Raw genomic sequence first — 206,007 nt, forward strand, 5'->3', positions numbered from 1 at the left:
GATAAGGAAAAAAAAAATATATTATCAGATTTAATTCGATCTACTTCTTTTGAGCAGTTTATTCATGCTAAATTTCCAGGTCATAAAAGATTTTCATTAGAAGGATGCGATATCCTAATACCTGCTTTAAAAAGAATTATAATGTTTTGTATGCAAAAAAAAACTAAAAAAATATTTTTAGGGATGGCTCATCGTGGTAGATTAAATGTAATGTATAATATTTTACATCATAATGTTTTACATATGTTTAAAAATGATTCTCAATCATTTAAAAATTACCAAGGTACAGGAGATGTTAAATATCATATAGGTATCAAAAAGATTATTCGTAAAAACAAACAAGAAATTGAAATTAATTTATTAGATAATCCCTCTCATTTAGAAATAATAAATCCAGTTGTTATGGGTTATTGTAAATTTTTTATAGACAATAAGCAATATATAGATAATCCCATATCTATAATGATACATGGTGATGCTGCTTTTATAGGACAAGGAGTAATACAAGAAACATTAAATATGTCTCAAGTTCCTGCATATAACGTTTTTGGAAGTATACACATCATTATAAACAATCAAATAGCATTCACTACTTCTAATACAGAATATTTAAGAACTAGTTTTTATTGTACAGATATTGCTAAAATGATTGATTCGCCAATTTTTCATGTTAATGCTGATCGACCAGAAGAAGTAATGTTTGTAATTACATTAGCATTAAAATTTAGATATTTATTTAAAAAAGATGTTTTTATTGAATTAATATGCTATAGAAGATTAGGTCATAATGAAGTAGATGATCCATTTATAACACAACCTAAAATGTACTCTATAATTCAACAACATGAACGTATTTGTATACTGTACTCTAAAAAAATAATTAATATATTAAATAATAATAATATTTCTTATAAAGAATTATATACTTATTTTAAAGATAAATTATCAAAAAAATCAAAAAAATCTTATACAAAATCACATATTTCGATATTATCACATAATAAAAAAAATTCAGTAAATTATTTAATCACTAAAAAAATTAATTTTAATAATTTCAGTAAAATAGCAAATGAATTATTCACGTTACCTAAAAATTTATTAATACATCCACAAATAAAAAAAATTTTTTTAAATCGCATACAAATGGCTAATAATGAAATTCCATTAGATTGGGGGTCAGCTGAAAACTTAGTTTATGCAACTTTAATGTATCATGGTATTACATGTCGATTAACTGGAGAAGATGTAAGAAGAGGAACATTTTGTCATAGACATGCTACTGTTGTTTGTCAAAAAAAAAATACCGTATATATTCCTTTACAGAATTTATCGAATCTTAAAGGATCATTTTATATTTGGGATTCAGTTTTATCGGAAGAAGCTGTACTAGCATTTGAATACGGATATTCTACAGTATCCCATGCATTATTAAATGTTTGGGAAGCACAATTTGGTGATTTTTCAAATGGTGCACAAATAGTTATTGATCAATTTATATCTTCAAGTTTACAAAAATGGGGTCATTCCTCTTCTATAGTAATTTTATTACCTCATGGGTATGAAGGACAAGGACCTGAACATTCATCAGGGCGAATAGAAAGATATTTACAGTTATGTGCTCAAAATAATATTAAAATTTGTATGCCTACTACAGTATCTCAGTGGTATCATATTTTATTAAAACAAGGAATTAATTCTGATAAAGTTCCATTAATTATTTTTACTCCAAAATCATTATTAAGAAATCCATTGACATTTATTTATGTAAAAAAATTATTAAAAGAAAAATTTCATACTATATTATTAGATCCATTAACAAATAATCAAAAATTCATATCTCGTATTATTTTCTGTTCAGGTAAAATTTATTACGAACTATTAAATTTTTATAATAAAAATAATATTAGCAATACTGCAATAATACGTATTGAACAATTATATCCTTTTCCACATTTATGTATAAATAATATTTTAAATAAATTTACTAACATAAAATATTTTATATGGTGTCAAGAAGAACCTATGAATCAAGGTGGTTGGACATATATTTATTTTTATTTTAAAAAATATATCTTAACAAAATATAATCAAATACCTTTAATATACATTGGTCGACCAAAACTATCTTCTACAGCTGAAGGAAATTTTATAGATCATCAGATACAGCAAAAAAAAATTATAAAATCAGCATTTTTTACATTAGAATAATAAATTATAAGCGAAAATTATGAATAAAAATATTAAAATTTTAGCTCCAGATTTACCTGAATCAGTTAATAATGCAATTATGTTAAAATGGCACAAAAAAATAGGAGATATTATAAAAGAAGATGAGTTAATTGCTGAAATTGAAACTGATAAAATAATATTAGAAATTTCATCTCCATCTACTGGCATTTTAAATAAAAAACTATTCAAAGTAGGTCAAAAAATAAAATCTAGAACTATAATTGGATATATTCAATCAACTTCTTTAAGTAAAAAAAAAAATATAAATACCAATGAACCTATAAATAGAGATAAAAAAGTATATTTCTTTACACCTAAAATGCGCAGATTAATTTCAGATAATAAAATTAATACATTAACTATTAAAGGTATTAAAACACACGGAAAAATTAATAAAAATAAATTCATTATAAATAATATATATAAAAAAAATACATCAGAAAATAATAAAAAAATAAATAAAACACCATTTTCAGAAAAAAATATTCATAAAAACTTATGTCAAGATATTCGCTCTTCTCGTCGTATCACTATGAGTCCATTACGACAAAAAATTTCAGAAAGATTATTATCAACTACTCAAAATACAGCCATGTTAACCACTTTTAATGAAGTTAATATGAAACCAATTATGCTAATAAGGAAAAAATATAACAATATTTTTCAAGATAAATATAATAATAAATTAGGTTATATGTCTTTTTATATAAAAGCAGCAACACAAGCATTAAAAAAATTTCCAGATATTAATGCATCTATCGAAGGTACTGATATTATATATCATGATTATTACGATATTAATATAGCTATATCTACACCTAGAGGATTAATTACACCAATTTTAAAAAATACTGATCATTTATCTATGTTTGAAATTGAAAAAAAAATAAAAAATTTTTCTAATTTAGGTCAATCTGGAAAACTACAATTGGAAGATTTAGAATCTGGTACATTTACTATTACAAATGGAGGTGTTTTTGGTTCTTTACTATCTACTCCAATAATTAATCCACCACAAGTAGCTATATTAGGTATGCATAATATTAAAAATAGACCAGTTGTATTAGATAATAAAATTAAAATATATCCTATGATGTATTTAGCTTTATCATATGATCATCAATTAATTGATGGAAAACAAGCAATAGAATTTTTAAATTATATAAAAGACGTTATAGAAGATTTTTCTCGAATTATAATTGATGTTTAATATATAAATTATTTATAATTAATTTATTATTACAATATTCATGATTAACGCAACAAATATTTATTTTACAATACATGATATAATAAGTTTTATTTAAAAAATTAATTTATTTAGTATATAAATAAATACAATATATTTATTATTAATTTAAATAATATGATTATTATCATATAAAATATATATTAATAGTTAATAAAATTATTAATAATATAACAATATATAAAATATATAGGTAAAAAATGAATACTAAAAAAATAGTTTTGATGAGACATGGAGAAAGTCAATGGAATCAATTAAATCAATTTACCGGATGGAAAGATATTAAATTATCTAAAACAGGAAAAGAAGAAGCATTATATGCTGCTAAACTATTAAGAAAAAATAAATTTTTTTTTGATATAGCTTATACATCCGTATTAAAAAGAGCTATTCAAACATTATGGATAATTTTAAAAAAATTAGATTATATGTGGATACCAGTATATAAATCATGGAAATTAAATGAACGAAATTATGGAGCTTTAGAAGGATCAAATAAAGAAGAAATAATAAAAAAATATGGAAAAGAAACAGTTCAACTTTGGAGAAGAAGCTTTAAAGAAATTCCACCTAAAGCTAGTATTTCTGATATAAATTATCTAAAAAATGATAAAAAATATAAAAAAATAAAACAAGAAAAAATTCCATCTTCTGAAAGTTTAGAAATGACATTTAATAGAGTAATTCCATTTTGGAAATCAAATATTATTCCGCAAATACAAAAAAATAAAAAAGTTATCATTGTAGCTCATGGCAATTCATTACGTGCATTAATAAAATATTTAAATAAAATTAATGATGTTGATATAACAAAATTAGATATTTCTACAGGGTCCCCTATTATATATGAATTTTCTAGCGAAATTAAACCATTAAGATATTATTATTTATAAAAATATTATTTTAAAAATAATTTTTAACAATTATCAAAATAATTACTATTATTACTTATTTCATGATATATATTTTTATATAGTATATATCAATTTTATTGATATTTATTAAATTTTAGATATTCAGCAATAATTCTATATATTATAAAAAAATAATTTTTATTTATATTAATTTATATTAAACATCAAGGTTACACAATTATAATGATTAAAAAAATAGGAGTTTTAACAAGTGGCGGTGACGCTCCTGGAATGAATGCAACAATACGATCTATAGTGTATACAGCATTAAATAACAATTTGGAAGTACTAGGTATAAAGAATGGATTTCTAGGTTTATATGAAAATACAATGATACCTTTATACAAAGAAAGTGTTGCACATTTAATTAATAAAGGCGGAACTTTTTTAGGATCTTCTAGATTTTTAAATTTTCGATTAAAAGAAATACAAAAAATAGCATTTTGTAATATTTTAAAAAGAAAAATTGATGTATTAATTATCATTGGAGGTAATGGATCATATATAGGGGCTCAGTGTTTAACTGATATGGGTATTCCTTGTATTGGTATTCCGAGTACTATTGACAATGATGTACCCGGAACAGATTATACTATAGGGTATTTTACGGCGTTAGAAACCGTAGTAGGTTCTATTGATAAATTACGAGATACTACATCTTCACATCAAAGAATTTCTATAATTGAAATTATGGGTCGTTATTGTGGAGATTTAACACTATTATCTTCTATTGCTGGAGGATGTGAATTTATTGTTATTCCTGAAATAATTTATAAAAAAGAATTATTATTATTAGAAATACAGAAAAGTATTAAAAAAGGTAATAAACACGCAATAATAGCTATTACTGAACATATATGCGATGTATATGAATTAGCTAAATATATTCAAAAAAATACTAATCAAGAAACACGGGCAACAGTATTAGGACACATTCAGCGAGGAGGAATACCTGTTGCATACGATAGAATTTTAGCATCTCGTATGGGTATATATGCAGTACAATTACTTTTGAAAAAAAATAAAGGAAAATGTATAGGAATCATAGATAATAAAATAGTTCATCATGATATTAAATATGCATTACAATATATGAAAAAATCATGCAAAAAAAACTGGTTACATACAATAAAATATCTTACTAATTAAAACTGTTTTAATTATATAAACATTAGTAATATAAATAAGTGCCGGTGATCCGGCGCTTAAAAATATATAACTTTAAATTTATTACATTTTATAAAAATATTTAATAATATATATTTTAATATAAACAATATTTTTATTATAAAAATAATTATTTATTAAGGTAAAAAATAAATTTTTTAATTTTTATTAAAATTTTTAAAAAAGTTTTTTTAGTAAATATTAAATATTTATTATTTTTATAATTTTAGTGAATTCTTCAATTTTTAAGGAAGATCGTCCCAATAAAAACCCATCAATGTCTTTTTGTTGAATAAGATTTTTTGCATTCTCTTTTGTTACTGATCCTCCATATTGAATAAAAAAATTTTTAATTTTATTATTTGTTTGGTTAATTATGTATTGACGTATAAAGTTAGCAACAAATTGTGCTTCTTGAGGTGTAGCTGAAATTTTAGATCCAATTGCCCATACAGGTTCATAAGCAATAATAGAGTTATTAAATGCTTGGATACCACATACTTCAAAAATTAAATCTATTTGTTTTTTGCATATATTTATAATATTATTATCTATTTTTTCTTGTTTAGTTTCTCCTATACATAAAATAGGAATTAAATTTTCTTTTTTTAATAAAAAAAATTTATTAGCAATCATGTGATTTGTTTCTTTATGATTTAATCGTCTTTCAGAATGACCAATAATTACATATCTTATACCTAAATCTTTTAACATAATAGGAGAGATTTCTCCTGTAAATGATCCATAAAGATGATTATCAGTATTTTGTGCCCCTAAAAAAAAGTTTTTATTATCGGAAAAGAATATATTTTGTGTCAAATAAGAATATAAAATAGGTAAAGATATAACTACCGTGCATTTTTCATTATAATCTATTAAAAATTTATTTAATAATTTTAAAAAATTTTTAATAGATTTTTTAGTACCATTTAATTTCCAATTACCTACAATAATCGGTTTAATCATTTTATTACACCTTATAAGCAATTATTAGAGTTTGATATACTCAAAATAATTGCTAATTATATAAATTATTTATTGAATGACATCAGTTTCTATTTATTTTATAAAATTATATAATTTTAAATATTCTGATGAATATAATTTGTTCGATCTCTTAATTGTTTCCCAGGTTTAAAACGAGGGATATATTTTTCTTTTAAATAAATTTTTTGACCTGTTTTAGGGTTTCTACCTACTCGAGCGCATCGATAATTCAATGAAAAACTACCAAATCCCCTAATTTCAATTCTATTACCTTTTTCTAGAGAGAAAACCATATATTCTAAAATATTTCTTACTAAAAATTTAATAATTTTTGCTGAAATATAAAATTTTTTTTTAGTAATTCTTGTAAATAATTCTGATTTTGTCATATATCCTCTAAATAAAAATAAAATAAAAGAAATATTTTAATATTTTAATTATTATTTTAACTTTTTGCATCTTCAAACGCTTGTGTCATAATATTATCAACATTATTAGAATCAATTAATTTTTCTTTTAATGTTTTTTTTTGTATATTTTTTAAATTAACTTCTTCGGTAATAGAAACATATACAATTCTATTTTTTTTATCAAATCCTATAATCTGTGTTAATAAATTATTTCCAATAGATAATTGAGATATATATTTTTGACGATATTCAATAGGAATATTAGTTATCTTTAAACATCCCTGAATCCCTTTTTCTATATTTAATAATATTGCTTTTTCTTCAATTAATTGAATGACACCTGAAACTATTGTATTTTTTTTATTTTTTAAAATATATTTATGAAATGGATCTTCCTTAAGTTGTTTAATTCCTAAAGAAATACGCTCTCTATCAGAATCTACCTGTAAAACAATCGCTTCTATATTTTGACCTTTTTTATATTTTTGTACGGATTTTTCTCCCGTTGTAAACCACGATAAATCTGATAAATGAACCAAACCATCTATTCCACCCTCTAAACCTATAAAAATTCCAAAATCAGTAATAGATTTAATCTTACCTTGAACTTTGCATTTTTTATTATTTTTTTCAGCAAATATTTTCCAAGGATTAGTTTTACATTGTTTAATTCCTAACGAAATACGTCGTCTAATTTCATCTATATTTAAAATAGATATATGTATTGTTTCTCCAGATTTTACAACTTTAGAAGGATGAATATTTTTATTTGTCCAATCCATTTCTGAAACATGAACTAATCCTTCTACACCTTCTTCAATTTCTACAAAACAACCATAATCTGTCAAATTTGTTACACGTCCAATATGTTTACTTCCTTCCGGATAACGTTTCGAAAGATTTATCCATGGATCTATTCCTAATTGCTTTAATCCTAAAGATACTCGTGTTTTTTCTTCATCAAATTTTAATACTTTTACTTGAATTTTATCACTAATTTTTACTATTTCACTGGGATGTTGAACTCTTTTCCAAGCCATATCAGTAATATGTAATAATCCATCTACACCTCCTAAATCAATAAAAGCTCCATAATCTGTTAAATTTTTTACTACTCCAGTAATAATATTACCTTCTTGTAAATTTTTTAATAATTGATCACGTTCAGCACTATTATCCGATTCAATAACAGCTTTACGTGAAACTACAACATTATTTCTTTTTTGATCTAACTTAATCACCTTAAATTCTAATTCTTTTCCTTCTAGATGCGAAGTTTCCCTAATAGGTCGAATATCTACTAAAGAACCCGGTAAAAAAGCTCGTATATCATTTAATTCAACAGTAAAACCACCTTTTACTTTTCCATTAATTATACCAATTACATTATGACATTCTATATGAGCTTGTTCTAATTTGATCCAAGATTCATGTCGTTTAGCTTTTTCTCTTGATAAAATAGTTTCACCAAAACCATCTTCCATAGAATCTAAGGAAACATCTACTATATCTCCTATTTTAATTTCTAAAAGACCCTTTGAATTTCTAAATTGTTCTACTGGAATAGAAGATTCTGATTTTAATCCAGCATCTACTAAAACCACATCATTGTTTATGGATACTATGGATCCTTTAATAATTGATCCAGGACGAGTTTCTATATATTTTAATGATTCTTCAAATAATTCCGCAAAAGATATTGTCATATAAAATGTTCTATCAATATAATATTATGAAGGTTTAAAATAAAAATTTTAAAAATAAATTAAACATGCATAAAAAAGTCAATAAAAACCATTTATTTTAAAATGGGGTTTAGTATAAATATATATATTAATTAATATATATGTATTATTTAATACATATATATTAATAATAATTTTATACATAAAAATTATTATTAATAAATAAAATTCTATAAAATTATTAAAATAATATAACAATATTTTTTATAATCAATATATATTTAAATAAATATTTAACAAATAAAAATTACATATTTGAAATAATTTATATAAAAAAAAATATATATAGATACATATCAGATATATATCTATTTTTAAAAATTTTATTTAAAAAATACAAATATATATCATATACGTATATAATTTTAACTTTATATAATAACTTCTATACAAATAAATAATCAAGCTATTCTTAATTATAGTATTATTTTATATTTTTTTTATATAAAAATATAAAATTAATTACTCATAATCAGGTAATTTTATAAATAAATTTAAAATTATAAATTTTTTGAATATTGACATATTGAATGAAATTTTTCAAAAAAAGATGGAAATGTTTTATTTACACAAGTTGGATTTAATAAAGTTACAGGTACACCAGATAAAGCAATAAGAGAAAAACACATAGCAATTCGATGGTCATTATAAGTATCAATAGTAGCATGTAAAAATTTTTTTACTGGATGAATAACAATAAAATCTTTTCCTTCTTGTACATTAGCGCCAATTTTTCTCAATTCAGTAGTCATAGCGTATAAACGATCTGTTTCTTTAACCCTCCAATTATATATATTTTTAATATAAACTAATTGATCAGAAAATAATCCTAACATAGCAATTGTCATGGCTGCATCTGGAATATGATTACAATCCATCGTAATACCAAATAAATTATTTCTTTTACAAATTAAAGAGTTTCCTTTCCAAATAATAGTAGCTCCCATTCTTTCCAATACATTAATAAATGCTATATCTCCTTGGATACTATTTTTTTTTATATTATTAATTTTTACATGACCACCTTTTATAGCAGCAGCCGCTAAAAAATAAGTAGAAGAAGATATATCACTTTCTACTAAGTAATCTTTAGGAGATATATATTTTTGATTTCCTTTTATATAAAAATATTTATAATTATCTGAAATTTTTACTGTAATTCCAAAATTTTCCATTAATTTAATAGTTAAATTAATATATGGTTGAGATACTAAAATATCTTTTATAATAATAGTTGTATCTAATTCAGCTAACGGAGCTAACATTAACAATGAACTTAAAAATTGACTAGAAATAGTTCCATCAACTGTTATTTCTCCTCCTTTAAAACCTCCTTGTATATATAAGGGAGGATATCCTATTTTGTTTGTATAATCAATAATTGCTCCTCCCAAACGTAGTGATTCTACTAAATGACTAATTGGTCTTTCTTGCATTCTTGTATCGCCAGTCAAAATAATTTGATTATTTTTTAATGATAATGCTGCTAATAATGGACGCATAGCAGTTCCAGCATTACCCAAATATAATGTGATTTTTTTTTTAACATATAGCGATCCAGATACACCCTGTATTATACATTCCATTTTATTTTTATTTAAATGATACTTAATGCCTAATTGAGATAATGCGTTTAACATATACTTGACATCATCACTATATAACAAATTTTTTATAACTGTTTGTCCGGAAGATAAAGCTGATAATAACAATACTCGATTTGAAATACTTTTCGAACCAGGTAAATTTAACTCACCATTAATATAATTAACTGGTTTTAAGGTTATACTATTTTGCATATTAAAAATGATCCTACAATAAAATAATAAAAATATATATAAATATATTTGTTGATATAAATTTTAACCAAATTTTTTCTCAAAATACTTCATAAAATCAATAAGACGTTTTATGCCTTTTATAGGCATAGCATTATAAATTGACGCTCTAATACCTCCTACTAATGAATGACCTTTTAAACCATATAATCCATGTTTTTCAGCTATATTAACAAATAAATTTGTTAATTCTTTTTTTTGTAAATGAAAAGTAACATTCATACGTGATTGATTAACAGGAGAAATATAATTTTTATAGAAATTAGTAGAATTTAAATATTTATATAAAATTTGTGCTTTTTTTGTATTACTTTTTTCTATAAAATCTAATCCTCCTAAATTTTTTATCCACCTAAATACTAATCCTGCAACATACCATGAAAATACACTAGGAGTATTTAACATAGAATTTGATTGAGCTAATAAATTATAATCTAGAATTGAAGGAGATTGATGATTAGAAAATTGTAATAAATCTTCACGAATAATTACAAGTGTAATTCCAGCAGGACCAATATTTTTTTGAGCACAAGCATAAATAATACCATATTTTTTAATGTTAATTTTGCGTGATAAAATAGTAGAGGAAAAATCACCAACTATAATTTTATTATTTAAAACAGGTTCTTCAAAAATTTCTATTCCTTCAATTGTTTCATTTGGACAATAATGTACATATGTATTTTTAGACGATACTTTCCAATGTTGAACAGATTTAATATAAACTTGATTATCTTTAGTTAATCTTCGTACATTAATAAGATTAGGATTACAGTATTTTTTTGCTTCTTGAAAAGCACATAATGACCAATATCCACTATTAATATAATTAGGTTGTATAAATTTTTTCGTCAAATTTAATGGTATAGCAGAAAACTGACCTCGCGCTCCCCCGTGACAAAATAATATACGATAATTTTCAGGAATATTAAGAATATTCCGTAAATCTTTCTCAGCTTTTAAAGTAAATTTTATAAATTTTGAACTACGATGACTAATTTCAACAATTGAAGATTTTGAATCATTCCAATTAAGAAAATTTTTTTTTATTTCTAATAATATTTCTTTTGGAAGAATAGCTGGTCCAGGATTAAAATTATATATATCTAACATATTTATCACCAATCTTATTCTATTTTTTAAAAAAATAATAATTTAGTACTTTTATTAATTAAATTATTTTTAATTAATTAAACTAAAAATTTCATACCATTCATGTATGGATATTGTAATACTTCTGGAATAGCAATGTTTCCATCTGAACACTGAAAATTTTCTAAAATAGCAGCTAAAGTTCTTCCAACAGCTAATCCAGAACCATTTAATGTATGTAAGAAAAAATTTTTTTTATTATCGTTATCTTTATAACGAGCATTAATTCGTCTAGATTGAAAATCACCTACCATAGAACATGAAGATACTTCTCGATATAAATTTTGAGCAGGTAACCATACTTCTAAGTCATATGTTTTTTGAGATGAAAACCCAAGTTCTCCTGTACACAATAAAATTTTTCTATATGGTAATTGCAATAATTTCAATATTTTTTCTGCATGTTGTGTTAATTTTTCTAGCGTACATTCAGATTCTTCAGGACGTACAACTTGTATTATTTCGACTTTATCAAATTGACGATTTCGAATTAATCCTTTAACATTTTTTCCGTAAGTATTTGTTTCTGCTCTAAAACAAGAACTAAGTGCAGTAAATTTTAATGGTAATTTTTTCGACGAAATAATCGTATCATTTATCAAGTTAACTAACGGTACTTCAGATGTCGGTATTAAAAATAAATTACTATATTTCTTTTTTTTATTATTATTATGCATAGTATATGTATGAAATAAATCTGTTTTAAATTTTGGTAATTGACCAGATCCAATCATACAAGTATCTCTCACAACAGTTGGTACATATACCTCCTCATATCCATTAATTTTTGTTTGTACATCTAACATAAATTGTCCTAAAGCTCGATGTAATCGAGCAATTAAACCTTTCATAATTACATATCCAGAACCTGATATAATAGAAGAAGCTTTCCAATCAAATCCTTGTAATTTATTACCAATTTCTATATGATCCATAATAGAGAAATTATATTTATTTTTTTTTCCCCAATAATAAATTACTTTATTGTGCTTTTCATTTGTACCTATTGGTACATTATAATACGGTACATTAGGAACAACTAATAACATTTTATATATTTTATTTTTTATTTTTTCTAATTTTTTTTTTAAAAAATTAACATAAATACGCGAATTAATTAACTTATCTTTAAAATCATCGCAATTATAATAAATTTTTTGTCTATATATTAAATGTTTTGATAACCTTTTGTGTTCTGATATTTTATTTTCGCTATTTATTTGTAATTTTTTACGTTTTTTTTCTAACTTTTTAAATTTATCTATATTTAATATATAATTTCTTTTCTTTAATTGATCTTGATAAAAAGAATAATTTTTCTTAATTTCATTAAAGTTTAACATAGCATCTATAATTTTCCATTATATTGATTTTTAATAAATCCTTAATATTTATTGAATAATGATTTAACACATAAAAGATTATTTTTATAAAAATTATTATAGAAAATATATTTTCTATATTTTTATTTTATAATAAAAACTATATATAATAAACATATACTATATATAATAATCATTATAGATAAATAAAAATATTATAAAAATAATATTATATAAAACAGCAATTCTATTATTATACACAAATCTTGATTTTATTATATTAACTAATTTGAATTTAAAGGTTCAATATAAAAACATTATAAATCGGAAAAATTTATGAAAAAAATAAATAAAAAATACACAAAATTAGTTATTATAGGATCAGGCCCAGCTGGATATACATCTGCAATTTATGCCGCTCGTTCTAATATTAATACTATATTAATCACTGGACCTCAACCAGGAGGACAGTTAATAAAAACCAATGAAATAGAAAACTGGCCTGGTGATTATGATAATATTAGTGGTAGTAAATTAATGGATCGTATGCTACATCATGTAAATAAGTTTTCTATTCATATTATTCATGATATCATTGAATCTGTAAATTTTCAAAATCGTCCATTCGAATTAAATGGACAAGAAAATAATTATTTTAGTGATGCTGTAATTATAGCTACAGGTTCTTATACAAAGTTATTAAATATTTCTTCTGAAAATTTATATATGGGAAAAGGAATATCAACATGCGCTATATGTGATGGATTTTTCTATAAAAACCAATTTATAGCAGTTATAGGGGGCGGAAACTCAGCAATTGAAGAAACTATATATTTATCCAACATTGCACAAAAAGTATATTTAATTCATCGTCGTAATCAATTTCGAGCAGATAAGATATTAATTAATAAATTATACCAAACTATCGAAAAAAACAAAAATATTATTATTTATTTTGATTCTGTTATTCAAGATATATTAGGCAATAAAATAGAAATAAAACAAATTAAAATTTATTCTAAACAAGAAGATAAAATAATTTATCTAGATATATCTGGATTGTTTATTGCCATTGGACATATTCCAAATTCTAAAATTTTTTCTAAATATATTGACATTAAAGATAATTATGTAAAAATTAGTTGTCATCATAATATAATGAAAACACAAACGAATATACCCGGAGTGTTTGCTGCTGGAGATGTTTCAGACCATATTTACAAACAAGCTATAACTGCAGCAGCTAGTGGTTGTATGGCTGCTATTGATGCTGAAAAATACTTAAATAACAATTATAAATAATACAAAATATATAAGGAGTTAATATATGAAAGAAAAAAGTATAGAAATGCAAGGTATAGTAATAGATACTCTACCAAATACTATGTTTAAAGTAGAATTAGAAAATAAACATATCATTATAGCTCATATATCTGGAAAAATGAGAAAAAATTATATCAGAATATTAACTGGAGATAAAGTCACATTAGAATTAACGCCTTATGATCTTAGTAAAGGAAGAATTATTTTTAGAAGTAGATAAATTTATACATAATTTTTGATTGTATATTAAAATTTAATACTTATAAAAATAAGTATTTATTATTTTCAATGTAATCTATATTTATAATTTTTAATAAATTTTTATAGATAAGTTAATAAATTTTTATATATAAAAATATTAGGATATTTATGCGTACAAAGTACTGTGGAAAAATAACACCAATAGATATAAATAAAATAATAACTATATGTGGATGGATAGATAAAATACGAATTTTAAAAACTATTATTTTTATTGATATGCGAGATACTACAGGAACTATACAAGTTATTTTCAACAAAAAATATATAAATGATTTTTCTTTAGCATTAAAATTACGTAGCAATTTTTGTGTACAAATTAAAGGATTAGTAACTCTTAAAAAACAAAAAAGTTTACTTAAAAATAATATTCTGGATAATTTAGTAGAAATAATTGCATTTAAATTTTTTATTTTTAATAAAACTCTTCCGATACCATTAGATTATAAAAAAAAAAATAAAGAAGATATACGATTTAAATTTCGTTATTTAGATTTACGTCGCGATATCATGTTCTATAATATAAAAACAAGAAGTAAAATTACTAGATTAGTTAGAAAATTTTTTACAAGTAATAAATTTATAGAAATTGAAACTCCTATTTTAACTAAATCTACTCCAGAAGGCGCATCAGATTATTTAGTTAATAGTCGATTATATCCCGGAAAATATTATGCATTACCCCAATCACCTCAATTATTTAAACAATTATTAATGATATCTGGTATAGATCGATATTATCAAATTGCAAAATGTTTTCGAGATGAAGATTTACGGTCAGATCGACAACCTGAATTTACTCAAATAGATATTGAAATAGCATTTATAAAAACAAGTTATTTACAAATATTAATAAATAATTTAATAAAGAAATTATGGTTATCAATTAAAAATATAAAATTAAAAAAAATAAAAACAATTAATTATTATGATAGTTTATTTAAATACGGTACTGATAAACCTGATTTGAGAAATCCTATTAAATTTATTGAATTAAATAATATATTTAAAGATAAATATGCTGATTTTTTTCCATGGTTATCAAAAAATAATATTAATCGAATTATTTCTATTAATATTCCTAACGGAATAAAAAAAATTTCAGATAAACAAATAAATGTATATAAAAAATTTTTAAAAAAATTTAAAATACATAAATTCATGTATATAAAAATCATTAATATAAAAAAAAAAATTATTGATGAAAATAAAATTTTTAATAATAAAATTGATAAAAATATAATATCCCAAATATTATCTCATACTACTACATGTAACGGAGATATATTATTTATAGTGGCAGAAGAATTAAATTTAGCAAATAAAGCATTAAGTTCATTACGAATAAAAATAGGAATTGATTTAAAATTTACTGATATAAAAAACATATATCCTGTTTGGATTATAGATTTTCCTTTATTTAAAAAAGATAAACATAATAATTTAAAATCTATGCATCATCCATTTACTGCGCCAAAAAATAAAAATATAAATATTATATCTACGGATCCGTTAAAAATTTTATCTAGTGCATTTGATTTAGTTATTAACGGTTATGAAATAGGTGGTGGTTCTCAACGTATTTATAATTATAAAATACAAACTGAAATTTTTAATATTCTAAACATAAGTAAAAAAAAACAAAAAGAAAAATTTGATTTTTTTGTTAATGCTTTAAAATATGGTGCGCCACCTCATTCTGGATTAGCGCTAGGTTTAGATCGGTTAACTATGTTACTAACAGACAATAAAACTATTACTGATGTGATAGCTTTTCCTAAAACCACTTCGGCAACTTGCTTAATGACAGGTGCACCTTGTTAATAATGTATGAAATATTAAGTCTATAAATTATAATTAAACTTAATATTAATTATAAAAACTTATTCTGTGTATTTTTTAAAAATTATTTTATTTTATAAACGGAGCAATATGGCTGGACATAGTAAATGGGCAAACACAAAACACAGAAAACATGCTCAAGATATTAAACGTAGTAAAATATTTACTAAAATAATTAAAGAAATAACAACCTCTAGTATAAAATATGGATCAGATATTAATACAAATTTTCAATTAAGAAATATTTTAGAAAAAGCTCATGCATGTAATTTAAAAAAAAAATTAATTAATAAGGCTATACAGCGTAGTTCTGGATTAAATAAACAAGATAATTTTCAAACTATGAAATATGCTGGATATGGTCCAGAAGGTACTGCGATTATAATCCATTGTAATACTAATAATAGTAATAGAACAGTATCAAATATAAGAAATATTTTTTCTCGATTTAATGCACATTTAACACACTACAATAACATTAAATATTTATTTAATTTTTTTTATTTAATAAAAATTAATATTAATTTAAATAATAAAAATAAATTATTAGATATAATAAATAAAAACAACCTTTTATATAATAAAAAAATAAACAAAAATTTTTTACATATAAATGTTAAAATTAAAAATTTAAAAAAAATAAAAAAATATTTATCTTCTTATAATATTATAATTAATGATATTAATATGTTAATTACACCTAAAATTATACAAAATTTAGATTCTAATAATATTAATAAAATTACAGATATTATTAATTCACTAAAACAATTAAAAGAAATTATATATATAGTCCATAATGGACAACTTTATAAATAAAAAGTATTAATTTATATAAATTAATAAATTATTTAAATTATATATTACATATAATATTATTATATGTAATATATAATTTATATTTTATTTTAAAAAGTTATCTATATAAATAAAATAGTATGAAAAACATATATTAATTTTCTGAATTGACTATATATGAAAAAATTAAATACAATATATTTAATTTTATGATAAATAAATAATATTTTTATAAAACTGTATTATTAAAAATAGCAATGTAGAAATTATCAACTATTGTTTTATTATTAAAATATTTAATATAAATTAAATCATATTTAGTCAATACAGAATTTTATTAATTTATAAATATTACACTAAAATATTTATATTAAATTTTTATAATTTTAAACATATTAACAATTTTATTGTCATTATTTTTGTTATTTTTTATTAAAATAATGTTAGTATTTTTATTTAGTAATTTTTTATTATGCAGTAATTGTATACTATTATTAGTAACATTATTTTTAATTAAGTTATCATCTATATATATTGGAATTACTCCTCTATATAAAGAAGATAAACGTAATTGTTTAATACAATTAGATACATAAAAAATCGGCAGTCCAGATGTAATTCTTGATGTTAATAAAGCAATTTCATGGATCGTTAATATAATAATAACTGCAGAAACATTATTTAAATGATTAGCAGCATACATAGCTGACATAGAAATTGTTTCAGAAATACTATTAAATTTTTCATGTAAACGATGTTTTGAAATATTTACGGATGGGACTTGTTCAGCGCCTAAACAAATTTTTGACATAGTCTGTACAGTTATTTCTGGAAAATTACCAGACGCTGTTTCTGCTGATAACATAACTGCATCTGTACCATCTAAAACAGAATTAGCAACATCCATAACTTCTGCACGTGTAGGAAAAGGATTTGTAATCATAGATTCCATCATTTGTGTTGCTGTAATAACTACACGATTTAATTTTCTTGTTATTTTAATTAATTTTTTTTGTATTCCAATTAATTTATGATCACCAATTTCAACACCTAAATCACCTCTTGCAATCATAATTGCATCAGATTCCAGTACAAGATCTTTTATAATTTGGTCAGATAATATAGCTTCTGCTCTTTCAATTTTAGCAATAATTTTTGCGGAACTACCTTCTTGTTGCATTAATAAGCGTGCTTTTTGTAAATCTTTACTGGATCTCGGAAAAGATACTGCTAAATAATCTACATCAAGTAATGCTGCTAATTTTATATCTTTTTTATCTTTTTTTGTTAAAGCAGATGCAGATAAACCTCCTCCAAGTTTATTTAAACCTTTATTATTAGATAAATATCCGCCTACAATTACTTTTGTAAAAATTTTTGTATTATTCGTTTTAATAACCTGTAATTGTATTTTTCCATCATCTAATAATAGAATATCATTACATGATACTTCATTAGGAAGATTAATATAATTAATACCTACAGCACTTATATCCCCTTGATGTTCAGAAATATTTAAATCTAAATCAAAAAAGTCTCCTTTATTTAAAAAAATATTTTTTGTCTTAAAACTAGAAATACGTATTTTAGGTCCTTGTAAATCTCCAATTAATGCTACAAAACAATTTAATTTTTTTTCTATTATTCGAATTTTTTTAACTCGATTAATATGATCTTCTGCAGTACCATGAGAAAAATTTAATCTTAATACATTAACCCCGGATTGTATTATTTTTTTTAAAACCTGTTCATCATCAGTTGCTGGTCCTAATGTAGAAACAATTTTTGTTCTTCTAATAAAATTAGTCATTTAATACTTCCTTAAATACATATGTCATGTAAATATTAGATAATTTTGATAAAAACTATAATTTTAAATTAAAATATAAAAATACTATGTATCAATAATATCAATAATTTTATTTATTGATATAAAATATCAATAAATAAAATTACATTATTTATTAATTAAAATTATTAATTTTTCTATATATATGTTATATACTCCATTATACATATTGTTTTATAACATTCATTACATATATAAAATAATTTTTAATTAATAAATTATTTTTTATAAATATAAAAATAAAAAATATATACTTAAATTTTAAAAAATTTATAATAATAAAGATTAAAATTAATACACATAAATGCAATTTATATAATATCAATATATTGTTTTTTTTTATAAGAAGTTTATAATATGTAAATACTATAATAATAAGGTCTATTATGACGTTAAAAATAAAAAATTATAATTTATTTATCTTTGGAACTAAAGGTGATTTAGTTCAAAGAAAAATATTCCCAGCTTTATATAGATTAGAAAAAAAAAATAAACTTATAAATAATGTACAAATTATTGGTATTAGTCGTACGAATTCTAGTAAACAAGAATATATAAATATTATTTATAACGCTTTACAAAAATTTTTAAATGAATCGATAAAATCATCTGTATGGAATAAATTAAAAAAACGTTTTATTTTTTGTAAAATTAATATTAATAAAATTCAAAATTTTAAAAAACTAGTTATCTATATTAAAAATAAATATCATATTTTAATTCATTATTTTGCTGTATCATCTGATATGTTTGTAAAAATTTGTAAAGGATTAGCATCTATTAAATGTAACGAAAAAAATTCTAAAATTGTTATAGAAAAACCAATTGGAAAATCTTTAGATACATTCTATAAAATAAATCAATCTATTAAAAAATATTTTACTGAAGAAAAAATATTTCGTATAGATCACTATCTGGGTAAAGAAGCAGTATTAAACCTTATTTCGTTAAAATTTGCTAATCCATTATTTTATAATATATTAAATAAAAATTATGTAGATCATGTGCAAATTACATTATCAGAAAGTATCGGAATAGAAAATCGATGGAATTATTTTGATCAAACAGGACAAATTATAGATATGGTACAAAATCATATCTTGCAAATTATTTCTATTTTTGCAATGAATATGCCTAAGTCTTTGCATAAAAACGATATTTATAATGAAAAAATAAAAATTTTAAAATCTTTACGAAATATTAACGATCATAATATACATAAATATGTTTCATTAGGACAATATTCTAAAGGAAGTATTAATAATAAACCTGTAAATGGTTATTTATATGAAAATAAAGCGCAAAAAGATAGTTTCACTGAAACATTTGTTGCTATCAAACTATATTTAGACACTAAAATGTGGAATAATGTTCCTTTTTATATTCGAACAGGAAAAAGATTACAAAAAAAATGTTCAAAAATTATTATTTTTTTTAAAAAAATAAAAAATATATTTATCGAGGATAAAGAATCAAAAAATCAATTAAATCGTATTACTATAGATCTACAATCAGCATCTAAAATGTCTATAAAATTTTTTAAAAAAATACCTCAGTTAAATTCAAAATTTGAATTAAAATCTTTCAAAATGTCTATTGATTGCGAAAAATTTTCTTCAAACCATTATATACCTGAAGAATATGAACGATTATTAGCAGAAATAATACAAAATAATAAATTTTTATTTGTCCATCAAAAAGAAATTATACATTCTTGGAAATGGATTGATCCAATAATACAAGCATACAAAAAATATCCATCATTATTACAATACTATTCTTCTGGTACTTGGGGGCCACAATCATCCCATGATTTAATACAAAAAGATAATAAAAATTGGGAAAATGATTAATTTAAATTTATAAAATATAAATAATACGATATATTATATTATTTAATAATTTTTTAAATAAAAAATATTGTTAAAGTTTTTTATTTTTGATACATATTTAAATGTACTAAAAATTAGAAATAATATATTTATATATACAGAAATCATTATGTTTTAATAATTAAAATATACATTTTTATAATATTGAAAGTTAATAAATTATTTAATTTATATTGAAAATAAAATATATAAACATAACTATAAAAATTATTTTTTATTTCAATTAAATACTTAATATTTAAATAATTAATATAAAATATAGGATAAAAAATAAAATTAAAATTATATATTAATATAGTAAAATTATATTAATAATTAAAATATTTGTAATAATAAAAATAAAAATATTTATAAAAATTATCAATAATAATATGTTTTTAAATATAATTTTTTTATATTTTTACATAAATATTATATATATTTTTTTAAAATCAATTATAAATTCTTAAAAAATAAATAAAATTTTTTAATTTTTGAGAAGATCATAAATAAATTTGTATTTTAAAAAAAATAATATATACAAAGATTTGTTTAAACCTAAAATAATTCTTATAAAAAAATATACATTTAGTTATTTTTATTTTAATGAAAAATCATTTAAATTATTCAATTTAATATCTATATATTTATTATGCTAAATCATAAAAAATTCTATTTAAAAATAAAATTTTTTAATTACATTATTTATTGTATGTATAAAATACATATATCAATGATTAATTAGTAATAAAATATAAATTTTATTTCAAATAAATAATTTTTTTATATAAAATATAAAAATTTTCTATTTTAGATATAAATATTTTTATTTATGTAAATAAACTATAAATATTTAATATCAATATTATAAATATAATTATTTTTATATATATAAAAATTATCATTAATTTATATACACAATTAATTTATATATATTAAGTATACATTTAAAAAAAATAATTTTTATTATTACAAATAATTTAATATAAAATATATTACAATATATACAATAATTTTTGTAGCTAAAATATAAAATTAAACATTATATATAATATTATAAATAAACTTAATAAGTTATTTATATATTTTAAAAATAAAAACATTAATTTTTAATTAATTTTAAATGATATTTAATATCCTTTTTTGGAGTATTTTTTATGTATTTTTTTTTAGATCCATCTGCTTGGGCGGGTCTGTTTACATTAATATTTTTAGAAATAATCTTAAATATTGATAATATAATATTTATTTCTATTTTATCTAAAAAATTACCTGAGAATCAACGTAATCAAGCTAGATATACTGGTTTGATATTAGCCTTATTTATGCGTTTCGGGTTATTAATCATTGCATCACAATTAATAAACTTAACTAAACCTATTATAGCAAATAAATTTTTCATTTTTTCTATAAAAGAAATTATATTATTGATAGGGGGAATATTTTTATTTTTAAAATCAATATTTGAATTACTCGATAACATTAAAAATGTTGACTTTAAATCTAAAAAAAATAAAACAACAGAAAATTTTTGGTATGTAGTATTTCAAATTGTAATATTAGATGCAATATTTTCTATTGATTCTGTCATGATGGCTGTAGGAATGATAGATAATTTATTTATTATGATATCTGCGGTTACTATTTCGACAATATTAATGATATTTTTATCTCAATTATTTATTAAATTTATTAATTCACAAAAAAATATAATAATTTTATGTTTAAGTTTATTATTAATGATTAGTTTAAATTTAATTATAGAATCGTTAGGATTATATATTCCAAAAGAATACTTATATACAACTATTGGATTTTCTTTATTTGTTGAACTTATGAATCAAATAAAAATTAGAAATATAATCATTCAACAGTCTAAAGAACCTTTTCGAAAAAAAATATCACGCGTTATTTTTAATATAATCAACACAACTAATAAAAATAATCAAAACAAAAAAAAAAATTTAGTAGACTATCAAAATATACCAAATAATAATAAAATTTACTTAAAAAATACTAATTGCTCTAATACAATACAACAAAAAGAAATAGATATTATTACTAATGTATTAAAATTAGGTAATTACTTAATTCAGGATATAATGATTCCTAAAAAAGATATCATATGGATTGATATTACAAAAAATCATGAACATATAAAACATACCGTATTAAATACTCCATATAGTAATTTACCTATATGTCAAAATGAATTAAATGAAATTATTGGTGTAGTATCAACAAAAAAATTAATAAAAATTATTAATAATAATGAAGATATACATAACTTTGCTATACAATATCCACCAATAATTATTCTAGATATTATAAATATAATAAATATATTACATTTATTACGTTATTCTAAACATAATATGATTATAATTAGTAATGAATCTGGCGATATACAAGGCATGATAAAACCAGTAGATGTATTTAAATTAATTGTAGGGAAATTCTTAGATTCAAATTATAAACCTGAAATTATTATTAATAAAGATAATTGGATTATACAAGGCACTACAAAGTTAAATAATTTAAAAAAAATATTAAATATTGATTTTATATCATCTAATAATAAATGTGCTTCAATAGCTGATTTTTTAATAAATAAATATAAAAAAATTCCTTTAACAGGAACAATTCTTTATTATAAATCTTATTATTTTCATATATTAAAATCTAGTTCATATCAAATACTTTTAATAAAAATTACCAGACATAAATAAAAATAATTTTTATATAAAATAATCTAAAAAATATTAATATTAATAAAAAATCATAAGGAATAATATTGAATATGAATTTTAAAAATACGATTCTAGCCTTAGATACAACTTTATATTCTTCTTCTGTATCTTTATTATATAAAGAAAAAATATATAGTTTATTTACACTATGCTCAAAAAATCACGAAAAAAAAATACTTGATATGATTACAAAAATTTTAAATCAAGCAAAAATTACTTTACATAATATTAATTATATTACATGTACTATAGGACCTGGAAGTTTTACCGGAATTAGAATATCTATAGGAATTTCACAGATAATATCCATTATTTATAGAATTCCTATTATTGGATTTTCTACATTACAAATTTTATCAGAACAAAGTTGGAAAATTAATAAAATAAAACGCGTTTTAATTGTAATTCAAATATCTAAAAACCAAATTTTTTGGGCTAAATACTTAAAAAATAAAATAGGTTTATGGATTGGCGGATATACCGAAAAATTATTTAATAATATAAATATAATTAAAAAAAAAATAGTACAATGTTCAGGGGTTTGGTCAACTATTGGATTAAACCCATATAAAAAAAAATTAAAAAAATCTATTAAATTATATCATACACATATCACAACACCGCATTCTAAGGATATTATTACTTGTGCTATAAAATATTTACAATATTATAAATATTCCTCAATAACACAAATATATCCAAAATATTTACATACAATACGTTAAATAATATAATATTTTTATATTAAAGTAAAATTACTATACAGGAATATTAACTTTTAATATATAAATATTATTATTATTTCGCCCTATACGAATAAATATTTTATTTGGTTTAACTTTAATATACTTCGCAATTACTAATAATAAATCATTTTTTAATTGCGGAAAATAATGCGGTTCATATCTATTTTTTTGTTTCTGTTCAATTATTATTTTTAATCTTTTTTTAGCTAAATTAGCTGTATATTTTTTTTTTGATGAAAAAAAATCTAATAACATTATATTTATCTCCTAAATAACCATTGTAAAAAACTTTTTTTTTCTTCTGAAAGAAATCGTAATGGAAGATCATTTCCTAATAAACGTTGTACTGTATCAGAATACGCTTGCCCAGCAATAGATGTTGTATCTAATATAACAGACAATCCTTGATTAGAAGATTTTAAAACAGAACAATCTTCTGGAATAACTCCAATTAAAGGAATTTGTAATATCTCTATTACATCTTCCATGCTCAACATATCACCTTTTTTTACTTTTTTTGAATTATATCTATTTAATAGTAAATATTCTTTTATTGGAGTATCATTATATTCAGATCTTTTTGATTTAGATGATATTATACCTAACATTCGATCAGCATCACGAATAGATGAAATTTCTGGATTAGTTACTACAATAACTTCATCAGAAAAATAAAACGAAAGAATTGCACCATTTTCTATACCTGCAGGTGAATCACAGATAATAAAATCAAAATTCATCTTTAATAGTGTATGTAGAACTTGTTCTACTCCAGATTTTGTTAAAGAATCCTTATCTCTTGTTTGAGATGCCGGAAGTATAAATAAATTATTTATCCGCCTATCTCGTATAAGAGCTTGATTTAAAGTAGATTCTTTCTTAATAACATTAATAAAATCATATACTACACGACGTTCACAACCCATAATTAAATCTAAGTTTCTTAATCCAATATCAAAATCAATTACTACAGTTTTTTTTCCATTTAACGCTAAACCAGTAGCAATAGAGGCACTAGAAGTTGTTTTACCAACACCTCCTTTACCCGAAGTAATCGTTATAATACGAGACATATAATTAATATATCCTTATTTTATAATATAAATAAAATATTTATTTTAAATTTTTAATAAAAAAAATTTTTTTTATTAAACTAATTTCAACACTTTTACCTAAAAATTTAATTGGTATTTGTTCAATAGTTAAGTATTCTCCTGCAATAGCAATTAATTCTGCAAACAAAGAGGTACAAAAAATTTTTCTAGTAACATCTCCATGTACTCCAGCTAATACTCGACCTCGCATAACACCATATATATGAACATTACCACCAGAAATTAATTCAGCACCTGAACTAACATTATTAGTAATTATTAAATCGTTATATGGCGAATAAATTCTTTGACCTGAACGTATTATGTAATCAATTACATCGCTTTTATAAGATGATAGCTGAGATAATGATAAATTTATAGATCTTTTATCATATCGATTATCATTAATGTTTTTATATAATTTGGATATTATAATTGTTGATTCAGATAAAATAGGTATACCTGATCGTAAAATTATTTTTTTTAAATTTTTATCTTTACAGCCAATAACACCAATTAAAAACAAACCAACAGATAAAATAAAATCTTTTAAGTTAACCCAATCAAATGAATAAAATAAATTCTCTATATTTAATATAATGGGTATATTTTTAAAAAAAGAAGGAGACTCTTGAATCTTTTGAAATAAAAAATTTTTAAAATAATTAAATTTTATTTTTTTTAAGTAAATTACTAAAATAGTAAAATTTTTTTTTTTAAAAGCTATTTGTTGATTTTTCATGTTTTTAACTCAGTATACTGATGTTTAATTAATATTAAATTAATTATTTTAAAAAATAAACATCTATATATTATTATATGTATATTTCAATAATACTAATTTAATTGTATAATCAGCTAATAATACAAAACTATTATTTATTATTCTAATATAGAATATAATATTTTAATAAAAAAAATATTTTTAATAAATATTCAATATTAATTTAAACTATTACTATAATTTTATAATTATATTATTTAAAAAAAATGAATAAAAAATGTACTAATTTTTCAAATATATCTAAAGAACATGAATTATTAATAAAAAATTTTCCAATATTAAACAGTAATACTACTATTTTATCAGGATTTATTCCAGAAGATTTATGTTATACTGATTTGTTTAAAAAATTCATTATATATACTCAATACTATGATTTATATGAAAAAATACTAAATAAAAATAAAAAAAATATAATTTTTAATAATTTTGATAATCCATATAAACTATATGAGTACCAACAATTAATTTATTTTTGGATTAAAAACAAAAAAGAATCTCAATTACAACTAATATATTTATTAAAATATATATCTAATGATTGTATTATATATATAGTTGGTAAAAAAAAAAGTGGTATTAATAGCATTAATAAAATATTTTTTAATTATATTAAATTTAAAAAAATAGATTATGCTAGAAATTGTTGTTTATATCGTGGATATATATTAAAAAAACCAGAATTTTTTTTAAAAAAATTTATAAAAAAATATATCTGGAAAAATATCATTATTTATAGTTTACCGGGAGTATTTGGATATAAAAAAATAGACACAGGTAGTAATCTACTACTGTCAACATTTAAAAAAAATATTAAAGGAAAAATATTAGATATAGGATCCGGTACAGGTATTCTAGGTATTACGTTAGCTAAAAAAAATCCATTAATAAATCTAACATTAATTGATATTTATAACTCAGCAATTTGGTGCAGTAAAAAAAATTTAATCGAAAATTGTATTGTAGGAACAGTATTATTTAGTAATATTTACTCTAAAATAACAGAAAAATATGATTTGATCATATCAAATCCTCCTTTTCATAATCATTTAAATATTAATTTAAATGTGATCACTAAAATAGTGAAAAATGTAAAAAAATTTTTAACAAAAAAAGGTGAGTTACGTATTGTTATTAGTTCTTTTATATCATGTAATTATATTTTTAAAAAATATAATATAAATTTTAATATTTTATTAAAAACATATTATTATAAAATTTATCAAATTATTAAATAAAATTGTTTAATATATTTTACCCGGAGCGGGACTTGAACCCGCAAAGCCATAAAAGCCGAGGGATTTTAAGTCCCTTGTGTCTACCGATTTCACCATCCGGGCAATAAATTATATTAATATATAAATATTAAATTATTAAGGCGCGTCCCGGAATTGAACCGGGTTACACGGATTTGCAATCCGTTACATCACCAATCTGTCAACGCGCCATACAAAATAACATTTATAAATTAAATTGGAGGAAGAGGGATTCGAACTCTCGGATAATTTCTCATCGACGGTTTTCAAGACCGCTGCCTTAAACCACTCAGCCATTCCTCCTAATATGAATAAATCATATATATTATACTAAGAACTGCAAAAAAAGTAAAGTAATTCAAAAACGTTTTTAACATAAAATATATTTATATTTTAATATAAATATATATTTGTATTAATAATTTTTATATGTAATAAAAATTATTAATGATTAAAAATCATAATTAACTTTTAATATCATATTCACTCTATAATCATAAAAATAATCAAATTATTAAAAAAATATTTATCTTTAAAAGATTATTTTAATAATAAATTCAAAAATTTTAAAAGATTATTAAATATAATAGTTGTTTTGTTCAAATTTAATATACATGTTAATTATGTGTTAATAATCATTAAAAAATATTATTAAATAAATAAAATTTATAATATTTTGTTAATAAATAATTTTAAATGAATAAAATAAAAAAATATTATATTTACATTTTTAATGGTTTTGTAAACAATTAATTTTGTAAAAATAATTTACCCTTATTTGTATGAACATTACGATCTTCTAATTTTATATGAGGATATAATTTCCATGATATTCCTAAATTTATATTATTTAATACACTATGTAAACTTTTAAAATTTACTTGATTTAATTTTTTGTTAAGATTAACGTGTACATCACAATGTACATATTGATTCAATAAATACTCCATACCAACGGAAAAAATTGGATAAAACTGCTTATATTTTTGTAACATGAAGATATCTGTTAATTTTTTATTATTTATTTCAGCTGTTAATTGAGCACCAATTTTAGCATAAAGGTTGATTTTTTTTTTCATTGGATAAATAATATTTGTTGCATATTCTATATTAGAATAATATGTATGCAACATATTATTTTTAATATCTTTCATAAGATGTTCTAATATATTAGATTTTAATTCTGTACTTAAGTAAGGATTAAATGTATATTTTGAAAAAATACCAGGACGTAATGCAATTACACCTTGTATAATATTTTTATAGTTAGAATAATTTAAATTTTTATATTTATTATATATTTTCATTGGATGCAATGCATCACATTGAATTCCAAAATGCCATTTTTTCGCGCTAGGCATAGACTTCGCATGTACTGTTGTTGATAAAAAACTAGTCATAAATAAAATACATATAATAGTAATTTTTTTCATATAAATTCCATTCTTTTTATATTTAAATACGATAACAATTTATTTATTTCAATATAATTCTACATTTATTATTTTTTTAATAAAAAATATTTATAAAAATTAAAATCATTAAATTATAATCATACATAAAAAATATAATAATTTTTTCAAAATAATTAGATTAAGATTAATATTTTATTATTAATTAATTAAAATATACCCATCACAGTAATTTAAAAAAAATAATAACAATTATTAATAATATTTTAAATATAGTCATCCATTAACAATGGAAACAAAAAAAATAATATTATTTTTAATTAAAATATTTAACTTTTTACTAAAAAAATTAAATATAAATATTATTTATGCAACCATTAATTAATTTAATAAATAAAATTAATTGTATAAATTTATATACACAAATTTAAAATAATAATAAAATTATATCATCTATATAAATTAAAGATACATATGTAATTATTTTAAATAGTATATATACTATAGATACAAAATAAAAAATAAATTTATTTAAAATATATAAAATATTTATATATTTATTTAAATATTTTTAAAATTAATACATATTGTAAGTAAATAATACTATTTTTTTAATATAAAAATATTAAAAAATTTTTATTAAAAATATATGTAAAATTTTAAAATATATAAATTTTTAATATTAAAAATATAAATTTTAATTTATTATATCATAATATATGATAAAATTTATTCATTTAAAATAAAAATAAATAATTCATTTATTTATATTTTATATAATTATCTTTATATATAAAAAATAATTATATTTTTATATATAAAAATTAAAAATTTTAATAAAAAATATATTATTAAAAATTTAAATATTAAAAATAAATAATATTTTTTAATAAAAAATATTTAAATATTAAATTTATTAATACATTTAATATTTATATGCTATAATGACATAGTCAATATAATATTAATTAATATTATTAATATTATATTTACTTTTAATAAAATATATAATTAATATTATTGATTTAATAAAATTAAAATTAAAATTAAAAAATTTAATAAAAAGTAATAAATAGTTTATATAATCGTAATTATATATTAATATTTTTATATATTAATAAAAATAAATAAAAATTCATATATTAAAAACGGAGATTGTTGTGAATACTAAAATACATTCAACTTCTATTTTAGAAGATAAAAACATAATTAAAAAAAATACTATAAATAAAAAAAAAACTGACGAAATAAATACAAATTTTAAACAACAATATGCATATAACATTAAAATAATTTCTGATTCTAGAAAAATAATCAAAGAACAAGATATAAACTGTGATATTACACATATTCCACCATCTAATATCGATTCTTCTTCAATTAATACAGAAGATACAGAAAATGGTTGGTTTTCAGTACTAGATGATCAAGGTTATGAAAGATTTATACGTGATGGACATGTAACTATTAATGAAAATAGAGAAGTAGCAATGGATAACTATACTGCATTAAATAATCATGATCAACCAATCGTTGTTCCTAAAAATCAAAAAATACTTATAAAAGCTGGTGGAATTATTGTAATAAAAGAAGATTTCCATGAAAAAGGTCATGAACCAGTATTTTTAGGACAATTAAAATCTACATCATTAAATGATAATGATGTTATAGCACGTCGTGATAGTAAAATGTATGATCTAAATAAATCAGGGTTAGAAAAATATAAAAAAAATGATTTACAACTTAAATCTAAGGATTTATCAAATGATGTGCTAATTAAAAATTATGAAAAAGCAACAAAAAAATTAATAAATACATTAAATATCATTCGATTGATTGAATCAGATATGACTATTAATTAAATCAATATTAATAAAAATATTATATATACATAAATTTATGTATATATATAAAAGTAATAAATATAAATATTGAAGATTAATCAATAGAAGCTGGGTCATAACCAGTTTCTATTAAAATAAATAAATTTTTAAAAATTAAAAATTTATTTATATAAATGTAAAAAAAAACAAATTAATTTGTATTAAAATATTATTAAAATATTTTTATAAATAAGTAAAATATAGATCATATATTTTATATAAATTTATTTTTAATAAAAATATTTTATATTATATATATGTATACATAAATATTATAGTACCAATTATATTTGTTGAGTTAAAAAAATTTACAATTTTTATAAAAAATATCAATAAAATTTTATTAGTTAAAATTTTATTGATATTTAAATATATAATAATTTTATGAACTTAAATTAATTAAGTATTTATATATATAAAATTATCAATATATTAATTCTATATATCATATATCTCTATTTAAATTATAAAATAATAAAAAATTAAATAAAATTATAGATTATGCTCTATAAAATATTTATTTATTTCACTAATGATTAAATCATTAATAAAATAAGTTAGAGTTATTAATGAATATAATTACAGTTAATTAAATTAAATAAAATTTTTTATTCAAAATAATAATTAATTTTATTAACAATAAAATTTTTATAAAAATAAATATAAATATATTTATTATCAATAATATTAATAATTTAAATTTACATAAAGTATTAAAAATATATTAATAAGATTAACTGATTAATTAATAAATTATATCAATAACTATATTATATATATTTTGTTACAAATAATCTTGATTAATATTTAAATTCATTAATTTGATGATAAAAATAATTAATGATGACTATCATTAATAGTAATTTATATATATTAAAATTAATAAAAATAACAACAGAACTATAATTTTAAAAATTAAAATATAATAACTAAAAATTTATCAAAAATATTTGTATTATTTTTAATAAAAATTATTTTAATATAACCTAAATTATTGATATATATATTATATATAATATATTTTTTATAAATAGAATTCTATAAAAATTTTAATTAATATTTATAAATAGATTTAATAGAAATAGTAGTATATAAACAATATAATATATATAAATATAATTTTTACTATAAAGATTAATATATGAATATTTTGAATTCTATGAATACATCTATTATAATTACAAAAAATATGTCAGAACAAAGAATTGATAACTTTTTGTTTAAATCTTTAAAAAATTTACCAAAAAGTATGATATATCGTAGTTTAAGAATAGGAAAAATAAAAATTAATAAACGAAAAGTACATCCATACTATAAATTAAAAGTTAACGATTGCATTACAATGTATTCTATTTATATAAAAAAAAAAAAAAACCTATTTTTTTAAAAAAAAAAATAGTTGATCTATTTTTAAAAAATATTTTGTTTGAAGATAAATATTTAATTATTTTTAACAAACCATATGGAATTGCTGTACATGGGGGTAGTGGGGTTAATTATGGAGTAATAGAAATATTTAGAAAAATTCGTCAAGAATCAGAATATCTAGAACTAGTTCATCGTATTGACAAAGAAACATCTGGTATACTTATACTGGCAAAAAAACGATCTATATTAAGAATTATGCATGAAAAAATACGAAATAAAAAAATACATAAAGAATATTTAGCATTGTTACACGGTCATTGGTCTAAAAAAAAGACTGTTGTTAATCTTCCTCTACTTAAAAAAATAAGTATCAATCAAAAAAAAAAAGTATGTGTCCATAAAAATGGAAAATATGCTATAACTCAATTTAAAGTACATAAATATTTTCATAATACTACTTTAGCATCTATCATTCCTATAACAGGAAGAACACATCAAATTAGAGTGCATACATCACAATTCGGACATCCTATTGTTTTCGATCAAAAATATGGAAACAATAAAATAGAAAAAAAAAATATTAATAAAAAAAATAATAGATTACTCTTACATTCTTATAAAATTTCGTTTTTTCATCCTAAAAACAATAAAAAAATTTCTATAACAGCATCATTAGATGAAAAATTTAATAATTTATTAAAAATTTTCTCAAAAAAAAAAATAAATTTATAATTTATAGATATATATAAATATTATATATTAATAACAATAAATAAAATATGTCAAAAAAATATTTTTATAGCAATAAAAATATTCTTAATTATATTAAGGAAAAAAAATGGCAGTACAAAAAAGTAAACCTAGTCGATCTAAAAGAGGTATGAGACGATCTCACGATCATGTTTTTAAAAATAAAATCTCTATCGAGAGAGTATCCCAAGAAATACATATTCGACATCATGTTACAGAAAAAGGCTTTTATAAAGGTAAAAAAACGTTTTTATTTTATAAAAAATCTGGACAATAATATACTAAAAAAAATTAATAATTTAATTAATTATATTTATAAACATAAAAATACTTTATATACAAAATATAAAATATATTTAAAAAATCTTAAATATAAATTTATATATATTGAATATATTAAATTTTTAATATTTATTGATAAATAAAATAATCGTAAAAATTACGATACGAATAAATATTAGTATTACTACATGTTATTTTTAAAAATTAAATTAATAATATTAATAATAAAAATATTGTTCTATGTACAATACAGTATATAGAACAAAACGGTAATTTTAATTTATGCATAAAATTTCATTAATTTTTCCTGGATACGGATTACATAATATAGAATTTTTAAAATCATTTTTCAATAGTCATATTATTATTAAAAATACATTTAATGAAGCTTCAGATATATTACATGATAATATATACCATAATTTTTTTGAAAAAAAAAATAATTTTATTAAATTAAATAAAAATATACATTTATTAACGTTTATTTCATCTGTAGCAATATATAGATTATTAAGTCAAAAAATATTTATTCAACCTACAGTTGTAGCGGGACATAGTTTAGGTCAATATTCTGCTCTCGTATGCAATAATAATATATCATTTCGAGAGGCATTAAAAATTATTAAAATACGTAATAAAATTATGTTGTTAGCCGCAAAAAATATACAAGTATTAACATTAGTTATTATTGGTATAAATTATACTTTAGTTAAAAAAATTTGCTTATTAATTTCTAATAAAAAAAAAGTATTTGTTTCTATAATAAATTCAAATAATCAAGTAGTAATTACAGGAAACTATTCCGCTGTTTATACTGTTGGTTTAATATTAAAAAATCAATTACATACAAAAATAATTCGATTACCTATGCCAATTACACCACACTGCATATTAATGAAAAAATATAAAAAAAAATTTTCTTATTATTTAAGAAAAATAACAATTTTAAAAGGAAATTGTCCAATTATTAGTAATCATAATGCTACTATTTTATATTCTAAAAAAGATATATATCATGCATTAATAAAGCAAATATATAAAAAAGTACAATGGGCAAAAAGTATAAAAAAAATTATTTCTATGGGAATAAAATTTTTTATTGAAATAGGTCCAGGACAAATATTAACAAATTTAAATAAAGAATATTCAGATGTTTCATCATATGCCACTAATAGTTATCAAAAATTATCATTAGTTATGGATATAATTAAAAATTATGAAAAAAAAAATTGCTTTAGTAACAGGAGCTAATAAAGGTATCGGTAAAAAAATTTCAATAGAACTAGCAAATTCAAAGATATATGTAATAGGTACTGCTACTACTGAAATAGGAGTCAATATAATTAAAAAAACACTACAAAATAAAGGAATCGGTATATTAATAGATTTTACTAAAATTTACATAACAAAAAAAATAATTAAAAAATTAATCAAAAAATATAAAAATATTGATATATTTGTACATAATGCTGGAATTATTAATGATAATTTATTAATAACAATGCCAGATATAAAATGGAATAACGTCATTGACGTTAATTTATCTTCAATATTTCATATAACAAAAATTATTATACCAACTATGATAAAAAAAAAATATGGACGTATTATTGTAATTAGTTCTGTTATCGGTTGTACTGGACAAAAAGGACAAACAAATTATGCCGCATCAAAATCTGGATTAATTGGATTTTCTAAATCTTTAGCATTAGAAGTAGCATCACTAGGAATTACCGTTAATTTAGTATCTCCCGGATATATAATAACAGATATGACAAAAAAAATATTATCTTCGAAAAAAAAAGAAATCATAAAAAAAATACCGATGAAACGATATGGAACACCTCAAGATATTGCTTATGTAGTATCTTTTTTATCTTCAGAAAAATCATCATATATAACTGGTCAAAATATTCATGTTAATGGAGGAATGTACGTTGATCTTGCTACATAAAATCATTAATATATATAAATAAATCGTTTAATAAAAATTATTAATGATTATTATTAACTATAATAAAATAAGGATTATCACATGAATGATATTATTAGTCGCATAAATAAAATTATTAAAAATCAATTCAAAGAAAAAAAAAAAGATATTTCATTAAAAAGTGAATTTAAAAAAGATTTACAAGCCGATTCATTAGATTTTATAGAACTTATTATGTTATTAGAAGAAGAGTTAAAAATTGAATTATTTGATATGGAACCAGACAAAATGAAAACTGTACAAGATCTTATTACATATATAACAAAACAAATTAACAAAAAAAAATAAAATTTATATATATGAACAAATATCCTTGGATAATATATCAATATAAAGATTTAATTCATAAATATTATAAAAATAAATTACATCCAATAATTTTAATACAATCGATAATTGGTATTGGAACTTCACAATTAATTTTCAATCTATCTAAATGGATATTATGTTCCAATAAAAAAAAATATACTAACTGTAATAATTGCTCATCATGTCTACTATTTGATAAAAAAAATCATCCTGATTTTTATAATTGCGATAATTTTTCTAAAAATAAATATATTGGAATAAATATAATTCGTAAAATTATTAATAATATATATAAAACACCCCAACAAGGAGGCGCAAAAATAGTATATTTTCCAAACATTAACATATTTACTACTGAATCAGATAATGCTTTACTAAAAACGTTAGAAGAACCTCCAAAAAATACTATCTTTTTTTTGCGTACTACGAATATCACAAAAATTATCAATACCATAAAGAGTAGATCTACTCTTTATTATATTAATTATCCTAAAGAGAAATTATCTATACCGTGGTTAAAAAACCATAACAAATATTATTCCTACATAGAATTATTAACAGCATTACGTATTAATAATAATTCTCCAATATCTACACATAAATTTTTAAATAATTATGAATTTCAAAAACGAAACATATTCATGCAAGAAATCTATGCATATGTTAACAAAAAAAAAAATAATCTATTAAATATAATGCTTAAATATAATTCTTCTATAATAACAAAATATGTTTGTTACTTATTATTAGATGTAATAAAATATAAAATATGTAAAAAATATAAAATTAAAAATTTAGACCAAATAAAATTAATTAAAAAAATTGCGTATATCAATAATAATCAAGTTTTAATAAATAATTTAATTTCTTGGACTCAATACACGCAAATATTATCTAGTTCATATAAAATTGATAAAACATCAATATTTATTGAACTTATTTTATCTTGGATGAATATACTGCGTATTTAATACACCATTTTTTTTAGATACAAGGATTTAAAAAATGTTTTTAATTGATACTCATTGTCATATTAATCATTTAAATAATAATAGCCAATCACCAGAATTAGATTCTGTATTAAAACAAGCTTATAATAAAAATGTAAAACTATTTCTATCTATTTCTACTTCTATACAAGACTTCTATCACTTATACAAATATACATATCAATATAAAAATATATTGTTATCATGTGGATTACATCCTAATTATACACATACAAATAATGATTTAGAAGTTATGAAATTACTTGCAAAAAACGATAAAGTTATTGCGATTGGAGAAACAGGATTAGATTTTTATAGAAATAAAAAAACAAAAAAAATACAAAAAAAATTATTTGAATATCATATATATATATCTAATAAAATAAACAAACCTATTATTATTCATAATAGACAGGCTGATAATGAAATATTCAGTATATTAAAATCTAATAAAAATAAATTATGTTCAGGAATAATACATTCATTTACAGGAAATATAGATTTAGCAAGAAAATTATTAGATATAGGATTTTATATATCATTTTCTGGAATTATTACTTTTAAAAAATCAAATGATTTAAGATCGATATTAAGATTTATACCATTAAATAGATTATGTATAGAAACAGATTCCCCATATTTATCTCCTGAACCATATCGTGGAATAAATAATCAACCATATTTACTATATTATATAGCTAAAAATATTCAAGAATACTTAAAAATAGATTTTTTAGAATTTACTCATATACTAAATAAAAACTTTTTTAAACTTTTTAAAATCAATAAAGAGATACACAAAATAATAAATAAAATATCATATAAAAATGATATCTAACAATAATTTATTTTTTAAATTAAAATATAAAATAAAAAATTTTCATTAATAAAATTATTATATGAATATCTATAAAAATAGATAATTTATTTATGTATATAATTTTTATACTTAAATTATTATTAATAATATTAATTAATATTTTCAAATAAAAGGAATATAAAATTAAATAATAAATTCATTATACTATTTTTAAAAGTTATTTAAAAATCTGCACGTCCTACTGTTCGTGGAAAAGGAATAGCTTCCCTAATATTTTTAATACCTGTAATAAATACTATTAACCGTTCTAAACCTAAACCAAAACCAGCATGAGGGACTGTTCCATATCTTCTTAAATCTTGATACCAATCATAATCTTTTTTATTTAATCCTATTTGATTCATTCTAGAATCTAAATATTCAATTCTATCTTCTCGTTCAGATCCACCAATAATTTCACCTACCTGAGGGATTAAGATATCAAAAGCAGCAACAGTTTTTTCATCATTATTTACTTTCATATAAAATGCTTTTAACATCTTTGGATAATTAGTAATTATAATAGGCGCTTTAAAATAAATATTTACTAAATATTTTTCTTGATTAGAAGATAAATCTTGTCCCCATAAAATTTTATCAGTAATAATATCTTTATTTTTTAATAAAATATTAATAACATCAGTATATTCTATAATTATAAATTTAGTATTTATAAAACTATTAAGACGAGAAATAATATTTTTATCAATTGTTTGTTGTAAAAACAGTAATTCTGAAATACAATTATTTAATACATAAAAAATAGAATTTTTCAATAATTTTTCTGCAAAAATAGATATATCATTAATATTTGAAAAAGATTTTTCTACCTCTAACATCCAAAATTCTGTCAAATGTTTTTTAGTATTAGAATTTTCAGCTCGAAAAGTAGGACCTAAAGAATATACTTTCGATAATGCGCATGCATATGCTTCTAGTGTTAATTGTCCAGAAACTGTTAAAAATACTTTTTTTTTAAAAAAATCTATTTTTTTATTATCATTATATTCAATGGATTTATGATTATTAATATCTAACATAGATACTTTAAACATAGATCCTGCTCCTTCTGCATTAATACTTGTAATAATAGGAGTTGATACCCATAAATACCCATATTTATTAAGAAATTGATTTAATGATTGAAAAACTACATTTCTAATTCTAGAAATCGTACTAATTAAATTAGTACGCGGCCGTAAATGACAAAAATTTCTAATATACTCTATAGTATGTTTTTTAGCAGAAATAGGATATAAATTAGGATGATCTATCCATCCAAGTACACTAATACGTTGCGCTTGAATCTCATATACTTGTAAATGTCCTTTAGATAACGTTAAAGTACCTGAAATTATAACAGAACAGCCAATAGTTAATTTTATAATTTCAGTATAATAATTAGATAAATATTTTGATGCAATGATCTGTATAGTATGTATTGATGAACCATCATATACTGTTAAAAACGATATCCCTATTTTAGATATTCTATTATTACGTATCCAGCCATGAATAGTAACAAATTTATGTAAATTATTATTTTTCATATAAATATCAGATATATATGTTTTTTTCATAACTTTTTCCTATTAAATATATAAAATATATATTTTTATAATGAATGTAAAATAATTTAATTAATTGTAATAACAATAAAAATTATTATAAAAATAAAATATTTATATATAAAATTAATTTTTAATTTATATCAAAAAAGCATAAATGTATAAATTGCAAAAATATCATTTAATAGTTTATATAAAATTTTTTGTTTATACTACATTAATGATGTAGTATATCTGTACTACTACTACAGCAGTAGTTTATATATAAAAAATAAAATTAACAATAAATATTCATATTATTTAAAATAAAAGCAATACTTTAAATTTAAACTAATAAAAATATCATCATGATTTATACATCACTATATATTTTTAAAATAAAAATTATTTATAATAAATTTTATATAAATTAAAAACTTATTTGTATAATATTTTTTTACATTTTAAACAACAACATGAATTTAATTTAATCGAACATGTTCTACATTGAATAAATAAACGATGACAGAAATTATTAAAACAATTTATATGTGTACGATCTGTATATTTTTTACAATTAATACATTGAGATAAAACATCATCAGTAATTTTTTCTGATAAACGAGCATCAAAAACAAAAATTTTTCCTTTAAAATAATTAGATAAATTATATTTTTTAACTTGTTTAATATAACTTAAAATTCCACCATATATATGGTAAACATTAGAAAATCCATAATATTTTAATAATGCAGTAGATTTTTCACAACGAATACCTCCTGTACAATACATAACAATTTTTTTATTTTTATATATTTTTAAATATTCTGGTAATTTTTCTAATTGCTCACGAAAAGTTTTAGCTGGTACAGTTATAGCGTTACTAAAATGTCCTATTTCATATTCATAACTATTACGCATATCTAAAAATATATAATCTGGATCAAAAAAATATTTATTTACCAATAGAGCATTTAAATAAATTCCTCGATTACGCTGATGAAAATAAAAATCTTTAATTTTACTCGATACAATTTGTTTTTTAATCGTAATTCTTAAATCCCAAAAAGCTATCTTTTTATTTTCAATGGTGTAATTTATATACATACGTTTAGTTTTTTTATTAATTCTTTTAAAAAAATGTTTAATATATTTGTATTGTATAATAGGAACACTAATTAATGCATTAATTCCTTCTTCTGAAATATAAATTCGACCTAAAATATTTTTATTTTCTAATTTTAATTTAATTAAATTTAATAATTTTTTAGGATCTATAACAAAAAAATATTTATAAAAAGACAGAATAATATTTCTATGACTAATAGAATGTAAATAAATATTTTTTAAATTAGTTTGAGAATTTTTTTTTATTATTTTATACATAATATATAACCAATTTGACGTTAACAAAACATTAATTATTATAAAAATAATTTATAAAAATAAATAATAAATCCATATAATAAATTTATTTTTAAAATTTAATAATTTTTATTATTACGAGATTTTTAAATAATCTTTTTTCTGATTAATAATATTTTTTAAAGAATTTTCAAGACTAATCAATAATGATTTTTTTTCTAATATAAAACATGACGGTGCCTTGATTAAAAAATCTTTATTTAATAATAAAAATTTAATTTTTTTAATTTTTTTATTAATTGATATAATTTTTTTATTAATTCGGTTTAATTCTATATTAATATTTAAATGTGAATCAATTAAAATAAATATTTCTGTATTATCAATAACTCGCATGATATAAGAAGAACAATCATCTAAATCTGTAATTTCAATCAAACAATCTAAATAAGCAATTTTTTTTAATAAAACATTATTTTCATATAAAAAAACCCTTTGATTTATAGAAATATTTTTTAAATATACTTTTAATAATTTTGTATGTTTAACTTTTGTATCTACTCTAATACAACGCAAAATAGAAATAATTTTCTTAAACCACGACATGAATTTAATAATATACTTATTACAAAACATAATATTATATTGTGGAAATTTATTTAAAAAAATATTAGAATTAAGTTCTATATTTAATTTATATACAATATTCCAAATATATGTCGTAATAAATGGCATAATAGGATGTGTTATCAACAACAATGAACTTAATACATACAATAAAGTATTTTTAATTTGATTTTTTTCATAATCTAAACCCAATTGTAAAATTGGTTTTATCATTTCTAAATATTGATCGCAAAATATATTCCATATAAATTTATATAATAATACCGATAAACGATCAAATCTAAATAACTTTAAAAAACAATGATATTTTTTAATAACATTATTTAACTTAATATAAATCCATTGATCTAGTAAAAGGGTAGAAATATTTTTTTTTAAAAATATATTATTTTTTATATTTTTTATTACAAAACGACTAGCATGCCATATTTTATTACAAAAATTTTGATATCCTTTTAAACGATTCATATTCCAATTAATGTTTCTACTAGTAGTAGCTAAAGATATAAAATTATATCTTACTGCATCAACACTATGAACGCAAATTCCATTTGGAAAATTTTTTATAGTATTTAATTTAACTATTTCAGATGTTTTATTGTGAATTAAATTTTTTGTTCTTTTTTTAATTAATTCTTTTAAACTAATTCCATCAATCATATCTAAAGGATCCAATACATTACCATAAGATTTAGACATTTTACGGCCATCTTCATCTCGTATTAATCCTGTAAAATACACTTTTTTAAAAGGAATTTGTGGATTTCCATATTTATCCTTTACAATATGCATAGTTATCATAATCATTCGAGCAATCCAAAAAAAAATGATATCAAAACCACAAACTAAAATATCAGTAGGATGAAACATAGATAATTTTTTGTTATTAATAGGCCAACCCAAACCAGCAAATGTCCATAAACTTGAAGAAAACCAAGTGTCTAATACATCTGGATCTTGATTAAGCATGATATCTTTATTTAAAGAATATTCTTTTCGAATAGATTCTTCATTTTCTCCTACATAAATATTATCTTGTAAATCATACCATACTGGAATTTGATGTCCCCACCATAATTGACGAGAAATACACCAATCTTGAATATTATTCATCCATGATAAAAACATGTTTGTATATTGTTTAGGCACAAAAACAATTTTTTTTTCTTTTACTGCATTAATCGCTGTAATAGATAATAATTTAGTACTTAAGTACCATTGATTTGTTAATTTAGGTTCTAAAATTACACCACTTCTATCTCCATACGGAATACTATTTTTACAAATAACAGATTTTTTTAATAATCCTATTTTTTTTAATATTAACAAAATTTTTTTACGTACAATAAAGCGATCAAGAGACCGAAAATCTTTCGGAACAAAACAATCAAATATTTTTATTTTTTTTCCATTATAATCAAAAACATTTAATTTATTTAATATTTTACCATCTTTTGTAAAAATATCGATCATTGGTAATTTATTACGTTGACCAATATTATAATCATTAAAATCATGCGCTGGAGTTACTTTCATGCATCCTGTTCCTTTGGACATATCAATAGATACATCGCCAATAATAGGAATTATTCGATTTATCAAAGGAACTTTAACAAAACACCCAATATATTTTTTGTATCTAATATCATCAGGATGTACAGCTAATGCTGTATCTCCCAATAAAGTTTCAGGTCGAGTTGTAGCAATTACTACGCTTTTTTTATCAGTAAATTTAATATGATTACAATCATATATTAAAAAATACTCAATATACCACATTGTATTATTTCCAATACGGTTTTCTACTTCTAAATCAGAAACGACAGTCTGAAATTTTGAATCCCAATATATTAATTTTTTATTTCTATAAATTAATCCATCTTTATATAACATAATAAAAACTTTTTTAACTGCTATAGAAAAATCAGAATCTAATGTAAAACGAACTTTTTTCCAATTAATTAAATGACCTAATCGTTTAATTTGATTAAACATAATAGATTCAGATTTTTTTTTCCAATCAAAAATTTTACTAATAAATTCTTTTCTAGAATATGAATTTTTATTTTTTCCTTCTTTTTTTAATAAACGCCGTTCAACAACCATTTGTGTTGCAATACCTGCATGATCAGTACCCATCTGTAATAAAGTATTTTTACCAGACATACGATAATATCGTATTAAAACATCCATAATAGTCTGTTGAAACGCGTGGCCCATATGTAAATATCCAGTTATATTTGGCGGTGGGACCATAATACAAAAATTATTATTTTTAACATCATTATTTTGATGACAATAAAGTTTATTTTTTTTCCAAATTTTTTGTACTTTTTTCTCTATTAAAGTAAAATCAAAATTTTTATTCATTATTTTTGTTTAATTATATTGATTTATTTGTTTAACATAATTTATATCATTATATTCTTTAATTTTAAATTTATAATCAAAATGGATTTTTATATATATTTGACATATAAAAATATGTTAATATGATTATTAATACTACTCATATTAAAAATATAATTTTATTTTTATAAAAATTATCAAAGATAATATTATTAATAATATCTTTACATATTAAAATAATTTATCATAATAGATATAATTTAATAAATTAGATTATAATATTAATATTAATGTTATTAAAATAATATTTAACTAAATTTATTTTATATATTTTATATATATAAAATTATTTATATTGATTTAAAAAATAAAATAATTATACAAACATAATAATCATTATTATTTTTAAACAAGATAATTATTTATGAAAATGAATAAAATAAATTATTTTATTCATTATATATTTTATAATATATAAATATGATTATTGTTCTTGTTAATTTAAAACATATAAATTATATGTAACCAACATGATAAAATCATAAAATGATATATATTGTAAAACATAACTTTATTATTATCAATTAAATTTCAGTATAACTTAATAAGTTAAATCATATTAAAATTAATTAATTTATTAAAAATATATTTTTATAAAAATACATAAAATGCATATTAAATGCATATATATATCAATATAGTAATAATCACTATTAACAAAATATATTTTTATTCATAACTAATTAATGATTAATATCTTGATAATTAATTATTTTTAAAAAATTAATTATCATCTTATTTTTTTATATATATTTACTGTATGAAGAATTTATTAAAAAATTAATATAAAACATAATTATATATAAAAATTTAATTTCATTAACTAAAAACCAATTTATATATATGAGAATTTATATGAAAACATTATATCAAAAAAGTTGTCTCAAATTATCAGATTTTACATACGAAGAAATATTTTATTTGATGAAACTATCAAAATTTTTAAAAAAAAATAAACATAATAAAAAAGAAAAAAAATATATAAAAGGAAAAAATATAGCATTAATTTTTGAAAAACAATCTACTAGAACCAGATGTGCTTTTGAAGTTGCTGCATATGATCAAGGAGCACATACTACATATATAGGACCTAATGACACACATATTGGATATAAGGAATCCATTGAAGATTCTGCTAAAGTGTTAGGAACAATGTATGACGGCATTCAATATAGAGGTTATAACGATACAATACTTGAAAACCTTAAGAAATATTCAAAAATACCTATATGGAACGGTTTAACAGATAAATTTCATCCTACTCAAATTTTAGCGGATTTATTTACAATAATAGAAACTTTTCCTGAAAAACCATTAAAAAAAATTCACTGTGCATATGTAGGAGATGCTCAAAATAATATCGCTAATTCATTAATTGAAGCAGCAAATATAATAAATTTTAAATTAAATATTGTTTCTCCTGAATCATATTGGCCTAAAAAAAATTTTTTAAATAAAAAATATTCTTTGTATAATAAACGGAAAAATATTATTTATACCGATAAAATTATAGAAGGTGTGAAAAATGTTGACTTAATTTATACAGATGTATGGGTGTCACTAGGAGAAAGTGATGACATGTGGAAAAAAAGAATAGAAGAATTATATCCATATCAAGTAAATAAAAAAATGTTAAATATATCTAATAATCCTAATATTAAAATATTACATTGTCTACCTGCGCTACATAATAAAAAGTCTTTAATAGGATTACAATTACATAATAAATTTAAATTTAATAATGGATTAGAAATTACCGATGATATTTTTAATTCTAATATAAATCTAAGTTTTCGACAATCCGAAAATCGATTACATACAATTAAAGCATTATTAGTATCGTGTTTATCAGAAGAAAAAATTTTTTAATAAAAATATTTATGATAAATTATTTAATAATAATAATTTCAATCATATTTTTGTATAAAAAAAACTATAATTTAATTTTTATAAACTAAAATTGAGTCTTATATGTTAAAAAAAAAAAATGTATCTAAAAAAATATTTGGACCATATTCACCTATTTTAAAAATAAACAATTTATTTTTTATTTCTGGACAAATTCCAATAAATCAAAATACTGGAACTATACCAAAATATTTATCTGAACAAACAAATTTAGTATTAAATAATCTTAGAATATTATTAGAAGAAAATCAATTAAGTATCGTAAATATTATTAAAACTACTATTTTTACAACCAAAATAGATAAATTAAAAGAAATTAATTTATATTATAAAAAGTTTTTTGACAAATATACTACAATATATCCAACACGATCATGCATTGGTGTATTAGAATTACCTAAAAAAGTATATATAGAAATTGAAGCAATAGCATCTACATAATATATAATAAAAATATGCCACTTCGTGGCATAAAATTAATATATTAATCAACAATTAAATAAACTTTATTGTAATACTGAAATATTAAGTATTATTTTTTTTATAATTTTGACGATTTCGAGATATAAAATTTTTTTTATTATCACGAAATCCAGACTGTGTTATTAATTTAATGTTAATCGGTTTATTTAAAATACGTGTACGTAATAAACAAATCAGTAATCGCTTAGAGTGACTTTTCGGTAATTCAACTGTAGAATAATTAGTAAATAATCGAATATTTCCGATTAATCGACTACTAATATCCCCTTCATTAGCAATAGCTCCTACGATATGACGAACTTCTACACCATCATTACGACCAACTTCAATGCGACATATTGTCATATTATCTGATCTTTTGTTATCTTGGATAAAACGAGAATTGGAATATGTTTTATTAGTTATATATTTTTTTCTATTATTCATTGTAAATGAAGGATTATTTTTAAAAGATATAAATGAATATTTTTTATCAGGTGGTATAATTAATGGACGTTCTCCTTGCACTAACTTTAGTAATGCTGCTGATAATTTTTCAAAATCTAAACCATCTTTTAAGTTTAACTTATGTAATAATAATTTATATGGTTCTAAATCATAACTATCCAATTGATTTTGTATTTTTTCTGAAATAACTTTTAATCGACATTGCGCTACAAGTTCAGATTTTGGTAATTCTATTTCTCGAATAGAGTGTTTTATGATTCGTTCAATATTACGTAATAATCTACGTTCACGATATTCTACAAATAATAATGCTCGACCTGTTCGACCTGCTCGACCTGTACGACCAATACGATGTACGTATGATTCTGCATCCATTGGAATATCATAATTAATAACAAAACTAATACGATCTACATCTAATCCTCGCGCAGCAACATCTGTAGCAATTAATATGTCTAATTTTCCTGTTTTTAATCGTTCTAACGTTTGTTCTCTTAACAATTGATTCATATCACCATTTAATGCCGCACTATTATATCCATGTTTTTCTAATGTTTCTGCTACCTCTAAAGTAGCACTTTTAGTACGTACAAAAATAATAGTAGCAGAAAAATCTTCAACCTCTAAAAATCGAATTAAAGCATCAGTTTTTTTTCCACGCACTACCCAATAACTTTGTTGTATATCAGGACGTGTTATACCAGTAGACTGTATTTTAACTTCTTTAGGAGAATTCATAAAACGTTGAGATATTCTGCGAATCATGTTAGGCATTGTAGCAGAAAATAATGCAGTTTGATGTTTTTTAGGAATTTTTGACATAATATGCTCTACATCTTCTATAAAACCCATACGTAACATTTCATCTGCTTCATCCAAAACTAAACTATTTAACTGTATTAAATTTAAAGTACCTCTTTTTAAATGATCTAATAATCGACCAGGTGTTCCTACAATAATTTGAGGACCTTTTCTTAGTGCTTGTAATTGAATTTCATATTTTTGACCACCATATAACGCTACAACTTGTGTTCCAATGAGATATTGGGAAAAATCAAAAAAAGCTTTTGCTACTTGTATAGCTAATTCTCGGGTTGGCACTAAAACTAAAATTTGAGGAGATTTTAAAGAAATATCAACATTATGTAATAACGGTAACGCAAAAGCAGCTGTTTTACCGCTACCTGTCTGAGCCATACCTAAAACATCCTTACCAGATAATAAATAAGGAATACAAGTAGATTGAATCGGTGAAGGTTTTATATATCCTAGTTTTTTTAGAGATTTTAATAAAACAGGATTAAGTCCAAAAATAGAAAAAGAATGATAAATTTGAGTCATGCAGAGTATAAGCCTCTTTATGTTACAACCATGCCTAGTCTACTACATAACTCATGATGAAAATTTTTTACATTTTCATTAAAGAGTATGAACAGGCTAAATTGCATGTATATAATTTTTTAAAAAAATAATAGATTTTTTAATAAAAAATATAAATATTAAAATATTTAATTTTTATAAATAAAATAATAAAAATTTATTATACAATAAATACTAAAAATAAGATAGTCAATATAAATTATAAAAATAAAATGTAATTTTTATAATTTATCTAATAAATTAGTATCTTTCATACTTAATCGAATACGACCTTGTCGATCTACTTCCAATACTTTGACAGAAATAACTTGATCAATTTTTAAATAATCAATCACTTTATCTACTCTTTTATGTGAAATTTGTGAAATATGTATTAAACCTTCTCTACCAAAACCAATAGAAACAAAGGCTCCAAAATCTAAAATACGTGTTACTCTACCAGAATAAATTTTTCCAATTGTAATATCTTCAGTAATCTCTTTAATTCTACGGATAGCGTGTTTAGCTTTATCTCCTGCTGTAGCTGAAATTTTTACCATTCCGTCATCTTTAATCTCAATAACTGTACCTGTTTCTTCGGTCAACATCCTAATAATAGAACCGCCTTTACCGATGACATCTTTTATTTTTTCCGGATTAATCTTCATAGTGTATATTCTAGGAGCAAATTTTGAAATATCACTTCTAGGAATATGTAAAGTGGTTTCCATAATATCTAAAATCTTTAATCTTGCAGATTTTGCTTGATATAATGCAGCTTTAATAATATCACTAGTAATACCAGAAATTTTTATATCCATCTGTAAAGCAGTAATACCTATTCTACTACCAGCTACTTTAAAATCCATGTCTCCTAAATAATCTTCATCTCCTAAAATATCTGATAAAATCATATAAGAATGTTGTTCTTTTATCAAACCCATGGCAATTCCAGCAACAGCTGACTTAATAGGAACTCCAGCATCCATTAAAGCTAAAGAAGCACCACATACAGAAGCCATAGAAGACGAACCATTAGATTCAGTTATTTCAGAAACTAAACGAATAGTATATGGAAATTCTTCAATATTCGGCATAACAGCTAAAAAACTACGTTTAGCAAGTTTCCCATGACCAATTTCTCTTCGTTTTGGTGATCCGACTATTCCAATTTCACCAACAGAATATGGAGGAAAATTATAATGAAATAAAAAATTATCAGTCCTATCTCCTAATAAATCATCCAAATTTTGAGCATCTCTAGAAGTTCCTAAGGTAGCAGAAACTAAAGCTTGTGTTTCTCCTCTAGTAAATAAAGCAGATCCATGAACTCGAGGAAGAATTCCTGTTCGTACATCAATTGGTCTAATCTCATCATTCGTACGCCCATCAATTCTCAATTTACCTTTTAAGATACGTTTACGAACAATATTACGTTCTAATAAATAAATAATTTCTTCAATTTTAGAACTAGTTAGTAGATTATCGTAATTTAACAAATCTATGATTAATTTTTGTTTAATTTCATTTAACTTATTTAATCTCTCTTTTTTTGTAAAAATACGATATGCAGATTCAATATCTTTTTTAACTCTTTTAGAAACTAAATTATATAAAACAGTGTCAGCAGTATATATATCATAACTAATATTAGGAATTTTATTTGCTTTTTCAGAAAAACAATAAATATTATCAATTAACAATTTTTGATTTTCATGTCCAAATAGAATAGCATTTAAAATCTCTTCTTCAGATAAAATATTAGCCTCAGCTTCAACCATTAAAATAGTACTTTTGGTTCCCGATACTACTAAATCTAAACAACTATCTTTAATTTTTTCTATTGACGGGTTTAAAATATATTGATTATCTAAAAATCCTACTCGCGCAACCCCTATCGGTCCTAAAAAAGGTAAACCAGATAAACATAACGCAGCCGATACACCAATAATAGAAATTATATCAGGATTAATTTGAGGATTTACTGAAATAACTGTTGCAATAATCTGAACTTCATTTAAAAAATCTTTAGGAAATAATGGACGTATTGGTCTATCAATTAATCGAGAAATTAAAATCTCATTTTCGCTAGGACGTCCTTCTCGGCGAAAAAAACCACCCGGAATTCTACCTGCAGCATAAGTACGTTCTTGGTAATTTACAATTAAAGGAAAAAATTTTTGTCCAGACAATATAGGAGCACCACTAACTATAGTCACAAGTACTGTAGTCTCGTCCATACTAGCTAAAACTGAAGCAGTAGCTTGCCGAGCAATTACTCCTGTTTCTAAAATAATAGAATGCTGACCATATTTAAATTTATGTATAATTGGTTTTAACAAAATTAATATCCTTAAATAAAAATAATTTAAAAAATATTTATATATTAATAAAAACAATGAAATATAAAATATTTTTTTTTTAAAAACAATTAAAATTATATTTTTAATAAAATATATAAATACATAAAAAAGAGCTATAATAGCCCTTTTCTATAAATAAATTATACTATATTTTTAATAATTTTTAATACCATAAAAAACTATTTTATAAAATATTAATAGCGTAAACTAAGATCTTTAATTAAAAAAAGATAGTGTCGATGCTGATGAGACTTAATATAATCTAATAATTTTCTACGTCGAGAAACTAGTTTTAATAAACCCTTACGACCACAATGATCATTTCGATGTAAAATAAAATGTTTTTGTAAATAATTTATTTTCCATGTTAATAACGCAATTTGTACTGATGAATTACCACTATTACTATATGATTTTCCGTATTTTAAAATTAAATCTTTTATTACTAATGTATTTTTCAACATAAAAATTCCTACATATTAATTTGTCAAAAATAAAAAATTAAATATATTAATGTTATAATTGATTACAGCTAATTTTATAAAATGCATTCTGGAATTAATAATCCTAACTTATTTATTTGTCCAACCCCTAAAAACATATTATTTATACCAGCTACAACTTGTACTAAACCATTTTTAGAAAATAAAAATAAAGATATACACAAATTTTTTTTAAAATTATTTACATCTTCATTAAATAATTTTATTTTAGGATATTGTGAAAATATAGAACTAACAGGTAATAAAAATGTTTTTAGCATTTTATATTTATAAAAACGATATGTTTGTTTTATACTTTTATTTTCAATAAAATATAAATTTGTTAAATTTACTAACTGCGATGAATCATATGGTCCAACTTTCAAACGACGTAAAAAAACAACATGTGCACCACACTTTAAAAACTTACCGATATCATATACTAAACTACGAATATATGTTCCTTTTGAACATAAAACCGTAAATTCTAAAAATTTATCAACTCTCTTAATAAAATTTAATTGATAAATAATAACTGTTCTTGGATAACGGGATATAACAATCCCTAATCGAGCATACCTATATAATGGAATCCCATAATATTTAATGGCTGAAAACATAGGTGGAATTTGTTTTATTTTACCAATAAATTTATTTAAAATATTAATAATATCATTTGTTTTTACATAAACTGAATTTGTGTATATTACTTCACTTGATAAATCTCCAGTAGCTGTAACTACACCTAATTTTGCAATTACATGATATTTTTTTACTGAATTTGTTAAATATTTTGAAAATTTTGTTGCATTACCAAATAAGATAGGTAAAACACCAGTAGCTAATGGATCTAATGAACCAGTATATCCAGTTTTAGAAGCACAAAAAATTTTTTTAACGTGCTGCAACGCACAATTAGATGAAATACCTTTTGGTTTATCTAGTAATAATATTCCAGAATTATTTTTATTATTTTGATAAGCCATTTTAAAACCTAAATATATAAGATCTTGTACTACATATTAAAAATTATTTGAATTTAATCTTATTAATCAAATTAGAAACAAATATTCCTGCAATATAAGATGTATCATGAATAAAACATAATTTAGGGATAACACGTAACAATAAATTTTTATTAATAAGCGAACGAATAAATCCTTCTGCTTTTTGTAAAATATTTAATATCAATTTAATACGATTATTATCTTGATAATTTAAGCATGTAAAAAATATTTTAGCATAACTTAGATCAGAAGATAATTTTACCTCTAATATTGTAATCAAAAAATTTAATCTTGGATCTCGTAAACGTCTTTGAATTATTATAGCAATCTCTTTATGTAAAATACGCTCTAATCGTATTGATCGACTAAAATTTTTTAACATATTATTTTCCAAAAATAATAAATACTAAAATATAAAATAATATCAAAAAACCCTTATTATATAATTTAGATATAAAAAATTATTTATTTCAAAAATTGAAATACTTCAATCATATCTCCTATACAAATATCATTATAATTTTTTACTCCAATTCCACACTCAATACCATTACGTACTTCTGTAACATCTTCTTTAAAACGACGTAAAGATTCTAATTCTCCTTCAAAAATAACAATATTATTTCGTAACACCCGTATCGGATTATCTTTTTTAATAATTCCTTCTTTTACCATACATCCTGCTACTAAACCAAATTTAGGTGCTTTGAATATACTTCTAACTTCTGCTAATCCAATTATTTTTTGTTTATTAACGGGCATTAATAAGCCAGACATAACAGCTTTAATATCATTAATTAAATTATATATTACTGAATAATATCGAATATTTAAATTTTCTGATTCTATAACTTTTCTTGCAGAAATATCTGCGCGAACATTAAATCCTATTAAAATAGATGTAGTAGTAATACTTAAATGAGCATCTGTTTCTGTGATTGAACCTATACCCGACATAATAATATTAATTTTAATAACTTTATCAGATATTAGATTTAAAGAATCTAATATCACTTCTAAAGAACCTTGTGTATCTGTTTTTAAAATAATATTTAAATCAGATATTTTTTTTGTATTAATTTGATCAAATAAATTATTCATATCAAATTTTCTTTTATTTGATAACTTAATATCTCGATATTTTATTTTTCGATATAATGATAATTCTCTAGCTTTTTTTTCATTACGTACAACAACTAATTCGTCACCTGTTTTAGGAACACCAGACAAACCAAACACTTCTATTGGAAGTGATGGTCCAGCTAAAGAAACATTTTGACAAAATTCATTTCTAAGTAGTTTAATTTTACCATATTCTACTCCACAAATAACTATGTCGTGTATATGTAAAGTTCCTTCGTTAATTAAAATTGTAGCTACAGGTCCTCGTTGAGCATCCAAAAAAGACTCAACCACTATTCCTTTAGCCATTCCAGTATGTACTGATTTTAATTCCAATATTTCCGCTTGCAATAAAATCGCAGATAATAAATTATCAATACCAAAACCTGTTTTGGCTGAAACTAATACAAATATATTTTCTCCACCAAATTCTTCAGAAATAATAGAATACTTCATTAATTCTTTTTTAATTTTATTTACATTAGATTCTGTTTTGTCAATTTTATTAATAGCTACTATTATAGGTACATCGGAATTTTTAGCATGTTGAATAGCTTCTATAGTTTGAGGCATAACTCCATCATCTGCTGCTACTACTAAAACTACTATATCAGTAATTTTAGTACCTCTTGCTCTCATTGCAGTAAAAGCAGCATGACCTGGAGTATCTAGAAATGTAATAACACCATGAGATGTTTTAACATGATACGCACCAATATATTGTGTAATACCTCCCGATTCTTTAGACACTACTTTAGTAGATCGAATATAATCTAATAATGATGTTTTTCCATGATCTACATGCCCTAGTAAAGTAACAACAGGCGGCCTAATTTTTTGTATACCATCTCCAAAATCACGATCTTTCATCAAAGACAGCTCTAATATATTATCTTGATATATGTTTACTTTATGACCCATTTCCTCTATTATTAATTGTGCTGTATCTTTATCTAGCATTGTATTAGATGTTACCGAAATCCCTAAATTAAGTAACATTTTAATAATTATAGAACGCTTAACTGCTATTTTATTAGATAATTCTAATACTGATATAGTATTTCCTATACTAATTGTTTTATTTAAAATTTTAGTAGGTTTATTAAATTTTTGATGCAAAATAGAATTTTTTATTAAACACGATTTATTTTTTTTTTTATAATTTAAAAATCTATTTTCAAGTCCTTTTGTTGAAAATACATTATTTTTTTTTTTAATTTTTTTATTTTTAATAAATTTATTAGATTTTTTATTATCAGTATAATTATTTGTTATACTACTAATATATGTATCCTTAATATTATTTATTTTTTTATCGCTTAACTGCGTTATAAATTTAGGATTATTTTTTTTACTCGTTAATACTTTATTGTCATGTTTATCTCTTATTTTTTTAGATTTCACTGGTAAAATTATCTCTTTTATTTTAAAAGTACATTCAATTAAAAATTAATATTATAAAAATTTATCAAAATAATATATATACACATATATTATAAATTTTATTTCTAATATTTTAAATAATATTATTTTACATAATTATTTATACTATTATTAATTTATGTATTATATACAGTGTATATATAAATTTTTTAACAAATAATAATTAAAATATTAATAATATATAATATTCTGATTTAACCAAATATTACATAAATTTCTTAAAAAATAATTTAATATTTTTTAAAATATTCATAATTATATTCATGATAGATTTCATACTTTATACTCCATATTATTTATTTTCATGAAACCAACAAATGTTTCGAGCTTCCATGATTAATTTACCGGCTTGTGTAGATGTTAGCGCCGCAATATCATTCAAATCATCAATACTTTGTTCAGCAAGATGTTCCAACGTATATATCTTTTTTTCTATTAATTTTTGAATCACAATATCATTAATATACTTTAACTCTAATAATTCTGAATCTATATAATTATTATTAAAATTTTTAACTAACTTTTCTGGATTACCTTTTAATATAAACATCGCTTTTTGCTGTACATTCAATATTACATCATTTTTAATGCCTGTAATAGATAATAACGTATGTATGGATGCATTAGCAATAGCTTGTATTGAAGAAAATCCAGCACTAACTAACGCTGAAATATCATTATCAGTAAGATTTAATTGATTTCTAAAAACCTGAAAAAATTCATTTTTTTCTAATTTGTTAGGTTTTTTAAAATCATTTGAAGTCATAATATTTAGCTCCCATCCAGTTAATTGTGATGCTAAACGAACATTTTGTCCGTTTCTTCCAATTGCTTGAGCTAAATTACATGACTTAACGGATATATTAATAGTATGAGTATCATTATCTAAAATAATTGATGACACATCAGCAGGAGACATAGAATTAATTACAAATTTTTCTGGATTATTATCCCATAAAATTACATCAATTCTTTCTCCACATAATTCACTAGAAACTGCCTGTACTCGAGCTCCTCTCATACCTACACATGCTCCTACAGGATCAATTCTACCATCATATGTTGTAACAGCTATCTTGGATCTTGATCCAGGATCACGAGCAATAGCTTTAATTTCAATTAATTTTTCTCCGATTTCAGGTACTTCAATACGAAATAGTTCAATTAACATATCAGACCTAGATCGACTCATAAATAATTGAGCACCACGAGTTTCATTAGAAATATTATACAACAAACCGCGTACTCTATCATTAATTCTAAAATTTTCTCTAGGAAGCATGTCCTCTCTCATAATTATACCTTCAATATTATTACCGACATCTAAAATAACACAATCTCTACTAATTGTTTTAACTATTCCTGCAATAATATGACCTTTTTTTTTATGGAACTGATTAATACTAATTTCTCGTTCAGCTTCTCTTACTTTTTGTATAATTACTTGTTTTGCAATCTGAGTAGCAATACGATCGAAAGTTACCGAATCAATGCAGTCTTCCATATAATCATGTAATTGTATCGTTTTATCTTCAAAACGAGCTGCTTCTAATGTAATTTCTTTAGTCGGATTAGATACAATATTTACTACTAACCATCTCCGATATGTATTAAAACTACCATTTTTTCGATTTATACATACTCTAATATTAATATCTTGATCATATTTTTTTTTAGTGGCAATAGCCAAAGCGCTTTCTAATGCTTCAAAAATTTTTTCTCTTGGAATAGATTTTTCATGTGAAACAGCATCTACTACAAACAATATTTCTTTGTTCATATCAGTTATCCTTAAATTAAAAATGGATATATTCAACTAAATAAACAATTCAAAAGAAAATAAATTTTATTAATCCAAATAAACAATAATATTTTATGTATAAAGTTAATTTTAATCATATTTAATAGTTTTTATAGTAAATATTATTAATCAATATTAGTATATATGTAAAACATTTATAATAAAAAATTCCGAGTTGTTCGGAGTTAAAATATTAAATAATTACTGTAATACAAATAAATATAATATAAAAATTTAAAAAGAAAAAAAACATAATTTATGCCGAAGACGGGACTCGAACCCGCATACTTATTTTAGTCAAGTACTACCTCCTCAAGATAGCGTGTATACCTATTTCACCACTTCGGCTAAAATTTTTTATATCAATACAATTTGTGAATTCATAATAATAAATAAAAATAATTAAAAATAAAAAAATAAAAATATTATTATTATCATTTAAAATATTTTAATTACTTCAGTTTATAGGATGTAATAAAAATTATTTATCAATAATTATATATGTAAACTACTAGTCGTCCACATACTAAACCTACATAATAGTAAACTCACTATAAAAAATAGAGTTATCAACACTAATATTATATATATAATTACATAACTTTTTGAATGTTCAGTAAACAATTGAGATGAATAATCATTAGTATTAGCAGATAAATTATTTTCTGAACTATACTGAAATATAATAGTAGTAATTAATAAAAAAGAAATAACAATAAAAATAATTAATAAAAAAAAATGCATATAAAACACCGTATATATTATTACAGTATTGATTATAATATACTTCATTAATATAAATATTTGTATATTTAATCATCTAAAAATCATATTTTTATTATTGTATATATACAATAATATACTAAAATAAAATTTTATATATAAAAATTTTTATATCTAAATAAATGTATTAATAAATAATTACTTATATATATATCAGAAGTAATTATTTTGTCTATAAAAAATTTAAATATTTATCATATAAATAAATTATATTTTTAAATATATTAATTAATTTGACATAAAAATATTATATCATTTTGTATATAATATGATTAAATGTATCTATTTTTTTTTAAAAAAAAGTGTCTTACATATATCAATAAATTAAAAAATTATTTATTAGTATTAATTGTTATATATAACAATTAATTGTTATATATTAACAATATATATTTATAGATAATTATCTATTATTATGTTTAATTATTTTTAATAAATATCAATTTATATAAATATATTAATACATTAAACTTTAATAATACAAAAAATATATATAAAATATATAATAATTAATATTGTTAATATTAATAAAAAAACACATAAAAAACAATATATATAGAAATTATATTCTATATATTTTATGTTTAGCTACATATTTAACATTAACATACTTAGATGTTTTAAATATAAAATTTTTAAAAAATATTTTATAATATTATAAAATATTTAGTAATGATATCTATTTAATAAATAGATATCATGAAATTATAATTAAAATATACTAATGGGATACCATAAATATATTAAAATTATTTTTAAAATAAATAAATAAAAATAATTAAGAACTATTTAATACAAAAGTTATTTATATAAATAAATATAAAATGTAAAAAATAATATTTTTAATGATTTGTAATAACAAAAATTATTTTTAACGTAAATTCCATCCTTCTGGTTCACGAACTGGTTTTCTAGACATTAAATCATCAATTTGTAATAAATTAATAGTTTCATATTTTATTAAAGCATCTTTCATAGCATGTAAAATATCAATATTTTCATTTAAAATTTTTTTCGCACGTTGATAATTAATATCAACCATTAGTTTTATTTCTTCATCAATAATCTGAATAGTTTTATCAGAAAAATATTGTACTGGGCGTCTAGATTTTCCTAAAATAACTGTTTTACCTACATCTGTATATAATAACGGACCCAACTTATCTGAAAAACCCCATTGAGTAACCATTTTTCGTGCTAAATTAGTAGCTATTTTAATATCATTAAACGAACCAGTTGACACTTTATCTGATCCGTAAATAATTTCTTCTGCTAAACGTCCCGCGTATAATGTAGCAATTTGACTTTCTAATTTTTGACGATTTATACTGAATATATCATTAGTTGGCAAAAATAATGTAATTCCTAAAGATTGCCCTCGAGGAATAATTGTAACTTTATGTACTGGATCATGACCAGGCATAAGTCTTCCAACAATTGCATGTCCAGATTCATGATAAGCAATAAATTCTTTTTGATGTTCATTCATAATAATAGATCGTCTTTCAGATCCCATTATAATTTTATCTTTAGATTTTTCAAAATCTAACATAGTAATTGATATTTTATTATAACGAGCCGCTAACAAAGCAGCTTCATTTACTAAATTAGCTAAATCAGCCCCAGAAAATCCAGGAGTACCTCTAGCAATTATTATTGGTACTACATCATTAGCAACAGAAACTTTACGCATATGAATTTTTAAAATTTCTTCTCGACCAATAAGATCTGGTAGAGGTACTACTACTTGACGATCAAATCTACCCGGTCTTAGTAAGGCAGGATCTAGTACGTCAGGACGATTTGTTGCGGCAATTAAAATAATTCCTGCATTAACTTCAAATCCATCCATTTCTACTAATATCTGATTTAAAGTTTGTTCACGTTCATCATGACTACTACCTACGCTAGTTCCTCTCTCTCTTCCGACAGCATCAATTTCATCAATAAATATTATACATGGCGCATATTTCCTAGCATTCTCAAACATATTACGTACTCGAGCAGCACCAACTCCTACAAACATTTCTACAAAATCAGATCCTGAAATTGTAAAAAAAGGAACATGAGCTTCACCTGCAATTGCTTTAGCTAATAAAGTTTTTCCGGTACCCGGTGGACCAACCATCAATATACCTTTAGGTATTTTACCTCCTAACTTTTGAAATCTTTGTGGTTCTTTTAAATATTCAACTATTTCAGAAACATCTTCTTTTGCTTCTTTACATCCAGCAACATCTAAAAAAGTAGTATTAACTTTATTTTTATGTAACATTTTAGCTTTATTTTTACTAAAAAATAATGTTCCTTCTTCATTACTAATTTGTATTAGTTTCATAAAAAAAAACCATACAATCATTGATAAAAAATTAGGAATCCATGACATAAACGTAGATATAAAAATATTTTTTAATTCTGGAACATCTCCAATAATAATAATTTTTTTTTCTAATAAAACATTCAATAAATTAAAATCATAAAAAGGAGAGTATGTAATATACTGAGTCATATCTTTTTTAGTAACTTCAATTTTTTTGCCATTAATGTGGGTTTTAATAATTTTATTTTTATTAACTTCCGATAAAAATGTAGAATAATTGACATTAGCATTATTTACAGTATATAATTTTAAACTACAAAATATAATTATTGATATAACTGAAATAAAAAAACAAAAAATTAAATTTTTAACTATATTGGTCAAATGATAACCTCACTTTACACTAATATTAAAAAAATTATATTTTATATTTACGAGCTATGATAAATACTTCTCGAGAATTAACACGCGAGGAGCGTGGCTTATAAATTTTTACTAATTTAAACATATTAAAAATTTTTTTTATATATTCATTAAAACCATAACCTTGAAATAATTTCATTACTAGACATCCATTTGTCGATAATACAGACATAGAAATTTTTAATACAATATTGCTTAATTTAAACATATTAACATTATCTACAATAGAACAACCACTAAGATTTGGAGACATATCAGACATAATAATATTCCAAGAATATTTTTTTAATAAAATAAACATTTTTTTTTGAATTAATATATCAGTAATATCTCCACGAAAAAATTTAACATTTTTTAGCGGACGCATTGGTAAAATATCATATGCAAAAATAATTCCTGATTTTCCAATTTTTTCTAAAGCATATTCTGACCAACCACCCGGATTAGATCCTAAATCTATAACTTTCATTCCGGTATAAAAAATTTTTTCTGATTCATTAATTTCTTTTAATTTAAACCATGCTCTAGATCTTAAATTTCTTCTATTCCTTTCTTTTATATAAGGATCAGAAAGATGTTTTTTTAACCAATTATTAGATTTATTTATTTTTTTTATTAAAATCATAATCTTATTTAATACCACAAATAATAAAACATCAAATCAAATAAAAATATTAAAATAAAATTTATAAATAAAAATTATTAGTCTATATAAATTTTAAATAATTATTTAATCGTTATATATATAAATATTTATTTACATATATATAAATTAAAAGATAAATTAAATAAAATTTAATTACAAATAAAAATATCTATTTTTTAATTTAAAAAAATATTTTTTATTTTAAATAAATTGATTTTTTAATAAAAAATATTACTTTAAAAATAAAAAATTATACTGTTATATATACTCAATTTTTTTAATTAAATATTCTACAGAACCAGCAGGGGTATCTACTGTTACAATGTCTTTTTCTTTTCTTCCAATTAGTGCTCGTGACATAGGCGAATAAACAGAAATAGAGCATTCTTTACAGTTTGCTTCATCATCACCAACTATAGTATAAACAAAAATTTTATTTGTGGAAATTTGCAATACTATTACAGTAGATCCAAAAATAACAACACCTTTAAAAGATATTTTAGTAACATCAATAATTTCAGAGCATAACAATTTATTTTCAATTTCACAAATTTTGTTTTCACAAAAACTTTGTTCTTCACGTGCAGCATGATACTCAGCATTTTCTTTTAAATCACCTAATTGTCGAGCATTAGAAATTGCTTCTACAATCGATGGACGTGTAATATACTTTAATTTTTTTAATTCAGATTTTAATATATTAAAACCCCGTAATGTCATTGGAACTTTATTTAACAATCTTATCCCTCCTTTATATTAAAATATTATCTATTAAATATAGATTATTTTTTCAATATTTAGATACTATATTAGTATATATAATATATAATAATATATAGTATATATTATATATATTTTTATATTTAATTCATTAAACGAGTATTGATCTCTTTAATTTATGATATCATTATAGCAAATAATAAAACATCAATGTATATAAAAATATACATATTAAAATATTTTATATAAATTAGAATTTAAAATAAAAATTATTTTATAAAAATATATTCAAAAAATTTTTATATAGATATATTTTATATATATAAAATATATCTATATTTATATATATAAATCAGTAATTATATGTAGTTACTAACTACTAAAAAAAACTACTATAACTAGTAAATCTATATATATTAATTAATAATATAAATTAATATTTAACGATTGAGTTAAAATCATGGATTTAGACAAAATATGCGCTTTAATTAAAAAAAAATTAAAATTAAAAAAAATATTTATATCAAAATATCATAATAATATCACGATTACTGCAATAGGAGATTTCTTTATAGACATGAATTCTTTAGATAAACAAAAACATATATATAAAATATTAATGCCGTATTTTATTACACAAGAAATTCACGCTATTACAATAAATACACACACTATATCTGAATGGAACAAAAAAAAACATTAAATTAAATAATACCAATTTTGATTTTAATAAATATATAAATTTAATTACATTTAAATAAATTTATATAAAAATATAAATTAATTATATATATACATATATATTTATGCTAATAGATATGAAAATATTAATTAGTATGATAATTTTTTAACTATTATTAATAGTAACAAAAACTATATTTATGTTTTAATAAAATTAAATAGTTTAAAATATTTTAAAAAATTAAATTTTAATATATTCAAAAAAAATATACAAAAAATAATAATTAAATGATAAAAATATATTTTAATCACTAAAATATCATAAATATTTATAATAAATAAATATATTTATTATAAATAAAAATATTATTATAATAATATTTTTCAATTTAAAATACACAGAGAAAAGATTATGTATGCTATATTCTTGGACCGAAATAAACAATATAAAGTAAAATTTGGTGAAATTATTAAATTAGAGAAGATGAATTTAAAAATTGGAGAAATTATAATATTTAAACAAATAATATTATTATCCAATAATAAAGAAATATCTATTGGACAACCAATACTAAAAAATGTTTATATAGAAGGATCTGTCTATAAACATGGAAGAGATAAAAAGATAAAAATTATAAAATTTAATCGTCGTAAACATTATAAAAAAAACCAAGGACATAGACAATATTATACAAAAGTTAAAATTAAAAATATAAAATATTAATAATATAATTTAAGGATATAAAATGGCTCATAAAAAAGCAGGAGGTTCTTCTAGAAATGGAAGAGATTCTCATTCAAAAAGATTAGGTATAAAAAAATTTGGAGGAGAATACGTATATCCGGGAAATATTATAATTAAACAAAGAGGAACTAAATTTCATCCCGGGCATAATGTAAAATGTGGTAAAGATCATACTTTATTTGCTGTTATAAAAGGATTAGTAAAATTTAAAAAAAGGGGTTTACTTAATAAGATTTATGTAAATGTTATAAAAAAAAACAATAAACTAACATAAAAATATTTAAATCTTAAAAATCTTGTATAAAAGAGAGAGATAACATGAAATTTGTTGATTCAGCTATAATTCATGTATCTGCTGGAAACGGAGGACATGGGTGTATAAGTTTTAGAAGAGAAAAATTTATACCAAAAGGAGGTCCTGATGGCGGAGATGGTGGTGACGGAGGAAATATTTGGATAATATCTGATTTAAATATGAATTCATTAACTGATTATAGAATTAAAAAAACATTTTACGCTGAAAATGGAAAAAATGGATCTAATTCTAATAGTTCTGGAAAAAAAGGAAAAGATATTTTTATTCGTGTACCATTAGGTACTAGAATTTTAAATATTAATACTAATACTATTATAGCTGATATACAAAAAAAAAACCAAAAAGTTCTCATTGCTAAAGGAGGTTGGCATGGATTAGGAAATTCTCGTTTTAAATCATCCACAAACCAAACTCCAAGAAAAAAAACAGAAGGTTCTCGAGGGGAATATAAAATTATATTATTAGAATTAATATTAATCGCAGATATTGGAACATTAGGTCTTCCTAATTCAGGTAAATCTACATTAACTAGTGCACTATCTAATGCAAAACCAAAAATAGATTATTATCCATTTAGTACATTATATCCTGTATTAGGAACAGTAAAAATAAAAAAAAAAAAATTTATTATTGCTGACATACCTGGAATAATAAAAGGTGCATCATCTGGAATAGGATTAGGAATAAAATTTTTAAAACATTTATCTCGTTGTCGATTACTATTACATATTATTGATGTTACAACAATTAATAAAAAAAATATAAATAAGGTTAAATTTATTATATTAAAAGAACTTAAAAATTTCAATGAATCATTATTTAAAATACCTCGATGGTTAATTTTTAATAAAATTGATATTTTAACAAAAAAAAAAATTATTAAAATAACGAAATATATAACAAAAAAAATTCAAAATAATCAGAAATATTATTTTATTTCAGCAAAAAATAATATCGGAACAAAACAATTATCTAAAGATATAATTCAACATTTATACAAAACATAATATATAAATATTTAATAAAATCAAAATCATAATATTATGTATTGATAAAAATATTTATCAATACAAATTTATCAAAAAGAATGTTTAATATATATAATTAATATAATTTATAAAGATAAACATGATGTAATAATACTTACTATTATAAAGAAACCCGGATTAAAAACACCGGGATTTCTTTACTATTATAAATGATTATCTTTTAGAAAACTGGATTTTTTTTCTAGCTTTGCGAAAACCAAATTTTTTACGTTCTACTTGTCTAGAATCACGTGTTACAAAACCTTCTTTTCGTAAAATATCTCGTAATGTATTATCATAATTAATTAATGCACGAGTAATTCCTTGTCTAATAGCCCCAGCTTGTCCAGATATTCCACCACCTTTTACTGTAATATAAAAATCAAATATATTTAACATATTTACTACACCTAATGGTTGTTGAACTACCATACATGCAGTTTTTCTACCAAAATATTCTGTTAAAATACGTTTATTAATAAAAATTTTTCCTTCTCCCTTACGTAAAAAAACACGCGCAGAAGAAGATTTGCGACGACCTGTACCATAATTTATATACTCAGACATAATATAAATCCTAATATTTATATATATTAAATATTTAAAAAAATTGGTTTTTGCGCATTTAAATTATGCTCATGAAACGGAAATACTTTTAATTTTTTAAAAATTGATCTACCCAAAGAACCCTTGGGTAACATTCCTTTAACAGCTTTTTCAATAACTCTTTCAGGATGATTTAATAACATGTATTGTAAAGTATATTTTTTTATTCCACCAACATAACCGGTATGGTGATAATAAACTTTATTAAGAATTTTTTTACCAGTAACAATTATTTTTGATGCATTTATAACTATGATATAATCACCAGTATCAACATGAGGAGTATACTCGGATTTATATTTCCCACGTAAACGTAAAGATATTTCAGTTGCAAAACGACCTAAAACTTTATTTGTAGCATCAACGTAATACCAGGATTTCACAATATTGTTAACATTTGCTGAAAAACTTTTCATAATATATTTTACCTGATAGATATAGTTATAAAAATTAATAAATACGTTCATCGATTTTATATAATTAATAATATTTATTATATTAAAAATATAATATATAATTGAAATATTTATTCGATATAAAAATCAATAAAAATAAAACTGGAATTTATAACATGGATAAAAAACAAAAATTAACTTTCTTACGTAATAAAATTGATTATATTGATTATAAAATAATAAAATTACTTTCATCTAGAGAATCTGTTTCAATTAATATATTAAAAAATAAAATACATAATCAATTTGATGTGCGAGATAAAAATCGTGAGATGGAGATATTTTATAATTTACATCAATTTAGTAAGAAAAATAAAATTAACCCAATATTTATAAAAAAAATATTTAAAATCATCGTTGAAAATTCTGTTATAATTCAAAAAAATTATAAAAACGAAATATTAAAAAATAAAAAAAAATCTTTATGCGCCTACTTAGGACCTATCGGATCATATTCATCTGCTATTTTTAATAGTATTTCTGAAAATAAAAAACAATTTCTAATTCCAGATGAACATTATACTTTTGATTCTATAATAAAATCTCTTGAAAATAATAATTGTGATATAGCACTACTTCCAATTGAAAATAGAATATCAGGAATTATTCCGGAAGTATATGACATACTAAAAAAACATAAAAATATATATATTATTAAAGAATTTTATGCAAAAATTCAACATCATTTATTTGCAAATAAAAATTGTTTTTTTTATAAAATTAACCAAGTATATAGTCATATACAACCATTCAAACAATGTAGTCTTTTTATAAAAAAATTTCCAGAATGGAATAAAAAATATTTTAATAGTACCTCTGCAGGAATGAAGCAACTAGCACTAGAAAACCAACAAACATCAGCTGCAATTGGAAACTCAATAGGTGGTTCATATTATAATTTAAAAAAAATTGCTATCAATATATCTAATATAAATAATAATATAACTAGATTTATATTAATATCAAAAAAAATAAAAAAAATAAATGAAAATATTTCCAATAAAATAACGATTATTATAAAAATAATTAATTATAAAATAAATAAATATAAAATATTAAAAAAATTTAAAAGAAGAAAAATTAAAATCATAAAAATGATTTTAGTTAATAAAATTTTTAATACAATAGAAGCAACATATTTTATAGAAATTAAATCATATCTTCACTCTGAAATATTCCAAGAAATATTATCCGAAATAAAAAAATATACAAAATATATAAAAATATTAGGTTGTTATCCTATTGAAAAAAATATAACAAAATTATATTAATAATATCAATGTATTATAAAAATAAATATATGAATTAATTTAAATTTATTAAATAAACAGGACATCGACTAATAATTATGTTCAATACTTTAACAAAAAAAATAACTGATATTTTTGAAAAAATTTCACATCACGGACATTTAAAAGAAAAAAAAATAAAAGAAACAATGCAAAAAGTAAAATTAGCACTATTAAATGCAGATGTTTCATTAACAGTTGTAAAATTATTTTTAAAAAAAATAAAACTAAAAACATCAGAAATACATATAAATAAAAACTTTAGTCCTAGTCAAAATTTAATAAAAATTGTATTAGAAGAATTAATTTCAATGATGGGTAATAATTGCTATAAATTTAAATTTCTATTAAATCAGTTAACTATATGTACTATTATTGGTCAACCTGGATCTGGTAAAACTACCAGTACAGCTAAATTAGCTTATTTATTATCTAAGCAATATAAAAAAAAAATACTCGTCGTATCTATTGATATATATAGACCAGCAGCTATTTTGCAATTAAAGCGATTAATACAAAAAACTAAAGCTAATTTTTTTCAATCTAATTGTGATCAAAAAATTAATAAAATAATTCAACTAGCAATACAAGAAGCAAAAAAAAAAAAATATGATGTATTATTAATAGACACTACTGGTAGTATACATAACAATCCATCAAAAATACAAGAATTAAAAAAAATACAAGATTATATTCAATCACAAGAAACACTATTTGTTATTGATGCAATGACTGGGCAAGACTCTATTCATGTAATTAATGAATTTAATAAAATATTTAAATTATCCGGAGTAATTTTAACAAAACTAGACAGTGATACGCGAGGAGGAGTAGCATTATCAGTACGCACTTTGACTAAAATACCAATAAAATATATTGGTACTGGAGAAAAAATTTATGATTTACAAATTTTTCATCCTGAAAGAATTGCTAAGAGAATTTTAGGAATGGGAGATATATTATCTTTAATAGATGATATTCAAAATAAAATAAAAGATACAGAATTAAATTTACTTAAAAATGCTAATAAAAAAGGAGATAAATTTAATTTAAATGATTTTTTATTACAAATTAAACAAATAAATAAAATAGGGGGAATTAATTCATTAATAAATAAATTACCTATCAATATGTATTCTAATAACCCTATTTTAGAAAATATTGATGAAAAATCTTTTATAAAAATTGAAGCTATGATTAATTCTATGACAGAAAAAGAAAGAAAAATTCCATCTATAATAAAATATTCGAGAAAAAAAAGAATATCAAAAGGATCTGGAAATTCTATACAAGAAATTAATATTTATTTAAAAAAATTTGAACATATGAAAAAAATTATGAAAAATATAAAAAAAAACAAAAAAAATAAAATATTTGAAAAAATTAAAAATTATCTGATAAAATAATCTGTATAATAATTAATATTAATATACACATATAAATCATAATTTAATAAAAAATTTAACATAAAATAGGAAATTTAATGATAAAAATTAGACTTGCTCGACACGGATCAAAAAAAAAACCATTTTATCAAATTGTAGTATCTGATATAAGATCAGCACGTAACGGAAAATTTATTGAAAAAATTGGATATTTTAATCCATTTGCTAAAAAATATGAAAAAAAAATATACTTATCTATCAAAAGAATTCAATATTGGTTAAAAAATGGAGCAAAAAAATCTAAAAGATTTTCAAGTCTATTTATGAAATTTAAAAATAATAATTCTAATGAATAACATAAATATATTTAATTATAAATTATGATTATAGTAGGAAGAATAGGACATCCATATGGAATATTGGGATGGATTCATATAGTTTCATTTACAGAAATAAAAAAAAACATATTTAGTTATTTTCCATGGATATTAGAAAAATCACGTATAAATTTATATAAAAATGATATGATTATGTATCGAAAACATAGAGATCAATTCATCATAAAATTAAAGAATATAGATAATAGAAACCAAACATTGAATTTTATAAAACAAAATATATTAATTAAATCAAACCAATTACCGATATTAAATAATCAAGAATATTATTGGCATAACATTTTATATTGTCATATTTTTAATCTAAAAAATAAAAAAATAGGTTTAGTAACGGAAATACTAGAAAATAAAATTTATAATACATTAAAAATTTTTACTATTAAAAACAGTAAATATATATATATTCCATTTATACAGCCAGATATAATTAAAAAAATCGATATAAATAATAAAATAATCATAATTAGTTAGACTCAATATATATAACATATTAAAAAATAAGATAAAAATATGATAAAATTTAGTATTATTACAATTTTTCCAAAAATGTTTGATAGTATATTTCAATACGGAATCATTAATCAAGCTATTAAAAAAAAAATAATTAATATAAATATTTTTAATCTTAGAAATTATAGTATATACAAAAGAAATAAAGTAGATGATAAAATCTATGGTGGAGGTTCAGGAATGTTAATAATGTTTTTACCTTTATTGAAAGCAATCACTCATATAAAAAAAACCATTAAAAAACCTTCTTTAGTAGTTTATCTGTCTCCACAAGGAAAATTACTCCATCATAATAATATTAAACATTTTATTAAAGAAAAACATATAATATTTATTTGTGGTCGTTATAAAGGTATTGATGAACGTTTTTTAAAAACCGAAGTAGACGAAGAATGGTCAATTGGAGACTATATAGTAACAGGCGGTGAAATACCTGCAATGGTATTTATAGATGCTATTACACGAATGATACCCGGTGTATTAAATAATAAAAATTCTTTACTAGAAGAATCATTCAGTAATAATTTACTAGATTATCCAAATTATACACGACCAAAAAAAATTAATAATCAAACTGTACCTACAGTTTTGTTATCAGGTAATCATAAAAAAATAAAAAAATGGCGATTTAAAAAATCAATTCAAAATACTATTTTAAAAAAACCACATCTTTTAAAAAAATTAAATAAAATTAAAAATAATAAAATTATATAAAATAAATTTAATAAAATATTTTATTAAATTATTATATGAGATACTAAAAATATGAATAATTACATTCACTCAATTGAAAATCAATATAAAAAAAAAAATATTCCATTATTTAATTCAGGTGATTCTATGATTATAAAAATATGGATATTAGAAGGAAATAAAAAACGTCTTCAATCTTTTGAAGGAATTGTGATAGCTAAAAGAAATAGAAACCTTAATGCATCATTTACAGTTCGTAAAGTATCTAACGGAGAGGGAGTAGAAAGAACGTTTTTAATTCACTCTCCAAATATACATGAAATAACAATTACAAAAAAAGGATTAGTTAAAAAAGCAAAATTATATTATTTACGAAATCGTACTGGTAAGTCAGCAAGAATTAAAGAACGTTTAAAGTAATATATTTAATAATTAAAATAATATTAAATTATTAAACTTATTAAATAAATCTTTAAAAAATATATTTATTTATATAAATTATGCAGTCAGAATATTATAAATTGACTGCACAATATATAATTCATTTACTCTTAATATGTTCCACTAATAGTTAATTGATCTATTTTAATGGTTGGTTGACCAACATTTACTGGAACAGTTTGACCGTTTTTTTCACAATCACCTAATCCACTAGCCATTTGTAAATTATTTCCTACCATAGATATAGATTTCATTACTTCGGTTCCTGATCCAATTAATGTGGCTCCTTTTAATGGATAAATGATTTTACCATTTTTTACAAGATAAGCTTCTAAAGTTGAAAAAACAAAATTACCAGAAGTGATATCTACTTGCCCGCCACTGAAATTTACAGCATAAATACCATAATCTACACTATCTATAATATCTGCGTGTTTATCTAAACCCGCTAATAAATATGTATTTGTCATGCGAGGCATTGGTAAATGAGCATATGATTCTCGTCGACCATTTCCAGTACTTTTTTGACACATAATATGTGCATTTAATTTATCTTGTAAAAAGGATTTTAATATTCCATCTTTAATTAAAATGTTATATTTACCAGGTATCCCTTCGTCATCAATATTAATTGAACCTCTATTACCGTACAAAATTCCATTATCTACGATAGTACATAAATTAGAAGCAACTTGTTGGCCAATTTTTTTAGTAAATATAGATGTTTTTTTACGAATAAAATCTCCTTCTAAACCATGTCCAACTGCTTCATGAAATAAAATACCAGGCCAACCCGGACCTAGAATAACAGGAAAAGAACCAGCAGGAGATATTCTAGCAAATAATCTAACTAACGCAATACGAACTGCTTCTTTAGTCCATAATTCTATTAGCATTTGGTTATCATTTTGTTTTTTTAAAAAATCAGTAATTTTAAATCTGCCACCTCCACCATGAAAACCTTTTTCTCTCTTGCTATTTTGTTCAACCATAACCTCAATATTTACATAGATTAAAGGTCGAGAATCATTAGATAAAATTGTACTATCTGTAGATCCAATTAAAATTTTTTCATATTCACATGTTAATACAGCATGAACGTCAATTACACGATAATCTTGACTTCTAGCTAGACTATCAATATAGTTTAAAATATAAAGTTTTTTTTCAATATAACTGTCTTGTATTAAATTACATGATGTATACATATTTTCGATATGTAAATGTCCTTGTTTACTAATTATATTACCTCTTTTTATACTAGATAACATCTTACATACTGTATCAATTGAATTAGTTAAATTAGTTAATGTAATAGAATTAGTATAAGAAAAACTAGTAGAAATATTTTTTATAGCTCGTATCCCTACTCCTTCATCAAAAAAATAAATACCCTTTTTTATAATTTTATTTTCTAAAATCCATATTTCTTGTTCTTTTGATTGAAAATAAATATCTCCAAAATCAATATTATTATCTAACATATTATCCAATAACATAACAACATTTTTTTTATCAATATTATATTTATTTAATAAAATCTCTATCATTATTAAAAACCTTTTTATCAAGCTATAAATTTAAAAATAATAAAATTATTAAATATTTATTAAAAATTTATTAAAAATATTTAATGAAGTTATTTATATTATTTTTATATAAATGTTATTGTTATAATAAATATAAAATAACTACATAATACTTTTATTAAATGTTATTATATAAGTTATAAAATTAATATTATTTTTATAAAAATTCACATTAGTGAGGTTATGATGGGTAATAAATTTCAAATTTTATTAATTAATGGACCTAATTTAAATTTATTAGGAACACGAGAAACAAAAATATATGGTACAGAAACGCTGTTTCAAATTATCAAAAAAACAAAACATATAGCGCAACGTTTAAACGTTGAACTATACGATTTTCAATCTAATGCAGAACACAAGATAGTTGAAAAAATACATGAAAGCAAAAACCTTAAAATAGAATTTATATTAATTAATCCAGGAGCATTCGCTCATACTAGTATCTCCATAAGAGACGCATTGTTAGCTATACAAATTCCTTTTTTCGAAATTCATATTTCTAATATCTTTTCTCGAGAAAATTTTCGTTCACATTCATGGATATCTGATATATCTAATGGCATTATATCTGGATTTGGATCTGATGGATATATATGGGCTCTACATACCTCTGTAAATATGTTGTTAAAAAAAAATAAATATAACGATAAGTAAAAATAATAATTATTTAATAAATTTTTTATTTTGATAATATAGATTTAATTTTTTCCTCAATGTTCCACGGTTAATACCTAAAATTAAAGCGGCTTTTGTTTGATTACCTCGTGTATATTGCATAATACTATCAAATAAAGGTTTTTCTATTTCAGATAAAAACATTTGATATAAATTATTTTCTGTTTTTTCAATTACTATCAAAAAATAATTTTTTAAAGCTATTTTGATATAATTAATTAAAGGAGTATAAAATACTTCTTTATTTATAATATTTGATACTATGAACTGACTAGAATTTTTTTGATTATTAAACATATAGTTGCTTAGTTAGTTTTATAGAATTTGTTTTTTAAAAATTATATATGAAATATATTTTTATTTTAAAAATCATCTAATTTTTTAAAAAATAAAAATTATATTATATATAAATATATTATAATCTACTAATAAATAAATACAGTACATTATATATATTTTATATATCATTTCATATCTTCTGAATATAAAGAATGTAGTAATTGTACCATATCTACTGGCGGGCTAACTATCCAAGTCTGTAATTTATTTGTTATAGGGTGTAAAAACTTCAACATACTAGAATGTAAAGCTGGTCTAGAAAATTTTAATAATAAATTATATGTTGATTTAGAATAACCTAATAAATTTGGCTTAATACCTTTAGAGTATATGGAATCTCCAAATATTGGATGTAAAATAGAAGAAATATGCACTCTAATTTGATGCATTCTTCCTGTTTCTATAAAAATACGAATATGTGTATAATTTCTAAACATAGTAATTACTTTATAATGTGTAATTGCTTGTTTACCACCAATACCTACTGACATCATAGTTCTATTATAAATGTTTCTTTTAATAGGAACATTTATTGTTCCATTAAACTCAATACGACCAATTACAATTGCATCATATTCTTTAATAACTCTACGACGTTTAAATAAACCAATTAAATAATGATATGAAAAAATTGTCCTTGCTACAACTAATAAACCAGAAGTATTTTTATCTAATCGATGAACTATACCTGCTCTTGGTAACATACAATTATTTTTATAATGAAACATTAAAGAGTTTAATAAAGTTCCGGAAGTATGTCCGTAACCTAAATGAACAACTAAATTAGGTGGTTTATTTAAAACTAGTATTTCAGAATCTTTAAAAATTATATCTAAAAATATATTTTCTTTTTTTATTTCAATAAATTGAAAATTTTTTAATACATTGACTGAAATATGATCATTTAAAAAAATTTTTTTTTTGGAATACTGACAATAATATTATTAACAGATACATAGCCTAATAAAATCCATTTTTTTATACATGAACGAGAAACTAAAGAGATATACTGAGCTAAAATTTTATCTAATCTAGAATAGGTTGATTGAGATGAAGAAACTACAAAATTTAATTTAATCAAATTAGGCATATTGTACTCACTAAATTTTATTTATTAAACAATATATAAAATATATTTATATTATTTTAACATAAAAATATGATAATATTATAAATTTTATTAATTATTATATATTATTTTAATTTATATAATAATTATTATATATAAAATTATTTATATATATAAATAAAATAAAAAATATATTATGCAAAATATTTATCTAATACAAATATTATTTATAGATACATATTATGATATGTCAAAATCATATTATTTTAATCTATTTATATTTTATAGGCATAAAAATATATGAAAACTGACAAAATTCGTAACTTATTTTTACAATTCTTCAAAGAAAAAAATCATGATATTATTCCAAGCAGTTCTTTAATTCCTAAAAATGATAATACTTTATTATTTACAAATGCAGGAATGAACCAATTCAAAAATATATATTTAGGATATAAAAAAAATAATATATCATCTTTTACTAGTGCTCAATACTGTATGCGAACAGGCGGTAATCACGATGACTTAAAAAAAGTGGGTTATCAACCTTATCATCATACCTTATTTGAAATGCTAGGAAATTTTAGTTTTGGAGAATATTTTAAAGAAACTGCTATTAGTTATGCATGGGAATTTTTAACAGATAAAAAATGGCTTAATATACCAAAAGAAAAAATATGGATTACATATTATTATCGTGATATTGAAACAAAAAAAATTTGGTTAAATATTATTAATATTAAACCCAACCATTTAATCGTAATGTATGATAAAAATAATATAAAATATAACTCTGATAATTTCTGGAGAATGGGAGATTCCGGTCCATGTGGTCCATGTACAGAAATTTTTTATAATCAACGATCGTATTATAAAAAGATCGATATAGTTAATAACTATAATGAATTTAAAAAATATTTTGTAGAAATTTGGAATTTAGTATTTATGCAATTTAATCAAATTAAATCCAATAAGCTAATTGATTTACCAACTCCATCAGTAGATACAGGTATGGGATTAGAACGTATATCTGCGGTTTTACAAAACGTTTCTTCAAGCTATAAAACAAATAATTTTATAAAACTAATAAAATCTATCGAAAAAACAATATCAATAAAAAAAAATAATCGTATTTCATTAAGAATTATTGCAGATCATATCCGTGCATCCGTTTGCTTGATTGCTGAAAATATAGTTCCTGGTAATGAAGGAAGAAATTATATTCTTAGAAAAATAATAAGACGCGCATTAATTCATGGATATTTTATGGGTTTACATAAACCATTTTTTTATAAATTATCTAAATTTGTTATTAGTAGTATGAAACAAATTAATTATGATTTCAATCTTTCTAAAAAAATAGATGTTATAAAAAATATTTTATTTCATGAAGAAAAACAATTTCATAACGTATTAAAAATAGGAATATATAAGCTACAGGAAGAAATTAAAAATAATAAGATATCTACAAAAAAAATATTATATTTATACGAAACATTCGGTTTACCTGTCGAAGTAACTTTAGATATCTGTAAAGAAAAAAAAATTTCAATTAATTTAAATAAAATAAATAAACTAATAAAATTAAATAAAAATAAAATAATTCAAAAAAAAATTAAAGAAAAAAAAAATAATCTATATATAACATTAATTACAAAAAAATCTATTTTTGATGGATATGATACATATATAAAAACATCAAAAATTACCCAAATAGTTTATAATGATAAACTTATATCACATTTACATGAAAACTGCATGGGAATTTTAGTATTAAATATCACACCTTTTTATAGCAAATCAAGCGGACAAATAGGAGATACAGGTAAAATAACTAATAATAATGGAATATTCATTGTAAAAAAAACAAAAAAAAACGGAAATCTTATCGCACATATAGGATATATGCAGAGTGGAACTTTACATGTAAATGATATAGTTACCGCTAAAATAAATATTAAAAAAAGAAAAATCATACAATCTAATCATACATCTACTCATTTATTGCATGCAGCATTAAATAAAATTTATAAATCAGAAATAATACAAAAAGGATCTTACATTGACGATCAATATCTAAGATTTGATTTTATTTATAATTATAAAATTACTGAAAAAGATATTTATAAATTAGAAAAAATAATAAATAAAAAAATTCAAAAAAATATATCAATTAATTCTATTATTACATCTATAGATAAAGCAAAAAAATATAATGCTATATATTTATCTTCAAAAAAATATAAAAAAATAGTTCGTATGATTTGTATTAAAAATTTCTCTATTGAATTATGTAATGGTACTCATCATAAAACTACTGGTAAAATTGGATGTTTTAAAATTATTTCGTATAAAAATATTGGAAATTCAACAAAACGTATTATAGCAATAACCGGTTTACATGTTATAAAATATATCAATGAAAAAATAAAAAAAGAAAAAAAAATAAAAAATCTATTTACAAATAATCAAAATAATATTTACCAATCAATAAAAAAATCACTTAATATTATCAAGAATATAAAAAAAGAAAACATACAATTAATAAACCAAAATGTTTTACAGATTTCTAAAAATCTAATATCGACAGCATATACGATTAACAATGTATATATTATTGTTGCATCTTTATCCAATTTAAAATACATAATTCTCAGAAATATATCTGATGCTATTAAAAAAAAATTAAAATATGCAATTATTATATTAACTAATACAAACATTTCGATGATACAGTTTTTAATTAGTGTTACAACAAAAACAATTAAACATATTAATGCATTAGATATTATGAACACATTATTTTCTATATTATCCGGTAAAGGTGGTGGTAGTAAACATCTTGTAGAAGGAAAATTAAATAATAATAAATTTATTTCAAATCATCTAAATATTATTAAAGAAAAAATTATAAATAATATAAAAAATAATAATTTAAATAAATAATATTATTATTAAATTTATAAAGATTTATTAAAAATATATACAAATATATTATGTTATTTATATAACATATTTAAAAAATAAAAACATGTTTATTTCATAAAAGGAATCAAAGGAATGCTTATTTTAACTCGTCGAATTGGCGAAACATTAATAATCGGCGATGAAATAACAATAACAATTTTAGGAATTAAAGGAAATCAAATTCGTGTAGGTATTAATGCTCCTAAAAAAATATCTGTACATAGAGAAGAAATCTACAAAAGAATTCAATTAGAAAAAAATAAAAAATAAATTTTTACTGTATTTTGTAAACATACAAAATACAGTATTAACGCTATTATAAAACAATAATAATATTATTATTATTTTTATAAAATTATTTATAAATTATCTTTTATATGGTATTATACAATTAATAAAATTATAATTTTATTAAAAAAAATCTATTTGACTCTTTTTGTTATAATTAGTATTATATATATAATATATAATATCTCGGTGAGATGGCCGAGTGGTTTAAGGCGCTCCCCTGCTAAAGGAGTATGTACTAATCTGCATCGAGGGTTCAAATCCCTCTCTCACCAAAATAATATTATTTATGCATCCGTAGCTTAGTTGGATAGAGCACTCGGCTACGAACCGAGAGGTTGAAGGTTCAAATCCTTCCGGATGCATAAATAATATTTTTTTATTAAAAAATTTAATATAAATAAAATGTTTATATATACTTATTACAATATAGATTTTTTATATTTTATATATTTCTAAAATTTATTCTAACTAATTAATCAAAATTAATTCAATCAAAAAAAACCATTATTCATTATTATATAAATATAGTTAGACTAAAAATAGGAGATTTAATTCATATATTTAATAAAACTAATCATATATTTATATATATGAATATTAGATATAAATAAAAAAAATATTTTTATTAAAACAATTTATAAAAAAAAAATAAAGACTCATTACTTAATATTTATTAAATAATAATTTTTATCTAAAAAATAAAGTTTTTCCAGTAGAAAATTAATAGAATTAGGAATTAAATAAATCACTCCAATTATTATAAACAAGAAAAATTATAAAAAATATAAAAAATGTATTATTATAAAAAATTAATTATCTTTACATGCATATAATCAAAAATAAATATTGTTCCTAAATTAAATACACTGCTTACAATATATCAATAATAATTCTACACCTACAAAATGTAGTGAATTATTTTTGATATAGATGCAATAAAAAATATATATTATATTTTTAATTAATATAAAAATATTTTTATATTAATTTGGATCTGAAAAAGAATTTCTTGATAATCAAACTAAATATGCAAAAAAAATTTTAAATATAAAATTAGGACATAAAATATTAAGAATAGAAACATCTGTTTTTATAGCTATAACAGCATTAAAAGTACATTTAGGAAGATATATAATAATATTTATTAATTTAAAATAAATAATTATATAATTAAAAAGTACTTTTATTCTTTATTTAAAGCAGTATCTATCATTTCAGTTAATACTAACATTCTAGATTTTATATGTTTGATACAATGAACAGATTTTTGTTTTTCTAATTCTAATTCATGACAGATATTTAAAGCAGTTATAAAAATTAATTGCTCTATATTATATGCACCTGTTTTTTCTTTCAGTTCTTTTAATCGTTTATTTAGAACATCAGCTGTATAATATAAATCTGAAGAATTTTTATCAGGACAACTAACCCGTATAGAACGTCCTAAGAATTCTACATCAATAGATTGTGAAGACATAACTTATTCTCTAATATAGTTTATTTAATAAAAATCTATATAATAGAAATTACTATTAATATAGTCGTTAATAAAAATTTTAAAAATAATTTATTACCTCGATATTAGTTTTACCTTATCAAAATAACTGACTAATAACAAATCAGCTTTTCTCTTACAAAATAATCCTACAGAAACTATACCGGGGATGTTATTCATTTTACTTTCTAAATTAATAGGATTTTTAATACATAAATTATGTATATCAATAATATAATTACCATTGTCTGTAGTAAAATTTTTTCTATATTTTGGTATACCACCTATTTTTATAATTTCTCTAGATACACTTTTTGTAGCCATAGGTATAACTTCAATTGGAATAGGAAAATTATCAAATTTTGATACATATTTTGATTTATCAATAATACATAAAAATTTATTAGCAACAGAAGCAATGATTTTTTCTCTAGTAAGCGCTCCTCCTCCTCCTTTTATCATTTCCATAGAATAATTAACTCTATCTGCACTATCAATGTAAATATCTAACGAATTTAATGTATTAAGATCTACAATAGGAATATTGAAATTTTTTAACCATTTTTCTGAAATGCAAGAACTAGATACAGCTCCTTTAATATGTTTTGAAATAGTTGATAATTCTTCAATAAAAAACTTTATTGTAGAACCTGATCCAATCCCAATAATGGAATTTTCTGGAATATAATCTAAAGCAGATCTCGCTACAGATTTTTTTAACGCATCTAACATATATTCTCCATAATATATAAAAATTATTAAATAAAAATATAGATATAATCGTAAAATAATCCGAAACCTATAATTAAATGTTTAGATATACTAGATATATATTTTTAAAGTACTAAATCTTTAATTAATAATATAATTGTATTAATTAAATAATATTCTATCTGGGGTACCTGGATTCGAACCAGGGATGCCGGTATCAAAAACCGGTGCCGTAACCTCTTGGCTATACCCCAAAAATATACTATTATAAATATTTTAATTAATTAATATTAATTATACGGAAGGCGAGATTTGAACTCGCAAACCTTGCAGTGCCAGAACCTAAATCTGGTGCGTCTACCATTTTCGCCACTTCCGCAAAATAAATAAAATAATTTTAATGGCTATAACGAGAATCGAACTCGTGACCTCAGCGTTATGAGTGCTGTGCTCTAACCAACTGAGCTACATAGCCGAATTATTCATTAAAAAATAATATTTATATAATAATTTTACACAAATATTTTTTTTTTACAATAAAAATTTATAAATAAACCATTATTTTTCATATTTTAAAAATAATTTATTTTTTTTTAAAAAAACGTGATATTAAATTAAATTTTTAATAAAATATATATACTTTATATATAAACTAATTAAGGACATTTTAATAATGATAAATATAAAAAATAACTTCATAAATAAAATAATAAAAAATTCAATATTAAAAAATCCTAACCGTAAAATACGAACACGATTCCCTCCAGAACCTAATGGTTATTTACATATTGGACATGCTAAATCTATTTGTTTAAATTTTAATATTGCTAATAGATATAATGGAACTTGTAATCTTAGATTTGATGATACAAATCCTAAAAAGGAAAATAAAAAATATGTTAATGCGATCAAAAAAGATATAAAATGGTTAGGTTTTAACTGGTATAAAAATTCAAAATATACTTCAAATTATTTTAAAAAACTATATAAATATGCTGTCCAATTAATTCAAAATAATCTAGCATATATTGATGAATTGAATGCACAAGAAATCAAACAATATCGAGGAACGTTAAAAGAAAAAGGAATTAATAGTCCATTTAGAAACCGACCTATTAAAGAAAATTTAACATTATTTAAAAAAATGAAAAATGGTATATTTAAAGAAGGATCAATGTGTTTACGCGCAAAAATAAATATGGAATCCCCATACATTATTTTACGTGATCCAGTTTTATATCGAATTATTTTTTCTAAACATCATCAAACTAAAAATGAATGGTGTATTTATCCAATGTATGATTTTGCTCATTGCATTGTAGATGCTTTAGAAGAGATTACACATTCCTTATGTACATTAGAGTTTATAGATAATCGTCAATTATATATATGGATATTAAAAAAATTAAATTTTACCCAAAAACCTCCTAGACAATATGAATTTTCTAAATTAACTTTAGAACATACAATTTTATCTAAAAGAAAAATACAAAAACTAATAGATACTAAATTAGTAAATGGATGGAATGATCCAAGATTACATACAATATCAGGTTTGAGAAATAAAGGATATACAAAAAATTCTATTAAAACATTTTGTCAAAAAATTGGAATCACTAAACAACAAAATATGATAGAATTATCCTTATTAGAATCTTGCATAAGAAAAGACTTAAATATGTCGTCTCCTAGACGAATGGCAGTAATTAATCCAGTTAAACTAATCATTACTAATATTGATAAATATCATATAGAATACTTAGATGCTCCAAATCATCCTCAAATAAAAGAAATGGGTACCAGAAAAATTCTATTTTCTAACGAAATATATATTGAAAAAGAAGATTTTTGTAAAAAACCAAATAAAAACTATAAAGGATTAGTGTTAGGAAAAAAAGTTCGACTAAAATATTCTTATGTAATTCAAGCAAATAAAATTTTAAAAAATAAAAATAACGAAATATCATGTATTTTATGCACATATGATTTAAATAAAACAAAAAAAAACAAACAAATAAAAAATAATTATAATATAATTCATTGGATATCTTCAAAAAATTCTATTAAAGTTCAATTTCATTTATTTGATGTTTTATTTAAAAGTAAAAATGCTGAAAAAGAAAGTAACATTATACAAGCATATAATCCTAATTCATGTATAATTAAAACAGGATATGTTGAATCTATTATAAAAAATGAAAAAATTAAACATGCCTATCAATTTGAAAGAATAGGATATTTTTTAAAAAAAAATAAAAAATATGAAAATACTACTATAGTATTTAATAGAATTGTATCTCTAAAAAATAAATATAAGAAATTCATTAAATAAAATTAACAAAATAAAATTAAATATCAATTTCATTATTAAAGACTAATTAATAATAAAATTATTAAAATATTTAATAAAAATATATACATCTATGTTTTATAGAAATTAATACTTATTAATAAAATATAATAATTTTTAAAATTAATAATATTTAATATTCAAAAATAAAATCAATCAAAAAAAAAAAAAAAAAAATAATATATTATAAAAGTCTTTTATGAAAAGGATAAAAAATGTCACAAATTAAAAAAATATTTGCTCGAGAAATACTAGATTCACGCGGTTACCCTACAGTTGAAGCTGAAGTTCATCTTAAAAGTGGACATATTGGATTAGCTTCTTCTCCTTCTGGTGCATCTACAGGATCAAAAGAAGCATTAGAATTAAGAGATGGTGATAAAAATCGTTTCTTTGGAAAGGGAGTCAAAACCGCAGTAAACTATATTAATAAAAATATTTCTCGTGCATTAATAAACAAGATATCTGATAATCAAAAAGAAATTGATAATTGTATGATTCAACTAGACGGTACTCAAAATAAATCAAAATTTGGAGCTAATGCTATCTTGGCTGTATCACTCGCAATTGCAAAATCTGTTGCATCTGAAAAAAATATTCCTTTTTACTCTTATATTTCTCAAATTAATAAATCAAATAATAATTTTTCTATTCCACTTCCTATGATCAATATTATTAATGGTGGAATGCACGCTAATAATAATATTGACATTCAAGAATTTATGATTCAGCCTATAGGAGCTAAAAATATTAAACAAGCTATTCAAATGGGATCAGAAATTTTTCATACATTAGGAATTCTTCTTCAAGATAAAGGATATTCAACATGTGTTGGAGACGAAGGAGGATACGCTCCAAATCTACATTCTAACGAAGAAGCATTATCTATGATTAGTTTAGCTGTAGAAAAATCTAATTATGAATTAGGAAAAGATATTACATTTGCAATAGATTGTGCAGCATCAGAACTATTTGATAAAAAAACAAAAAAATATAAATTAATATATGAAAATAAAGTATTTAATTCACAAGAATTTACACATTATTTAGAAAGACTTACTTCTAAGTATCCGATCTTATCTATAGAAGATGGACAACATGAGAGTGACTGGGATGGTTTTATATACCAAACACATATTTTAGGTAAAAAAATACAATTAGTGGGTGACGATTTGTTTGTAACAAATAAAAAAATTTTAAAATATGGAATTGATAAAAAAATCGCTAATGCAATATTAATAAAATTAAATCAAATAGGAACATTAACTGAAACATTAGAAACTATTCAATTAGCTAAAAAAAACAAATACTCTGTAATTATATCTCATCGATCCGGAGAAACAGAAGATACTAGCATTGCAGATTTATCAGTAGGAACATCAGCAGGACAAATTAAAACTGGATCTATGTGTAGATCAGATAGAACAGCAAAATATAATAGATTAATTAGAATCGAGGAAACTTTAAATAACACAAATATTCCTTTAATAAATAATTTAAATAAACTATGATTAAAATAATCAATATATTAAAATTATTTAAAAAACATATAATTATTCATTTTTTATTCAAAAATAGGGGGTATTCCCCTTATTAAAAGTTTTATTTGTAAAAGTACCAATTAAATTGTTTAAAATATATAAATAATTAATACCTAAATCATACTTATCTAAGTAATTAAAAATATTAATACTGATTAAAAAAATACTATAAATATATACAAGTATATATTTTAAAATTAATACTAAATATAAAATATTTACTATATTAGGATATACATGAATAAAAAAAAAATAATATTAATAGATGGACATTATTGTTTATATCAAACATATTTTTCATTTTCAAAATTAAAAAACAATAATGGAGATCCTACCGGAGTACTATACGGTTATATTAAAATATTTAATAAATTAATAGAAATATTTAATCCTGTAAAAATAATAGTTATATTTGACACTCCGACACAAAATTTTAGACACAAACTATATATAAAATATAAAAATAATAGATCACCAATGCCTAAAAATCTAAAAAAACAAATAAAACCATTAAAAGAAATAATAAAAGTATTGGGTATACCTATCGTTAGCATTAATAATATTGAAGCTGATGATATAATAGGTACATTATCTAAACAATTTAAAAAAAAAAAATATTATATATTAATATATAGTGCTGATAAAGATTTAATTCAATTAATTAACAAACAAGTTTCTATTATTCCCGGAAATTTTAAAAAAGAAATATTAAATAAAAAAAATATATATCAAAAATATGGAATATTACCCAAATATATAGCAGATTTTTTAGGTTTAGTTGGTGATTCATCTGATAATATTCCAGGAGTACCTGGAATAGGTAAAAAAACTGCTATGATTCTTTTAAAACATTTTAAGTCTATAAAAGATATATATAATAATATTGATAAAATTTATAATTTACCTATCAAAAACATAAAAAATATTACAAATAAATTAAAAGAAAACAAAAAAACAGCTTTTTTATCATATAATTTAACCAAAATCAATAATAATATATTAAAAAATGATTTTATTAATACAATTAAAGATTATCCAATTAATATACCACTATTATTAAAAATATTTAAAAATTATCAATTTAATCAATATATTGAAAATATATGTGATAATAAATTTCCCGTAATTAATAGATACAAAAAAAATAAAAATAATAATAAATATATTGAAATTGTCAATAATAAAATTCTATCACAAATAGTAGAAATATTAACTCAAGAAAAAATATTTTCTATAGCTATAGCTATTACGCCTACAAACACAAAAAATAATATTTTTTCTATATCCATGTCTGTTAAAAGTCATATAACATGGTGGTATGTGTCTAATTATATAGACTATAATACAACTAATATTAATGAAACAATTATTTTAAATACCATTAAACCTATTTTAGAAAACAAAAAATATCGCAAAATAGGTACAAATTTAAAAAATATGTTTCATATTTTAAAAAAATTTAACATTACATTACACGGAATATATTTTGATACATCAATTGCATTTTATGATTATGAATTCAATAACTTATATCAAGATTATCAAAAATATCTTATAAAAACATACATTATAAAAAATAAAAATTTTAATTTAGAAAAATCAATCAGTGATATTATACAAAAATCTTATATATCGTTAAAAATATATTTAAAAACTAAAAAATACTTTAAAGTAAAAAATAAAAAAAAAACATTTTATTCTATTGATATGCCTTTATTACAAGTATTATCAATCACAGAAAATAACGGCGTATTAATAAAAAGAAAAATACTAAAAAAACAAAAAATAAAAATTACAAATACATTACATAAATTAAAAAAAAAGATATATCATATAAATCAAGAAAAATTCAATATCAACTCTAATAAACAATTACAGAATATATTATTTAAAAAATATAATTTTCCGTATTCGCAAAAAACAAAAAACGGTAGTATTTCTACTAATGAAAAAGTTCTTCTAAAATTATCTAAAATTCACAAATTACCAAAAATTATTTTACAATATAGAATTCTAAACAAATTAAAAAATACTTATTTAAAAAAATTAATAAAATCAATAAATAAAAAAACTAATAAAATTCATACTACATACTATCAAACATCTACTTCAACAGGACGATTATCTTCTAGAAATCCTAACTTACAAAATATTCCTATTAAAACTAAATTAGGAAGAAAACTCAGAATAGCGTTTATTGTAAAAAAAAAATGGTTATTATTAACTGCAGATTATTCTCAAATTGAATTAAGAATCATAGCACATTATTCGAAAGATAAAAAAATGATAAAAAATTTATCATATAATCAGGATATACATCTTGAAACAGCAAAAAATATTTTTAAAATAAAAAATAAAAAAGTAAAATTTTTTCATAGAAATATTGCTAAAATTATAAACTTTTCTATATTATATGGAATTAGCCCATTTGGACTAGCTCAAAAATTAAATATTTCTATATTAGAAGCTAGCGAATATATAGAAAATTATTTTTTAACATATAAAAGAGTTAAAAAATATATTAAACATATTTATAGTATGGCAAAAAAAAATAAATATATAACTACTTTATTTGGTAGAGATATATATATACCTAACATTAACTCAAATAATATAATATTAAAAAAATATGCAAAACGTTTTTGTATAAATTCAATTATACAAAATACTGCTTCAGATATTATAAAAACATCTATGATTAAACTAAATACTATCTTTCAAAAAGAATTTTATAATGATGTAAAAATAATTATGCATATACATGACGAACTAATATTTGAAATAAAAGAAGAAAAAAAAAATCAATTAATAGATTTAATTAAATATTATATGGAAAATAACACAAAATTAATAGTTCCTTTATATGTTTCTATTAAAACAGGAAAAAACTGGAAAGAAATAAAACCTTATACATTACATACATCTATATAATAGATACCATTTATATAATTGATTTTGTATAAAAAAAATATCTGATTTTATAAATTTAGAAAAACTACATACAGTAACATTTATATTCAAATCTAACAAAATATCATTGATATATAATAATTTTTTCGTTAACTGTTGTTTAGAAACTTTATCACTTTTTGTTAAAACTAATAAAATAGGTAATAATTTATGTTGTAATGTTCTTAAAATAGTTAAATCTAATGATTTAATAGCAACACGAATATCAGATAATATAACAATTCCACGTAAACATTTTCTATTTTTTAAATAAAAAAATAAACTTTTATTTAATAATTTTTTAGTTACATGGTCTATTTTTGAATATCCGTATCCTGGAAAATCTAATAATCTAAAATCTGATACGATACTAAAGAAATTTATTGTTCTTGTTCTACCAGGTAATTTACTAACTCGTGCTAATTTTTTATTATTAGTAATACAATTAATCATACTAGATTTTCCGGAATTAGAATAACCTAACAGCGCTACTTCTATTCCAATAAAATCTTCTAAATTAAAAGAATTAACAATACTTTTTAAAAAAAACGTTTTATTAAATTGCATATTATTCAAACAAATGTTTTCCATATTAATAAATAAAATTAATGATAATAATAATTAATGTAAAAATAAGATTTATGTTTAAAAAAATATTGTAAAATATAAATATAATTATACATTAAAAGTATTAATATTCAGACAATATATTAAAAATTTTTTAAAAATATCAAAATAATAATTTACAGAAAAATTAAATATTTTTAATAAATTAAAATTTATTTATATATTAAATAATTTATATTTAATATATAAATAAATTATATAACATAATTAAATTTAAAATAGTAAATAATATTTTTTATTAAATAAAAATATAATATTTATTACATATAAACTCTTAAAGATAAAAATGGTACTCATATGAATAAAATGATTAGAAATATTGCTATCATCGCTCATGTTGATCATGGAAAAACAACATTGCTAGATCAATTATTACAACAATCTGGTACTTTTCAGCAACATGAAGAAAAAATAGATAGAATAATGGATTCTAATGAACTAGAAAAAGAAAGAGGTATTACTATACTATCAAAACATACATCTATAACATGGAAAAACTATCATATTAATATTATTGATACACCAGGTCATGCAGATTTTGGAGGAGAAGTAGAAAGAATATTATCAATGGTAGATTCTGTATTATTAGTAGTAGATGCATTTGAAGGTCCAATGCCTCAAACACGATATGTTACTAAAAAATCGTTTTTATACAAAATAAAACCAATTATTGTAATTAATAAAATGGATAGACCTACCATAAGACCAGACTGGGTTATTAATCAAATATTTGATTTATTTGTTGATTTATCAGCTAATGACGACCAATTAGATTTTCCTGTAATATATACATCAGCTTTACTAGGTCATTCTGGATATCATCCTGATAAAATGCATAATAATATGATTCCACTATTAAATGCTATCATAAAATATACTCCTATACCAACTATATCATCAAAAGATTTTCTTCAAATACAAATATCTCAATTAGATTTCAATAATTATTTTGGAATGATTGGAATTGGAAAAATACAACAAGGACAAATAAAAACTAATCAAATAGTTTCAGTATTAAGAAATAAAAAAAAAATTTATACAGGAAAAATAAATAATATACTCAAATTCTATGGATTAAAACAAAAAAAAATAGAGATAGCGTCTACTGGTGATATTATTGCAATTACAGGATTAAATGATATTCAAATATCAGATACTATTTGTGATCCTGAATTTTTATATCCATTACCTAATCTAAAAATAGATGAACCAACAGTCAATATGTTATTTTGTGTAAATCAATCACCTTTTTGTGGTACAGAAGGTAAATATATAACTTCTCGTCAAATTTTAGAACGACTTAAAAAAGAAACTATTCGAAATATTTCTTTAAAAGTTCAAGAAACTAAAAATTCAAATATTTTTTCCGTTTCAGGAAGAGGAGAATTACATTTATCTATTTTATTAGAACAATTACGAAGAGAAAATTTTGAAGTAGAAGTTTCAAGACCTAAAGTAATTTTTAAAACAAAAAATAATGTTTTAACTGAACCTTTTGAAATAGTATTATTAGATATTGAAAAAAAACACCAAGGACAATTAATACAAAAATTAGGTGAATTAAGAGGTGAAATACAAAGCATTATGTCTAATGAATATAATAGAATCCAAATTGAATGTATATTATCTAGTAGATCTCTAATTGGATTTAGATCTGAATTCATGAACATCACTTCTGGTAGTGGAACTTTCTTTTCGTCTATTAGTCATTATAGTGAAGTTCAAAAAAACCAATTTGGACAAAGAAAAAACGGAGTTCTTATTGCAAAAAAAACTGGAACAGCCGTATCCTTTTCTATAAATAATCTACAAAATCGTGGAAAAATGTTCATACAACATGGTGAAAAAGTATATGAAGGTCAAATAATTGGAATACATAATAGATCTAATGATCTAACAGTTAATTGTTTAATTGGTAAAAAATTAACTAACATGCGTGCTTCCGGTACTGACGAAGCTATTACTTTAATTACACCAATTAAAATTACTTTAGAATATGCTCTTAATTTTGTCAACGACGATGAATTAATTGAAGTAACACCTAATTCAATACGATTTAGAAAAATATATTTAAAAGAAAGTGATAGAAAAAAATTTAAAAAAAAATAATATTTTTATCTAATAAATAAATATTTATAAAATTATTATTTTAAATAATTATAAAAGAGAATCTTTATTTTATAAAAGATTCTTTTTACCAAATAAAAATCATAAATAAATTTATGAAAAAAATAACCTATTAAATACAATTTATTTTAAATAAAATTTAATTATAAATATCTATTACTAAAGTTTCAAAATTTATTAGTATTATTATACTTAATAATATATAAACTAGTATTTAATCAATTTACTATATTGAATTATATATATAATAATATATATATTATATTATATAAACTCATATAAAAATAAAATAATGAATCTTATACTATTTAATAAAAGATAATATTATGTACATTTACATACTTGAATTTAAAATATTCTAAATTTAATATTTGGATTAGATGATAGCAAAAAAATATTTTTATTTTTTAAAAATTTCTTCTTCATACGAACTTGTAATAATATTTTATTCTTGTATATTGAAACCCATGCTAATACTATTCCAACATTATATATATCATGTGTTTGATTATCAAAATAATTAATATATTCAAATATTTTAGGATTATGTAGATAATTCTTACCTATTAAAGTACAAACAATAAACTGATTTATTTTTTTATTTTCATATTTACATAACATCTCTTGACCATAATAACAACCTTTATTAAAATCAATAGCATTCCATTTTTTTAAACCCAATGATTGTAATATAAATTGACCAGATATTTTATCATTAAAAACTGGAAAACATGATTCAATATCTAATCCTAACCACTGTTTACTATCAGTAAATATAGCATTTTTATTCATAAATTCTAAAAAATTAAATAATTGACTCTTATGTACAATTATTAAAAACCTATCAATAGGTTTATTAATTTTTAAAATAATTGTTTTATTAATAATAATTAATGATCGATTTTGACTAAAATTTTTTAAAAAAAAATTCTTTAATAAAGAGATTCCATTTGGACCTGATAATCCAAATATTCTAAAATTTTCTTCTTTAAAAATATTTACTTGAGAGAATAAAGAATATTTTTTCAATTCATGTATATGTTTTTGATATACTGAAGATTGTATAACATATAAATAACAATCATAATATTGAAATATTAAAAAAGAAGTCCATACTTTTCCGTTAATATTGCAATGAGCACCAATTTTATATTTATATTGATCAATTAAATTCATATCTATAGTGAATTGATTATTTAAATATTTTGTTTTATCTATTCCTGTAACACAAATTAAGGAATAACTTTTTAGTTCCATGAAAACATTATAAGATAAATTTTTACTTAAATTAATTATTGTGTTATTTACAATATTACTGTTCATAGAATTATATGTACCTTAAAATAAGTATAAAATATATTTATATTAAATAATTATTTATTATAATAAAAATATTGATGTTTGTAAAAAATATAATTATATTATAAAAATATACAATAGATTTTATATAAAATATTATTTAAATAATATTTAAAAATAAAAATAATATAATATTCAAAAATATCAATATTTATTAATAAAAATTATCAAAACAAATATAAAGAAAAAAAATGTTAGATTTACTAGTATTAACTAAAAAAATAAAAAAATTAAAAAATAAAATAATTTTATTAAAAAAAAATGTTAATTATTCCAATAATAATAAAAGAATTCAATCTATTGACATAAAAATAAAAAAATTAACATTTTTTAATAATTCTAAATTAATATCAAAATTATATAAAAAAAAAAATATTTTATCTAAAGAAAGAGATAAAATAAAAAAACTAACAAATAAATTATATGATATAGAATACTGGATAAAAATATTTAATAAAGAACAAGATCTAGAAATACTGCAAGAAATAAATATACAATACCAAAGATTAATAAAAAAATTACGTAAATTAGAAATTTATACTATGTTCAATAATAAATATGATAAAAATAATTGTTATTTAGACATACAATCTGGTTCAGGAGGAATAGAATCACAAGATTGGACAAAAATGTTATTAAAAATGTATTTAAAATACTCACAAAATAAAAAATTTAAAACAACAGTTGTGACAAAATCAGTAGGAGAAAATGGAGGAATAAAATCAATTACATTAAAAATTAAAGGTACTTTTGCATTTGGTTGGTTGCGAACCGAAACAGGAATACATAGATTAGTACGAAAGAGTCCTTTTAATGCAAGTAATAGACGACATACATCATTTAGTTCAGTATTCGTATATCCTGAATTAAATAATAATATTAATATAAACATTGAATTAAAAAATTTAAGAATCGATGTTTATCGAGCATCAGGAGCTGGAGGACAACATGTCAACCGCACAGAATCTGCTGTACGTATTACACACATACCCTCAGGAATAGTAACACAATGCCAAAATAATCGTTCTCAGCATAAAAATAAAAGCACAGCAATAAAACAATTAAAAGCAAAATTATATAAACTAGAAATAAATAAAAAAAATATAGAAAAAAAAACCATTAATAAAAATAAATTAGATATTCGTTGGGGAAATCAAATTCGTTCATATATATTAGATGATTCCAGAATAAGAGATACTAGAACAAAAATAGAAAGAAGTGACATACACAATGTTTTAAACGGTGATTTAAACCAATTTATTGAAACAAGCCTAAAAATAGGATTATAAAAATAAAAAATGTCAAAAATTATTTTAAATATAGAAAAAAAAAATGAAATTAATATCAGAAAAAATAAATTATTAAAATTACGTAAATTAGGTTTTAATTTTCCAAATACATTTCATTATACAGATACAATTAAAGAAATACTAAATATATATAAACACTATACAAAAGACAAACTCCACCAATTATGTTATATAGTTAAAATTTCAGGAAGAATAATAAAAAAAAGAATTTTAGGAAAAGCTACTTTTTTAGTAATAAAAAACAATAATTATGAAATTCAAATATATATAAAAAGTAATCTATTTAAAGAAAAATATTATTATACTTACATAATAGAATTAGATTTAGGAGATATAATTGGCGTTAAAGGAAATATATTTAAAACAAATACATTAGAGTTATCTATTTACTGTCAAAAAATATATTTATTAACTAAATCTTTACGATCATTACCGGATAAATACAAAGGTTTAAAAAATAAAGAAATTAAATATAGAAAAAGATATTTAGATCTTATCTCTAATAATGATTCTATAAAAATTTTTAAAAAAAGATCAATGATTGTTTCTAACATTCGTTCTTTTATGAAAAAAAAAGATTTTTTAGAAGTTGAAACACCTATGATGCATCCAATTCCCGGAGGCGCTAATGCAAAACCATTTACCACTTATCACAACTCCTTATCAGAAACAATGTATTTAAGAGTCGCTCCTGAGCTATATCTAAAAAGATTAATTATTGGAGGGTTTAATAAAATTTTTGAAATAAATCGTAATTTTAGAAATGAGGGTTTATCTACTCAGCATAATCCTGAATTTACCATGATGGAAATATATCAAGCATACAGCAATCATGAAGATATGATGTCTCTTTTAGAAGATTTATGTATTTTTTTAGTAAAAAAAAATTTCAATTCAAATACGATTAAATATGACAAATATCAATTAAATTTTAAAAAACCAATAAAAAAAATGACTATGATTGAATCAATATTAAAATTTAATAAAAATGTTCAATCATCTGACCTAAATACCATTGAAAATGCTAAAAAAATAGCAAAAAAACTTAATTTAGATACTAAATTATCTACTTCTCTAGGAGAGATAATTTATTTAATTTTTGAAAAAAAAACAGAAAAAAAAATTATTTCTCCTACATTTATCACTGATTATCCAATTGAAATTTCTCATTTAGCTAAAACAAATGAAAAAAACAAAAAAATAACAGAACGATTTGAATTTTTTATAGCTGGCTATGAAATAGCTAATGGTTTTTCTGAACTTAATGATCCTGAAGAACAAAAAAAACGATTTAAATTACAGTTAGCACAAAAAAAACACACAAATATTTCAAAAAATTTTTACTACGATAAAGATTATATTACAGCCCTAGAACATGGATTACCTCCAACGTCAGGTTTAGGTATAGGTATTGATAGATTAATTATGATTTTAACAAATCAAAAAAGTATTAAAGATGTTATACTCTTTCCTATGTTAAAAAAAATATAATAAAATTAATCAATAATATTATCAAATAAGATTAATAAAATAAAAAATTTAAATGAATAATAAATTTTATTTATGCAATAAAAAATCTTCATATAGTAATGTATTGTTATTTAAATAAAATTATTAACTATTAATATTTATTCTAAAAATTTATAAAATAATACTTATGGAAAATAAAATGTACGATATATCAAATATCAAAAAAAAAATGTTAACACGAGATAATGTTATTTATTTAATTAAAAAATACAAAACACCTATATGGGTTTATAATGCCGATATAATCATTAAACAAATAAAAAAATTAGAAAAATTTGATATTATTCGTTTTGCACAAAAATCTTGTTCTAATATTCACATACTAAAACTAATGAAACAATATAATATTAAAATTGACGCTGTTTCATTAGGAGAAATAAAAAGAGCTATTTTAGCAGGATTTCAACCAAATAATAATGATATAGTATTTACGTCAGATATTTTAGAAGAAAAAGTTCTTCAAGAAGTAATTCAAAAAAAAATTCCAGTAAATGCTGGATCAATAGATATGTTAAAACAAATAGGAAAAAAATCTCCTGGACATCCTGTTTGGATCAGAATTAATCCAAGATTTGGTAATGGACATCATATAAAAACTAATACTGGAGGTGATACCAGTAAACACGGTATATGGAATCCAATAAAAGCATTATCAATTATTAATCAATATAAATTAAATCTCATCGGATTACATATGCATATTGGATCTGGTGTTAATACAGAAAATTTATATCAAGTTTGTGAATCTATGAAAAAAAATGCCATTCAGTTAAATCAAAAAATAAAGTTTATATCTGCAGGAGGTGGTTTAAAAATTCCTTATTCAAGTAAAGATACAGAAACTGATCTTGAAGATTACTTTAATAAATGGAATAATACTAAAAAAATAATTTCTTCTACTTTAAAATGTCCTCTTAAATTAGAAATTGAACCAGGTCGATTTTTAGTAGGTCAATCCGGGATATTAATTTCTAAAGTATATGCTGTAAAAAATATGGGTAAAAATACTTTTGTGCTAATAAACTCAGGATTTAACGATTTAATAAGACCTACTTTATACGGTAGTTATCATAAAATAACAGTAATATATAACAGTATAAAAAATACAAAAAATACACCAATAATAAAAAGTATTATCGCTGGTCCATTATGTGAATCAGGAGATGTATTTACTATTAAAAAAACAGGAATTATATTTCCTAGAAATCTCCCTAAAGTGAAACCTGGCGATTATTTAATTATTCATGACACTGGTGCATATGGATCTTCTATGTCATCTAATTATAATAGCAGACCTTTTATTCCAGAAGTTTTATATAAAAATGGAAAATTTAAACTTATTAGGCGACGCCAAACTATACAAGAAATGTTATCTCTAGAAACATCCTTGTAAATAATTACTAAAAATAATTAACAATTAACTAATTAAATTATTTTATATATATTATCAAAAATAATGATATTATATCGTTAATAATAAAAATTAAAATATATTAAAATTAAAATAATTGATTGAATACAAATATTACTTATGAATAAAAATATAATTAAAAAAAAAATATATATAAAAACATGGGGCTGTCAAATGAATGATCATGATTCTTCCATTGTTGCTAATATATTAACTCAAACTAATGATTATGTAGTTACAAAATCACCAGAAATATCTGATATTTTAATTTTAAATACATGTTCAATTAGAGAAAAAGCTCAAGAAAAATTATTTCATCAACTAGGCCGTTGGAAAAAATTAAAACAAAAAAAACCTAGTATTTTAATAGCAGTTGGTGGATGTGTTGCTGTCCAAGAAGGAGAAAATATTTATAAAAGAGCTAAATTTATCAATATTATCTTTGGACCTCAAACTTTACATAAATTACCTAAATTAATTAAACAATCTTATAAAAATAACAATTTAATTATTGATATAAAAACAAAATCGTTAAAAAAATTTAATCACTCAATTAATAAAAAAATAAATCAAAAATTTACTTCATTCGTGACTATTATAGAAGGATGTAACAAATATTGTTCTTTTTGTATAGTACCGTATACTAGAGGTGCAGAAACAAGTAGAAACCAAAAAGATATACTATTAGAAATTAATAAACTCACTAAAATTGGTGTTCGAGAAATAATTTTATTAGGACAAAATGTAAACGCATACCGTACATACGATGTCATTAATAAAAAAAAATATAATTTTTCAGATTTATTATACTCTATATCAGAAATTCCTAAAATTGATAGAATTAGATACATTACAAGCCATCCCATGGAATTTAGTGACGATATTATAGAAGCTTATAAATATATTCCACAATTAACAAATTTTCTACATCTTCCAGTACAAAGTGGTTCAAATAAAATTTTAAAATTGATGAAAAGAGGTTATTCTATAGAAGATTATGAAAATATAATTAATAAATTAAAATCTATTCGACCTAAAATTAGTATAAGTTCTGATTTTATTGTCGGTTTTCCAGGAGAAAACGATCACGATTTTCAAAAAACACTACAATTTATTTCAAAGATTAATTTTGATACCAGTTATAGCTTTATTTATTCTAAAAGACCAGGTACAAGAGCTGCTAAATTAATAGATAATACCCCTATAGAAGAAAAAAAAAATAGATTAGCTATACTACAAAAAAAGATTATCCAACAGTCTTTTCAATGGAGAAGAAGAATGTTAGGAACAACCCAATCAGTATTAGTAGAAGGATATATAAAAAATAATACTCAAAATTTATATGGAAGAACAGAAAATAATAGAATTGTTTATTTTAAAGGAAAAAACGAATTAATCGGAAAACTTGTATCATTAAAAATAACAGATATTAATTATCACACGTACTTAAAAGGAAATATTGATAAAAATCAATAATAAAAATAAAAAATAAACTCTATTATTATCAATACAATTAAATTAATTAAAAAAAATATGAAAATATATATACAAGTTATGTGTAAAAAAAAATATTTTTTCCAGATAAAAAATATTTTTTATTATGGTTGAAAAAAATATTTAAAAAAAATAAAGTAGAAATTACAATTAGATTAGTAAGTATAAAAGAGATAACATACTTAAATAAAAAATATAGAAAAAAAAATGTACCTACTAATGTATTATCTTTCCCATCTACAGAAAATATAAATATAAAACATCAATTTTCTAATTATATAGGAGACATTATTTTATCTCCGAATTATATTAATAAAGAAGCTTTATTACTTAAAAAAAATAGATTAGAACACTGGGCACATATAATAATTCATTCTGCATTACATTTATTGCATTATACACATAAAAATAAAAAATCAAGAAATATAATGCAAAACATTGAGAAAAAAATCATGATCCAACTTGGATTTGATGATCCATATAAAACATCTAATATTAATTAAAATTAAATATTAAAATTAATAATATTTATTATTAAAATAATTAATATATTATAATTATTTTATAAATATAAAATATAAATATAAAATTTATTTATATATATTGAATGTATAAATTTAATAAAAATATATCAAAAAAATAATATATTAATTAATATATCTAAATAAAATCATTTATAAATAAATATCCAAAAAATTTATTATTTATTAAATTATTAAAAATCTATATAAAAATATTTTTTTAAAAAATTAACATTAAATTTATTGATAGGAAAATATGGAAGATATTAGCTATAACCCAAAAAAAATAGAATCTACAGTTCAAAACCATTGGGCAAAAAACAAAACATTTTCTGTAACTGAAGATAAAACAAAAAAAAAATTTTATTGTTTACCTATGATTCCATATCCTTCTGGTAAACTACATATGGGACACGTTCGCAATTATACTATCAGTGATGTAATTTCACGTTATCAAAGAATGTTAGGGAAAAATGTATTACAACCAATTGGTTGGGACGCTTTTGGTTTACCAGCCGAAGAAACTGCAATAAAAAAAGGTATTTCACCAAAAAAATGGACGTTAAAAAATATATCCATTATGAAACAACAATTACAATCACTTGGATTTAGTTATGATTGGAATAGAGAAATTACTACATGTCAACCAGAATATTATCGTTGGGAACAATCATTTTTTATAAAATTATTTAAAAAGAATCTTGTTTATAAAAAAAAAACTATAGTGAATTGGTGTAGTATTGATAATACTGTTCTTGCTAATGAACAAGCTCAAAATGGTAAATGCTGGAGATGCGGATCTAAAATTACATTTAAAAAAATATCACAATGGTTTATTAGAATTACTGCATATGCTGAAGAATTACTAAAAGACTTAAAATTATTAGATAAATGGCCTAAAGAAGTAATTAGTATGCAAAAAAACTGGATAGGAGAATCAGAGGGTATTCAAATAAAATGTAAAATACAGAACAAAGATTATTTTTTAAAAATATATACAACAAAACCTGAAACTATAATGGGTATAACATTTTTTGCTATATCTATACATCACCCATTAATTTCTACTATTTTAAAAAATAATATTCAAATTAATCAATTTTTTAAAAAAAATATAGATATTCTAAGTACTGATTTTAAAAATAATAATAATTTACTTGGAATTAATACAAATTTATTTATTTTACATCCTATTACTCAAAAAAAAATACCATTATGGATAACAAATTATGTACGACACGATTATGCTACTGGTGCTATTATGGCTGTACCAGGAAATAATCACGTAGATTACTCTTTTGCAAAATTATACAATATTCCAATTAAATTAATATTTTCTGAAGTTTACAATAAAAATACAGAAAAAAAAATAATTTTAATAAATTCTTCTAAATTTAATAATTTATCTATAAAGCAAGCACGTCAAAAAATTGTTAAAATACTTATTGAAAATAAAATAGCTAAATTACATAAATATTATAAAATAAAAGATTGGTGTATTTCTAGACAAAGATATTGGGGAACCCCTATTCCTATGGTTAAAGATAGTAAAAAAAACATACTACCAATCCCAGAAAAAGAATTACCGGTTAAATTACCTAAATATATACATAAAGATGAACATACACAATCATTAAAATCGTACAATGAATGGATAAAAACTAAATTAAATGGAGAACAAGTAATTAGAGAAAGTGATACATTTGATACTTTTATGGAGTCTTCTTGGTACTATGCACGATACACTAATACTACTTTTAATACAGATATTCTAGATCCCACCTCTACTAAATATTGGTTACCAGTAGATCAATATATTGGAGGAATTGAACATGCAGTAATGCATTTAATTTATTTTAGATTTTATCATAAATTATTACGTGATTTTGGATATGTTGACTCTTCAGAACCAGTTAAAAAACTAACTTGTCAAGGTATGGTAGTAATAGATTCATTTTATATATATAATAATGACGGAAGCAAGAAATGGTTATCACCATATAAGTTAAATATTGAGCGAAATAAAAATGGTAAAATTATAAAAATATCAAAAAAAAATTGCTTACACAAAATTATGTATGCCGGTAAAATAAAAATGTCAAAATCAAAAAATAACGGCATTAACCCTCATTCAATTATTAACCAATATGGTGCCGATACATTACGATTATTTTTAATGTTTGCTGCGCCAATACACAAATCATTAGAATGGAATTCTAATAGTATAATAGGAATGCATAGATTTTTAAAAAAAATATGGAATTTTATATATACCGATAAAATAAAAAATATTAGATATTCATCTAATAAAATTGATTATGATCAAAATATCATACAATATAAATTAAATAATACTATTATTAATGTTACTAGAAATATTGAAAAAAATAATTCATTTAATACAGCTATTGCACATATAATGAAGTTTTTTAACTATATAGAAAATATATATAATGATAAAAAAATAAAATATAAAAAATTAAAAAAATCTTTAGAAAGTATTATAAAAATGATGTATCCATTTACACCACATATCTGTTTCATATTATGGAAAAAAATAAATGGAAAAAAAAAATGCATTGATAATGAAAAATGGCCATCCATTGATAAAAATTTTACAGTACAAAACAATTCAATAATTGTTGTTCAAATTAATGGAAAAAAAAGAAATATAATTAATATCACAAATCATTTATCAAAAAAAGAAATTATTAATTTAATAATGAATAAAACAGAAATAAAAAAATATTTTTACAAAAAAATTATTAAAAAAATAATATATATACCTAATAAAGTTATTAACTTTGTGTTAAAGAAATGATAAAAAATAATACTATGATTATAGATACTATGAATTTAAAAAAATATATATATAAAAATAAAATATTAACATATATAATATTAAAATCTGAATATATTTTTATAAAAGAAAACAAAAGAATAATTTTTAATTATTTTAAAAAAAAAAAAGAACCAATTAAACAAATAAATATAACTATACATCACAATAATGACTGGAAAAATATTTTTCATCAATTAAAACAACAAAATTTATTTTCTACAATACAGTTATTAAATATAACTATATATGATTCTATATTATCACAATATTTACAAAATTATTTAAATAAATTAAAATATTATTCTAACGAAAAAAATATAAAAATTTTTTATTTTCCTAATCTTAACTGCATTAATCAATGTAGTTATTTTTTTTATTGTTATATAAAAAATATTGGAGTAATAATCAATAACTCATTATCATATACAAAAAATATACATTATTGGATTCAAAATACACTTAAAAAAAATAATATAAATATCAGTTCATCTGCAAAAAAATTTTTATTAACTAATAGCCCTATAAATATAGATTTATTTGCAAATTTAATAGAAAATATAGTTTTTTTATATCCAAATACTTTAATTACATTAAATATTTTATATAAATATTTTAAAACAATTAAAGTATTTAGCTATTACGACTGGATTCAATCAATTGTGCTTGCTGAAAAAAATAAAACTATTAATATTTTATTAAAATTAAAAATACAAAAATATGATTTCAATATTTTAATAAATTCTTATAAAACATTAATATACATAATTTTATTTTATAAAAAAAGAATAATAATACCAAACAACTATATAAATAGTATTAAATATAAAAAAAAAATCATGCAGTTATCATTATTTTCTTTAATAAGAAAAAATAACATAAAAATAATTATTTTAGCATTAAAGTTATTAAAAAAAATTGAATTATGCATACAAAATAATAAAATAGAAATTATTTGGATGCATTTAAAAACACTATCAATTATTTTAGATTAATATATATTTAGTTAAATATAAATCATTATAAATATTTTATTTTAAATAAAAACTATATATAAAGGTATATATTGTGAAAAATACATTAAATTTGTTAGGATTACGATGTCCAGAAGTAATTATGATATTACGAAAAACTGCAAGATCATTAAAAAAAGGACAAAAAATTTTTTTATTAACAGATGATAAATTTAGTAATAAAGATATTATTTTATTTTGTAGATTTATGAAGCATAAACTATTATATACTTCTCTCGATAAAATTCCATATACATATATAATTGAAATTAAAACCAAATAAAATAAAAATATTTATAATAAAATTTATTTATTTACTAATATATTCAAAATACGACGTAACGGTTCTGCAGCTCCCCATAACAATTGATCTCCAACAGAAAAAGCAGACAAATAATTTTTTCCAATATTTAATTTTTTAATACGACCAATAGGAATATTTAATGTACCAGTTACTTTCAATGGATTTAACTCACCCATTGTAGAGTCAAAATTATTATCTATAACTTTTACCCAAGAATTATGAGATGATATTAAGGACTTAATTTCTTGAATAGAAATATCATTACGTAATTTTATTGTAAATGACTGACTATGGCATCGCAAAGAAGGGACTCTAACACAGACTCCGTCAATAGGAATATACTTTTTAGAATTTAATATTTTATTAGTTTCTACAGCACCTTTCCATTCTTCCTTAGTTTGACCGTTATTCATAGATTTATCAATCCATGGAAATAAATTTCCTAATAATGGTCCTTTTAGTTTTGTACTTGAATAATCAATTTTATTTAATGATGCATTAAACATTTTTTCTATTTCTAAAATAGATTTTTGTGATGATAAATACATCGAAATATTTTTATATACATAACCAATTTGTTGTAATAACTCTAACATACTCTGAGAACCACTACCTGAAACAGATTGATAAGTGGATACAGAAATCCAATCAATAAGATTATGAGAAAATAAACCTCCTAAAGCCATTAACATCAAACTAACTGTACAATTTCCACCAACAAATGTTTTAATACCTGCTTCTATACCTAATTTAATATCATTAAAATTAATTGGATCTAATACAATAATTGATTTTTTATCCATTCTTAAACACGAAGAAGCATCAATCCAATAACCTTTCCATCCAATATTTTTTAATTTTGTATAAATATCTGTAGTATATTTTTCTCCTTGACATGAAATAATAATATCTAATGTAATTAAGTATTCGACATTATATGCATCCTCTAATCGTGAAGAAACTCTATTTAATACATATGGCGGTTTACCATAAATCTGCGATGTAGTAAAAAATACTGAATTAAAGTTTAAAAAATCATTATTTTCTTTTAAACGATCTAATAAAACTGATCCTACCATTCCTCTCCAACCAATAAAACCTACCAATTTTTTCATAATTATAATTCTCTATACTAGAGTAGATTTAATAAATATTGAAAGATTTATTTATATTAAAATACAAAATATATTTATATATTAAAATAATATAAATAAAAAATTTATATTAAATATATTATGAATACATCATATTATATAATTTTTATATTTATAAAATATAGGAATAATAATATCATTATATAAATTTTTACTTATATCATTAATTCTATTATATGTTTTAATATAATTAAAGTAAATAAATTAAAATTTTTATGATAAAAAATAAATAATTTATTTTATATAAGAATATAATAAAAAATTTTAAAAACAATTTATCAAAAAAATATAATTATATATATAATTATATTGAACAATATCTTATTATATATAAGATATTATATATATACATAATATATAGCACATACATCATATTATTTAATATAATAATCAATTAAAATATAAGGATACTATGTATAAATTAAAAATTATCTATTTATTATATAAGTTTATAATTAAAAATATTTTACATTCACTAATATAAGGATCAATAAAATGTTACATATGAAAGATCTCAATTTAGAAAATAAACGAGTATTTATTAGATTAGATTTAAATGTTCCTTTAAAAAATAATAAAATCATTTCTAGTGAAAGAATTGATCGCTCCCTTCCAACAATAAAATTAGCATTAAAAAAAAATGCTAAAATAATATTAGCCTCTCATTTAGGTAGACCAAAAGAAGGACAATACGATAAAAAATTTTCTTTATTTCCTGTTTTTAAATATTTAAAAAAAAAATTACCTGAAGTAAATATAACATTTTCTAAAAAATATTTAGAAGGAATTAATGTAAATACCCATCAAATAGTAGTACTAGAAAATGTTAGATTTAACTGTGGAGAAACTGATAATAATATAGATCTCTCCAAACAATATGCCAATTTATGTGATATTTTTGTAATGGATGCTTTTGCTACAGCTCATCGAATAGAATCATCAACATACGGTATTTGTAATTTTGTACAAAAATCATGTATAGGTCCATTATTATATTCAGAAGTAAAAACATTAAAAAACATATTAAATAAATCAAAACATCCTATAGTTACAATTATAGGTGGAGCTAAAGTATCAACAAAATTTAATTTATTAAGTTCATTGTTGAAAATTACAGATACAATGTTATTAGGCGGAGGCATTGCTAATACATTTATTTCTTTATTTTATCCTATTGGAAAATCCTTATACGAAAAAAACTTTCAAAATAAAGCAAAAACTCTATATAAAACAAAAAAAATACTTCTTCCAATAGACTCTCGTGTTAGTACATCGTACTCTATAGATTCTATCGCAACAATAAAATCAGTTTCAAATATACTACCACATGAAGAAATATTAGATATAGGTAATAAAACCGTTCAAAAATATAAAAAAATCATTCAACAAGCTAAAACAATATTATGGAATGGACCAATGGGTGTATTTGAGTTTCCGAATTTTAGTAAAGGAACAGAAGAAATAGCAAAATCAATCGCAAATAGTACTGCTTTTTCTGTTGCTGGAGGAGGCGATACAATTGCTGTAATTGATTTATTTAATATATATAAAAAAATTTCTTATATCTCTACTGGTGGAGGTGCATTTTTAGAGTTTATAGAAAATAAAACGTTACCCATCCTTGAAAAATTAAAAAAATAAAAAATTATGTAATTCGCTTGTATTTAATTAAAAGATTAAAAACAATAACATAAAAAGGAATAAAATAATGATATGTAAAATTTTTGATTCTATTAAACCCGGAGTATTAAATTCTAATGAAATAAAAATCATATTTTCATTAGCTAAAAAACATAAATTTGCTATACCTGCAATAAACTGTATTAGTACAGATTCTATAAATAGTGTTTTAGAATCAGCTTCACAAATACAATCTCCTATTATTATTCAATTTTCATATGGTGGAGCATTATTTATGAGTGGATTAGGATTACCAAAAAATCATACTAATGCAGTAATAGGAGCTATATCCGGAGCACAACATGTTCATTTAATGTCTAAATATTATAATGTACCGGTAATATTACATACAGATCACTGCGAAATTGATCATCTTAAATGGATTGATGGACTGATCATTGAAGGTAAAAAATTTTTTAAAAAAAATAAACGTCCTTTATTTTCTTCTCATATGCTAGATTTATCTAAAGAAGAAATTAAAAAAAATATTAATATTTCCTCACAATATTTACAAAAAATAACAAAACTCAACATGATGTTAGAAATAGAATTAGGTTGTACTGGAGGAGAAGAAGATGGCGTTAATAATATTAACATAAACAAAAAATTACTATACACTGATACAAAAGATATTTTTTATGCGTTTAAAGAACTTAACAAGATTAGTAATAATTTTTTTATTGCAGCAGCATTCGGTAATGTACATGGAGTATATCAATCTGGTCAAGTATTACTAAAACCTTCTATTTTAAAAAAAGCTCAAAAATACATTAGTGCTAAAAAAAAATTACCAAAAAATCCATTAAATTTTGTTTTTCATGGAGGATCTGGTACTAATATCGATGATATTAAAAAATCTATTAATTATGGAGTAGTTAAATTCAATATCGATACTGATATGCAATGGCACTATTGGAAAGGAGTATTAGATTTTTATTTAAAAAATACACAATATTTACACAGCCAGATAGGAAATAATCAAGGAGAAAATAAACCTAATAAAAAATATTATGATCCTCGAATATGGTTAAGACAAGCACAAAAAAATTCAATACAATATTTAAAAAAAATGTTTGTAATATTAAATTCTTGTAATACATTATAAAATTTAATAAACATATATTATGATTGTTAAAAAATAAAATCATGATATTATTGTATATCATTTTTATCATTTAAAATAAATATAAAATATTGTTAATGATTGTCAAAAAATTTATTAATAAATCATACTATTAAATGTGAAAAAATTAATTAAATTTATAAATTAATTTTTATTATTAATAAAAATAAAAATATTTATTTTCAAAAATCTATAAAAAATAGAACATGCGCAAAAAAATTTTTGCTATAAAAAAAATAATAAAAGCATTACATATAATAGATTGTATAAATAATGTTGGTTTTTGTTTTTTTTCAAATAAACAAACATTCTTATCTTACCTAATAAATTTATCTTTTGCAATTGTAGTAATCACTATAGGTTTTTTTATTAGTCAATTTTTTGCAAATGGAACTCAAAAATTATTTTCTGTACATAAGGTAGACAACACTATTTCTGGATTTTTATCTACTTTAGCTCGTTATATAGTTATTATTTTTACTGGTATAATAGCATTAGGACAAGTTGGAGTACAAACAAACTCGATTATTGCTATTATAGGGGCTGCAGGGATGGCAATTGGATTAGCATTACAAGGATCTCTATCAAATTTTGCAGCAGGCGTATTATTAGTATTATTAAGACCACTCCGAACAAGTGAATATGTTAATTTAGGCAATGCTGCTGGAACCGTACTAAATGTACACATATTCTATACAACATTAAAAACACTTGATGGAAAAATAATAATAATACCAAATGGAAAAATTGTAGCTGGCAACATTATTAATTATTCCCGTGAACCAATTCGAAGAAATCAATTTGTTATTAATGTTGCATACGATTCAGATGTAGATTTAGTAATTTCAGTATTAAAAACAGTTCTTGACGAAGAAGAACGTGTATTAAAACATCCAGGTAATTTCGTTGGATTAAATGAATTCTCCCCGTCTTCATTAAAATTTGTTGTCAAATGTTGGTGCAATACAAAAGAATTAAATACAGTATACTCAGATTTAATGTTAAAGTTTAAAAAAGCATTAGATCAACATAATATTACTATACCATACCCTAAAATGGACATTTATCTATATAAAAAAATAAATAAAATATTAGAAATAAATAAAAAAACTAAAAAAAAGAAAGAAAAAATAATATATAATAAAAATCATGGCACAGAATAATATATTCTGTGCCTTAAACACAATATTTAATTATTTATTGGAATAAAATGCTAAAAATATATAAATCAAATCAAATAAATTTTCTTCTTAATAAAATATGTAAAAAAATAATATCTAATAAAAATATTTTAACAAATGAGATTATTTTAATTAATGATAATTATATAAAACAATGGTTAGAAATTAATATATCTCATAAAATAGATATTTGTATGAATATACAATATTTTTTAATCTCAAAATTTTTTATTAATTTAATAGAAAAAATAAACTATACACAAAAAAACATATCGTTAAGTATATTTAAAAAAGAACATTTAAAATGGATTTTAATGTCAATTATTCATAATAATCACGATTCTTTATTCTTAAAAGAATCTAAAATTCTTTATAAAAATGAAGAATTTTGTTCCCATATGGCAAATATTTTTACTAAATATATTTTTTTTCAACCAAATTTAATATATCAATGGGAAAAAAAAGAAAAAAATAATTTTTTACTATCATCACATACATGGCAAAAACAATTATGGAATTTAATAATAGAAAAAATAAAAATTTTTAAACAAAAAAATTTAACTGAAATAATCAATAATATCTATGAAAAAAAAAAAAAAAACTATTTTTCAAAATTTATTCCTAATAGAATACTTATATTTTCTCAAAATCCTATAAATCCATTTATTAAAATTATTTTACATGCAATTAAAAATTTTACTTCAATATATTTGTTTCAATATCAATTTGAAAAAAAGAAAATAAAATATATAAATCCTATATTTTCGTTATTTAAAAAAAAAATTTTTTTATAAAAAAATTAAAAGATAAAAAAAAATCATATTATAAAAAAAAATTTTTTTATACAAAAACACATAAAAAAAAAATTTTATATATTTTACAAAAAGATTTATTTAAACAATCATTAGAATCTAACAATCCAAGATTTATTTCATGTACAAAAGATTATTCCTTTTCTATTCATAGATGCTGTTCATATTTACAAGAAATCCGAGTATTATATGAATATATAATCAATATATTAAATATTAACCAAAAATTAAAATTAAACGATATATTAATTACAGCAACCAATATAAAACCATATATTTTATATATTAACAGAATATTTGAACCCTTACTTAAAAATAATCGTATTATTTATAATTCTAATAAAAAAAATACAATTAAAAAAAATATTATTTTAACTATCAAGAATTTATTTAAAATTAAAAATAATCGTTTTCAATGTTCATGGATTTTATCTCTTTTAAACTCAAAATTTTTAAGAAAAAAATTTTTTATTAAATCTAGTGATATTAAAATTATTTATACATTTATATCTGATTTAAAAATTCAATTTGAATTTGATAAACATCAATTTAAAAAAATGTCTATACCTAATATTCATACATATTCATGGAATTATGCAATTGATCGAATTACTTCTGGATATTGGTTAAATAAAACATATTCAATATGGAATAATATTTCTGTATATAGTGTATCATATAAAAAGGGTAATTTACTATTAGGTAATTTTATTAATTTAATAGTAACTTTAAATAAATTTAGAAAAAAAATATTAAATAAAAAATTATTAAAAAATTGGTTAAATATTATTCCACAAATATTTAATGATTTCTTTGATATACCATTGAAGTATAAAAAAATTTTTTTTATGTTAGAAAAAATATGGAAAAAAATTGTATCTGATGGAATAATTATGCAATTTTCAAAAAAAATATCTATTTCTATTTTAATTAAAAAATTTTTTAAAAATAATTTTTCTTTATTTGATGATGAAACTTTTATGTCAGGTAGCATAAATATTGCAAAATTAAAAAATATTAGAATAATTCCTTTTAAAATGATTTGTGTACTAGGATGTGTGCAAGGAAAAATACCAAAAATAGAAAAAACAGATATTTTAAATATTATATATCCAAATATTTACCAAAAAAATAAAAATATTTTCTTTGAAACAATTATGTCATCTCAAAAATATTTTTTTTGTAGTTATACACAAAATAAAACGGAAAAGAAAAATAATTATGCGTCACAATATATTATAGATATAATTTCTTATATAAAAAAAAATTTTTATATTAAATATAAACAAATATTTAAAAAAAATGTTAATATTATAAATAATATTCATTTTAAATATAATGATCAATTATATAATTCATATTTTATATATAAAAATATAGAAAAATTTTCAAATAATAAAAAAAATATAAAAAAAAAAAACCATATAATTATTAAAAAAAATATTTTAATAAAAAAATTAATAAAATTTTGGCAAAATCCTATTCATTATTTTTTTAAAAAAAAATTACGTATACATTATATTCGTGATAATATAGAATCAATCCACGAACACGAACTATTCTCTATACACCCTATATATAAATACCATTTTAACAAAAAAATATTAAAATATAGAATTTTAAAAAAAAAAACTAACTTATTATTTAAAAAATTTCAATTACAAAATAAAATACCTTACGGACATTTAGGAACAATTTTATGGAAAATAGAAGAAAAAAAAATACAAAAACTAGTAAATAAAATTAATATAATAAAAAATTATTCTAAAAAAATAGATGTAAATTTAAAAATAAAAAAATATTTTTTATCAGGAAAAATTAAAGAAATTAATAAATCCGGTTTAATTCGATGGTCTGCTAATAAAATTGGTTATAAAAATATAATATCAACATGGATAGAACATATAATTTACTGTACATTAGAACCATATAAAAAAAGTACATTATTAGGAACAAATAAATCTATTATAGAATTTTATCCTATTAAAAAAAAACAAGCGAAAAAATATTTAAAACAATATATTCAAGGATACTTAGACGGAACCAAAAAACCTATTTTAATATTAAAATCTGGAATGATTTGGTTACAATCAATATATTTAAAAAAACTAAATATATTAAAAAAAGATAATAAAAGTCATTATATTGCTAAAAAAAATTTTTTAAAAACATGGAACGGTAATTCATTTTATAATGGAGAAAAAAATAATATTTATATAAAAAAAATAATTCCATATATGGATATTATAAAAATGAATAAAATATGTAATACTTGTACTTATTGGTTATTACCAATTTTAAAAAACTCTAATATTAAAAAATATCATTTTAAATAATTTATTGTATATTCATATAAATAAACCTATTAATAAAACAAAAAAATGAAAAATATAAATTTAGATATAAAAAAAATACCAGATTATGGTATTACTTTAATAGAAGCATCTGCAGGAACAGGAAAAACATTTACTATTATTATTTTATATTTACGATTAATATTAAATATTGGTATAAAAAAAACATATTCTCGACCATTATCAATTTCTGAAATATTAATTGTTACATTTACTGAAGCATCAAAAAATGAATTAAAAAATAGATTATATAAAAAAATCTGTCAACTATACGATATGTGTATAAATAACGATAATAAAATCAGTGAATTACAAGAAATCATTAATGATATAAAAAACATTAAAAAAACTACTCAATTATTAAAGATAGCAAAAAAAAATATTAATTCTATCATGATATATACACTACATGGTTTTTTTTTTAATATTTTAAACGAACAAAAATTTTTATGCAAAAAAATGCTACCTAAAAAAATATTATTAAATATGCAGAAAATACAACTAGAATCCACAAAAGAATTTTGGAAAAAATATGTATGTAATGCAGATAAAAACGTAATAAGATTTATTTTAAAAAAATGGCCAGATCCAAATAAATTATTTAATTATATAAATGTATGGATTAACCAATCAAATATAAATTTTAAAAATAATTTTACAAAACAGACCAGTTTATATGATAAATATCATGATATAATCGCGATAATTAATATAACAAAAAAAATATGGAATAAAGAAAAAAATAAAATAAAAAATTTAATCTATAAGATAAATTTAAATCATAAAATATATAATAAAAAGAATATAAAAAAATGGTTTGATCAAATAAACCAATGGTCTCAAACTATTAAAAATAATTATTCCATTCCAAAAACATTAAAATATTTTAAATTCAGTAAAATACAAAATAATAAATCACTAAAAAATGACAATAAATATATTTTTTTTAAAAATATTGAAAAAATTTTCATAAACTATAATGTATTTTTTGAATATTTTATATATATATCTGTCAAAAAAATCACACAAATAGTTAAAAAAAAAAAAAAAGAAAAAAATGGATTAGAATTTAATGATTTAAATAAAATTTTGTGGGAAGAAATCAAATCAAAAAACTCAACAATAAAAAAAAATATTATTAATAAATATACTATTTCAATAATTGATGAATGTCAAGATATCGATGATATTCAATTTAACATATTTTATAAATTATATAATAATATGTCTAATAAATCATTAATTTTATTTGGAGATCCAAAACAATCAATATATAGTTTTCGAGGATCAAATATATTTTCATATTTAAAATTCAAAAAAAAGATAAAAAACATTTTTATTTTAAATAAAAATTTTCGTTCTTCAAAATATATTGTAAATGGAATTAATTTATTATTTTCTCGTATAAAAAATCCATTTATTTTTAAAAAAATTAATTTTCAACCATCAATAACATATCAAAAAAATAAAAAAACATATTTTAGTATCAATAATGTTAAACAACCAGCATTTAATTTTGTTTTTCAACATAAAAAAATAATGACTACTGATGAATATTATTACTGGATTGCAAAAGAATGTGCTTATTCAATATATACTTGGTTATCAAAAAAATATACTAAATCATCTTTTATTAAACTCAATAATAACAAAATACGTCGTATAAAATATGAAGATATAGCTATATTAGTAAAAAATAAATATGAAGCTCAAATTATTAAAAAAGCACTCAATAAAAATGGACTTCAATCTACTTATACATCCCATAAAGACAATATTTTTCATACTGTAGAAGCAAAAGAAATTATGTGGATTCTTGATTCAATAATTGACTTATCTAACAAATTAAAATTTCAAAAATTATTATTCACGAGAATATTTAAAAAAAATATATATGATATTCAATTAATTAATAATCAAGAAAAAGCATATACATCTTTATTTTTAAAATTAAAAAAATATTATTTTATATGGAATAACACTAATATCACCAACATGATTTATAAAATAATAGTTGATTTTAATATTCCCATACATAAAACATATTCTCAAAATAATAATATTGACATAAAAAAAATTTCTCAAATATGCGAAATATTAGAAAAAAAAAATGAAACTATAACAAATAAATTTTTATTAATTGTATGGTTTAAAAAAAAAATATTACAAGATGATATCGAAAACAATAAAATTAACGATATATACGAAAAAGAAGAAAAAACTATAAAAATAGTTACCGTATATAAAGCAAAAGGATTAGAATATCCAATAACATGGATTCCTTTTTTTAGTAATTTTAAAAAACCAAAAAATAATATATTTTTTTGTAAAAAAAAATTAAAAAAAATAATTGACTTAAAAAATAATAAAAAAAACTCGTTTATAAATCAAAAAGAACTATTATCAGAAGACCTACGATTATTATATGTAGCTTTAACAAGAAGCATGGTTCACTGTAACATTGGTCTTGCTGCAATTAAAAAAAATAATAACATTAAAATTAATAATGAAATTTATACAGACTGTCATAAAAGTAGTCTAGGTTTTTTAATACAAAAAGGAAAAAAAAATAATTTAAACGGTTTAAAAAAAGAATTATCTTTTCTGAATAAAAAAAAAATTTTTAAAATAAAAAACGAGATAAAAAATAAGAAAAAAAATTATAAAATAAAAAATATACCAATAAATCAAATTTTAATACCAAAACTATTAAAAAAAATCATAAATCCCTGGACTAAAATTAACTTTTCTAAAATTATATCATATAATATTTTTCATAATAAAAATCATGTTCTAAATAAAATAAAAGAAAATAAAAAAAACAAATCAACTAAAACTAATATTCATAATTTTCCTATCGGAAAAGAATATGGAATATATTTACATGACATTTTAAAAAAAATAAAATTTAATAAAAATAATAATATAAAAAAAATAATTAATGAATTGAACTTCTTATCATTATCTCAAAAATGGATCAATAAATTATTTATATGGATCTGTAACATCATATCTAAACCAATAGATAATAAAAATTTATCTTTAGATCAAATAAAACAAAATGAATATCTAAAAGAAGTAAAATTTACTATTTCAATAAAAAAATACATTAATATAAATCAATTAAATATAATTATAAAAAATGATGATCCGTTATCAAAAAAATGTAAAAATATTAATTTTGAAAATATCTCAGGTGTATTAACTGGAACTATTGACTTAATTTTTATATGGAAAGACAAATATTATATAATCGATTATAAATCTAATTGGTTAGGACCAAATTATGATTCTTATAATACTAATAATATTCAAAAAGAAATAATAAAATATCGATATGATATACAATATCAAATATATAGTTTAGCTGTACATCGTTATCTTAAAAAAAAAATAAAAAATTATGATTATAATTTACATTTTGGAGGAGTATTTTATTTGTTTATAAGAGCACTGAATAAAAAAAATAATTCGGGTATTTTTTTTATAAAACCATCTTACTTTTTAATATATAATTTAGATAATTTATTAAATGGAAAATTTTATGACACCAAAAAATAAAAAAAAATTCTTTAAGACCATAAATAATGCAAAATTAAAAAATATAATTTCATGTATGGATTTTTATTTTTGTTTTAATAAAAATTTTTTAAATACTTCACCAGAAATATTATTTGTATTATTATTTCTTAGTTATTTAGTGAACTATGGACATAGTTGTTTTCCTATCAAAGAATTTAAAAATAAAAATTGTTTAATAAAAAAAAACAAGATTTTTTATAAACTATTTCAATTAATCTCTAAAAATAATAAAAAAAAATGGTTTGATACTGTAATTAACGATATTTTATGCAGTAACGGAACACAAAAAACTCCTTTAGTTTTAGAAAAAAAAATTATATATATATACAAATATTGGTATATTGAAAATAAAATAATTGAATTTATTTATCATCAAAGCTTAAAAAATAATTCTGATGATTTAATAAAATATAAAAAATTGATCAAAAAATACTGTTATAAAAAAATTGATAACAATCAAAAAACAACTATACAAAACGCTTTATTAAATCATATATTCTTTATAATTGGAGGACCCGGGACGGGAAAAACTAGTATATTAGCATATTTAATATTGATTTTAATAAAAAGTAGTACAAAAAAAATAAAAATTCAATTATCTGCTCCTACAGGTAAAGCAGCAGCAAAATTAACTCAATCAATATACTATATTTTATATAATAAAAATATAAATAAATATAATACTTTATCATTTCCTAAAAAAGGAATAACACTACATAATCTATTTAACATAAAGAAAGAAACAAATCAATGTCATTTAAAAAATAAAAAAAAATATAAAAATTTAGATGTTTTAATTATAGATGAATGTTCTATGTTAGACTTAAATCTTATGAACATTATTATAGATAATATAAACAAAAAAACAAAAATTATTTTTGTAGGTGATATTAATCAATTACCATCAATAGAAATAGGATCTATATTAAAAAATATATGCTATGATATATATAAAAAACCAAACAAAATAATAATAAAAAATAAATATATGAAAAAACAGGTTAAAATAATTAGTAATCATGTTTCTGTTTTAAGAAAAAAATATAGATTTAATGAAAATTCAGGAATAAATTATCTAATAAATAATCTGGAAAACTATTCTTATACCAATATATCTAAATTTTATAATAAAAAATATATAGATATAATATGGAAACCTTTAAAAACACAAGAAAATTATCTATATTTATTAAAAAAAATAAAAAAAACCTGTTATAAATATAAAAAATTTATTAAAAATACTTATGATCCTAAAAAAATAATTAAAAAGTTTAATAAATATCAAATTCTATGTGCATTAAATAAAGGAATTTTCGGAACTAAAGAAATAAATAATTTTATAGATCAATGGTTTATTAAAAAACAAACAATAGAAATTAAAAAAAATATTAAAAAAAAAGAAAAAGAATTATTTTATCACGGTAAACCAATTTTAATTAAGAAAAATAATATTTCATTACAACTAATGAATGGAGATATTGGGATTTGTTTATTTATTAAAAATAAATTTAAAGTATTTTTTATACTACCAGATCAAAAAATTAAGATAATTAATCCAAAAATACTATTAAACTATGAATCTGCTTGGGCTATTACTATACATAAATCACAAGGATCAGAATATTGTTCTGTGCAAATAATTATTCCTAATTATTTTTCTAGAATATTATCTAGAGAATTATTATATACTGCTGTTACCAGAGCAAAACAAAAAATTACTATATATTCAAATATTAAAATTATAAACTATATGTTAAATAATAAAAATAATACATATTCTAGTTTAAATAAAAATATAAAATTAATATAAAAATATTTTTAATATTATGGTTGCGGGAATTGGATTTGAACCAACGACCTTCGGGTTATGAGCCCGACGAGCTACCTGACTGCTCCACCCCGCTATCTATTTTAAATATTATAACATAATAATAATTATTAACAACTATTTTATAGTAAAAATAATTCATTTATATATTAAATGGTAATTTATATAATAAATATTTAAAAATAAAATATCGATATAAAATTAATTCACTCTACTATAAAATAGTAATATTCTATTAATTATTACTACTAACATCAAAAAATAATATTTAAAATATTTATCAAAATATTAATTATATAAAAAAAATAATAGGCATAACACTATGATTCCAATAAAAAGAAGAAAAGCACGAGAATTAGCAGTACAAGCAATATATGCTTGGCAAATATCAAAAACTATTATTATATCGGAAATTGAAAACTATGTAATTCAACAAAATAAAAAAAATTTATTAGATAAAATCTATTTTCATGAAATTTTTACCGGAGTAATTAAAAATGTTTGCTATTTAGATACTATTATCTATCCACATATATCTAACAAAAATAAAAGAATAGATCCTATTGAACAAGCTATATTAAGATTATCTTCTCATGAAATTACACAGCGTTTAGATATTCCATATAAAGTAATTATCAATGAAGGTATAGAGTTAGCAAAAATATTTGGATCACAAAAAAGTCATAAATTTATAAACGGTGTATTAGATAAAATTATCTATAAAAAAAATATTAAATGAATATAAATTATCAAATAAAACATTATAAATATTAAAAATAAATAATAAATTATATATAATTTAATTAAATCAAAAAAATGATTAACTAAAATTAACACACGATATATATTATATATAATAATTATTATAAAAATACTAAATATAATATAGTATTAAAATATCAATTATAAATATATCTATATATATCAAAATAAAAAATTAATAAATATTATTATCAATAAAATACAATATTTTATAAAAAATAAAATGAATAATTGGAATATACAATTTGCAAAAAATACTGCAAAAAAACTTAATATTACATTAAATAAAATGCACTGGAAAATTATTTTTTGTATGAGAAATTTTTATAAAAAATATAATATTACACCATCAACTAGAATATTATTACAATATATGAAAAAAAAAAATATATTCTTAACAAGCCAAGATCTATTTATCCTTTTTCCAAATGGATTCATGAAAAACGCTAGTAAAATATCTGGAATACCGGTTAATAATAATTGTTTTTAAAAATCGTATTTATTGAAAAATTTAGTGATAAAATTAAACTAATTGTAAATATAATAAAAATAGACATAAAAAACATAATTCGAGACCATTTTTGATAAGAATAAAAAAAAATATTTCCTATCATAGAAAATAAAAACCAAAAAAAGATAAAAAAACTTGTACAATAAACATAAAAAAAATTTACATAATGAAAATAATATAATAATAAATTAAAAATAAACATATTTATAATACAGATAGATATACAAATATTCGTATATTTAATATTATATGCCGTAACAATAGTTGGTATATTTGCTTTTTTATAATCTTTATATCGATAAATAATTATTGAATAAGCGTGTGCTAATTGCCAAAATATAAAAATAAAAAATAAAATTAAACAACATCCATTTAGTTTACTATTTACAGAAATATAACCAATAATAGGTGGTACAGAACCCGAAATACTACCTATTAATGTAGAATGAAATGATTTTTTTTTTAAAAAAATCGAATAAATAATTACATAAAAAAATACTCCTATTACAGAAATAATCATAGATATAAAATTTATATATCGATAAAAAATAAATAAACCTAATAAATTTAAAAAAAATGCTATTATAAGTAATGAACTAATTAATTTATTATTAATTTTAGTGCACAAAATTCTATTTTTAGTTCGATCCATTTTTTTATCTAAATTTCTATCAATAATATTATTTAATATACAAGATGAAGAAATTACAAAAATAATACCTAATATAACCTTAATAAATAAAAATTTTAATAAATTTCCACGAGATGCTAAAAAAAATCCTCCCGATAAACTAATTAAATTTCCTAAAATAATTCCAGGCTTAATTAATTCTAATCTCTGCATTATATTATTTATTTTAAAAACAAAAAAAAATTTTAATATTAATGATTTAAATGATCGAAAACCCATAAAGATCCTATAGTAATAATACTAATAATGATACTAATAAATATTAGTGATGATATAATAAAAAAATTTTTTTTAGAAAAATAAATTTCTATAAAATATTTAAAATAAAAAAAAATTTGTATACTCAATAAAAACCAAAAGATCCATTTATAATTACTAAAAAAAACTAAATAATTTGTTATTGTAAAAAAATATAAAAGTATAAAAAAAATAGAAAAACAAAAACCAATAAAAAATTTTTTTCTAATAAATATAAGAATTGTATTAATAAAAATATTTTTTTTTATCATTAACATTATTAATACTCCATTAATATTAAAATAATTTAATTTATTATTTAAAATATACGCACATTATTAATATAATCCATATTATATCTATAAAATGCCAAAACAAACAAAAACAAATAACTGATATATTAACAAAACTATTTAAATTAAAAAATAAAATTTGAATCATTAAAATTAATATCCATAATAATCCAAAAATAATATGTAATCCATGTGTTCCTAATAAAACAAAAAAAGAAGAAAGATAACCATTAGAAACAGGATAAAATCCTTTATTCATTATTTGTAAAAATTCAAAAAATTCTAAATATAAAAAAATACTTCCTAGACACAATGTAATAAATAAAAAAAACAAAATACATTTTTTAGAATTTGAACGTAAAAAATATTTAGCTAAACTACAAGATAAAGCGCTAAATAATAACACTAATGTTTCTAAAAAAATAGTAAACCACGAGAATAAATGATTTTCTCTCAAAAAATTATTATATCCATGTCGTGACATAATAATATGTACAACAAATAATATCGAAAAAATAATACAATCACTCATTAAATAAACCCAAATACCAAAAATATTTTTATTTTCCAATGAAGAATATGAAATATATTTTTTTTTTTCGTTCATATCATATCCTTATATAACATTTATATTTATTTTTTATTATTTTTTTTATTTGTAAAATTACATTTTTTTTCTATTTGGTAAATCATTTTTTTTGAAATAATATATCCATTATCTTTTTTAAAAAATTTAAATAAAATAGCAAAAAAAATTCCAACTAACGATAAACCAACTAACCACCAAATATGCCATACCATTGAAAAACCAAATATTGTAGTCAACATACTAATAAATATTCCTATAGATGTATTACCAGGCATATGAATACACTCAAAAACATTTTTATTTATACTAATATTTTTTTTTGTTTTTTCATACCAAAAATTATCTATCTCTCTAATTAACGGTATAATAGCAAAATTATATATAGGTGGTGGAGATGAAATAGACCACTCTAATGTTCTTCCATTCCAAGGATCTCCATTACAATCGCGATACTCATCAGAATGTCGATTTTTAATAGATATAAATAATTGAATAACTTGAGATAAAACACCTAAAAAAATTATAAAAACACCTATAGTAGCTATAGTTAATAAGTTATGATATTCAAAATCAATATTTTGACTTAATCTACGAGTCATACCCATACATCCTAATATATATAAAGGAATAAAAGCTACTAAAAATCCAGTAATCCATAAAAAAAAAGCAACTTTACCCCAATATTCATTCAATTTAAAACCAAAAATTTTAGGAAACCAATAAGTTATACCAGCAAAACAACCAAAAACAACACCTCCTATAATTACATTATGAAAATGAGCAACTAAAAACAAACTATTATGAAAAACAAAATCTATTGAAGGTATAGATAACAATATACCAGCCATACCGCCCAGTGTAAAACTAACTAAAAAACCAATAGTCCATAACATCGATGAATGAAAAATAATACGACCGCGATACATGGTAAATAACCAATTAAATATTTTCACACCAGTAGGAACAGCAATTATCATTGTAGTTATACTAAAAAAAGAATTTACATCCGCTCCAGCGCCCATTGTAAAAAAATGATGTAACCAAACCATAAAAGATAGTATAGTAATAACAATAGTAGCCCATATCAAAGATATATATCCAAATAATGATTTTCTAGAAAATGTAGATACTATTTCTGAAAAGATACCAAATATTGGTAGTATTAAAATATAAACTTCAGGATGCCCCCATATCCAAATTAAATTAATATATAACATCATGTTTCCACCCAAATCATTAGTAAAAAAGTGAAAACCAGCATATCTATCTAAAGATAAAAATATTAAAGTAACAAATAAAACAGGAAAAGATATTAAAATAAGAATATTAGTACATAAAGCTGTCCAAGTAAAAACAGGCATCTTAAACATTGTCATACCTGGAGCACGGGAATTAATAATAGTTACTATAAAATTAATCGCGGTTAAAGTTGTACCTAGACCTGAAATTTGTAAAATCCAAATCCAGTAATCTACACCAACTCCCGGACTATATTCAATTCCTGATAACGGTGGATATCCTAACCAACCCGTTTTAGCGAATTCACCAATTCCTAAAGATAACATCATTAAAAACATTGCACTAGCTGTCAACCAAAAACTTAAATTATTTAAAAATGGAAATGCTAAATCTCTTGCTCCAATTTGTAAAGGAACAACAAAATTCATTAAACCAATTACTAAAGGCATAGCTACAAAAAAAATCATAATTACACCATGAGCAGTAAATACTTGATCATAATGATTAGCAGGTAAAATATTTACATGACTAGGTAAAGATGAAAAAAACTGCTGCAATCGCATTATTATTGCATCCGAAAAACCTCGCAAAAACATAATAAACGATAAAATAAAATACATAACAGCAATTTTCTTATGATCAACTGAAGTAAACCAATTATTCCACAAATAATTCCATTTCTTTAAATATGTAATATATAAACAAATTGTTAAAGAAAATAATATAATTACAATATATGTAATCATAATGATTGGTTCATGAAATGGTATTGCATTAAAAGTTAATTTTCCAAACATTTTTATTTGCCTTTAATAAATAAAATATACAGTAAAATAATTAATTTTTATTTATATAAATAAAATTATTATTTTTTACATGCATTATGAAATATACTTTTTATTTTATAAAATAATAGAGGATCAACATATGAAAAATATTGTATATTATATTGTATATTATTACGTGATAAACATAAAAATTGATTTTTAAATAACAAAAAATTATTTTTTGATTTTACATTTTTTATCCAATTATTAAAATCATGCATATTTTCGTGAACACAAACATTAAATTTCATATTAGAAAAGCCATAACCACTATAATTTGACGAAATACCTTTATAAATACCACTATGATTTGCAATTAAATTTAATTCTGTTTTCATTCCAGCCATAGTATAAATTTGACTACCTAAATTCGGTATAAAAAAAGAATTCATAATAGAATGTGATGTAATCTTAAAATATATTGGAGTATTTTTAGGAAAAGAAATCTCATTAATAGTCGCTATCTTATAATATGGATAAATAAACAACCATCTCCAATTTAAAGAAACCACTTCAATAATAATTGGCTTATTAATGTTTAATTTTAAAGACTTATTGGGATCTAATTTATGAGTCGTCATCCATGATAAATTTGCTAAAAAAAATATAATAATAATAGGAATTAACCAACATATTAATTCTAATGAATATGAATGATTCCAATCAGGCATATAATCCGATAAAATATTTGAATGACGATAATAATATACAATTAATATAGTTAAAAAAATTACAGGTAATACCACAAGTAACATAACTCGAAAAACTAATAATACTAATTGAAATTCAATTCCTGAAATATAACCAACAGAACGAACATGTATATTCTTACTAAAAAAGTAAATAAATAGTGATATAACAAAAACCAAAAAAATTGTTAAAAATTTAAATATATTATATTTATTAAATAATTTCATTATTTTAATACCCATATAACATTATAAATTGATTTTATTATAATTATTATCATAAAAAATATTACAAATATATTAAAAAATAAAATAATAACGTCTGTTATTTAATTTTTAAAAAAATAAAAATTAATTTAACATAAAAAAAAATTTTTTTTCAATTAAAAAACTAAAGATATAGTTTATTTATAAATAATAAATATTTTTTAAATTAATTAAAATAAATAATATTATGTTTAATAATTCTAAATTGACAGCAATCATAATTTTATTGTATATTAAAATAAAAATATATTACGTATATTCAAAACTCTCATTTATAATCTAAAATTCATAATATATAAAAATAATAAATTATATAAAACAGATAATAATTTTTATAAAAATAAGAAATTTATATTAAAAAATAATTATAAAATTAATATTTTTATATATTAAATAAAATATAAATTATATTGTCAATAAACATATATAATCAATAATAATATAATTATACTTAACTAATTTTAATATAACATATTACCTCTATAAAATAGATAATTATGAAAAAAATCATTGAAAAAAAAATAATGTCTACATTAAATATATATTATCTAAAAATAGACGATATTAGTCATTTACATAATAACTATAAAAAACAAACAAAACATTTTAATATTATTGTATCTGCATATGAATTCAATAACTTATCCTTACTTGATCAACATAACATGATTTATAAAATTTTTTTTACCGATATTCCTAAAAAAATATATGCTATACAATTAAAAACATATAATATACATCAATGGAATAAAATAAAAAACAAATCATTATCATTCATTTCATGTATACACAATAAAAAAAATAAAAAATCTTCAATTTTAATACCCTAAACAGGGGTATACCAAAATACCCTATTTTAGAAAATTAAAATAATATTTTTTTTAACTAAAAGTTATTTATATAAATTAAAATATAAATATGTGTTCATTAACATATTTTATTTGATATATTAGATATACAATACATATTGTATAATAAATAATTAAAAAAATAATATTGTATTCTACAAAAAATATAATAATAATATTATAATTAATATTAAATATATATCCGTATATAGTATACATAACAAAACAATAATAAATATAAAAAATTATTCAAAATAACTGATAATCATTGTCCATTAAAGATACTTAATTAATATATATATAATATATATATCATGTTGATAAATTAATAAAATAAATCACTATTTTTAAAATAGGAATAAAATATGACTTTGATTAATAATAACAATATAAGATACGATAATTCTTTAATACCATTCGTAATTGACAAAAGTATTCAAGGAGAACGTTCATATGATATTTTTTCACGATTATTAAAAGATAGAATTATTTTTATAACGGGAACGATAAATGATCATCTCGCTAGTATTGTTATATCGCAAATATTATTTCTAGAATCAGAAAATAACAAGAAAGATATTTTTTTATATATCAACTCTCCTGGAGGAATAATTACATCAGGTTTATCAATTTATGATACTATGCAATTTGTTAAACCAGATATTAATACGATATGTTTAGGGCAAGCTTGTTCTATGGCTGCTATACTGTTATGTGCTGGAAAAAAAGGAAAACGATTTTGTTTACCTCATGCTAGAATCATGTTACATCAACCACTTGGTGGATTTCAAGGACAAGCATCAGATATTATAATACACGCCAAAGAAATCAAAAAAATAAAAAAAACAATAAATAATTTGTTATCTTTTCACACACAACAATCTATCGAAAAAATAACAAAAGATATAGAACGAGATTATTTTTTTTCTCCTCAAGAAGCTATTCAATATGGTCTTATTGACTTTATTTTAAAAAATAGATAATAAAATTTATATAAAAATTACATAATAAATGATTATAGAGAAAAATATGGATAATACTATTAATAGTCAAAATCATATATTTTGTTCATTTTGCGAAAAAAAAGAAAATGAAGTAATAAAAATTATTAGCGGTCCATCGGGACATATTTGCAATCAATGTGTTTTATTATGTTATGATGTTTTAAATAAAAATGATTCAAGTAAAAATAAATCAATCATTCCTTTACCTACACCATACACTATAAAAAAATACTTAGATCAATTTATAATAGGTCAAAAAAAAGCTAAAAAAATAATTTCAGTAGCTGTATATAATCATTATAAAAAATTAAATTTTTCATTAAATAAAAATGCAGTTCAGATAGAAAAAAGTAATATTTTATTAATTGGTTCTACGGGAACCGGTAAAACATTAATTGCAAAAACATTAGCAAAATATCTACAAGTACCATTTTCTATTTCAGATGCTACAACATTAACAGAAGCTGGTTATGTAGGAGAAGACGTTGAAAATATTTTAAGAAGATTAATAGAAAATAGTAATTACGATATAAATCAAGCAGAAAAAGGAATTATATATATTGATGAAATTGATAAAATTACAAAAAAAACAGCAAATGTTTCAATAACTCGTGATGTATCTGGAGAAGGTGTACAACAAGCTTTATTAAAAATACTTGAAGGAACTATTGCTTCTGTACCTATAACTGGCGGTAGAAAACACCCTCAACAAGAAACTTGGAAAATCGATACTTCAAAAATTTTATTTATTTGTGGAGGATCATTCTTTGGTTTAAACAAGATCATATCAAATCGTATTCAAAGTAAATCTAATATTGGATTCAATAAAAATAACCAAAAAAAATTTTTTATTAAAATTAATGAAAACAATCAAAAAAAAAATATACAAACAAAAGATCTTATTCAATATGGATTAATCCCAGAATTTATTGGAAGATTACCCATAATAGTTACACTTAATGACTTAACAGAAAAAGATTTAATAAAAATATTAAAAAAACCAAAAAACGCTTTAATCAAACAATATAAACAATTATTTTCATTCGAAAAAATTACACTTAAATTTGATAATTCAGCTGTAATAGAAATTGCTAAAAAAGCAATAAGAAAAAAAATCGGAGCTAGAGGATTACGTTCAATTCTAGAATCTAGTTTATTGAAAATAATGTATAAAGCGCCTAATGTAAAAAATATAAAAAGTATACATATTAATGCATCAGTTATTCAAGGAAAAAGTTCACCAAAATTATGTTTTTTAGAAAAAAAATCAGATAAAAATCAATAATATTGATAGTCCAACCATTAATATATATAAAATATATATATAACTATTTATAAACATCTTGACTAAAATATACAACTATAAAAATTTTGTATATATTTAAATACTGACAGAGAGAAATATATATGAATTCTGGGTATTCTGAAAATATTAGTATTCCAATACTACCTTTACGAGATATTGTTATTTATCCGTATATGGTGACTCCTTTATTTATAGGTCGTAAAAATTCAATAAAATGTATAGAATTTTCTATGCAAAATGATAAAAAAATACTATTAATTACGCAGAAAAAAGCAACTATAGAAAATCCAAAAAAAAATGATTTATTTAAAGTTGGAACAGTAGCAAAAATTTTACAAATATTGTATCTACCCGACGGCACAATAAAAATATTAATTGAAGGTAAAAAAAGAGCAAAAATAAAAAATATCAAAAAAAATGATATTTATTATATAGCACAAATAAATTACATAAAACCAAAAAAAATAGAAAAAAAAGAACAAAAAGTATTAATTAAAACAACAATTAATCAATTTAAAAAATATATTCATTTAAATAAAAAAATATCACCAGATATATTAGATATTTTAGTAAAAATAAATAATATAGAAAAATTTAGTGATATTTTAGCATATCATATGCCATTAAAAATAAAAGATAAACAATCTTTATTAGAAATGTCACATACTAATAAACGTTTAGAATTTTTAATTAAAATTATGAAATCCGAAATTGATTTATTGAAAATAGAAAAAAATATCAGAAACAGAATAAAAAAACAAACAGAAAAAAACCAAAGAGAATATTTTTTAACAGAACAAATGAAAGCTATTCAAAAAGAACTAGGATATCCTGAAAATTCTATCGATGAACATGAAACATTAATAAATAAAATAAATTTAGCTAAAATGCCAAAAGAAGCAGACGAAAAAACACGAGCAGAATTAAAAAAATTACAAATGATGTCACCAATGTCTGCTGAAGCAACAGTTGTTAGAAATTATATTGAATGGATGATACAAGTACCATGGAACAAAAAAAGCAAAACAAAAAAAAATTTAAAAACTGCCCATAAAATATTAAATATTGATCATTTCGGATTAAATGACGTAAAAGAACACATTCTAGAATATTTAGCTGTACAAAATCGAAAAAGAAAAATAAAAGGCCCAATTCTTTGTCTAGTAGGTCCTCCAGGAATCGGAAAAACTTCATTAGGAAAATCTATTGCTCGCGCAACAGGAAGAAAATATATTCGCATGGCTTTAGGAGGTATTAGAGATGAAGCAGAAATTCGAGGACATAGAAAAACATATATTGGTTCTATGCCAGGAAAATTAATTCAAAAGATAACTAAATCCGGTGTAAAAAATCCTTTATTTTTATTAGATGAAATTGATAAAATGGCATTTGATATAAGAATAGATCCAGCCGCTGCATTACTAGAAGTACTAGATCCTGAACAAAATAATTCTTTTAATGATCATTACTTAGAAATCGATTATGATTTATCAGAAGTTATGTTTATAGCGACTTCTAATTCAATGAATATACCTGCTCCTTTATTAGATCGTATGGAAGTTATAAAACTATCCGGTTATACTGAAGAAGAAAAAATCAATATTGCCAAAAAATATTTGCAACCCAAACAAATGAAAGAAAATGCTCTTAAAAAAACAGAATTATCGATTCAAGATAATGCACTTATAAATATAATCAGATATTATACACGAGAATCAGGTGTTAGAGCTCTTGAAAGAACAATATCAAAAATTTGTAGAAAATCTGTAAAAAAGATCCTACTAAATAAAAATTGTAATAATATTATTATAGATAAAAAAAATTTAAAAAATTATTTAGGTATTAAAAAATATACATACGGAAAAATTAATAAGACAAATCAAGTAGGACAAGTAATTGGTTTAGCTTGGACAGAAATGGGTGGTGATTTACTAACAATTGAATGTACTCACATTCCAGGTAAAGGAAAATTAATATATACTGGATCACTTGGAAAAGTGATGAGAGAATCCATACAAACTGCTTTAACAGTCGTACGAGCACAAGCTCAAAAACTAAATATTAAACAAGATTTTTATAATACAAAGGATATTCATATACATGTGCCTGAAGGTGCTACCCCTAAAGACGGACCTAGCGCTGGAATCACAATGTGTACTGCTATAGCATCATGTTTAACTAACAATCCAGTAAAATCAAATATCGCTATGACAGGAGAAATTACTTTACGAGGACAGGTTTTAAATATCGGGGGATTAAAAGAAAAATTAATAGCTGCTCATCGAGGAGGAGTAAAAACAGTATTAATACCTTTCGGAAATAAAAGAGAATTATCAAAAATTCCAAAAAATATTTTATCTGATTTAACAATATATCCTATTAAAAAAATAGAAGATATTTTTATATTAGCATTAGAAAAAAATCCCTATATTAGTAATATAAAATAAATAAAAATCGTGAAAAAAAAACTGAATAAATTTTATTTATATAAAACATAACTAGCAAATTTTTATTTTCTTGCTAGTTATTAATCAATTTAGAATATAATAAAATTATTCTACATAATTAAGTAATAGCCTTAAAAGGTCCGTATGACAATGTCATTATTACAAAATTTTTATAAAAAAAATGTTTTAATAGTTATCATTACAGCAATTATATTTTCTATAATATTAAGTAGTATATCGAATTTTTTTATACATAATACTCAATCATCTATTTTAAAAATTAATGAAGAAAAAATTTATCCTAAAATATTACAACTTAATTACTATATTACACAAAAAAATAATAATAAAAATATTAAAAATATATTTTCTACTACTATTAACAAAAAAGAATATACTCAATATATTTTTAAACAAATTATTACAAAAATGATTAACGAATCACTTTTAAAACAATATGCGGATAAAATCAATTTACACATGCTAGATAAACATGCAATAAAAATGATTATATCTTCCAAATATTTTCAAGTAAATAATTCTTTTAATTATAAAAAATATATAAAATTTATTAATTTTATAATGTATTCACATAATAAATATGTTAATTCATTAAAAAAAAAGATTGCAGTAAAATATTTAATTAAAATTTTATTAAAATCAATTATTATTTTAAAACATGATATACGTGAAAAATTTAAAAAAATAATAGACAGAAATAATATACAAATTATTGACTTTAAAATTAATGTTAAAAAACTCATAAAAAAAAGTGATATATCTAAAATTCAAAAATCTTTATATATAAATAAAGATATATTTCAAAATCATAGATTTTATACAATTAAAATAATACGTTTAAAGAAAAAAAATATTATTAAAAATAATATTAAAAATAATTTAATATTAGATAAAAATCAAAATAAAAAAAAAATAATAGAAAAAAAATATAATTACAGATATATCCGAACAAATAATTTTAAAACAGCACTTAAGATTATGAATCAAATTAAAATAAAAAATTTTAATAAAAATATTTCTAATATTATTTTAAAAAAAAATCAAAAAAAATTCAATTATATAAATTTAGGATGGATAAAAAAAAATAATATACCTAATTTTATTAAAAATTTTAAATTAAAAAAAAATGGTGATCACTCCAAAATAATATTTTATAAAAATAATTTTTTCATATTTCAATTATATCAAACAAAAAATTTTAACAAGATAACAAAAAAGATAATTAAAAATTACATCAAAAAAATAGAAAAATTTAATCACATATTTTTTGAAAATATAATTAAAAAAAATAATCTTAATTTTTTATTAAAAAATCATCATATAAAATTAGAACAATTATTTTCTAATAACATTAAAAATATATACGTAACCAAACCTATGTTATATGAACAATTAATTAAATATTTTTATTCTAATAAATTAAAAAAATATATAAAAAAGAATTTTTCTTATACAGAGATTCATAAAAAAAATTCATCTATAAAACTATATAAAAGCAAAAATAACTACATATATTTATTACAAATAAATTCAAAAAAAATAAAAAATTTACAAAAAGAAGAAATAAATTATGAAAAAATTTTAAAAAATTTAATATTAGAAAAAATAAAAAAAAAAAATTGTTCACTAATAAAAAAATTTTTATCAACTAATTATAATGAAAAAAAATATTTTTTAAAAAAACATCCTATATATATACACCAACCCCAAACATTATCTTATGAAAAAAATAAAGAAATAATTAAAATTATCAAAAAAATACCTATACAAAAAAAAAATAATTCTATATATTTTTTATTACCTAACTCAGAAAAAAAATATATATTAATAATATTACAAAATAATTTTTTTAAAAAAATCAACAAAATAGAAAAAATAGATATCATTAAACAAATTAAACAATACATGAAAATAAAAGTTATCACTACCATGTTACAAAATTTATATAAAAAATCTAAAATCATATATAATTCCGATAAAATATAATTAATATAAAATATAAAAATCACAATAATTTAAAAAAATTAAATAAAAATTATCTATATATTTTACTATATAAAATATATATTATTTAATTAATTAAAATAACATCTAACTAATATATAAAAATAAGGCAAATATGTGGAATTATTTAAAGAATTAAAATGGTATTTTATACAAGAATGGAAAAGATATACGGGAACTTTTATATTACTTACTATAATGACATTATTACAATTACTACCATCTAAAATAATTGGAAGCACAATTGATCTAATTTTAAGTCACCAATCATCTGATCAAGAAATATTATTAAAAATATCACAAATCATTACAATATCTATTGTTGTATATATATTACGATATTTTTGGAGAATTTTATTATTTGGTGCATCTAACCAATTAACTTCTCAACTACGAGAAAAATTTTGTTTTGCTTTACTACAACAAGATGCAAAATTTTATTCAAAATATAGAAACGGTGATCTTATATCTCGAGCAACAAACGACATCGATAGAATTGTTTTTGCTGCTGGAGAAGGAATATTAACTATTATTGATTCATTTGTTTTAGGATGCTCTATTATTATTGTTATGTCTATACAAACTAATTGGAAATTATCTTTTTTTTCTTTAACTCCCATGCCAATAATGGCAATTATGATTAAAAGATATGGAAAATTACTATATACAACATTTCAACAATCACAAAAACATTTTTCTTATTTAAACAATCAAGCTCAAGATAGTTTAAGTAATATACATATGATACGAAATTTTGGATTAGAAAAAACAGAAATAAAAAAATTTTCTATTGTAGCTAATAATGTTAAGAAAAAAGATTTCCAAGTTTCTAAAATAGATGCACAATTAGATCCAATTATTCATATTTCAGTAGCTTTATCTAATTTATTTGCAATATTAGGAGGAAGTTTTTTAATTACTAAAAATCAATTAACATTCGGACAATTAACTAGTTTTATTTTATATCTAGGATCTATGATTTGGCCAATACTTGCATTTGCTTGGATGTTTAATATTATAGAACGGGGGAATGTTTCTTGGAAAAGAATAAAAAAAATAATTTTTTATAATAAAAAAAAAACTATTCCGTTTAATATAGTTAATATTAACTCACTAAAAGATTTAACTGTAAATATAAAAAAATTTTCTTTTCCTGAAAGAAAAAATAGCTCGCTACACAATATAAAATTGTGTGTACCGCGGCATACAACTTTAGGAATTTGCGGTCCTACAGGATCAGGAAAAACAACTTTAATCCGATTAATTCAACAACATTTTATTTTATCTCATGGATATATCAATTATCATAAACACAATATAAAAAATATACATATTAAAAAATGGCGTAAAATTATCTCTGTAGTGAATCAAATACCATTTTTATTTTCTGATAGTATATTAAATAATATTGGATTTGGAAAAAAAAATGCTACTTTTAAGGAAATTAAAAATGTAGCAAAGCTTGCCTGTATACATAATGATATAAAAAAATTACCACAAGGATATCATACTAAAATTGGAGAAAAAGGTATTAAATTATCAGGTGGTCAAAAACAACGAATTACAATTGCTAGAGCCTTTTTAGTGCCATCTAAGATTTTAATACTAGATGACCCATTATCATCTGTAGATCATGATACAGAACATAAAATCATTAATAATATACATAAATATACACAAAAAAATAAAATAACTACTATAATAGCTACACATAGATTGTCAATCTTAGAAAAATTCAATAATATTGTTGTTTTAAAAAACGGTACAGTTATACAAGAAGGTTCGCATAAAAAATTATTATCTAGTCAAAATTGGTATTCTGAAATGTACAATTATCAAAAATTTAAATAAAAATATTATTACATAATATTTTATTCTATATAGGAAAAAATAATGGTAGAAAAGCAGTACTCTTCATGGAAAATAATAAAAAGATTATTATCTTATTATTCAAAAAAAAAATATTTATTACTGTTATCATGCATATTAATTTTTTTATCTACAATAACAGAAATTTCTAGTCCAATTATACTAAGTAACTTTATCAGCAATATTTTAAAAAATAAAGTAGTTAAAATAAAATCAGCAATATTACTAACTATTTGTTTTATCACGCTACAAATATTATCATCATTATTAAATTATTTATATAATTTATATTTTAGTAAAATTTCTACTGAAATTATAAAAGAATTAAGAATAAATATTATGGAAATTGCATTAAAACAACCCATGAAAATATTTGATCAAAAACCAATAAGCTCAATTGTTACTAAAATAACAAACGATACTGAATCAATAAAAGAATTTTATGAAGTAATTGTATCATCTTTTTTAAAAAATTTTATACTATTTAGTATAATCTTAACAACAATGTTTATTTTAGAATGGCGTATGGCATTAATTAGCTCTATAATAATTCCAATAGTAATAATGATTATTATTGTTCATCAATACTATAGCAAACCAATAATAAAAAAAATAAAATATTCGTTATCACAACTAAACAATACTATCAGTGAAATTATTAATGGAATAACAATCATTCAACAATTTAATCAAGAAAAAAATTTTATTGAAAAAATTAATATTATTAATAATGCTAATTATTTAAACAAAATGAAAATTTTAAAAATAGATGGATTATTATTACGGCCATTATTAAATTTAATTTCTTCAATAATTTTATCTGCTATAATAGCAATATTAAAATTAGTTCCAAAAGCAATGATTAAAATTAGTATTTTACATACTTTTATTAATTATTTAAGACATCTTAATGAACCTATTGTTACTATTGTAAATCAACAATCTGTACTACAACAAGCTATTATTTCATCAGAAAGAGTTTTCCGATTTATTGATTTACCAATACAAATATACGGAACGTATAATAATTCATTAACAAGCGGAAAAATACAACTAAAAAATGTATATTTTAAATATCCAAATACTAAAAATAATATTTTAAAAAATATTAATATCAGTATACCAAATAAAAGTTGTATAGCATTAGTAGGTAAAACGGGAAGCGGAAAAACAACATTATCTAATTTAATTTTAGGATATTATCCTGCTACTAAAGGTACAATATATATCGATGATAAACTTATAAATTCACTTTCAAATTCTACATTACGTAAAAATATATCAATTGTACAACAAGATCCTACTATTTTATATGATAATTTAATAACAAACGTATCTTTAAATAGAAAAATAAAAAATAAAAAAATAATTAAAGCACTACACCAAAGTCAATTAAAAGAATTAATTAATACATTACCAGATGGATATATGTCAATATTAGGACAAAATGGAAGTAATCTTTCACAAGGACAAAAACAACTTATTGGTATAGCGCGTATATTAGTATCAAATCCAAAAATATTAATTTTTGATGAAGCAACTGCTAGTATCGATTCAGAATCCGAACAAAAAATACAAAAAATATTATCTTCAATTAGAAAAAAATCTACAGTAATAATTATAGCACATAGATTATCTACTATAATAGATTCTGATATAATAATCGTATTAGATAACGGTAAAATAATTGAAAAAGGTAATCATCAGCAATTATTACAAAAAAAAGGATTATATTATACTATGTATACGTATCAAAATAATAACACATATCTATAAAATATATATTATCTATTTGTATACAAATAATTTTTGTAAAATCTATCAGAGGTATTTATAACACCTATATTATTTAATTTGGCTGCTTCTTTCCAGACCTGACCAGTTATTTAAAAAAATAGCGTTATAATAGCCTCTGACAGAATTTTGAACACTTACAAAATATTAATTAAATTTATATTGAATTAATAATTATTAAATATTAATTTATCACATAAGTCAAGAAATATATATATATATATTATAAAAATTTTTAAAAATATATACTCAGTAATACGGAGCAAAATGGAATATCAAATATTATCTAATAAATGGCGACCACAAAATTTTGATCAAATCGTAGGACATAAATATATAATTCGTATATTAAAAAATAGTCTAGACTTAAAAAGGATTCATCAATCATGGTTATTTTCTGGAATACACGGAATAGGAAAAACTACTATAGCTAGAATATTAGCTAAAAGTTTAAATTGCGAAAACGGAATTACATCTAAACCATGTCGAATATGTAAAAATTGCGTTTCAATAGAAAAAGGAAATTTTTTAGATTTTATAGAACTAGATGCAGCCTCCAAAACAAAAGTAGAAGATATTAAAATAATATTAGATTCAACAAAATACCCTCCTATTCAAGGAAGATTTAAAATTTATTTAATTGATGAAATACATATGCTATCAAAAAATAGTTTTAATGCATTGTTGAAAATTCTAGAAGAACCACCAAAATATATAAAATTTATATTAGCAACTACACATTTAAAAAAAATACCAAACACTATTATTTCTCGTTGTCTCCATATAAATTTACCTGTTATTACAAATAAAAATATTTCTGATTATTTGAATAATCAATTAAAAAAAGAAAATATTAAAATAAATAAAGAAATATTAAATGTAATTTCTAATTACGCACAAGGAAGCCTTAGAAATGCAATTAATGCTCTTGAATTAACTCTCTGTTTAAATAAAAAAAACCAAATAAAAATAAAAAATATTACTAAATTATTAGGAATATTTGATAAAAAAAATATACTATTACTAGCAATTAATATTATTAATAATGATATAGATAATATATTAAAAATAATAGATGATGCAGAACAAAAAGGAATACAGTACAATAACATTGTACTATCATTAATTACTTTTTTTCATGATTTATCTATCATAAAAATTATGATATCGAAAAAAAAATATTCAACAGATAAATTATCGAAATATGATAAAATTATCTATACTTTATCTAAAAATATTCTATTTAAAGATATCCAAATGTATTGTAAAATATTAATTCAAGGAGAAAAATATTTAAGATATGCTCCTAATCCTAAAATTGGTATTGAAATAATATTATTTCAAATATATCAATATATAAAAGATACACAAAATATATAATTAAATAAATCTATAAACAATTAATATTAATGTAATATTCAACTTAATAAAAAAGAAAAATTATGTTTACTAATGAAAAAATTAATGAAATCATGAAACAAGCTAAAAAAATACAAGAAAATATCGAAAAAATAAAAAAAGATATTAATACAACTAATATCATAGGAAAATCAGGAGCTGATTTAGTCTCTATAGTCATGAATGGAAACTACGCTTGTAAATCTATCTCAATAAACGATGAGTTATGGAACGAAAATAATAAATTATTATTACAAGACTTAATTGTTGCAGCAATTAACGATGCTGTAAAAAAAATTTCAAAACTACAACAAAAAAAAATGCTAATAAATCCTGAATTTATAAAATCAGAAAATAAATAAAATAAATAATTCTTTAATATTGAAAAAATCAGTTATAATATATAAAATAAAATATTATTTTCTAATACATATATCTTTTAAAAAATTATGGGATTAAAAATGAACGATAATAACAAAAAAATTCATATCTTTCGGTCAGAAGTAAAAGAACTATTACATCTTATGATTCATTCATTATACTCTAATAAAGAAATTTTTTTAAGAGAACTAATATCTAATTCATCTGATGCAATAGAAAAAATAAGATTTGAAAAACTATATAATCCAGAAAAATATACAAAAAACTTATATATTCCTAAAATACAAATTTCTATCAATAAAAAAGAAAAAAAAATTATTATTTCTGATAATGGAATTGGAATGACTTCTCAAGAAGTTATAAAAAACTTAGGCACAATAGCTAAATCCGGAACAAAATCTTTTTTAAACCAAATTCAAAATATTAAAAATAAAGAAAAAAATGAATTTATTGGTCAATTTGGCGTAGGATTTTATTCATCCTTCATAGTTTCTGATATCGTATCTGTATATACTAAACATGCGTCAAATAAAACAAAATACGGAACATTATGGATTTCAAAAGGAAAAGGAGAATATTCGGTAGAAACAGTTCATATGGAAGAATATGGTACAAAAATTATTTTATCACTTAAACCATCAGAACAAGAATTTTTAGAAAACTGGAAAATTAAGCAAATAATAAAAAAATATTCTGATCATATCTCAATACCTATAGAAATAGAAAATTATGACGAAAAAACTAAAACTATTTCTTGGGAAAAAATTAACGAAGCACAAGCTTTATGGACTCAAAATAAAAATAATATAACAAAAGAATCTTATCAAAAATTTTATACATATATCACACATGATACAGAAAAACCATTAATATGGAGCCACAATAAAGTTGAAGGTAAACAAGAATATATTAATTTGTTATATATTCCAAAAAAAGCAACATGGGATATGTGGCATCGTGAAAACAAACATGGATTAAAATTATATGTAAAACATGTTTTTATTATGGATGAAGCAACGCAATTCTTACCTAACTATTTACGTTTTGTAAAGGGAATTATAGATTCTCAAGATTTACCTCTAAATATTTCTAGAGAAATACTACAAGATAGTGCTGTAACTCATATTTTACGTAAAACATTAACTAAACGTATTTTAAAAATGTTAGATAACCTCTCTATACAAAACAATAAGAAATACCAAAAATTTTGGAATATATTTGGATTAGTTATAAAAGAAGGTATCGCTGAAGATTCTGAAAATCAAAAAATAATTGCTAATTTATTAAGATTTTCATCAATACAAACTAATAATAAAGAACAAAATTTATCATTAAAAAAATATACTGAAAATATGATTACAGAACAAAAAAAAATATATTTCATTACCTCTGATAGCTATAAATCTGCTCTAAATAGTCCACATTTAGAGATATTTAAAGACAAAAATATTGACGTATTATTATTATCGGATAAAATTGATGAATGGATGATGAATTATCTAACTGAATTTAATAATATAAAATTCCAATCAGTTAGCAAAGCTGATGATTCTCTTGAAAAATTAATTTCAACAAAAAACAATGATAATAATGATAATGAATTAAACAATTTTATTGCAAAAATAAAAAAAATATTAAATAATAAAATTAAAGATGCTCGAATAACATATCGGTTAAAAAATACACCAGCAATAGTTTTAACAGATTCTAACGATATGAGTACACAAATGGCAAAAATATTTAGTGCCGCAGGACAACCTATACCAAAAATAAAATATATATTAGAAATTAATCCAACACATCCATTAATTAAAAAAATAAAAAAAGTAAAAAATGAACAAGAATTTTCTAATTGGATTGAATTGTTATTAGAGCAATCTATTTTAGCAGAAAAAGGTAGTTTAGATAATCCTCATATTTTTATCAATAGAATTAATAAATTATTTATATTATAAATATTTTAATACATAAAAATTAATGTTATTTATATAGAATAAAAAAATCATTTTTTTGAGGAAAAACCTTATTATGATACGTATTATTATGCTAGGAGCACCTGGAAGTGGAAAAGGAACACAAACACAATTATTATCAAAATATTTTTGTATACCTTTTATTTCAGCTGGAGAAATATTACGTCAAGAAATAAAAAAAAATGAAAAAAATAAAAACTATATAAAAAGTAAAATAAATAAAGGAAAATTAGTAAAAAATTCTTTTATTATCAAAATAATCAAGAAAAGAATTCAAAAAAAAATTTATTTGAATGGATTCATACTAGATGGTTTTCCAAGAACTATTAAACAAGCAGAATCATTAAAAAATCAGATTAAAGTAAAATACATAATACATTTAAAAGTTAATTTAGAAAATATTATTAATAGAATCGAAGGTAGGTTAATACATGAACCATCAGGTAGAACATATCATGAAACATTAAACCCGCCTCAAAAAAAAAACATAGATGATATAACAGGAGAGTTATTAACTAAAAGAAAAGATGATAATAAAGAAATTATTATTACAAGACTAAAAGAATACGAAATATATACTAAACCTTTAATAAAATGGTTTAAAGAAGAAAAATCAAAAAATAAAATCAAATACTTAGAAGTTAATTCTAATACATCTATTAATAATATTCACAAAGAAATAATAAAAAAGTTAAATATCCAATAAATAAAATAATTAAATTTTTGCGCTCTACAGGAATCGAACCTGTAACCTACAGCTTAGAAGGCTGTTGCTCTATCCAAATTGAGCTAAGAGCGCGAAAAAAATTTTATGTACTATCTATTTAATAATATTAATTATATCAACAATATAAATTATTATAAATAAAAATTTATATTTTATAAATATCTATAACAATATATTATTAGACATATCAAATAAACTAATAAAAATATAAATTATATAATTTTTATTTTTATTAGTTTATAAAAATAAAAGATTTAGAAAAATAAATAAAAATATTTTAAAATTAAATTAACAATTTAAGATATTTAATGGTATTTAATATATATCGTTAAAATTTTTTACATAAAAATATTTTACTACTATAAAAATAAAATCATATATTTAAAATTTATTGATAAATGTATAAGTAGAATCAATATGATTATCTTCTACAATCACTCCTAATGTCAATAACTTTTTCCTAATAATATCTGCTAAATACCATTTCTTATCTAATCGATAACTATTACGCATGCGTACTAATTTTTTAACAATAAAAATATCAACCATAGATTTACGACAATTAGGAAATAAAAAATTTTTAGGATTATGGTATAATAAACCTAATACATTACCAAAAGCAACAAGATCATGAGCTAAAATATTCGCTAAAAAAATATTATTTTTTTTAGTCTTATTAATATATTGAGATAGTCTCTGCAATACAAAACATGCCTGAGGAGTATTAAAATCATCATTCATAGCAGCATAAAACTGATTTTTAAATATATTTCTTGTTTTAATTTCATAATTGTTTGGTATAGAACAATCTATATTACAATTTAATAATGAAGTATATATTTTACGCAATATATTATTTGACAAATATAATTGTTTTTCTGTAAAAGACAAAGGATGACGATAATGTGTCAATAAAACATAATATCTAATCACTTCAGAATCATATTTTTCTAATAAATAACGTATAAAAATAGTATTTGATAATGATTTTGACATTTTTTGCTTATTAACCATAACCATACCAACATGAACCCAAAAAGGAATAGAAAACGAATTATTTAAACTTTTTAATTGTACAATTTCATTTTCATGATGCGGAAATAATAAATCAATACCACCCCCATGAATATTTACATTATTTTTAAAAAATTTATTAATAATTGCGGAGCATTCAATGTGCCAACCAGGTCGACCAGGACCCCAAGGAGACATCCAAAATGGATCGGAGCAATTTTTATTATGTTTCCATAAAACAAAATCATTAGAATTATTTATATTAGAAGAAAAACGAGATATAAATTCATTATAAAAACAATTATTTATTCTATGAGATAATAATCCATAATTTTTATGTTTATTAATTGAAAATAATATGTCTTTATTGTCATCAATATAAGCATATTTATTTTTTAATAAAATATCAATAATAGATATTATATCTTTCATACACTCAGTTACGCGAGGTTCACAATCAGGAATTTTTAAATTTAAAGATAAAAAATCTTCATTCATTAACTTAATCATACGTTCAACAAATAAATTAATGGATTCTTTTTGTTTATTTGCTTTATTAATAATTTTGTCATCAATATCAGTAATATTACGTAAATAAAAAACATTATAACCTATATGTTCTAAATAACGTATTATAATATCAAAGACCAAAAAAGTACGTGCATGACCAATATGACATAAATCATATACTGTCACACCACATACATAAATATTAATAATTTTTGTATATAAAAATTTAAATTTCTCTTTTTTTTTCGTTAAAGTATTAAAAATTTTTAACATACTAATACTCTTAATATATAATAACAAAATTTATATAAAAAATTTATTTTTAAAATATTTTAAATAAAATATATATATTGTTTTATTTAATTATCAAAATGAAATATAATATATAAAAATTCACTTAAAAAGAATTTAACTGAAAATTAAATCTAAAAAAATATTAAAATTAAATAAATGAATCAAATAAGAGAATAATAATGAATAATAAACTAGAAAAAATATTAAAATTTCCCTGTACATTCACTTATAAAGTAATAGGTCTTGCACAACCTGAATTGACAAATAATATAATTAAGATTATACAAACACACATACCTGGAGATTATGCACCACAAATAAAATCGAGTAACAAAGGAACATATTTATCAATATCTATAACAATTTGTGCACAAAATTTTAAACAAATAAAAAATTTATACAAAGAACTCAGTAAGATTCATTTAGTTAGAATGGTTTTATAAACGATTTTGCGATGCGAAATTTTAAAATCCGCACCGCACAAATACCACTAATATGTAATTTAAATAAAATATTTAGATATTTTATTATAAACTAACAACGTTAGCAGCTGACGGCCCTTTTGCGCCTTCGGTAATTTCGAATTCAACACTTTGACCTTCTGCCAAAGTTTTAAATCCGTTGCTTTGGATAGCAGAAAAATGAACAAAAACATCTTTGCTTCCATCTTCCGGTGTAATGAAACCAAAACCTTTAGATTCATTAAACCACTTTACATTACCTTTAATCTTGGACATCTATATATTACCTTAAAATTAAAAATGTAAACTAAAACTTATACCTATAGTAGCTATACTATTTATAAATAATAAATCTATTATATATTAATATATATAATATATAAAATAATAAATATTTTATTAATAATAAAATATTTCCATTAAAGTTAAAATTTAAAAACAATAGATATAAATAAGAATATAAAAAATTAAAAAATATGATAGAAAATTAAAAATAATACCTGGCAATGTCCTACTCTCACACAAGGAGACCTTGTACTACCATCGGCGTTGAAACGTTTCACTTCTGAGTTCGAAATGGATTCAGGTGGTTCCATAACACTATTGTTGCCAGGTTTTATTTTTAGAAAAACACCTCTGGTGTTGTAAGGTTAAGTCTCTCGGGTCATTAGTACTAGTTAGCTGAACATATTACTATGCTTACACACCTAGCCTATCAACGTCGTAGTCTTCAACGTCCCTTCAGTCAATATATTTACATATATTTCAGGGAAAACTAATCTTGAGGCAAGTTTCGTGTTTAGATGCTTTCAGCACTTATCTCTTCCGTATTTAGCTACCGGGCAGTGCCATTGGCATGACAACCCGAACACCAGGGATACGTCCACTTCGGTCCTCTCGTACTAGAAGCAGCCCCTCTCAATTTTCCAACGCCCACGGCAGATAGGGACCGAACTGTCTCACGACGTTCTAAACCCAGCTCGCGTACCACTTTAAATGGCGAACAGCCATACCCTTGGGACCTGCTTCAGCCCCAGGATGTGATGAGCCGACATCGAGGTGCCAAACACCGCCGTCGATATGAACTCTTGGGCGGTATAAGCCTGTTATCCCCGGAGTACCTTTTATTTGTTGAGCGATGGCCTTTCCATACAGAAACCACCGGATCACTAAGACCTGCTTTCGCATCTGCTCGCATTATCACGCTTGCAGTTAAACTGGCTTATGCCTTTGCACTAACCTCACGATGTCCAACCGTGATTAGCCAATCTTTGTACTCCTCCGTTACTCTTTGGGAGGAGACCGCCCCAGTCAAACTACCCACCAGACACTGTCTCTGTATCGGATTACGATACTAGATTAGAAAACCAATGTTTACAGGGTGGTATTTCAAGGTTGACTCCATTAACACTTGCGCATTAAATTCTCTGTCTCCCACCTATCCTACACAATAAAAATCAATTCTCAATGTCAAGCTATAGTAAAGGTTCACGGGGTCTTTCCGTCTTGCCGCGGGTACACTGCATCTTCACAGCAAATTCAATTTCACTGAGTCCTGGATGGAGACAGCCTGGCCATCATTACGCCATTCGTGCAGGTCGGAACTTACCCGACAAGGAATTTCGCTACCTTAGGACCGTTATAGTTACGGCCGCCGTTTACCGGGGCTTCAGTCAAAAGCTTTAGGTTTCCCTTAACTTCATCAATTAACCTTCCGGCACCGGGCAGGCGTCACACCGTATACGTCCACTTTCGTGTTTGCACAGTGCTGTGTTTTTAATAAACAGTTGCAGCCAGCTGGTATCTGCGACTAACTTAAGCTTCAAAAGTAAATTTTTACACTTATATGTTAGCGTGCCTTCTCCCGAAGTTACGGCACTATTTTGCCTAGTTCCTTCATCCAGGTTCTCTCAAGCGCCTTAGTATACTCTACCTAACCACCTGTGTCGGTTTCGGGTACGATTTATATTTTATATAAATGCTTAGAGGATTTTCTTGGAAGTGTGGTATTAGTTACTTCATTATTTAAATAATTCGTATTCGTACCTTAGATTTTATATAGAAAATCGGATTTTCCTAATTTTCCATCCTACATACTTAAACCGAGACTACCAACACCCGGATAACCTAACCTACTCCGTTTCCCCATCACAATAAAAAATAAGTACCAGAATATTAACTAGTTTCCCATCGACTACGCCTATCGGCCTCGCCTTAGGGGTCGACTTACCCTGCCCCGATTAACGTTGGACAGGAACCCTTGGTTTTTCGGCGAGCAGGTTTTTCACCTGCTTTATCGTTACTCATGTCAGCATTCGCACTTCTGATACCTCCAATATTTTTTTCAAAATATCTTCACAGGCTTACAGAACGCTCCCCTACCCAATAAAAAAAATATTTATTGCCGTAGCTTCGGTACATAATTTAGCCCCGTTATATCTTCCGCGCAAGCCGACTAGACCAGTGAGCTATTACGCTTTCTTTAAATGATGGCTGCTTCTAAGCCAACATCCTGGCTGTTTATGCCTTCCCACATCGTTTCCCACTTAATTATGATTTAGGGACCTTAGCTGACGGTCTGGGTTGTTTCCCTTTCCACAACGAACGTTAGCACCCGCTGTGTGTCTCCCGTGATAACATTCTTCGGTATTCGGAGTTTGCGTTGATTTGGTAGGCCGGGATGGCCCCCTAGTCAAAACAGTGCTCTACCCCCGAAGATGAGTTCACGAGGCGCTACCTAAATAGCTTTCGGGGAGAACCAGCTATCTCCCGGTTTGATTGGCCTTTCACCCCTAACCACAAGTCATCCGCTGATTTTTCAACATCAGTCGGTTCGGTCCTCCAGTTGGTTTTACCCAACCTTCAACCTGCTCATGGATAGATCACCGGGTTTCGGGTCTGTATCTTGCAACTAAAAAAAACGCCCGTTTAAGACTCGGTTTCCCTACGGCTCCCTTAAAAAAGTTAACCTTGCTACAAAATACAAGTCGCTGACCCATTATACAAAAGGTACGCAGTCACTTTTTGATATATCTAAAGCTCCTACTGATTGTACGTATTTGGTTTCAGGATCTATTTCACTCCCCTAACCGGGGTTCTTTTCGCCTTTCCCTTACGGTACTAGTTCACTATCGGTCATTCAGGAGTATTTAGCCTTAGAGGATGGTCCCCCTATCTTCAAACAAGATTTCTCGTGTCCCGTTCTACTTTTCGAATTCAAGAAAAAAAATATTTCATATACAGGACTATCACCTTGTATCGTTAGTTTTTCCAAACTATTCTACTATACTTTATTTCTATTTTAATTCTGGGCTGTTCCCATTTCGCTCGCCACTACTAAGGGAATCTCAATTGATTTCTTTTCCTCAAGGTACTTAGATGTTTCAGTTCCCTTGGTTTGCTTTATTAACATATTAATTAAGTTAATAATGTTGTCTAAACAACGGGTTTCCCCATTCGGAAATCGTCGGATAATAACGCTTCATATCAGCTGACCGACGCTTATCGCAGATTAGTACGTCCTTCATCGCCTCTGAATGCCAAGGCATCCACCAAATACGCTTATTATACTTAACCTTACAACCCACAGGTGTTTTTCTAAAATTTCTATCATATCCAAATTTTTAAAGAACTTAACTATTAATCTGTTTCAGATTAAACAAAATAATTATATCATATAATTTTTTTTTAGTATACAAAAATATTTTTAATTTTGTCCTCTAGGGGATTTGAACCCCTGTTGCCGCCGTGAAAGGGCGATGTCCTAACCACTAGACGAAGAGGACATAAAATATTTAATATAACTATTAATTTCAATGTTACAGAATGTATTTAAAGTGTCAAGTCTTTTTTATAAAATTTATAAAAAAATATCAATTAAATAATTTATTTAAAATACTTATAAAATTATTTATCTAATCAAATCAATATTTTTTTTAATATTTGGTAATATATTAAACCACGAATAACATGAATAAGCTGCTTGAGCAACTAACATACCTAATCCATCTGAAATGTATTTACTGCCTAAAGATTTACATAATAATAAAAATGGAGTTAATATACGTTTTTTAGAATAAGATATATCATAACATCTAGTATCAGGAAAAACTAAATTTTTTGGAAAATCAGGAGATTGATTGAATAAACTACATGAAGTTACATTAATTATAATGTCAAAATTATTGATAAATGTATTAGTTGAAAATAAAAAAATATTTCCGAAAATTTTAAATCTATCTACTAATTTAACTGCTTTACTAACCGTTCTATTCAATACAAATACAAAACATTTTTCTTGTAATAAATGATATATAATAGAATAAGCTGCTCCTCCAGAACCCAATAATAATACCCGAGACTGTTTTTTAATATACTTTAATCGTTTTAAATCAAAAATTAAACCCATACCATCAGTATTATCTCCTAAAACATTTCGATCTGATAATTTTACTAATGTATTAATAGAACCTGAAATTTTTGCTATTTTTGTATATTTGTTTGGTATAACAAACGATTTTCTTTTAAATGGTACTGTAATGTTACATCCAGAACCTCCATTTTTAAAAAAATTTGCTACTTTAGTAAAAAAATTTGATTTTGTACACAAAAAAGAGTTATAATTATAATTAATTTTTATCTCTTTAGAAAAATTACTATGTATTAATGGAGATAAAGAATGATTTACTGGATTACCAAATAAAGCAATATAACTTATTTTTTTTGTAGAATCGTTTATATTCATATTTACTCCTAATAGATAAATAATAACTGTGATATCAATAAAAATTCATATAAATCCATTAATATATTAAACTATATATAATATTATTTATGTCAATACATAAAATTTTAAAATTTCCAGATTATCGTTTACGCTTAAAATCAAAACCAATAAGAAACATAAATAAACAAACAATACAAATTATATACGATATGTTTGATACTATGTATGCTAATAACGGAATCGGGTTAGCAGCACCACAAATTAATATATTTAAGAAAATTATAGTAATTAGTTCACTTACATCAAATCAATCAGAATTAATTTTAATTAATCCTATTATTTTAAAAAAAAATAACAAATATATACATACACAAGAAGGTTGTTTATCTATACCTAATCAAACAGCTAAAATTAACAGATCTAGTTACATAAAAATACAAGCTTTTAATCATCTTGGTAAATTATTTATATTAGAAGCTAGATCATTATTATCTATTTGTATTCAACATGAAATGGATCATCTAATCGGGAAATTATTTATAGATTATATAAATTAATATATCTTCTAAAAAATAAATTATCATATTTATTATATGTTAAAAAAAAAATTAAAAATTATTTTTGCAGGCAGCAATGAATTTTCATTAGCACATCTTCGTTCATTATTTTATTCTGAACATATTGTTAAAGCAATAATCATTAAACCAGATAATATATATTGTAAAAAAAAAGAAAATCGATTTTCTCCTATTAAAAAATTTGCAATTCGACATAATATATTGATATTACAAACAAATAATCTATATGAAAAAAAATTTTATTTATCTGTTACTAAAATATATGCAGATATACTAATAGTATCTTCTTACGGATCATTAATTCCAGACCAAATTTTAAAACTATTTATTCTAGGTGGTATCAATATACATGCTTCTTTATTACCACGATGGAAGGGAGCTGCGCCAATTCAATGGGCAATATTATCCGGAGATAATTATACTGGAATTAGTGTAATAAAAATGAACTCTAAGATAGATTCTGGAAAAATAATTTATCAGTTATCTTGTCCAATTGATATCACTGATAATACAATAACATTATCAGCTAAATTAATTCCTATTTCATTACAATGTATGTATCAATCAATAAATATTATTTTAGAACCTAATATAAAAAATCATTATAAAATAAAAAATATTATAGAAAGTATCGCTCCGAGAATAAAAAAAATAGATGCTAAAATAAATTGGTCATATCCAGCAATAAAAATAGATCGCTTAATCAGAGCATTTATTTTATGGCCATGTTGTTATTTTCTAATTAATAATTATTGTATAAAAATTAAAAAATCATCTATTTTATCTTTTAAAAAAACAAATTTTAAAAATGGAGAAATTATTTGTATAAGTAAAAAAGGAATAGCGGTTAATACTCAAAAAGGAATATTAAATATAGAAAAAATACAAATACCTGGTAAAAAAACTCTACACATCAAACAAATTTTAAACTCAAATAAAAAAATTTTTATTCAAAATACTATTTTGAAATAAAAATTATGATCAATTCAAATAAAAATAAAAAATTTTTAAAATAAAAAAAAGAACGGCATAAAAATGCCGTTTTTATTAAACTAATATATATAAAATATATTAAATCTATATTTAATAATTTCTATAAATTTCGATCTACTAATTCTATATATGCAATTGGGGCATTATCACCTTTTCTAAAACCATATTTCAATATACGTAAATAACCACCAGGTCGAGAATAGAAATGAGGACCTAATTCATGAAATAATTTTTTTACAGTAAAAATATCACGAATACGTGAAAATACTAATCGTCGATTAGCAACCGTATCATATTTTGATATTGTAATAATTGGTTCAACGAAACGACGTAATTCTTTAGCTTTTGGTAAAGTAGTTTTAATATGCTCATATTTAATTAGTGAACATACCATATTTTTTAACATAGATTCTAAATGACTACGCTTTCTATTTAATAATCGTCCTATTTTTCGATGTCTCATAATTTATATACTCTATTCAAAATGTGTAAAAATTTTTACATCATATATCAAAAATAATATTTATTAGAATATTTAATCTTCGATAAGATTTTTAGGAGGCCAATTATCTAATTTCATACCTAATGATAAATCTCGAGCTGCCAATATATCTTTAATTTCAGTCAATGATTTTTTCCCTAAATTAGGAGTTTTTAATAACTCCACTTCAGTTTTTTGAACTAAATCACCGATATAATGAATACTTTCTGCTTTTAAACAATTAGCAGATCGTACTGTTAACTCTAAATCATCTACAGGCCGCAGCAAACCAGGTTCAAATTCGGGTTTTTCTTCTTTTATTTCTGGTTCACGTATTCCTCTTAAATCTACAAAAGATTCTAATTGTTCTGCTAAAATAGTAGCTGCTTTTCTAATAGCTTCTTCCGGATCAATTGTTCCGTTAGTTTCCATATCAATAATTAATTTATCTAAATCAGTTCTTTGTTCTACTCTAGCAGCTTCAACAGTATAAATTATACGTTCTATTGGACTATATGATACATCTAATAATAACTTTCCAACAATACGATCAGTTTGCATTAAATCTTTTCTAGACTGAGCTGTAATATAACCTCTACCTCGCATAACTTTCATACGCATATCAATACAAGTATTTGGACAAGTAATATTACAGATAACGTGATTCAAATTTATAATTTCTATAGAAGAATCGTGTTCAATATCTGCCGCAATAACTGGACCAACACCGATTTTTTTTAAATGTAATGTAACTTCATCTTTTCCGAATAATTTGATAGATAAACCCTTTAAATTCAATAATATATCTAATATATCTTCTTTTACTCCCTCTTTGTGCATATATTCATGTAAAACACCATTTATCTCAACTTCAGTAACAGCACACCCGGACATAGAAGATAATAAAATTCTTCTTAATGCATTACCTAATGTATATCCAAAACCACGTTCTAACGGTTCTAATGTAATTTTAGCGTGTTTAGAACTAATTTGTTCGATATTAACTAATCTAGGTTTTAAAAAATCTTCTACAAATTCTTGCATTCGTTTCCTCTCTAATAGAGTATTATTTAGAATACAGTTCTACTATCAAATGTTCATTTATATCTGAAGATAAATCATTACGTTCTATAGAACGTAAAAAAATACCTTCCATTATTTTGTAATCTATATCTAACCAGCTAGCAGGTTCACGTTGTTTCATAATCTCTATCGAGGCTTGAATTCTTAATTGAGTTTTAGATTTTTGACGAACAGATATTTTATCATGTACAGATACTTGAAATGAAGGAATATTAACTATTCGGTTATTTACACAAATAGATTTATGATTAATTAATTGACGTGATTCTGCTCGTGTAGTTCCAAAACCCATACGATACACAACATTATCTAAACGACGTTCTAATAAAAATAATAAATTTTGACCTGTATTACCTTTTAATTTAGAGGCTTTTTTATAATAATTATGAAATTGTTGTTCTAATATTCCATATAAACGTCGTAATTTTTGTTTTTCCCTTAATTGTTTAGCATATTCAGATAAACGTAATTTACGTGATCCATGCTGACCAGGAGCTTGATCAATATTACATTTTGATTCAATAGAACGTACGCCTGACTTTAGAAATAAATCTGATCCTTCTCGCCTACTTAATTTTAATTTTGGACCTAAATATTTTGCCATATATATATCTTTTTCCTGTTAATTACATTTTTAAAATTAAACTCTACGTTTTTTAGGAGGTCGACATCCATTGTGAGGAATTGGTGTTACATCAGTAATATTAGTAATACGAAAACCAGAAGCGTTTAATGAACGAATAGTAGATTCACGACCCGGACCTGGACCCTTCACCATAATTTCTAAATTTTTTATTCCATAATCTTTTACACGATCCGCACATTTTTCTGCAGCTACCTGTGCTGCAAAAGGAGTCGATTTTCTAGAACCTCTAAAACCAGAACCACCAGAAGTAGCCCAACCCAATGTATTACCTTGACGATCAGTAATTGTAACAATTGTATTATTGAACGATGCATGGATATGAGCAATACCATCTAAAATTTGTTTTTTTACACGTTTCTTAGAAACACTTATTTTTTTTTTCAACATAATTAATTATTTTCCTAATTATCTACTTTTTATTAATTTTCTAGGTCCTTTACATGTACGAGCATTGGTTTTAGTTCTTTGTCCACGTACAGGAAGATGTTTTCTATGTCGTAACCCTCTATAACAACCGATATCCATTAACCTTTTAATATTAATACTTTTTTCTCGACGCAAATCTCCTTCTACAATTAGCTTAGATATAATAAAACGTAACTTATCAATATGTTGTTCATTTAGTTCATTAACCTTAATATCATATCGAATCTTTATATCATTACAAATTTTTTTAGATAAAGACAGTCCAATTCCATAAATTTTAGTTAATGCTATTAATATATGTTTATGATCAGGAATATTTATTCCAGCAATTCTCGTCATAAATATTTCTCCCTATATAAAAATCAAATTATTAATAATAATTAATAAAAATATAATTTATAATTATAAATTTATGATATATATAATCATATTATTAATATTAATTATCTTAACCTTGTCTTTGTTTATGTTTAGGATCATTACTACAAATAACGCGGATCACATTTTTTCGACGTATAATTTTACAACTACGACATAATTTTTTAACTGATGCACGAACTTTCATAAATTCTCCAAAAATAAAAATATATGATTTTTTAATTCCTTAAATATAAGTTTGCTTTTTTCAATATTTTTTTATATTGAGTAGACATCATTAATGTCTGTATCTGTATAATAAATTCCATCAATACTACTACTACAATTAATAAAGAAGTACCTCCAAAATAAAATGGTACTTTTAACCATTCACGCATAATATCAGGTACTAAACATATAAATACAGTATATATAGAACCAATTGTAGTTAACTTTAAAACAATTTTTTTAATATATTCTTCTGTACGTATACCAGGTCGTATTCCAGGTAAAAAAGCACCGGATTTTTTTAAATTCATAGCTGTATCTTTTACATTAAACATTATACTAGTATAAAAAAAAGAAAAAAATATTATTAATATAATATTTATAATTACATAAATACTTCGATTAAACCTAAAAAAATCAAAAATTTTTATTAAAAAAGTAAAATTATTAAACATGTATCGACAATAAGTAGTAATAATTGATGCAAACAAAATTAAACTAGATGAAAAAATTACAGGGACTACTCCAGCCATATTAATTTTTAAAGGTAAAAAGCTATGATGCATCGCATGCATACGTTGAACTTGCTGACGACGAGCATAATAAACAATAATTTTACGTTGACTTTTCTCTATAAAAACTACTATAAAAATAGCAGTAAACATAATTAATAAAATCATAAAAAAGTGTAAAAAACTTAAATAATTAAAATGCATAACTGAAATAGTTTGTATTATAGAGGCCGGTAAAGTAGATACTATTCCAAAAAAAATAATTAAAGAAGTACCATTACCCAAACCTTTTTCTGTAATAAATTCTCCTAACCACATCAAAAAAACAGTCCCAGTCACTAAGCTAGTGACTGCTATTACATAAAAATAAAGATCTGTGAATATAAAAATATTTTGCATACCCGGAATAAACGGTAATCCAATAATTACACTAATAGATTGAATTATTGATAATAATACAGTTAAATATTTAGTATATTGATTAATTTTCTTATTTCCCGTATCTCCTTCTTTTTTTAAATTACGCAAATACGAAAAAATTAATGTCAATAACTGTATTATAATAGAAGAAGAGATATATGGCATCACTCCTAATGTAAATATCGAAACACGATTTAACGATCCTCCAGAAAACATATTAAACATTGTTAACAAAGAACTATTTTTATGGACTAAAAATTGTTCTAAAACTTTTATATTAACACCAGGAATAGGGATAAAAGACCCTATACGAAATATTATAATAGCTATAAAAACAAACCATATTCTTTTTTTTAAATTATATAATGTAGACATAATATATTTTCTATTAATGACAAGTTGTTTAGATAAACAATGATATATTTAATTTTGAATAGTACCTCCGGCTGATTCAATACAAAAACGAGCTCCTTTAGTTACAGTAATTCCAGAAATTACTACCGGTTTATCAATAAACCCTGATTTAATAATTTTAACATACTTAATATTTTTTTTAACCAAATTTAGTTTTTTTAAAAGAGAAATATCTACCTTTTTAAATTTATATAATTGATTTAATTCAAATAAACGAATTTCATCTACAAAAATTTTTTTCTTAGAAACAAAACCAAATTTTGGTAATCTACGATATAATGGTGTTTGACCTCCTTCAAAACTATTACGAATTTTTCCTCCAGATCGAGATTTTTGACCTTTATGTCCTCTACCTCCTGTCTTACCCAAACCTGATCCAATACCTCTACATACACGTTTTCTTTTTTTTTTTAAACATACTGAATTTGATAATAAATTTAAATACATAATTTATCCTTTTAACTTAACAGTTACCATATAAAAAACTTTTTTTATCATACCACGAATAGCAGAAGTATCTTCTCGTTCTACAATATCACCAATATGACGTAAACCTAATCCTTTCATAGTAGCTATATGCTTCGGTAGACGACCAATTTGACTCTTTGTTTGGGTTATAAAAATTTTTTTCATAAATAAATTCACCATTTTTTTTGTTAAATCTTAATAAGCGACTTACCAAGTTTTTTAGCAATCATATCCGGAGATCGAACCTTTTTTAAACCATTAATGGTTGCTCGAACTACATTTATTGGATTAGTAGATCCATATATCTTAGCTAAAATATTTTGAATACCAATAACTTCTAATACAGATCTCATCGCTCCTCCAGCAATAATTCCCGTACCTTCTGATGCAGGCTTCATAAATATATTAGATCCTGTATGAGAACCATACACAGAATGTTGAATTGTCTTATGGAATAATGGAATTAAAATCATATTTTTTCTTGCTTGTTCCATAGCTTTTTGAATCGCTGAAGGTACTTCACGAGCTTTTCCATAACCAAATCCAATTTTTCCGTTACCATCACCTACTACCGTTAACGCTGTAAAAGAAAAAATTCTTCCACCTTTAACTGTTTTTGATACACGATTTACGGAAATTAATTTTTCTTGTAATTCTACAGATAATTTTTTATCAAAATTCATATATATCTCCATTTTTAAAAAATTAAACCCGATATACGAGCTGATTCAGCTAATTCTTTTATTCGACCATGATATTTAAAACCAGAACGATCAAAAAAAACAGTTTTTATTCCTTTTTTTAATGCTCGTTGTGCAACTAATTGACCGATTATCTTAGCAGAATATTTATTACCGGTATAAACATCATTAATATTTAATTTTTTAAATTCTAATGTAGAAGCACATACAGATACTTTTGCTGTATCACGATAAATAATTTGCGCATATACATGTCTAGAAGTACGATGTACAACTAATCGAAACATACGACGACTAGAAATATTTTTACGTATTTTAGTATAACGTCTAATACGAGAATATTTTTTGCTTAATTTTCCTTTCATACTACTTTTTTTTCGCCTCTTTAATACGTACAACTTCGTTTAAATAACGAATACCTTTACCTTTATATGGTTCAGGAACACGATAAGATCGTATATTAGCAGCTACCTGTCCAACAAGTTGTTTATCTATTCCTGTTAAAATAATCTCATTTTGAGGTAATAAAATTACTTTTATTGTATTTGGAACCTTATAAATAATCGGATGTGAAAATCCTAAGTATAATTTTAAAACATTATTTTTTTCAATTATAACACGATAACCAATACCAATTAAATTTAATTGTTTTTTAAAACCAACTGTCACCCCTATAATCATAGTATAAATTAAAGAACGATAAGTACCAGCTTGCATCCAACCATATGATTCAGATAAATGATTATGTGAAAAAAATAAAGAATCATCTTTTCTGGTAATTTTAACACATTCATGTATTTTACGTTTTAACGAACCTAATGGTCCATTAATAGCAACTTCTAATTCAGAAAAAAAAATAGTTACATTTTTTGGAATCATTATAAATGATTTAGCAATACGAGACATTTTTATATTCCTCTACTCTAATAAGATAAATAATACTAATCCACATAACATATAACTTCTCCACCTAATCCTTTTTGTCGCGCAATTCGATCAGTCATAACTCCTCTTGATGTAGAAATAATAGCAATACCTAAATTATTCATTACAATAGGTAATTTATGCTTATTACAATATTGACGTAAACCTGGACGACTAACACGAGAAATATGCTCAATAACTGATTTTCCATTAAAATACTTTAAAAAAATTTTTAACTGCATAACATTTATATCTTGAATTTTATAATTATAAATATATCCTTCATATTTCAATACTTTTATAATATTTTCCTTCATTTTGGAAAAAGGAACAATTACAAAAATTTTATTTGCATTTTGACCATTACGAATACAAGTTAACATATCTGCTATTGGATCTTGCATACTCATAAAATATACCTTATATATTAAAAATAAATTAATTAAAAATACAATAATATCCTTTACCAACTCGCTTTAGTTAAACCTGGAATTTCTCCTCTCATAGCAGCTTCACGTAACTTCATACGACTTAATCCGAATTTACGTAAAAAAGCATGTGGGCGTCCAGTTTGTCGACAACGATTACGTTGTCGACATGGACTAGAATCTCGAGGTAAAGTTTGTAACTTTAACATAGCATTCCAACGATCTTTATCTAAAGATGTTTTAGATTTTATAATTTTTTTTAATTGAGATCGTATTGCATGATACTTTAATGCTAATTTAATTCTTTTAATTTCTCGTTCTTTCATAGATTGCTTAGCCATATAATTCACCATTTAATTTTATTTTTGAAAAGGAAAGTTAAATGCAACTAACAAAGATTCACATTCTCGATCTGATCGAGCATTCGTAGTAATAGTAATATCCATACCTCGAATAGAATCAATTTTTTCATAATTAATTTCAGGAAAAATAATTTGCTCACGAATACCTAAACTATAATTACCTCTTCCATCAAAAGATTTACGAGACATACCTCTAAAATCACGTATTCGTGGTATAGCAATAGTAATAAGTTTATCAAAAAAATCCCATTTTCTTCTACCCCTCAAAGTAACCTTACACCCAATAGGATATCCTTGACGAATTTTAAAAGTTGCAATGGATTTTTTAGCAATAGTGATAACTGGTTTTTGACCAGAAATCTGAGTTAAATCATTTATTGCATGTTCTAATATTTTTTTATCTGTTACTGATTTCCCTACACCCATATTTAAAGTAATTTTTTGAATTTGAGGAACAGCCATTACTGTAGAATAATTAAATTCATTCATTAGTTTAGGAACAACATCAGTAATATAATAACGATGTAATCTAGACATAAAAACCTTATTTTATTTTAATAGTTCTTCGTGAGTAGATTTATATCTACGTATTTTTTTACCTGAAACCCAAAAAAATTCTATTTTATCCATTTTATTGGTTTTTTGATTAAAAATTGATACATTAGATATATGAATAGGTGATTCTTTTACAATAATACCACCAATTTGCTGTCTTTCTGGAATTGCTTTCTGATGTTTTTTGACCATATTAATACCTTGTACAATTAACATATTATTACTACGATATATTTTTTTTACTATACCAATTTTACCTTTATCTCGTCCAGTTAATATGATTACTACATCGTTTAAATGTATTTTTGCAGCCATAATTTTATTTTCCTTGTTATAATACTTCTGGAGCTAAAGAGATAATTTTCATAAAAGATTCTGTCCTTAACTCTCGTGTAACTGGACCAAATATACGAGTTCCAATAGGTTGTCCAGTCGCATCATTTAGAATAACACATGCGTTATTATCAAAACGAATCATTGATCCATCTACTCTACGAATTCCTTTCTTAGTACGTACAATAACGGCTTTCATAACATCACCTTTTTTTACTTTACTACGAGGAATTGCTTCTTTAATCGCTACTTTTATAATATCTCCAATACTAGCATACCTCCGACGAGAACCACCTAATACTTTTATACACATAACCAAACGTGCACCAGAATTATCAGCTACATTTAAAACAGTTTGTACTTGAATCATATATATCCTTATAATTCTAAATTTATAAAATAAATAAATAATAAAGTAAAATACATATGTTAAAATAACATAATAGAAGACATGAAACTATCTATATGCAATTCTCATGCCTCCTTGTTATAAAAATAAAAAATTTTAAATTATAGATTTTTCTACAACACGTAATAAAGTCCAAGATTTTGTTTTAGATATTGGCCGACATTCATGTATTTCAACTAAATCTCCAATATTACAAACATCTTTTTCATCATGTACGCACAATTTTGTTCTTTTATTTATAAACTTACCATAAATAATATGTTTTACCCTACGATCTATAGCAACAATAACAGATTTTTGCATTTTATTGCTAGTCACATAACCTTGTAAAATATTTTTTTTTTTATTCATGATTTATTATTTATCCGATCTGTTAACAATGTTTTTATACGCGCAATCTTTTTTCTGACTTTTTTTATTAAATGTGTTTTTTTTAACTTTCCAGATGATAACTGAAGACGAATATTAAATTGTTCTTGTAATGATTCCAATAATTTTTTTTTTAAATCCTGTTCACTAATATTATATTCTCTAATATCATGCATAATTACTTTACCACTTTAGAAACAAAAATAGTTTTAATAGGCAGTTTAGATGACGCTAATTTAAATACAGATCGAGATTCTTCTTCTGATATACCTTCAACCTCATATAATATTTTACCGGGCTGTACTAATGCTACCCAATATTCAACATTACCTTTTCCTTTACCCATACGTACTTCTAGAGGTTTTTGTGTAATAGGTTTATCTGGAAAAATGCGAATCCACATTTTACCTTGACGTTTTACGGATCTTGTAATTGTTCTGCGAGCAGATTCAATTTGTCGAGATGTTAATCTACCTCTATCAATAGCTTTTAGACCATATGTACCAAAATTAATTTTATTATCTACAGACAAACCTCGATTTTTTCCTTTATGCATTTTACGAAATTTTGTACGTTTTGGTTGTAACATATACACCAATCTCCATAATGTTTATCTGCGATATTTTCGAGAAAACTTTTTCAGTGGACTAATTTTTTTTTTATCTTTCTTATGATTTAAAGTCGTACCACCTAATATTTCACCTTTAAAAATCCATACTTTTACACCAATTACTCCATATGTAGTATGTGCTTCTGAAGTACTATATTCAATATCTGCTCTTAACGTATGCAAAGGTACCCTACCTTCCCTATACCATTCTCTGCGTGCAATTTCTACACCACCTAATCGTCCACTTATTTCAACTTTAATACCTTTTGCTCCTTGACGAATAGCATTTTGTACAGAGCGTTTCATAGCTCTACGAAACATTATTCGTCTTTCTAACTGCGAAGCAATGTTATCAGCTACTAATTTAGCATCTAATTCTGGTTTTCTAATTTCTGAAATATTAATTTGAGCTGGTACACTAGTTAACTTAGAAACCTCAACACGTAATTTTTCAACATCTTCACCTTTTTTACCAATTACAATACCTGGTCTAGCTGTATATATTGTTAATTTAATACTTTTTGATAAACGCTCAATAATAATTTTCGATATTGAAGCTGTTATTAATTTTTTCATAATAAAACTACGAACTTTAAAATCACTATCTATATAATTAGGAAATTCCTTTTTGCTAGCAAACCAAATAGAATTCCATGATCTAATAATACCTAAACGCATACCATTAGGATGTACTTTTTGACCCATTATGATCCTCCAGAACGTTTAATATCAGATAAAATTATCGTCATGTGACTCGTTCGTTTTAAAATTCGATCTGCTCTACCCTTTGCACGAGGCATCATACGCTTTAAACTACTACCACTGTCAACAAAAATTTTTGAAATAATTAATATTTTTGAATCACAACCATAATTATGTTCAGCATTAGAAATTGCAGATTGTAACAATTTTTTTATTAAAAATGCTGATTTTTTATTTACATTTGATAAAATACGTAATGCTAATAATACATTTTTTCCGCGAACAATATCGGCAACAAGACGAATTTTTTGAGCAGAAGAACGAATTTGATTATACTTAGCTAATATATTCATATTATATTTTTTTATAGTTTATTTAATTGTTTTTTTAATTTTTTTATCTGCAGTATGTCCTTTATAAGTTCTCGTAATAGAAAACTCTCCTAATTTATGACCAACCATTTCTTCTGTAATAAATATAGGAATATGTTGACGACCGTTATGTACTAATATAGTTAAACCGATCATATTTGGAAAAATAGTAGATCTTCGAGACCATGTACGAACTGGTTTTTTTTTTTTATCTCTTAATGTTTTTTGAATCTTATTCAATAAATGAACATCAATAAAAGGACCTTTTCTAAGAGAACGTGGCATATATTTTCCTTATATAATTATTTTTTTCTGTGACGCACAATAAATCTTTCAGTTCGTTTATTACTTCTAGTTTTTTTACCTTTTGTTTTCAAGCCCCAAGGACTAACAGGATGTTTACCAAAATTTCTTCCCTCACCACCCCCATGTGGATGATCTACAGGATTCATCGCTGTACCACGTACTGTGGGTCTTATACCAAATCGACGACTAGCTCCAGCTTTACCTAAAATACGTAACATATGTTCTGCATTGCCCACTTCACCTATAGTAGCTCGACAATTTATATGAATTTTTCTTAATTCTCCTGATCGTAAACGAATAACAGCATATCGATCTTCTTTTGATATCAATTGCGCATAATTACCAGCAGATCGCGCAATTTGACCCCCTTTGCCAATTTTTATTTCAATATTATGTATAATAGTTCCAATTGGAATATTTTTTAATGGTAAAGCATTTCCTAACTTAATTAATACTGAATTTCCAGATTCTATAATATCACCTACTTTAATGCCTTTAGGCTCTAAAATATAATTTCTACTACCATCACGATATAATATTAGTGCTATATTAGATGACCGATTCGGATCATATTCAATTCTTTGAACAACTGCTTTAACGTTATCTTTACATCGTTTAAAATCAATAAAACGATATAATTTTTTATGTCCACCACCTATATGACGCATAGTTATACGGCCATAATTATTTCTACCTCCCGTTTTGTTTTTTTTTTGTAATAAAGGAGCATAAGGTCTTCCTTTGTATAAATTAGGATGAACAACTTTTATTACATGACGTCTACCGGGCGATGTTGGTTTACATTTGACAATTACCATAGAAACTCCTTATTCTATTTACTTAGAATGACCTAAAAACTCCAAATTTTGACCTGATCTTAAAATTATATATGCTTTTTTCCAATCACTACGCTTAAATGCTTTATTTTTTTGACGTTTTCTTTTACCTTTAACAATAAGTGTATTAATCTTATATACTCTAACATTAAAAAGTTTTTCAATAGCTGATTTAATTTCAAATTTTGTAGAATTCTTTAATACTTTCACTACTACAGTACTATTCTTTTGTATATTATCTGATGTCTTATCAGAAATATGCGGCGCTAATATTATTTTTAATAATCTTTCTGTAAGAATCATTGAAACATAGCCTCAATTTTTTTAATTGCTGATATTGTTATCAATACATTATCATATGATATCAAACTAACGGGATTAATAGAATGTACATTTAAAACACAAACATTATATAAATTTCTAGACGCGTAAAATAAATTACGACAAATACTATCTGTAATAATTAAAACACGTTTAAAATTCATAGAGTGTAATTTTTTAAATAAAAATTTTGTTTTGAAATCTTGTACATAAAACTCTGTAAATAAAAATAAACGATTTTGTCTAATTAATTCCGAAAAAATACTCTTTATAGCGCCTTGATACATCTTTTTATTTATTTTTACAAGATACTTTTTAGGCTTCGCAGCAAATGATACACCACCTGATCTCCAAAGAGGGCTCCTTAACGATCCTGAACGAGCTCTACCTGTTCCCTTTTGTCTCCACGGTTTTTTTCCTGATCCAGATACTTCTGATCTACTTTTTTGAGCTTTGCTACCTTGTCTTTTACGAGTTAAATATGCAACTGTGATTTGATGAACAAGCGGTTCATTAAATGAAACATTAAAAATATTTTCAGACAACATATATGTTGTACCTGTGTCATAACACATTACTTCCATATTTTGATACTCCTTTATTTTTCCTTAACAGAAGGATTTAATATCAAATCTCCACCAATAGAACCAGGAACAGAACCTTTAATTAAAATTATTTTTTTAATATCATCGATTTTTATTACTTGTAAATTTTGAATAGTAACACGTACATGACCCAAATGACCGGACATTTTTTTTCCTTTAAAAACATGACCAGGAGTTTGATTTTGACCAATAGATCCAGGAACACGATGAGATAAAGAGTTACCATGAGTGGCATCTTGCATCCTGAAATTCCAACGTTTCACTGTACCCGAAAAACCTTTTCCTTTAGTTATACCTGTAACATCTACTTTTTTAACATGATTAAACGAACTAACTTTTATTACTTGACCACATTTAAATTGTGATATAGTGTTACATTTAAATTCCCATAAACCCCTACCAACAGGTACATTGTATTTAATAAAATGACCTTGTTCTGGCTTTAAAATACTATTTTTTTTTTTCGTTCCAGTAGTAACTTGAATAGATTCATAACAATCAGTTTTTAAAGATTTAATCTGTACTACAACGTTGTCAAGTATTTCAATAACAGTTACAGGAACAGATGAATTATCATCTGTAAAAATACGTGTCATTCCTAATTTTTTACCCACTAAACCTATCATGGCTTATTTGCCCTTATTAGTTAACACTTAATATTTATAATAATTTTAATTTAACCTAAACTAATTTGAACATCAACACCTGCAGCTAAATCTAAACGCATTAACGCATCAACTGTTTTTTCTGTTGGTTCCACAATATCAATCAAGCGTTTATGAGTTCTAATTTCATATTGATCACGAGCATCTTTATTAACATGTGGTGATATTAAAATAGTAAATCGTTCTTTTCGGGTTGGTAAAGGAATTGGTCCTAATACTTTAGCTCCCGTACGTTTTGCTGTATCTACAATTTCTGTAGTAGATTGATCAATTAAACGATAATCAAAAGCTTTTAAACGAATACGAATTCTTTGATTCTGCATAAATACAGAACTCCTTATTTAAATAAAACCTACCTTTATTAAGGTAATTAAATAAAATTATTATTTTTTTTAATTATATAATTATCAAAAATAATAATAAGCTCAAAATTATTGAACTTGTAAAAAATTAATTAATTTCCATCAAAAAATAATTAATATATAACATATAAATATGTCAAGAAAAGAGATAACACTCTATTCTTGACAAAATGTCAAAATATTGATATATAATAAAATTTATATTAAAATTATGCAATCACTTTTGTGACTACACCTGCTCCAACTGTACGTCCTCCTTCTCGAATTGCAAAACGTAATCCTTCTGCCATTGCAATAGGATGTATTAAGCTAACAACCATTTTTATATTATCTCCAGGCATTACCATTTCTACATTATCAGGTAATTCAATAGAACCTGTAACATCAGTCGTACGAAAATAAAATTGAGGACGATACCCTTTAAAAAATGGAGTATGTCTTCCACCTTCCTCTTTAGATAAAACGTATACTTCAGATTCAAATTTTAAATGAGGATGAATAGTACCGGGTTTTGCAAGAACTTGTCCACGTTCAATATCATCACGTTTTGTACCCCTTAACAAAATTCCAACATTTTCTCCAGCACGACCTTCATCTAATAATTTGCGAAACATTTCAACTCCTGTGCATATTGTTTTAGTAGTAGATTTTATTCCAACAATTTCAATTTCTTCACCTACCTTAATAACACCTCGTTCAATACGTCCAGTTACCACTGTACCTCTTCCGGAAATCGAAAAAACATCTTCTATTGGTAATAAAAATGGTTCATCAATTGCTCTAATCGGTATAGGAATATATGTATCTAAGTAATTTGCTAACTCAATAATTTTATCCTCCCAAATTTTTTCACCTTCTAAAGCTTTTAGTGCAGATCCTCGAACAATTGGGATATCATCTCCGGGAAAATCATATTGTGTTAATAAATCACGAACTTCCATTTCAACTAATTCTAACAACTCTTCATCATCTACCATATCACACTTATTCAAAAAAACGATAATATGAGGTACACCCACTTGTCTACCCAACAAGATATGTTCTCTAGTTTGAGGCATCGGACCATCAGTTGCTGCTACAACTAATATCGCACCATCCATTTGAGCAGCACCAGTAATCATATTTTTTATATAATCTGCATGACCCGGACAATCCACATGAGCGTAATGACGAATTTTAGTATCATATTCAACATGTGATGTATTAATAGTAATTCCTCTAGCTTTTTCTTCTGGAGCATTATCGATTTGTTCAAATGCACAAGCTGTACCACCAAATCTCTTAGATAAAACAGTCGTAATTGCCGCTGTTAAAGTAGTTTTGCCGTGATCTACATGTCCAATAGTTCCTACATTAATATGTGGTTTAGAACGATTAAATTTTTCTTTTGACATTATTTCATCCTTAATGATTTAAATGATATTTATAAAAAATTATCATAAATTATTATTATAATTGATATATATTAAACTTATCGATTCGAAATAATTGAATCACAAATTATATCAGGTGCTTCTGTATATTTCATAAATTCCATAGAATAAGAAGCTCTACCTTGTGTTTGAGATCGTAAATCAGTTGCATAACCAAACATTTCTGATAAAGGAATATATGCCTTAATATTTTTACCTCCAATAGCATCATCAGTCATACCTTCAATAATTCCACGTCGTCGATTAATATCTCCAATAACATCACCCATATATTCTTCAGGAGTTTCTACTTCTACTTGCATAATTGGCTCTAATAAAATTGGATTAGCTTGCTTAAACGCTGATTTAAACGCATAAGAAGCCGCTAATTTAAAAGCTAATTCAGAAGAATCAACATCATGATATGAACCATCATGCAAACGAATTCCAATATCTACAACAGGATATCCTGCTAAAGGACCTGATTTTAACTGTTCTTGAATACCTTTATCAATAGCAGAAATGTATTCTCCTGGAATTGCACCTCCTTTAATATCATTTATAAAAGAATATCCAGAAGAACTATTTGATTGTAAAGGAAAAATATCAATTACAACATGTCCATATTGACCTCGTCCTCCTGATTGTTTAATATGTTTACCAGAAATATTAAAAACCTTTTTTAAAATTGTTTCACGATATGCAACTTGTGGTTTTCCTATATTAGCATCTACCTTGAATTCACGTTTCATACGATCAATAATAATTTCTAAATGTAATTCTCCCATACCCGCCACAATAGTTTGATTAGACTCATTATCTGTCCATACCCGAAAAGAAGGATCTTCTTTAGCTAATCTATTTAATGCTAATCCCATTTTTTCTTGATCTACTTTTGTCTTAGGCTCTACAGCAATTGAAATTACTGGTTCAGGAAAATCCATTTTTTCTAAAATTATAGGATATTTTATATCACATAACGTATCACCGGTCGTAACATTTTTCAAACCTATTGCTGCAGCAATATCTCCTGCTCGTACTTCTTTAATTTCTTCTCGTTTATTTGCATGCATTTGAACAATTCGACCAAATCGTTCAGTATGATTTTTAACAGAATTTAAAACTACATCTCCAGATCGAACAATCCCAGAATAAACACGAAAAAAAGTTAAATTTCCAACAAAAGCATCAGATGCAATTTTAAAAGCTAAAGCAGAAAAAGGTTGTTTATCATCAGATTTACGATTAGAATTGATATAATTTTTATTTTTTATATACTCTTTAGTATCATCAATATCTTGAGGTGAAGGTAAATAATCAACAATCGCATCTAATAACGCTTGTACACCTTTATTTTTAAAAGCTGATCCACATGTTATTAAAGTGATTTCATTATTTAAAGATCTAATCCTTAATCCTTTTTTAATATCTTGTTCTTCTAAATATTCGTTTTGTAAATATTTTTCCATTAGTTGATCATTTGCTTCAGCTGCAATTTCTACTAAATTCATGTGCCATTTTTTAGAAACAGATACTAATTCTTTTGGAATATCAATATATTTAAAAGTTATACCTTGGTCTTTATCAGACCATTTAATTGCTTTCATTTTCACTAAATCAACAACACCTTTAAAATGTTCTTCTGCACCAATAGATAATTGAATAGGAACCGCTATAGTATTCAATCGTATATGAATTTGATTAACTACTTTTAAAAAATCAGCACCCATTCGATCCATTTTATTAATAAATGCAATCCTAGGTACTTTATATTTATTAGCTTGTCTCCAAACAGTTTCTGATTGAGGTTGAACACCACCAACCGCACAATAAATCATCACAACTCCATCTAATATTCTCATTGATCGTTCTACTTCAATAGTGAAATCAACATGTCCAGGAGTATCAATAATATTAATTCTATGTGATAAAAATTGATTAGCCATTCCTGACCAAAAAGTAGTAGTTGCTGCTGAAGTAATTGTAATACCACGTTCTTGTTCTTGTACCATCCAATCCATTGTAGCGGCACCATCGTGAACTTCACCAATTTTATGATTAATTCCAGTATAAAATAATATACGTTCTGTTGTAGTTGTTTTTCCAGCATCAATGTGCGCACTAATACCAATATTTCGATATTGAGTAATCGGTGTTATACGTGCCATAAAATCCTCGTATTATTATAATTTTATTATAAACAAATAAAATTTATTTATAAAATAAAAAAATACTTATTAAAATTAAAATTACCAACGATAATGTGCAAAAGCTTTATTAGCATCAGCCATTTTATGGACTTCTTCACGTTTTCGTACAGCTAAACCTTTATTTTCTACAGCATCTAATAATTCATTTGTTAATCGAACTGCCATAGATTTATCTGTACGTTTACGAGCTGCAGATACAATCCAACGCATTGCTAAAGCATTTTTTCTAACAGGACGAACTTCTATTGGAACTTGATACGTTGACCCTCCGACACGACGTGATTTTACTTCTACAGAAGGTTTAACATTATCTAAAGCAAGCATAAAAACATCTAATTCTTTCTTTTTTAATTTTTCAGATAAAATCGATAAAGCCGAATAAACAATGTTTTCTGCAATAGATTTTTTACCATCAATCATCAATATATTAATAAATTTAGCTAATAATTCTGAAGAAAATTTCGGATCAGGTAAAATTTTACGTTGACCTATTATACGACGACGAGGCATAATTAGACTCCTTTATAATATTTATACTTTTATTTTTTTAACACCATATTTTGATCGACTTTTTTTTCGATCTTTAACACCAGAACAATCTAAAGAACCTCTTACAACATGATATCGAACACCTGGCAAATCTTTTACTCTTCCTCCACGAATCAAAATAACAGAATGTTCCTGTAAATTATGACCCTCTCCTCCAATATATGCGGTAACTTCATAACCATTAGTTAACCTAACACGACATACTTTTCTTAATGCGGAATTTGGTTTTTTAGGAGTTGTAGTATATACTCGTGTACATACACCTCTTTTTTGAGGACAACCTGATAATGCTGGTACATTAGTTTTTACTGATTTTCTTAATCTAGGATTACGAACTAATTGATTAATTGTAGACATATATTTTCCAAAATATTCTATGTTAGCATTAATATCATATATTTTAATATTAAATTAAAAATAAAAAATCAATTAAGATATATTTATATTAATTTAATTAGTAATAAATAAATCACCAAGTTATATTTCTATCATGACCAGCTGTTAAATAAACGAAATTTTGATAATTTGATACAATTAAATTATTTTTTTTAGCTATATCCAATAATCCTCTTGCAGATAAATCATCTTCTAAAAAATAGACTAAATTAAAACTATCATGTATTTTTTTAAAATAATAATTATTTATCAAACCTAGTATTACACCATCTTGAATACAAATTAAATCATCAAATATTGAACTAAATGATAGTAACGAGGATAAAGATACGTTATATGGAGAATTTAATAAAATATGTAACATAATTTTAATTTTCACCATTTAAAAATAAAATCAAATTGATTAATTTTTTTTTTAAGACAAGAACTATTTAAAAATTTTACTGGTAATAAAAAATTATCATTATCTCTTAAACCACGTTGATACGCTGATTTTTTACAAAAAAAAAATTTTTTATGTCATATAACAATAAAATTTTAAAAGAAAGAGAATAATTATGTAAATAAATTAATTCTGGTTTTTGATATCGCATTAATTGTAATACACCATCATCAATAAAAAAAAGAGAAATTTTCTTACAAAATAAAGAATAAGAAATAATAAAATCTAATCCTTCTTTACTACAAGTATCACCATGTGGAGCATGAGAAAAAATAAAAGCAATTGATTTCATAAAATTAATTTTGATATTATAATTAAAATTGTATAATACGATCACTATCATGTATGGAATACGATAATTCACTTAAAGTCATCCACTGAAACGAAGAAGAAAAATTACTTTTAATCTTTTTAATCTTATTTATAGATTTATGTAATAAAATCCCTCTCCTATAGGAAGAACTAGGACACACACATAACGGAATATTATATTTTTTTTTTAAATTTATCCATCCATTCAATATATTAAATTCATTTTCTGGAGGATAAATCATACAGTTAGCGTTATATACACCTGAAGCATAAAAAAAAACTTTTTTTATATAAAAATTTGATAAAATAATTGACTTTATAAATAAAAAAGCAGTTATAGCATTTTGAGTACCATAAGGTAAACCGGTTACAAACACAATATAACGCATATTTTAACCGTAATAATAAATTTTATAATAAATATATGTATTATTTTTAAATATAATAAAAATAATTAATTTTATTATTGTCAAAATAATAATATATTACAATTTTTTATAAACATACATAAATATTAAATAAAAAAACTAATATTTTTAACTTAAAAAATATATTAGAATACAAAAATATATTATACTTGAAAAAATAATTAAATATTATAATTATTTTATATAATATTCAAATATTTTTATTTATTATTTCAATGCTTGTAGAATATTAAAAAAATTTTTTTGACTATAAATTAACGATTTTTTTGAACCAAATCTAAGAATATCAATTAAATAATCTTCATCTTTTCGAAATTTAAAATATAACTTTTGTATTTTTAAAATTCTATCACAAACAATATCCGATAATTGTTCTTTAAAATCAAAATATCGATAATTTTTAAATTCATCTTCAAGCACAGAGATATTTTTTTTCGTTAAAAAAGATAAAATCAATAATAAATTAGAAATACCTGGTTTATTAAAAATATCATATTTTATCCGAGATAAAGGATCCGAATCAGTTAATGAATGTAATAATTTAAATCGTATTGTATCAAGACTATCTAATAGAAAAATTGTATTATTTATATTGTTATCTGATTTTGACATTTTTTTTGTTGGTTCTTGTAACGCCATAATTTTACATTGCCTTGAAAAATCTAAAATATCTGGAATAATAAAAATATCTCCATATATAGAGTTAAAACGACGAGCAATTTTTTGAACTAATTCAATATGTTGTTTTTGATCTAAACCAACAGAAACACAATTTGTCTGATATAATAAAATATCTGCAGCCATTAATACAGGATAACAAAATAAAGATAAATTAATACGTGTCTTATTTATCGATAATTTTTTTTTAAATTGTGTCATACGTGATAATTCACCAAAATATACAAAATTACTTAAAATCCAATATAATTGACTATGCGTATAAACATCAGATTGTACAAAAATTGTACTATCATTCGGATTAACTCCACAAGACAAATATAATGCGACCATATCTAATATGGTAGTTGAAAAACTATTTTTTATATAATTATTATTTCTTGAAGTTAAAGCATGTAAATCAGCAATACAAAAAAAACATTGGTACGTTTTTTGTATAGTTTTCCAATTACACATAGTTCCGCAATAATTACCAAGTGTAAGTAATCCGGTTGGTTGAATTCCTGTAAACATTACATCTCGTTTTTTAACATTGAACATGTGTTAATAATCCTTAAAAATTATATTTATATATATAAAATATATTTACTTACATAAATTATTATAGATTCATGTTAAATAACAATATTTTTAAGATCTTGTATAGTTTTTAAATAATCTTTAGAATGAAAAATAGTAGATCCAATAACTAAATAATCAGCACCTGATTGAATTATCGAAACAATATTTGATAAATTAATACCCCCATCAACTGATAATATAATATTTTTTTTATTTTTATTAATTAAATATCGTACATGTTGAATTTTTTTCAAAATATAAGATAAAAATACTTGACCGCCAAAACCGGGATTCACTGTCATAATTAAAATTAAATCTAAATCATTTATTATATAATCTAAATAATGTAAAGAAGTAGCAGGGTTTAAAGCTATACCAACCCTACAACCAATATTTTTAATCAACCGTATTGTTTTATCTAAATGAATAGTAGATTCGGGATGAATAGTAATAAATTTCACATTTAAATCAAAAAATAATGGAATTAAAGAATCTACAGGAGAAGCCATTAAATGTACATCAAATAAAGCTGGAATTTTATTCTCTTTAATTGACTTTAGTAAAATAGGACCCATGGTTAAATTAGGAACATAATGATTATCCATTACATCAAAATGAATTAAATTGCATCCAGCACGTATCATAGTCTTTATTTCACGACCTAAATAGCAAAAATTTGCAGATAAAATAGACGGAACAATTAAAAACTTTTTCATGAATTTCCTCAATTACAATTAATATATTCTTTTTTATAATAAATTAATTACTTTTTATAACCTTTATTAGATTAATTTAATAAAATATCATATATAATAATTACAATAATAAAAATTAAAATTTATATATTTGTTTCTGACATTGTTGAATAGAATTCAATAATATAGACTCTTTTACAGATGAAACTAATTGAACTCTTCCAATAGATATCGGAATAACTAATCTCATTGTTCTATTTAATACCTTTTTATCACGTAACATTAATAAAATATAATCATCCGGTAACATTTGTTTAGGTCCTTTAATCGGTAATCCAGCATTATAAAAAATTTTTACTATTCTAAAAAAATCATACTTATTTAATAAATTTAATTGAACAGATAAATATGCCGACATAATAATACCTGCAGATACCGCATAACCATGTAACCATTTTCCATATCCGGTATATGTTTCAATAGCATGCGCAAAACTATGCCCTAAATTTAAAAAAACCCGTACATCATTTTCTTTTTCATCATTCTCAATAACACGAGTTTTAAGCTCACAACATTTTTTTATGCAAAATAATAATTCTTCTTCTTGCAAATTTAATACTTTTAATAAATTTTTTTCTAACCAAACAAAAAATTCTTTATCAAAAATAATAGCGTATTTTATAATTTCAGCCATTCCAGATAGAATATGTTTTCGAGGTAATGTAGATAGAAAATTTATATCAATAAAAACACCTTTAGGTTGCCAAAACGAACCTATCATATTTTTCCCTAATTTATGATTTACACCTGTTTTTCCGCCTATAGAAGCATCTACTTGTGCCAATAAAGTTGTTGGAATCTGAATAAAATTAACTCCTCTTTGATATATTGAAGCTACAAAACCAGTTATATCTCCAATAACTCCACCTCCTAATGCAATTAGCGTAACGTCACGACCATACGATTTATTTAATAAAAAATGTATAATATCTTCAACTACCTGTAAATTTTTATAACATTCTCCATCCTTAATAATAAAAAATGGCACATTTCTTATAATATTATTGATATAAATATATTTTTTTTTTAAAATAATATTTTTTATAGTGTCATTAGTAATAATGACACTATTATTTTTTTTTGAAAAAATAGTAGATATAGATATATTTGATGATAATTTATTATAAATGTGTATATCATAACTATTATTATCTAAACTAACCCTAATTTTATATACCATAACTATTCAACTCGTATGTTGTTAAAACTCAATTTAACTAAAATGTTAATCAATGTTTAATCATACGATAAAAATATCGTATAATATTAGATGTAATTAATGATATACTTTGATTTTGTGTATCAATTATAAAATCAGAAACATTTTGATATATTGGATCCCGTATTTTAGATAATGATTTTAGTATTTTTTCATTTTCACTATGAATATCTGACAATAACGGTCTTTTTTTATCTAAACGCGTTCTAACTAATTGCTCTTCAACTGTGGTTCGAAGATATACCACAATTCCTCTAGAAGTTAAAAAATTTCTTGATTTTATAGAAATTATCGACCCGCCACCCGTAGACAATATTATACCTGTTTTATTAGTTAATTCATTAATAATTTTTTCTTCTCGTATACGAAACTCAGATTCACCTTCTACATCAAAAACCCAATCTATATCTACTCCTGTTCTTTTTTCAATCTCAAAATCAGAATCATAAAATTTCATATTTAAAATACGAGATAAATGACGACCAATAGTACTTTTACCAGCTCCCATAGGACCAATTAAAAAAATATTTTTTTTCTTATATTCATTCATAGAGACTCCTAAAATAGGATTTAATCATTAAAATAAATTAAAAATAATATTAAAATAAAAGTATTACATATATAATATATATACTGTCATAAATTTATTAAATTGATAAAAAACTTGATTTTAAAAATAATATTTTATATTATAAATAATATAAAATATTATACTATAATATAAATAATTGGTGAGATGTCCGAGAGGCTTAAGGAGCATGCTTGGAAAGTATGTATATGATAAAAACGTATCAAGGGTTCGAATCCCTTTCTCACCAAAAAAAAATTAATTTAATTATATATAAATTATTATTTATATATAATTAATTTGATTTAAAATAAATATATTAACTAATAATATGAGTGTTGACCCGAAATATGATTAGTTACATCTTCTATTCTAGAAATTTCAGGAAAATATTTAATTAATTCTTTTTCTATTCCAATTTTTAAAGTAGTGTCTATCATAGAACATCCGTTACAACCACCTAAAAATTTTAAAAAAACTACTCCTAAACTATTTACTTTAATTAAAGTAACAGAACCACCATGCAGTGATAATTTTGGATTAATTTCAGTATATAAAAAATTCTTTATCTTACATTCTAATTTAGAAAATTTTTTTGATTGTTTTAATAACTTTGCATTTGGAGCATTTAAAGTAATTTGCGAACCAAGATCATTTTTAATAAGATCTATTTTAGAGTTTTTTAAAAATGGTACTAAATATTTACGAAAATAAATCTTAAATTCGATATAAGAAATTTTTTTATCTTTAATAACATCAATATCTTGATACTCACAATACGACATACCACATTCAGCGTACATAGTACCAGGCGAGTTCACAAAAATTCTAATATTCGTTCCTTCTTTTTGTTTAGATAATAAATTAATTATATATTGTTTAGCTAAATCAGATATTGTAATCATAGAATTTTTCTACATAATATGTTATTGTATAATATAAAAATAAATAATTTTATATCTTTAATAAATAAAAGATATAAAATACTATATTTATGAACATCATCGATAAATTTATAACTATATTTATAGCTATATCAACAAAATGGAAAAAATAATATATCAGTCTATATTTGGAAAAGGTAAAATACATCTAGTATTCTTACATGGATGGGGTTTACATTCAATTGTTTGGGATAAAATTATTCCTATATTACAACCATATTTTACTTTACATATCATTGATTTACCCGGATTCGGAAAAAATATTAATTGTCCAATTATGAATTTTGATCAACTATCTAGTTATTTATTAAAAATAGTAAAATTTAAATCTATTTGGTTAGGATGGTCAATGAGCGGGTTAATTATACATCATTTAGGATTACACTATCCACATAAGATACATGCAATAATTTATATCACATCATCACCATTTTTTATACAAAAAAAAAAATGGCTAGGAATACCAATTTATAAATTAAAATCTATAAAAAAAAATATTCTAAACAATTATAAAAAATTTTTAACGCAATTTATTCTAGTACATGTTTTAAATATTAATAAAGTTAATATACACAATATTAAAATAAAAAAATTTTTTTTAAAAAAATATCCTAATCCAAAAAAAAAAGCAATTGAAATAGGATATCAATGGTTAACAAAAATTGATTACAGAAGTAAAAAATTATCTAAAAATATTCCAATATTACAAATATATGGAGAATTAGATGATCTTGTACCTAAACAAATATACCGAAAAATAAAATATTCACGAATAAATTATAATTCCGTTATTATAAATGGCGCCAAACATGCACCATTTTTATCGCATCCTAATACTTTTTGTAATATTTTATATAAATTCATAAAAAATATATATTTAATATAATTAATAATAATATATGCATAACATATATCATTATATATACAATATATATTGTAACTCAAAACTTAAAAAGGAATATCTTCATCATCAAAATCAATCTTAGAAGTTGTATCGATTAAATGAGATTTATTTTTAAATTCATCAGAAATGTTATGAGATACTTTTTCAATAGGTATTGATTTGGATAAATTATTTTCACTAGATATATCTTGCATTTCAGAATCAGATAATGATGATACATTATTCATATTACGAGATCCTAACATTTGCATAGAACCAGTTACACTAACTATTATTTCTGTAGTATAACGATCAAGTCCGTTTTGATCTTTCCATTTACGAGTTTGTAAAGATCCTTCAATATAAACTTGCGATCCTTTTTTTAAATATTGACCAGAAATTTCAGCAAGCTTTCCAAATAAAACGACACGATGCCATTCAGTTTTCTCTTTTGTTTCACCGGTATTTTTATCTTTCCAAATATCAGAAGTCGCTAAATTAATATTTACTACCGCACCTCCGTTAGGCATGTACCGTACATCTGGATTTTGTCCTAAATAACCAATCAAAATTACTTTATTTACGCCTCTACTTGCCATACGTTTTAACCTAAATATAATTAATATAGATATATAATAATCTTAAATTATACCACAAAATAAAGAATAATTTAATTATACTAAATATTTTTATAAAATATAATTTATATAATAAATATTTTAATTAAATAAAAAATAATAAAAAATTAAAAATTATTTTTTATATATCAACATAAATTAAAATAAAAATATTTTTAAAAATAATAATTTTTTAAAAAAATTATACCCCTTACTCCATAAAATATAGATATATACAATGCAAATAAAATATTCAAATAAATTTTCTGTCGCGCCTATGCTAAAATATACTGATAGACATTGTCTATTTTTTTATAGACAACTTACAAAATATACCTTGTTATATACTGAAATGATTACTACCAATGAAATGCTTTGTAATAAAAAATTATTTAAAAAAAAACAAATTAAAAATATTAATCCATTAGCTATTCAATTAGCCGGAAATAATCACATTCATTTTAAAAAATGCGCAAAAATAGCATATTTATTAGGATTTAGTGAAATAAATTTAAACATTGGATGTCCTTCTAAACATGCTCAACACGGTAATTTTGGTATATGTTTAATGCACAAACCAAAATTAGTATATCATTTAATAAAATCTATATATTTTACTGTACCAGTTCCTATTAGTATTAAAATTAGAATAGGAACAAATAAATGCCATCACTATAAGTTTCTTAAAAACTTTATTCAACTAGTATCTAAAAATAAATATTGTAAAAAATTTATCATACACGCTAGAATTGCAGATCTTAACATTAATAGTCCAAAAAAAAATCGTAATATACCTAAATTAAATTATCAATATGTTTATCAAATTAAAAAAGATTTTCCAAATTTAAAAATTATTTTAAATGGAGGTATTAAATCTATTGAAGAAATACAACAACATTTAAATCATGTTGATGGTATTATGATGGGTAGAGAAATATATAAAAATCCACTTTTATTAAATCAAATAGATGAAAAAATTTTTTTACAAAAAAAAAGAATCAAAATTAAACAATGTTTGAAAAATATGTTGAAATATATTATTAAGGAAAAAAAAAACGGAACAAAAATTATTCATATAATTAAACATATGTTAAATATCTTTCATAATCAACCATATTCAAAAAAATGGAAATTATATATTACACAATACATACATCATCAAAGTGATATACATTATTTATTTAATAAAATATACAAAATATTTAATAAAAATTAAAATAATATTATTATTTAAAAAACTTAAAAATAATAATTTGTATTTAATTAAAAATTAACCTATTAATTAAAATATTCATATATATTTAAAAATTTATGCAAGAGAATCAATTATTTATGATAGATTTAATAAAAAATAAAAAAATATTTAAAATACCTCCACATTCATTAGAAGCAGAACAATCTGTATTAGGAGGATTAATGTTAGATAATCAACAATGGGATATAATTTCTGAATATATTATTACCGAAGATTTTTATAGTCGACAACATCAATTAATTTTTTGCGAAATGAAATACTTAATTGAAAAAGGATCTCCTATAGATTTAATTACCTTATCAGAATCATTAGAACAAAAAGGAGAATTAAATAATGTAGGGAGATTTTCTTATCTAGCAGAGATTTCTAAAAATACACCTAGTATTAGTAATATAATTTCCTATGCAGAAATTATACGTGAAAGAGCAATTATACGAGAAATTATTTTAACTGCTCATAATATTGCGCATGCAGGATATTACCCAAAAGGACGAACGAGTATAGAATTACTTGATTATGCTGAATCTAGTGTATTTAAAATTTCAGAAACACGTACAACCGATGGTAGTGGTCCAAAAAATATAGAAAAAATTTTAGATACCACCATTCAATCTATTGAAAAACTTTTAAAAAAACCCCACGACGGAATAACAGGATTAAATACAGGATACCATGATTTAAATAAAAAAACATTTGGATTACAGCAATCAGATTTAATAATTATTGCTGCTCGACCATCAATGGGTAAAACAACATTCGCGATGAATTTATGCGAAAATACTGCTATGTTATACGAAAAACCAATTTTAATCTTTAGTCTAGAGATGCCCGGAGAACAAATTATGATTCGTATGCTTGCTTCGTTATCAAGAGTGAATCAATCTAAAATCCGAACCGGTCAATTAAATGATGAAGAATGGAGTAGAATATCTAGCACAATAAACATTTTACTAAAAAAAAAAAATATCTATATAGATGATTCATCTGGATTAACTCCAAATGAAGTTCGTTCTCGTTCACGTAAAATATATAGAGAAAATAATGGATTAAGTTTAATTATGATTGACTATCTTCAATTGATAAAAATACCAGCATTATCAGGAAATAGAACTTTAGAAATAGCTGAAATTTCTAGAACATTAAAATCATTAGCTAAAGAATTAAATATTCCAATTATCGCTTTATCACAATTAAATCGATCTCTTGAACAAAGATCTGATAAAAGACCTGTCAATTCAGATCTTAGAGAATCAGGTTCTTTAGAACAAGATGCAGATCTAATTCTATTTATTTATAGAGATGAATTATATCATGAAAACAGTGAATTTAAAGGTATCGCAGAAATTATAATTGGTAAACAAAGAAATGGGCCGACAGGTACTATACGGTTAACATTTAACGGACAGTGGTCTAGATTTGATAATTATACAAACCAACAATACCATTTTTAAAATTTAAAAATAATCATAAATTAATACTTATAATCATAAAATGAATATGTATATTTAAATAAAATAAAAAAATAAATTATAATTATTTTAATTTAAAATCAATTTATTTAAAAACACTTTTCATATTATATTTATATTTATAAATATTATTATTAAATAATCTAATATTAACGTTATGCACTCTATCAAATTTTTTATCAAAAATACAAAAATATGAAATATATATTTCAATAATATTCATTAAACATAAAAATTATGACTATGTTATAGTATATAATATATTATTTATAATTACTAGAAAATATACTAAAAATATGGTATATATAATATACGTAGTCATGATTTAAAATCATTAAAATATATAAAAAAATAAAAATATTTAAATTTATTAAAACAAAAATTACATGATTATTTTATCTTTCGATTATGGCACTAAAAATATTGGTCTAGCTATAGCCGAAACAAACCTAAATTACTCAGTTCCAATCAAATCCGTAATACATGATAAAAAAAATATTTTTTGGAATAAAATTGATGAAATAATAAATTATTGGAATCCAAAATATATAATTATTGGTTATCCTTACAAAATAAAAAAAAAAATAAATAAAAAAATTAAAAAATTTAGCTACCTATTAAAAACAAAATATAATAAAAATATTTTCTTATATAATGAAAATTATTCAACTAAAGAAGCTGAATTTTTTTCAAATAGTTATATAAAAAAAAAAAATAATTCATATTGTATACACTCTATTGCTGCAAAAATAATTCTTGATAGTTGGTTAAACAATAATTTTCATTAATATAATATATTTATTTTTTCAAATCAATATATTTTTATATAAAAAATCAAAATAATCATTATTATTATAATATTTACTTTAAATGATAATTAAATTTTATGCACAATAAAAAATTATATACATTACCTCCCATCAGCTTATATATCCATATACCATGGTGTTTAAAAAAATGTCCATATTGTGATTTTCATTCATATAAATACTCACAGAGTATATCAGAAAAAAAATATATAAAACATATTATACGAGATCTAAAAAATGATAAAAAAATCATATCTAATAGATCTATTAAATCAATTTTTATTGGAGGTGGTACACCAAGTTTATTAAAAAGTAAAACTTTACTATATTTACTTACAGAAATAAAAAAAAATATATCTATTTCAAAAAAAATAGAAATATCTATAGAAGTTAATCCAGATATAAATCAAAAAAATAAATTACTAGAATATTATCAAGCAGGAATTAATAGATTCTCAATAGGTATACAAACATTTAATACAAATTTACTCGCAAAAATTGAACGAAAATATAATAAAAAAAAAGCTATAAAACTAATTAATTCTATAAATCATATATCTCATAAAAATTTAAATATAGATCTAATGTATGGACTTCCTGAACAAACTATTGAAAATGTTTTAGAAGATTTATACCAAGTTATAAATTTAGAGCCCGAACATATATCATGGTATCAATTAAATATTGAACCAAATACTAAATTTTATACACAAAATATTAATCTGCCTTCACTTCAAGTAACAAAAATAATGCATTTAGAGGGAAAAAAATTACTAGAAAAATATGGATATATACAATATGAAATCTCTTCTTATTCTAAAAAAATCAAATATCAATGTCAACATAATTTAAATTATTGGAATTTCGGTGATTACATAGGTGTTGGATGTGGAGCACATGGCAAAATAACTCAACCAAATCAAAAAATCATTAGAACTATAAAAACTAAAAATGATAACATTTATGTAACAAAAAAATATATAAAAAAAAAATATACTGTATCAACAAAAGATATTCCATTCGAATTTTTTTTAAATAAATTTAGGTTACTTCAACCAATTTATTATAAAGATTTTGAAAATCAAACTTATATTAAAAAAAATAAAATTAATAAAAAAATTACTATAGCTATAAAAAAAAATTATTTAATACAAACTACTAATGCATGGTATATTACTGATATCGGAAGAGAAAAAATAAATTCACTACTATTGATTTTTTTATAAAATATATTAATTTTAATAATTAATATTAATAAAAATTATCTTGTATTAAATTGATATTTATAATCAAAAATATTTTTTTTTAATAATAAAGCTTTTTTTTTAAATTTAGTATCATTTTGCACAGTTAGTAATGGAAACATAGCTGTTTCAAAAAAAACACGTCTAAATTCAGAAAATAAAGAAATTATATTATATATTTTTTTTGAATATAATAAACAATCTGTCATGATATGTAAAAAACCATTATAAATAATTTTCTTTAATATCAATGCTATAAAATGATTATTTATTAATCTCCTCTTATGATGTTTAGTTTTAAACCAAGGATCCGGAAAAAAAATTTGAAAAATACTAATTGTTTTATTAGGAATCATATATGTAAGTACATCTACTATATCATGAAATATTAATTTTACATTAGTGATTTTCTTTGCATAAGCATATCGAATAGCTGTTAATATACTTTTTGGATACACTTCTACACCAATAAAATTTATATGAGGATTATTTAAAACTTTTTCTATAAATAATATTCCATCACCAAATCCAATTTCTACAATACACTGTTGATTTATAGGAAATAAATCTAACAAATTAAACTGGATACGATTAAAATTAATTCCGTATATTTTCCAATATATTTCAATATTCTCTATTTTTTGTATTTTTAAATTTCTTTTCCTCATCACATAACTTTTTATTGATGTTGAAAAATTTCTGTTTTTATTAAAAAATAAATCGTTTGCTGAAATCATCATTTGATATCACCGATAAAATCTATCATATATATGAATTAAAATCTATTAATTACAAATTTTTTATTTTAATATAATTTATATCTATAAAATTTATATAAAAATACTATTTTTTAATCAAAAAAGTAGGATAAATATGCTATTTTCGCAAAAAATATTAAACTGGTACCATATTTTTGGAAGAAAAAATTTACCTTGGCAAAAAAAAAACATATATCTTATTTGGATATCTGAAATTATGTTACAGAGAACACAAGTTAAAACAGTAATCCCATATTTCAAAAAATTTAAAAAAAATTTTCCTACTCTTAAATCATTAGCATATGCTAATATAAATGAAATTTTATATTTATGGAGCGGTTTAGGTTATTATCAAAGAGCTCATAATATACATAAAACCGCTATTATTATTCAAAAAACACATAATGGAATTTTTCCAAAAAATATCAATGAAGTAAAAAAATTACCTGGAATAGGTCCATCCACAGCAGGAGCGATTTTATCATTTGCATACAATTTTATATATGCTGTTTTAGACAGTAATGTAAAACGCATATTAATACGATACCATGCTATTAATATAAATTATAAAACAAAAAACCAATTAGATAAAATATTATGGAAATTAATTAATCAATATATTCCTATTCATCAATCTAGAAAATTCAATCAAGCTATGATGGATATCGGTTCAATCATTTGTACTAATAAAAATCCTAGTTGCTCTATATGTCCTTTACATAATACTTGTAAATATTATATTCATAAAATAAATTTTAAAGAACTTGTACATAAAAAAAAAAATAGAATTGGTATCTTGTTTTCTATTATAAAATATAAAAATATGTATTTGTTAAAACAACAAAATCGAATTTCTATTTGGAAAAGTCTGTTTTATTTTCCTATAACATTTTTCTCAATATCTAAAAAAAAATATGAAAAATTTAAAAAAAAAATAAATAATTTAAATACAATAATTAATCCATTTATACATTACGCTAGTAATGTACAACTATATATTTATTCACACACTATAATAATTAAAAAAAAAAAAATAATAAAAAATATCAATCAAAAGAAAATATGGTATGATATTTTAAAAGAAAGAAAAATTGGTATTCCTGCTCCAGTAAAAAAAATATTAACTCTATTAAAAACAAAATTAATCAAAAAAAATATGAAAAAAAATAATATACGTATAATTTTTTGTTCTTTTTTAAGAAAAAACGCAGAAGGTCTTGATTATCCGTTTTTTACAGGTAAAACGGGTAAAAAAATTTATGAGGAAATTTCTAAAGAAGCATGGTGTCATTGGTTAAAAGAACAAACAAAAATTATTAATGAAAAAAAATTGAATATGTTTATAAAAAAAGATAGAAAATATATAAAAAATAAAATGAAAAAATTTTTTTTCGACAAAATACAAAATTAAAAATAAATTTAATAAAAAATTATTTTTAATTAATAAATAATTTTTAACTCAAATTATTTATTATATAAATAATCTGATTAACATAAATTATTAATTGCTCTAATAAAAAAAAATTTTTTTTATCTAAACGATGTTTTAATTGCAAAAATCTAATTTTTCTTATATATTTTTTAATATAAGTAGAATTAATTTTATGTTTACAATATAATTGCCATCGTTTAATTTCATTAAAATTTAATAATTTTATAAAATTTCTTGCTTTTAAACGAAAAAAAATTTCTTTAATTCTCGTATCAATAAATTCAGGATACCAATTTATCCATTGTAATGGTACATGAGAATGAATAAAAGAAAATAACATTTTATCTGAAGAATTAAAAAAATTTTTATATAACATTAAATCTACATTATCATCTACTTCATTTTTTTCACTTTTTAAAAAAAAAGATAAAATCCAATTTTTTAATAATGTATTATTTTTTAATAAAAAAAAATTTTTTTGACATCTTGAATAATTTATATTTAATCTTTTGCAATCTTGTTTAGAAAGTGAATTATATGAAAAAAATAGAGGAGATTTATTTATACATACAACTTGTATTCCACAATCAAATAATTGATGAATCTTTAATTTATCACGAACACAATATGAATATAGATGAAATATTTTCTTAAAATTTATCGATAAATTAATAATAATTAAATTATTATTAAATTTTGGATGCATACCTAAAATCATTATACAACCAAAATTATTGTTTTTAGATCCAAAAAAACTAGATAAATAAAAAAAAGGTTTATTATAATTCTGAGAAATAAAATTTAATATAAATTTTTTATGAGATATTTTATATAAAAATAAAAAAAATTTTTTATTCTTTTTATATAAAAATTGTACTATTAAAAAAGTAGCCATAACATCAGAATATGCATCATGAGCATTAATATGTATAATATTATTAATTGATGTTATATCAGATAATTTAAAACTAACAGTACCATTAATTTTACGATACCATAACATAGTTTTAGGATAAAAAATATAAAAAGCACGTACAATATTCAAAACATCCCAACTAAAATTACCATTTTTCCAACTCCATTCATATGGATCTAATAAATTTCTATAAAAAATATTACGAGTTATTAAATTATCAAAATTAATATTATTATATCCTATAATACAGGAATTTTTTTGTGAAAAAATATCATAAATTTTTTTAGTAAAACAATATTCATTTAAACCATACTGTTGCGTATATTGAGGTAATATTTTAGTAATTAAAATAGAATTAGGATCTGGCAAATAATCTATAGGAGGGTAGCAAAACAAAATTGTTTTTTTACGAATAAATTTAAAATCATTATCTGTTTCTATACTACAAAATTGAGCAACTTTATCTAAAGATATATTTAATCCGAAAGTTTCATAATCATAGAAAATAAAAGATTTATTTATAACAATATCAGTGGTATTATTTTGCATTAACATAAAATTAAATTAATAAAAATTTTTAATATGAGTCTATATCTAGTATATATAAAATATATCCTATTATCTCCCCTGACTGGACTCGAACCAGTGACATACGGATTAACAGTCCGCCGTTCTACCAACTGAACTACAGAGGAATATATTAAATATATATCATATTAAAATTTTTATGTCAATTAATAATTAAAAATATATTTTAATTTTATAAAAATTAATTCATCATTCAACCATAAAATTTAATAAAAAGTATAGATTAGTATTGAAAATTGATTTATAATAACATTATTAAGATTAATATTATTTAAATTAAATAATTTTAGGCCCTTTAGCTCAGTGGTTAGAGCACACGACTCATAATCGTTTGGTCGCTGGTTCAAATCCAGCAAGGGCCATATAATAATGTATTAAATATAATTTTTTATATTTATATATATGCGTATTATTTATTTATATATAAATAAATTTTATTCTTTTATTTGAAATAAATGATAATCGAGCAAATTTATCGCCTGGATTAATATCAAAATCTTTATTACTACAATTCCATATAGATATTTTTAATTCATCTTTATAGGAATTAAAAATACTAAACGGATTTCCTATTACAATATTATATTTTTTTTTTATAATAGCAAGTGGATCAATAACTATACGAATAGTACTATCAAATGAATTTACTAAAATTCCTGTAGAAATTAATGATGTTTTTTTAGATAAAATAGATATAGATTCTTTAATACAAGCTATTAAAAAAAAACTAAAAAATTTTTCACATGAATATTCAGGAAAAAAAAAATCTGTTTTAAGGCGTAAATCAATAATTTTTATTTTAATTTCTGAAAAATCCGTATACATAAAATACATTCCTATAACATAAAAATATTTTATTTTGATAAAATTGAAACCTGAATTTCAGTAGAAATATTTTTATACGGATTAAAAATAACTTGATGAATGCCTAAATACCGTAATAACCCTTGAGGTAATTTAATTTCATGTTTTTTAACAAAAATACCCATTAATAATAAATTATTTATAATATCTTTAACGCCAATTGAACCAAAAATTTTATTTTTCTTACTCGATTTCATAAAAAAAACAACAGAACCAATTAATTTAAGATCATTAATTCTATTCATAATTTGATTTATTTTTTCAGATTCTTTTTTTTCAGCAAATATTCTAGTTTGTTCAAAAATTTTAATATTTTCAGAAGTAGCTAACAATGCTTTTTTCATAGGTATTAAATAATTTCTAGCATATCCGTTTTTTACAGAAATTAATTGACCTTTTTGACCTAATTTGTCTATAGAATTAATTAAAATAACTTTCATAAAATATGAATGCCTTAAAAAATTATTCAAAATGTTATAGAAGAAAATAATTAGCGGTTTTTACTGATGCTGATCAGTATATGGCATTAAACCAATAAAACGAGCTCTTTTAATTGCACGAGCTAATTGTCTTTGATATCTTGCTTTTGTTCCTGTAATACGACTAGGGACAATTTTTCCACTTTCAGTAACGTAATTCTTTAATGTAACTATATCTTTATAATCTATCTGCTTTACTCCTTCTGCTGTAAAACGACAGAATTTTCTACGACGAAAATAACGTACCATACCTTACACCTCTTAATTCTATTTATTAAGTAATAATATTGAAATTAATTTATAAAATATAAATATTTTTAATCTAATATTATTTAATAATAACTTGATTTTGATTATTTTTAATAGATATTGATTCTTTTTTAATGTATTCCTGTGTTTGTAACATAGGTGACTTTTCTTTAAAAGCTTCATTACATAAAAGAATAAGGTAACGAATAATATTTATATTAAATTTAAAATCATTTTCTAAATCTTGCATATATTGAATAGAAATTTCAATATTCATAAGGACATAATGAGCTTTTTTTAACTTATTAATAGTATATGATAAAGAACGTTGCCCCCAATCTTCTAAACGATGTATAACTCCTTTTTTAGATTTTATCATATTTGAATAAAATTCAATAATATGTGAAATTTTATCACTTTTATCAGGATGAACCATTAATATTATTTCATAATGACGCACAAATAAAACTCCTTTAAAATATATAAAATAAATTATTTAAAATAATTATTTTTAATAATATTTAATTTTATTAAAAAAACATATATATATAAAATTTAAAAATAAATTTTATATATAAAGCTTATATTTTTAAAATTTAAATAAAATATACTATATATTAACATAATTATATTTATGAAAAAAATAGTTTTAATAAAATTAAAAATAATTATTATAATAATTATCAATTACAATCCACAATATTTCATGAAATAAAATATTTTATAATATATAAAAATTAAATATATAAATATGTTATTTAAAAAATCAAAAAATTATATTTTTCATTGCAAAAAAATTATTATATATAATTATTATATAATAAAAAAATTATATATTTATATTTAATTATAGTGATTTAATTCAATAAAATTAATTTAAATTTTATTTTGTAATATTTTTTGAATACTTTGAATTAATAAATCTTTCTGATTATCATATATTAATGTAATATTTTTCCATTTATTTAACCAGGTCAATTGATGTTTAACTAATTGCAAAGTAGATTTAATTGTATTATCAATCATCTCTTGATATGAACATTTATTTTGTATATATAACCACATCTGCTTATAACCTATACTATTTATAGAGGGCAAAGAAAGATTTAAGTTTTTATTTTTATATAAATTACGTACTTCTTCTTCAAGCCCGCAATCTAACATATAATGAAATCTTCGTACTATTTTAGTATATAAAATGGTTTTATTGTAAGGAATCAAACCAAACTGAAATATTCGATATGGTAATTTTTTATGAACTGATTGAATTAATCGACTTCTCGGTTGACCGCCTGAAACAAAGAATATTTCAACAGCCCGTAAAACTCTTTGTATATCATTTATATGAATTTTTTTACTAGAAATTGGATCTATTGTTTTTAAAATATCAAATAATTTTGTTTTTTGTTCTAGACAAATATTTTTATATATATAATTTCTTATTAAAGAATTAGATGGAGGTAGGGAGGCAAATCCATTTAATAATATTTTAAAATAAAACATTGTGCCACCTACTAATAAAGGAATTTTTCCAGATTTTAAAATATTTTTTATTTCTTGAGTAGCATCCTTATAAAAATCTATAACAGAATAAATATTCTGAGGTTTTATAATATTAACTAATCGATAAAAATTTTTTTGTAAATCTTTTTCAATAGGTTTATCTGTTCCAATATCTAATCCTTGATATATTAATTTAGAATCTACACTCAGTAATTCTATTTTAGGAAATTTTTTTTTTATCTTTAGAGATAATTCACTTTTACCAATTGCGGTAGGACCCATTAAAAATAATACAACTGATTGATTATTCATTTTTAATTTTATCTTAGTTTATAATAAAAATATATTTATGCTTAAAATTTAAAACACTAATTGTTTTATATAATTATATAATAATATCGTTTATTAATAATTATATAATTATATATTTAATATAGTAAAATACTAATCAATTTATTTAAAAAAATAATTTTTATTATTAATTAAAAATTAAATTTTATTCCATTTTTTATATAACTGTATTAATCCTTTTGTAGAACCATCATATTTATTATTAGTATTATTATTAAAAAAATCATTAAATATATTATTTGCTCCTAATTTTCCTAACTCTACACCCCATTGATCAAAACTAAATATATTTAATATAACTCCTTGTACAAATATTTTATGTTCATATAAAGCTATTAAAGCACCTAGAGAATAAGGGGTAATTTTTTTTAACATAATAGAATTACTTGGTTTATTACCTGGACAATACTTATGTGAAATTTTATTTTCATTTGCAATACCATTCAATATTATTTTTGAATTAATATCAATATTATCACCAAAAGCTAAAGATTGAGTTTGTGCTAAAAAATTTGATAATAATTTTTTATGATGAGAACCAATAGGATTATGGCTAATAACAGGCACTATAAAATCACATGGTACTAATACTGTTCCCTGATGTAGTAATTGAAAAAAAGAATGTTGACTATTAGTACCGGAAGAACCCCATATAATCGGACTAGTTTTCCAAGAAATTAAATTACCATTACGATCTATTGATTTTCCATTAGATTCCATATAACTTTGTTGTAAATATGCAGGAAATGCATGCATATATGAATCATAAGGAAATATAGCTTCAGTTTCTACATTAAAAAAATTTGTATACCAAATACTAATTAAAGCTAAAATAACAGGAATATTATATGGTAATTCTTGATATAAAAAATGTTGATCCATCATATATGATCCGTATAGTAATGATTCAAAATTTTTAAATCCAATAGATAAAACAATAGATAGACCGGAAGCAGACCATAAAGAATAACGACCGCCTACCCATTTCCAAAATTTAAAAATATTCTGATAACAAATACCAAAATTTAAAGCTGCAGTAACATTTTCACATAATGCAAAAAAATGTATAGAAAGATACTCTTTATATTTTGTATGTAAAAGACACCAATTTTTTAAATAAGTAGCATTACTAAGGGTTTCCATTGTAGTAAATGATTTAGAGGCAATAAGAAAAATTGTAGTTTCTAAATTAACTTTTTTTAATATTTCTGTAACTTCAGTTCCATCAATATTAGAAATATAATGAATATTTAGATGATTTTTATAAAATTTTAAAGACTCAGTAACCATATAAGGGCCTAAATGTGAGCCACCAATTCCCACATTAACAACATCAGATATATTTTTACCAGTATATCCTTTCCAATTACCATCAATAATAGAATCAGAAAAAATTTTTATTTTTTTTAATTCTTTTTTAATCATAATTGAAACATTGGTATTATCAATAATAATATTATTATTCAATTGATTACGTAATGCTGTATGTAAAACTGATCTATTTTCTGTTTTATTTATTTTATAACCTAAAAACATATTTTTTATAGCATGACTTAAATCACACTCTTGAGCAAGCATAAGTAATAATCGCAAAGTTTCACGATTTATACGATTTTTAGAAAAATCTACAAAAATTTCATCTTCAAAAAAAAGGGAATAATCAGAAAACCTATTTTGATCTGTATTAAAAAAATCTTTTATATGAACATCTTTAATATCAATAAAATGATTTTTTAACTGTTGCCAAGTAAATGTTTGAGTTGGATTAATATTTTTCATATAATCTCTTAGATCATTAAAATTATTTTTCAAATAATATTATATTATTAATATAATATATATTATATATTAAAATAGTAAATATTATGAATCTATTAATATAAATTATTAATTAATATATTAATTAATAAATCACCTATACAAATTATAAAATATACACAAAAATGAAAAAAAAAAATGAAAGATTAATTTGGATTGATTTAGAAATGACTGGATTAAATCCTAGAATTCACAAAATAATTGAAATTTCTACTATAATTACAGATAAATATTTAAACATTATTGAAATAGGACCAAATATTATTATTTTTCAAAATCAATACGATTTAAAAAAAATGAGTCATGAAACATTCAATATACATCAAAATAACGGATTAATTAAGAATGTAAAAATTAGTCAAGAAAACGAAAATAGCGCAGAAGAAAAAACTTTATTATTTTTAAAAACACAAATTAAAAAAAAAATATCTCCTATGTGTGGAAACAGTATATCTACTGATAGAAATTTTTTATCCAATTATATGCCAAAACTAGAATCATATTTTCATTATAGAAATTTAGATGTTAGCTCAATCAATGAATTAGTAAAAAGATGGATGCCAAATATATCAAACAAAATAAAAAAAAAAAATGAACATCGTGCGCAAAAAGATTTAATTGAATCAATACAAGAATTGATGATATATAGAAAAAAAATATTTTTTATATAAAATATTTTCATTAAAAATTAATTAATTATTATATCATTACTATATTAGTTAAATAACTCTTGCAAAAAAAAATAATCTTTATATAATTAAAAGATAATAATATATCGCGGGAATAGCTCAGTTGGTAGAGCACAACCTTGCCAAGGTTGCGGTCGCGAGTTCAAATCTCGTTTCCCGCTCAAAATTATTAATAAAATAATAAAAATAAATAAAAACAATTTGTTTATTTTAATAATAAAAAAAATTAATATTTATTAATTAATATTTATAAAAATATCCAAATTTTATTTTTAAATATTATATATTTTTAAAAAATACAATTCTTTGCTTTAAATTTCAGATAAATTAAAACGTTTCTGAAATCTTTGTATTCGTCCTTTAGTGTTCATATTCCTTTGTTTACCTGTATAAAATGGATGACATTGTGAACATACATCAAGCAACATATCATGATTTATAGTAGAAAAAACTGGAATTTTATATCCACATGAACAAATCGCAAAAATTTGTTTATATTTTGGATGAACATTTTTTTTCATTACATATTCTCAAAGTAAAATGGGGTATTCTAACGCCCGGCTTAGCATTTTATTTAAAATAAATCTTAATTTGTACTATTAATATAATTAAATTCTTATAAATATTAATCATTATCAATAATACATATATTATATGTATTATTTTTTAAAATCAATATTTAATTGCGTAAAATACGTATATAAAAATTATATCAAAAATTTAAAAAATATTATATATATAATTATATACCATGAGAGATAATTCTATTTATGACTACAATATTAAGTGTTCGTGTACAAGGAAAAGTAGTAATTGGTGGAGATGGACAAGCTACTTTTGGGCATACTATTATGAAAAGTAATGTAAAAAAAGTCCGTTCTATTTATAAAGATCAAGTAATCGCAGGATTTGCTGGAGGAACAGCTGATGCCTTTACATTATTTGAATTATTTGAAAAAAAACTAGAAAAATATCAAGGACAATTACAAAGATCTGCGATTGAATTAGCTAAAGATTGGAGAACAAATCGATTATTAAGAAAATTAGAAGCTTTATTAGCGGTAGCTGATAAAAAAAACTCTCTTATTATTACTGGTACGGGAGATGTGATACAACCAGAAAATGATATTATCGCAATTGGATCAGGAGGTCCGTTTGCGCAAGCAGCAGCTTATGCATTAATTAATAATACTAATTTACAAGCATCTACAATAGTAAAAAAAGCATTAAAAATTGCAGCAAATATTTGTATATACACTAATCAATCATTCACAATACATGAGATATCTTCAGAAAAATAAAAGGAAACATATATGTCAGATATGACTCCTCGAAAAATTGTACAAGAACTTAACAAACATATAATTGGACAAGAAAACGCTAAACGTGCTGTTGCTATAGCGTTAAGAAATCGTTGGAGAAGAATGCAATTAAATTCAGAATTACGCAACGAGATAACTCCTAAAAATATTTTAATGATTGGCCCTACTGGAATTGGAAAAACAGAAATTGCACGCCGGTTAGCTAAATTAGCTAACGCTCCTTTTATTAAAGTAGAAGCAACAAAATTTACCGAAGTAGGTTATGTAGGAAAAGAAGTAGATTCTATAATTCGTGATTTAACAGAATTAGCAATTAAAATGATTCGCACACAAAACATAGAAAAAAATAAAAAATATGCAAAAAAACGTGCAGAGGAAAGAATTTTAAAAATATTAATACCAACACCCAATGATAAAAAATGGGAAAATAATGATTCAATAGAAAAACCAAAAAATACAATTAAAATTTTTAAAAAAAAATTACGTGACGGAACACTTGATAATAAAGAAATTGAAATACAAATAACTACTACACCTCTCGGAATAGAAATTATGTCTCCTCCAGGAATGGAAGAATTAACAAATCAATTACAATCGTTATTTCAAAATTTGGGAGGAAAAAAAAAAAAATTACGTAAACTTAAAATCAAAGATGCAATGAAATTAATTACTGAAGAAGAAGCAGCTAAACTAATAAATTTAGAAGAATTAAAAACACAAGCAATACACTCAGTAGAACAAAACAGTATTGTATTTATCGATGAAATTGATAAAATTTGCAAACATCATTCTTCTGCATCAAATTCTGATGTATCTCGAGAAGGAGTACAAAGAGATCTATTGCCTCTAATTGAAGGATGTACTGTATCTACAAAACATGGCTCAGTTAAAACAGATCATATCTTATTTATAGCATCTGGAGCATTTCAAACATCCACTCCTTCTGATTTAATTCCTGAATTACAAGGAAGGTTACCTATACGAGTAGAACTAAATGCATTGACAATAGATGACTTTGAAAGAATTTTAACTGAACCAAATACATCAATTACCACTCAATATACATCCTTAATAAAAACTGAGGGAGTAGATATTATTTTTACAAAAAAAGGAATTCGTAAGATAGCTGAAGCAGCATGGCAAATCAATGAATCTATGGAGAATATCGGAGCCCGAAGATTATATACAGTATTAGAAAAATTAATGGAAGATATCTCATTTCACTCTAATGAAAAATATGGTCAAAAAATTTATATTGATGAAAATTATGTAAGTCTACATCTAGATAAACTAATAGAAAATCAAGATTTAAGTCGATTTATTTTATAAAAAATATTAAATATTATTGTTAAAAATTATTTTTATTAAATTAATTGCCTATCTTTAAAATAACTGCTCGTGATAGGCAATTATTTAATAAATTAAATCATAATAACAAATATATCAATTTAATTTCATTTTTAAAAAATTAAATATTTATAAAATGAAAATTAATTACTCTAAATTATTAATTTGTTCTAATAAAGATTTTATTTTACGTTTCCATTTCATTCTTTCTTCTTGTATCAAAATATTTTTTTCTTCTATACGTTCTTTTAAAGAATAAATATTTTTTAATTTTTCTTTTAAACTTTGATTTTTCAATTTTAAATTATTTATTTCTAATTTTAATAATGAAATATAATCTACAGATTTTTGTACTTTTATTTCTAAATCAGAAAATACCTCTAAAACCATAACAGTACCATTTAAATATAAAACATTTATTAATGCAATGTAAGAATATCGACAATATATACATTGCTATAAAATACTGATATATAAAAATATATCTCCAAATTAGAGATAATTATCTTATTAAGATATTTATATTTATAAAAATAAATATATTAATAATTAAATACCATTAATAATAATTTTTTTTAATAAATTTTAAAAATTATTTAATATAAATAAAAAATAATTGGTAAAATAAAAATAATATTATTTTAATAAAATTCATTAAAAAAAGCAATTTATATTTTATATAACTATAAATTTAATCTTATTAAATATTAAGATAATTTTCATAACAATATTATTAGGAATATTATTATATGAATAAATGGTTAAAAATACATTTAATAGAATTAAAAAAATGGAAAAATAATTTATTTACATTAGTTATACAAGCTCCTATTAATTCATTTATTGCTGGTCAATTTACAAAATTATCATACATAAATTCAAAAAAACAAAGAATACAAAGAGCTTATTCATTCATAAATCCACCAAATAATAAAAATTTAGAATTTTATATTTTATTAATTCAAAAAGGAAAATTAACACCACAATTATATGATATATATAATCATGATATTTTTATTGCAAAAAATTCGTTTGGTTTTTTTACTATAGAAGAATTACCGAGTAAAGAAAATATTTGGATGATTGCAACTGGAACAGCATTAGGCCCTTACTGTTCTATTTTACAATATGAAAATGTTTTAAAAAAATTTAATAAAATAATTTTAATATATGCAGTAAAATACAGTGTAGATTTAAATTATTTAAGTTTATTTAAAAAAATAAAAAAAATATATAAGGATAAAATTATTATCAAAATAATATTAAGTCAAGAAAAAAATAAAAAATATTTACATGGACGAATACCCGATTTAATTAATTCAGGAAAATTAGAAAAATCTATTCATGAACCATTGAACGCAGATACATCACATGTAATGTTATGTGGAAATCCTAATATGATTCAAGATACACAAAAAATATTATTTTCATTAAAAAATATGAAAAAACATTTTCGAAGAAATCCAGGACACATTACTAGTGAAAATTATTGGTAATATTATTATATTATTCATTATATATAATATATGAAATATAATTTTTCTTCGGAATTGATTCCCGTAAACACAGGAATCAATTCCAAATACATGCAATAAATATATAAATCAATTCTTTTTAATAAAAAATAAAATAATAATACAATTAATTATTGCACAAAAAATGAATATCTTACTTCTGGATTAGAATCTTTACTAATAATCATAGCAGCACGAACACCATATTGATTAATTTCATCAATATTATCAGAATAAGAAGATTGTAAATCTGCTGTTTTAGTAACTGCAACTTTATACACACCCGGACTAATTTCATCAATTTCATATGCAAAACGTACATTATCAGATGCTCGATATTCAACTTCTGGGTAACGATAAGACAAATTATTCCATGCGGCATCGAGTATTTCAGGATGCAAATAAGTAGAAATTAATTGTTGTGATTCATAATCAGTAATAGAAGTCTGAAATATATTCATTATATCTGGAGCTTGATTAGAAGGAATTTTTTTTCCATTCAAAAAAACAGTTTTATTATCTATATTACTCAAAAATTTTTGCGCTAATTGACCAGTTTTAGTTAATTTTTTAAATGATTGTTGTAATTTTTTTGAAAACAGAGCAGTTTTATTTGAAAAATTAACAGAATGCAATATATTCCAATTTATATGAGATTTATTAAAAACTTCCAAAAAGAAATCTTTAACAAGATCATGTGTTGAATTACATTGTGATATATTATAAAAATCAGATTCACTCATTGAATTATTACAATATTCTTCCGTAGATACAGTATCAATAGTATTAAAAGATTTTTCATTATCTTTCAATTCACAAGAAGAATTTTCATTAGAATATATAAAATTTTCTTGATCATCTTTACTTTTTGGAACAATATGCGCTATATATTCTTGATTAGCATTATTAATAATTGCAACATCAACATTTTTTAAATTTTTATTATTTAATACACTGCTATTATCAAATTTTTTTATAATTTCTGAGTTAAGATGTATATTAGATCTTATTGAAGAAACTGATGACATAATATTTCTGTCCTTTTATATTTATTAAATACAACATATCAATAAAATTAATTTATAAAATGTTTTTTAAAATCAAAAAATCACAAAAAAATAAATTAAAATACATTAAATTTTTGTTATAAAAACAATAGTATATTTATTATATATTTAAATATATTTTTAACAATTAAAATTATTAAAAATATTTTTTATATATTTAATTTTTAATCATAAATATGATTTATAAATGTTTATATGAAAAATCATTTTATTAAAAATAAATATATATTTATTTATTTAAAAGTTAATATTTAGATATTAATTTTTAAATCTAATCTTATATTTCTTATATACTGCACAACGTAAAAAAAGTCAAATAATAAATTCATTATTTACATAAAAATATTTTATATAAAGAATTAAATTATATTTAATATATAGAAATTTGTATATAAAAATTAAAAATTAATAAATATATATAAAAATATATTCAAAAATTAATAACAAATAGTTCCGTCATATACATGTTGTGCTTCTCCTGACATATATAACTTATGCCCTGGTAATCCAAACCAATCAATTTTTAAATAACCTTGTTGTAAAATAACAGTAACATGATGAGATAGTTTTTTACTTCGTATACCTACCGCAACAGCCGCACATGCTCCACTACCACAAGCTTGTGTCTCTCCAACATGACGCTCATATACACGAAGTAAAATTTTTTTTTTAGATAATATTTGCATAAATCCCACATTAACACCTTCAGGAAATAAAATATGTTGCGATAATTTTAAACCTATTTCATTAACTTGAACTTTTTTAATATCACTAACTTGAATAATACAGTGAGGATTTCCCATAGAAACAACACTAAATATATATTTTTTTTTATTAATAAATAAAGAATAATTTAATTGCGTAGTAGTATGAATAAATGGAATATATTTAGGAATAAAAACCGGTTCTCCCATATCTACTTTAAAAATATTATCATTAATATGTTCTAAAAACAAATACCTATTTTTTGTACTAACACAAACTATTTTTTTATTGATTTTTTTTTTAATAAATAAATAATATGCAATACACCTAGCACCATTTCCACATTGTTCAACTTCCAAACCATTAGAATTAAAAATTCTATAATGAAAATCAGCTTTTTGACAATTTGATCTTTGAAGTATTAACAATTGATCAAAACCAATACCTAAATATCTATGTGACCATTGACATATTAATTGTGAAGAAAAAAAAAATTATTATTGATCGAGTCAATTAAAATAAAATCATTCCCTAAACCATGCATCTTAGAAAACAAAACGATATTTTTTTTTAAAAACATATTAATTATTCCTCATATAAAAAATAGATGTTATAATCAAAATTATTAAATAAATTATTTAAAAATATTTTTATATTAGGTTAAATATGCGTGATTTATTATTTTTTAAAAGATTTAAAAAAACATTATTAATGATAGAAAAAATTATAAATCAAAATGATGAAAAAATAGATATAGATTATTTTTTATCAAATAATATGATGACTATCATATTTAAAAACAAAAAAAAAGTAATTATTACTTCTCAAGTATATTTACATCAATTATGGATAGCTACCTCTATTCAAGGATATCATCTAATATATGATAATTATACCTGGACATGTATACGTACAAAAAAAAATATTAAAAATATTTTAAAAAAAGAATTTTTTATACAAACTAATTGTACAATAGATTTTATCTTATTAAAAATAATAAAATAAAAAATTATGTATTTATTATCGGCGAAAGAGGATTTGAACCTCTGACCCACTGGTCCCAAACCAGTTGCGCTACCAAGCTGCGCTATTCGCCGATATAATCGAATAAAAAATTTATCATTAATTTTTTTATTCATAAAAATTAATTAATAATATAAATATATATAGGTGGTCAATGGGATTTGAACCCATGACCGCTGGAATCACAATCCAGAGCTCTACCAACTAAGCTATGACCACCAAAAAATAAATATAATATCTCTTTATACTTTCTAAATTGCGTCCGACAGGATTTGAACCTGAGACCTTTACTTTCGGAAAGTAATGCTCTATCCATATTGAGCTACGGACGCAAAAAATTTTTAATATTAATGATATTAAATAATATAATCATATATTATTAAAAATAATTTAACTACCTAACAAATATTATATATATACTAGTTAAAAAAATCTAGTACTTTATTTTACTATTCGGTAAAATATTTAAATTAAACTAAAAAATATTTTTATTTATATATTTTAAATAAATATAATATTTATATGTAAGTAAATATTATATTAATAATAATATCATAAAATAATAATTTATTTAATTTTTATAAATTATAATTAAAAACATTTTTATTAATAAAGTATATTATTTTGATCTTTTCATCATATCAAAAAATTCATCATTAGTTTTAGTCATAGATAATTTATTAATTAAAAATTCCATAGCATCTATTTCGCTCATAGGATGAATGATTTTACGCAAAATCCACATTTTTTGTAGTTCTTCAGGAATAGTTAATAATTCTTCTCTACGAGTGCCTGATCTATTATAGTCAATAGCCGGAAAAACACGTTTTTCTGCTATTTTTCTGGATAAAGGTAATTCCATATTACCAGTGCCTTTAAATTCTTCATAAATTACTTCATCCATTTTAGATCCAGTGTCAATTAATGCAGTAGCTATAATTGTTAAACTACCACCTTCTTTAACATTACGTGCCGCTCCAAAAAACCTTTTAGGTCTATGTAATGCATTTGCATCAACACCACCCGTTAATACTTTTCCAGATGCTGGTACTACAGTGTTATATGCTCTAGCTAACCTAGTAATAGAATCTAATAATATTATTACATCTTTTTTATGTTCAACTAATCTTTTTGCTCTTTCAATCACCATCTCTGCTACTTGAACATGTCTAGAAGCAGGTTCATCAAAAGTGGATGCCACTACTTCCCCTTTAACTAATCTTTGCATTTCAGTAACTTCTTCTGGCCGTTCATCAATCAATAAAACCATTAATACACAATCTGGATGATTATACGCAATACTTTGTGCGATATTTTGCAATAATATGGTTTTACCTGCTTTTGGCGGAGCTACTATTAAACCTCTTTGTCCACGACCTATTGGAGAAGATAAATCTAATACTCTAGCAGTTAAATCTTCTTTAGAACCATTACCACGTTCCATTTTTAATCTAGAATTAGCATGTAGAGGTGTTAAATTTTCAAATAAAATTTTACTACGCGCATTCTCTGGTTTATCATAATTTACAGTATTTACTTTTAACAAGGCAAAATAACGTTCTCCTTCTTTAGGAGGTCTAATCTTTCCTGAAATTGTATCTCCAGTTCTTAAATTAAAACGACGAATCTGACTAGGTGATACATAAATATCATCAGGACCAGCTAAATAAGAGCTATCTGATGACCGTAAAAAACCAAAACCATCTTGTAAAATTTCTAAAACACCGTCTCCAAATATATCTTCGCCACTTTTTGAATGTTGTTTTAATATAGAAAAAATAATATCTTGTTTACGCATTCGAGCTAAATTTTCAAGACCTATTTGTTTACCTAAAATAATAAGTTTTGATACCGATGTATTTTTTAATTTGGTGAGATTCATAATAGTGAATATATCAATCCATTTTAGAGAAAACTATAAAATATATTTATATATAAAAAATAAATAATATATATATATATATATATATTATCGTGGATGTAAATCAATTATTTTAAATAAAAAAAATACATATATACTTAATTTTAAATAAAAAAAACTATTATATTTATTACATTTAATGCAATAAATATAAAAAATAATAATCAAGAATTTTTAAAGTAATATTTTACTATCTAAAAAATTTTTTAATTCTATTTTTGATGTAACTCCTATTTTTGTTCCTATAATTTTGCTTTTATTAAATAATAATAAAGTTGGAATTCCTCGAATAGAATATTTAATCGGTATTTTTTTATTCACATCAATATTAACTTTTCCAACAAGAATTTTTTTATAATATTCTTGAGCAATATCTTCTAAAATTGGTGATAAAATTTTACATGGTCCGCACCAATCTGCCCAAAAGTCTACTAATACATATTTTTTTGAAATAAATACTATTTCTTCAAAATTTTGATCTGTTAATTCAATAATTTTAGTTATTTTCATAAAAACCTTAATATATTTTATTTTATATTTTAATTAATATTGTAATATCATATATAATATTTAATTTAAAATTAAATTTTTATCTATGTTATAATTTATATACAATTTATATAATAAATATAAATTTTATTAATATTTTGATTAAATATTACATTTAATCCAATGCATTGCTTGTTGTGGTAATTCAAATAAAAATCGACTTGGTTTCAAAGGAGCTAATACACCAAATTTTCTTTTATTCTTACAAAAACTAAGAAAAAGCTGTTTTTTTGCTCGAGTAATTCCTACATACATTAAACGACGTTCTTCAGTAATATTATCATCTATAATGCTTTTTTGATGTGGTAACGTACCTTCTTCCACCCCAATAATACATACAACAGAAAACTCTAATCCTTTTGATGCATGTATAGTCATTAAATGTAATTTATTAGATTTTTGATTAGTATTATGTTGTGTGAGATTTTCAAAATCACCACACGCAAATCGTATTAATACATCTTCTAATTTTATCGGAAAGTTACCATTTTGACCTAATAATATCGTGCGTAACCACTTAGAAAAAAATATTATATCTTGTATACGTTTTTCTGAAATATTATTATTATTATGATAACTTGTAATCCATGAAAAATAATCTATATCTTTAATAATGTTATTTAAAATTTTTTCTGGTTTGTTTAATAAATCTATTGATAATTTTAAAATCCATAATACAAAATGATTTAATTTTAATGAAATATTTTTATTTATTTTTTTAATTATACGAGCATCCGTACTTGCTTCAAATAAACTAATTTGATTACGCATAGCAAATTTTTTTAATTTATCTAAAGTGATCAATCCTATTCTTCGATTTGGAGTATTGATGATACGTAAAAATGCTAAATCATCTTTATGATTCACAATTAATCGCAAATATGCTAATAAATCTTTAATTTCTAATAAATCAAAAAAAGATCGCCCAGAATAAATATGATATGGAATATTTTGACATATTAATTCTGCTTCTACTACTTGTACTTGATAATTACTACGGTATAAAATAGCATAATCATAATATTTATTATTATTAATATTTTTATGAAATTGAATATAATTAATTATTTGTTTAGCTTCTTGTATTTCATTTATTGACATAAAAATATAAATTTTACTTCCATAATCCAAATTAGAAAATAATTTTTTATTAAAAAAATTTTCGTTATTAGATATTAATATATTAGCGGCATGTAATATACAACCAGAAGAACGATAATTTTGTTCCATTTTAATAATGTTTAAAGTAGGAAAATCACATTTTAATAAATAAAAAATTTTTTGTCGAGCTCCTCTCCATGAATAAATAGACTGATCATTATCACCAACTACTGTAAAATTATTATTATCACCGCATAATAATTTAATTAATTCATATTGACTAATATTAATATCTTGATACTCATCTACTAATAAATATTGAATTTTTTTTTGCCATCTTAATCTTATAGAAATATTATTTTTCAATAACACGGTAGGCAAAAAAATTAAATCATTAAAATCTAATATATTGTGTTGCTTAAGAAAAAAATCGTATTTTTCATAAAAAAAAATACATTCTTCTTCTAAAGAAGAATTGATATATTGATATGCTAGTTTAGGATTTAATAATCGATTTTTCCAAACGGAAATCTGATAAAGTAACTGTTTTAAAAAAAAAATATTATTATTTTTATTAATATTTATAAAACTTTTTAATAAACGTAATTGTTCATTTTCATCAAATAACGTAAAATTTTTTTTTAAACCTAATAAACGATATTCACTTCGAATGATTTTTAAACCTAAAGCATGAAATGTAGAAATAGTTATATCATGTATTTGTTGAATAGTTAATTTATTAAATAAACGTAATTCAATTTCTTTAGCTGCTTTATTAGTAAATGTCACTGCAAAAATTTTTTTAGGATCATATTGATAAATTGTAATCAATGTTATAACTTTATTAATTATAACACTAGTTTTTCCTGATCCTGCTCCTGCTAAAATTAAACACGGTTTATCAATAATATGAATAGCTTTTTTTTGAACTGTATTTAACATCATAAATATATTATCATAAAATAAGATTTTAAATTAATCTACTTCATTAAAAAAAATAAATTATATATAATTTATATATATTGAATACTATAAAATTAATTATTTTAATTACTTGAAAATTTTGTTGATTTCATAATTTTCATATATAAACGTAAATGTTCTCCGATTTTTTCAATAGCATGGTTACTAATAGAATGGTTAACATACATTAATTTTTTATTACTAATAAAATCATCTCTAATAGATTCTCCTAAATCACTAGTACGAATAGTTTTAATAAAATTATTTAAAATAGGAATAGCTTTTTCGGAAAATAAATGACTACCATATTCTGCAGTATCAGAAATAATTAAATTCATTTCATATAATCTTTTTCTGGCAATGGTATTAGTAATTAACGGTAATTCATGTAATGACTCGTAATATGCAGAAGAAGGTGTAATACCTGTTTCTATCATAGTTTCAAAAGATAATTCAACACCTGCTTTTAACATAGCAACCATTAAAGTACATTTATCAAAATATTCATGATCTAATATTTTTCTACCTGAATATAAACTAGCATTTTCAAAAGAAGATTTTTGTAATTTGTTTCTCCATTTTTTTAACTGTATATCTCCTTTTTTCCAGTCAGACATCATTTTTTTTGAAAAATTACCAGAAATAATATTATCCATATGTAAACAAAATAATGGTTTTAATATATTTTTTAATTCTACTGACAAATCATAAGCACGAATTTTTGCTGAACTAGATAAACGATCAAATAATAATTTAATTCCTCCTTCTTTCATACATTCAGCTAATTTTTCCCAACCAAATTGTAATAATGTAGCAGAGTAATCTGTATTATATCCTTTACTAATTAAATGTTGGTAACAAACTAACGAACAAGCTTGCAACATACCACATAAAATAGTCTGTTCTCCCATAAGATCAGATTTAACTTCTGCAATAAAAGAAGATCGTAATACTCCAGCTTTATGTGAGCCTAAACCAAAAGCCCATGATTTTGCAATATTTAAACCATTTGATTGTAAATCATTTTCCTGATGTACAGCAATTAAAGTAGGTACACCAAATCCTTTTAAAAACTCTTGTCGTACTTCAGTACCTGGGCATTTTGGCGCCACCATGATTACTGTAATATCTGAACGAATTTTTTCTCCTTCCTCAACAATATTAAATCCATGAGAGTAACCTAAGGTAGAATTCTTCTTCATTAACATTTGTAATTTTTTTACTACTTTAGCATGTTGTTTATCTGGAGTTAAATTAATAACTAAATCAGCATGAGGAATTAATTTTTCATATGTATCTACACAAAATTTTTGTTGAATTGCATTATTCCATGAATTAGATTTGTTAATTATAGACTTTTCTTTTAACGCAAATGAAACATTAAAACCAGAATCTCTTAAATTCAATCCTTGATTTAATCCTTGAGCGCCACATCCAACAATAACAATATTTTTATTCTTTAATATTTTTTTAGAATTTAAAAATTCTGATTGATTCATCAAAAAACCAGTATTTAAATTTATTAATTGTTCTCTAAACGAGAGAGAATTAAAAAAATTTTTCATGTATTAACTCCGTTTTTATTTAAAAATAGAAAATTACAGTAAGAATAAGTATGAGTTTTGTAAAATTAAGTCATTAATTAATAAATTTTATATAAAAATTTATTAAATAAATATTATCTTATATTACGTACTGCGCCAGTATCTGCACTAGTGGCAAACATACTATATATTTTTAAAGAATCAGAAATATTACGTAAACGATTTTTCGGTGTATACGCTTTTATACCCCTACTTTCTTCTTTTAACTTACGACATAATAATTCTTTTTTTGAAACATTCAATATAATACTACGTTTTAAAATATCAATACCAATAATATCTCCATTATATACTAAAGCAATCAATCCTTTACTCGCAGCTTCAGGAGAAATATGTCCAATAGAAATACCTGAAGTGCCACCAGAAAATCGTCCATCAGTAATTAAGGCACATTTTTTGTCCAATTCCATAGATTTTAAATATGTAGTAGGGTATAACATTTCTTGCATACCAGGTCCACCACATGGTCCCTCGTATCGAATAACTATTACATCACCTGGATTAATTTTTTTATGTAAAATATCATATACAGCATCTTCTTGACTTTCATATACTTTAGCTGGACCAATAAATGTCATATTGTTTTTATCAATAGCAGCAGTTTTTATGATACTACCAAATTTTGCTAAATTACCAGTTAATATAGCTAATCCTCCATCTTGGTTATATGCATATTTTTGTGAACGAATACAACCTTTTTTACGATCTAAATCTAATGTAGACCAGCGAAATGATTGTGAAAAAGGTACAATAGTTTTTTTTCCTTTAGGTCCTGATGAATAAAAATTACGTGCATTTTTATTATCAATATTTAATATATCATATTTACTAATTGTTTCGCCTAAAGTAAGTCCTAATATATTAAATACTGAGGTATCTAATAAATTAATTTTATTTAATTCAGATAAAATACCAATTACACCTCCAGCACGATGTAAATCTTCCATATGATATTTTGAAGTACTGGGAGACAGTTTACATAAATGAGGCACTTTTCTAGATAAATAATCAATATCCTTCATAGTAAAATTAACTTTAGATTCATGAGCCATAGCTAATAAATGTAATACCGTATTAGTAGATCCGCCCATAGCAATATCTAAAATCATAGCATTTTTTAGTGTAACATTTGTAACGAGATTTCTAGGTAATACTTGAATATTATTATTGATATAATAATCTTTGGTATTTTTTACAATAATTTCACCAACTTTTAAAAAAAGTTTTTTTCTATCAATATGAGTAGCTAATACAGTTCCATTTCCAGGTAACGATAAACCAATAGCTTCAGTTAAACAATTCATAGAATTAGCGGTAAACATACCTGAACAAGAACCACACGTTGGGCAAGCTGAATGTTCAATATCAGATAATATATTTGATGAAGTATTTGGATTAGCTCCATGAGCTATAGCATCTACTAAATCAATTTTAATAATTTTATCATCAAATATAATTTTTCCTGATTCCATAGGACCACCAGAAACAAAAACAGTTGGAATATTTAATCGTAATGCAGCCAACAACATTCCAGGTGTAATTTTATCACAATTAGAAATACATACCATAGAATCTACACAATGCGCATTAATCATATATTCAATAGAATCCGCTATTAATTCTCGAGAAGGTAAAGAATACAACATTCCAGAATGTCCCATAGCAATCCCATCATCAATAGCAATGGTATTAAACTCCTTAGCAATTCCTCCAAACTTAATAATTTGTTGAGATACTAATTTACCTAATTCACGTAAATGTATATGCCCAGGTACAAATTCAGTAAATGAGTTAACTACAGCAATAATTGGTTTACCAAAATCTTTATCCTGAACACCGGTAGCACGCCATAAAGCTCTTGCTCCAGCCATATTTTTACCGTTAATAGTTGTAGATGAACGATATATTGGCATTGAAATAAACTCGTTTATATAAAATTTAAAAATAAATAATATTGCTATATAATACATATATTTTAAATATGATATATTTATATATCAATATAAATGATTGTCAATTCATAAAAATTATTAAAAATTTTTATATTTAAAATAGATAATTGTTGGTAAGATGTATAAAAAAATTAAAAAATAATTAATATTAATTTTTATATTTTTAAAGATAATCAATAGTTAATGTACAAATTAAACAGGGGTGGAGGGAATTGAACCCCCAACTTTCGGTTTTGGAGACCGATGCTCTACCATATTGAACTACACCCCTAAATATATTTAAATTAATATATGTATAAATATATAATTTATAATTATTATACATGAGAGACAAAAAAAACACAACTATACGAGATTTCCATAAATTTTATAAAAATTAACTTATAAATAAATAATTCATATTTTAAAAATATGAATTATTTATTTTCTTTATAAAAAAGAATAAATATAATAAACTTTAAGAATGATTAAAAAATATTTAATATAATATATCAATATTTATTACAAGGATTTTATAAAAATGAAATTTCCTATTTATTTAGATTACGCTGCTACTACACCTATAGATCCTAAAGTAAAAAAAATTATGAATAAATATTATTCTATAAATGATATCTTTGGAAATGCAGCATCTAGATCTCACAAATTTGGGTGGGAAGCAGAAGAATCTGTAGATATCGCAAGAAATGAAATAGCTAAATTAATAAATTCTGATGCTAGAGAAATTATTTTTACTTCTGGCGCTACCGAATCAAATAATTTGGCAATTAAAGGAATATATGAATTTCATAAAAATAAAAAAAATCATATCATTACTAGTCAAATAGAACACAAATCAGTATTAGATTGCTGTCGATATTTAGAATATAAAGGATGCAGTGTGACATATCTAAAGCCAAATAAATATGGTGTTATTGATATGTCAAAAATAAAAAAATCTATTACTAAATACACATTATTAATTTCAATTATGCATGTAAATAACGAAATTGGATCTATTCAAAATATTAAAAAAATAAGTCATTTTTGTAGACAAAAAAAAATTTTTTTTCATGTAGATGCTACACAAAGTATTGGAAAAATAAAAATAGATATAAAAAAAATACCAATAGACCTATTATCGTTTTCTGCTCATAAAATATATGGACCAAAAGGAATTGGAGCATTATATATATGTCTTAAACCACGAATTCGATTATCACCCCAAATACACGGTGGTGGACATGAACGAGGATTTCGTTCCGGAACATTACCCGTTCATCAAATTGTTGGATTTGGAAAAGCATGTCGGATATTAAGAAAAAAAATGCAAGATGATATTTCACATACTAAATATTTACGTAATATACTATGGAATGGTTTATGTGATATTGAAGAGATTTATTTAAATAGTCACTTTGATTATGTAGTCAGTAATATTATTAACATCAGTTTTAATTATATTGAAGGCGAATCATTATTAATGGCTTTAAAAAACTTAGCTGTATCTTCTGGATCTGCATGTACATCAGCAAGTTTAGAACCATCATATGTATTACGCGCTATAGGTGTAAAAGATGAATTAGCACATAGTTCTATTAGATTTTCTATTGGACGGTTTACCACATTAAAAGATATTAAATATGCTATAATAGCAATTAAAAATGCAATTAAAAAATTAAGAAAACTCTCTCCCCTTTGGGAAATGTTTCAATCTGGTGTTAAAATGGATCAAATTATTTGGAATTAATACTTTTATATAGGAAAATTTTAAATTATGGCTTACAGCAAAAAAGTATTAGATCATTATGAAAATCCAAGAAATGTTGGATCATTTTCAGAAAAAGAAAAAAATGTAGGTACTAGTTTAGTAGGAGCTCCTGCTTGTGGTGATGTAATGAAATTACAAATAAAAGTAAATAATAAAAACATTATAGAAGATGCTTGTTTTAAAACTTACGGATGTGGTTCTGCTATTGCTTCTAGTTCATTAATGACGGAATGGATTAAAGGAAAAACATTACAAGAAGCAAATAAAATCAAGAATACAGATATAGCAAAAGAATTAGATTTACCCCCTGTAAAAATCCACTGTTCAATTTTAGCAGAAGATGCAATTAAAGGAGCAATTGCTAATTATACTCAAAAATATAAAGAAAAAAAATAAAATTTATTTATTAAATATATTGGTGCTGAAATTAAATGTAATTTATTCAGCACTACTAAAAATAAAAATAAATATAATTATATTAACAATATATTATTTATAATTATTTTTTATAAATAAAAACAATTTTATAGGTTCATGATGAATTATTTTAATTTATTTCAACTACCAGAAAAATTTAATATTGATAAAAATAAATTAGTCAATACATTTTATACATTACAAAAAAAATATCATCCAGATAATTGTAATAATAAAAATCTAAATGAAACAGAAAAATTATTAAAATCTATTCAAATTAATAAAGGATTTAAGATTTTAAAAAATAAATTTACTAGAGCAAGTCACTTATTAGAAATAAATAAAAAAAAAGATAATATAAAAAAAAAATATATTTTTAATAAAAAAGATATATTAATGAAAAAATTTAAATTATATGAAAAAATACAAAAAATAAAAAATAAATCAAATTCATATGATGAAATTTACATTTTTATAAAAAATATAAAAATTAAATTAAAATTATATTTTTCAGAATTTGAAACAGCAATCGAAAAAAAAAAAATTAATTTCGCACATCAGATATTTTACCATATATCTTTTATTTATAAAATATTAAGAAAAGCTCAAAATTTAAAAAATAATTTAACTAAATAAATAAAGAGAAAAATATGAAAAAAAAAAAATAATTATAGGTATTGATTTCGGAACGACATACTGTTTAGTATCTACTATAAAAAATAAAAAAATAAAGATTATTGATGCATTTAATAAAAAAAAATTTTTTCCAACAATTATACATTTTAAAAAAAAAAAAAATATTATTGGATGGAAAGCTCAAAAATTCTTAAAAAAAGATACAAAAAATACAGTTACATCAATAAAAAGATTTATTGGAATATCTTATGCTGAATTAAATAAAAAAAAATTAAATATTTTAAACGATATTTCAAAAAGTTCAAAAAAAGAATTAATTTTTAAAACTGACATAGGAAAAATACCTGTTTCTTTAATTATTCAGGAAATTTTTAAATATATTAAAAGTAAAATAGAAAAAAAATTAAAAAAAAATATTTATGGAGCCGTAATTACAGTTCCAGCATATTTTAATAATCTACAAAAAAATATTGTAAGAAAATCTGCGCAAATAAGTCAGTTAAAAGTATTACGATTATTAAATGAACCAACTGCAGCCGCTATTGCATATGGATTAGAAAAAAAAAGAAAAGGTTTAATATGTATATATGATTTAGGAGGAGGAACATTTGATGTATCTATATTAAGAATTTCAAAAGGAATTTTTGAAGTACTCTCTACAGAAGGAAATAATAAACTAGGTGGAGATGATTTTGATTATTTACTAGCTCATTTTTTATATTCTAAATTAAAAAATAAACCACAATTAAATCATAACTTATTTAAAAAGTTGCTTATAATTGCAGAAAAAGTTAAAATTCAATTAAGCAAAAAATCAATAATTACAATTAAATTATTCGATAATAAAATAAATTGTTCAGTTTTAGAATTAAATACATTAATTTATCCATATGTTAAAAAAACATTAAAAATTTTAAATTCTGCATTAAAAAATTCCGGTGTAAAAATATCTAATATTGATGATATAATTTTAGTAGGAGGTTCTACATATATTCCATTAATTCGTCGAAAAATTTACTGTTTATTTAAAAAAGAACCATTAATTTCGATTAATCCAATAGAAGCAGTAGCTCAAGGAGCCGGATTACATGCAAATTCTTTATATTATAGAAAAAAAAAATTAAATAAATCTATATTATTATTAGATATAATACCAATTTCTATAGGAATTGAATTATTGGGAGGTTTAATGGAAAAAATGATCAAAAAAAATACAAAAATTCCTACTGAAGTTATTAAAATATTTACTACATTTAAAGATTATCAAACAGGATTTTGTATAAATATTTTTCAAGGAGAAGATAAATATGTAAAAAATTGTAAATTATTAAAAAAATTCAAAATTCAGGGATTACCATCAAAACCAGCTGGTCAAATAAAAATTATTACTATATTTCGTATAAATGTAGATGGACAATTATCTATAATAATTCAAGAAAAAGTATCTAACACTAACTATTCTGTAAAAATAGATCCATTATATTTATAAGAATAATTCTATTAAATAAAACTAATTTTATTGATAAAAATATTTTTTATATTTTAAAAATTTATTTTTATAAAATAAAAATTTTTGGAAATACATTATGCCAAATATAATATTCTATCCACAAAAATTTATATTACCTCATGGTTTAACTGTAAAAGGAAAAACAGGAGAAACTATTCTTGATATAGCATTATATAATAAAATAAACATGGAACATGCGTGTGAAAAATCATGTGCTTGTTGTACATGTCATTGTATTATTAGAAAAGGATTTTTATCTTTATCTCCTTGCCAAGAAAAAGAAGAAGATTTATTAGATAAAGCATGGGGTTTAGAAAAATATAGTCGTTTAGGATGTCAAGCACGTTTAGGAAAAAAAGATATTGAAGTAGAAATTCCTTTATATCATGTAAATCATGTAAATGAATAAAAAAATATAAAAATAATATTATTATCAATAATTTGTATTATTATTTTTACTAATATACGGATTAATATTATTTTTAAAATAAATTTGAATGGGTGTATTCGGGATATGTAATGCTTGTTGTAAAAAATGCATTAAATATTTTTTATATGTTAATGATATATATTGTGTTCTTGTACCATGAATAATAATTAATATAGGATTTTTATTAACGCAATGTGCATATTTTAAACGTATTATTTTTCCTGTTGCACCCATTGATAATGGATGTTGCATAACAGCTTGATTTACTATTTTAGTCAAATAAGATGAACTAAAAGTACTTAGCGATTCTTTATAAATAATTTTAATTTGTTTTAAAATTTTTTTAAAACCTATTTTATATAAAGCAGATATAGTAATAATAGCAACATTTTTAATAAATCTTAAACGGTTATAAATAATACTTTTGATGATTTTTTTTTTATCTAATGCAATTAAATCCCATTTATTTAATAAAATAAAAAAAGGACAACCAAAATTTATAATTTTATTGATAATCGATAAATCTTGAGCACAAACACCTATATATGCATCAATTACAATTACAATAATATGATTAAATTTAATTATATTAAAAGATTTTTTTATAGATATATATTCTAAAAAAGAATGTTGTTTATTTTTTTTTATTATACCAGCTGTATCAGTTAATACATATTCAATATTATTAATAGTTAAAGATTCTGTAATAGAATCTCGTGTAGTACCAGGTATAGAGCTAGTAATTATTCGATTATAATTAAGTAATTTATTTATTATAGTAGATTTGCCAACATTAGTTTTTCCAATAAAACAAATTTTTATTTTTATATTATTTTTTTTCTTAATCAATGGAATATTATTTAATTTACTAAAATTTAATTTTTTCCAAAAAAGATGTATTTTCTTTAAAAATTTATTAATTCCAATACGATGAAGTACAGATATTTTACATATATTTTTAATACCAAAATTATAAAAATCAATTATTTTATCATTTAAATTAGTTCGATCAATTTTATTTATTAGTAAAATAAAAGGTTTATTTGATTTTCTTATTTTTTTTAAAATAAAATAATCTAATTTAGTGATTCCGATATATGCATCAACAATAAAAATTATAAAATTTGATTTTTGTATTGCTATTTTCGTTTTTTTATATGATTCTGTTTGAATAATGTTTTTTTTTTCTTCTTTTCTAAAAAAAGAAATACCTGCTGTATCAGCAATACAAAATTGATTATTTTTTATTAAAAAATATCCATAATTTATATCACGGGTAGTTTGATGAGATTTACTTATCAATGAATTTTTAGATTTAGTTAATAAATTAAATAAACTAGATTTTCCAACATTTGATTGACCTATTAAAGCAATAATAGGTATCATTCTGAAATTCTCTTTTTATAAAAGAGATAATTTTTATTTTTTTTAAATAATTTTTTCCATGATTTATTTTTTATGGAATTAACTATTTTTGTAGCACAAGAAAATTTTTTTTGCTTAATATATAATTTCATTAAATTAAATTTTACTAGAAAAAACAAATTTTCTTCTAATTTTGGTGATATCAATTTTTTCAATACTGAAATAGATTGTTTATATTCTTTTTTTAAAAAAAGATGATGAGATAAATTAATATTAACTAATATAGTATATATATTAGGTGTTCCATTTAAAAAAGTAATTTTATTTTTAACGGTATTATTTTTTTTATTTTTAAAATTATCAATTGTTTTTTTAAATTCTTTAATAGAAATATGTTCATATTTATAATTTTTATTAATTATAATAGCACAAACTGATAATGATAATAAAAAAAATAATAATATTAAATATATATATTTATTTAAAAATATTTTAATATTTGTAAGTATTTTGTTTTTCATTTTTATTAAATTCAATAATTCATATTTTTTTTGTTTAATTGATAAATTTTAAGAATAATAACATAATTTTTTTTAAAATTCAATATATATTTTTATATATATA

The 206,007-nt window shown here is 21.9% G+C and carries 187 protein-coding genes, 20 tRNA genes, 2 rRNA genes, 1 other RNA gene and 3 pseudogenes (1 of these 213 running past the window's edge); 92 read left to right on the forward strand and 121 right to left on the reverse strand.

Annotated features, from left to right (window positions below):
• The 4 genes from BUCILAFE3058_RS00980 to pfkA all read left to right on the forward strand — a co-directional run.
• On the forward strand, window positions 1-2,208 hold the 3' portion of the coding sequence (locus BUCILAFE3058_RS00980) for a 2-oxoglutarate dehydrogenase E1 component (RefSeq protein WP_154061536.1). The gene continues 594 nt to the left of window position 1, outside the view; the window shows 2,208 of its 2,802 coding nt (coding positions 595-2,802); its start codon lies off the left edge, out of view; its stop codon occupies window positions 2,206-2,208.
• Window positions 2,209-2,227: 19 nt separating this feature from the next.
• Entirely contained in the window at window positions 2,228-3,439 is a 1,212-nt protein-coding gene (gene sucB, locus BUCILAFE3058_RS00985; RefSeq protein WP_154061537.1) for a dihydrolipoyllysine-residue succinyltransferase, read from the forward strand.
• A 239-nt stretch (window positions 3,440-3,678) separates the two neighbouring features.
• Complete coding sequence (gene gpmA / locus BUCILAFE3058_RS00990; RefSeq protein ID WP_154061538.1) at window positions 3,679-4,371, forward strand: 2,3-diphosphoglycerate-dependent phosphoglycerate mutase; 693 nt, start codon at window positions 3,679-3,681, stop codon at window positions 4,369-4,371.
• Between the two features lie 204 nt (window positions 4,372-4,575).
• Complete coding sequence (gene pfkA / locus BUCILAFE3058_RS00995; protein WP_154061539.1) at window positions 4,576-5,541, forward strand: 6-phosphofructokinase; 966 nt, start codon at window positions 4,576-4,578, stop codon at window positions 5,539-5,541.
• A gap of 219 nt (window positions 5,542-5,760) precedes the next feature.
• Here pfkA and tpiA read toward each other — a convergent pair whose 3' ends face one another.
• The 6 genes from tpiA to serS form a co-directional block, all read right to left on the reverse strand.
• The gene (gene tpiA, locus BUCILAFE3058_RS01000) at window positions 5,761-6,525 is read right to left on the reverse strand and encodes a triose-phosphate isomerase (protein ID WP_154061540.1); all 765 of its coding nucleotides are present in this window, start codon (window positions 6,523-6,525) and stop codon (window positions 5,761-5,763) included.
• Between the two features lie 116 nt (window positions 6,526-6,641).
• On the reverse strand, window positions 6,642-6,935 hold the full coding sequence (locus BUCILAFE3058_RS01005; protein ID WP_154061541.1) for an integration host factor subunit beta: 294 nt from the start codon (window positions 6,933-6,935) through the stop codon (window positions 6,642-6,644).
• Window positions 6,936-6,991: 56 nt separating this feature from the next.
• Window positions 6,992-8,662, reverse strand: a complete 1,671-nt coding sequence (gene rpsA / locus BUCILAFE3058_RS01010) for a 30S ribosomal protein S1 (RefSeq protein ID WP_154061542.1) — start codon at window positions 8,660-8,662, stop codon at window positions 6,992-6,994.
• Window positions 8,663-9,201: 539 nt separating this feature from the next.
• Window positions 9,202-10,500, reverse strand: a complete 1,299-nt coding sequence (gene aroA, locus BUCILAFE3058_RS01015; protein WP_154061543.1) for a 3-phosphoshikimate 1-carboxyvinyltransferase — start codon at window positions 10,498-10,500, stop codon at window positions 9,202-9,204.
• A gap of 63 nt (window positions 10,501-10,563) precedes the next feature.
• Window positions 10,564-11,652 carry a 3-phosphoserine/phosphohydroxythreonine transaminase gene (gene serC, locus BUCILAFE3058_RS01020; protein WP_154061544.1) on the reverse strand — a complete coding sequence of 363 codons (1,089 nt, stop codon included), beginning with the start codon at window positions 11,650-11,652 and terminating at the stop codon, window positions 10,564-10,566.
• 77 nt (window positions 11,653-11,729) lie between these two features.
• Window positions 11,730-13,034: a serine--tRNA ligase gene (gene serS, locus BUCILAFE3058_RS01025; protein WP_154061545.1), complete on the reverse strand. Its 1,305-nt coding sequence runs from the start codon at window positions 13,032-13,034 to the stop codon at window positions 11,730-11,732.
• Window positions 13,035-13,349: 315 nt separating this feature from the next.
• Between serS and trxB the strand changes: the two genes are divergently transcribed.
• The 4 genes from trxB to BUCILAFE3058_RS01045 all read left to right on the forward strand — a co-directional run bounded on the left by trxB (window position 13,350) and on the right by BUCILAFE3058_RS01045 (window position 17,258).
• Window positions 13,350-14,315 (forward strand): thioredoxin-disulfide reductase, encoded by a 966-nt coding sequence (gene trxB / locus BUCILAFE3058_RS01030; protein WP_154061546.1) that lies wholly within the window; start codon window positions 13,350-13,352, stop codon window positions 14,313-14,315.
• A gap of 25 nt (window positions 14,316-14,340) precedes the next feature.
• Window positions 14,341-14,556 (forward strand): translation initiation factor IF-1, encoded by a 216-nt coding sequence (gene infA, locus BUCILAFE3058_RS01035; RefSeq protein ID WP_075474709.1) that lies wholly within the window; start codon window positions 14,341-14,343, stop codon window positions 14,554-14,556.
• A 149-nt stretch (window positions 14,557-14,705) separates the two neighbouring features.
• Complete coding sequence (gene aspS, locus BUCILAFE3058_RS01040; RefSeq protein WP_154061547.1) at window positions 14,706-16,421, forward strand: aspartate--tRNA ligase; 1,716 nt, start codon at window positions 14,706-14,708, stop codon at window positions 16,419-16,421.
• A gap of 108 nt (window positions 16,422-16,529) precedes the next feature.
• Window positions 16,530-17,258, forward strand: coding sequence for a YebC/PmpR family DNA-binding transcriptional regulator (locus tag BUCILAFE3058_RS01045; protein WP_154061548.1), 729 nt, complete (start codon window positions 16,530-16,532; stop codon window positions 17,256-17,258).
• Between the two features lie 349 nt (window positions 17,259-17,607).
• On the opposite strand, the gene pyk is transcribed toward BUCILAFE3058_RS01045, so the two are convergent.
• Window positions 17,608-19,047 (reverse strand): pyruvate kinase, encoded by a 1,440-nt coding sequence (gene pyk / locus BUCILAFE3058_RS01050; protein WP_154061549.1) that lies wholly within the window; start codon window positions 19,045-19,047, stop codon window positions 17,608-17,610.
• 425 nt (window positions 19,048-19,472) lie between these two features.
• On the opposite strand from pyk, the gene zwf reads away from it, so the two are divergent.
• The 3 genes from zwf (at window position 19,473) to tsaB (ending at window position 24,432) form a co-directional block, all read left to right on the forward strand.
• On the forward strand, window positions 19,473-20,939 hold the full coding sequence (gene zwf / locus BUCILAFE3058_RS01055; RefSeq protein WP_154061550.1) for a glucose-6-phosphate dehydrogenase: 1,467 nt from the start codon (window positions 19,473-19,475) through the stop codon (window positions 20,937-20,939).
• Window positions 20,940-22,114: 1,175 nt separating this feature from the next.
• Complete coding sequence (locus BUCILAFE3058_RS01060) at window positions 22,115-23,686, forward strand: TerC family protein (protein ID WP_154061551.1); 1,572 nt, start codon at window positions 22,115-22,117, stop codon at window positions 23,684-23,686.
• Window positions 23,687-23,757: 71 nt separating this feature from the next.
• A complete protein-coding gene (gene tsaB / locus BUCILAFE3058_RS01065; protein ID WP_154061552.1) occupies window positions 23,758-24,432 on the forward strand; it encodes a tRNA (adenosine(37)-N6)-threonylcarbamoyltransferase complex dimerization subunit type 1 TsaB in 675 nt (224 codons plus the stop codon).
• A gap of 33 nt (window positions 24,433-24,465) precedes the next feature.
• Here tsaB and minE read toward each other — a convergent pair whose 3' ends face one another.
• The 3 genes from minE to minC are packed head-to-tail and all read right to left on the reverse strand — an operon-like array spanning window position 24,466 to window position 26,289.
• Complete coding sequence (minE, locus tag BUCILAFE3058_RS01070; RefSeq protein WP_154061553.1) at window positions 24,466-24,708, reverse strand: cell division topological specificity factor MinE; 243 nt, start codon at window positions 24,706-24,708, stop codon at window positions 24,466-24,468.
• A 5-nt stretch (window positions 24,709-24,713) separates the two neighbouring features.
• Window positions 24,714-25,526, reverse strand: a complete 813-nt coding sequence (gene minD, locus BUCILAFE3058_RS01075; RefSeq protein ID WP_154061554.1) for a septum site-determining protein MinD — start codon at window positions 25,524-25,526, stop codon at window positions 24,714-24,716.
• Window positions 25,527-25,566: 40 nt separating this feature from the next.
• Complete coding sequence (minC, locus tag BUCILAFE3058_RS01080; protein WP_154061555.1) at window positions 25,567-26,289, reverse strand: septum site-determining protein MinC; 723 nt, start codon at window positions 26,287-26,289, stop codon at window positions 25,567-25,569.
• Between the two features lie 248 nt (window positions 26,290-26,537).
• Here minC and BUCILAFE3058_RS01085 point away from each other — a divergent pair, with 248 nt between their 5' ends.
• The gene (locus tag BUCILAFE3058_RS01085) at window positions 26,538-27,569 is read left to right on the forward strand and encodes a methyltransferase (RefSeq protein ID WP_154061556.1); all 1,032 of its coding nucleotides are present in this window, start codon (window positions 26,538-26,540) and stop codon (window positions 27,567-27,569) included.
• 17 nt (window positions 27,570-27,586) lie between these two features.
• Here the strand turns inward: BUCILAFE3058_RS01085 and BUCILAFE3058_RS01090 are convergent.
• The 4 genes from BUCILAFE3058_RS01090 to BUCILAFE3058_RS01105 form a co-directional block, all read right to left on the reverse strand.
• A tRNA-Leu gene (locus BUCILAFE3058_RS01090) sits at window positions 27,587-27,671 on the reverse strand.
• A 36-nt stretch (window positions 27,672-27,707) separates the two neighbouring features.
• Window positions 27,708-27,778, reverse strand: a tRNA-Cys gene (locus BUCILAFE3058_RS01095).
• Between the two features lie 27 nt (window positions 27,779-27,805).
• Window positions 27,806-27,890: transfer RNA gene (locus BUCILAFE3058_RS01100), tRNA-Ser, on the reverse strand.
• Between the two features lie 446 nt (window positions 27,891-28,336).
• Window positions 28,337-29,020, reverse strand: coding sequence for a porin family protein (locus BUCILAFE3058_RS01105; RefSeq protein WP_154061557.1), 684 nt, complete (start codon window positions 29,018-29,020; stop codon window positions 28,337-28,339).
• A gap of 1,139 nt (window positions 29,021-30,159) precedes the next feature.
• Between BUCILAFE3058_RS01105 and BUCILAFE3058_RS01110 the strand changes: the two genes are divergently transcribed.
• The 9 genes from BUCILAFE3058_RS01110 (at window position 30,160) to BUCILAFE3058_RS01145 (ending at window position 37,411) form a co-directional block, all read left to right on the forward strand.
• Complete coding sequence (locus BUCILAFE3058_RS01110) at window positions 30,160-30,861, forward strand: hypothetical protein (RefSeq protein ID WP_154061558.1); 702 nt, start codon at window positions 30,160-30,162, stop codon at window positions 30,859-30,861.
• Between the two features lie 1,162 nt (window positions 30,862-32,023).
• Entirely contained in the window at window positions 32,024-32,269 is a 246-nt protein-coding gene (locus BUCILAFE3058_RS02090) for a S4 domain-containing protein (protein WP_232036981.1), read from the forward strand.
• Complete coding sequence (locus BUCILAFE3058_RS01115) at window positions 32,215-32,982, forward strand: RluA family pseudouridine synthase (protein WP_232036982.1); 768 nt, start codon at window positions 32,215-32,217, stop codon at window positions 32,980-32,982. The genes BUCILAFE3058_RS02090 and BUCILAFE3058_RS01115 overlap by 55 nt, the downstream gene beginning before the upstream one ends.
• A gap of 106 nt (window positions 32,983-33,088) precedes the next feature.
• Window positions 33,089-33,277, forward strand: coding sequence for a 50S ribosomal protein L32 (gene rpmF, locus BUCILAFE3058_RS01120; RefSeq protein ID WP_154061559.1), 189 nt, complete (start codon window positions 33,089-33,091; stop codon window positions 33,275-33,277).
• Window positions 33,278-33,564: 287 nt separating this feature from the next.
• Window positions 33,565-34,533: an ACP S-malonyltransferase gene (locus BUCILAFE3058_RS01125; RefSeq protein WP_154061560.1), complete on the forward strand. Its 969-nt coding sequence runs from the start codon at window positions 33,565-33,567 to the stop codon at window positions 34,531-34,533.
• Window positions 34,499-35,236: a 3-oxoacyl-ACP reductase FabG gene (gene fabG, locus BUCILAFE3058_RS01130; RefSeq protein WP_154061561.1), complete on the forward strand. Its 738-nt coding sequence runs from the start codon at window positions 34,499-34,501 to the stop codon at window positions 35,234-35,236. Before BUCILAFE3058_RS01125 ends, fabG begins: the two co-directional genes overlap by 35 nt.
• Before the next feature lie 81 nt (window positions 35,237-35,317).
• Complete coding sequence (gene acpP / locus BUCILAFE3058_RS01135; protein WP_154061562.1) at window positions 35,318-35,563, forward strand: acyl carrier protein; 246 nt, start codon at window positions 35,318-35,320, stop codon at window positions 35,561-35,563.
• Between the two features lie 11 nt (window positions 35,564-35,574).
• Window positions 35,575-36,555, forward strand: a complete 981-nt coding sequence (locus BUCILAFE3058_RS01140; protein ID WP_154061563.1) for a DNA polymerase III subunit delta' C-terminal domain-containing protein — start codon at window positions 35,575-35,577, stop codon at window positions 36,553-36,555.
• Window positions 36,556-36,589: 34 nt separating this feature from the next.
• Complete coding sequence (locus BUCILAFE3058_RS01145) at window positions 36,590-37,411, forward strand: TatD family hydrolase (RefSeq protein WP_154061564.1); 822 nt, start codon at window positions 36,590-36,592, stop codon at window positions 37,409-37,411.
• Window positions 37,412-37,614: 203 nt separating this feature from the next.
• On the opposite strand, the gene asnS is transcribed toward BUCILAFE3058_RS01145, so the two are convergent.
• From asnS to BUCILAFE3058_RS01160, 3 genes are all read right to left on the reverse strand, one after another.
• Window positions 37,615-39,012 carry an asparagine--tRNA ligase gene (asnS, locus tag BUCILAFE3058_RS01150; protein ID WP_154061565.1) on the reverse strand — a complete coding sequence of 466 codons (1,398 nt, stop codon included), beginning with the start codon at window positions 39,010-39,012 and terminating at the stop codon, window positions 37,615-37,617.
• A 405-nt stretch (window positions 39,013-39,417) separates the two neighbouring features.
• Window positions 39,418-40,365: a rhodanese-related sulfurtransferase gene (locus tag BUCILAFE3058_RS01155; protein WP_154061566.1), complete on the reverse strand. Its 948-nt coding sequence runs from the start codon at window positions 40,363-40,365 to the stop codon at window positions 39,418-39,420.
• Between the two features lie 114 nt (window positions 40,366-40,479).
• The gene (locus BUCILAFE3058_RS01160) at window positions 40,480-43,341 is read right to left on the reverse strand and encodes a valine--tRNA ligase (RefSeq protein WP_154061567.1); all 2,862 of its coding nucleotides are present in this window, start codon (window positions 43,339-43,341) and stop codon (window positions 40,480-40,482) included.
• Window positions 43,342-44,235: 894 nt separating this feature from the next.
• Here BUCILAFE3058_RS01160 and argF point away from each other — a divergent pair.
• Window positions 44,236-45,249, forward strand: coding sequence for an ornithine carbamoyltransferase (argF, locus tag BUCILAFE3058_RS01165; RefSeq protein ID WP_154061568.1), 1,014 nt, complete (start codon window positions 44,236-44,238; stop codon window positions 45,247-45,249).
• Window positions 45,250-45,351: 102 nt separating this feature from the next.
• Window positions 45,352-45,729: a Rid family detoxifying hydrolase gene (locus BUCILAFE3058_RS01170; protein WP_154061569.1), complete on the forward strand. Its 378-nt coding sequence runs from the start codon at window positions 45,352-45,354 to the stop codon at window positions 45,727-45,729.
• A gap of 84 nt (window positions 45,730-45,813) precedes the next feature.
• Here the strand turns inward: BUCILAFE3058_RS01170 and BUCILAFE3058_RS01175 are convergent, their stop codons facing one another.
• The 12 genes and pseudogenes from BUCILAFE3058_RS01175 to greA form a co-directional block, all read right to left on the reverse strand.
• Window positions 45,814-47,559, reverse strand: a complete 1,746-nt coding sequence (locus BUCILAFE3058_RS01175) for a DEAD/DEAH box helicase (RefSeq protein ID WP_154061570.1) — start codon at window positions 47,557-47,559, stop codon at window positions 45,814-45,816.
• A gap of 260 nt (window positions 47,560-47,819) precedes the next feature.
• Complete coding sequence (gene pnp / locus BUCILAFE3058_RS01180; RefSeq protein ID WP_154061571.1) at window positions 47,820-49,919, reverse strand: polyribonucleotide nucleotidyltransferase; 2,100 nt, start codon at window positions 49,917-49,919, stop codon at window positions 47,820-47,822.
• 215 nt (window positions 49,920-50,134) lie between these two features.
• Entirely contained in the window at window positions 50,135-50,404 is a 270-nt protein-coding gene (gene rpsO / locus BUCILAFE3058_RS01185; protein ID WP_154061572.1) for a 30S ribosomal protein S15, read from the reverse strand.
• A 74-nt stretch (window positions 50,405-50,478) separates the two neighbouring features.
• Window positions 50,479-51,408, reverse strand: a complete 930-nt coding sequence (gene truB / locus BUCILAFE3058_RS01190; RefSeq protein ID WP_154061573.1) for a tRNA pseudouridine(55) synthase TruB — start codon at window positions 51,406-51,408, stop codon at window positions 50,479-50,481.
• Window positions 51,409-51,451: 43 nt separating this feature from the next.
• The gene (gene rbfA / locus BUCILAFE3058_RS01195; RefSeq protein WP_154061574.1) at window positions 51,452-51,811 is read right to left on the reverse strand and encodes a 30S ribosome-binding factor RbfA; all 360 of its coding nucleotides are present in this window, start codon (window positions 51,809-51,811) and stop codon (window positions 51,452-51,454) included.
• 83 nt (window positions 51,812-51,894) lie between these two features.
• A pseudogene (gene infB / locus BUCILAFE3058_RS01200) lies at window positions 51,895-53,808 on the reverse strand (translation initiation factor IF-2); the annotation flags it as partial.
• Window positions 53,809-54,286: 478 nt separating this feature from the next.
• The gene (gene nusA / locus BUCILAFE3058_RS01205) at window positions 54,287-55,774 is read right to left on the reverse strand and encodes a transcription termination factor NusA (RefSeq protein ID WP_154061576.1); all 1,488 of its coding nucleotides are present in this window, start codon (window positions 55,772-55,774) and stop codon (window positions 54,287-54,289) included.
• 280 nt (window positions 55,775-56,054) lie between these two features.
• Window positions 56,055-56,143, reverse strand: a tRNA-Leu gene (locus tag BUCILAFE3058_RS01210).
• 147 nt (window positions 56,144-56,290) lie between these two features.
• A complete protein-coding gene (gene secG / locus BUCILAFE3058_RS01215) occupies window positions 56,291-56,539 on the reverse strand; it encodes a preprotein translocase subunit SecG (protein ID WP_172598721.1) in 249 nt (82 codons plus the stop codon).
• Window positions 56,540-57,449: 910 nt separating this feature from the next.
• Window positions 57,450-59,273: an ATP-dependent zinc metalloprotease FtsH gene (ftsH, locus tag BUCILAFE3058_RS01220; protein WP_154061765.1), complete on the reverse strand. Its 1,824-nt coding sequence runs from the start codon at window positions 59,271-59,273 to the stop codon at window positions 57,450-57,452.
• A 43-nt stretch (window positions 59,274-59,316) separates the two neighbouring features.
• Entirely contained in the window at window positions 59,317-59,946 is a 630-nt protein-coding gene (locus BUCILAFE3058_RS01225) for an RlmE family RNA methyltransferase (RefSeq protein WP_154061578.1), read from the reverse strand.
• Window positions 59,947-60,225: 279 nt separating this feature from the next.
• Window positions 60,226-60,705, reverse strand: coding sequence for a transcription elongation factor GreA (gene greA / locus BUCILAFE3058_RS01230; RefSeq protein WP_154061579.1), 480 nt, complete (start codon window positions 60,703-60,705; stop codon window positions 60,226-60,228).
• A gap of 442 nt (window positions 60,706-61,147) precedes the next feature.
• Between greA and BUCILAFE3058_RS01235 the strand changes: the two genes are divergently transcribed.
• The 4 genes from BUCILAFE3058_RS01235 (at window position 61,148) to cgtA (ending at window position 63,436) form a co-directional block, all read left to right on the forward strand.
• The gene (locus BUCILAFE3058_RS01235; protein ID WP_154061580.1) at window positions 61,148-61,390 is read left to right on the forward strand and encodes a BolA/IbaG family iron-sulfur metabolism protein; all 243 of its coding nucleotides are present in this window, start codon (window positions 61,148-61,150) and stop codon (window positions 61,388-61,390) included.
• Between the two features lie 390 nt (window positions 61,391-61,780).
• Window positions 61,781-62,092: a 50S ribosomal protein L21 gene (rplU, locus tag BUCILAFE3058_RS01240; protein ID WP_154061581.1), complete on the forward strand. Its 312-nt coding sequence runs from the start codon at window positions 61,781-61,783 to the stop codon at window positions 62,090-62,092.
• 22 nt (window positions 62,093-62,114) lie between these two features.
• Window positions 62,115-62,387 carry a 50S ribosomal protein L27 gene (rpmA, locus tag BUCILAFE3058_RS01245; protein ID WP_154061582.1) on the forward strand — a complete coding sequence of 91 codons (273 nt, stop codon included), beginning with the start codon at window positions 62,115-62,117 and terminating at the stop codon, window positions 62,385-62,387.
• A 44-nt stretch (window positions 62,388-62,431) separates the two neighbouring features.
• Window positions 62,432-63,436, forward strand: coding sequence for an Obg family GTPase CgtA (cgtA, locus tag BUCILAFE3058_RS01250; RefSeq protein WP_154061583.1), 1,005 nt, complete (start codon window positions 62,432-62,434; stop codon window positions 63,434-63,436).
• Between the two features lie 195 nt (window positions 63,437-63,631).
• Here cgtA and rpsI read toward each other — a convergent pair whose 3' ends face one another.
• Window positions 63,632-64,024 (reverse strand): 30S ribosomal protein S9, encoded by a 393-nt coding sequence (rpsI, locus tag BUCILAFE3058_RS01255; RefSeq protein ID WP_154061584.1) that lies wholly within the window; start codon window positions 64,022-64,024, stop codon window positions 63,632-63,634.
• Between the two features lie 26 nt (window positions 64,025-64,050).
• On the reverse strand, window positions 64,051-64,479 hold the full coding sequence (gene rplM, locus BUCILAFE3058_RS01260; RefSeq protein WP_154061585.1) for a 50S ribosomal protein L13: 429 nt from the start codon (window positions 64,477-64,479) through the stop codon (window positions 64,051-64,053).
• Between the two features lie 155 nt (window positions 64,480-64,634).
• On the opposite strand from rplM, the gene BUCILAFE3058_RS01265 reads away from it, so the two are divergent.
• The 6 genes from BUCILAFE3058_RS01265 to rplS all read left to right on the forward strand — a co-directional run bounded on the left by BUCILAFE3058_RS01265 (window position 64,635) and on the right by rplS (window position 69,213).
• Window positions 64,635-65,789, forward strand: coding sequence for a prephenate dehydratase domain-containing protein (locus BUCILAFE3058_RS01265; RefSeq protein ID WP_154061586.1), 1,155 nt, complete (start codon window positions 64,635-64,637; stop codon window positions 65,787-65,789).
• Window positions 65,790-65,866: 77 nt separating this feature from the next.
• The gene (locus BUCILAFE3058_RS01270; protein WP_154061587.1) at window positions 65,867-67,213 is read left to right on the forward strand and encodes a signal recognition particle protein; all 1,347 of its coding nucleotides are present in this window, start codon (window positions 65,867-65,869) and stop codon (window positions 67,211-67,213) included.
• Between the two features lie 77 nt (window positions 67,214-67,290).
• Window positions 67,291-67,548, forward strand: coding sequence for a 30S ribosomal protein S16 (gene rpsP, locus BUCILAFE3058_RS01275; protein WP_154061588.1), 258 nt, complete (start codon window positions 67,291-67,293; stop codon window positions 67,546-67,548).
• A gap of 24 nt (window positions 67,549-67,572) precedes the next feature.
• Window positions 67,573-68,061, forward strand: coding sequence for a ribosome maturation factor RimM (rimM, locus tag BUCILAFE3058_RS01280; RefSeq protein ID WP_154061589.1), 489 nt, complete (start codon window positions 67,573-67,575; stop codon window positions 68,059-68,061).
• A gap of 39 nt (window positions 68,062-68,100) precedes the next feature.
• A complete protein-coding gene (trmD, locus tag BUCILAFE3058_RS01285) occupies window positions 68,101-68,814 on the forward strand; it encodes a tRNA (guanosine(37)-N1)-methyltransferase TrmD (protein WP_154061590.1) in 714 nt (237 codons plus the stop codon).
• A gap of 51 nt (window positions 68,815-68,865) precedes the next feature.
• Window positions 68,866-69,213: a 50S ribosomal protein L19 gene (rplS, locus tag BUCILAFE3058_RS01290; RefSeq protein ID WP_154061591.1), complete on the forward strand. Its 348-nt coding sequence runs from the start codon at window positions 68,866-68,868 to the stop codon at window positions 69,211-69,213.
• A gap of 131 nt (window positions 69,214-69,344) precedes the next feature.
• Here rplS and tldD read toward each other — a convergent pair whose 3' ends face one another.
• Entirely contained in the window at window positions 69,345-70,784 is a 1,440-nt protein-coding gene (tldD, locus tag BUCILAFE3058_RS01295; RefSeq protein WP_154061592.1) for a metalloprotease TldD, read from the reverse strand.
• Window positions 70,785-71,009: 225 nt separating this feature from the next.
• On the opposite strand from tldD, the gene aroQ reads away from it, so the two are divergent.
• On the forward strand, window positions 71,010-71,480 hold the full coding sequence (aroQ, locus tag BUCILAFE3058_RS01300) for a type II 3-dehydroquinate dehydratase (protein WP_154061593.1): 471 nt from the start codon (window positions 71,010-71,012) through the stop codon (window positions 71,478-71,480).
• 9 nt (window positions 71,481-71,489) lie between these two features.
• Here aroQ and BUCILAFE3058_RS01305 read toward each other — a convergent pair whose 3' ends face one another.
• From BUCILAFE3058_RS01305 to BUCILAFE3058_RS02095, 3 genes are all read right to left on the reverse strand, one after another.
• Entirely contained in the window at window positions 71,490-71,798 is a 309-nt protein-coding gene (locus tag BUCILAFE3058_RS01305; RefSeq protein ID WP_154061594.1) for a helix-turn-helix domain-containing protein, read from the reverse strand.
• 167 nt (window positions 71,799-71,965) lie between these two features.
• Window positions 71,966-72,754, reverse strand: coding sequence for an RluA family pseudouridine synthase (locus BUCILAFE3058_RS01310; RefSeq protein WP_331866621.1), 789 nt, complete (start codon window positions 72,752-72,754; stop codon window positions 71,966-71,968).
• On the reverse strand, window positions 72,745-72,930 hold the full coding sequence (locus BUCILAFE3058_RS02095) for a S4 domain-containing protein (RefSeq protein ID WP_232036983.1): 186 nt from the start codon (window positions 72,928-72,930) through the stop codon (window positions 72,745-72,747). Before BUCILAFE3058_RS02095 ends, BUCILAFE3058_RS01310 begins: the two co-directional genes overlap by 10 nt.
• A gap of 279 nt (window positions 72,931-73,209) precedes the next feature.
• Here BUCILAFE3058_RS02095 and alaS point away from each other — a divergent pair, with 279 nt between their 5' ends.
• The 4 genes from alaS (at window position 73,210) to BUCILAFE3058_RS01330 (ending at window position 76,529) form a co-directional block, all read left to right on the forward strand.
• A complete protein-coding gene (gene alaS / locus BUCILAFE3058_RS01315) occupies window positions 73,210-75,855 on the forward strand; it encodes an alanine--tRNA ligase (protein WP_154061595.1) in 2,646 nt (881 codons plus the stop codon).
• 114 nt (window positions 75,856-75,969) lie between these two features.
• Entirely contained in the window at window positions 75,970-76,146 is a 177-nt protein-coding gene (gene csrA, locus BUCILAFE3058_RS01320; RefSeq protein WP_154061596.1) for a carbon storage regulator CsrA, read from the forward strand.
• Between the two features lie 206 nt (window positions 76,147-76,352).
• A tRNA-Ser gene (locus BUCILAFE3058_RS01325) sits at window positions 76,353-76,439 on the forward strand.
• Between the two features lie 16 nt (window positions 76,440-76,455).
• Window positions 76,456-76,529 (forward strand) — tRNA-Arg (locus tag BUCILAFE3058_RS01330).
• A gap of 821 nt (window positions 76,530-77,350) precedes the next feature.
• On the opposite strand, the gene zapA is transcribed toward BUCILAFE3058_RS01330, so the two are convergent.
• The 5 genes from zapA to BUCILAFE3058_RS01355 all read right to left on the reverse strand — a co-directional run bounded on the left by zapA (window position 77,351) and on the right by BUCILAFE3058_RS01355 (window position 78,848).
• On the reverse strand, window positions 77,351-77,644 hold the full coding sequence (zapA, locus tag BUCILAFE3058_RS01335; protein ID WP_154061597.1) for a cell division protein ZapA: 294 nt from the start codon (window positions 77,642-77,644) through the stop codon (window positions 77,351-77,353).
• A gap of 93 nt (window positions 77,645-77,737) precedes the next feature.
• Window positions 77,738-78,394: a ribose-5-phosphate isomerase RpiA gene (gene rpiA, locus BUCILAFE3058_RS01340; protein WP_154061598.1), complete on the reverse strand. Its 657-nt coding sequence runs from the start codon at window positions 78,392-78,394 to the stop codon at window positions 77,738-77,740.
• Between the two features lie 161 nt (window positions 78,395-78,555).
• A tRNA-Gln gene (locus tag BUCILAFE3058_RS01345) sits at window positions 78,556-78,627 on the reverse strand.
• A gap of 43 nt (window positions 78,628-78,670) precedes the next feature.
• Window positions 78,671-78,752, reverse strand: a tRNA-Leu gene (locus tag BUCILAFE3058_RS01350).
• A gap of 22 nt (window positions 78,753-78,774) precedes the next feature.
• Window positions 78,775-78,848: transfer RNA gene (locus BUCILAFE3058_RS01355), tRNA-Met, on the reverse strand.
• A 198-nt stretch (window positions 78,849-79,046) separates the two neighbouring features.
• Here BUCILAFE3058_RS01355 and BUCILAFE3058_RS01360 point away from each other — a divergent pair.
• The 3 genes from BUCILAFE3058_RS01360 to polA all read left to right on the forward strand — a co-directional run bounded on the left by BUCILAFE3058_RS01360 (window position 79,047) and on the right by polA (window position 85,195).
• Window positions 79,047-80,705, forward strand: coding sequence for a glutamine--tRNA ligase/YqeY domain fusion protein (locus tag BUCILAFE3058_RS01360; protein WP_154061599.1), 1,659 nt, complete (start codon window positions 79,047-79,049; stop codon window positions 80,703-80,705).
• A 233-nt stretch (window positions 80,706-80,938) separates the two neighbouring features.
• A complete protein-coding gene (gene eno / locus BUCILAFE3058_RS01365; protein WP_154061600.1) occupies window positions 80,939-82,234 on the forward strand; it encodes a phosphopyruvate hydratase in 1,296 nt (431 codons plus the stop codon).
• A 267-nt stretch (window positions 82,235-82,501) separates the two neighbouring features.
• Window positions 82,502-85,195 (forward strand): DNA polymerase I, encoded by a 2,694-nt coding sequence (gene polA / locus BUCILAFE3058_RS01370; protein WP_154061601.1) that lies wholly within the window; start codon window positions 82,502-82,504, stop codon window positions 85,193-85,195.
• Here polA and yihA read toward each other — a convergent pair.
• Window positions 85,178-85,780, reverse strand: a complete 603-nt coding sequence (yihA, locus tag BUCILAFE3058_RS01375; RefSeq protein ID WP_232036998.1) for a ribosome biogenesis GTP-binding protein YihA/YsxC — start codon at window positions 85,778-85,780, stop codon at window positions 85,178-85,180. The genes polA and yihA overlap by 18 nt on opposite strands.
• A gap of 357 nt (window positions 85,781-86,137) precedes the next feature.
• Between yihA and typA the strand changes: the two genes are divergently transcribed.
• Window positions 86,138-87,949: a translational GTPase TypA gene (typA, locus tag BUCILAFE3058_RS01380; RefSeq protein ID WP_154061603.1), complete on the forward strand. Its 1,812-nt coding sequence runs from the start codon at window positions 86,138-86,140 to the stop codon at window positions 87,947-87,949.
• Between the two features lie 366 nt (window positions 87,950-88,315).
• Here the strand turns inward: typA and BUCILAFE3058_RS01385 are convergent, their stop codons facing one another.
• Entirely contained in the window at window positions 88,316-89,290 is a 975-nt protein-coding gene (locus BUCILAFE3058_RS01385; protein ID WP_154061604.1) for a hypothetical protein, read from the reverse strand.
• A gap of 227 nt (window positions 89,291-89,517) precedes the next feature.
• Here BUCILAFE3058_RS01385 and prfB point away from each other — a divergent pair, with 227 nt between their 5' ends.
• From prfB to tusA, 8 genes are all read left to right on the forward strand, one after another.
• Window positions 89,518-90,615 carry a peptide chain release factor 2 gene (prfB, locus tag BUCILAFE3058_RS01390; RefSeq protein WP_154061605.1) on the forward strand — a complete coding sequence of 366 codons (1,098 nt, stop codon included), beginning with the start codon at window positions 89,518-89,520 and terminating at the stop codon, window positions 90,613-90,615.
• A 9-nt stretch (window positions 90,616-90,624) separates the two neighbouring features.
• Window positions 90,625-92,127 (forward strand): lysine--tRNA ligase, encoded by a 1,503-nt coding sequence (gene lysS, locus BUCILAFE3058_RS01395; RefSeq protein ID WP_154061606.1) that lies wholly within the window; start codon window positions 90,625-90,627, stop codon window positions 92,125-92,127.
• 178 nt (window positions 92,128-92,305) lie between these two features.
• A complete protein-coding gene (lysA, locus tag BUCILAFE3058_RS01400; protein ID WP_154061607.1) occupies window positions 92,306-93,559 on the forward strand; it encodes a diaminopimelate decarboxylase in 1,254 nt (417 codons plus the stop codon).
• A gap of 138 nt (window positions 93,560-93,697) precedes the next feature.
• Window positions 93,698-95,053 carry a tRNA (N6-isopentenyl adenosine(37)-C2)-methylthiotransferase MiaB gene (gene miaB, locus BUCILAFE3058_RS01405; protein WP_154061608.1) on the forward strand — a complete coding sequence of 452 codons (1,356 nt, stop codon included), beginning with the start codon at window positions 93,698-93,700 and terminating at the stop codon, window positions 95,051-95,053.
• Between the two features lie 92 nt (window positions 95,054-95,145).
• Complete coding sequence (ybeY, locus tag BUCILAFE3058_RS01410; protein ID WP_154061609.1) at window positions 95,146-95,574, forward strand: rRNA maturation RNase YbeY; 429 nt, start codon at window positions 95,146-95,148, stop codon at window positions 95,572-95,574.
• 274 nt (window positions 95,575-95,848) lie between these two features.
• Window positions 95,849-98,413: a leucine--tRNA ligase gene (gene leuS / locus BUCILAFE3058_RS01415; protein WP_154061610.1), complete on the forward strand. Its 2,565-nt coding sequence runs from the start codon at window positions 95,849-95,851 to the stop codon at window positions 98,411-98,413.
• Window positions 98,410-99,426, forward strand: coding sequence for a hypothetical protein (locus BUCILAFE3058_RS01420; protein WP_154061611.1), 1,017 nt, complete (start codon window positions 98,410-98,412; stop codon window positions 99,424-99,426). The genes leuS and BUCILAFE3058_RS01420 overlap by 4 nt, the downstream gene beginning before the upstream one ends.
• A 73-nt stretch (window positions 99,427-99,499) precedes the next feature.
• On the forward strand, window positions 99,500-99,727 hold the full coding sequence (gene tusA / locus BUCILAFE3058_RS01425; protein ID WP_420021817.1) for a sulfurtransferase TusA: 228 nt from the start codon (window positions 99,500-99,502) through the stop codon (window positions 99,725-99,727).
• A 23-nt stretch (window positions 99,728-99,750) separates the two neighbouring features.
• Here the strand turns inward: tusA and asd are convergent, their stop codons facing one another.
• Window positions 99,751-100,863 (reverse strand): aspartate-semialdehyde dehydrogenase, encoded by a 1,113-nt coding sequence (gene asd, locus BUCILAFE3058_RS01430; RefSeq protein WP_154061613.1) that lies wholly within the window; start codon window positions 100,861-100,863, stop codon window positions 99,751-99,753.
• Window positions 100,864-101,397: 534 nt separating this feature from the next.
• On the opposite strand from asd, the gene BUCILAFE3058_RS01435 reads away from it, so the two are divergent.
• The 7 genes from BUCILAFE3058_RS01435 to recD all read left to right on the forward strand — a co-directional run bounded on the left by BUCILAFE3058_RS01435 (window position 101,398) and on the right by recD (window position 113,444).
• Window positions 101,398-102,543, forward strand: a complete 1,146-nt coding sequence (locus BUCILAFE3058_RS01435; protein ID WP_154061614.1) for a phosphoglycerate kinase — start codon at window positions 101,398-101,400, stop codon at window positions 102,541-102,543.
• Window positions 102,544-102,610: 67 nt separating this feature from the next.
• On the forward strand, window positions 102,611-103,687 hold the full coding sequence (fbaA, locus tag BUCILAFE3058_RS01440; RefSeq protein WP_154061615.1) for a class II fructose-bisphosphate aldolase: 1,077 nt from the start codon (window positions 102,611-102,613) through the stop codon (window positions 103,685-103,687).
• Window positions 103,688-103,911: 224 nt separating this feature from the next.
• Window positions 103,912-104,868, forward strand: coding sequence for a small-conductance mechanosensitive channel MscS (gene mscS, locus BUCILAFE3058_RS01445; RefSeq protein ID WP_154061616.1), 957 nt, complete (start codon window positions 103,912-103,914; stop codon window positions 104,866-104,868).
• 47 nt (window positions 104,869-104,915) lie between these two features.
• Window positions 104,916-105,680 carry an exodeoxyribonuclease V subunit gamma gene (locus BUCILAFE3058_RS02110; RefSeq protein WP_154061617.1) on the forward strand — a complete coding sequence of 255 codons (765 nt, stop codon included), beginning with the start codon at window positions 104,916-104,918 and terminating at the stop codon, window positions 105,678-105,680.
• A gap of 575 nt (window positions 105,681-106,255) precedes the next feature.
• Window positions 106,256-108,034, forward strand: a complete 1,779-nt coding sequence (locus BUCILAFE3058_RS02115) for an exodeoxyribonuclease V subunit gamma (protein WP_172598723.1) — start codon at window positions 106,256-106,258, stop codon at window positions 108,032-108,034.
• A 45-nt stretch (window positions 108,035-108,079) separates the two neighbouring features.
• A complete protein-coding gene (gene recB / locus BUCILAFE3058_RS01460) occupies window positions 108,080-111,613 on the forward strand; it encodes an exodeoxyribonuclease V subunit beta (protein ID WP_154061619.1) in 3,534 nt (1,177 codons plus the stop codon).
• Window positions 111,597-113,444, forward strand: coding sequence for an exodeoxyribonuclease V subunit alpha (gene recD, locus BUCILAFE3058_RS01465; RefSeq protein ID WP_172598724.1), 1,848 nt, complete (start codon window positions 111,597-111,599; stop codon window positions 113,442-113,444). The genes recB and recD overlap by 17 nt, the downstream gene beginning before the upstream one ends.
• Window positions 113,445-113,461: 17 nt before the next feature.
• Here the strand turns inward: recD and BUCILAFE3058_RS01470 are convergent.
• A tRNA-Met gene (locus tag BUCILAFE3058_RS01470) sits at window positions 113,462-113,538 on the reverse strand.
• 246 nt (window positions 113,539-113,784) lie between these two features.
• On the opposite strand from BUCILAFE3058_RS01470, the gene nusB reads away from it, so the two are divergent.
• Both nusB and BUCILAFE3058_RS01480 read left to right on the forward strand, forming a co-directional pair.
• Window positions 113,785-114,201: a transcription antitermination factor NusB gene (gene nusB / locus BUCILAFE3058_RS01475; RefSeq protein ID WP_154061621.1), complete on the forward strand. Its 417-nt coding sequence runs from the start codon at window positions 113,785-113,787 to the stop codon at window positions 114,199-114,201.
• A gap of 246 nt (window positions 114,202-114,447) precedes the next feature.
• Complete coding sequence (locus BUCILAFE3058_RS01480; RefSeq protein WP_154061622.1) at window positions 114,448-114,714, forward strand: TusE/DsrC/DsvC family sulfur relay protein; 267 nt, start codon at window positions 114,448-114,450, stop codon at window positions 114,712-114,714.
• Here the strand turns inward: BUCILAFE3058_RS01480 and BUCILAFE3058_RS01485 are convergent.
• The 4 genes from BUCILAFE3058_RS01485 to cyoA all read right to left on the reverse strand — a co-directional run bounded on the left by BUCILAFE3058_RS01485 (window position 114,695) and on the right by cyoA (window position 119,528).
• Window positions 114,695-115,645, reverse strand: a complete 951-nt coding sequence (locus BUCILAFE3058_RS01485) for a protoheme IX farnesyltransferase (protein WP_154061623.1) — start codon at window positions 115,643-115,645, stop codon at window positions 114,695-114,697. The two genes, BUCILAFE3058_RS01480 and BUCILAFE3058_RS01485, sit on opposite strands and share 20 nt — an antisense overlap.
• Before the next feature lie 333 nt (window positions 115,646-115,978).
• On the reverse strand, window positions 115,979-116,563 hold the full coding sequence (locus BUCILAFE3058_RS01490; RefSeq protein WP_154061624.1) for a cytochrome c oxidase subunit 3: 585 nt from the start codon (window positions 116,561-116,563) through the stop codon (window positions 115,979-115,981).
• Between the two features lie 26 nt (window positions 116,564-116,589).
• Window positions 116,590-118,581 carry a cytochrome o ubiquinol oxidase subunit I gene (cyoB, locus tag BUCILAFE3058_RS01495; RefSeq protein ID WP_154061625.1) on the reverse strand — a complete coding sequence of 664 codons (1,992 nt, stop codon included), beginning with the start codon at window positions 118,579-118,581 and terminating at the stop codon, window positions 116,590-116,592.
• 68 nt (window positions 118,582-118,649) lie between these two features.
• The gene (gene cyoA, locus BUCILAFE3058_RS01500) at window positions 118,650-119,528 is read right to left on the reverse strand and encodes a ubiquinol oxidase subunit II (RefSeq protein WP_154061626.1); all 879 of its coding nucleotides are present in this window, start codon (window positions 119,526-119,528) and stop codon (window positions 118,650-118,652) included.
• Window positions 119,529-120,064: 536 nt separating this feature from the next.
• On the opposite strand from cyoA, the gene BUCILAFE3058_RS01505 reads away from it, so the two are divergent.
• From BUCILAFE3058_RS01505 to BUCILAFE3058_RS01535, 7 genes are all read left to right on the forward strand, one after another.
• Window positions 120,065-120,397 carry a BolA family protein gene (locus tag BUCILAFE3058_RS01505; RefSeq protein ID WP_154061627.1) on the forward strand — a complete coding sequence of 111 codons (333 nt, stop codon included), beginning with the start codon at window positions 120,065-120,067 and terminating at the stop codon, window positions 120,395-120,397.
• A gap of 383 nt (window positions 120,398-120,780) precedes the next feature.
• Entirely contained in the window at window positions 120,781-121,398 is a 618-nt protein-coding gene (locus BUCILAFE3058_RS01510; RefSeq protein WP_154061628.1) for an ATP-dependent Clp protease proteolytic subunit, read from the forward strand.
• Window positions 121,399-121,444: 46 nt separating this feature from the next.
• Window positions 121,445-122,704 (forward strand): ATP-dependent Clp protease ATP-binding subunit ClpX, encoded by a 1,260-nt coding sequence (gene clpX, locus BUCILAFE3058_RS01515; protein WP_154061629.1) that lies wholly within the window; start codon window positions 121,445-121,447, stop codon window positions 122,702-122,704.
• A gap of 122 nt (window positions 122,705-122,826) precedes the next feature.
• On the forward strand, window positions 122,827-125,172 hold the full coding sequence (gene lon, locus BUCILAFE3058_RS01520) for an endopeptidase La (protein WP_154061630.1): 2,346 nt from the start codon (window positions 122,827-122,829) through the stop codon (window positions 125,170-125,172).
• A 144-nt stretch (window positions 125,173-125,316) separates the two neighbouring features.
• The gene (locus tag BUCILAFE3058_RS01525; RefSeq protein WP_154061631.1) at window positions 125,317-127,179 is read left to right on the forward strand and encodes a SurA N-terminal domain-containing protein; all 1,863 of its coding nucleotides are present in this window, start codon (window positions 125,317-125,319) and stop codon (window positions 127,177-127,179) included.
• A 135-nt stretch (window positions 127,180-127,314) separates the two neighbouring features.
• On the forward strand, window positions 127,315-129,048 hold the full coding sequence (locus tag BUCILAFE3058_RS01530) for an ABC transporter transmembrane domain-containing protein (protein ID WP_154061632.1): 1,734 nt from the start codon (window positions 127,315-127,317) through the stop codon (window positions 129,046-129,048).
• A gap of 42 nt (window positions 129,049-129,090) precedes the next feature.
• The gene (locus BUCILAFE3058_RS01535; protein ID WP_154061633.1) at window positions 129,091-130,842 is read left to right on the forward strand and encodes an ABC transporter transmembrane domain-containing protein; all 1,752 of its coding nucleotides are present in this window, start codon (window positions 129,091-129,093) and stop codon (window positions 130,840-130,842) included.
• Window positions 130,843-130,884: 42 nt separating this feature from the next.
• Here BUCILAFE3058_RS01535 and ffs read toward each other — a convergent pair.
• Window positions 130,885-130,982, reverse strand: an RNA gene (gene ffs, locus BUCILAFE3058_RS01540) — signal recognition particle sRNA small type.
• Window positions 130,983-131,127: 145 nt separating this feature from the next.
• Between ffs and dnaX the strand changes: the two genes are divergently transcribed.
• The 4 genes from dnaX to BUCILAFE3058_RS01560 all read left to right on the forward strand — a co-directional run bounded on the left by dnaX (window position 131,128) and on the right by BUCILAFE3058_RS01560 (window position 135,318).
• A complete protein-coding gene (gene dnaX / locus BUCILAFE3058_RS01545) occupies window positions 131,128-132,240 on the forward strand; it encodes a DNA polymerase III subunit gamma/tau (protein ID WP_154061634.1) in 1,113 nt (370 codons plus the stop codon).
• A 62-nt stretch (window positions 132,241-132,302) separates the two neighbouring features.
• On the forward strand, window positions 132,303-132,620 hold the full coding sequence (locus BUCILAFE3058_RS01550) for a YbaB/EbfC family nucleoid-associated protein (RefSeq protein ID WP_154061635.1): 318 nt from the start codon (window positions 132,303-132,305) through the stop codon (window positions 132,618-132,620).
• 99 nt (window positions 132,621-132,719) lie between these two features.
• Complete coding sequence (htpG, locus tag BUCILAFE3058_RS01555) at window positions 132,720-134,594, forward strand: molecular chaperone HtpG (protein WP_154061636.1); 1,875 nt, start codon at window positions 132,720-132,722, stop codon at window positions 134,592-134,594.
• Between the two features lie 73 nt (window positions 134,595-134,667).
• Window positions 134,668-135,318 carry an adenylate kinase family protein gene (locus tag BUCILAFE3058_RS01560; protein ID WP_232036985.1) on the forward strand — a complete coding sequence of 217 codons (651 nt, stop codon included), beginning with the start codon at window positions 134,668-134,670 and terminating at the stop codon, window positions 135,316-135,318.
• Between the two features lie 18 nt (window positions 135,319-135,336).
• Here the strand turns inward: BUCILAFE3058_RS01560 and BUCILAFE3058_RS01565 are convergent.
• Both BUCILAFE3058_RS01565 and cysS read right to left on the reverse strand, forming a co-directional pair.
• Window positions 135,337-135,411: transfer RNA gene (locus tag BUCILAFE3058_RS01565), tRNA-Arg, on the reverse strand.
• Between the two features lie 309 nt (window positions 135,412-135,720).
• Entirely contained in the window at window positions 135,721-137,136 is a 1,416-nt protein-coding gene (gene cysS, locus BUCILAFE3058_RS01570; RefSeq protein ID WP_154061637.1) for a cysteine--tRNA ligase, read from the reverse strand.
• A gap of 200 nt (window positions 137,137-137,336) precedes the next feature.
• Here cysS and ybeD point away from each other — a divergent pair, with 200 nt between their 5' ends.
• Complete coding sequence (gene ybeD, locus BUCILAFE3058_RS01575; protein ID WP_154061638.1) at window positions 137,337-137,600, forward strand: DUF493 family protein YbeD; 264 nt, start codon at window positions 137,337-137,339, stop codon at window positions 137,598-137,600.
• 84 nt (window positions 137,601-137,684) lie between these two features.
• Here the strand turns inward: ybeD and cspE are convergent, their stop codons facing one another.
• From cspE to aroE, 5 genes are all read right to left on the reverse strand, one after another.
• On the reverse strand, window positions 137,685-137,894 hold the full coding sequence (cspE, locus tag BUCILAFE3058_RS01580) for a transcription antiterminator/RNA stability regulator CspE (protein WP_025369112.1): 210 nt from the start codon (window positions 137,892-137,894) through the stop codon (window positions 137,685-137,687).
• Window positions 137,895-138,116: 222 nt separating this feature from the next.
• Window positions 138,117-138,232, reverse strand: a 5S ribosomal RNA gene (gene rrf / locus BUCILAFE3058_RS01585).
• 32 nt (window positions 138,233-138,264) lie between these two features.
• Window positions 138,265-141,194 (reverse strand): 23S ribosomal RNA (locus BUCILAFE3058_RS01590).
• Window positions 141,195-141,331: 137 nt separating this feature from the next.
• Window positions 141,332-141,403: transfer RNA gene (locus BUCILAFE3058_RS01595), tRNA-Glu, on the reverse strand.
• 125 nt (window positions 141,404-141,528) lie between these two features.
• Window positions 141,529-142,362, reverse strand: a complete 834-nt coding sequence (gene aroE / locus BUCILAFE3058_RS01600) for a shikimate dehydrogenase (protein WP_154061639.1) — start codon at window positions 142,360-142,362, stop codon at window positions 141,529-141,531.
• An 89-nt stretch (window positions 142,363-142,451) separates the two neighbouring features.
• Between aroE and def the strand changes: the two genes are divergently transcribed.
• Complete coding sequence (gene def, locus BUCILAFE3058_RS01605; protein ID WP_154061640.1) at window positions 142,452-142,901, forward strand: peptide deformylase; 450 nt, start codon at window positions 142,452-142,454, stop codon at window positions 142,899-142,901.
• A gap of 36 nt (window positions 142,902-142,937) precedes the next feature.
• Window positions 142,938-143,894: a methionyl-tRNA formyltransferase gene (gene fmt / locus BUCILAFE3058_RS01610; RefSeq protein WP_154061641.1), complete on the forward strand. Its 957-nt coding sequence runs from the start codon at window positions 142,938-142,940 to the stop codon at window positions 143,892-143,894.
• 121 nt (window positions 143,895-144,015) lie between these two features.
• Here fmt and rplQ read toward each other — a convergent pair whose 3' ends face one another.
• The 39 genes and pseudogenes from rplQ to aroK all read right to left on the reverse strand — a co-directional run bounded on the left by rplQ (window position 144,016) and on the right by aroK (window position 167,321).
• The gene (rplQ, locus tag BUCILAFE3058_RS01615; RefSeq protein WP_154061642.1) at window positions 144,016-144,378 is read right to left on the reverse strand and encodes a 50S ribosomal protein L17; all 363 of its coding nucleotides are present in this window, start codon (window positions 144,376-144,378) and stop codon (window positions 144,016-144,018) included.
• A gap of 72 nt (window positions 144,379-144,450) precedes the next feature.
• Window positions 144,451-145,440, reverse strand: coding sequence for a DNA-directed RNA polymerase subunit alpha (locus BUCILAFE3058_RS01620; protein ID WP_154061643.1), 990 nt, complete (start codon window positions 145,438-145,440; stop codon window positions 144,451-144,453).
• Between the two features lie 22 nt (window positions 145,441-145,462).
• Window positions 145,463-146,083 (reverse strand): 30S ribosomal protein S4, encoded by a 621-nt coding sequence (gene rpsD / locus BUCILAFE3058_RS01625; protein WP_154061644.1) that lies wholly within the window; start codon window positions 146,081-146,083, stop codon window positions 145,463-145,465.
• 36 nt (window positions 146,084-146,119) lie between these two features.
• Window positions 146,120-146,512: a 30S ribosomal protein S11 gene (gene rpsK / locus BUCILAFE3058_RS01630; protein ID WP_154061645.1), complete on the reverse strand. Its 393-nt coding sequence runs from the start codon at window positions 146,510-146,512 to the stop codon at window positions 146,120-146,122.
• Window positions 146,513-146,530: 18 nt separating this feature from the next.
• Window positions 146,531-146,890, reverse strand: a complete 360-nt coding sequence (gene rpsM / locus BUCILAFE3058_RS01635; protein WP_154061646.1) for a 30S ribosomal protein S13 — start codon at window positions 146,888-146,890, stop codon at window positions 146,531-146,533.
• Window positions 146,891-146,999: 109 nt separating this feature from the next.
• Window positions 147,000-147,116: a 50S ribosomal protein L36 gene (gene rpmJ / locus BUCILAFE3058_RS01640; protein ID WP_154027627.1), complete on the reverse strand. Its 117-nt coding sequence runs from the start codon at window positions 147,114-147,116 to the stop codon at window positions 147,000-147,002.
• A gap of 31 nt (window positions 147,117-147,147) precedes the next feature.
• Window positions 147,148-148,443 carry a preprotein translocase subunit SecY gene (gene secY, locus BUCILAFE3058_RS01645; protein WP_154061647.1) on the reverse strand — a complete coding sequence of 432 codons (1,296 nt, stop codon included), beginning with the start codon at window positions 148,441-148,443 and terminating at the stop codon, window positions 147,148-147,150.
• A 48-nt stretch (window positions 148,444-148,491) separates the two neighbouring features.
• Entirely contained in the window at window positions 148,492-148,929 is a 438-nt protein-coding gene (rplO, locus tag BUCILAFE3058_RS01650) for a 50S ribosomal protein L15 (protein ID WP_154061648.1), read from the reverse strand.
• A 3-nt stretch (window positions 148,930-148,932) separates the two neighbouring features.
• Window positions 148,933-149,115 carry a 50S ribosomal protein L30 gene (gene rpmD, locus BUCILAFE3058_RS01655; RefSeq protein WP_232036986.1) on the reverse strand — a complete coding sequence of 61 codons (183 nt, stop codon included), beginning with the start codon at window positions 149,113-149,115 and terminating at the stop codon, window positions 148,933-148,935.
• 23 nt (window positions 149,116-149,138) lie between these two features.
• On the reverse strand, window positions 149,139-149,633 hold the full coding sequence (rpsE, locus tag BUCILAFE3058_RS01660; RefSeq protein ID WP_154061650.1) for a 30S ribosomal protein S5: 495 nt from the start codon (window positions 149,631-149,633) through the stop codon (window positions 149,139-149,141).
• 14 nt (window positions 149,634-149,647) lie between these two features.
• Window positions 149,648-150,016 (reverse strand): 50S ribosomal protein L18, encoded by a 369-nt coding sequence (gene rplR / locus BUCILAFE3058_RS01665; protein WP_154061651.1) that lies wholly within the window; start codon window positions 150,014-150,016, stop codon window positions 149,648-149,650.
• Window position 150,017: 1 nt separating this feature from the next.
• Window positions 150,018-150,557: a 50S ribosomal protein L6 gene (gene rplF, locus BUCILAFE3058_RS01670; protein ID WP_154061652.1), complete on the reverse strand. Its 540-nt coding sequence runs from the start codon at window positions 150,555-150,557 to the stop codon at window positions 150,018-150,020.
• A gap of 35 nt (window positions 150,558-150,592) precedes the next feature.
• Window positions 150,593-150,985, reverse strand: coding sequence for a 30S ribosomal protein S8 (gene rpsH, locus BUCILAFE3058_RS01675; RefSeq protein WP_154061653.1), 393 nt, complete (start codon window positions 150,983-150,985; stop codon window positions 150,593-150,595).
• Window positions 150,986-151,038: 53 nt separating this feature from the next.
• Window positions 151,039-151,344 carry a 30S ribosomal protein S14 gene (rpsN, locus tag BUCILAFE3058_RS01680; RefSeq protein ID WP_154061654.1) on the reverse strand — a complete coding sequence of 102 codons (306 nt, stop codon included), beginning with the start codon at window positions 151,342-151,344 and terminating at the stop codon, window positions 151,039-151,041.
• Between the two features lie 18 nt (window positions 151,345-151,362).
• The gene (gene rplE, locus BUCILAFE3058_RS01685) at window positions 151,363-151,902 is read right to left on the reverse strand and encodes a 50S ribosomal protein L5 (RefSeq protein WP_154061655.1); all 540 of its coding nucleotides are present in this window, start codon (window positions 151,900-151,902) and stop codon (window positions 151,363-151,365) included.
• Between the two features lie 12 nt (window positions 151,903-151,914).
• Window positions 151,915-152,235 carry a 50S ribosomal protein L24 gene (gene rplX, locus BUCILAFE3058_RS01690; RefSeq protein ID WP_154061656.1) on the reverse strand — a complete coding sequence of 107 codons (321 nt, stop codon included), beginning with the start codon at window positions 152,233-152,235 and terminating at the stop codon, window positions 151,915-151,917.
• 16 nt (window positions 152,236-152,251) lie between these two features.
• Entirely contained in the window at window positions 152,252-152,623 is a 372-nt protein-coding gene (rplN, locus tag BUCILAFE3058_RS01695; RefSeq protein WP_154061657.1) for a 50S ribosomal protein L14, read from the reverse strand.
• Window positions 152,624-152,758: 135 nt separating this feature from the next.
• Window positions 152,759-153,013, reverse strand: coding sequence for a 30S ribosomal protein S17 (gene rpsQ, locus BUCILAFE3058_RS01700; protein ID WP_154061658.1), 255 nt, complete (start codon window positions 153,011-153,013; stop codon window positions 152,759-152,761).
• Entirely contained in the window at window positions 153,010-153,207 is a 198-nt protein-coding gene (gene rpmC / locus BUCILAFE3058_RS01705) for a 50S ribosomal protein L29 (RefSeq protein ID WP_154061659.1), read from the reverse strand. Before rpmC ends, rpsQ begins: the two co-directional genes overlap by 4 nt.
• Before the next feature lie 2 nt (window positions 153,208-153,209).
• A complete protein-coding gene (gene rplP, locus BUCILAFE3058_RS01710; RefSeq protein WP_154061660.1) occupies window positions 153,210-153,620 on the reverse strand; it encodes a 50S ribosomal protein L16 in 411 nt (136 codons plus the stop codon).
• A 21-nt stretch (window positions 153,621-153,641) separates the two neighbouring features.
• The gene (gene rpsC, locus BUCILAFE3058_RS01715) at window positions 153,642-154,346 is read right to left on the reverse strand and encodes a 30S ribosomal protein S3 (protein ID WP_154061661.1); all 705 of its coding nucleotides are present in this window, start codon (window positions 154,344-154,346) and stop codon (window positions 153,642-153,644) included.
• Window positions 154,346-154,696, reverse strand: a complete 351-nt coding sequence (gene rplV / locus BUCILAFE3058_RS01720) for a 50S ribosomal protein L22 (RefSeq protein WP_154061662.1) — start codon at window positions 154,694-154,696, stop codon at window positions 154,346-154,348. The genes rpsC and rplV overlap by 1 nt, the downstream gene beginning before the upstream one ends.
• Before the next feature lie 18 nt (window positions 154,697-154,714).
• On the reverse strand, window positions 154,715-154,999 hold the full coding sequence (gene rpsS, locus BUCILAFE3058_RS01725; RefSeq protein ID WP_154061663.1) for a 30S ribosomal protein S19: 285 nt from the start codon (window positions 154,997-154,999) through the stop codon (window positions 154,715-154,717).
• Between the two features lie 17 nt (window positions 155,000-155,016).
• Entirely contained in the window at window positions 155,017-155,838 is an 822-nt protein-coding gene (rplB, locus tag BUCILAFE3058_RS01730) for a 50S ribosomal protein L2 (RefSeq protein ID WP_154061664.1), read from the reverse strand.
• Window positions 155,839-155,856: 18 nt separating this feature from the next.
• Window positions 155,857-156,159, reverse strand: coding sequence for a 50S ribosomal protein L23 (gene rplW / locus BUCILAFE3058_RS01735; RefSeq protein WP_154061665.1), 303 nt, complete (start codon window positions 156,157-156,159; stop codon window positions 155,857-155,859).
• Window positions 156,156-156,761 (reverse strand): 50S ribosomal protein L4, encoded by a 606-nt coding sequence (rplD, locus tag BUCILAFE3058_RS01740; protein WP_154061666.1) that lies wholly within the window; start codon window positions 156,759-156,761, stop codon window positions 156,156-156,158. Before rplD ends, rplW begins: the two co-directional genes overlap by 4 nt.
• A 14-nt stretch (window positions 156,762-156,775) precedes the next feature.
• On the reverse strand, window positions 156,776-157,408 hold the full coding sequence (rplC, locus tag BUCILAFE3058_RS01745) for a 50S ribosomal protein L3 (RefSeq protein WP_154061667.1): 633 nt from the start codon (window positions 157,406-157,408) through the stop codon (window positions 156,776-156,778).
• 50 nt (window positions 157,409-157,458) lie between these two features.
• Window positions 157,459-157,770 carry a 30S ribosomal protein S10 gene (gene rpsJ, locus BUCILAFE3058_RS01750; RefSeq protein ID WP_154061668.1) on the reverse strand — a complete coding sequence of 104 codons (312 nt, stop codon included), beginning with the start codon at window positions 157,768-157,770 and terminating at the stop codon, window positions 157,459-157,461.
• Window positions 157,771-158,018: 248 nt separating this feature from the next.
• Complete coding sequence (gene tuf, locus BUCILAFE3058_RS01755; protein ID WP_154061669.1) at window positions 158,019-159,203, reverse strand: elongation factor Tu; 1,185 nt, start codon at window positions 159,201-159,203, stop codon at window positions 158,019-158,021.
• Window positions 159,204-159,280: 77 nt separating this feature from the next.
• Window positions 159,281-161,389 carry an elongation factor G gene (gene fusA / locus BUCILAFE3058_RS01760; RefSeq protein ID WP_154061670.1) on the reverse strand — a complete coding sequence of 703 codons (2,109 nt, stop codon included), beginning with the start codon at window positions 161,387-161,389 and terminating at the stop codon, window positions 159,281-159,283.
• Between the two features lie 81 nt (window positions 161,390-161,470).
• Complete coding sequence (rpsG, locus tag BUCILAFE3058_RS01765; protein ID WP_154061671.1) at window positions 161,471-161,941, reverse strand: 30S ribosomal protein S7; 471 nt, start codon at window positions 161,939-161,941, stop codon at window positions 161,471-161,473.
• Between the two features lie 21 nt (window positions 161,942-161,962).
• Window positions 161,963-162,337, reverse strand: coding sequence for a 30S ribosomal protein S12 (rpsL, locus tag BUCILAFE3058_RS01770; protein WP_154061672.1), 375 nt, complete (start codon window positions 162,335-162,337; stop codon window positions 161,963-161,965).
• 112 nt (window positions 162,338-162,449) lie between these two features.
• Window positions 162,450-162,740, reverse strand: a complete 291-nt coding sequence (tusB, locus tag BUCILAFE3058_RS01775) for a sulfurtransferase complex subunit TusB (protein WP_154061674.1) — start codon at window positions 162,738-162,740, stop codon at window positions 162,450-162,452.
• An 11-nt stretch (window positions 162,741-162,751) separates the two neighbouring features.
• Window positions 162,752-163,110 (reverse strand): annotated as a pseudogene (gene tusC / locus BUCILAFE3058_RS01780) (sulfurtransferase complex subunit TusC).
• Window positions 163,111-163,132: 22 nt separating this feature from the next.
• Entirely contained in the window at window positions 163,133-163,519 is a 387-nt protein-coding gene (gene tusD / locus BUCILAFE3058_RS01785; protein WP_154061676.1) for a sulfurtransferase complex subunit TusD, read from the reverse strand.
• Between the two features lie 246 nt (window positions 163,520-163,765).
• Entirely contained in the window at window positions 163,766-164,776 is a 1,011-nt protein-coding gene (trpS, locus tag BUCILAFE3058_RS01790) for a tryptophan--tRNA ligase (protein ID WP_154061678.1), read from the reverse strand.
• A gap of 74 nt (window positions 164,777-164,850) precedes the next feature.
• Entirely contained in the window at window positions 164,851-165,513 is a 663-nt protein-coding gene (rpe, locus tag BUCILAFE3058_RS01795; RefSeq protein ID WP_154061680.1) for a ribulose-phosphate 3-epimerase, read from the reverse strand.
• 115 nt (window positions 165,514-165,628) lie between these two features.
• Window positions 165,629-166,732: a 3-dehydroquinate synthase gene (aroB, locus tag BUCILAFE3058_RS01800; protein WP_154061682.1), complete on the reverse strand. Its 1,104-nt coding sequence runs from the start codon at window positions 166,730-166,732 to the stop codon at window positions 165,629-165,631.
• Window positions 166,733-166,781: 49 nt separating this feature from the next.
• Entirely contained in the window at window positions 166,782-167,321 is a 540-nt protein-coding gene (gene aroK / locus BUCILAFE3058_RS01805) for a shikimate kinase AroK (protein WP_154061684.1), read from the reverse strand.
• A 180-nt stretch (window positions 167,322-167,501) separates the two neighbouring features.
• Here aroK and BUCILAFE3058_RS01810 point away from each other — a divergent pair.
• Window positions 167,502-167,589, forward strand: a tRNA-Ser gene (locus tag BUCILAFE3058_RS01810).
• A 73-nt stretch (window positions 167,590-167,662) separates the two neighbouring features.
• Here the strand turns inward: BUCILAFE3058_RS01810 and BUCILAFE3058_RS01815 are convergent.
• Window positions 167,663-168,244 carry an NfuA family Fe-S biogenesis protein gene (locus tag BUCILAFE3058_RS01815; protein WP_154061686.1) on the reverse strand — a complete coding sequence of 194 codons (582 nt, stop codon included), beginning with the start codon at window positions 168,242-168,244 and terminating at the stop codon, window positions 167,663-167,665.
• A 139-nt stretch (window positions 168,245-168,383) separates the two neighbouring features.
• Between BUCILAFE3058_RS01815 and BUCILAFE3058_RS01820 the strand changes: the two genes are divergently transcribed.
• A complete protein-coding gene (locus BUCILAFE3058_RS01820) occupies window positions 168,384-169,169 on the forward strand; it encodes an alpha/beta fold hydrolase (RefSeq protein WP_197730369.1) in 786 nt (261 codons plus the stop codon).
• 62 nt (window positions 169,170-169,231) lie between these two features.
• Here BUCILAFE3058_RS01820 and ssb read toward each other — a convergent pair whose 3' ends face one another.
• Complete coding sequence (gene ssb, locus BUCILAFE3058_RS01825) at window positions 169,232-169,765, reverse strand: single-stranded DNA-binding protein (protein ID WP_154061688.1); 534 nt, start codon at window positions 169,763-169,765, stop codon at window positions 169,232-169,234.
• A gap of 256 nt (window positions 169,766-170,021) precedes the next feature.
• Between ssb and dusA the strand changes: the two genes are divergently transcribed.
• From dusA to hemW, 4 genes are all read left to right on the forward strand, one after another.
• Complete coding sequence (dusA, locus tag BUCILAFE3058_RS01830; protein ID WP_154061690.1) at window positions 170,022-170,999, forward strand: tRNA dihydrouridine(20/20a) synthase DusA; 978 nt, start codon at window positions 170,022-170,024, stop codon at window positions 170,997-170,999.
• A 116-nt stretch (window positions 171,000-171,115) separates the two neighbouring features.
• Window positions 171,116-172,489, forward strand: coding sequence for a replicative DNA helicase (gene dnaB / locus BUCILAFE3058_RS01835; protein ID WP_420021818.1), 1,374 nt, complete (start codon window positions 171,116-171,118; stop codon window positions 172,487-172,489).
• 404 nt (window positions 172,490-172,893) lie between these two features.
• On the forward strand, window positions 172,894-173,295 hold the full coding sequence (ruvX, locus tag BUCILAFE3058_RS01840; RefSeq protein WP_154061694.1) for a Holliday junction resolvase RuvX: 402 nt from the start codon (window positions 172,894-172,896) through the stop codon (window positions 173,293-173,295).
• Between the two features lie 98 nt (window positions 173,296-173,393).
• Window positions 173,394-174,542 carry a radical SAM family heme chaperone HemW gene (hemW, locus tag BUCILAFE3058_RS01845; protein WP_154061695.1) on the forward strand — a complete coding sequence of 383 codons (1,149 nt, stop codon included), beginning with the start codon at window positions 173,394-173,396 and terminating at the stop codon, window positions 174,540-174,542.
• A gap of 35 nt (window positions 174,543-174,577) precedes the next feature.
• Here hemW and trmB read toward each other — a convergent pair whose 3' ends face one another.
• The gene (gene trmB, locus BUCILAFE3058_RS01850; RefSeq protein ID WP_154061696.1) at window positions 174,578-175,300 is read right to left on the reverse strand and encodes a tRNA (guanosine(46)-N7)-methyltransferase TrmB; all 723 of its coding nucleotides are present in this window, start codon (window positions 175,298-175,300) and stop codon (window positions 174,578-174,580) included.
• A gap of 133 nt (window positions 175,301-175,433) precedes the next feature.
• On the opposite strand from trmB, the gene mutY reads away from it, so the two are divergent.
• Entirely contained in the window at window positions 175,434-176,729 is a 1,296-nt protein-coding gene (mutY, locus tag BUCILAFE3058_RS01855) for an A/G-specific adenine glycosylase (RefSeq protein ID WP_154061697.1), read from the forward strand.
• Window positions 176,730-176,772: 43 nt separating this feature from the next.
• Here mutY and sbcB read toward each other — a convergent pair whose 3' ends face one another.
• Together sbcB and BUCILAFE3058_RS01865 are read right to left on the reverse strand one after the other, a co-directional pair.
• Window positions 176,773-178,221 carry an exodeoxyribonuclease I gene (gene sbcB, locus BUCILAFE3058_RS01860; RefSeq protein WP_154061698.1) on the reverse strand — a complete coding sequence of 483 codons (1,449 nt, stop codon included), beginning with the start codon at window positions 178,219-178,221 and terminating at the stop codon, window positions 176,773-176,775.
• A gap of 67 nt (window positions 178,222-178,288) precedes the next feature.
• Window positions 178,289-178,361 (reverse strand) — tRNA-Asn (locus tag BUCILAFE3058_RS01865).
• 182 nt (window positions 178,362-178,543) lie between these two features.
• On the opposite strand from BUCILAFE3058_RS01865, the gene BUCILAFE3058_RS01870 reads away from it, so the two are divergent.
• Window positions 178,544-178,616 (forward strand) — tRNA-Ile (locus tag BUCILAFE3058_RS01870).
• Window positions 178,617-178,671: 55 nt separating this feature from the next.
• Here BUCILAFE3058_RS01870 and BUCILAFE3058_RS01875 read toward each other — a convergent pair.
• The 6 genes from BUCILAFE3058_RS01875 to pgi all read right to left on the reverse strand — a co-directional run bounded on the left by BUCILAFE3058_RS01875 (window position 178,672) and on the right by pgi (window position 183,479).
• On the reverse strand, window positions 178,672-179,079 hold the full coding sequence (locus BUCILAFE3058_RS01875; RefSeq protein WP_172598725.1) for a hypothetical protein: 408 nt from the start codon (window positions 179,077-179,079) through the stop codon (window positions 178,672-178,674).
• Between the two features lie 29 nt (window positions 179,080-179,108).
• Window positions 179,109-179,558 carry a 50S ribosomal protein L9 gene (gene rplI / locus BUCILAFE3058_RS01880; protein WP_154061702.1) on the reverse strand — a complete coding sequence of 150 codons (450 nt, stop codon included), beginning with the start codon at window positions 179,556-179,558 and terminating at the stop codon, window positions 179,109-179,111.
• Window positions 179,559-179,618: 60 nt separating this feature from the next.
• Window positions 179,619-179,846 (reverse strand): 30S ribosomal protein S18, encoded by a 228-nt coding sequence (gene rpsR, locus BUCILAFE3058_RS01885; protein ID WP_154061704.1) that lies wholly within the window; start codon window positions 179,844-179,846, stop codon window positions 179,619-179,621.
• Between the two features lie 79 nt (window positions 179,847-179,925).
• Window positions 179,926-180,306, reverse strand: a complete 381-nt coding sequence (gene rpsF, locus BUCILAFE3058_RS01890; RefSeq protein WP_154061706.1) for a 30S ribosomal protein S6 — start codon at window positions 180,304-180,306, stop codon at window positions 179,926-179,928.
• A 416-nt stretch (window positions 180,307-180,722) separates the two neighbouring features.
• The gene (gene miaA, locus BUCILAFE3058_RS01895; protein WP_154061708.1) at window positions 180,723-181,661 is read right to left on the reverse strand and encodes a tRNA (adenosine(37)-N6)-dimethylallyltransferase MiaA; all 939 of its coding nucleotides are present in this window, start codon (window positions 181,659-181,661) and stop codon (window positions 180,723-180,725) included.
• A 177-nt stretch (window positions 181,662-181,838) separates the two neighbouring features.
• A complete protein-coding gene (pgi, locus tag BUCILAFE3058_RS01900; protein ID WP_154061710.1) occupies window positions 181,839-183,479 on the reverse strand; it encodes a glucose-6-phosphate isomerase in 1,641 nt (546 codons plus the stop codon).
• A gap of 164 nt (window positions 183,480-183,643) precedes the next feature.
• On the opposite strand from pgi, the gene orn reads away from it, so the two are divergent.
• Both orn and BUCILAFE3058_RS01910 read left to right on the forward strand, forming a co-directional pair.
• Complete coding sequence (orn, locus tag BUCILAFE3058_RS01905) at window positions 183,644-184,189, forward strand: oligoribonuclease (RefSeq protein ID WP_154061712.1); 546 nt, start codon at window positions 183,644-183,646, stop codon at window positions 184,187-184,189.
• Window positions 184,190-184,295: 106 nt separating this feature from the next.
• Window positions 184,296-184,368: transfer RNA gene (locus BUCILAFE3058_RS01910), tRNA-Gly, on the forward strand.
• Window positions 184,369-184,518: 150 nt separating this feature from the next.
• On the opposite strand, the gene rpmE is transcribed toward BUCILAFE3058_RS01910, so the two are convergent.
• On the reverse strand, window positions 184,519-184,728 hold the full coding sequence (rpmE, locus tag BUCILAFE3058_RS01915) for a 50S ribosomal protein L31 (RefSeq protein WP_154061714.1): 210 nt from the start codon (window positions 184,726-184,728) through the stop codon (window positions 184,519-184,521).
• A gap of 249 nt (window positions 184,729-184,977) precedes the next feature.
• Between rpmE and hslV the strand changes: the two genes are divergently transcribed.
• Complete coding sequence (gene hslV / locus BUCILAFE3058_RS01920) at window positions 184,978-185,508, forward strand: ATP-dependent protease subunit HslV (protein WP_154061716.1); 531 nt, start codon at window positions 184,978-184,980, stop codon at window positions 185,506-185,508.
• 12 nt (window positions 185,509-185,520) lie between these two features.
• Window positions 185,521-186,858 carry an HslU--HslV peptidase ATPase subunit gene (gene hslU, locus BUCILAFE3058_RS01925; RefSeq protein WP_154061718.1) on the forward strand — a complete coding sequence of 446 codons (1,338 nt, stop codon included), beginning with the start codon at window positions 185,521-185,523 and terminating at the stop codon, window positions 186,856-186,858.
• 165 nt (window positions 186,859-187,023) lie between these two features.
• Here the strand turns inward: hslU and zapB are convergent, their stop codons facing one another.
• Window positions 187,024-187,266: a cell division protein ZapB gene (gene zapB, locus BUCILAFE3058_RS01930; protein WP_154061720.1), complete on the reverse strand. Its 243-nt coding sequence runs from the start codon at window positions 187,264-187,266 to the stop codon at window positions 187,024-187,026.
• Between the two features lie 359 nt (window positions 187,267-187,625).
• On the opposite strand from zapB, the gene BUCILAFE3058_RS01935 reads away from it, so the two are divergent.
• Window positions 187,626-188,372 carry a ferredoxin--NADP reductase gene (locus tag BUCILAFE3058_RS01935; protein ID WP_154061722.1) on the forward strand — a complete coding sequence of 249 codons (747 nt, stop codon included), beginning with the start codon at window positions 187,626-187,628 and terminating at the stop codon, window positions 188,370-188,372.
• A gap of 149 nt (window positions 188,373-188,521) precedes the next feature.
• Here the strand turns inward: BUCILAFE3058_RS01935 and BUCILAFE3058_RS01940 are convergent, their stop codons facing one another.
• Window positions 188,522-189,418: a hypothetical protein gene (locus tag BUCILAFE3058_RS01940; protein ID WP_154061724.1), complete on the reverse strand. Its 897-nt coding sequence runs from the start codon at window positions 189,416-189,418 to the stop codon at window positions 188,522-188,524.
• A gap of 476 nt (window positions 189,419-189,894) precedes the next feature.
• Window positions 189,895-190,742 (reverse strand): annotated as a pseudogene (dapF, locus tag BUCILAFE3058_RS01945) (diaminopimelate epimerase).
• An 86-nt stretch (window positions 190,743-190,828) separates the two neighbouring features.
• On the opposite strand from dapF, the gene cyaY reads away from it, so the two are divergent.
• The gene (gene cyaY / locus BUCILAFE3058_RS01950; RefSeq protein ID WP_154061731.1) at window positions 190,829-191,167 is read left to right on the forward strand and encodes an iron donor protein CyaY; all 339 of its coding nucleotides are present in this window, start codon (window positions 190,829-190,831) and stop codon (window positions 191,165-191,167) included.
• A gap of 18 nt (window positions 191,168-191,185) precedes the next feature.
• Here cyaY and BUCILAFE3058_RS01955 read toward each other — a convergent pair.
• From BUCILAFE3058_RS01955 to BUCILAFE3058_RS01995, 9 genes are all read right to left on the reverse strand, one after another.
• Window positions 191,186-191,259, reverse strand: a tRNA-Pro gene (locus BUCILAFE3058_RS01955).
• Window positions 191,260-191,331: 72 nt separating this feature from the next.
• Window positions 191,332-191,404, reverse strand: a tRNA-His gene (locus BUCILAFE3058_RS01960).
• Between the two features lie 38 nt (window positions 191,405-191,442).
• Window positions 191,443-191,517 (reverse strand) — tRNA-Arg (locus BUCILAFE3058_RS01965).
• Window positions 191,518-191,804: 287 nt separating this feature from the next.
• Window positions 191,805-193,067, reverse strand: a complete 1,263-nt coding sequence (rho, locus tag BUCILAFE3058_RS01970) for a transcription termination factor Rho (protein WP_154061733.1) — start codon at window positions 193,065-193,067, stop codon at window positions 191,805-191,807.
• Between the two features lie 213 nt (window positions 193,068-193,280).
• Window positions 193,281-193,616 carry a thioredoxin gene (trxA, locus tag BUCILAFE3058_RS01975; protein WP_154061735.1) on the reverse strand — a complete coding sequence of 112 codons (336 nt, stop codon included), beginning with the start codon at window positions 193,614-193,616 and terminating at the stop codon, window positions 193,281-193,283.
• Between the two features lie 141 nt (window positions 193,617-193,757).
• Window positions 193,758-195,698: a UvrD-helicase domain-containing protein gene (locus BUCILAFE3058_RS01980; protein ID WP_232036989.1), complete on the reverse strand. Its 1,941-nt coding sequence runs from the start codon at window positions 195,696-195,698 to the stop codon at window positions 193,758-193,760.
• Window positions 195,699-195,802: 104 nt separating this feature from the next.
• Window positions 195,803-197,284 (reverse strand): ketol-acid reductoisomerase, encoded by a 1,482-nt coding sequence (ilvC, locus tag BUCILAFE3058_RS01985; protein WP_154061739.1) that lies wholly within the window; start codon window positions 197,282-197,284, stop codon window positions 195,803-195,805.
• A gap of 113 nt (window positions 197,285-197,397) precedes the next feature.
• Window positions 197,398-199,236, reverse strand: a complete 1,839-nt coding sequence (ilvD, locus tag BUCILAFE3058_RS01990; RefSeq protein WP_154061741.1) for a dihydroxy-acid dehydratase — start codon at window positions 199,234-199,236, stop codon at window positions 197,398-197,400.
• Between the two features lie 236 nt (window positions 199,237-199,472).
• A tRNA-Trp gene (locus BUCILAFE3058_RS01995) sits at window positions 199,473-199,546 on the reverse strand.
• Window positions 199,547-199,795: 249 nt separating this feature from the next.
• Between BUCILAFE3058_RS01995 and BUCILAFE3058_RS02000 the strand changes: the two genes are divergently transcribed.
• From BUCILAFE3058_RS02000 to fdx, 5 genes are all read left to right on the forward strand, one after another.
• Complete coding sequence (locus tag BUCILAFE3058_RS02000) at window positions 199,796-201,004, forward strand: IscS subfamily cysteine desulfurase (protein WP_154061743.1); 1,209 nt, start codon at window positions 199,796-199,798, stop codon at window positions 201,002-201,004.
• Window positions 201,005-201,031: 27 nt separating this feature from the next.
• A complete protein-coding gene (gene iscU, locus BUCILAFE3058_RS02005) occupies window positions 201,032-201,421 on the forward strand; it encodes a Fe-S cluster assembly scaffold IscU (protein ID WP_154061745.1) in 390 nt (129 codons plus the stop codon).
• 141 nt (window positions 201,422-201,562) lie between these two features.
• On the forward strand, window positions 201,563-202,078 hold the full coding sequence (gene hscB / locus BUCILAFE3058_RS02010; protein ID WP_172598726.1) for a Fe-S protein assembly co-chaperone HscB: 516 nt from the start codon (window positions 201,563-201,565) through the stop codon (window positions 202,076-202,078).
• A gap of 91 nt (window positions 202,079-202,169) precedes the next feature.
• Window positions 202,170-203,567 carry an Hsp70 family protein gene (locus BUCILAFE3058_RS02015; RefSeq protein ID WP_232037000.1) on the forward strand — a complete coding sequence of 466 codons (1,398 nt, stop codon included), beginning with the start codon at window positions 202,170-202,172 and terminating at the stop codon, window positions 203,565-203,567.
• A gap of 97 nt (window positions 203,568-203,664) precedes the next feature.
• Window positions 203,665-203,997, forward strand: coding sequence for an ISC system 2Fe-2S type ferredoxin (gene fdx, locus BUCILAFE3058_RS02020; protein ID WP_154061751.1), 333 nt, complete (start codon window positions 203,665-203,667; stop codon window positions 203,995-203,997).
• 24 nt (window positions 203,998-204,021) lie between these two features.
• Here fdx and der read toward each other — a convergent pair whose 3' ends face one another.
• Both der and BUCILAFE3058_RS02030 read right to left on the reverse strand, forming a co-directional pair.
• Window positions 204,022-205,404: a ribosome biogenesis GTPase Der gene (gene der, locus BUCILAFE3058_RS02025; protein ID WP_154061753.1), complete on the reverse strand. Its 1,383-nt coding sequence runs from the start codon at window positions 205,402-205,404 to the stop codon at window positions 204,022-204,024.
• On the reverse strand, window positions 205,401-205,904 hold the full coding sequence (locus BUCILAFE3058_RS02030; RefSeq protein WP_154061755.1) for a hypothetical protein: 504 nt from the start codon (window positions 205,902-205,904) through the stop codon (window positions 205,401-205,403). The genes der and BUCILAFE3058_RS02030 overlap by 4 nt, the downstream gene beginning before the upstream one ends.
• Between the last annotated feature and the right edge of the window lie 103 nt (window positions 205,905-206,007).

It is taken from the genome of Buchnera aphidicola (Cinara laricifoliae), from assembly GCF_900698945.1.
Taxonomy (GTDB): domain Bacteria; phylum Pseudomonadota; class Gammaproteobacteria; order Enterobacterales; family Enterobacteriaceae; genus Buchnera_F; species Buchnera_F aphidicola_AC.

What these genes read in the sequence shown, in the direction of transcription:
- miaA (WP_154061708.1), bottom strand. Translation starts at nt 181,661, where the DNA reads ATGAATAATCAATCAGTTGTATTATTTTTAATGGGTCCTACCGCAATT.
- nusA (WP_154061576.1), bottom strand. Translation starts at nt 55,774, where the DNA reads ATGAACAAAGAAATATTGTTTGTAGTAGATGCTGTTTCACATGAAAAA.
- rpsH (WP_154061653.1), bottom strand. Translation starts at nt 150,985, where the DNA reads ATGAGTATGCAAGATCCAATAGCAGATATGTTAACTTGTATTCGTAAT.
- nusB (WP_154061621.1), top strand. Translation starts at nt 113,785, where the DNA reads ATGATTCCAATAAAAAGAAGAAAAGCACGAGAATTAGCAGTACAAGCA.
- alaS (WP_154061595.1), top strand. Translation starts at nt 73,210, where the DNA reads ATGAAAACTGACAAAATTCGTAACTTATTTTTACAATTCTTCAAAGAA.
- rplB (WP_154061664.1), bottom strand. Translation starts at nt 155,838, where the DNA reads ATGGTAATTGTCAAATGTAAACCAACATCGCCCGGTAGACGTCATGTA.
- fmt (WP_154061641.1), top strand. Translation starts at nt 142,938, where the DNA reads ATGTTAAAAAAAAAATTAAAAATTATTTTTGCAGGCAGCAATGAATTT.
- rplU (WP_154061581.1), top strand. Translation starts at nt 61,781, where the DNA reads ATGTATGCTATATTCTTGGACCGAAATAAACAATATAAAGTAAAATTT.
- rpsK (WP_154061645.1), bottom strand. Translation starts at nt 146,512, where the DNA reads ATGTTGAAAAAAAAAATAAGTGTTTCTAAGAAACGTGTAAAAAAACAA.
- leuS (WP_154061610.1), top strand. Translation starts at nt 95,849, where the DNA reads ATGGAAGATATTAGCTATAACCCAAAAAAAATAGAATCTACAGTTCAA.
- rpmF (WP_154061559.1), top strand. Translation starts at nt 33,089, where the DNA reads ATGGCAGTACAAAAAAGTAAACCTAGTCGATCTAAAAGAGGTATGAGA.
- dusA (WP_154061690.1), top strand. Translation starts at nt 170,022, where the DNA reads ATGCAAATAAAATATTCAAATAAATTTTCTGTCGCGCCTATGCTAAAA.
- minE (WP_154061553.1), bottom strand. Translation starts at nt 24,708, where the DNA reads ATGTTATTAGATTTTTTTTCATCAAAAAAAAAATATACAGCTAATTTA.
- rplI (WP_154061702.1), bottom strand. Translation starts at nt 179,558, where the DNA reads ATGAAAGTTATTTTAATTAATTCTATAGACAAATTAGGTCAAAAAGGT.
- BUCILAFE3058_RS02115 (WP_172598723.1), top strand. Translation starts at nt 106,256, where the DNA reads ATGTCTATACCTAATATTCATACATATTCATGGAATTATGCAATTGAT.
- aroB (WP_154061682.1), bottom strand. Translation starts at nt 166,732, where the DNA reads ATGGTATATAAAATTAGGGTTAGTTTAGATAATAATAGTTATGATATA.
- ruvX (WP_154061694.1), top strand. Translation starts at nt 172,894, where the DNA reads ATGATTATTTTATCTTTCGATTATGGCACTAAAAATATTGGTCTAGCT.
- tusD (WP_154061676.1), bottom strand. Translation starts at nt 163,519, where the DNA reads ATGCGTTATATTGTGTTTGTAACCGGTTTACCTTATGGTACTCAAAAT.
- secG (WP_172598721.1), bottom strand. Translation starts at nt 56,539, where the DNA reads ATGCATTTTTTTTTATTAATTATTTTTATTGTTATTTCTTTTTTATTA.
- BUCILAFE3058_RS01125 (WP_154061560.1), top strand. Translation starts at nt 33,565, where the DNA reads ATGCATAAAATTTCATTAATTTTTCCTGGATACGGATTACATAATATA.
- aspS (WP_154061547.1), top strand. Translation starts at nt 14,706, where the DNA reads ATGCGTACAAAGTACTGTGGAAAAATAACACCAATAGATATAAATAAA.
- BUCILAFE3058_RS01175 (WP_154061570.1), bottom strand. Translation starts at nt 47,559, where the DNA reads ATGACTCAAATTTATCATTCTTTTTCTATTTTTGGACTTAATCCTGTT.
- BUCILAFE3058_RS01155 (WP_154061566.1), bottom strand. Translation starts at nt 40,365, where the DNA reads ATGTATAAAATAATAAAAAAAAATTCTCAAACTAATTTAAAAAATATT.
- ilvD (WP_154061741.1), bottom strand. Translation starts at nt 199,236, where the DNA reads ATGCCAATATATCGTTCATCTACAACTATTAACGGTAAAAATATGGCT.
- BUCILAFE3058_RS01510 (WP_154061628.1), top strand. Translation starts at nt 120,781, where the DNA reads ATGACTTTGATTAATAATAACAATATAAGATACGATAATTCTTTAATA.
- BUCILAFE3058_RS01105 (WP_154061557.1), bottom strand. Translation starts at nt 29,020, where the DNA reads ATGAAAAAAATTACTATTATATGTATTTTATTTATGACTAGTTTTTTA.
- lysA (WP_154061607.1), top strand. Translation starts at nt 92,306, where the DNA reads ATGTACGATATATCAAATATCAAAAAAAAAATGTTAACACGAGATAAT.
- rpsQ (WP_154061658.1), bottom strand. Translation starts at nt 153,013, where the DNA reads ATGAATAAAAAAAAAAATATTTTACAAGGTTATGTGACTAGCAATAAA.
- dnaB (WP_420021818.1), top strand. Translation starts at nt 171,116, where the DNA reads ATGATAGATTTAATAAAAAATAAAAAAATATTTAAAATACCTCCACAT.
- rplF (WP_154061652.1), bottom strand. Translation starts at nt 150,557, where the DNA reads ATGTCTCGTATTGCTAAATCATTTATAATGATTCCAAAAAATGTAACT.
- secY (WP_154061647.1), bottom strand. Translation starts at nt 148,443, where the DNA reads ATGTCTACATTATATAATTTAAAAAAAAGAATATGGTTTGTTTTTATA.
- BUCILAFE3058_RS01940 (WP_154061724.1), bottom strand. Translation starts at nt 189,418, where the DNA reads ATGTCATCAGTTTCTTCAATAAGATCTAATATACATCTTAACTCAGAA.
- fusA (WP_154061670.1), bottom strand. Translation starts at nt 161,389, where the DNA reads ATGGCACGTATAACACCGATTACTCAATATCGAAATATTGGTATTAGT.
- iscU (WP_154061745.1), top strand. Translation starts at nt 201,032, where the DNA reads ATGGCTTACAGCAAAAAAGTATTAGATCATTATGAAAATCCAAGAAAT.
- aroA (WP_154061543.1), bottom strand. Translation starts at nt 10,500, where the DNA reads ATGCAAAATAGTATAACCTTAAAACCAGTTAATTATATTAATGGTGAG.
- BUCILAFE3058_RS01535 (WP_154061633.1), top strand. Translation starts at nt 129,091, where the DNA reads ATGGTAGAAAAGCAGTACTCTTCATGGAAAATAATAAAAAGATTATTA.
- def (WP_154061640.1), top strand. Translation starts at nt 142,452, where the DNA reads ATGTCAATACATAAAATTTTAAAATTTCCAGATTATCGTTTACGCTTA.
- BUCILAFE3058_RS02095 (WP_232036983.1), bottom strand. Translation starts at nt 72,930, where the DNA reads ATGCCTAATTTGATTAAATTAAATTTTGTAGTTTCTTCATCTCAATCA.
- BUCILAFE3058_RS01265 (WP_154061586.1), top strand. Translation starts at nt 64,635, where the DNA reads ATGGATAAAAAACAAAAATTAACTTTCTTACGTAATAAAATTGATTAT.
- cspE (WP_025369112.1), bottom strand. Translation starts at nt 137,894, where the DNA reads ATGTCCAAGATTAAAGGTAATGTAAAGTGGTTTAATGAATCTAAAGGT.
- rpsM (WP_154061646.1), bottom strand. Translation starts at nt 146,890, where the DNA reads ATGACGAGAATTGCTGGAATAAATATTCCTGATCATAAACATATATTA.
- polA (WP_154061601.1), top strand. Translation starts at nt 82,502, where the DNA reads ATGAATAAAAAAAAAATAATATTAATAGATGGACATTATTGTTTATAT.
- rpmC (WP_154061659.1), bottom strand. Translation starts at nt 153,207, where the DNA reads ATGCATGATATTAGAGAATATAATATTAGTGAACAGGATTTAAAAAAA.
- tpiA (WP_154061540.1), bottom strand. Translation starts at nt 6,525, where the DNA reads ATGATTAAACCGATTATTGTAGGTAATTGGAAATTAAATGGTACTAAA.
- rpmJ (WP_154027627.1), bottom strand. Translation starts at nt 147,116, where the DNA reads ATGAAAGTTCGTGCATCAGTTAAAAAATTATGTCGTAGTTGTAAAATT.
- rplV (WP_154061662.1), bottom strand. Translation starts at nt 154,696, where the DNA reads ATGAATATATTAGCTAAGTATAATCAAATTCGTTCTTCTGCTCAAAAA.
- BUCILAFE3058_RS01270 (WP_154061587.1), top strand. Translation starts at nt 65,867, where the DNA reads ATGTTCAATACTTTAACAAAAAAAATAACTGATATTTTTGAAAAAATT.
- dnaX (WP_154061634.1), top strand. Translation starts at nt 131,128, where the DNA reads ATGGAATATCAAATATTATCTAATAAATGGCGACCACAAAATTTTGAT.
- rpsD (WP_154061644.1), bottom strand. Translation starts at nt 146,083, where the DNA reads ATGGCAAAATATTTAGGTCCAAAATTAAAATTAAGTAGGCGAGAAGGA.
- BUCILAFE3058_RS01485 (WP_154061623.1), bottom strand. Translation starts at nt 115,645, where the DNA reads ATGGGTTTTCGATCATTTAAATCATTAATATTAAAATTTTTTTTTGTT.
- yihA (WP_232036998.1), bottom strand. Translation starts at nt 85,780, where the DNA reads ATGCAATTTAATAAAACGTTTTTTTTAAAAAGTATTGTTAATTCTTTT.
- trmB (WP_154061696.1), bottom strand. Translation starts at nt 175,300, where the DNA reads ATGATGATTTCAGCAAACGATTTATTTTTTAATAAAAACAGAAATTTT.
- tsaB (WP_154061552.1), top strand. Translation starts at nt 23,758, where the DNA reads ATGAATTTTAAAAATACGATTCTAGCCTTAGATACAACTTTATATTCT.
- BUCILAFE3058_RS01490 (WP_154061624.1), bottom strand. Translation starts at nt 116,563, where the DNA reads ATGAACGAAAAAAAAAAATATATTTCATATTCTTCATTGGAAAATAAA.
- rimM (WP_154061589.1), top strand. Translation starts at nt 67,573, where the DNA reads ATGATTATAGTAGGAAGAATAGGACATCCATATGGAATATTGGGATGG.
- BUCILAFE3058_RS02000 (WP_154061743.1), top strand. Translation starts at nt 199,796, where the DNA reads ATGAAATTTCCTATTTATTTAGATTACGCTGCTACTACACCTATAGAT.
- rpsS (WP_154061663.1), bottom strand. Translation starts at nt 154,999, where the DNA reads ATGCCACGTTCTCTTAGAAAAGGTCCTTTTATTGATGTTCATTTATTG.
- orn (WP_154061712.1), top strand. Translation starts at nt 183,644, where the DNA reads ATGAAAAAAAAAAATGAAAGATTAATTTGGATTGATTTAGAAATGACT.
- BUCILAFE3058_RS01160 (WP_154061567.1), bottom strand. Translation starts at nt 43,341, where the DNA reads ATGAATAAAAATTTTGATTTTACTTTAATAGAGAAAAAAGTACAAAAA.
- hemW (WP_154061695.1), top strand. Translation starts at nt 173,394, where the DNA reads ATGCACAATAAAAAATTATATACATTACCTCCCATCAGCTTATATATC.
- serC (WP_154061544.1), bottom strand. Translation starts at nt 11,652, where the DNA reads ATGTTAGATATATATAATTTTAATCCTGGACCAGCTATTCTTCCAAAA.
- BUCILAFE3058_RS01305 (WP_154061594.1), bottom strand. Translation starts at nt 71,798, where the DNA reads ATGTTTAATAATCAAAAAAATTCTAGTCAGTTCATAGTATCAAATATT.
- BUCILAFE3058_RS01420 (WP_154061611.1), top strand. Translation starts at nt 98,410, where the DNA reads ATGATAAAAAATAATACTATGATTATAGATACTATGAATTTAAAAAAA.
- rplM (WP_154061585.1), bottom strand. Translation starts at nt 64,479, where the DNA reads ATGAAAAGTTTTTCAGCAAATGTTAACAATATTGTGAAATCCTGGTAT.
- ybeD (WP_154061638.1), top strand. Translation starts at nt 137,337, where the DNA reads ATGAATAATAAACTAGAAAAAATATTAAAATTTCCCTGTACATTCACT.
- csrA (WP_154061596.1), top strand. Translation starts at nt 75,970, where the DNA reads ATGCTTATTTTAACTCGTCGAATTGGCGAAACATTAATAATCGGCGAT.
- fabG (WP_154061561.1), top strand. Translation starts at nt 34,499, where the DNA reads ATGAAAAAAAAAATTGCTTTAGTAACAGGAGCTAATAAAGGTATCGGT.
- argF (WP_154061568.1), top strand. Translation starts at nt 44,236, where the DNA reads ATGAAAACATTATATCAAAAAAGTTGTCTCAAATTATCAGATTTTACA.
- trpS (WP_154061678.1), bottom strand. Translation starts at nt 164,776, where the DNA reads ATGTTCAATGTTAAAAAACGAGATGTAATGTTTACAGGAATTCAACCA.
- BUCILAFE3058_RS01060 (WP_154061551.1), top strand. Translation starts at nt 22,115, where the DNA reads ATGTATTTTTTTTTAGATCCATCTGCTTGGGCGGGTCTGTTTACATTA.
- mutY (WP_154061697.1), top strand. Translation starts at nt 175,434, where the DNA reads ATGCTATTTTCGCAAAAAATATTAAACTGGTACCATATTTTTGGAAGA.
- pgi (WP_154061710.1), bottom strand. Translation starts at nt 183,479, where the DNA reads ATGAAAAATATTAATCCAACTCAAACATTTACTTGGCAACAGTTAAAA.
- trxB (WP_154061546.1), top strand. Translation starts at nt 13,350, where the DNA reads ATGAAAAAAATAAATAAAAAATACACAAAATTAGTTATTATAGGATCA.
- rpsE (WP_154061650.1), bottom strand. Translation starts at nt 149,633, where the DNA reads ATGAATTTTGATAAAAAATTATCTGTAGAATTACAAGAAAAATTAATT.
- miaB (WP_154061608.1), top strand. Translation starts at nt 93,698, where the DNA reads ATGAATAAAAATATAATTAAAAAAAAAATATATATAAAAACATGGGGC.
- hslV (WP_154061716.1), top strand. Translation starts at nt 184,978, where the DNA reads ATGACTACAATATTAAGTGTTCGTGTACAAGGAAAAGTAGTAATTGGT.
- BUCILAFE3058_RS01875 (WP_172598725.1), bottom strand. Translation starts at nt 179,079, where the DNA reads ATGTATACGGATTTTTCAGAAATTAAAATAAAAATTATTGATTTACGC.
- rpsI (WP_154061584.1), bottom strand. Translation starts at nt 64,024, where the DNA reads ATGTCTGAGTATATAAATTATGGTACAGGTCGTCGCAAATCTTCTTCT.
- rplC (WP_154061667.1), bottom strand. Translation starts at nt 157,408, where the DNA reads ATGATAGGTTTAGTGGGTAAAAAATTAGGAATGACACGTATTTTTACA.
- cyaY (WP_154061731.1), top strand. Translation starts at nt 190,829, where the DNA reads ATGCGTGATTTATTATTTTTTAAAAGATTTAAAAAAACATTATTAATG.
- aroE (WP_154061639.1), bottom strand. Translation starts at nt 142,362, where the DNA reads ATGAATATAAACGATTCTACAAAAAAAATAAGTTATATTGCTTTATTT.
- asd (WP_154061613.1), bottom strand. Translation starts at nt 100,863, where the DNA reads ATGAAAAAATTGGTAGGTTTTATTGGTTGGAGAGGAATGGTAGGATCA.
- BUCILAFE3058_RS01560 (WP_232036985.1), top strand. Translation starts at nt 134,668, where the DNA reads ATGATACGTATTATTATGCTAGGAGCACCTGGAAGTGGAAAAGGAACA.
- rpiA (WP_154061598.1), bottom strand. Translation starts at nt 78,394, where the DNA reads ATGTTAGATGCGTTAAAAAAATCTGTAGCGAGATCTGCTTTAGATTAT.
- rho (WP_154061733.1), bottom strand. Translation starts at nt 193,067, where the DNA reads ATGAATCTCACCAAATTAAAAAATACATCGGTATCAAAACTTATTATT.
- ssb (WP_154061688.1), bottom strand. Translation starts at nt 169,765, where the DNA reads ATGGCAAGTAGAGGCGTAAATAAAGTAATTTTGATTGGTTATTTAGGA.
- rplX (WP_154061656.1), bottom strand. Translation starts at nt 152,235, where the DNA reads ATGGCTGCAAAAATACATTTAAACGATGTAGTAATCATATTAACTGGA.
- gpmA (WP_154061538.1), top strand. Translation starts at nt 3,679, where the DNA reads ATGAATACTAAAAAAATAGTTTTGATGAGACATGGAGAAAGTCAATGG.
- der (WP_154061753.1), bottom strand. Translation starts at nt 205,404, where the DNA reads ATGATACCTATTATTGCTTTAATAGGTCAATCAAATGTTGGAAAATCT.
- BUCILAFE3058_RS01140 (WP_154061563.1), top strand. Translation starts at nt 35,575, where the DNA reads ATGAACAAATATCCTTGGATAATATATCAATATAAAGATTTAATTCAT.
- eno (WP_154061600.1), top strand. Translation starts at nt 80,939, where the DNA reads ATGTCACAAATTAAAAAAATATTTGCTCGAGAAATACTAGATTCACGC.
- BUCILAFE3058_RS02110 (WP_154061617.1), top strand. Translation starts at nt 104,916, where the DNA reads ATGCTAAAAATATATAAATCAAATCAAATAAATTTTCTTCTTAATAAA.
- mscS (WP_154061616.1), top strand. Translation starts at nt 103,912, where the DNA reads ATGCGCAAAAAAATTTTTGCTATAAAAAAAATAATAAAAGCATTACAT.
- serS (WP_154061545.1), bottom strand. Translation starts at nt 13,034, where the DNA reads ATGTTAAACTTTAATGAAATTAAGAAAAATTATTCTTTTTATCAAGAT.
- BUCILAFE3058_RS01045 (WP_154061548.1), top strand. Translation starts at nt 16,530, where the DNA reads ATGGCTGGACATAGTAAATGGGCAAACACAAAACACAGAAAACATGCT.
- BUCILAFE3058_RS02090 (WP_232036981.1), top strand. Translation starts at nt 32,024, where the DNA reads ATGAATATTTTGAATTCTATGAATACATCTATTATAATTACAAAAAAT.
- BUCILAFE3058_RS01620 (WP_154061643.1), bottom strand. Translation starts at nt 145,440, where the DNA reads ATGCAAGAATTTGTAGAAGATTTTTTAAAACCTAGATTAGTTAATATC.
- rplO (WP_154061648.1), bottom strand. Translation starts at nt 148,929, where the DNA reads ATGTATTTAAATTTATTATCAAATTCAGTATGTTTAAAAAAAAAAAGA.
- sucB (WP_154061537.1), top strand. Translation starts at nt 2,228, where the DNA reads ATGAATAAAAATATTAAAATTTTAGCTCCAGATTTACCTGAATCAGTT.
- rplP (WP_154061660.1), bottom strand. Translation starts at nt 153,620, where the DNA reads ATGTTACAACCAAAACGTACAAAATTTCGTAAAATGCATAAAGGAAAA.
- BUCILAFE3058_RS01815 (WP_154061686.1), bottom strand. Translation starts at nt 168,244, where the DNA reads ATGATTACAATATCTGATTTAGCTAAACAATATATAATTAATTTATTA.
- rplS (WP_154061591.1), top strand. Translation starts at nt 68,866, where the DNA reads ATGAATAATTACATTCACTCAATTGAAAATCAATATAAAAAAAAAAAT.
- aroK (WP_154061684.1), bottom strand. Translation starts at nt 167,321, where the DNA reads ATGAATGAATATAAGAAAAAAAATATTTTTTTAATTGGTCCTATGGGA.
- truB (WP_154061573.1), bottom strand. Translation starts at nt 51,408, where the DNA reads ATGGCTTATCAAAATAATAAAAATAATTCTGGAATATTATTACTAGAT.
- rpsA (WP_154061542.1), bottom strand. Translation starts at nt 8,662, where the DNA reads ATGACAATATCTTTTGCGGAATTATTTGAAGAATCATTAAAATATATA.
- cysS (WP_154061637.1), bottom strand. Translation starts at nt 137,136, where the DNA reads ATGTTAAAAATTTTTAATACTTTAACGAAAAAAAAAGAGAAATTTAAA.
- aroQ (WP_154061593.1), top strand. Translation starts at nt 71,010, where the DNA reads ATGGGTAATAAATTTCAAATTTTATTAATTAATGGACCTAATTTAAAT.
- BUCILAFE3058_RS02030 (WP_154061755.1), bottom strand. Translation starts at nt 205,904, where the DNA reads ATGAAAAACAAAATACTTACAAATATTAAAATATTTTTAAATAAATAT.
- minC (WP_154061555.1), bottom strand. Translation starts at nt 26,289, where the DNA reads ATGAAAAATCAACAAATAGCTTTTAAAAAAAAAAATTTTACTATTTTA.
- rpmA (WP_154061582.1), top strand. Translation starts at nt 62,115, where the DNA reads ATGGCTCATAAAAAAGCAGGAGGTTCTTCTAGAAATGGAAGAGATTCT.
- BUCILAFE3058_RS01820 (WP_197730369.1), top strand. Translation starts at nt 168,384, where the DNA reads ATGGAAAAAATAATATATCAGTCTATATTTGGAAAAGGTAAAATACAT.
- rpsC (WP_154061661.1), bottom strand. Translation starts at nt 154,346, where the DNA reads ATGGGTCAAAAAGTACATCCTAATGGTATGCGTTTAGGTATTATTAGA.
- lysS (WP_154061606.1), top strand. Translation starts at nt 90,625, where the DNA reads ATGTCAAAAATTATTTTAAATATAGAAAAAAAAAATGAAATTAATATC.
- asnS (WP_154061565.1), bottom strand. Translation starts at nt 39,012, where the DNA reads ATGAAAAAAACATATATATCTGATATTTATATGAAAAATAATAATTTA.
- BUCILAFE3058_RS01235 (WP_154061580.1), top strand. Translation starts at nt 61,148, where the DNA reads ATGGATTTAGACAAAATATGCGCTTTAATTAAAAAAAAATTAAAATTA.
- BUCILAFE3058_RS01525 (WP_154061631.1), top strand. Translation starts at nt 125,317, where the DNA reads ATGACAATGTCATTATTACAAAATTTTTATAAAAAAAATGTTTTAATA.
- rpsR (WP_154061704.1), bottom strand. Translation starts at nt 179,846, where the DNA reads ATGGTACGTTATTTTCGTCGTAGAAAATTCTGTCGTTTTACAGCAGAA.
- sbcB (WP_154061698.1), bottom strand. Translation starts at nt 178,221, where the DNA reads ATGTTAATGCAAAATAATACCACTGATATTGTTATAAATAAATCTTTT.
- rplR (WP_154061651.1), bottom strand. Translation starts at nt 150,016, where the DNA reads ATGAAAGGAAAATTAAGCAAAAAATATTCTCGTATTAGACGTTATACT.
- BUCILAFE3058_RS01225 (WP_154061578.1), bottom strand. Translation starts at nt 59,946, where the DNA reads ATGATTTTAATAAAAAAAATAAATAAATCTAATAATTGGTTAAAAAAA.
- fdx (WP_154061751.1), top strand. Translation starts at nt 203,665, where the DNA reads ATGCCAAATATAATATTCTATCCACAAAAATTTATATTACCTCATGGT.
- typA (WP_154061603.1), top strand. Translation starts at nt 86,138, where the DNA reads ATGAATAAAATGATTAGAAATATTGCTATCATCGCTCATGTTGATCAT.
- prfB (WP_154061605.1), top strand. Translation starts at nt 89,518, where the DNA reads ATGTTAGATTTACTAGTATTAACTAAAAAAATAAAAAAATTAAAAAAT.
- tldD (WP_154061592.1), bottom strand. Translation starts at nt 70,784, where the DNA reads ATGATAGAGATTTTATTAAATAAATATAATATTGATAAAAAAAATGTT.
- tusB (WP_154061674.1), bottom strand. Translation starts at nt 162,740, where the DNA reads ATGTTACATATTTTATTAAATTCTCCATATAACGTATCTTTATCCTCG.
- tuf (WP_154061669.1), bottom strand. Translation starts at nt 159,203, where the DNA reads ATGTCAAAAGAAAAATTTAATCGTTCTAAACCACATATTAATGTAGGA.
- BUCILAFE3058_RS01935 (WP_154061722.1), top strand. Translation starts at nt 187,626, where the DNA reads ATGAATAAATGGTTAAAAATACATTTAATAGAATTAAAAAAATGGAAA.
- BUCILAFE3058_RS01005 (WP_154061541.1), bottom strand. Translation starts at nt 6,935, where the DNA reads ATGACAAAATCAGAATTATTTACAAGAATTACTAAAAAAAAATTTTAT.
- rpsO (WP_154061572.1), bottom strand. Translation starts at nt 50,404, where the DNA reads ATGTTGAAAAATACATTAGTAATAAAAGATTTAATTTTAAAATACGGA.
- fbaA (WP_154061615.1), top strand. Translation starts at nt 102,611, where the DNA reads ATGATATGTAAAATTTTTGATTCTATTAAACCCGGAGTATTAAATTCT.
- BUCILAFE3058_RS01360 (WP_154061599.1), top strand. Translation starts at nt 79,047, where the DNA reads ATGATAAATATAAAAAATAACTTCATAAATAAAATAATAAAAAATTCA.
- zapA (WP_154061597.1), bottom strand. Translation starts at nt 77,644, where the DNA reads ATGTCTTCACAATCTATTGATGTAGAATTCTTAGGACGTTCTATACGG.
- ilvC (WP_154061739.1), bottom strand. Translation starts at nt 197,284, where the DNA reads ATGAAAAATTTTTTTAATTCTCTCTCGTTTAGAGAACAATTAATAAAT.
- trxA (WP_154061735.1), bottom strand. Translation starts at nt 193,616, where the DNA reads ATGAAAATAACTAAAATTATTGAATTAACAGATCAAAATTTTGAAGAA.
- hscB (WP_172598726.1), top strand. Translation starts at nt 201,563, where the DNA reads ATGAATTATTTTAATTTATTTCAACTACCAGAAAAATTTAATATTGAT.
- clpX (WP_154061629.1), top strand. Translation starts at nt 121,445, where the DNA reads ATGGATAATACTATTAATAGTCAAAATCATATATTTTGTTCATTTTGC.
- pfkA (WP_154061539.1), top strand. Translation starts at nt 4,576, where the DNA reads ATGATTAAAAAAATAGGAGTTTTAACAAGTGGCGGTGACGCTCCTGGA.
- BUCILAFE3058_RS01480 (WP_154061622.1), top strand. Translation starts at nt 114,448, where the DNA reads ATGAATAATTGGAATATACAATTTGCAAAAAATACTGCAAAAAAACTT.
- htpG (WP_154061636.1), top strand. Translation starts at nt 132,720, where the DNA reads ATGAACGATAATAACAAAAAAATTCATATCTTTCGGTCAGAAGTAAAA.
- rplW (WP_154061665.1), bottom strand. Translation starts at nt 156,159, where the DNA reads ATGATTCTTACAGAAAGATTATTAAAAATAATATTAGCGCCGCATATT.
- hslU (WP_154061718.1), top strand. Translation starts at nt 185,521, where the DNA reads ATGTCAGATATGACTCCTCGAAAAATTGTACAAGAACTTAACAAACAT.
- zwf (WP_154061550.1), top strand. Translation starts at nt 19,473, where the DNA reads ATGACGTTAAAAATAAAAAATTATAATTTATTTATCTTTGGAACTAAA.
- rplQ (WP_154061642.1), bottom strand. Translation starts at nt 144,378, where the DNA reads ATGAGACATCGAAAAATAGGACGATTATTAAATAGAAAGCGTAGTCAT.
- acpP (WP_154061562.1), top strand. Translation starts at nt 35,318, where the DNA reads ATGAATGATATTATTAGTCGCATAAATAAAATTATTAAAAATCAATTC.
- rplN (WP_154061657.1), bottom strand. Translation starts at nt 152,623, where the DNA reads ATGATTCAAGTACAAACTGTTTTAAATGTAGCTGATAATTCTGGTGCA.
- BUCILAFE3058_RS01085 (WP_154061556.1), top strand. Translation starts at nt 26,538, where the DNA reads ATGAATAAAAAATGTACTAATTTTTCAAATATATCTAAAGAACATGAA.
- rpmD (WP_232036986.1), bottom strand. Translation starts at nt 149,115, where the DNA reads ATGAAAAAAATTTTTATAACCCAAACAAAGAGTCAAATTGGTCGTCTA.
- rpmE (WP_154061714.1), bottom strand. Translation starts at nt 184,728, where the DNA reads ATGAAAAAAAATGTTCATCCAAAATATAAACAAATTTTTGCGATTTGT.
- zapB (WP_154061720.1), bottom strand. Translation starts at nt 187,266, where the DNA reads ATGGTTTTAGAGGTATTTTCTGATTTAGAAATAAAAGTACAAAAATCT.
- BUCILAFE3058_RS01385 (WP_154061604.1), bottom strand. Translation starts at nt 89,290, where the DNA reads ATGAACAGTAATATTGTAAATAACACAATAATTAATTTAAGTAAAAAT.
- minD (WP_154061554.1), bottom strand. Translation starts at nt 25,526, where the DNA reads ATGTCTCGTATTATAACGATTACTTCGGGTAAAGGAGGTGTTGGTAAA.
- BUCILAFE3058_RS01145 (WP_154061564.1), top strand. Translation starts at nt 36,590, where the DNA reads ATGTTTTTAATTGATACTCATTGTCATATTAATCATTTAAATAATAAT.
- lon (WP_154061630.1), top strand. Translation starts at nt 122,827, where the DNA reads ATGAATTCTGGGTATTCTGAAAATATTAGTATTCCAATACTACCTTTA.
- rplD (WP_154061666.1), bottom strand. Translation starts at nt 156,761, where the DNA reads ATGGAAGTAATGTGTTATGACACAGGTACAACATATATGTTGTCTGAA.
- trmD (WP_154061590.1), top strand. Translation starts at nt 68,101, where the DNA reads ATGATAAAATTTAGTATTATTACAATTTTTCCAAAAATGTTTGATAGT.
- recB (WP_154061619.1), top strand. Translation starts at nt 108,080, where the DNA reads ATGAAAAATATAAATTTAGATATAAAAAAAATACCAGATTATGGTATT.
- infA (WP_075474709.1), top strand. Translation starts at nt 14,341, where the DNA reads ATGAAAGAAAAAAGTATAGAAATGCAAGGTATAGTAATAGATACTCTA.
- BUCILAFE3058_RS01435 (WP_154061614.1), top strand. Translation starts at nt 101,398, where the DNA reads ATGTTACATATGAAAGATCTCAATTTAGAAAATAAACGAGTATTTATT.
- rpsP (WP_154061588.1), top strand. Translation starts at nt 67,291, where the DNA reads ATGATAAAAATTAGACTTGCTCGACACGGATCAAAAAAAAAACCATTT.
- BUCILAFE3058_RS01550 (WP_154061635.1), top strand. Translation starts at nt 132,303, where the DNA reads ATGTTTACTAATGAAAAAATTAATGAAATCATGAAACAAGCTAAAAAA.
- recD (WP_172598724.1), top strand. Translation starts at nt 111,597, where the DNA reads ATGACACCAAAAAATAAAAAAAAATTCTTTAAGACCATAAATAATGCA.
- cyoB (WP_154061625.1), bottom strand. Translation starts at nt 118,581, where the DNA reads ATGTTTGGAAAATTAACTTTTAATGCAATACCATTTCATGAACCAATC.
- BUCILAFE3058_RS01980 (WP_232036989.1), bottom strand. Translation starts at nt 195,698, where the DNA reads ATGTTAAATACAGTTCAAAAAAAAGCTATTCATATTATTGATAAACCG.
- rpsL (WP_154061672.1), bottom strand. Translation starts at nt 162,337, where the DNA reads ATGTCTACAATTAATCAATTAGTTCGTAATCCTAGATTAAGAAAATCA.
- BUCILAFE3058_RS01170 (WP_154061569.1), top strand. Translation starts at nt 45,352, where the DNA reads ATGTTAAAAAAAAAAAATGTATCTAAAAAAATATTTGGACCATATTCA.
- BUCILAFE3058_RS01505 (WP_154061627.1), top strand. Translation starts at nt 120,065, where the DNA reads ATGAAAAAAATCATTGAAAAAAAAATAATGTCTACATTAAATATATAT.
- rpsG (WP_154061671.1), bottom strand. Translation starts at nt 161,941, where the DNA reads ATGCCTCGTCGTCGTATAATAGGTCAACGTAAAATTTTACCTGATCCG.
- cgtA (WP_154061583.1), top strand. Translation starts at nt 62,432, where the DNA reads ATGAAATTTGTTGATTCAGCTATAATTCATGTATCTGCTGGAAACGGA.
- rpe (WP_154061680.1), bottom strand. Translation starts at nt 165,513, where the DNA reads ATGAAAAAGTTTTTAATTGTTCCGTCTATTTTATCTGCAAATTTTTGC.
- rpsJ (WP_154061668.1), bottom strand. Translation starts at nt 157,770, where the DNA reads ATGCAGAATCAAAGAATTCGTATTCGTTTAAAAGCTTTTGATTATCGT.
- rbfA (WP_154061574.1), bottom strand. Translation starts at nt 51,811, where the DNA reads ATGTTAAAAAATTTTAGTCGATCAATACGATTAGAGCGTATTTTACAT.
- pyk (WP_154061549.1), bottom strand. Translation starts at nt 19,047, where the DNA reads ATGACTAATTTTATTAGAAGAACAAAAATTGTTTCTACATTAGGACCA.
- cyoA (WP_154061626.1), bottom strand. Translation starts at nt 119,528, where the DNA reads ATGAAATTATTTAATAAATATAATATATTTAAATTTTTAACAATTTTT.
- rpsN (WP_154061654.1), bottom strand. Translation starts at nt 151,344, where the DNA reads ATGGCTAAGCAATCTATGAAAGAACGAGAAATTAAAAGAATTAAATTA.
- rplE (WP_154061655.1), bottom strand. Translation starts at nt 151,902, where the DNA reads ATGTCTAGATTACATCGTTATTATATTACTGATGTTGTTCCTAAACTA.